Annotated in this window: 215 protein-coding genes and 3 pseudogenes (1 of these 218 cut by a window edge); 90 read left to right on the top strand and 128 right to left on the bottom strand. The window is 59.0% G+C overall.

The annotated features are described in order from the left end of the window. Window positions 1-97: 97 nt before the first annotated feature. On the top strand, window positions 98-433 hold the full coding sequence (locus tag H8F22_RS13415; RefSeq protein ID WP_027924728.1) for a hypothetical protein: 336 nt from the start codon (window positions 98-100) through the stop codon (window positions 431-433). A 398-nt stretch (window positions 434-831) separates the two neighbouring features. Here H8F22_RS13415 and H8F22_RS13410 read toward each other — a convergent pair whose 3' ends face one another. Next, window positions 832-1,251: an organic hydroperoxide resistance protein gene (locus tag H8F22_RS13410; protein WP_059182691.1), complete on the bottom strand. Its 420-nt coding sequence runs from the start codon at window positions 1,249-1,251 to the stop codon at window positions 832-834. Window positions 1,252-1,484: 233 nt separating this feature from the next. Here H8F22_RS13410 and H8F22_RS13405 point away from each other — a divergent pair, with 233 nt between their 5' ends. Beyond that, the gene (locus H8F22_RS13405) at window positions 1,485-1,919 is read left to right on the top strand and encodes a GNAT family N-acetyltransferase (protein ID WP_194940298.1); all 435 of its coding nucleotides are present in this window, start codon (window positions 1,485-1,487) and stop codon (window positions 1,917-1,919) included. 105 nt (window positions 1,920-2,024) lie between these two features. Next, on the top strand, window positions 2,025-2,360 hold the full coding sequence (locus H8F22_RS13400) for a c-type cytochrome (RefSeq protein ID WP_194940297.1): 336 nt from the start codon (window positions 2,025-2,027) through the stop codon (window positions 2,358-2,360). 359 nt (window positions 2,361-2,719) lie between these two features. On the opposite strand, the gene H8F22_RS13395 is transcribed toward H8F22_RS13400, so the two are convergent. Continuing rightward, complete coding sequence (locus H8F22_RS13395) at window positions 2,720-4,303, bottom strand: winged helix-turn-helix domain-containing tetratricopeptide repeat protein (protein WP_059182694.1); 1,584 nt, start codon at window positions 4,301-4,303, stop codon at window positions 2,720-2,722. A gap of 255 nt (window positions 4,304-4,558) precedes the next feature. On the opposite strand from H8F22_RS13395, the gene H8F22_RS13390 reads away from it, so the two are divergent. The 4 genes from H8F22_RS13390 to H8F22_RS13375 all read left to right on the top strand — a co-directional run bounded on the left by H8F22_RS13390 (window position 4,559) and on the right by H8F22_RS13375 (window position 8,559). Beyond that, window positions 4,559-5,311, top strand: a complete 753-nt coding sequence (locus H8F22_RS13390; protein WP_027924723.1) for an SDR family oxidoreductase — start codon at window positions 4,559-4,561, stop codon at window positions 5,309-5,311. A gap of 42 nt (window positions 5,312-5,353) precedes the next feature. Beyond that, window positions 5,354-5,767, top strand: a complete 414-nt coding sequence (locus H8F22_RS13385; RefSeq protein ID WP_027924722.1) for a cupin domain-containing protein — start codon at window positions 5,354-5,356, stop codon at window positions 5,765-5,767. Between the two features lie 96 nt (window positions 5,768-5,863). After that, complete coding sequence (locus H8F22_RS13380; RefSeq protein ID WP_027924721.1) at window positions 5,864-6,955, top strand: HlyD family secretion protein; 1,092 nt, start codon at window positions 5,864-5,866, stop codon at window positions 6,953-6,955. After that, window positions 6,952-8,559 (top strand): MFS transporter, encoded by a 1,608-nt coding sequence (locus tag H8F22_RS13375; protein WP_059182696.1) that lies wholly within the window; start codon window positions 6,952-6,954, stop codon window positions 8,557-8,559. The genes H8F22_RS13380 and H8F22_RS13375 overlap by 4 nt, the downstream gene beginning before the upstream one ends. Before the next feature lie 159 nt (window positions 8,560-8,718). Here the strand turns inward: H8F22_RS13375 and ppk2 are convergent, their stop codons facing one another. Continuing rightward, entirely contained in the window at window positions 8,719-9,636 is a 918-nt protein-coding gene (gene ppk2, locus H8F22_RS13370; RefSeq protein ID WP_027924719.1) for a polyphosphate kinase 2, read from the bottom strand. Window positions 9,637-9,833: 197 nt separating this feature from the next. On the opposite strand from ppk2, the gene H8F22_RS13365 reads away from it, so the two are divergent. Further along, window positions 9,834-10,769 (top strand): Ppx/GppA family phosphatase, encoded by a 936-nt coding sequence (locus H8F22_RS13365; RefSeq protein WP_027924718.1) that lies wholly within the window; start codon window positions 9,834-9,836, stop codon window positions 10,767-10,769. 16 nt (window positions 10,770-10,785) lie between these two features. Here H8F22_RS13365 and H8F22_RS13360 read toward each other — a convergent pair whose 3' ends face one another. Further along, window positions 10,786-12,351 (bottom strand): aldehyde dehydrogenase (NADP(+)), encoded by a 1,566-nt coding sequence (locus H8F22_RS13360; protein ID WP_194940296.1) that lies wholly within the window; start codon window positions 12,349-12,351, stop codon window positions 10,786-10,788. Next, window positions 12,348-12,983 (bottom strand): isochorismatase family cysteine hydrolase, encoded by a 636-nt coding sequence (locus tag H8F22_RS13355; protein WP_027924716.1) that lies wholly within the window; start codon window positions 12,981-12,983, stop codon window positions 12,348-12,350. The genes H8F22_RS13360 and H8F22_RS13355 overlap by 4 nt, the downstream gene beginning before the upstream one ends. A 100-nt stretch (window positions 12,984-13,083) precedes the next feature. Between H8F22_RS13355 and H8F22_RS13350 the strand changes: the two genes are divergently transcribed. Both H8F22_RS13350 and H8F22_RS13345 read left to right on the top strand, forming a co-directional pair. Beyond that, a complete protein-coding gene (locus H8F22_RS13350; protein WP_027924715.1) occupies window positions 13,084-13,617 on the top strand; it encodes a winged helix-turn-helix transcriptional regulator in 534 nt (177 codons plus the stop codon). 218 nt (window positions 13,618-13,835) lie between these two features. Then, window positions 13,836-14,291 (top strand): cupin domain-containing protein, encoded by a 456-nt coding sequence (locus tag H8F22_RS13345; protein ID WP_194940295.1) that lies wholly within the window; start codon window positions 13,836-13,838, stop codon window positions 14,289-14,291. A gap of 37 nt (window positions 14,292-14,328) precedes the next feature. Here H8F22_RS13345 and H8F22_RS13340 read toward each other — a convergent pair whose 3' ends face one another. Both H8F22_RS13340 and H8F22_RS13335 read right to left on the bottom strand, forming a co-directional pair. Next, window positions 14,329-15,447, bottom strand: coding sequence for a DmpA family aminopeptidase (locus tag H8F22_RS13340; RefSeq protein WP_027924713.1), 1,119 nt, complete (start codon window positions 15,445-15,447; stop codon window positions 14,329-14,331). 165 nt (window positions 15,448-15,612) lie between these two features. After that, complete coding sequence (locus tag H8F22_RS13335) at window positions 15,613-16,716, bottom strand: polyamine ABC transporter substrate-binding protein (protein ID WP_027924712.1); 1,104 nt, start codon at window positions 16,714-16,716, stop codon at window positions 15,613-15,615. Window positions 16,717-16,827: 111 nt separating this feature from the next. Here H8F22_RS13335 and H8F22_RS13330 point away from each other — a divergent pair, with 111 nt between their 5' ends. Continuing rightward, window positions 16,828-17,601, top strand: a complete 774-nt coding sequence (locus H8F22_RS13330) for a helix-turn-helix transcriptional regulator (protein ID WP_059182698.1) — start codon at window positions 16,828-16,830, stop codon at window positions 17,599-17,601. Between the two features lie 12 nt (window positions 17,602-17,613). Here the strand turns inward: H8F22_RS13330 and H8F22_RS13325 are convergent, their stop codons facing one another. Further along, window positions 17,614-18,555 (bottom strand): class I SAM-dependent methyltransferase, encoded by a 942-nt coding sequence (locus H8F22_RS13325; RefSeq protein ID WP_194940294.1) that lies wholly within the window; start codon window positions 18,553-18,555, stop codon window positions 17,614-17,616. A gap of 166 nt (window positions 18,556-18,721) precedes the next feature. On the opposite strand from H8F22_RS13325, the gene H8F22_RS13320 reads away from it, so the two are divergent. The 7 genes from H8F22_RS13320 to H8F22_RS13290 all read left to right on the top strand — a co-directional run bounded on the left by H8F22_RS13320 (window position 18,722) and on the right by H8F22_RS13290 (window position 25,265). Continuing rightward, window positions 18,722-19,342: a cytochrome b/b6 domain-containing protein gene (locus tag H8F22_RS13320; protein ID WP_027924709.1), complete on the top strand. Its 621-nt coding sequence runs from the start codon at window positions 18,722-18,724 to the stop codon at window positions 19,340-19,342. After that, window positions 19,339-20,124 (top strand): molybdopterin-dependent oxidoreductase, encoded by a 786-nt coding sequence (locus tag H8F22_RS13315; RefSeq protein WP_194940293.1) that lies wholly within the window; start codon window positions 19,339-19,341, stop codon window positions 20,122-20,124. The genes H8F22_RS13320 and H8F22_RS13315 overlap by 4 nt, the downstream gene beginning before the upstream one ends. Before the next feature lie 65 nt (window positions 20,125-20,189). Beyond that, window positions 20,190-20,459 (top strand): pentapeptide MXKDX repeat protein, encoded by a 270-nt coding sequence (locus tag H8F22_RS13310; RefSeq protein WP_059182699.1) that lies wholly within the window; start codon window positions 20,190-20,192, stop codon window positions 20,457-20,459. Between the two features lie 297 nt (window positions 20,460-20,756). Further along, window positions 20,757-21,269 (top strand): formaldehyde-activating enzyme, encoded by a 513-nt coding sequence (gene fae, locus H8F22_RS13305; RefSeq protein ID WP_008043405.1) that lies wholly within the window; start codon window positions 20,757-20,759, stop codon window positions 21,267-21,269. Window positions 21,270-21,279: 10 nt separating this feature from the next. After that, complete coding sequence (locus H8F22_RS13300; RefSeq protein WP_027924706.1) at window positions 21,280-22,314, top strand: aldo/keto reductase; 1,035 nt, start codon at window positions 21,280-21,282, stop codon at window positions 22,312-22,314. Beyond that, complete coding sequence (locus tag H8F22_RS13295; protein ID WP_194940292.1) at window positions 22,311-23,744, top strand: NAD-dependent succinate-semialdehyde dehydrogenase; 1,434 nt, start codon at window positions 22,311-22,313, stop codon at window positions 23,742-23,744. Before H8F22_RS13300 ends, H8F22_RS13295 begins: the two co-directional genes overlap by 4 nt. Window positions 23,745-23,900: 156 nt before the next feature. Beyond that, entirely contained in the window at window positions 23,901-25,265 is a 1,365-nt protein-coding gene (locus H8F22_RS13290) for an MFS transporter (protein WP_194940291.1), read from the top strand. 126 nt (window positions 25,266-25,391) lie between these two features. Here the strand turns inward: H8F22_RS13290 and H8F22_RS13285 are convergent, their stop codons facing one another. Together H8F22_RS13285 and H8F22_RS13280 are read right to left on the bottom strand one after the other, a co-directional pair. After that, on the bottom strand, window positions 25,392-26,267 hold the full coding sequence (locus tag H8F22_RS13285) for a LysR substrate-binding domain-containing protein (protein WP_027924703.1): 876 nt from the start codon (window positions 26,265-26,267) through the stop codon (window positions 25,392-25,394). Window positions 26,268-26,489: 222 nt separating this feature from the next. Further along, window positions 26,490-27,668: a hypothetical protein gene (locus tag H8F22_RS13280; RefSeq protein WP_027924702.1), complete on the bottom strand. Its 1,179-nt coding sequence runs from the start codon at window positions 27,666-27,668 to the stop codon at window positions 26,490-26,492. 185 nt (window positions 27,669-27,853) lie between these two features. On the opposite strand from H8F22_RS13280, the gene H8F22_RS13275 reads away from it, so the two are divergent. The 7 genes from H8F22_RS13275 to H8F22_RS13245 all read left to right on the top strand — a co-directional run bounded on the left by H8F22_RS13275 (window position 27,854) and on the right by H8F22_RS13245 (window position 36,207). Continuing rightward, window positions 27,854-28,786: a LysR substrate-binding domain-containing protein gene (locus H8F22_RS13275; protein WP_059182704.1), complete on the top strand. Its 933-nt coding sequence runs from the start codon at window positions 27,854-27,856 to the stop codon at window positions 28,784-28,786. 233 nt (window positions 28,787-29,019) lie between these two features. Beyond that, window positions 29,020-30,444, top strand: a complete 1,425-nt coding sequence (gene aldA, locus H8F22_RS13270; protein ID WP_194940393.1) for an aldehyde dehydrogenase — start codon at window positions 29,020-29,022, stop codon at window positions 30,442-30,444. A gap of 157 nt (window positions 30,445-30,601) precedes the next feature. Next, window positions 30,602-31,921, top strand: a complete 1,320-nt coding sequence (locus tag H8F22_RS13265; RefSeq protein ID WP_194940290.1) for an MFS transporter — start codon at window positions 30,602-30,604, stop codon at window positions 31,919-31,921. A gap of 1 nt (window position 31,922) precedes the next feature. Further along, window positions 31,923-33,140, top strand: coding sequence for a mandelate racemase/muconate lactonizing enzyme family protein (locus tag H8F22_RS13260; protein WP_027924698.1), 1,218 nt, complete (start codon window positions 31,923-31,925; stop codon window positions 33,138-33,140). A 181-nt stretch (window positions 33,141-33,321) separates the two neighbouring features. Beyond that, entirely contained in the window at window positions 33,322-34,929 is a 1,608-nt protein-coding gene (locus tag H8F22_RS13255; protein WP_194940289.1) for a GMC family oxidoreductase, read from the top strand. Window positions 34,930-35,041: 112 nt separating this feature from the next. Beyond that, window positions 35,042-35,449: a response regulator gene (locus tag H8F22_RS13250; protein ID WP_027924696.1), complete on the top strand. Its 408-nt coding sequence runs from the start codon at window positions 35,042-35,044 to the stop codon at window positions 35,447-35,449. Between the two features lie 89 nt (window positions 35,450-35,538). After that, on the top strand, window positions 35,539-36,207 hold the full coding sequence (locus H8F22_RS13245) for an HAD-IA family hydrolase (RefSeq protein WP_194940288.1): 669 nt from the start codon (window positions 35,539-35,541) through the stop codon (window positions 36,205-36,207). A 132-nt stretch (window positions 36,208-36,339) separates the two neighbouring features. On the opposite strand, the gene H8F22_RS13240 is transcribed toward H8F22_RS13245, so the two are convergent. The 7 genes from H8F22_RS13240 to H8F22_RS13210 form a co-directional block, all read right to left on the bottom strand. Continuing rightward, window positions 36,340-36,702 (bottom strand): Na+/H+ antiporter subunit G, encoded by a 363-nt coding sequence (locus H8F22_RS13240; protein WP_194940287.1) that lies wholly within the window; start codon window positions 36,700-36,702, stop codon window positions 36,340-36,342. Beyond that, window positions 36,699-36,977 carry a K+/H+ antiporter subunit F gene (locus H8F22_RS13235; protein WP_027924693.1) on the bottom strand — a complete coding sequence of 93 codons (279 nt, stop codon included), beginning with the start codon at window positions 36,975-36,977 and terminating at the stop codon, window positions 36,699-36,701. Before H8F22_RS13235 ends, H8F22_RS13240 begins: the two co-directional genes overlap by 4 nt. Beyond that, window positions 36,974-37,462: a Na+/H+ antiporter subunit E gene (locus tag H8F22_RS13230; protein ID WP_027924692.1), complete on the bottom strand. Its 489-nt coding sequence runs from the start codon at window positions 37,460-37,462 to the stop codon at window positions 36,974-36,976. The genes H8F22_RS13235 and H8F22_RS13230 overlap by 4 nt, the downstream gene beginning before the upstream one ends. Beyond that, window positions 37,459-39,144: a monovalent cation/H+ antiporter subunit D gene (locus H8F22_RS13225; RefSeq protein WP_059182706.1), complete on the bottom strand. Its 1,686-nt coding sequence runs from the start codon at window positions 39,142-39,144 to the stop codon at window positions 37,459-37,461. Before H8F22_RS13225 ends, H8F22_RS13230 begins: the two co-directional genes overlap by 4 nt. Further along, window positions 39,141-39,485 carry a Na+/H+ antiporter subunit C gene (locus H8F22_RS13220; protein WP_007944721.1) on the bottom strand — a complete coding sequence of 115 codons (345 nt, stop codon included), beginning with the start codon at window positions 39,483-39,485 and terminating at the stop codon, window positions 39,141-39,143. Before H8F22_RS13220 ends, H8F22_RS13225 begins: the two co-directional genes overlap by 4 nt. Further along, window positions 39,485-42,403 (bottom strand): monovalent cation/H+ antiporter subunit A, encoded by a 2,919-nt coding sequence (locus H8F22_RS13215; RefSeq protein WP_059182707.1) that lies wholly within the window; start codon window positions 42,401-42,403, stop codon window positions 39,485-39,487. The genes H8F22_RS13220 and H8F22_RS13215 overlap by 1 nt, the downstream gene beginning before the upstream one ends. A 193-nt stretch (window positions 42,404-42,596) precedes the next feature. After that, window positions 42,597-43,622: a DMT family transporter gene (locus tag H8F22_RS13210; RefSeq protein ID WP_194940286.1), complete on the bottom strand. Its 1,026-nt coding sequence runs from the start codon at window positions 43,620-43,622 to the stop codon at window positions 42,597-42,599. On the opposite strand from H8F22_RS13210, the gene H8F22_RS13205 reads away from it, so the two are divergent. Next, complete coding sequence (locus H8F22_RS13205) at window positions 43,617-44,180, top strand: helix-turn-helix domain-containing protein (RefSeq protein ID WP_027924688.1); 564 nt, start codon at window positions 43,617-43,619, stop codon at window positions 44,178-44,180. The two genes, H8F22_RS13210 and H8F22_RS13205, sit on opposite strands and share 6 nt — an antisense overlap. A gap of 359 nt (window positions 44,181-44,539) precedes the next feature. Beyond that, window positions 44,540-45,985, top strand: a complete 1,446-nt coding sequence (locus H8F22_RS13200; RefSeq protein WP_194940285.1) for an FAD/NAD(P)-binding protein — start codon at window positions 44,540-44,542, stop codon at window positions 45,983-45,985. A gap of 68 nt (window positions 45,986-46,053) precedes the next feature. On the opposite strand, the gene H8F22_RS13195 is transcribed toward H8F22_RS13200, so the two are convergent. Further along, window positions 46,054-46,278: a hypothetical protein gene (locus H8F22_RS13195; protein ID WP_059182710.1), complete on the bottom strand. Its 225-nt coding sequence runs from the start codon at window positions 46,276-46,278 to the stop codon at window positions 46,054-46,056. Between the two features lie 225 nt (window positions 46,279-46,503). Further along, entirely contained in the window at window positions 46,504-48,759 is a 2,256-nt protein-coding gene (gene katG / locus H8F22_RS13190) for a catalase/peroxidase HPI (RefSeq protein WP_194940284.1), read from the bottom strand. Between the two features lie 512 nt (window positions 48,760-49,271). Between katG and H8F22_RS13185 the strand changes: the two genes are divergently transcribed. Continuing rightward, on the top strand, window positions 49,272-49,643 hold the full coding sequence (locus H8F22_RS13185; protein ID WP_194940283.1) for a hypothetical protein: 372 nt from the start codon (window positions 49,272-49,274) through the stop codon (window positions 49,641-49,643). 104 nt (window positions 49,644-49,747) lie between these two features. Here H8F22_RS13185 and H8F22_RS13180 read toward each other — a convergent pair whose 3' ends face one another. Next, window positions 49,748-50,608 (bottom strand): CAP domain-containing protein, encoded by an 861-nt coding sequence (locus tag H8F22_RS13180; RefSeq protein ID WP_194940282.1) that lies wholly within the window; start codon window positions 50,606-50,608, stop codon window positions 49,748-49,750. 220 nt (window positions 50,609-50,828) lie between these two features. Here H8F22_RS13180 and H8F22_RS33055 point away from each other — a divergent pair. Both H8F22_RS33055 and H8F22_RS33050 read left to right on the top strand, forming a co-directional pair. After that, a pseudogene (locus tag H8F22_RS33055) lies at window positions 50,829-51,584 on the top strand (MCP four helix bundle domain-containing protein); the annotation flags it as partial. Beyond that, window positions 51,579-52,442 (top strand): methyl-accepting chemotaxis protein, encoded by an 864-nt coding sequence (locus tag H8F22_RS33050; protein WP_404942959.1) that lies wholly within the window; start codon window positions 51,579-51,581, stop codon window positions 52,440-52,442. The pseudogene H8F22_RS33055 and the gene H8F22_RS33050, both read left to right, overlap by 6 nt. Before the next feature lie 131 nt (window positions 52,443-52,573). On the opposite strand, the gene ilvD is transcribed toward H8F22_RS33050, so the two are convergent. After that, window positions 52,574-54,256 (bottom strand): dihydroxy-acid dehydratase, encoded by a 1,683-nt coding sequence (gene ilvD, locus H8F22_RS13170; RefSeq protein ID WP_194940280.1) that lies wholly within the window; start codon window positions 54,254-54,256, stop codon window positions 52,574-52,576. 66 nt (window positions 54,257-54,322) lie between these two features. Then, window positions 54,323-55,219: a LysR family transcriptional regulator gene (locus H8F22_RS13165; protein WP_194940279.1), complete on the bottom strand. Its 897-nt coding sequence runs from the start codon at window positions 55,217-55,219 to the stop codon at window positions 54,323-54,325. Between the two features lie 128 nt (window positions 55,220-55,347). Between H8F22_RS13165 and H8F22_RS13160 the strand changes: the two genes are divergently transcribed. Next, window positions 55,348-56,676 (top strand): MFS transporter, encoded by a 1,329-nt coding sequence (locus tag H8F22_RS13160; RefSeq protein WP_194940278.1) that lies wholly within the window; start codon window positions 55,348-55,350, stop codon window positions 56,674-56,676. A 75-nt stretch (window positions 56,677-56,751) separates the two neighbouring features. On the opposite strand, the gene H8F22_RS13155 is transcribed toward H8F22_RS13160, so the two are convergent. Continuing rightward, window positions 56,752-57,603 carry a hypothetical protein gene (locus H8F22_RS13155; protein ID WP_194940277.1) on the bottom strand — a complete coding sequence of 284 codons (852 nt, stop codon included), beginning with the start codon at window positions 57,601-57,603 and terminating at the stop codon, window positions 56,752-56,754. Window positions 57,604-57,833: 230 nt separating this feature from the next. Here H8F22_RS13155 and treS point away from each other — a divergent pair, with 230 nt between their 5' ends. Next, window positions 57,834-59,900, top strand: coding sequence for a maltose alpha-D-glucosyltransferase (gene treS / locus H8F22_RS13150; RefSeq protein WP_059182715.1), 2,067 nt, complete (start codon window positions 57,834-57,836; stop codon window positions 59,898-59,900). On the opposite strand, the gene H8F22_RS13145 is transcribed toward treS, so the two are convergent. The 15 genes from H8F22_RS13145 to rfaH form a co-directional block, all read right to left on the bottom strand. Beyond that, complete coding sequence (locus H8F22_RS13145) at window positions 59,878-61,008, bottom strand: acyltransferase family protein (protein ID WP_194940276.1); 1,131 nt, start codon at window positions 61,006-61,008, stop codon at window positions 59,878-59,880. The genes treS and H8F22_RS13145 overlap by 23 nt on opposite strands. A gap of 190 nt (window positions 61,009-61,198) precedes the next feature. Next, window positions 61,199-62,677, bottom strand: coding sequence for a family 16 glycosylhydrolase (locus tag H8F22_RS13140; RefSeq protein WP_194940275.1), 1,479 nt, complete (start codon window positions 62,675-62,677; stop codon window positions 61,199-61,201). A gap of 28 nt (window positions 62,678-62,705) precedes the next feature. Then, a complete protein-coding gene (galE, locus tag H8F22_RS13135) occupies window positions 62,706-63,761 on the bottom strand; it encodes a UDP-glucose 4-epimerase GalE (protein WP_027924675.1) in 1,056 nt (351 codons plus the stop codon). A gap of 29 nt (window positions 63,762-63,790) precedes the next feature. Beyond that, window positions 63,791-65,209 (bottom strand): oligosaccharide flippase family protein, encoded by a 1,419-nt coding sequence (locus H8F22_RS13130; RefSeq protein WP_027924674.1) that lies wholly within the window; start codon window positions 65,207-65,209, stop codon window positions 63,791-63,793. Window positions 65,210-65,222: 13 nt separating this feature from the next. Beyond that, window positions 65,223-66,176, bottom strand: a complete 954-nt coding sequence (locus H8F22_RS13125; RefSeq protein ID WP_194940274.1) for a glycosyltransferase family 2 protein — start codon at window positions 66,174-66,176, stop codon at window positions 65,223-65,225. A 16-nt stretch (window positions 66,177-66,192) separates the two neighbouring features. Further along, window positions 66,193-67,506: an O-antigen ligase family protein gene (locus tag H8F22_RS13120; protein WP_027924672.1), complete on the bottom strand. Its 1,314-nt coding sequence runs from the start codon at window positions 67,504-67,506 to the stop codon at window positions 66,193-66,195. Then, entirely contained in the window at window positions 67,503-68,615 is a 1,113-nt protein-coding gene (locus H8F22_RS13115) for a glycosyltransferase (RefSeq protein ID WP_194940273.1), read from the bottom strand. Before H8F22_RS13115 ends, H8F22_RS13120 begins: the two co-directional genes overlap by 4 nt. After that, on the bottom strand, window positions 68,612-69,694 hold the full coding sequence (locus H8F22_RS13110; RefSeq protein ID WP_027924670.1) for a glycosyltransferase: 1,083 nt from the start codon (window positions 69,692-69,694) through the stop codon (window positions 68,612-68,614). The genes H8F22_RS13115 and H8F22_RS13110 overlap by 4 nt, the downstream gene beginning before the upstream one ends. Before the next feature lie 2 nt (window positions 69,695-69,696). Next, window positions 69,697-70,401: a WecB/TagA/CpsF family glycosyltransferase gene (locus H8F22_RS13105; protein ID WP_194940272.1), complete on the bottom strand. Its 705-nt coding sequence runs from the start codon at window positions 70,399-70,401 to the stop codon at window positions 69,697-69,699. A gap of 12 nt (window positions 70,402-70,413) precedes the next feature. Beyond that, window positions 70,414-71,754 carry a UDP-glucose dehydrogenase family protein gene (locus tag H8F22_RS13100; protein ID WP_027924668.1) on the bottom strand — a complete coding sequence of 447 codons (1,341 nt, stop codon included), beginning with the start codon at window positions 71,752-71,754 and terminating at the stop codon, window positions 70,414-70,416. Between the two features lie 30 nt (window positions 71,755-71,784). Next, window positions 71,785-73,176 carry an undecaprenyl-phosphate glucose phosphotransferase gene (locus tag H8F22_RS13095; RefSeq protein WP_194940271.1) on the bottom strand — a complete coding sequence of 464 codons (1,392 nt, stop codon included), beginning with the start codon at window positions 73,174-73,176 and terminating at the stop codon, window positions 71,785-71,787. Between the two features lie 147 nt (window positions 73,177-73,323). Then, the gene (locus H8F22_RS13090; RefSeq protein ID WP_027924666.1) at window positions 73,324-75,636 is read right to left on the bottom strand and encodes a GumC family protein; all 2,313 of its coding nucleotides are present in this window, start codon (window positions 75,634-75,636) and stop codon (window positions 73,324-73,326) included. A 2-nt stretch (window positions 75,637-75,638) separates the two neighbouring features. Next, on the bottom strand, window positions 75,639-76,172 hold the full coding sequence (locus tag H8F22_RS13085; RefSeq protein WP_027924665.1) for a polysaccharide biosynthesis/export family protein: 534 nt from the start codon (window positions 76,170-76,172) through the stop codon (window positions 75,639-75,641). Window positions 76,173-76,184: 12 nt separating this feature from the next. Further along, complete coding sequence (locus tag H8F22_RS13080; protein WP_228758799.1) at window positions 76,185-77,288, bottom strand: outer membrane beta-barrel protein; 1,104 nt, start codon at window positions 77,286-77,288, stop codon at window positions 76,185-76,187. 95 nt (window positions 77,289-77,383) lie between these two features. Then, window positions 77,384-77,920 carry a transcription/translation regulatory transformer protein RfaH gene (gene rfaH, locus H8F22_RS13075; RefSeq protein ID WP_027924663.1) on the bottom strand — a complete coding sequence of 179 codons (537 nt, stop codon included), beginning with the start codon at window positions 77,918-77,920 and terminating at the stop codon, window positions 77,384-77,386. A gap of 604 nt (window positions 77,921-78,524) precedes the next feature. Here rfaH and H8F22_RS13070 point away from each other — a divergent pair. Continuing rightward, complete coding sequence (locus H8F22_RS13070; protein ID WP_194940270.1) at window positions 78,525-79,502, top strand: NAD-dependent epimerase; 978 nt, start codon at window positions 78,525-78,527, stop codon at window positions 79,500-79,502. A 2-nt stretch (window positions 79,503-79,504) separates the two neighbouring features. Here the strand turns inward: H8F22_RS13070 and H8F22_RS13065 are convergent, their stop codons facing one another. Next, window positions 79,505-80,404, bottom strand: a complete 900-nt coding sequence (locus H8F22_RS13065) for a bestrophin family protein (RefSeq protein ID WP_027924661.1) — start codon at window positions 80,402-80,404, stop codon at window positions 79,505-79,507. A 113-nt stretch (window positions 80,405-80,517) separates the two neighbouring features. Beyond that, entirely contained in the window at window positions 80,518-81,306 is a 789-nt protein-coding gene (locus H8F22_RS13060; protein WP_194940269.1) for an alpha/beta hydrolase, read from the bottom strand. Between the two features lie 98 nt (window positions 81,307-81,404). On the opposite strand from H8F22_RS13060, the gene H8F22_RS13055 reads away from it, so the two are divergent. Then, window positions 81,405-82,349, top strand: a complete 945-nt coding sequence (locus H8F22_RS13055) for an aldo/keto reductase (protein WP_194940268.1) — start codon at window positions 81,405-81,407, stop codon at window positions 82,347-82,349. Here H8F22_RS13055 and H8F22_RS13050 read toward each other — a convergent pair. Further along, window positions 82,346-83,017, bottom strand: coding sequence for a glutathione S-transferase family protein (locus H8F22_RS13050; RefSeq protein ID WP_194940267.1), 672 nt, complete (start codon window positions 83,015-83,017; stop codon window positions 82,346-82,348). The two genes, H8F22_RS13055 and H8F22_RS13050, sit on opposite strands and share 4 nt — an antisense overlap. Before the next feature lie 129 nt (window positions 83,018-83,146). Between H8F22_RS13050 and H8F22_RS13045 the strand changes: the two genes are divergently transcribed. After that, window positions 83,147-83,518: a nuclear transport factor 2 family protein gene (locus tag H8F22_RS13045; RefSeq protein ID WP_027924657.1), complete on the top strand. Its 372-nt coding sequence runs from the start codon at window positions 83,147-83,149 to the stop codon at window positions 83,516-83,518. Between the two features lie 44 nt (window positions 83,519-83,562). Here H8F22_RS13045 and H8F22_RS13040 read toward each other — a convergent pair whose 3' ends face one another. Then, window positions 83,563-84,954, bottom strand: coding sequence for an aldehyde dehydrogenase family protein (locus tag H8F22_RS13040; RefSeq protein ID WP_194940266.1), 1,392 nt, complete (start codon window positions 84,952-84,954; stop codon window positions 83,563-83,565). Between the two features lie 100 nt (window positions 84,955-85,054). On the opposite strand from H8F22_RS13040, the gene ptrR reads away from it, so the two are divergent. After that, complete coding sequence (gene ptrR, locus H8F22_RS13035; protein WP_027924655.1) at window positions 85,055-85,933, top strand: putrescine utilization regulator PtrR; 879 nt, start codon at window positions 85,055-85,057, stop codon at window positions 85,931-85,933. A 53-nt stretch (window positions 85,934-85,986) separates the two neighbouring features. Here the strand turns inward: ptrR and msrA are convergent, their stop codons facing one another. Then, window positions 85,987-86,496: a peptide-methionine (S)-S-oxide reductase MsrA gene (msrA, locus tag H8F22_RS13030; protein WP_027924654.1), complete on the bottom strand. Its 510-nt coding sequence runs from the start codon at window positions 86,494-86,496 to the stop codon at window positions 85,987-85,989. Window positions 86,497-86,659: 163 nt separating this feature from the next. Then, window positions 86,660-86,983 (bottom strand): DUF7693 family protein, encoded by a 324-nt coding sequence (locus H8F22_RS13025; protein ID WP_194940265.1) that lies wholly within the window; start codon window positions 86,981-86,983, stop codon window positions 86,660-86,662. Window positions 86,984-87,174: 191 nt separating this feature from the next. Between H8F22_RS13025 and H8F22_RS13020 the strand changes: the two genes are divergently transcribed. Continuing rightward, a complete protein-coding gene (locus tag H8F22_RS13020; protein WP_027924652.1) occupies window positions 87,175-87,564 on the top strand; it encodes a c-type cytochrome in 390 nt (129 codons plus the stop codon). A gap of 12 nt (window positions 87,565-87,576) precedes the next feature. Here H8F22_RS13020 and H8F22_RS13015 read toward each other — a convergent pair whose 3' ends face one another. Then, entirely contained in the window at window positions 87,577-88,251 is a 675-nt protein-coding gene (locus H8F22_RS13015) for a class I SAM-dependent methyltransferase (RefSeq protein ID WP_059182719.1), read from the bottom strand. A 146-nt stretch (window positions 88,252-88,397) separates the two neighbouring features. Between H8F22_RS13015 and H8F22_RS13010 the strand changes: the two genes are divergently transcribed. Beyond that, on the top strand, window positions 88,398-89,219 hold the full coding sequence (locus H8F22_RS13010; RefSeq protein WP_027924650.1) for an SDR family oxidoreductase: 822 nt from the start codon (window positions 88,398-88,400) through the stop codon (window positions 89,217-89,219). Between the two features lie 23 nt (window positions 89,220-89,242). Here the strand turns inward: H8F22_RS13010 and H8F22_RS13005 are convergent, their stop codons facing one another. Beyond that, on the bottom strand, window positions 89,243-89,956 hold the full coding sequence (locus H8F22_RS13005; RefSeq protein ID WP_194940264.1) for a class I SAM-dependent methyltransferase: 714 nt from the start codon (window positions 89,954-89,956) through the stop codon (window positions 89,243-89,245). A gap of 292 nt (window positions 89,957-90,248) precedes the next feature. Between H8F22_RS13005 and H8F22_RS13000 the strand changes: the two genes are divergently transcribed. The 4 genes from H8F22_RS13000 (at window position 90,249) to H8F22_RS12985 (ending at window position 94,058) form a co-directional block, all read left to right on the top strand. Then, window positions 90,249-91,055, top strand: a complete 807-nt coding sequence (locus H8F22_RS13000; RefSeq protein ID WP_059182721.1) for a lytic transglycosylase domain-containing protein — start codon at window positions 90,249-90,251, stop codon at window positions 91,053-91,055. A gap of 149 nt (window positions 91,056-91,204) precedes the next feature. Then, a complete protein-coding gene (locus tag H8F22_RS12995) occupies window positions 91,205-91,534 on the top strand; it encodes a DHCW motif cupin fold protein (RefSeq protein ID WP_194940263.1) in 330 nt (109 codons plus the stop codon). Between the two features lie 307 nt (window positions 91,535-91,841). Further along, on the top strand, window positions 91,842-92,471 hold the full coding sequence (locus H8F22_RS12990) for a TetR/AcrR family transcriptional regulator (RefSeq protein ID WP_228758763.1): 630 nt from the start codon (window positions 91,842-91,844) through the stop codon (window positions 92,469-92,471). Between the two features lie 372 nt (window positions 92,472-92,843). Then, window positions 92,844-94,058, top strand: a complete 1,215-nt coding sequence (locus H8F22_RS12985; RefSeq protein ID WP_194940262.1) for an MFS transporter — start codon at window positions 92,844-92,846, stop codon at window positions 94,056-94,058. Window positions 94,059-94,192: 134 nt separating this feature from the next. Here the strand turns inward: H8F22_RS12985 and H8F22_RS12980 are convergent, their stop codons facing one another. After that, window positions 94,193-95,758 (bottom strand): methyl-accepting chemotaxis protein, encoded by a 1,566-nt coding sequence (locus H8F22_RS12980; RefSeq protein WP_027924644.1) that lies wholly within the window; start codon window positions 95,756-95,758, stop codon window positions 94,193-94,195. A gap of 245 nt (window positions 95,759-96,003) precedes the next feature. Here H8F22_RS12980 and H8F22_RS12975 point away from each other — a divergent pair, with 245 nt between their 5' ends. Further along, window positions 96,004-96,348, top strand: coding sequence for a cupin domain-containing protein (locus H8F22_RS12975; protein WP_027924643.1), 345 nt, complete (start codon window positions 96,004-96,006; stop codon window positions 96,346-96,348). A gap of 24 nt (window positions 96,349-96,372) precedes the next feature. Here the strand turns inward: H8F22_RS12975 and H8F22_RS12970 are convergent, their stop codons facing one another. Next, on the bottom strand, window positions 96,373-96,675 hold the full coding sequence (locus H8F22_RS12970; protein WP_194940261.1) for a DUF4189 domain-containing protein: 303 nt from the start codon (window positions 96,673-96,675) through the stop codon (window positions 96,373-96,375). A gap of 352 nt (window positions 96,676-97,027) precedes the next feature. On the opposite strand from H8F22_RS12970, the gene H8F22_RS12965 reads away from it, so the two are divergent. Further along, window positions 97,028-97,900, top strand: coding sequence for a DNA/RNA non-specific endonuclease (locus H8F22_RS12965; protein ID WP_059182729.1), 873 nt, complete (start codon window positions 97,028-97,030; stop codon window positions 97,898-97,900). Window positions 97,901-97,923: 23 nt separating this feature from the next. Here the strand turns inward: H8F22_RS12965 and H8F22_RS12960 are convergent, their stop codons facing one another. Further along, on the bottom strand, window positions 97,924-98,160 hold the full coding sequence (locus tag H8F22_RS12960; protein ID WP_027924631.1) for a hypothetical protein: 237 nt from the start codon (window positions 98,158-98,160) through the stop codon (window positions 97,924-97,926). Between the two features lie 205 nt (window positions 98,161-98,365). Between H8F22_RS12960 and H8F22_RS12955 the strand changes: the two genes are divergently transcribed. Both H8F22_RS12955 and H8F22_RS12950 read left to right on the top strand, forming a co-directional pair. Further along, window positions 98,366-98,707: a YajG family lipoprotein gene (locus H8F22_RS12955; RefSeq protein WP_027924630.1), complete on the top strand. Its 342-nt coding sequence runs from the start codon at window positions 98,366-98,368 to the stop codon at window positions 98,705-98,707. A 200-nt stretch (window positions 98,708-98,907) separates the two neighbouring features. Further along, complete coding sequence (locus H8F22_RS12950; protein ID WP_194940260.1) at window positions 98,908-99,300, top strand: GFA family protein; 393 nt, start codon at window positions 98,908-98,910, stop codon at window positions 99,298-99,300. Between the two features lie 143 nt (window positions 99,301-99,443). On the opposite strand, the gene H8F22_RS12945 is transcribed toward H8F22_RS12950, so the two are convergent. After that, window positions 99,444-99,905 carry a GyrI-like domain-containing protein gene (locus tag H8F22_RS12945; RefSeq protein ID WP_194940259.1) on the bottom strand — a complete coding sequence of 154 codons (462 nt, stop codon included), beginning with the start codon at window positions 99,903-99,905 and terminating at the stop codon, window positions 99,444-99,446. Window positions 99,906-99,973: 68 nt separating this feature from the next. Continuing rightward, window positions 99,974-100,426 (bottom strand): hypothetical protein, encoded by a 453-nt coding sequence (locus tag H8F22_RS12940; RefSeq protein ID WP_059182732.1) that lies wholly within the window; start codon window positions 100,424-100,426, stop codon window positions 99,974-99,976. A 154-nt stretch (window positions 100,427-100,580) separates the two neighbouring features. Between H8F22_RS12940 and H8F22_RS12935 the strand changes: the two genes are divergently transcribed. The 6 genes from H8F22_RS12935 (at window position 100,581) to H8F22_RS12910 (ending at window position 107,329) form a co-directional block, all read left to right on the top strand. Continuing rightward, a complete protein-coding gene (locus H8F22_RS12935; RefSeq protein ID WP_194940258.1) occupies window positions 100,581-101,024 on the top strand; it encodes an anti-virulence regulator CigR family protein in 444 nt (147 codons plus the stop codon). Window positions 101,025-101,139: 115 nt separating this feature from the next. Beyond that, window positions 101,140-101,664 (top strand): hypothetical protein, encoded by a 525-nt coding sequence (locus tag H8F22_RS32895; protein WP_267463976.1) that lies wholly within the window; start codon window positions 101,140-101,142, stop codon window positions 101,662-101,664. Window positions 101,665-101,929: 265 nt separating this feature from the next. Further along, entirely contained in the window at window positions 101,930-104,515 is a 2,586-nt protein-coding gene (locus H8F22_RS12925; RefSeq protein ID WP_194940257.1) for a bifunctional diguanylate cyclase/phosphodiesterase, read from the top strand. 352 nt (window positions 104,516-104,867) lie between these two features. Then, entirely contained in the window at window positions 104,868-105,794 is a 927-nt protein-coding gene (locus H8F22_RS12920) for a Gfo/Idh/MocA family protein (RefSeq protein WP_194940256.1), read from the top strand. 114 nt (window positions 105,795-105,908) lie between these two features. Beyond that, entirely contained in the window at window positions 105,909-106,184 is a 276-nt protein-coding gene (locus H8F22_RS12915) for a metal/formaldehyde-sensitive transcriptional repressor (protein WP_027924623.1), read from the top strand. A gap of 8 nt (window positions 106,185-106,192) precedes the next feature. Beyond that, on the top strand, window positions 106,193-107,329 hold the full coding sequence (locus H8F22_RS12910) for a nickel/cobalt efflux protein RcnA (protein ID WP_027924622.1): 1,137 nt from the start codon (window positions 106,193-106,195) through the stop codon (window positions 107,327-107,329). Window positions 107,330-107,470: 141 nt separating this feature from the next. Here the strand turns inward: H8F22_RS12910 and H8F22_RS12905 are convergent, their stop codons facing one another. The 14 genes from H8F22_RS12905 to H8F22_RS12840 form a co-directional block, all read right to left on the bottom strand. Beyond that, window positions 107,471-108,043, bottom strand: coding sequence for a chorismate mutase (locus H8F22_RS12905; RefSeq protein WP_027924621.1), 573 nt, complete (start codon window positions 108,041-108,043; stop codon window positions 107,471-107,473). Between the two features lie 153 nt (window positions 108,044-108,196). Next, window positions 108,197-108,520 (bottom strand): hypothetical protein, encoded by a 324-nt coding sequence (locus H8F22_RS12900; protein ID WP_194940255.1) that lies wholly within the window; start codon window positions 108,518-108,520, stop codon window positions 108,197-108,199. 162 nt (window positions 108,521-108,682) lie between these two features. Beyond that, on the bottom strand, window positions 108,683-109,111 hold the full coding sequence (locus tag H8F22_RS12895; protein ID WP_027924619.1) for a nuclear transport factor 2 family protein: 429 nt from the start codon (window positions 109,109-109,111) through the stop codon (window positions 108,683-108,685). A gap of 3 nt (window positions 109,112-109,114) precedes the next feature. Next, complete coding sequence (locus H8F22_RS12890; RefSeq protein WP_194940254.1) at window positions 109,115-109,873, bottom strand: SGNH/GDSL hydrolase family protein; 759 nt, start codon at window positions 109,871-109,873, stop codon at window positions 109,115-109,117. Window positions 109,874-110,012: 139 nt separating this feature from the next. After that, window positions 110,013-110,453 carry a phage infection protein gene (locus H8F22_RS12885; protein WP_194940253.1) on the bottom strand — a complete coding sequence of 147 codons (441 nt, stop codon included), beginning with the start codon at window positions 110,451-110,453 and terminating at the stop codon, window positions 110,013-110,015. A gap of 135 nt (window positions 110,454-110,588) precedes the next feature. Then, on the bottom strand, window positions 110,589-111,281 hold the full coding sequence (locus H8F22_RS12880) for an RES family NAD+ phosphorylase (protein ID WP_059182737.1): 693 nt from the start codon (window positions 111,279-111,281) through the stop codon (window positions 110,589-110,591). After that, a complete protein-coding gene (locus tag H8F22_RS12875; RefSeq protein ID WP_027924615.1) occupies window positions 111,275-111,679 on the bottom strand; it encodes an antitoxin Xre-like helix-turn-helix domain-containing protein in 405 nt (134 codons plus the stop codon). The genes H8F22_RS12880 and H8F22_RS12875 overlap by 7 nt, the downstream gene beginning before the upstream one ends. Window positions 111,680-111,906: 227 nt before the next feature. Then, window positions 111,907-112,662 (bottom strand): hypothetical protein, encoded by a 756-nt coding sequence (locus H8F22_RS12870; RefSeq protein ID WP_027924614.1) that lies wholly within the window; start codon window positions 112,660-112,662, stop codon window positions 111,907-111,909. A 153-nt stretch (window positions 112,663-112,815) separates the two neighbouring features. Continuing rightward, the gene (locus H8F22_RS12865; protein WP_059182739.1) at window positions 112,816-113,211 is read right to left on the bottom strand and encodes a hypothetical protein; all 396 of its coding nucleotides are present in this window, start codon (window positions 113,209-113,211) and stop codon (window positions 112,816-112,818) included. Between the two features lie 379 nt (window positions 113,212-113,590). Continuing rightward, complete coding sequence (arsH, locus tag H8F22_RS12860) at window positions 113,591-114,286, bottom strand: arsenical resistance protein ArsH (protein ID WP_027924612.1); 696 nt, start codon at window positions 114,284-114,286, stop codon at window positions 113,591-113,593. An 11-nt stretch (window positions 114,287-114,297) separates the two neighbouring features. Beyond that, the gene (locus H8F22_RS12855) at window positions 114,298-114,768 is read right to left on the bottom strand and encodes an arsenate reductase ArsC (RefSeq protein ID WP_027924611.1); all 471 of its coding nucleotides are present in this window, start codon (window positions 114,766-114,768) and stop codon (window positions 114,298-114,300) included. Between the two features lie 29 nt (window positions 114,769-114,797). Then, window positions 114,798-116,081, bottom strand: a complete 1,284-nt coding sequence (locus tag H8F22_RS12850; protein ID WP_027924610.1) for an arsenic transporter — start codon at window positions 116,079-116,081, stop codon at window positions 114,798-114,800. Window positions 116,082-116,104: 23 nt separating this feature from the next. Next, entirely contained in the window at window positions 116,105-116,452 is a 348-nt protein-coding gene (locus H8F22_RS12845; RefSeq protein ID WP_027924609.1) for a metalloregulator ArsR/SmtB family transcription factor, read from the bottom strand. Window positions 116,453-116,827: 375 nt separating this feature from the next. Then, window positions 116,828-117,100: a hypothetical protein gene (locus H8F22_RS12840; RefSeq protein WP_027924608.1), complete on the bottom strand. Its 273-nt coding sequence runs from the start codon at window positions 117,098-117,100 to the stop codon at window positions 116,828-116,830. A gap of 445 nt (window positions 117,101-117,545) precedes the next feature. On the opposite strand from H8F22_RS12840, the gene H8F22_RS12835 reads away from it, so the two are divergent. The 4 genes from H8F22_RS12835 to H8F22_RS12820 all read left to right on the top strand — a co-directional run bounded on the left by H8F22_RS12835 (window position 117,546) and on the right by H8F22_RS12820 (window position 119,936). Beyond that, window positions 117,546-118,205, top strand: a complete 660-nt coding sequence (locus H8F22_RS12835) for a MarC family protein (RefSeq protein ID WP_027924607.1) — start codon at window positions 117,546-117,548, stop codon at window positions 118,203-118,205. A gap of 260 nt (window positions 118,206-118,465) precedes the next feature. Continuing rightward, window positions 118,466-118,828: a DUF6463 family protein gene (locus H8F22_RS12830; protein WP_027924606.1), complete on the top strand. Its 363-nt coding sequence runs from the start codon at window positions 118,466-118,468 to the stop codon at window positions 118,826-118,828. A 259-nt stretch (window positions 118,829-119,087) separates the two neighbouring features. Next, complete coding sequence (locus H8F22_RS32620; RefSeq protein WP_027922974.1) at window positions 119,088-119,465, top strand: hypothetical protein; 378 nt, start codon at window positions 119,088-119,090, stop codon at window positions 119,463-119,465. A 228-nt stretch (window positions 119,466-119,693) separates the two neighbouring features. Beyond that, the gene (locus H8F22_RS12820; protein WP_032833684.1) at window positions 119,694-119,936 is read left to right on the top strand and encodes a hypothetical protein; all 243 of its coding nucleotides are present in this window, start codon (window positions 119,694-119,696) and stop codon (window positions 119,934-119,936) included. A gap of 251 nt (window positions 119,937-120,187) precedes the next feature. Here H8F22_RS12820 and H8F22_RS12815 read toward each other — a convergent pair whose 3' ends face one another. Next, a complete protein-coding gene (locus H8F22_RS12815; protein WP_324188015.1) occupies window positions 120,188-120,592 on the bottom strand; it encodes a hypothetical protein in 405 nt (134 codons plus the stop codon). Window positions 120,593-120,902: 310 nt separating this feature from the next. Here H8F22_RS12815 and H8F22_RS12810 point away from each other — a divergent pair, with 310 nt between their 5' ends. Both H8F22_RS12810 and H8F22_RS12805 read left to right on the top strand, forming a co-directional pair. Then, window positions 120,903-122,261, top strand: a complete 1,359-nt coding sequence (locus H8F22_RS12810) for an MATE family efflux transporter (protein WP_059182743.1) — start codon at window positions 120,903-120,905, stop codon at window positions 122,259-122,261. Between the two features lie 94 nt (window positions 122,262-122,355). Beyond that, window positions 122,356-122,843: pseudogene (locus tag H8F22_RS12805) on the top strand (phosphoribosyltransferase). 24 nt (window positions 122,844-122,867) lie between these two features. On the opposite strand, the gene H8F22_RS12800 reads toward H8F22_RS12805, so the two are convergent. From H8F22_RS12800 to H8F22_RS12790, 3 genes are read right to left on the bottom strand one after another with little or no spacing between them, the layout of a single operon-like run. Then, complete coding sequence (locus H8F22_RS12800; protein ID WP_324188014.1) at window positions 122,868-124,211, bottom strand: TolC family outer membrane protein; 1,344 nt, start codon at window positions 124,209-124,211, stop codon at window positions 122,868-122,870. A gap of 1 nt (window position 124,212) precedes the next feature. Next, a complete protein-coding gene (locus H8F22_RS12795; protein ID WP_027926037.1) occupies window positions 124,213-125,559 on the bottom strand; it encodes an HlyD family type I secretion periplasmic adaptor subunit in 1,347 nt (448 codons plus the stop codon). Further along, complete coding sequence (locus H8F22_RS12790) at window positions 125,560-127,296, bottom strand: type I secretion system permease/ATPase (protein WP_194940251.1); 1,737 nt, start codon at window positions 127,294-127,296, stop codon at window positions 125,560-125,562. 315 nt (window positions 127,297-127,611) lie between these two features. Here H8F22_RS12790 and H8F22_RS12785 point away from each other — a divergent pair, with 315 nt between their 5' ends. Then, window positions 127,612-128,310, top strand: a complete 699-nt coding sequence (locus H8F22_RS12785; protein WP_027926039.1) for a response regulator — start codon at window positions 127,612-127,614, stop codon at window positions 128,308-128,310. On the opposite strand, the gene H8F22_RS12780 is transcribed toward H8F22_RS12785, so the two are convergent. Further along, window positions 128,311-129,801 (bottom strand): sensor histidine kinase, encoded by a 1,491-nt coding sequence (locus H8F22_RS12780; RefSeq protein WP_027926040.1) that lies wholly within the window; start codon window positions 129,799-129,801, stop codon window positions 128,311-128,313. A 72-nt stretch (window positions 129,802-129,873) separates the two neighbouring features. On the opposite strand from H8F22_RS12780, the gene H8F22_RS12775 reads away from it, so the two are divergent. Beyond that, window positions 129,874-135,819 (top strand): peroxidase family protein, encoded by a 5,946-nt coding sequence (locus tag H8F22_RS12775; protein ID WP_194940250.1) that lies wholly within the window; start codon window positions 129,874-129,876, stop codon window positions 135,817-135,819. 71 nt (window positions 135,820-135,890) lie between these two features. Here H8F22_RS12775 and H8F22_RS12770 read toward each other — a convergent pair whose 3' ends face one another. The 5 genes from H8F22_RS12770 to H8F22_RS12750 form a co-directional block, all read right to left on the bottom strand. Continuing rightward, the gene (locus H8F22_RS12770; RefSeq protein ID WP_027926042.1) at window positions 135,891-136,592 is read right to left on the bottom strand and encodes a VIT1/CCC1 transporter family protein; all 702 of its coding nucleotides are present in this window, start codon (window positions 136,590-136,592) and stop codon (window positions 135,891-135,893) included. A gap of 31 nt (window positions 136,593-136,623) precedes the next feature. Next, window positions 136,624-137,598 carry an FAD:protein FMN transferase gene (locus H8F22_RS12765; RefSeq protein WP_231986506.1) on the bottom strand — a complete coding sequence of 325 codons (975 nt, stop codon included), beginning with the start codon at window positions 137,596-137,598 and terminating at the stop codon, window positions 136,624-136,626. Beyond that, the gene (locus H8F22_RS12760) at window positions 137,582-139,762 is read right to left on the bottom strand and encodes a PepSY domain-containing protein (protein WP_194940249.1); all 2,181 of its coding nucleotides are present in this window, start codon (window positions 139,760-139,762) and stop codon (window positions 137,582-137,584) included. Before H8F22_RS12760 ends, H8F22_RS12765 begins: the two co-directional genes overlap by 17 nt. Window positions 139,763-139,787: 25 nt before the next feature. After that, the gene (locus H8F22_RS12755) at window positions 139,788-140,258 is read right to left on the bottom strand and encodes a DUF2271 domain-containing protein (protein WP_027926045.1); all 471 of its coding nucleotides are present in this window, start codon (window positions 140,256-140,258) and stop codon (window positions 139,788-139,790) included. 92 nt (window positions 140,259-140,350) lie between these two features. After that, window positions 140,351-140,674, bottom strand: coding sequence for a PepSY domain-containing protein (locus H8F22_RS12750; protein WP_027926046.1), 324 nt, complete (start codon window positions 140,672-140,674; stop codon window positions 140,351-140,353). Between the two features lie 132 nt (window positions 140,675-140,806). Here H8F22_RS12750 and H8F22_RS12745 point away from each other — a divergent pair, with 132 nt between their 5' ends. The 3 genes from H8F22_RS12745 to H8F22_RS12735 all read left to right on the top strand — a co-directional run bounded on the left by H8F22_RS12745 (window position 140,807) and on the right by H8F22_RS12735 (window position 144,016). Further along, a complete protein-coding gene (locus H8F22_RS12745; protein ID WP_027926047.1) occupies window positions 140,807-141,466 on the top strand; it encodes a response regulator transcription factor in 660 nt (219 codons plus the stop codon). After that, a complete protein-coding gene (locus H8F22_RS12740) occupies window positions 141,463-142,806 on the top strand; it encodes a sensor histidine kinase (RefSeq protein ID WP_027926048.1) in 1,344 nt (447 codons plus the stop codon). Before H8F22_RS12745 ends, H8F22_RS12740 begins: the two co-directional genes overlap by 4 nt. Window positions 142,807-143,368: 562 nt before the next feature. Further along, window positions 143,369-144,016, top strand: a complete 648-nt coding sequence (locus tag H8F22_RS12735; RefSeq protein WP_194940248.1) for a hypothetical protein — start codon at window positions 143,369-143,371, stop codon at window positions 144,014-144,016. Between the two features lie 39 nt (window positions 144,017-144,055). Here H8F22_RS12735 and H8F22_RS12730 read toward each other — a convergent pair whose 3' ends face one another. After that, on the bottom strand, window positions 144,056-144,802 hold the full coding sequence (locus tag H8F22_RS12730; protein ID WP_194940247.1) for an SDR family oxidoreductase: 747 nt from the start codon (window positions 144,800-144,802) through the stop codon (window positions 144,056-144,058). A gap of 207 nt (window positions 144,803-145,009) precedes the next feature. Between H8F22_RS12730 and H8F22_RS12725 the strand changes: the two genes are divergently transcribed. Continuing rightward, window positions 145,010-145,579 carry a YceI family protein gene (locus H8F22_RS12725; RefSeq protein ID WP_027926051.1) on the top strand — a complete coding sequence of 190 codons (570 nt, stop codon included), beginning with the start codon at window positions 145,010-145,012 and terminating at the stop codon, window positions 145,577-145,579. Between the two features lie 251 nt (window positions 145,580-145,830). Beyond that, entirely contained in the window at window positions 145,831-146,958 is a 1,128-nt protein-coding gene (locus tag H8F22_RS12720) for a GGDEF domain-containing protein (protein ID WP_027926052.1), read from the top strand. A 13-nt stretch (window positions 146,959-146,971) separates the two neighbouring features. Here the strand turns inward: H8F22_RS12720 and H8F22_RS12715 are convergent, their stop codons facing one another. Both H8F22_RS12715 and H8F22_RS12710 read right to left on the bottom strand, forming a co-directional pair. Continuing rightward, complete coding sequence (locus H8F22_RS12715) at window positions 146,972-147,457, bottom strand: DUF3592 domain-containing protein (protein ID WP_059182752.1); 486 nt, start codon at window positions 147,455-147,457, stop codon at window positions 146,972-146,974. Between the two features lie 67 nt (window positions 147,458-147,524). Further along, window positions 147,525-148,619, bottom strand: coding sequence for a Gfo/Idh/MocA family protein (locus H8F22_RS12710; protein WP_194940246.1), 1,095 nt, complete (start codon window positions 148,617-148,619; stop codon window positions 147,525-147,527). Window positions 148,620-148,842: 223 nt separating this feature from the next. Between H8F22_RS12710 and H8F22_RS12705 the strand changes: the two genes are divergently transcribed. Continuing rightward, on the top strand, window positions 148,843-150,063 hold the full coding sequence (locus H8F22_RS12705) for an MFS transporter (RefSeq protein WP_194940245.1): 1,221 nt from the start codon (window positions 148,843-148,845) through the stop codon (window positions 150,061-150,063). 2 nt (window positions 150,064-150,065) lie between these two features. On the opposite strand, the gene H8F22_RS12700 is transcribed toward H8F22_RS12705, so the two are convergent. The 3 genes from H8F22_RS12700 to H8F22_RS12690 form a co-directional block, all read right to left on the bottom strand. After that, window positions 150,066-150,953 (bottom strand): LysR family transcriptional regulator, encoded by an 888-nt coding sequence (locus tag H8F22_RS12700; RefSeq protein ID WP_027926072.1) that lies wholly within the window; start codon window positions 150,951-150,953, stop codon window positions 150,066-150,068. Between the two features lie 206 nt (window positions 150,954-151,159). Further along, a complete protein-coding gene (locus H8F22_RS12695) occupies window positions 151,160-152,266 on the bottom strand; it encodes an alkene reductase (RefSeq protein WP_194940244.1) in 1,107 nt (368 codons plus the stop codon). 214 nt (window positions 152,267-152,480) lie between these two features. Further along, window positions 152,481-152,921, bottom strand: coding sequence for a hotdog fold domain-containing protein (locus H8F22_RS12690; protein ID WP_027926074.1), 441 nt, complete (start codon window positions 152,919-152,921; stop codon window positions 152,481-152,483). 163 nt (window positions 152,922-153,084) lie between these two features. On the opposite strand from H8F22_RS12690, the gene H8F22_RS12685 reads away from it, so the two are divergent. The 4 genes from H8F22_RS12685 (at window position 153,085) to H8F22_RS12670 (ending at window position 157,143) form a co-directional block, all read left to right on the top strand. Further along, the gene (locus H8F22_RS12685) at window positions 153,085-153,720 is read left to right on the top strand and encodes a TetR/AcrR family transcriptional regulator (RefSeq protein ID WP_027926075.1); all 636 of its coding nucleotides are present in this window, start codon (window positions 153,085-153,087) and stop codon (window positions 153,718-153,720) included. 25 nt (window positions 153,721-153,745) lie between these two features. Continuing rightward, the gene (locus tag H8F22_RS12680; RefSeq protein ID WP_059182757.1) at window positions 153,746-154,456 is read left to right on the top strand and encodes a GNAT family N-acetyltransferase; all 711 of its coding nucleotides are present in this window, start codon (window positions 153,746-153,748) and stop codon (window positions 154,454-154,456) included. A gap of 318 nt (window positions 154,457-154,774) precedes the next feature. Further along, complete coding sequence (gene mqo, locus H8F22_RS12675) at window positions 154,775-156,421, top strand: malate dehydrogenase (quinone) (protein ID WP_059182758.1); 1,647 nt, start codon at window positions 154,775-154,777, stop codon at window positions 156,419-156,421. A 350-nt stretch (window positions 156,422-156,771) separates the two neighbouring features. Next, complete coding sequence (locus H8F22_RS12670; protein ID WP_059182759.1) at window positions 156,772-157,143, top strand: DUF6632 domain-containing protein; 372 nt, start codon at window positions 156,772-156,774, stop codon at window positions 157,141-157,143. 146 nt (window positions 157,144-157,289) lie between these two features. Here H8F22_RS12670 and H8F22_RS12665 read toward each other — a convergent pair whose 3' ends face one another. The 4 genes from H8F22_RS12665 to H8F22_RS12645 form a co-directional block, all read right to left on the bottom strand. Beyond that, the gene (locus tag H8F22_RS12665) at window positions 157,290-157,697 is read right to left on the bottom strand and encodes a hypothetical protein (protein WP_194940243.1); all 408 of its coding nucleotides are present in this window, start codon (window positions 157,695-157,697) and stop codon (window positions 157,290-157,292) included. Between the two features lie 267 nt (window positions 157,698-157,964). Continuing rightward, window positions 157,965-158,594 (bottom strand): LysE family translocator, encoded by a 630-nt coding sequence (locus H8F22_RS12660; RefSeq protein ID WP_194940242.1) that lies wholly within the window; start codon window positions 158,592-158,594, stop codon window positions 157,965-157,967. A 244-nt stretch (window positions 158,595-158,838) separates the two neighbouring features. Further along, window positions 158,839-159,321 carry a hypothetical protein gene (locus H8F22_RS12655; RefSeq protein ID WP_059182760.1) on the bottom strand — a complete coding sequence of 161 codons (483 nt, stop codon included), beginning with the start codon at window positions 159,319-159,321 and terminating at the stop codon, window positions 158,839-158,841. A 281-nt stretch (window positions 159,322-159,602) separates the two neighbouring features. Next, entirely contained in the window at window positions 159,603-160,169 is a 567-nt protein-coding gene (locus tag H8F22_RS12645; protein ID WP_194940241.1) for a DJ-1/PfpI family protein, read from the bottom strand. A 136-nt stretch (window positions 160,170-160,305) separates the two neighbouring features. On the opposite strand from H8F22_RS12645, the gene H8F22_RS12640 reads away from it, so the two are divergent. From H8F22_RS12640 to H8F22_RS12630, 3 genes are all read left to right on the top strand, one after another. After that, entirely contained in the window at window positions 160,306-160,926 is a 621-nt protein-coding gene (locus H8F22_RS12640; protein WP_194940240.1) for a tyrosine-type recombinase/integrase, read from the top strand. 307 nt (window positions 160,927-161,233) lie between these two features. Continuing rightward, window positions 161,234-162,196: a hypothetical protein gene (locus H8F22_RS12635; RefSeq protein ID WP_194940239.1), complete on the top strand. Its 963-nt coding sequence runs from the start codon at window positions 161,234-161,236 to the stop codon at window positions 162,194-162,196. A gap of 200 nt (window positions 162,197-162,396) precedes the next feature. Continuing rightward, the gene (locus tag H8F22_RS12630; protein WP_194940238.1) at window positions 162,397-162,594 is read left to right on the top strand and encodes a hypothetical protein; all 198 of its coding nucleotides are present in this window, start codon (window positions 162,397-162,399) and stop codon (window positions 162,592-162,594) included. Between the two features lie 470 nt (window positions 162,595-163,064). On the opposite strand, the gene H8F22_RS12625 is transcribed toward H8F22_RS12630, so the two are convergent. The 5 genes from H8F22_RS12625 to H8F22_RS12605 all read right to left on the bottom strand — a co-directional run bounded on the left by H8F22_RS12625 (window position 163,065) and on the right by H8F22_RS12605 (window position 169,435). Next, complete coding sequence (locus tag H8F22_RS12625; RefSeq protein WP_194940237.1) at window positions 163,065-164,027, bottom strand: hypothetical protein; 963 nt, start codon at window positions 164,025-164,027, stop codon at window positions 163,065-163,067. 357 nt (window positions 164,028-164,384) lie between these two features. Continuing rightward, window positions 164,385-165,686: an MFS transporter gene (gene tcuC / locus H8F22_RS12620; RefSeq protein WP_027923556.1), complete on the bottom strand. Its 1,302-nt coding sequence runs from the start codon at window positions 165,684-165,686 to the stop codon at window positions 164,385-164,387. 47 nt (window positions 165,687-165,733) lie between these two features. Then, window positions 165,734-166,891, bottom strand: coding sequence for a tricarballylate utilization 4Fe-4S protein TcuB (gene tcuB / locus H8F22_RS12615; protein ID WP_194940236.1), 1,158 nt, complete (start codon window positions 166,889-166,891; stop codon window positions 165,734-165,736). Then, window positions 166,878-168,332 carry an FAD-dependent tricarballylate dehydrogenase TcuA gene (gene tcuA / locus H8F22_RS12610; RefSeq protein WP_194940235.1) on the bottom strand — a complete coding sequence of 485 codons (1,455 nt, stop codon included), beginning with the start codon at window positions 168,330-168,332 and terminating at the stop codon, window positions 166,878-166,880. The genes tcuB and tcuA overlap by 14 nt, the downstream gene beginning before the upstream one ends. A gap of 167 nt (window positions 168,333-168,499) precedes the next feature. After that, on the bottom strand, window positions 168,500-169,435 hold the full coding sequence (locus H8F22_RS12605) for a LysR family transcriptional regulator (RefSeq protein ID WP_027923559.1): 936 nt from the start codon (window positions 169,433-169,435) through the stop codon (window positions 168,500-168,502). A gap of 467 nt (window positions 169,436-169,902) precedes the next feature. Here H8F22_RS12605 and H8F22_RS12600 point away from each other — a divergent pair, with 467 nt between their 5' ends. After that, window positions 169,903-170,808 carry a LysR family transcriptional regulator gene (locus H8F22_RS12600; RefSeq protein ID WP_194940234.1) on the top strand — a complete coding sequence of 302 codons (906 nt, stop codon included), beginning with the start codon at window positions 169,903-169,905 and terminating at the stop codon, window positions 170,806-170,808. Here the strand turns inward: H8F22_RS12600 and H8F22_RS12595 are convergent. From H8F22_RS12595 to H8F22_RS12490, 23 genes and pseudogenes are all read right to left on the bottom strand, one after another. Next, window positions 170,798-171,574, bottom strand: a complete 777-nt coding sequence (locus H8F22_RS12595; RefSeq protein WP_027923561.1) for a substrate-binding domain-containing protein — start codon at window positions 171,572-171,574, stop codon at window positions 170,798-170,800. The genes H8F22_RS12600 and H8F22_RS12595 overlap by 11 nt on opposite strands. A 26-nt stretch (window positions 171,575-171,600) precedes the next feature. Beyond that, complete coding sequence (gene tcuC, locus H8F22_RS12590) at window positions 171,601-172,893, bottom strand: MFS transporter (protein ID WP_027923562.1); 1,293 nt, start codon at window positions 172,891-172,893, stop codon at window positions 171,601-171,603. 475 nt (window positions 172,894-173,368) lie between these two features. Further along, entirely contained in the window at window positions 173,369-174,598 is a 1,230-nt protein-coding gene (locus H8F22_RS12585; protein ID WP_194940233.1) for a hypothetical protein, read from the bottom strand. Window positions 174,599-174,987: 389 nt separating this feature from the next. Beyond that, entirely contained in the window at window positions 174,988-175,947 is a 960-nt protein-coding gene (locus H8F22_RS12580; protein ID WP_027923564.1) for a PDR/VanB family oxidoreductase, read from the bottom strand. Between the two features lie 3 nt (window positions 175,948-175,950). Next, window positions 175,951-176,388, bottom strand: a complete 438-nt coding sequence (locus H8F22_RS12575; protein WP_027923565.1) for a Rid family hydrolase — start codon at window positions 176,386-176,388, stop codon at window positions 175,951-175,953. Beyond that, window positions 176,385-177,419: an aromatic ring-hydroxylating oxygenase subunit alpha gene (locus H8F22_RS12570; RefSeq protein WP_027923566.1), complete on the bottom strand. Its 1,035-nt coding sequence runs from the start codon at window positions 177,417-177,419 to the stop codon at window positions 176,385-176,387. Before H8F22_RS12570 ends, H8F22_RS12575 begins: the two co-directional genes overlap by 4 nt. 21 nt (window positions 177,420-177,440) lie before the next feature. Then, window positions 177,441-177,668 (bottom strand): recombinase-like helix-turn-helix domain-containing protein, encoded by a 228-nt coding sequence (locus tag H8F22_RS12565; RefSeq protein WP_027923567.1) that lies wholly within the window; start codon window positions 177,666-177,668, stop codon window positions 177,441-177,443. A 1-nt stretch (window position 177,669) separates the two neighbouring features. Beyond that, window positions 177,670-177,987, bottom strand: a complete 318-nt coding sequence (locus tag H8F22_RS12560; protein WP_027923568.1) for a hypothetical protein — start codon at window positions 177,985-177,987, stop codon at window positions 177,670-177,672. Between the two features lie 14 nt (window positions 177,988-178,001). Next, a complete protein-coding gene (locus H8F22_RS12555) occupies window positions 178,002-179,144 on the bottom strand; it encodes an FAD-dependent monooxygenase (protein ID WP_027923569.1) in 1,143 nt (380 codons plus the stop codon). A 13-nt stretch (window positions 179,145-179,157) separates the two neighbouring features. Further along, complete coding sequence (locus tag H8F22_RS12550) at window positions 179,158-180,123, bottom strand: VOC family protein (protein WP_027923570.1); 966 nt, start codon at window positions 180,121-180,123, stop codon at window positions 179,158-179,160. Then, a complete protein-coding gene (locus tag H8F22_RS12545) occupies window positions 180,120-181,616 on the bottom strand; it encodes an aldehyde dehydrogenase (protein ID WP_194940232.1) in 1,497 nt (498 codons plus the stop codon). The genes H8F22_RS12550 and H8F22_RS12545 overlap by 4 nt, the downstream gene beginning before the upstream one ends. Window positions 181,617-181,626: 10 nt before the next feature. Next, the gene (locus H8F22_RS12540; RefSeq protein ID WP_027923572.1) at window positions 181,627-182,430 is read right to left on the bottom strand and encodes an aspartate dehydrogenase; all 804 of its coding nucleotides are present in this window, start codon (window positions 182,428-182,430) and stop codon (window positions 181,627-181,629) included. Between the two features lie 10 nt (window positions 182,431-182,440). After that, window positions 182,441-184,123 carry a thiamine pyrophosphate-binding protein gene (locus H8F22_RS12535; RefSeq protein ID WP_059182768.1) on the bottom strand — a complete coding sequence of 561 codons (1,683 nt, stop codon included), beginning with the start codon at window positions 184,121-184,123 and terminating at the stop codon, window positions 182,441-182,443. Next, window positions 184,116-184,913, bottom strand: coding sequence for an SDR family oxidoreductase (locus H8F22_RS12530; protein ID WP_027923574.1), 798 nt, complete (start codon window positions 184,911-184,913; stop codon window positions 184,116-184,118). Before H8F22_RS12530 ends, H8F22_RS12535 begins: the two co-directional genes overlap by 8 nt. A 1-nt stretch (window position 184,914) precedes the next feature. Continuing rightward, on the bottom strand, window positions 184,915-185,748 hold the full coding sequence (locus tag H8F22_RS12525; protein ID WP_027923575.1) for an IclR family transcriptional regulator: 834 nt from the start codon (window positions 185,746-185,748) through the stop codon (window positions 184,915-184,917). After that, entirely contained in the window at window positions 185,745-186,629 is an 885-nt protein-coding gene (locus H8F22_RS12520; RefSeq protein ID WP_194940231.1) for an alpha/beta fold hydrolase, read from the bottom strand. The genes H8F22_RS12525 and H8F22_RS12520 overlap by 4 nt, the downstream gene beginning before the upstream one ends. 4 nt (window positions 186,630-186,633) lie before the next feature. Next, window positions 186,634-187,173, bottom strand: a complete 540-nt coding sequence (locus tag H8F22_RS12515; RefSeq protein WP_194940230.1) for a cupin domain-containing protein — start codon at window positions 187,171-187,173, stop codon at window positions 186,634-186,636. Window positions 187,174-187,191: 18 nt separating this feature from the next. Continuing rightward, window positions 187,192-187,959 (bottom strand): SDR family oxidoreductase, encoded by a 768-nt coding sequence (locus H8F22_RS12510; RefSeq protein WP_172825941.1) that lies wholly within the window; start codon window positions 187,957-187,959, stop codon window positions 187,192-187,194. Further along, window positions 187,956-188,732, bottom strand: coding sequence for an ABC transporter permease (locus H8F22_RS12505; protein ID WP_027923579.1), 777 nt, complete (start codon window positions 188,730-188,732; stop codon window positions 187,956-187,958). Before H8F22_RS12505 ends, H8F22_RS12510 begins: the two co-directional genes overlap by 4 nt. 28 nt (window positions 188,733-188,760) lie before the next feature. Then, complete coding sequence (locus H8F22_RS12500; RefSeq protein ID WP_027923580.1) at window positions 188,761-189,762, bottom strand: ABC transporter substrate-binding protein; 1,002 nt, start codon at window positions 189,760-189,762, stop codon at window positions 188,761-188,763. Window positions 189,763-189,801: 39 nt separating this feature from the next. Continuing rightward, window positions 189,802-190,638, bottom strand: coding sequence for an ABC transporter ATP-binding protein (locus H8F22_RS12495; protein WP_050590200.1), 837 nt, complete (start codon window positions 190,636-190,638; stop codon window positions 189,802-189,804). Between the two features lie 409 nt (window positions 190,639-191,047). Then, window positions 191,048-191,236, bottom strand: a pseudogene (locus H8F22_RS32610) (aromatic alcohol reductase); the annotation flags it as partial. A 513-nt stretch (window positions 191,237-191,749) separates the two neighbouring features. Further along, on the bottom strand, window positions 191,750-193,282 hold the full coding sequence (locus H8F22_RS12490; RefSeq protein ID WP_228758762.1) for a diguanylate cyclase: 1,533 nt from the start codon (window positions 193,280-193,282) through the stop codon (window positions 191,750-191,752). A 680-nt stretch (window positions 193,283-193,962) separates the two neighbouring features. Here H8F22_RS12490 and H8F22_RS12485 point away from each other — a divergent pair. Beyond that, a complete protein-coding gene (locus H8F22_RS12485; RefSeq protein ID WP_027923584.1) occupies window positions 193,963-194,322 on the top strand; it encodes a DUF6124 family protein in 360 nt (119 codons plus the stop codon). A 140-nt stretch (window positions 194,323-194,462) separates the two neighbouring features. Here H8F22_RS12485 and H8F22_RS12480 read toward each other — a convergent pair whose 3' ends face one another. Together H8F22_RS12480 and H8F22_RS12475 are read right to left on the bottom strand one after the other, a co-directional pair. Then, window positions 194,463-195,980, bottom strand: a complete 1,518-nt coding sequence (locus tag H8F22_RS12480; protein WP_194940228.1) for a DUF2235 domain-containing protein — start codon at window positions 195,978-195,980, stop codon at window positions 194,463-194,465. Between the two features lie 177 nt (window positions 195,981-196,157). Further along, window positions 196,158-197,084: a universal stress protein gene (locus H8F22_RS12475; protein ID WP_194940227.1), complete on the bottom strand. Its 927-nt coding sequence runs from the start codon at window positions 197,082-197,084 to the stop codon at window positions 196,158-196,160. Window positions 197,085-197,458: 374 nt separating this feature from the next. On the opposite strand from H8F22_RS12475, the gene H8F22_RS12470 reads away from it, so the two are divergent. Beyond that, complete coding sequence (locus H8F22_RS12470; protein ID WP_059182774.1) at window positions 197,459-197,674, top strand: hypothetical protein; 216 nt, start codon at window positions 197,459-197,461, stop codon at window positions 197,672-197,674. Between the two features lie 47 nt (window positions 197,675-197,721). On the opposite strand, the gene H8F22_RS12465 is transcribed toward H8F22_RS12470, so the two are convergent. Next, on the bottom strand, window positions 197,722-198,732 hold the full coding sequence (locus H8F22_RS12465; protein ID WP_228758761.1) for a diguanylate cyclase domain-containing protein: 1,011 nt from the start codon (window positions 198,730-198,732) through the stop codon (window positions 197,722-197,724). A gap of 49 nt (window positions 198,733-198,781) precedes the next feature. Between H8F22_RS12465 and H8F22_RS12460 the strand changes: the two genes are divergently transcribed. Next, window positions 198,782-199,705, top strand: coding sequence for a universal stress protein (locus H8F22_RS12460; protein WP_027923590.1), 924 nt, complete (start codon window positions 198,782-198,784; stop codon window positions 199,703-199,705). Between the two features lie 53 nt (window positions 199,706-199,758). On the opposite strand, the gene H8F22_RS12455 is transcribed toward H8F22_RS12460, so the two are convergent. Then, window positions 199,759-200,322 carry a GNAT family N-acetyltransferase gene (locus tag H8F22_RS12455; RefSeq protein ID WP_194940225.1) on the bottom strand — a complete coding sequence of 188 codons (564 nt, stop codon included), beginning with the start codon at window positions 200,320-200,322 and terminating at the stop codon, window positions 199,759-199,761. Between the two features lie 223 nt (window positions 200,323-200,545). Between H8F22_RS12455 and H8F22_RS12450 the strand changes: the two genes are divergently transcribed. Continuing rightward, the gene (locus tag H8F22_RS12450) at window positions 200,546-201,457 is read left to right on the top strand and encodes a universal stress protein (protein WP_027923592.1); all 912 of its coding nucleotides are present in this window, start codon (window positions 200,546-200,548) and stop codon (window positions 201,455-201,457) included. On the opposite strand, the gene H8F22_RS12445 is transcribed toward H8F22_RS12450, so the two are convergent. Together H8F22_RS12445 and fnr are read right to left on the bottom strand one after the other, a co-directional pair. Then, window positions 201,447-202,430 (bottom strand): zinc-dependent alcohol dehydrogenase family protein, encoded by a 984-nt coding sequence (locus H8F22_RS12445; protein WP_194940224.1) that lies wholly within the window; start codon window positions 202,428-202,430, stop codon window positions 201,447-201,449. The two genes, H8F22_RS12450 and H8F22_RS12445, sit on opposite strands and share 11 nt — an antisense overlap. Before the next feature lie 24 nt (window positions 202,431-202,454). Beyond that, a complete protein-coding gene (fnr, locus tag H8F22_RS12440) occupies window positions 202,455-203,198 on the bottom strand; it encodes a fumarate/nitrate reduction transcriptional regulator Fnr (RefSeq protein ID WP_027923594.1) in 744 nt (247 codons plus the stop codon). 259 nt (window positions 203,199-203,457) lie between these two features. Here fnr and H8F22_RS12435 point away from each other — a divergent pair, with 259 nt between their 5' ends. Beyond that, entirely contained in the window at window positions 203,458-205,833 is a 2,376-nt protein-coding gene (locus tag H8F22_RS12435) for a phosphoketolase family protein (protein WP_194940223.1), read from the top strand. A gap of 156 nt (window positions 205,834-205,989) precedes the next feature. Further along, window positions 205,990-206,874 (top strand): universal stress protein, encoded by an 885-nt coding sequence (locus H8F22_RS12430; protein WP_194940222.1) that lies wholly within the window; start codon window positions 205,990-205,992, stop codon window positions 206,872-206,874. Between the two features lie 65 nt (window positions 206,875-206,939). On the opposite strand, the gene H8F22_RS12425 is transcribed toward H8F22_RS12430, so the two are convergent. Together H8F22_RS12425 and ftsH are read right to left on the bottom strand one after the other, a co-directional pair. Then, a complete protein-coding gene (locus H8F22_RS12425) occupies window positions 206,940-207,365 on the bottom strand; it encodes a potassium channel family protein (RefSeq protein ID WP_027923597.1) in 426 nt (141 codons plus the stop codon). A 66-nt stretch (window positions 207,366-207,431) separates the two neighbouring features. Next, window positions 207,432-209,270 (bottom strand): ATP-dependent zinc metalloprotease FtsH, encoded by a 1,839-nt coding sequence (gene ftsH / locus H8F22_RS12420; protein ID WP_194940221.1) that lies wholly within the window; start codon window positions 209,268-209,270, stop codon window positions 207,432-207,434. A 371-nt stretch (window positions 209,271-209,641) separates the two neighbouring features. Here ftsH and H8F22_RS12415 point away from each other — a divergent pair, with 371 nt between their 5' ends. From H8F22_RS12415 to H8F22_RS12400, 4 genes are all read left to right on the top strand, one after another. Then, window positions 209,642-209,875, top strand: coding sequence for an Lpp/OprI family alanine-zipper lipoprotein (locus H8F22_RS12415; protein WP_027923599.1), 234 nt, complete (start codon window positions 209,642-209,644; stop codon window positions 209,873-209,875). An 80-nt stretch (window positions 209,876-209,955) separates the two neighbouring features. Then, window positions 209,956-210,876 (top strand): universal stress protein, encoded by a 921-nt coding sequence (locus H8F22_RS12410; RefSeq protein ID WP_194940391.1) that lies wholly within the window; start codon window positions 209,956-209,958, stop codon window positions 210,874-210,876. Window positions 210,877-210,890: 14 nt separating this feature from the next. Next, window positions 210,891-212,279 (top strand): MBL fold metallo-hydrolase RNA specificity domain-containing protein, encoded by a 1,389-nt coding sequence (locus H8F22_RS12405; protein ID WP_228758760.1) that lies wholly within the window; start codon window positions 210,891-210,893, stop codon window positions 212,277-212,279. A gap of 628 nt (window positions 212,280-212,907) precedes the next feature. Further along, a complete protein-coding gene (locus tag H8F22_RS12400) occupies window positions 212,908-214,311 on the top strand; it encodes an MFS transporter (protein WP_027923602.1) in 1,404 nt (467 codons plus the stop codon). A gap of 276 nt (window positions 214,312-214,587) precedes the next feature. Here H8F22_RS12400 and H8F22_RS12395 read toward each other — a convergent pair whose 3' ends face one another. Beyond that, window positions 214,588-215,607, bottom strand: coding sequence for an AbrB family transcriptional regulator (locus H8F22_RS12395; protein ID WP_194940220.1), 1,020 nt, complete (start codon window positions 215,605-215,607; stop codon window positions 214,588-214,590). A 202-nt stretch (window positions 215,608-215,809) separates the two neighbouring features. On the opposite strand from H8F22_RS12395, the gene H8F22_RS12390 reads away from it, so the two are divergent. Both H8F22_RS12390 and H8F22_RS12385 read left to right on the top strand, forming a co-directional pair. Next, on the top strand, window positions 215,810-216,808 hold the full coding sequence (locus H8F22_RS12390; protein WP_027923604.1) for a bile acid:sodium symporter family protein: 999 nt from the start codon (window positions 215,810-215,812) through the stop codon (window positions 216,806-216,808). Between the two features lie 34 nt (window positions 216,809-216,842). After that, complete coding sequence (locus H8F22_RS12385; RefSeq protein ID WP_059182780.1) at window positions 216,843-217,334, top strand: metallophosphoesterase family protein; 492 nt, start codon at window positions 216,843-216,845, stop codon at window positions 217,332-217,334. A 1-nt stretch (window position 217,335) separates the two neighbouring features. Here H8F22_RS12385 and H8F22_RS12380 read toward each other — a convergent pair whose 3' ends face one another. Together H8F22_RS12380 and H8F22_RS12375 are read right to left on the bottom strand one after the other, a co-directional pair. Next, complete coding sequence (locus H8F22_RS12380; RefSeq protein ID WP_194940219.1) at window positions 217,336-217,638, bottom strand: phage infection protein; 303 nt, start codon at window positions 217,636-217,638, stop codon at window positions 217,336-217,338. A 161-nt stretch (window positions 217,639-217,799) separates the two neighbouring features. Next, window positions 217,800-218,540 carry a response regulator gene (locus H8F22_RS12375; protein WP_027923605.1) on the bottom strand — a complete coding sequence of 247 codons (741 nt, stop codon included), beginning with the start codon at window positions 218,538-218,540 and terminating at the stop codon, window positions 217,800-217,802. Window positions 218,541-218,799: 259 nt separating this feature from the next. Between H8F22_RS12375 and H8F22_RS12370 the strand changes: the two genes are divergently transcribed. Further along, window positions 218,800-219,861: an alpha/beta fold hydrolase gene (locus H8F22_RS12370; RefSeq protein WP_059182782.1), complete on the top strand. Its 1,062-nt coding sequence runs from the start codon at window positions 218,800-218,802 to the stop codon at window positions 219,859-219,861. Between the two features lie 133 nt (window positions 219,862-219,994). Here the strand turns inward: H8F22_RS12370 and ppnN are convergent, their stop codons facing one another. Next, the gene (ppnN, locus tag H8F22_RS12365) at window positions 219,995-221,368 is read right to left on the bottom strand and encodes a nucleotide 5'-monophosphate nucleosidase PpnN (protein WP_027923607.1); all 1,374 of its coding nucleotides are present in this window, start codon (window positions 221,366-221,368) and stop codon (window positions 219,995-219,997) included. A 216-nt stretch (window positions 221,369-221,584) separates the two neighbouring features. Between ppnN and H8F22_RS12360 the strand changes: the two genes are divergently transcribed. Further along, entirely contained in the window at window positions 221,585-222,112 is a 528-nt protein-coding gene (locus H8F22_RS12360) for a DUF3087 domain-containing protein (RefSeq protein ID WP_194940218.1), read from the top strand. Between the two features lie 114 nt (window positions 222,113-222,226). Next, window positions 222,227-223,804 carry a sensor domain-containing diguanylate cyclase gene (locus tag H8F22_RS12355; RefSeq protein ID WP_027923609.1) on the top strand — a complete coding sequence of 526 codons (1,578 nt, stop codon included), beginning with the start codon at window positions 222,227-222,229 and terminating at the stop codon, window positions 223,802-223,804. Window positions 223,805-223,806: 2 nt separating this feature from the next. On the opposite strand, the gene H8F22_RS12350 is transcribed toward H8F22_RS12355, so the two are convergent. Genes H8F22_RS12350 through H8F22_RS12340 form a run of 3 tightly spaced genes read right to left on the bottom strand, consistent with a single transcriptional unit; the run spans window position 223,807 to window position 226,111 of the window. Continuing rightward, window positions 223,807-224,724, bottom strand: a complete 918-nt coding sequence (locus H8F22_RS12350) for a LysR family transcriptional regulator (protein ID WP_027923610.1) — start codon at window positions 224,722-224,724, stop codon at window positions 223,807-223,809. A gap of 22 nt (window positions 224,725-224,746) precedes the next feature. After that, window positions 224,747-225,121, bottom strand: a complete 375-nt coding sequence (locus tag H8F22_RS12345) for a DUF2784 domain-containing protein (protein ID WP_027923611.1) — start codon at window positions 225,119-225,121, stop codon at window positions 224,747-224,749. A gap of 57 nt (window positions 225,122-225,178) precedes the next feature. Then, complete coding sequence (locus H8F22_RS12340; RefSeq protein WP_194940217.1) at window positions 225,179-226,111, bottom strand: sensor domain-containing diguanylate cyclase; 933 nt, start codon at window positions 226,109-226,111, stop codon at window positions 225,179-225,181. Between the two features lie 186 nt (window positions 226,112-226,297). Between H8F22_RS12340 and H8F22_RS12335 the strand changes: the two genes are divergently transcribed. Continuing rightward, window positions 226,298-226,824: the 5' portion of an AzlC family ABC transporter permease gene (locus H8F22_RS12335; RefSeq protein ID WP_194940216.1), read on the top strand. It continues 175 nt past the right edge of the window; only the first 527 of its 702 coding nucleotides appear in the window; the start codon lies at window positions 226,298-226,300; its stop codon lies beyond the right edge, outside the window.

Raw genomic sequence — 226,824 nt, 5'->3', positions numbered from 1 at the left:
GCAATTTTTTGTGGGTAGTACCAATTGGCCATCACCTCCGTTAGAGTGTGCGCCGCCCGAGAGACGGATCCCGGGCACATTCTCATGGAGTTTTTCAGTGAAGTACCTCAGTAAAGTTGTCGCGGTTGCTCTGTTCGGTCTGGTTTTGGCGGGTTGCACCGGTGCCCCGATGAACACCCAGCATTATGACGCCAGCCAATACACCGTCCTCGGCCACAGCGAAGCATCCGCTACCGGCCTGTTGCTGTTTGGTGTGATCCCGATCCGGCAGAACAGCCGTTTTGTTCGCGCGCAAGACGCGGCGATCAAAGCCAAGGGCGGCGACGCGATGATCAACACCCAAGTGCAGGAAAACTGGTTCTGGGCCTGGGTCCTGACCGGTTACACCACCAAAATCTCCGGTGATGTGGTCAAGCTGAAAAACGTTCAGTAAGCGCAGAGTCCTGCTGATAGGTGGGGGGGCGTTGACGAAGAAGCCCGCACAAGGCGGGCTTCGGATTTCGAGTAGGTGGCCAGTGCTGGTTTCTGGCTTACAAGGTTTATCAGGACTCTGACAGAATAGTGTTATGTACTTCTGCTTCACACGGCGTAAGGGCTGGATCTCAGCGCGGAGATCTTTCTAACCGTGTACCCTTCGGGACGTGCCCCACGTCTCCTTGCTATCCGCTTGCGCATCAGTCTGCGTCTTCACCTACACCTTCAGAATAGCAAAGCATGCGCAGTGTAAAGCGCGCTCTTTAGACCGATTTCGTCCTGTGAAAAACACGGCAGGACGGAAAACTGCTATCGGCACGGCCCACCCCGAAAGGCAGGCTGTTCCAGCGGGCCGGATCACACCAGATTGATCTCGACATCGATGTTGCCACGGGTCGCTTTGGAGTACGGGCAGGTTTGATGAGCCGCGTCCACCACGGCGCGGGCGACGGCTGGATCCAGGCCTGGAAGGCTGACATTGAGGCGTGCCTGGAGGAAAAAAGCGTTATCGGTTTTGCCCAGGTCGATTTCGGTATCCACGGCCACGTCGCTCGGAAGTGTCACGTTCAATGCGACCGCCGCTTTACCCATCGCACCGATAAAACACGCCGACCAACCCGCCGCCAGCAACTGTTCCGGATTGGTGCCGCTGCCCGACGAACCGGGCGGGGACAGCTTGATGTCCAGGCGTGCGTCCGAACTTTTGGACTGACCGTCACGGCCGCCGGTGGTGTGGGTTTTGCCGGTGTACAGCACAGTGTCGATTTGATTGATCATGGCAAGTTCCTGCTGAGGGTATAGGGCTTGTGTGTTCAGGTCGCGGGTTCAGGGAAGTCCTTGCGACGTGGCGCACTTTTGCACCCTCATGTCGTGCGTGTGTGTCTGGAACCGGCCGTTGTGTATCGCTGTGTAAGATCGCCGGCGAACATACAGATCGATACAATTCTGCCCGTCGGAATCGCATCTGATAGGCTTCTGCGCCAGACAATTCCCACTTTCAGGCGCACTCAATGTTCAACATTCGTGTCATGACCCTGGACGATTACGAGACCGTCATCGAACTGATGCGGCGCACGCCCGGCGTCTCGCTGCGTGACGCAGACTCGCGTGAATCCACTGCCCGCTATCTGGAACGCAACCCCGGGTTGAGCTTTGTGGCGCAAGTCGACGGTGTGGTGTGCGGTTGCATCATGTCGGGCCACGACGGGCGTCGAGGGTACTTGCAGCACCTGATTGTCGAGCCGGCGTTTCGGCGTCAGGGCATTGCGAATGCGTTGGTGGAGTGTTGCCTGTCGAGTCTTGAACCACTCGGTATCCTCAAGTGCCATCTCGATGTGTTCAAGACCAATGAGGCGGCGGCCCGCTATTGGCAACGTCAGGGCTGGACGCTGCGGACGGATATCGATCGGTACTCGTTTACCCGGTCGGGCAATACGAACGCCTGACCGAGTAAGAACGACACCGTCCTGTAGCAGGCTTCGCCAGCTGCTAGGCTCTCACTTAGCGCCCCTAAGCCGCTCACGTCATCGTTGGGTCGCCGGGAGCCTAAAATGAAATGCGCATTTCTGACGTTCATAGCCCTACTCACCTGCTCATCGGCCATGGCATCACCGCCAGATGGAGAAGTACTTTTTCAAGATAACTGTGTTGGTTGTCACGGGCCTCGAGGCGCGGGAGGATCGGCGCCCAAGCTGGCCGGAGATGCCAGTGAGTGGAAATCAAAAGTATTCGAGCGCGCCGTGCTGAGCGGTATCGACGACCATGGGAAGCCTCTGAAGGCGCCAATGCCGCATTGGGCTAGCGCTAGCTTCACGTCTGACAACGGTGTAAAGCCAAGCAAACTTGAAATTGATGCCATTCAGAAATACCTGCATCAGCAACAGTAGTGTGTTTGCTTCGACCGAATGCTTTCGTTTCGGCGACATGTTTTTCACGCAGTGCTCACAGACTGGAGCGCAGATTACCCTTGCTCCTTTGAAAAATCCCCATTTGGCCCGCCCGCATGCGGGCCATTTTTTTGGCTGCGCGGGCCATCGCAAAAACTCATTTAGCACTGGCGGCTACCGGTTATGAAGGGACGTTTTAGGGGGCGGATTCAACCGGTCGATTCAACAGTTTGGCTAAATCGTTCAGCGGTCTACCGATCATGAGTCTCGTGGGTTTGGCAGTTCTGATTAACACGCAAACCGCTTTTCTGCCTGAAGAGGTCAACTGTCTGACATTCCTACGGTCAGCCATCCCCAGCTCACTCCTCCAACCCCGCCCGCCGCAGTCCCTCCGTAAACCGTGCAAGGTCCTCCGCACGCTGAATAGGCAGCCAATCCCTCAGATTAGAAACCCGCAACAACGGATCCAGCGCTCGCAGGTGCTGCATGGCCTGCTTCGCTTTGTCCATGCGTCCGCTGAGCGCGTAACTGGCCGCCACCAAGGCCACCGGGGCCAGCAGATTGGGCAGGTTGCCCAAGGCTTTTTCCGCCCATTGCGTAGCGAGGTCGAAGCGGCCGGCGAAGAAGTGCGCGAGCGACATCCCAATCTGCATCCTGAACATTTCGGGGTCCACCGGACTCAAGCGAACGGCATGGGTCAAGTCCTTGATGGCGCCTTCAGTTTCACCGCGCAGCGCGCGCAAGACGCCGCCCAGGAACCAGGCGGGGGCGAGGTTAGGGTTGAGCAGGCGTGCCCTGTCGAGCAGCGCTATGCCCCCATCGACATCACCGGCCAGATGAGCAAGCGCATGTCCGCCGCGCGTCAACGCGACGGCATCGTCGCGTCCGAGTGTCACCGCCAGGCGCGCAAGCCGCGTGCCTTCGGCGATTTCGGCAGGCCGGTCGCTCATCCAGCCATTGAGCTTGCGCCAGAAGTGGCACCAGGCGGCCATGCCATAGGCTGAGGCGAATTCGGGGTCGAGTTCTATGGCTGTGTTGAACATCGGCAGGGCATCTGCGATGGCTTCGCGGGTGCCGCTGTGCAGTTTTGCCATGGCCCTCAAGTAATAATCGTAGGCGTCCAGGCTTTCGGTGGGTTTGCGTTTGGCGCGTTCGATTTCTGCCCGTTCCAGTTGCGGCGCGATGGCACCCACGACACTTTCGGCGATTTGATCCTGCAACTCGAAGATGTCGTCGATCAGGCCTTCGAAGCGTTCCGCCCAGAGGTGCGTGCCACTGGTCGCGTCGATGAGTTGCCCGGTGATGCGCACCTTGTTCCCGCACTTGCGCACGCTGCCTTCGAGCACGTAGCGAACGCCCAGCGTCTGACCGATGCCCTGGATGTCCACCGCCTGACCTTTGTAGGTGAAGCTCGAATTGCGCGCGATGACGAACAGCCAGCGGATCCTTGAAAGGGCGACGATGATGTCCTCTACCACGCCGTCGGCGAAGTATTCCTGCTCTGGATCGCCGCTCAGATTCTGGAAGGGCAAGACCGTAATCGACGGTTTGTCCGGGAGAAGCAGCGCAGAGGAGGGCGTTTGCCTGGAGGCCGCGTGTTCGTCGACGCCAGGGTGTCGTGCTTGCTCGCTGTTGTCGACGTTGATGTGCCCGACGAAGCGGTAACCCTTACGGGCAATTGTGCGGACAAGGCGCTGCTCTTCGCCCGTATCGCCGATGGCTTTACGCACCGCATTGATGTGGCTGGTGATCGTCGACTCCGAGACGATCCGGCCGCTCCACACGGCTTTGAGGAGGTCGTCCTTGCTGACAACGCAATCGCGGTTGCACATCAGGTACAGCAATAGATCGAAAGTCTGTGGCCCGACGGCCACGACTTGCCCACGCAAGGTCAATTCCCGGCGCTCTTGATCGAGCACGAAGTCTTCAAACGCGAATTGCAACGTGGGCGTCCCCTGGCAAAGCGCCTTCAACTCCGTGTCCCAGGCTGCTGGTGATATTTAGTTGAGATTGATAATACGGCAGCTCGAAACCCGTTGCATGGTCCACGGTGACGATGGACGAATAACCACTGCTTTGGACGCAAATCCAAGCGTTCATGAAGGTAAATCCAAGCCCGCTGCAAGGACTTGTCGTGTGCACGCATGCAATCTCTCTACACCGACGCAATGGTTGCCGTCGACACGTGGAGAACAGCCATGAAGATCGTAGTTATCGGAGGCTCCGGCCTCATCGGATCGAAACTTGTGAACACCCTTCGCGAGCGCGGCCACGACGCGGTCGCCGCCAGCCCCAGCACGGGCGTGAACAGCATCACCCGCGAAGGCCTGGCCGCAGCGATGGATGGTACTGACATCGTTGTGGACGTGGCGAACGCGCCGTCATGGGAAGACCAGGCCGTGCTTGATTTTTTCGAAACATCGACGCGTAACCTGCTGGCCGCTGAAGCGGCCGCCGGGGTTCGTCATCACGTAGCCCTGTCGATCGTCGGTAGCGAACGCCTTCCCGACAGCGGTTATTTTCGGGCCAAGGTCGCGCAGGAAAACCTGATCAAGGCATCCGGCATTCCTTACACCCTCCTGCGTGCCACGCAGTTCTTCGAGTTTGTCGAAGGCATCGTCCAGTCGTTCGCCGTCGGCGAGGAGTTTTGTGTCTCGCCGGCGCTGATCCAGCCGATAGCGTCCGACGATGTGGTGGCGGCGCTGGCCGATGTGGTGCTGGCAGCACCGGTCAATGGCACGGTTGAAGTGGGTGGCCCGGAAGCGATGCCGATTGACGAACTCGCCAGGCGTTTTCTGCGGGCGACTGGGGACAGCCGCAAGGTCCTGCCGGACGTGCACGCCCGTTACTTCGGCGCCGTGCTCGACGATCAATCGCTGGTGCCTGGCAAGAATCCACGGCTGGGGGCGATCTGCTTCGAAGACTGGATCGCTCAATCGAAGGCCCGATAACGGCCCGCACCCTCACATTCCCACCCACGAAGGAGCCATCCCATGGTTACTCGAATCCTGTTGGCCGCGGCCTTCGCAGTGCTATCGATCAGCGCAGCGTCCGCCGCTGAGCCGCCCCACGGTAAGGTGACGGTCGTGTTCGACCGTCCCATTCCCAATCTTCCTGGCAAGAGCATGAAAGGCGTCGTCGTCGAGTACGGGCCGGGCGCTGCGTCGCCGGCCCACACCCATCCAAAAACGGCCTTCATCTATGCAACGGTCCTGGAAGGCTCGTTTCGCATCAAGGTCAAAGGCGAACCGGAAAAGATCTACACCGTCGGCCAAAACTTCGTAGAGGAGCCGGGCTCCGTGCATGAGGTCAGCGCCAACGCCAGCGATACCGAGCCTGCACGCCTGCTGGCAGTGTTCGTCCTCGACACCAACGAAAAGGAACTCGTCACACCGATCAAAAAATGAGCCGGTCAACGCGCTCGTGAATGTTCGACAGCCGGGCGGCAGACTCTGCCGCCCGGCGGCAGCGGTTGTTCCAGGCACTGAACAGGAAATAAAAATATGAACTCGCTCCAGGACAATGCCGCCATTGGCGCTGACGCCGGCACTCCTGTTGTCATTGCGCCGCGAAGCAAGCGCCAGACCATCGGCAAACTGCTGTGCGTCGCTGCTGTAGGGGTTATGGCGGCCTGGGTGGTTATTGCATTTTCGAGTGGTGTGACCTCGACCGATAATGCCTATGTCCGCGGTGATGTTACGTCGCTCGCCGCCAAAGTCGGTGGCTATGTCACAGCGCTGGAGGTTGAGGATAATCAGACTGTACGGGCCGGTGACGTGCTGTTTCGTATCGATGAGCGCGACTATCGCGCCAGACTGGCGCAAGCGGAGGCCAATGTCAGCGCAGCCCGGGCACGCCTGACCCATGTCGATGCACAGATCCAGTTGCAACATGCGTTGATTCGACAGGCCGAAGCGCAACGCCGTTCGGCCACCGCCGAGATGAGCCTGGCGACCAAGACCCATGACCGCAGCCGCCAGTTGATCGTCAGCAACGCGGTCAGCCAGGCACTGGTCGATGAAACCGGCACCGCACAATCCAGAGCCGAGGCGTCGGTTTCGGCTGCTTCGGCAACGGTCGAGGCGCAACAACAAAACATCGCCGTGTTCGTGGCCGAACGAGCGGCGGCCGAGGCGGCTGTGTCGCAAGCGCAGGCCGCGCGTGATCTCGCGCAGATCGATCTTGACCACACCGTGGTGCGTGCGCCGGTGGCGGGTGTTGTCGGCAACCGGCAGATTCGACTCGGCCGGTTCGTGACACCGGGCGTTGCCTTGCTCGACATCGTGCCGGTCAACGATGTATGGGTCGTGGCCAATTTCAAGGAAACCCAGCTCGAAACCCTCCATCCCGGCCAGCGTGTGCGTATCACGGTCGATGGCTATCCCGACCAGGCCATTGCCGGCGTGGTCGACAGTTTTGCACCGGGCAGTGGTTCGGCGTTCAGCTTGCTACCGCCCGACAACGCGACCGGTAACTTTGTGCGTGTCGTGCAGCGGGTTCCGGTAAAGATCCGCTTTGCCCACAACCCAATGCCGGGGCGCATCGTGCCGGGTCTGTCCGCGCGGGTTGAAGTGGCGAGCGGGGATGACTCATGAACACGACTGTCGCCACGCGCAGCCCTGTCAGTGCCACCTCCGGCGTGCTGCTCATGACGGGGATCGTGCTGGCCACGTTGACGGAAGCGATCGCCAGCACCGTTCTATCGCTCGGACGCGGCGACATTATCGGCGACACCTATGCCACGCCTGATGAGTTCGCCTGGCTGGACGTTGGCTACATCGCGCTAAAGCTGATCGGGTTCATGACCGCCCCGTGGCTGTTGAGCCGTTTCTATCCGCGTCATGTGATCACCGGCTCAACACTGTTAATGGGGCTGGCGTGCTGCATGGCCGCCATTACCGCTCAGTTGGACCTGCTGGTTGCGCTTCGCGTTATCCAGGGTTTCGCTGCGGGGATCCTGCTGGTCGGGGGGCAGGCGCTGATATTTCGCGCGTATACGCGGTCCTGGCAGCCAATCCTGCAAGCCCTGTTCGCCATGGGTTCGGTGGTCGCACCCGGGACGGTCGCGCCGGCCCTGCAAGGGTGGCTGATCGACAGCCAGTCCTGGACCTGGATTTTCTTCAGCGTGGTGCCGCTGGCCTTGGCGGCGTCCGGTCTTTTGCTCATCGCCGACCACCCGGTGCCTGCCAGTGCGCGACAACGCTCCTTCGACTGGCTCGGCTTCGCACTGATCGCTACGACGCTGTTCTGTTTCACCTACGTGCTCACTCAGGGCAGCCGCTGGGACTGGTTTGAGGAACCGCACATTCTGTTGCTGACGATGCTTGGCGGCGGCGCGTTGCTGGCATTTATCGGTCAGCAACTGTTGGTCAAAGGCCAGGGGCTGTTCGATTTCACCGTGTTCAAATCGAGCGAATTTACCTTTGCCTTTATCGTCAGTTTCGTCGCCGGTGCTGCGTTGTTCGGCAGCGCGTTCCTGATTCCGGCGTTTGCCCTGTCGGTGCTCGCGTTCACCCCGACCGAGGCCGGCCTGCTCTTGTTGCCCAGTAGCGGTTTTTTTATCGGTTCACTGTTTATCGCGGCCTTTCTCTTCAAAGTCCGCCACGTTCCCCCTGTGGCGACCGTGCCCTTTGGCATCCTGATGATCATGGGGGCCATGTGGATGCTGTCCGGTTCGACCAGCGAAAGCGGCACGGCCAGCATGATGACCGCCATCCTGCTACGAGGCCTGGGCCTTGGTTTCCTGTTTCTGTCGATCACGCTGATCGCCTTCAGCGACCTCAACAGCCGCAACCTCGCCTGTGGCATTGGCCTGTTCAACACAGGGCGGCAATTGGGGGGCTTGATGGGCGTCGCGGGGCTCCAGACGCTGATCGAGCATCACGTTGTCATCAATAGCGCGGTCCTTGGTGCCAACGTTACGCCAGGAGGGAACGCACTCATCGAACGGCTGACCACCACAGGTGCGATGCTGGCGGGAAAGGGCATGGACCCAGTCTCCGCCGGTCGTGCCGCGACGAGCCTGTTGGGCAAGGTCGTGACAGGGCAGGCTACTGTGATTGCTTTTGATACCGCGTTCTTCGCAGTCGCGATGCTCTTTGTCGTTGCTGCCCCTCTGTTGGTTATTCTCAAGATTGGACTGTCGCGATACGCGAAAGCGCCTGCGATGCGAGCCGTAGCCGAAGTCGAAAACGGCTAGTACGAGCTCACCCAGCGGCCTGAGGTGTACAAACCAGCCGACAAAAAAAAGCCGCCCCAAAAGGCAGCCCAAAAAAAAGCACGCGGTGTATGGCGTCAGTATTGTTGGCGCAAGGTTACACAATGATGACGGTTGGGCGCGCATGCGCCCCCGTCGGTCTCAATATACTTGCGGCACGATCAGTTCCGGTGGCGTCGGGCTGCGCGTGTAGTGTTCCTGGCGCACGCGTTCTGGCAGCTCGATCACCGGGGATTGCACTTCTTCATACGGCATCTGCCCCAGCAGGTGGTGGATGCAATTGAGTCGGGCCTGTTTCTTGTCGTTGGCCTGCACTACCCACCACGGCGCTTCGGCGATGTGGGTGCGGTCCAGCATGATTTCCTTGGCCTTGGTGTACGCCTCCCAGCGACGGCGGGATTCCAGGTCCATCGGGCTGAGCTTCCATTGCTTGAGCGGGTCATGAATGCGGCTGAGGAAGCGTAGGTGCTGTTCCTGGTCGGAGATCGAGAACCAGTATTTGATCAGCTGGATACCGGAACGGGCGAGCATCCGTTCGAACTCCGGCACGGTGCGGAAAAATTCTTCGTATTGGTCGTCGTTGCAGAAACCCATGACCTTCTCGACGCCCGCACGGTTGTACCAGCTGCGGTCGAACAGCACGATTTCGCCGGCGGCCGGCAGGTGCGAGACATAGCGCTGGAAATACCATTGGGTGCGCTCGCGGTCGTTGGGGGCGGGCAGGGCGGCGACCCGGCAGACTCGCGGATTGAGCCGCTGGGTGATGCGCTTGATCACGCCGCCTTTGCCCGCTGCATCGCGTCCTTCAAACAGGATCACCACTTTATGCCCGGTTTTCACCACCCAGCTTTGCAGCTTGACCAGTTCACCCTGCAGGCGGAACAGCTCGCTGAAATAGCGGCGACGCTGTTCTTTTTCGCGGCTGTCACCGACGTGCTCATCGAACAGTGCGTTAAGGTCGTGTCCGTCCTCCATCAACTCCAGTTCCAGCTCTTCGTCGCTGTGGTCGAGCAGCTCACGATGGATACGTTGAATCAGGGTGTCGTTGTCTAAATGCATGGTCCGAGTCCCGACAGAGGTGGAGGTGGCCATGCTAGGCCGGGGGATGTGACGGACAAGTGACGATGAAGACATAGTGAAAAAAACCGTGGTGTCATCTTGGTGTCACCTAACCCATGGCAGGATCCTCGCAAACCGTCTTGAACGCTCAGCGGAACTCCGTCCGCGGGCTGATGAAATTGCCAGGAATCCGCCCCATGAAAGGAGACGCCTCCCTGTTTGCAGCCATCGACCTGGGCTCCAATGCGTTTCGCATGATGATTGGCCAACCGGTCAAACGGAACCAGAAGTGGATGATTCACGAGGTGAAAACCCTGCGTGAACCTGTCCGTTTGTCGGAGGGTTTCCAGGGCGGAGCGCTGGATGAAATGGCGCTGGACCGTGGCTGGCAGGCGCTCTCGCGATTCGGCAAAAAGCTACGCGGATTCGAACCCGGCCGGGTGCGGGCGGTGGCGACCAGCGCAGTGCGCGAGGCCGACAATGCACAACTGTTTTTGGCGAGCGCCGAGCGTCATCTCGGCTTTCGCATCGATGTGATTTCCGGGCACGAAGAGGCGCATCTGGTGTACGCCGGTGTGGCCCATTCGATCCCCAGTCCGCTTAGCATGCGACTGGTGGTGGACATCGGCGGCGGTTCCACCGAGTTGATTCTGGGGCAGGGCACTCAACCGCTGTTGACCGAGAGCATTGCGATTGGCAGCGGCACCTTTGGCGCGCGTTATTTTTCCGGTGGTTGCATCACGGCTCCGGCGCTGCTGGAGGCGGAGCGGGTGGCCACGCTGCAGTTTGAAAAAGTCGCGCGGCGTTATCGAGCGTTGGGTTGGCAGCAGGCCATCGGCTCGTCGGGGACCGCACGGATGCTCGCCAAAGTGCTCAAGGCCAACGGCATGAACGACGACGGCGAAAGCGGCATCACCTACAGCGGCCTGCTGCGCCTGTCGTTGCGCCTGCTGGAAGTGGGGCATGTGAAGCAGCTCAAGCTGGCCGGCCTGCAAAACCATCGCTTGAGCACCTTGCCGGGTGGGCTGGTGGTGATGCTGGCGGCGTTCAAAGTCTTCGGTATCTCGCAGATGACGCCTTCCGAGGGCGGGTTGAGGTTCGGGGTCCTGCATGGCCTGATGGCCCGGCATTGAACCCCGAACCCCCGTTCTAGACACCGTCAATGAGGCGAGGCAACGCCAGCGGGTTTGCGTCTCGCAACACCTGCGGCAGTAGCGCTTGCGGAAAACCCTGGTAAGCCACCGGGCGCAAGAACCGCTCAATCGAGGTCATGCCGACCGACGTGAAGCGGCTGTCCGACGTCGCCGGAAACGGTCCGCCGTGAACGGTGGCAAACGTCACTTCCTGCGGGTGCGCGAAGGCATTGACGACGATGCGTCCGGTGCGGCGCTCCAGCACGGGCAACAAGCGCTGCGCCAAGGGCAGATCCTCATCCTCAAGGTGCATGGCCGCCGACAGTTGGCCCCGCAGCGAACGCGCAACAGCGAGCATTTCTGCCTCATCCCTGACGTTCACCAACAGCGCTGACGGGCCGAAGACTTCTTCAGCCAGCAGCGTTTCGCTCAGGAATTGATCGCCGTCGACTTCCAGCAACGCAGAGGCGCCCTCCAGTGCCGCAATGGCCGGTGAACCTTCGCCAATACGCCGTGCCCCTGCGTCCTCGATCTGGCCAAGACCGTTCAAATAGGCTGCGTGAATGCCGGGTGTCAGCATCGGTCGCGCTGACGCCTCGTTGACGCGCTTGATCATCGCGGCGCGCATGGCCTCAAAGCCAGGCCCGTCGATGGCAATCAACAGCGCGGGTTTCAAGCAGGCTTGCCCGACGTTGACCAGCATGCGCTCGATAAAGCCGTCACCGATCAGCGCACCTTTTGCCGCCTGCGCATGGGGCAGGATGAACGTCGGGTTGATGCTGGTCATCTCGGTGAACACCGGAATCGGATCGGGACGCCGTTGCGCACGGCGATACAGCGCCATGCCGCCACGTTCCGAACCGGTGAACGTCACCGCTTTGATCAGCGGGTGATCGACCAGCGCTTCACCGATGGCGTTACCGTCACCGCGCACCATCGAAAACACGCCTTCGGGCAGATCGTGCGCTTGCACAGCGTCGCGGATAGCATGTGCCTGAATTTCCGAAGCCCCGGGATGCGCGTTATGCGCCTTGAGGATCACGGTTGCGCCGGCGGCCAGTGCCGAAGCGGTATCACCGCCGGCAACCGAATAGGCGATAGGGAAGTTGCTCGCGCCGAAAATCGCTACCGGGCCGAGGGCGATCTTCTGCAAACGATGGTCCATGCGCGGACGCGGCTGACGATCAGGTTGTGCCGGATCGATGGCCAGTTGCAGGAAGCGTCCTCTGCGTACGACATCGGCAAACTGGCGAAACTGGGTGGCGGCTTTTATCGCTTCGCCCTCCAGTTGCGCCTCGGGCACGCCGGTTTCGAGCGCGGCTCGGGCCGCCAGCGCCTGACGGACCTTATCGAGATTGTCGGCGATGCTGTCGAGGAACGCGGCGCGCTTGGCCAGCGAGGTATGGCTGTAAACATCGAACGCTGCATCAGCGAGGGTCGCGGCCCGGTCGACGTCGGCCGAGCCACCCAGGGCGAAATCCGGTTCAATTAACTGGTTCGTGGCAGGGTTGAGCGCCTTCATCGTTCCTTCAGAACCGCTCACATCACGAGCGCCGATCATGAGCTTGCCTGTCAAGTTCATGGGCGGTCACCTTGGGTCAGCGTGGCGATAAGTTCGGGTGTGGTCACGATGGAATGAGCGAACGTAGGACCATTCAGTTCATGGGCCGAGTGCATCATTTCAGGCTTGAAGGCCGCCGTGGCGTCGCGCACCAGGGTGACGTGATAGCCCAGTTCTTGGGCGTAACGTGCGGTAGCCTCGATGCAGGTATTGGCCAGCAACCCAACGATGATCACGTGGGTAATGCCTTTCTGCTTAAGGCGGAAATCAAGGTCGGTGTTGGCAAAACCGCTCGAGCCCCAGTGCTCCTGAACGACGATGTCGCCGTCCTTCGGCGCGAAATCCGGGTGCCATTCACCACCCCATTCGCCACGCGCGAAGTGATGCATGTGCATGATCTTGCATTGGGTGGGGCTCGGGTGATCCCAGTTTTCGTAGTCGCCTTTTTCCCAGCGGTGGTGCGGTACGATGACCACCGGAATGTCGAGGGCGCGGACGGTGCGGTCGAGTGCGCGCAAGTTGTCGAGCAGGCCGACTTGGGCGGCGATCGGTTCGATCAATGGATAGACTTTGCCGCCCTCGGAGAGGAAGTCGTTGTAAGGATCGACCAACAGATAAGCGGTTCTGTCGAGGGGATAGAGGGCTTTTGACATGGCGGTGTTCTCCTGGAATGTTGAGTGACCGATGTCCGGCGCTTGCCCGGATATCATGTTGATATGATAATCATAGTAACAGCAAGAGAGGCAAGACCGCATGTCGGTAAATACACCTGTTCCTGAAACCCTGTGCCCGATTTCACGGGCCGAGGCCGTCGTCGGCGACCGCTGGACGGTTCTGGTGCTGCGCGAGTTGTTCATGGGCAGCCATCGATTCGACGAGATCCAGGCGCAAACCGCCGGGACCCCGCAAATGATCGCCACCCGTCTCAAACGCCTGGAGGCTGACGGGCTGGTCGTGCGCCGCGCCTACAGCGAGCGGCCCCCGCGCTACGAGTACCACCTGACGCCCAAAGGCGATGCGTTCTATTCCGTGGTGCTGGCACTGCGCGCCTGGGGTGAAACCTGGTGCAAGTCAGAGGAGGAGGGGCTGGCGGTCGTTTACACCCACGCCACCTGTCGACATCCCGCAGGGCTGGGGCCGTTGTGTGCACATTGCGGCGAACCGTTGCGCCGTGGCGAACTGATCAGCACACCCAGCGAAGCCTACGCCGCTGAACGCAAAGCACGACGTGACGCCTTCAAGGGGGGGCGTGGGGCGGATCCGGTCGCAGTGGTTCAGGGTCAATGAGCCCATTGAAGTGAGTCCCCGGTGAATGTCAGCTGTCTGGTGACGGTGGGCATTTCTGCAGACAGTCGGTCTTCGCGGGCGCATGTTTGTATCGCTACGTATCCGCGGGGCCAGCAGCCAACTTCGCATACAAAACCATGGCCTGCGTGACACGAGCGGGATACACCGCACCCTCTAAATGGGCTTACCGTATTGACGGCAATCATTGGAGAATCGCGATGTCCCGTATCACTTCCCGCAACACTGCTGGCCGCTCAGGCATTGCCCTTGCCGTTATTTCACTGGCAGCTTTCGCGAGTTTTTCGCAGGCTGGCGAATCAGGCCATGAGGCGCAGCCTGGCAAAAGCTGGCAGTCCGGCATCCACCGTACCGATCTGGTGCGCAAAGACCTGGGGGCGGCCGAGCGTGAGGTGATTCAGGTGCGTGTCGATTTCGATGCCGGCGTGACCTCGCCTAAACACTCGCATCCCGGAGTGGAAGTGGCTTATGTCATCGAAGGTTCGTTTGAGTATCAGCTGGAGGGCCAGCCACCGGTCACGCTCAAGGCTGGCGATTCACTGTACATCCCGGAGGGCACGGCGCATGTCGCGAGGAACGTGGGTGGCGGTAAAGCGTCGGAGCTGGCGACGTACATTGTGAAGAAAGGCACGCCGCTGCTGGTGTTGGAGAAATAATCAGTGACCGCCCGATGCGTGGCATCGGGCGATTCTGTCAGCGCTGGCCTGGCCAACCCGCCTGGCGCAATGCCTTGAGCAACGTTTGCGCATCCAGTCCTTTCACCGTATGGCCGTTGCCTTCCACCGTGTCAGACGCCAGTAGCGCATTGATGATGGCTTCTTCCACGGCCTCGGTCGCGGCCAGAAACAACTCGCTGATGTGATCGTTGTTGACCATGCGCAGGTTGTCGCATGTCGGCGCGCCTTTGCCTTCATAGGCGGCGGGTGGCACGTGCTGGTTGCCGGTGGCGAAGGCAATGAAGATGTCACCGCTGTGGTCCTCGTTACCGCCACCGGTGCGGGCCAATCCCAGGCTGGCACGCTGCGCGAGGCGTGTGCACTGGTGCGGCAGCAACGGCGCATCCGTGGCCAGGCAGACGACGATGGAACCCATGCCCGGATAGGGTAGCGAGGCTTTGAGGAAGGGTGAGTCGACCTGTTCCATGTAGCGCCCGACCGGGTAACCGTCGACACGCAACTCGTTGCGAATGCCATGGTTGGCCTGGACGATGGCGCCAACGGTCCAGCCGCCTTGCGCCGGGCTCAAGCGTCGCGAGGACGTGCCAATCCCGCCTTTGAACTCATGACAGATCATCCCGCTGCCACCGCCTACTGCGCCTTCGATCACCGGTCCGTCGACGGCATTGCGTTGTGCCTGGGCCACGTGCTCGGGCTTGACGTGGAAACCATTGATGTCGCTGAGCAAACCATCGAACGTCTCCAGCACCACCGGCATGTTCCAGTACAACCGGCCGTCATCGGGCTGGGCCTGTCGGTCCAGCGCAATCAGCGCATCGCGCACCACGCCCAGGCTGTGGGTGTTGGTGAAGGCGATCGGGCTGGTCAGCAGGCCGGCTTCGCGAATCCACTCAAGACCGGTAGCGTCACCGTTGCCATTGAGCACATGCACACCGGCAAAGCACGGTTGCTGGTTGGTGGAACCGGCACGCGGTTCGATCAGGGTGACGCCGGTGTGGATGTCACGACCGCTGTCGGTACGGCCACGCACTTCACTGTGGCCGACGCGGACGCCGGGTACATCGGTGATGGCATTGAGGGGGCCGGGTTGCAGTTGGCCGAACTGAATGTTCAGGTCACGGGCACGTGGTTTCATGGGGTTTCTCATCTTCAAATCGTGGCAGAAAATTGGGCTTTTCGATAACCGTCAAATAGTCACAAAACCTGTGGGAGCGAGCTTGCTCGCGAGAGCGGTGGATCAGTCGCCATCGATGTTGAAGGTGATGGCCCCATCGCGAGCAGGCTCACTCCTACAGGGTTCTCACTGGCCGTTTTTGACCTTGCTCCAGACCCGCGTGCGCACTCGTTCAGTCGCAGGCGGCAGCGGTTGAAGGGTGAACAACGTGGCCAGCGCTTCAGCCGACGGATACACCGCCGGGTTGGTGCGGGTCGCTTCGGCCACCAACGGTGTCGCGCTGCGGTTGCCGTTGGGGTAGTTCAGGTGATCGCTGACCGGGGCGATGACTTCGGGGCGCATCAGGTAGTCGATAAAGGCCAGGCCTTGTTGCGGATGCGGTGCGTCCTTGAGCAGCACCAGCGTGTCGAACCAGACCGGCGCGCCTTCCTTCGGCAGGCTGTAGGCGATCTTCACGCCGTTGTTGGCCTGCTCGGCGTTGGTCTTGGCTTCCAGCATCGCGCCAGACCAGCCCACCGCCACGCAGATGTTGCCGTTGGCCAGGTCGCTGATGAATTTGGACGAGTTGAAGTACGCGATGTGCGGACGCAACTTCAGCAGCAGCGCCTCGGCCTTCTTGTAGTCTTCAGGGTTGGTGCTGTTCGGTGGCAAGCCCAGGTAGTGCAGGGCGACCGGGAGCATTTCCGACGGCGAGTCGAGCATCGCCACGCCACATTGACCGAGCTTGGCCAGGTTCTCTTCCTTGAACACCAGGTCCCAGGAATCCACCGGCGCCTTGTCGCCCAACGCCGCGCGGACCTTGTCGATGTTGTAGCCAATCCCGTTGGTGCCCCACAGGTACGGCACTGCGTACTGGTTGCCCGGATCGTTGTTGGCGAGTTTCGCCAGCAGGTCGCTGTCCATGTTCTTGAAGTCAGGCATTTGTGCGTGGGGCAACGGGGCGAGGGCGCCGGCCTTGATCAGCGTCGGCAGGCTGAAATTGCTCGCCACCACCACGTCGTAGCCGCTGCGGCTGGTCAGCAGTTTGCCTTCGAGTACTTCGGCGCTGTCGAAGGTGTCGTAGACCGGTTCGATCCCGGTGTCGCGCTTGAAGTCGTGCAGGGTGTCGGGTCCGATGTAGTCGTACCAGTTGTAGACATGCACCGTCGGGGCATCGGTGGCCATGGCCGACAACGAGACGCACAAACAGGCGCCCAGTCCAAGATTGATATGCGAGCGGTGACGACTCATGATGCGGCACTCCTGGCCTGCTGCAGGCCGGTGATGAACAGGTGCTTGCAGCGTACTGGCAGGCGGGGGACTCACCCATTCCCATCATGGGTTACTCGAAAGGGGTAGTGCGTGGACGCATTGTTGAAAGAGCTGCCGGTGCACCAGTCGCTGGCGCGGGTGTTTGGCGCGTTGGGGCAGGACGGGTTCTGGCGGGCGCTGGTCGACACATTGCGGCTGCTGGTGCCGCTGGACAATGCGCTGGTCGCGGTGATGCGCGCGGGGCGGGTCCCGCGTTTGCTGATTGATTTCGATTCGAAGGGCGGTGCCGCCGAGCACGAAGAACTGGCGGACTACAGCGCCGGCATGTACCTGCTCGACCCCTTTTACCAGGCGGCTTGCGCCGGTATTGCCGAGGGCCTGCACAGCCTCGAATCGGTGGCGCCCGACCAGTTCCAGCAGAGCGAGTACTACCTGAGTTACTTCCGCTCGGTGGTGGGGGCGGACGAGTTGCAGTTCATGGTCCACGTTGATGGGGCGGTGTTGGGTTTGTCGCTGGGACGTTCGACGCGGTTCAGCCTGGAAGAGCAGGGCCGCCTGCTGTGCGTGCGCGACTGGGTGCTGTCGGCGATGCGCCGTCATCTGCAATTGATGCCGCCGGAAGGCGCGACCGCTGAACCGGTGGCCGGCGATCTCGCGACGTTGCTGGACCGCTTCGACGCGCGCCTGTCGGTACGGGAAATCGAAACCGCCCGGCTGATCCTTCAGGGCTTCTCCAGCAAGGCCATCGCCCAGCACATGGGCATCTCACCGGAGACGGTGAAAGTGCATCGGCGCAATGTCTATCACAAGCTTAATGTGACCGGGCATGGGGAGTTGTTTGCGTTGGTGTTGCAGCCGCGTTGAGCCCGGCAAGACTCAATCGCCCAGCTTGAACACCAACGCTTTCAACCCACACTCAACATCGGCATCCGGAAACTCCGGCGGGTTCTCCAGCCGCTGCTCAAAACGCAAACTCGGCGCTTCACGCATCACCCCATCGATCAGGAAATCAGACCCAAACGCCGGGTCATTCATGCACGCCAGCACCGTGCCCGCAGGGCTGAGCAATTCCGGCAACCGGCGCAACACACGCTGGTAATCCTTGGTCAGCAAAAAACTGCCTTTCTGAAAGGACGGCGGGTCGATGATCACCAGGTCATAAGGCCCCTTGCCAATCACTTTGCCCCAGGACTTGAACAGGTCATGGCCCAGAAAACTGACCTGGCTCAAATCGTGCCCGTTGAGCCGGTGATTCTCGCGCCCACGGCTCAGGGCCGGGCTGGACATGTCCAGATTGACCACGTGCTCGGCGCCACCCTCGATGGCGGCGACCGAGAAGCCGCAGGTGTAGGCAAACAGGTTCAATACGCGCTTGCCGTGGGCATTGGCCCGCACCCAGTCACGGCCATAACGCATGTCTAAAAACAGCCCGGTGTTCTGCTTGCGGCCCAGGTCCACGCGATAACGCAAGCCACCCTCGGTGATCGTCATCTCGTCGATCACCTCGCCCAGCAGCCACTCGGTGGTGCTTTGCAGCAAGTAGCGATGTTGCAACAGCAAGGTGTGCGCGCCGGATTGTGCCCACTCGGGTGACCGGGTGATCTGGATCAGCAGTTGTTTCAACGCTTCCAGCTGCGACGCTTCCGGCTCTTTGAACAGCGCGACCAGCACTACCCCCTGCAACCAGTCGACGGTCAATTGCTCCAGCCCCGGCCAGCAGCGGCCACGGCCGTGAAACAAGCGGCGGGTTTCCGCTGGGGCCGTTGCCAGGGCCGTCAGCAGGTGGGCGTGGAGGGTGGCAAGTGCGTCTGAGTTCATCGGGCAGGGTCGGCAATTTGAGGGGGCGGCATTTTAACCACAAATGCAGGGCAAGGCGTGTTGCAACGCGTCGGGAGTTATCACGTTTAATTTAACTTTACGTGAGGATTTGGCGATCAATCGGCTCCCATACTCGGCCCCAATGATCAATCGCAGGGAGCCGGACATGTCGCAGCTATCTGCTTCACCCTCTGTCAGTAGCCATCCTCGCTGGTTACGGCTGACCCATTGGCTGAACGCCCTGGCCGTGCTGGTCATGGTCACCAGTGGTTGGCGTATCTATAACGCCTCGCCGATTTATGACTTCAGCTTTCCCAAGTCGATCACGCTGGGCGGCTGGCTCGGCGGTGCGCTGCAATGGCACTTCGCGGCGATGTGGTTTCTGGCCCTCAATGGCCTGATTTATCTCGGCATCAATCTGTTCAGCGGTCGTCTGAAACGCCGTTTTCTACCCGTCTCTCCCAAAGGTGTCCTGCATGACCTGTGGGCCGCATTGAGAGGGCGGTTGAGCCATGCCGACCTGAGTCATTACAACCAGGTGCAACGGGTGGCCTACCTGTTCGTGATGGTCGACATCACGCTGTTGGTGGTCTCCGGGCTGGTGCTTTGGAAGTCGGTCCAGTTCCCGCTATTGCGTGAACTGCTGGCGGGCTACGAAGGCGCGCGACGGGTGCATTTCTTTGCAATGTCGCTGTTGGTTGCTTTTGTCGCGGTGCATCTGGTGATGGTCGCACTGGTGCCAAAAACGTTGTGGGCGATGATCGTCGGCCGCAAGGAGCGGGTATGAAAAAGCGCATCGAAAGTTCCGGGCTGGACGAGTCATCGATCCTGACAGACGCCCGAAAAATACTCGCCCCGCAGATCCCCGACCGTTCGCGTCGCGCGTTTTTGCTGCGCGGCCTGACCCTCGGCGGTGTGGCGATGCTGTCTGGCTGCAACCTGACTGACAACGAAAGCGTCGAGACCGCGTTGTCGTCCATGTCGCGCTTCAACGATCGGGTGCAAGGCTGGTTGTTCAATCCCGACGCCATGGCGCCGACCTACCCGGAATCCATGATCACCCGGCCGTTTCCCTTCAATGCCTTCTACGGCATTGACGAAGCACCGACGGTGGAGGAGGAGTCCTATCGGCTGGAAGTGACCGGCATGGTCGCGGACAAACACAGTTGGCGGCTCGAAGAACTGCGCGCCATGGCACAAACCGAACAAATCACCCGGCATATTTGCGTCGAAGGCTGGAGCGCCATCGGACGGTGGGGAGGCGTCCGGTTCAGCGACTTCCTGAAGCGCGTCGGCGCAGACACCGATGCCCGTTACGTCGGTTTCAAATGTGCAGACGACTATTACACCAGCATCGACATGGCCACGGCGCTGCATGCGCAAACCTTGCTGACGCTGACCTATGACGGCGCGGTGCTGCCGCGCCAGTACGGCTTCCCCATGAAACTGCGCATGCCCACCAAGCTGGGCTACAAAAACCCCAAACACATTCAGGCGATTTTCGTCAGCAATACCTACAGCGGTGGCTACTGGGAAGACCAGGGTTACAACTGGTTCGGTGGCAGCTGACAGACACATTCATCACGCAGCCCACGCTGCGTTCATTCGTAACCTGCGCTTCGAGGAGTTTGATCATGAAAAAGTTAGCCACCGCCGTCCTGTCCATGTGCATCGCACTGGGTGCCGCCAGTGTTTTCGCTGCCGATACCACCAGCAGCGACAGCATGAGCAAGGACACGATGTCCAAGGATGCCATGTCCAAAGACACCATGAAAAAAGACACAACGATGAAAAAGGATGCCATGGCCAAGGACACCATGAAGAAAGACAGCATGTCCAAAGATGCAATGTCCAAGGACAGCATGAGCAAAGACGCCATGAAAAAAGACGCCATGTCGCAATAGTCCAATCCTTCCCGAAACCTGCGGGGAGCAAACTCGCTCCCACAGGTTTTACCGGGTATGACTTGAACTCATACCCTCATGACTTTTAATGGTTACAGCCCCGCAAACCCCCAGTGTTAAAAAATCGCAAACCAGCTCATCAACAACAAAAAAGAGCGTTTGCAACCATGACTCATCATCACTGCCGCGTCTTCGCCAGCGACCTGCTGCGCTCTTCGAACCCCGACATTTGCCACGCCAGGCCCGCTGCCTGCGTGCGTTTCTGATCAACCTCAACTCCCTGAAGAGTAACGACTCATGAAAGAACTCGACCTGTACATCGGTGAAGGTTTCGAAGGCCCGGGCGTGAACGCCGCGCACATCAACATTCTGATCGGCCCGCGCAATGGCCCGGCCGGCCAGGCGTTTGCCAACAGCCTGGCGTCGCCTAGCCAGGGTCATTGCCCGTTCATGGTGATTGCCCAGCCGAACATTCCGGTCAAGCCAATGACCCTTTACGTCAACAAAGCCGCGATCAGCAGCGACCTGCACGGCAACGCTACCTGGGGCGCGTCGCAGGCTGGTATCGCCAAGGCAGTACTCGAAGCGCTGCTGGACGGCACCTTGCCGCCGGAAGCCGAAGACGAATGGGCCATCGTCACCGCTAACTGGGTCAACCCGGCTTGCGATGACCTCGATGCGGTCTACTTGAATAACTACAACGCCTGCCGCACGGCGATCCGTGCCGCGCTGACCGGCAAGCCGGAAACCGCGCAACTGGCGGATGTGGTCAATCACATCAGCAACCCTTTCTACACGCCAAAAGCCTGAGGTCCGCGCCATGCAATACATTCGTTTGGGCAACTCCGGCCTGCAAGTCTCCCGTCTGTGCCTGGGCACGATGAACATGGGCACTCCGGACTGGAAACCGTGGATCTTCGACGAGAAGAAAAGCGAGCCAATCGTCGCGCACGCCCTCGACAACGGCGTCAACTTCATCGACCTGGCGGACTTCTATTCCGCTGGCGTTGGCGAGGAAGTGGTAGGGCGCATCGTCAAGCGCCTGGCCCGTCGCGAAGACCTGGTGATCACCACCAAAGTCGGCTACGGCACCCGCAACGGCATCAATGCCAGTGGCCATTCGCGCAAACACATCATGGACAGCATCGACGCGTCGCTGAAGCGCTTGAACATGGATTACGTCGATGTGTTCATGCTGCATTACTTCGATGTGAACACCCCGGTCGAAGAAACCATGAGCGCCATGAACGACATCGTGCGCTCCGGCAAGGCCCGTTACATCGGCGTCTCGACCATGCTCACCGGGCAATTGGCGAAGATCCTCATGGCCTGTGAGCGCAACGGTTGGGTCAAGCCGATCAACATGCAGCTGCAATTGAACTGCGCCTACCGCGAAGAAGAGCGCGAGATGATTCCGTTCTGCCGTGACCAAGGCCTCGGCGTCTCGGTGTTCAGCCCGCTGGCCCGTGGCTTGCTGACCGGCGACGTGCAGTCGACCCGCAACCAGACCGACTTTTTCACGCAGCAGATGTACAGCGACGAAGCCTCGTTCGAAATCGCCCATTCGGTGCAACGTGTCGCCCGTGCCCGTGGCGTGTCCAACGCGCAAATTGCCCAGGCCTGGGTGGCCAACCATCCGGGTGTGGATTGCATGCTGGTGGGCGCTGACACAACCGAACAGTTCGACAGTGCACTGGCCGCGCTCGATACCAGACTTGACGCCGAAGAACTGCACGAACTGGAACGCAATTACACCCCGTGCGACGTGATCAACGATTACACCGCCGGCAAACGTATCTTGCGTTCGGCCCGTCCGGGTCTGGAACGCTTCATTCTGACTGAGGCTGTGGCATGAGCGCGCTGATTCGCACGGGTAATTTCATCGACGGCCAATGGTCGTCTGGTGGCCCGACTTACCCGGTGTTCAACCCGGCCAACGGCGAGTTGATCACCGAAGTACAAAAGGCTGGCGCCGAAGAAACCAATCGGGCGATTGAAGCCGCCAACCGTGCATTGCCGGCGTGGCGCAAGCTCACTGCCAAGGAGCGCAGCCAGAAGCTCAAGCGTTGGAGCGAGCTGATGCTGAGTAACCAGAAGGACTTGGCGGCTCTGCTCAGCCGCGAACAAGGCAAGCCATTGGCCGAGGCCATGGGCGAAGTGGTCTACGCCGCGAGTTTTTTGGAGTGGTTTGCCGAAGAGGCCAAGCGTGCTTACGGCGACGTGATCCCGAGCCACAAGGCCGATGCGCGGATCATCGTGGTCAAGGAAGCCATCGGCGTGGTCGCCGCGATCACCCCGTGGAACTTCCCGCTGGCCATGGTCACGCGTAAGGTCGGTCCGGCATTGGCCGCCGGTTGCACGATGATCCTCAAGCCTTCGGAAGAAACGCCGCTGTCGGCCTTCGCCCTGGCGGTGTTGGCGGAGCAAGCGGGTATTCCGGCGGGGGTGTTCAACATTGTGTCTGGCGATGCGGTGGCCATCGGTGGGGCGCTGCAAGCGTCGAGCATCGTGCGCAAACTGTCGTTCACCGGCTCCACGCGCACCGGCAAATTGCTGATGCGCCAGGCGGCGGAAACCCTGAAAAAGGTCTCGCTGGAACTGGGCGGCAACGCGCCGTTCATTGTCTTCGACGATGCCGATCTCGACGCTGCGGTCAAAGGCGCGATGGCCTCGAAGTTCCGCAACACCGGGCAGACCTGCGTCTGTGTGAACCGCTTCTTTATTCAGGACGGCGTCTACGAAGCCTTTACCGGCAAACTCGCGGAAGCCGTTGCGGCGATGCGCGTCGGCAGTGCGCTGGACGGGGAAACCGAGCAAGGCCCGCTGATCAACGCGGCGGCGCTGGCCAAGGTCGAACTGCACGTCGGCGATGCACTGGAGAAGGGCGCCACGCTGTTGTGTGGCGGCCGTCGTCATGCGCTCGGCGGCACGTTCTACGAGCCGACCATCCTCGCCGAAGCCAGCAGCGAAATGCTTATCGCGCAGGAAGAAACCTTTGGCCCGGTGGCGGCCTGCTTCCGTTTCGAGGACGAAGCCGAAGTGCTGCAAAAGGCCAACGACACGCCATTCGGTTTGTCGGCCTACTTCTACAGCCGCGACATCGGCCGCGTGTGGCGCATGGCCGAAGGACTGGAAGCGGGGATGGTCGGGATCAACGAAGGGATCATTTCCACGGAAGTGGCGCCGTTCGGCGGCATCAAGGAATCGGGCCTCGGTCGCGAGGGTTCGAAGTACGGTCTGGATGACTACCTGGAAATCAAATACCTGTTGATGGGCGGCCTCTAACCCCCACCACACCCCTTGTAGGCGTGAGCCTGCTCGCGATGGCGATGTATCAGGCAACACAGCTTCGACTGACACCCTGCTATCGCGAGCAGGCTCACTCCTACAGAACAGCGATCGGTTTCATTTCTCCGTCAATAACAACAATTGGAGATTTACATGTCCGTACAACCGGTAAAAATCGACGACCTGCCCATCGGGCGCTTTCACCTGAAAATCGCCGGCCTGACCTTCGGCGCGCATTTCACCGACGGCTACATCCTCGGCCTGATCGGCATCGCGTTCACCTTGCTGAGCCCGCAGATGCACCTGGATGCGTTCTGGCAGGGACTGATCGGCGCTTCGGCCCTGATCGGCCTGTTCCTCGGCAGCCTGTTTTTCGGCTGGATCTCCGACAAGGTCGGCCGTCAGAAAATCTTCCTGGTCAGCTTTGTCCTGATCACTATCGCCTCGGTCATGCAGTTCTACGCCGAAACCGCGATGGGCCTGTTTCTGTGCCGGGTGCTGATCGGCATCGGGCTGGGCGGTGATTTCAGTGTCGGCCACGCCATGCTGGCCGAATTCGCGCCGAAGAAGCATCGCGGCGTGCTGCTTGGTTCGTTCAGCGTGATCTGGACCTTCGGCTACGTGGCCGCGACGTTTGTCGGCACCGCCATGCTTAGTCTGGGTGATGACGCCTGGCGCTGGATGCTGGCGTCTTCGGCGATCCCGGCGGCGTTGATTCTGATTGCGCGCATCGGCACGCCAGAGTCACCGCGCTGGCTGGTGAATCAGGGCCGAATTGCCGAAGCGCGGGCAATCGTCAAGAAGCACCTGGGCGCCAACGTCGAACTCGACGAAACCCAATCCACCGAAACCCGTTCCGGCTACGCAGTGCTGTTCAGCCGTGAATACCGCAAACGCACCGCGTTCAACTGCCTGTTTTTCGTCTGCATCGTCATGCCGTACTTCGCCATCTACACCTTCCTGCCTTCGATTCTGCAGAAGATGGGCCTCGCTGAAGGCTTCGGCACTGAACTGATGTTGAACATGCTGCTGATCCTCGGCGCGTTGATCGGGATCTGGTGCACGATCAAATTCTCGCGCCGCGGGTTCTTGATCAACTCGTTCATCATTCTGGCGGTCGCGTTGTTCATGCTGGCGGTGTTGCCGAGCAGTGCAGCGTTCCTGATGGTGCTGGTGTTCGGGCTGTTTACCCTGGTGTTGTCGGCGGTGAGTAACCTGGTGGGCGTGTTCCCGGCCGAGAGCTTCCCGACTGAAGTGCGGGCCAGCGGGATTGGCCTGGCCACGGCGGTCAGCCGGCTGGGTTCGGCGATCAGTACATTCCTGTTGCCGGTGAGTGTGGCGGGGATCGGCTTGAGCCCGACGATGGGGATTCTGGCGGCGATCCTGGCCATCGGCGCCTGGCTGTCCTGGGCGTGGGCACCGGAAACCAAATCACTGACACTGAGCCAGGCATGCAAGGCGCAGAGCCCGGTGGAGGGCGGTGCGGCGGTGGCGGTGAAAGTCTCGGCCCCGATCTAACAGACTGTCAAAGTTCCCATGTGGGAGCGGGCTTGCTCGCGAAGACGGAGTGTCAGTCACCATCAATATTGACTGACACTCCGTCTTCGCGAGCAAGCCCGCTCCCACATTAGAATGTCGGTGGCTTCAGGGATTGCTGACCAATCCCAACCAATCCGTAAACAACCGCACCTTCGACAACCCCTGCTTGTCATTCGCCACATCCAGCCAATAGCCATACGGCCCGATCACCTCCACCGGGGTAATCGGCAGCAGGCTGCCATTGGCCAGTTCCTTCTCGATCATCTGCCGGTCAATCACCGCCAGGCCACCCCCGGCCAGCGCGGTGTGGATCACCTGATCCAGCGTGCTGAATTCCAGCCCTTGCGCGGCATCGACATCGTCGCGTCCCATGGCCGCCAACCAGTTTTCCCAGACCTTCAAGCGTTTGCCATCGTGCAGGATGTGCAGCAGCGCAAAGCCCCGCAGATCCGGCGGTTGACCGTCGCTGAACAGCTCCGGACTGGCCACGGCGATGTGTCGTTCCATCACCAGCAATTGGCTGCTGCAATGGCTGTTGGCTTCGAGGCCGAAGCGGATGTGGCAGTCGATTTCCACGAGGCTGTCGTGACTGGCCTGATTGGTCACACTCAGGCTGATGTCGGGATAACGCTGACAGAACACGCGCAAATGCGCCGACAACCAGCGCGTCGCCCAGGTCGGTGGCGCGAGGATTCTCAGGCGCTGGCGCAGGTTGGGTACGCGCACGGCTTGCAGGGCACGTTCAATGTGGTCGAACGCTTCCGCGAGGTGCGGGGAGAGGGCGATGCCGGATTCGGTCAGCGACAAACCCTGGGGCGTGCGCACGAACAGCGCGACGCCGAGGTAGTCTTCCAGTTGCTTGATCTGGCGGCTGACGGCGCCTTGGGTGACGTTGAGGCCGAGCGCCGCCTGGCTGAAGCTGCGATGACGCGCGACCTCTTCGAAGACGCGCAGCATATTGAGCGAGGGCAGTTGACGCATCGAAGGTGGACTCCGTACCGGCCTCTGGTGTTGCGTCGGGCCGGTTTATTGTTTTGGCGGCGTTCTCTGTGGTGCCTATCTGACTATTAGCAATGGGCGGATGCAAGTGTTGTTTAGGCTGACGCCATCGCGAGCAAGCTCGGCTCCTGCAAGAGCGCGCTAAACCCTGTAGGAGCCGAGCTTGCTCGCGATGACTTTATCAAGGACGCTAGAACTACCCGATCAGAAGTAATACCCAATGTTCACATAAAGCTGATTCTCCCACTGATCACTCCCGCCAGCCCCCAGACTCTGGGTGTAACTGCTCCCCCCGATATACGGATCATTCTTGCCAAACAACCACTCCGCTGCGACCCACAATTTACTCACCGAAAACGAACTGCCCAAAATCATCCGCTCCGACGTCTTGAACTCGCTGGCGGATTTATCGAAGGCGCTGTAGTTGGCGTACAGCTTGACCCCGCTGACCTGGTCGAACAGGTATTTCCCGGCGACGTCGTAACTGACGTCCGCCACATACAAGTTGCCGCGACTGGCAACGTTGTACGTGCCGTCATAACCGCCAAGGGTAACCAACTCATCGGTGCCAGGGTTACGCGGCGACATCTGTTGCCGTGCCGCTTGCAACTGCACACCCCACGGGCCGTTCTTGCCCAGGTAATGGATGGCCACGGCATTGCGCCGGCCATCGGCATTGGTGTCCTTGTTCTCCAGCGACGAACTCAGGCCGGAGAGCCCGACCTCCGATTTCCACGGTCCCAGGTCCAGCGCCTTGGCCACCCGCAGCACCACGGTGTTGCGCTCCTGGTTGTTGCTGCCGTCGGCGACATAGCTGTCGGCTTCGGACACCACGCTGGAGTAAGTGACCCCGTTGCTGGTGCCTTTGCCTTGCCACGCCGGGCGCAAGTAGTAACCGGCCTGGAGGTTCCAGTCGCCCGATTGCTGGACGTACTTGGCGCCGACCTGTTGCACATCTTCCAGGCCGATGACGTTGCCCAGGGTTTCGTAGAAGGTGCTGCCGAAGTACGGCTGCAAACCGAACGGCACCGTGTTCAGGCCTACTTGCACCTGCTGGTCGGGGTTGAACTTGTAGCCGGCCCACGCGAACTTGGCGAACTGGATGTCGCCGTAGTTCTTGGTGTACTGATACGGATAAGACCGGCCATAGAAACGATACTGGGCCTCGCCGATCCAGCTGTCGGAGTTGTACTTGGCGCTGAGGAACATGGTGTCCAGGCCGAACTTCTGGATGTCGCGATCCGGGTCGTAGTCCCAGCGCGCACGAACCGCGCCGCCGAGGTCAAGATTGTCGGTCACTTGCACGGCCATGGCAGGAGCCGCAAAGGTGCAGAACAGAGCGATGTACAGAGGACTTAGGCGCAGGGAAGCAGGGAAGGGCATGGGGCAGCTCTCGGTTATTTTTATATGAGATGCCGGCCAGTCTTGCGATGAACGGTGGGTTGAACAAACGATTAAAAATGCGCGCAAACCTTCCTCAGATGCATGTTACTGAGAAAATCCTGTAGGACAATGTGTGGCGGGCATGGGATGCTTGGCCGATCAGCTAACGTCCTCGAGTGCTTTCCATGAAACGCAAAATGCCCGGTCTTAATGCCCTCAAGGCGTTTGAAGTGGCCGGCAGCACCGGTAGTTTTACCCGCGCCGCCGAGTTGTTGAACGTGACCCAGAGTGCGGTCAGCCGCCAGGTCCGTCAGCTGGAGGAGCAGCTCGGCGAGAGCCTGCTGGAACGCCGGCACCACCACCTCGAACTGACCAGCGCCGGCAAGGTATTACTGCGGGCATTGCATCAATCCTTCGACAAGATCGAGCTGACGGTGCGCAGCATCCAGCAGAAAACCCATTCCAATCGCCTGCACATCAACGCGCCGCCGACCTTTACCAACCGCTGGCTGATGCCGCGTCTGGGGCGGTTGCGCGAGAAGCATCCCGAGCTGGAACTGAGTATCACCACGCGCTTGCAGGACAGCCTGGCGGAAACCAGCACCCTCGACTGTGCGATCCGTTTCGGCGATGGCGAATGGGATGGCCTCAACAGCTCGATGCTGATTCAGGAGCGGCACATCGCGGTGTGCGCGCCGACCTTGTATGCGCGGGAGTGGAGCGAGCAGGGCATCGACCTCAATCGGCTGACATTGCTGCATGTGCTGGCCCGGGAAGACCAGCGCTACCTGACCTGGAAACACTGGCTGGACGCCGCACGCATCACCGGGGTCGACACCCAGGGCGGGTATGAATTCGACCTGCTGGACCTGGCCATTCGTGCGGCCGTCGATGGCCTGGGCATCACCATCGCCGACTGGCACATGGTCGCCCCGGAACTGGCCAGCGGGCAGCTGACCCAAGTGCTCAACGTGCATGTGGAAGGGCACCAGTCCTATTGGCTGGTCACCCGGCCGGAGCAGACCCTGATGCCGCAATTGCAGGTGTTCAGCCAGTGGTTGCAGGAAGAAATCTGGTTGGCGCAACGGCAGCTCGAACCCTCAACCGCCGCTCTCTGACCGCCACAAATCCCTGTGGGAGCGAGCTTGCTCGCGATGGCGGAGTGTCAGGCAATGCAGTTGTCGACTGATACACCGCCATCGCGAGCAAGCTCGCTCCCACAGGGGGTCTCATCGTTCCAGCGGGTAACCTGCATTTTTCGAATGTTTGCCTGCTCAATAAATCGTTTGTTCAACCCGCTCAGGATGCCAAGACTGCTCGAACTGGATAAAAACAACGATGGGCGATGCACATGCGACTCGAGCGAAATTTTGTTAACGGCCACTTCATCGAACCTGCCAGCGATGCGCTGATCGCAGTCTATAACCCGGCGACCGAAGCATTGGTCGGCCACGTCGCGGCCGCCACCGCTGTCGAAGCGGTCAACGCGGTTGAAGCGGCTGCCGCCGCGCAAAAGGTCTGGGGCAAACTCACCAGTATCGAACGCGCCGAACACCTGCGTTCCTTCGCCGATGCCCTGGACGCCTGCGCTGAACACATTGGCGCCGCCCTGGCCGCCGAGTCCGGCAAAAGCGTGGCCGATGCCAGCAACGAAGCCCGTTACGCCGCGCAGATCACCCGCTATCACGCCGAATGGGCCCGCCGCATTGAAGGCGAGATCATTCCCAGCGACAGCCCGAACGAAAACCTGTTCCTGCACCGCGAAGCCATTGGCGTGGTCGCGTGCCTGATTCCGTTCAACTACCCGGTCTATACGCTGCTGCGCAAAATCGCCCCGGCGCTGATTGCCGGCAACACCGTGGTGGTGCGTCCAAGCAACAACACACCGACCTCGGCCTTTGAAATCGCCAAGGCTGTGGCGCAATCCGGACTGCCGGCCGGCGTGGTGAACATCCTGACCATGGACCACGCCACTGCGGCCGCTGTTTGCACGCACAAGGCTGTGGGCCTGATCACCCTGACCGGCAGCGTCAATGCCGGGCGCATCGTGCTCGATTACTGCAAGGCCAATATCGCCAAGCCATCGCTGGAACTGGGCGGCAAAACCCCGGCGATCATCGAAGCTGACGCCGACCTTGAAGCCGCCGCGACTGCCATCGTCGCCTCGAAAACCACCCACTGCGGCCAGTTGTGCACGGCGGTGGAGCGGGTCTACGTGCAGGAAAGCATCTATGAACCATTCCTCGCGCTGCTGAAAACGAAACTCAGCGCCGTGAAGTTCGGCGACCGCGCCACCGACGCCAGCTTCATGGGCCCGTTGGTCAACGCCAGTTCGCAGCAGAACATCCACGCCATGGTCGAACGCGCCATCGCGGACGGCGCCGTCCTGGAAACCGGTGGTTTTATTCCGCAAGGCAACGGCCATTTCTACCCGCCGACCCTGCTCAGCGGCTGCCGCCAGGACATGGAAATCATCCAGGAAGAAATCTTCGGCCCGGTGCTGCCGGTGCTCAAGTACCGCGACATCGACGAAGCGCTGGCGATGGCCAACGACCATCAGTTCGGCCTGGCCTCGGTGCTCTACACCGAGAACTACCGCACCACGATGAAAGTCGCCAACGGCATCGAAGCCGGCGAGCTCTACATCAATCGCACCCCGGCCGATCCGTACCAGGGCTACCACGCCGGCTGGAAACGCTCGGGCCTGGGCGGCGATGACGGCAAGCACGGCATGCTCGAATTCACCCAGACCCGTCTCGTGGTCATGAAGTACTAGGGCGGCAGCGACAAGTTTCACGCTTCAAGCTGCAAATAAAAGCGAACGGTAACCGGCTCTGGTTTGCCGCTTACAGCTTGGCGTTTGCAGCTGCTTCACTCCAATAAAAACAATTAACAGGGCCACCCGGACCACCGGGCGACCAGAGGTCACCTAGATGTCCAAGCAAGCATCCACTGCTGCCGCTGTTCAGGGTTCGAATGCGGGTTCAATCAGCCAGAGTGACAAGGGCAGTCGCTATTTCCAATTGATGTTATTGGTGCTGGCCGCCGGTGCGATCTACCCGATCCTGTACCTGCGCCAGGTCTACCAGACCACCATGCTCGAAGTGTTCCAGATCAACCACAGCGAGCTGGGGTATCTGTATTCGATGCTCGGCACGATTTTCCTCCTGAGTTACTTGCCGAGTGGCTGGCTGGCGGATCGCATTGCCCCACGCTTCCTGATTTTCTTCTCGCTGGTTGCCACCGGTGCCCTGGGCCTGTGGTACTCCACTGCGCCGTCGATGACCGGGTTGATGATCATCTTCGGATGCTGGGGCCTGACCACCGGCCTGACGTTCTGGGCCTCGGTGCTCAAGCGCGTGAAGATGATTGCCCATCACACCGAGCAGGGCCGTTTCTTCGGCATCCTTGACGGTGGTCGCGGGCTGGTCGAAGCCTTGCTGGCAACGGTCGCGCTGGGGCTGTTTGCTTTCGCCACCGAAACTCGCGGTGAGTCGGCGGCTGAAGGCTTCAAGCATGTGGTCTACCTGTATGCCTTCACCTGTATCGCCATCGGCTGTGTGCTGGTGTTGATCAAGGACCCGAAGTCGATGGAAGACACGGCGGCGGTGGAGAAGGGCAAGTACAACCTGCTCAGCGACCTGACCACCCTGGTGAAAATCCCTGAGCTGTGGCTGGTCACCGCCATCGTGTTCTGCGGTTATCACATCTTCTGGGCCACCTACAGCTTCTCCGATTACCTGCAGGGCGGCGGCATGACTGCGGTCATGGCCGGCACCATCACCACCATCAAACTGTGGATGCGCCCGATTGGCGGCATCGGCGGTGGCTGGCTGGGTGACAAGTTCTCGAACATCTCGGTGCTGATCGTGGCGCTGTTCTGCGCGACGTTGGCGATGGTCGGCCTGATCGTGTTCCCTGCGCTCAACAGCATGGGCCTGTTGGTCGGCACAGTGATTTTCATCGGCCTGATGACCTACGCCATTCGCGGTTTGTACTGGGCGATCCTCGACACCTGCAACATTCCGCTGCGCATCACGGGGCTGGCCATCGGCATTGTCTCGGTGGTCGGTTATCTGCCAGATGCATTCATTCCGTTGATCAACGGCTACCTTACCGAGCATTTTCCGGGGGCCTTTGGTTACAAGCTGTATTTCGGCTACATCGCTTTCGTCGGCCTGCTGGGGACCTTCGCGGCGCTGACCTTGCGTGCTCGTATCAATCGTAAATCCCTGATTAAGACAGGTGCCTGAGATGAAAATCGTCGCCCTTGAAACCCATATCGTCGCCGTACCGCCACCGCACATCGGCGGGATGTACTGGCTGTTCGTCAAGATCAAAACCGATTGCGGCATCGAAGGCGTGGGCGAGATCTACGCCGCGACCTTCGGCCCTAAAGCCATGTTGCCAATCATCGAAGACGTGTTCGAACGCTACCTGTTGAACCAGGACCCGCACCACATCGAACGCTTCTTCCGTCAGGCCTATTCGAGCGGTTTCACCCAGCGCCCGGACCTGACCATGATGGGTGTGGTCAGCGGCCTGGAAATGGCCTGCTGGGACATCATCGGCAAAGCGGCGAACAAGCCGGTGTATGAACTGTTGGGCGGCAAGGTCAACGAACGCCTGCGTTCCTACACCTACCTCTACCCGGTGAACAGCAAGGGCGAGTACGACTACGACGACCCGGACCTGGCCGCCGAGTGCGCCATCGAGAACATGAACAAAGGCTTCACCGCCGTGAAATTCGACCCGGCCGGGCCGTACACCGCGTATTCCGGGCATCAGATTTCCCTGGAAGTGCTGGAACGCTGCGAAACCTTCTGCCGCAAGATCCGCGAAGCGGTGGGCGACAAGTGCGACCTGCTGTTTGGGACCCACGGGCAAATGGTGCCGTCCTCGGCGATTCGCCTGGCCAAGCGCCTGGAGAAGTACGACCCGCTGTGGTTCGAAGAGCCGGTGCCGCCGGGTCAGGAAGAAGCCATGGCGCAGGTCGCGGCCAAGACTTCGATTCCGATTGCCACCGGTGAGCGACTGACCACCAAGTACGAATTCTTCAAGCTGCTGCAAGCCGGTGGCGCGTCGATTCTGCAGATGAACGTCGCCCGCTGCGGTGGTCTGCTGGAAGCGAAAAAGATCGCCAGCATGGCCGAAGCCTATTACGCGCAAATCGCCCCACACCTCTACAACGGGCCGATTGGCGCGGCCGCGAGTTTCCAGTTGGCAACTTGCACGCCGAACTTCCTGATCCAGGAAAGCATCATGACCTGGGGCGGTTTCCATGCCGAAGTCCTGACCAAGCCGCTGCAATGGGAGGACGGCTACATCATCCCGTCCACCGAGCCGGGCCTGGGCGTGGAGCTGAACATGGACGTGGTGCGCAGGCATTCGCCATACACCGGCGAGCGCCTGCACCTGCAAATGGCGCCGACCCCGGTGGACGTTAAAGACACATCGCCAGCCAGGGGCTGAGCGGATTTGCCGCCCACTCGCAAAACCTGTGGGAGCGAGCTTGCTCGCGATGAAGGCCTGACATTCAGCATTAAGGTTGACTGACACGGCGCCTTCGCGAGCAAGCTCGCTCCCACAGGGATCGCGTTTTGACTGATGGATGGGTGGTTTTTTTGTACAACGACTTACGCGGTAACCCTGCATGACTTACGACTACATCATCGCTGGCGCTGGCGCCGCAGGCTGCATTCTGGCCAACCGGCTCTCGGCCAATGGCAAACATTCGGTGTTGCTGCTGGAAGCGGGCGGCAAGGACAGTTCCTTGTGGTTCAAGATTCCGGTCGGCTTCGCCAAAATGTATTACAACCCAACCTTCAACTGGATGTACTACAGCCAGCCACAAAAGCAATTGAGCAACCGCGAAATTTACGCCCCACGCGGCAAAGTGCAGGGCGGTTCGGGTTCGATCAACGCGATGATCTATGTCCGTGGCCAGGCCCACGACTTTGATGATTGGGCGGCCAACGGCAACGAAGGCTGGGGCTTTAAAGATGTGTTGCCGTATTTCCGCAAACTGGAAAACCATCCGCTGGGCGACAGCGAATACCACGGCGGCAGCGGCCCGATCAGTATCACGCCGATGAAGGGCCAGACCCATCCGATCTGCGATGTGTTCCTCAAAGGTTGCGATGAACTCGGTTACCCGCACAGCGACGACTTCAACGGGCCGAAATTCGAAGGTTCGGGCATTTACGACGTCAACACCAAAAATGGCCAGCGTTGCTCCAGCAGCTTTGCCCATTTGCACCCGGCCCTGAGCCGGCCGAACCTGACTGTCGAGCACTACGCCCTGGTGGACCGAGTGCTGTTCGATAACGGCCGCGCAACTGGAATTTCCATTACCCAGCACGGCGTGGTGCGAACCTTCACCGCCAACAAAGAAGTGATTCTTTGCGCTGGTGCGGTGGACACGCCGAAGATCCTGCAACTGTCCGGTGTCGCGGATCAGGCGCTGCTGGCCAAGCACAACATCCCGATGGTCAAGCACCTGCCGGCGGTGGGTCAGAACCTGCAGGATCATCTGTGCGCCAGCTATTACTACAAGGCCAATATCCCGACGCTCAACGATGAGCTGAGTTCACTGTTCGGTCAGTTCAAACTCGGTCTGAAATACCTGTTCACCCGCAAGGGCGCGCTGGCGATGAGCGTCAATCAGGCCGGCGGATTCTTCCGTGGCAACGAGCAGCAAACCAACCCCAACCTGCAGCTGTACTTCAACCCGCTGTCGTACCAGATCCCGAAAAACAACAAGGCCAGCCTCAAACCGGAGCCGTACTCAGGCTTCCTGTTGTGCTTCAACCCATGCCGACCGACCAGTCGCGGGCACATCGAGATCGCCTCGAAAAATCCCCGGGACACCGCACTGATTGATCCGAATTACTTGAGCACCCAGAAGGACATCGACGAGGTCATTCAGGGCAGCCGCTTGATGCGCAAGATCATGCAGGCACCGGCGCTCAAGGGCATCACGGTTGAAGAAGTGTTGCCGGGGCCGGTCGTCGAAACCGACGAGCAGATGCTGCAGTATTTCCGCGAAAACAGTGGTTCGATTTACCACCTGTGTGGTTCCTGCGCCATGGGTTCGGACGAGCAGACGTCCGTGGTCGACCCGCGTTTGAAAGTCCATGGTCTTGAGGGATTGCGCATCGTCGATGCGTCGATTTTTCCTAACGTGACGTCGGGCAATACCCATGCGGCGGTGCTGATGGTGGCCGAGAAGGGCGCCGACCTGATTTTGCAGGACGCCTGATTTCGTCGTCTCCTGTATCAAAAATGAATTTCCGCCAAGTCCGCTGCTCATACCTGATAGGCAGCGGATTTATTGCGCAAAATCATGGGTGTATTCAGGGAGTGTTGAAATCATGGGGCCAGTATCGACGGTGGGCACGAACGTAACTGGCGGGTTGATTCTGGTGGTCGAGGATGACCCGTTGATCCTGGAGTTTCTCTGCGAAATTCTTCAGGAAGAGGGTTTTGTGGTTCAGCCACAGACCAGCGCGGACGCCGCTTCCGCTTACCTGGAGCAACACTCGGACAACGTCCGCCTGTTGCTCACCGACATCACCATGCCGGGCAAGCTCAATGGCGCTGACCTGGCCAATCAGTTTGGCGACCGCTGGCCCGACAAACCGATCATGATCATGTCCGGTTTCGAAACCCCGGAAAGCTCCGGTGTCAGGCATCCCGTTTCGTTCATCAAAAAGCCCTGGGCACTCGGCCAACTGCTCGACTGCGTCAAGGACGCCTTGAAGTCCAAACCCTTCAGCTGAAACGTTATTGCGCTGCATGAGTCCGTCTCGCAAGTAAATGCTACATTGCTCGGCACACCCGCCAGGCCCTTGCGAGAGGAAGCTCATCCTTGTCTGCTCATCGATCCGTTTTCAACACACCGTACCGCGCGTTCCTGTTCGACATGGACGGCACCGTGCTCAATTCCATTGCCGCCGCCGAGCGGATCTGGACGATCTGGGCCGTGCGCCACGGGGTGGATGTTGCGTCCTTCCTGCCAACCATTCACGGCGTCCGCGCCATCGACACGGTGAACCGACAGGGGTTGCCGGGTGTAGATGCCGAAGCTGAAGCGGCGTGGATTACCGAGGCAGAAATAGAAGACGTGGAGGGGGTTGTCGAGGTTCGTGGTGCGGCGGCATTCCTTCGGTCCTTGCCGGCCGGTCAATGGGCAATCGTGACGTCCGCGCCCAGAACGCTGGCGTTGCGCCGGATGGCGGCGGCGGGCATTCCCGAGCCGGATGTCATGGTGACGGCTGAAGAGGTCAGCGCCGGGAAACCGGATCCAGCGGGGTATCGGTTGGCCGCCAAGCGGCTGGGTGTCGAGGTGACGGATTGCCTGATCTTTGAAGATGCCCCTGTAGGCATTCTCGCGGCAGAAGCGGCGGGGGCGGATTTGGTGATTATCACTGAAACGCATGAGCACCCGATCCAGACACAACATGCCCTGTTGGCCAACTATCAGTCGGTCAGCGCATCCGTGGATCCCGACCAATATCTCCGCCTGAAGCAAATCTAACAGTAGGAGTGAGCCTGCTCGCGATAGCGGTGGATCAGTCACATCAATACCGACTGTCCCACCGCTATCGCGAGCAGGCTCCGGGCGGCGTTCCGACGATGAGGCCCTCCCAGTCAATACAAATCCCCGGATTCAGCTCCCCCTCTCACTCCGCCGACTACTCACCTCAGCCGGCACATCATCCCCAGCCATGCGCTTGCGAAACAACGCCGCCCGAGCCAGCAACAAGGTCGTCACCGGCACGGTAATCGCCAATAGAATCGGAATCAGCCACGCATGCAGCACCGGCCCCAATTTGAGTGCCGAAAAGTAAATGATCGATGCCAGTGCCACGCACCATGCACCCAATGTCGAGGCCAACGCCGGCGGGTGCATGCGCTGGAAGTAATCCTTCATCCGCACCAGTCCAATGGCGCCAATGAGCGCAAACAGACTGCTGAGCAGCAGCAGAATCGCCACTGGAATCTCAACCCACAGCGACAGTTCGTCAGTCATTCGATCACCTCGCCACGCAGCAGGAATTTCGCCAGGGCAAACGAGCCGACGAAGCCGAACAGGGCGATCAACAGCGCCGCCTCGAAATAGGTGTCACTGGCATAGCGAATGCCGAGCGTCAGCATCATCAGCATTGCGATGATGTACAGGTAATCCAGCGCCAGTACCCGATCCTGGGCCGATGGTCCTTTGAACAGGCGCAGCAGCGTCAGGATCATCGCCACGGAAAACAGGAACAGGCTCGCCAGGATGGCGTTCGACAGCAATGCGCTCATTCGAAAATCTCCATCAAGGGGCGCTCATAGGTCGCCTTGAAGTGCTGGATGAACAGCGCTTCGTCATCCAGATCGAACACATGCAGCAACAGGATGCTGCGATCAAGCGCCAGTTCCGACCACACGGTGCCAGGCACCACGGTGCAGATCGCCGACAGCGCGGCGAGGCCATTGGCATCGCGCAAGTCCAGCGGCACCTTGATGAAGCGCGAGCGGGGCGGACGGCGACCGGCGTTCAGCACGCCCCAGGCCACGGCGAGGTTGGACACCACCACATCGCGACCGACCACCAGCAGCAAGCGCAGGATCACCCCCGGACGACGAATTCGAATGGGCAGCGGTCGCAACCGGCGCATCATCAACGGCGCGCAGAAACCCAGCATCACACCGAGCAGAAGGTTGCCAGGGCTGATCGACTGGTTCAGCACCAGCCATAACAGCAAGAGTGCCAAGGACAGCCAGGGAGCAGGGAACAAGCGCTTCATGGTTGCACCTCCGCCATCGCCGCCTTGGCTTCCGGGCTTGGCACCGCACGGGTGCCGAGCACGGCCATCACGTATTGCTGCGGGTTGTTCAAAGCGTCAGCGGCCGCTTGGGTGTAGCGCAGCAGCGGTTCAGCCTTGAAGGTCAACGCAATGCTCAGTCCCAGCAGGACGATGATCGGCACGCATTCAAAGCGGCGCAGCAGTGGTGATGGGCGCTCTTGCGGGGTCCAGAAGCGCTGGATGCCCAGGCGCGAGAATGCGATCAACGAGGCGAGCCCCGACAGAATCAACAACGCCAGCAACCCCCACGCCGCATTCGATACCGGTTCGCCGACGCCGTTCCCCAGGCCCAACGGATTGAGAAGGGCGTTGAGCAGGGTGAGCTTGCCGATGAACCCGGAGAGCGGCGGCATGCCGATGATCAGCAGCGCGCAGGCAATAAAGCTCAGGCCGAGGAAGGCCATGGTCCAGGGAATCACCTGGCCGACCACCGCTTTCTGGTCGTCATCGAGGTTGATGCCTTTGAGCGGTTGCGCAGCCGGCGCCGGTCGCGCAATCAGGTCGGCGTCGTCGAACAACGGCAGTTCATTGACCGAACGCGAGCGCTCGATCAACTCGGACAGCAGGAACAATGCACTCAGTGCCAGGGTCGAGCTGACCAGATAAAACAGCGCCGCCGCGATCAGGTTTGGCTGGGCGAAACCAATGGCTGACAGCAGGATCCCGGCCGACACCAGGATGCTCAGGCTGGCCATCTTTTCCAGGCGTTGCGCCGCCAGAATCGCCAATGCCGCGCAGACAATCGTCGCCATGCCGCCGTAGATCAGCCAGTCGCCGCCAAAGTAGGCGGACGCCCCGGCCTGACCGGAGAACAGCAGCGTCCACAAGCGCAGCAAGGTGTAGACACCGACCTTGGTCATGATCGCGAACATCGCCGCCACCGGAGCGCTGGCCGAGGAGTAGGCCGGCACCAGCCAGAAGTTCAGCGGCCACATCCCGGCCTTGGCCAGAAACGCCACCGCGAGAATCCCCGCGCCAGCATGCAGCAAACCGCGATCAGCTTCCGGCACCAGCGGGATTTTCAGCGCCAGGTCGGCCATGTTCAGTGTGCCGGTGACGCCATAGATCAGCGCCGCGCCAATCAGGAACAGCGACGATGCCAACAGGTTGATCGAAATGTAATGCAGCCCCGCCGACACCCGCGGCCGGCCCGAGCCGTGCAGCATCAAGCCGTAGGACGCCGCCAGCAGCACTTCGAAGAACACGAACAGGTTGAACAGGTCGGCGGTCAGGAACGCACCGTACAACCCCATCAATTGAATCTGGAACAACGCGTGGAAGCTTGAACCGGCGCCGTCCCAACGGGCCATGGCGAACAGCAAGGCGCTGACGCCGATGATCCCGGTCAGCACCAGCATCAAGGCCGACAGCCGATCGACCACCAACACCAGGCCGAACGGCACTTGCCAGTTGCCCGGCAGGTACACGCCGATGGAACCGGGCACGCCAGTGGTTTGTGTCCATTGCAGCAGCAACACGGAAATTCCCAGGCCGAGCAGGCTGGAGAACAGGTTGATCTTGGCCTTCAGCGGACGGTGTTTCTCGCCGAGCATCAACATGATGGCGGCGGTCAGCAGCGGCAGCAGAATCGGTGCGGCGATCAGGTGCGTCATCGCATTCATTCTTTAGGCTCCCGGCCATCCACATGGTCGGTCCCGGTCAAGCCCCGGGAAGCGAGCAGTACCACCAGAAACAATGCGGTCATGGCGAAGCTGATCACGATGGCGGTCAGCACCAGTGCTTGTGGCAGGGGATCGGTGTAATGCAACAAGTCTTGCGGCACGCCATCCTTGATGATCGGCTCGCGGCCGATGAACAGGCTGCCCATGCTGAAGATGAACAGGTTGACGCCATAGGACAGCAGGCACAGGCCCATCACCACCTGAAAGGTCCGTGGCCGCAGGATCAGCCAGACGCCGGAGGCCGCAAGCACGCCGATGGCGATTGCGATGACTTCTTCCATCAGACGGCTCCTTGCGTGGCGACGGGTTTAGGCTGGGCCGCGGTTTTGTGGCCGCGAACCGATTGGTGGGCGAGGGCGGTGAGGATCAACAGCGTCGAACCGACCACCACGGCATACACGCCAATGTCGAAAAACAGCGCGCTGGCGATGTGAATGTCCCCCAGTACCGGCAATGAAAAATGCCAGGTGTGGGTGGTGAGGAACGGATAACCGACCGCCATGGCTCCAAGCCCGGTGACCGTGGCGAACAGCAGCCCGGTGCCCATCCAACGCAGCGGTCGCAGGCTCATTTGCGCCTCGACCCACTGCGTGCCGGCGACCATGTATTGCAGGATGAACGCCACCGACATCACCAGCCCGGCGACAAAACCGCCGCCCGGTTGGTTGTGCCCGCGCATGAACAGGTAGAACGACACCACCAGCGCAATCGGCAACAACAGGCGTACCAGCACCGCCGGGACCATCATGAAACCCAGTGCGGTGTCGCTGGCGTGGCGCGGGTTGACCAGGTCAGTGACCACGTCCGGTGCCAACAGGCGTTGCTGCGCCGGCAACTGCAGGCTTTCTTTCGGCGGGCGGAAGCGTCGCAGCAGGGCGAACACGGTCAGGGCCACGGCCACCAGCACGGTGATTTCACCCAAGGTGTCGAAGCCACGGAAGTCCACCAGCATCACGTTGACCACGTTGCTGCCGCCGCCTTCGGGCAGGGCGCGACTGAGGTAGAACGAGGAAATATCGTTGGGCGTCTGGCGCGTCAGCATCGCGTAGGCCAGCAAGGCCATGCCGCCACCGACCCCGGTCGACAACAGCAAGTCGCGGATCCGCCGGATGCGCGCCTTGCGCAGGGTGCTCGGCAGTGGCGAGACTTCTTCGATCCGGCGTGGCAGCCAGCGCAGGCCCAGCAGGATCAGCACCGTGGTCACCACTTCGACCGCCAGTTGCGTCAACGCCAGGTCCGGCGCGGAGAACCAGACGAAGGTTACGCAGGTCATCAGGCCGCAGACGCTGACCATGGTCAGGGCCGCGAGCCGGTGATACTTGGCCTGCCACGCTGCGCCGAGGGCGCAGGCAATCGCCAGCAGCCACAGGGTCACGAACACGATGGAGCCGGGGATTTTCGGCCGGTCACCCCAGCTCAGGCTGCTGTGAAGCATCGGGATCAGCCCGGCCAGCACGGCGGCGAGGACCACCAGGAACAATTGGGTTTGCAGGCGGTTGGTGCTGATCCGGCGCACCAGGCGACGGGCCAGGCGCATCATGATCACCAGGCCGCGCTCGAACAGGCGCTTGCCGTTGAACCGGCCAATCACCGGTGGGTATTTGAAGCGCCCGCGCTTGAGCTGATTGCGCAACAGCAGGTAGAGCACGATGCCGCCGGACATGGCGATCAAGCTCATGATCATCGGCGCGTTCAAGCCGTGCCAGATCGCCAGGCTGTATTCCGGCAGGGTTCCTCCGACCACCGGCAGGGCCGCAGCGGCCAGAATGGAACCGACCACTTGCGCCGGGAACATCCCCACCACCAGGCAGGTGAACACCAGCAATTCCACCGGCGCACGCATCCAGCGTGGCGGCTCGTGCGGGGTGTGCGGCAGGTCGGTGGCGGTCGGGCCGAAGAACACGTCGACGGTGAAGCGTAACGAATAGGCGACGCTGAAAGTGCCGGCGATGGTCGCGACGATTGGCAGGCTCCACTCGACCCAGGCCGTGGCATTGATGAACACGGTTTCGGCGAAGAACATTTCTTTCGAGAGGAAACCGTTGAGCAGCGGCACACCGGCCATCGAGGCGCTGGCGACCATGGCCAGGGTGGCGGTGAACGGAATCAGCTTGATCAAGCCGCTGAGCTTGCGAATGTCGCGGGTGCCGCTTTCGTGGTCGATGATCCCGGCGGCCATGAACAACGAGGCCTTGAAGGTCGCGTGGTTGAGAATGTGGAACACTGCGGCGACGGCCGCCAGCGGGCTGTTCAAGCCCAGCAGCAGGGTGATCAGGCCCAGGTGGCTGATGGTCGAATAGGCCAGCAGCCCTTTGAGGTCGTTCTGGAACATCGCGCAGTACGCGCCCAGCAACAGGGTGCAGGCGCCGGCGCCGCTGACGATGTAGAACCATTCTTCGCTGCCGGACAGCGACGGCCACAGCCGTGCCAGCAGAAACACCCCGGCCTTGACCATGGTCGCCGAGTGCAGATAGGCCGAGACCGGTGTCGGCGCCGCCATCGCGTGGGGCAGCCAGAAGTGGAAGGGGAATTGGGCGCTTTTGCTCAAGGCGCCAATCAGGATCAGGGGCAACAGAATAGGGTAGAGGGCATGTGCGCGAATCAGCTCGCCGGCGGCCAGGACCTTGTCCAGGTCATAGCTGCCGACCACATGGCCGAGGAGCATGACCCCCGCCAGCAGGCACAAACCGCCTGCGCCGGTGACCATCAGCGCCATGTAGGCGCCGCGTCGCGCGTCGCTGCGGTGGTGCCAGTAACCGATCAGCAGGAACGAGAAGAGGCTGGTCAGCTCCCAGAAAAACACGATCTGGATCAGGTTGCCGGAAATCACCAGCCCGAGCATGGCGCCCATGAACGCCAGGAAAAACGCGAAGAACCGGGGCACCGGATCGTCCGGCGACATGTAGTAACGTGCGTACAACGACACCAGCGTGCCGATGCCCAGTACCAGCATCGAGAACAACCAGGCGAAGCCGTCCAGGCGCAGGACGAAGTTAAGGCCGAGGCTTGGCAGCCAGAAGAATTCTTCGCGGATCACTCCGCCATGGGCGATTTGTGGATACAGAAGCGCGACCTGGACCGTGCCGATCAGTGCGATCAGGCCGGCCAGCAGGGGGGCGGTATTGCGTGCGTTGTGTGGCAGGACGGCTGCCAGACAGCTGCCGATAAAAGGCAGAAGCAGTAGAACTATCAAGGACATAGGCTTCTAATCTGCGGAAGTTTGTGAAGCATCATACGTGCCACTCCCAAGATCGCCAAACGCCAAGCTGTCGCAGAATCCTACACGGTAGACGGAAAAAGGCTGATTCACATGGTTTCCAGGGCCAGTTTTTAGCCGGTCTGGCCCCATCGCGAGCAAGCTCGCGATAGCTATCTATCCGGCAACAGAATTATCAAGGTTCAACCGAGGTTTCCCGCTCCAACTCTCCCTCAGCCGCAGTCTCCTTACCTTTGGTCTTCAACTCACTGACAATCACCGCCGCCACAATCAACCCCGCGCCCACCAGCGCAATCGCCGGCAACCGCTCCCCGGCGATCCGCCCGACAATCCCGGCCCACACCGGCTCGCCCGCATAAATCAAGGTCGCCCGGGTCGGTGAAACGCTCTTCTGCGCCCAGTTCATCGCCACCTGAATCGCCGCACTCGCCGCGCCCAGCCCCAACGCGCTGCACAACAGCAGCCAGGAAAAGTCCGGAATGCGTTCCTGGGTCGGCACCACCATCAGAAACGCCAGCACCGAGGTGGTTGCCAATTGCACCACCGTCACCCGCCGCACATCGACCTGACCGGCATAGGTGCTGATCAGAATGATTTCGGCGGCAATCGCAATGGCACTGATCAGCGTGGCAATTTCACCTGGGCTGAAATTGAACGAAGCGCCGGACGGTCCCGACAGCAACATCAGCCCGGTAAACGCCAGCATGATCCCGATGCTCGGCATCAACCCCGGGCGACGTCCCAACACCAGCCATTGCAGCAGCGGCACAAAGGGCACGTACAACGCCGTGATAAACGCCGATTGACTGCTGGGAATGCTCTGCAAGCCCACGGTCTGCAAGCCGTACCCGAGCATGATCGCCACACCGATAAAGGCCCCGGCCTTGAGTTCGAACAAGGTCAGTTCCCGCAAGTGGCGCCAGGAGAACAGCGCCACAAGACTCGCAGCAGCGGCGAAGCGCAGGCCGACGAAAAACATCGGGCCGCTGACGGTCATGGCGTGCTGCACCAACAAAAAGGTGCCGCCCCAGACCATGGTGATCAGCACCAGCACGCACTCGGCTTTGCTGAACCGTGAGAAACGGGGGGAAGAGGAGTTCACCGACGTCATGACCTTGCACGCTACCTGAGGGGGACGCACAATGCGCCGAATGTTGCGCAGTATACTGCCCAACCCCACCAAGTGAGCAATATAGTGCACAAAGATTCCACGCAACGGGCTTCGGTCCTCCAGCACGTCAGCCAAAACGTTCGGCGCCTGCGCCATGCCGCCGACATGAGCCAGACCGCGCTGGCCGAAAAGTCCGGGGTCAGCCGCCGGATGCTGGTGGCCATCGAGGCCGGCGAGAAGAACGTCAGCCTGACCACCCTCGACCGAGTGGCCGAAGCGCTGGACGTGAGGTTCAGCGACCTTATTCAGGCACCGGACGCCCGCGATGCGAGTCGCATCAACGAAGTGGCCTGGGCCGGATTAATCCCCGGCAGCAAAGCTGTTTTATTGTCCAAGGCCACCGCGACTCGCGAAGTGGAGCAATGGGAATGGTGCCTGCAACCAGGTGAAGTTTATCCGTCGCAACCAGATGCCGAAGGCTGGAGTGAACAGATCTACGTGTTCGAAGGCTGCCTGACCCTGATGTTGGGTGATACGCCACAGCACATCGCTGCCGGTGAGTTTTTCATGTTCGCCAGCAACCAGCCTCATGCCTATCGCAACGATGGCCCGGTGGCAGCGCGGTTTGTGCGCAACGTGGTGATCTGACTGTTCGCCGATCAACAGGGGATGGACACTTTGCCTTTCTACAGCTGCACTTTGTTCTCGGAAGGTTCGCCAACCCGTTGAAATAGCTGGAGATAGTATTCGGGTACGACGCCTGCAAAAGGTCCTGGCGCCTTTATCAGAATCCCGAGAAGTTGTTTGAGGAGGGGGCGCGGTTGCCGGAGAGTCATCCGGGGGCGGGGTATCGGGATCTGGCGACGTTGCGGCAACTGGAGAAGAAATGGTGTCTGCGTAGACGCCTTCGCGAGCAGGCCCACTCCTACTAAGGGTGGGTTTGTGTGCGGGAGAGCAACCCATTAAGGTGGCACGCAGCAGCTTTCCATTTGACCAATGAGCATGGCATGAGCGAAATCCAAAGCGCACAGACGACCAATGCCATCCGCCACGCCGACATGCTGATCATCGGCGGCGGCCTTAGTGGTGCGATGCTGGCGGCGCAGTTGTTGCGCTTGCCGGGCCGCCGTTCGGTGCTGGTGATCGAACCACGTGCCGAACTCGGTCGAGGCGAAGCCTACAGCGCGGTCGAATTGGGTCATACGCTGAACGGCAACGCAGCGCGGATGAGCGTCGACCCCGACAATGCCGATGACTTGACGCAATGGCTGACCGAGCACATTGCCGCGGGTGGCTGGCCGGAATCGGCTGAGCAACCAGTACCGATCAGCGAGTTGTTCCCGCCACGAGGGCTGTTCGGTGTGTACGTGCAACAACGTCTGGCTGAAGCGCAAGCGGCCGGCGCGTTGAATGGCTCAACCGTCGAGCATGTACAGGCTGAAGTAATCGATCTGCAAACCGACGACGATTCGGTACGGCTGACCTTGAGTGACGGGCAACGCTTGCAGGGCGCTTATGCGGTGCTGGCGACAGGCATGTTCCCCGCCGCGCGCACACCACAGACCGAGTCCAGCGGTTTGAACGCCGCCGCGCTCGATCCGTGGGCTGTCGCCGCGATGCGTCAGCTCGATCCACAATCAACGGTGTTGATCATCGGTTCCGGCCTGACCATGGTCGATGCCGTGGTGTCGCTGGAACAGGCTGGGCATCGCGGACCGATCGAAGTGTTTTCCCGCCACGGCTTGCTGCCGCATGTGCGACGGCAACCGCCAGCCTGGGTGGATTTTCTGGCCGCGGATCACAGCCTTCGCACCCCCCGGCAACTGGTGCGCGAACTGCGCCGGCAATGCCGCGAGGCGATCGCCCAAGGTATCGACTGGCAAGCACCGCTCGATACCGTGCGGGCGCACATTGGGCGGTTGTGGAATCAGGCCACGGACCTGCAACGTCGGCAGTTTGTGCGGCATGTCCGGCCATGGTGGGAAAGTCATCACCACCGCTCGCCGCCGTTGAGTGCGGCCCTGGTGGAACGGTTGCACCGGGAAGGGCGGTTGCGGATTCAGGCCGCGTCGTTCAAAGGGCTTGAGCCCGTGTCGCAGGGTGGCGTCAGCATCCGCATTCGCCGCCGTGGCGAGGCCGACACCTGTGTGGTGACTGGCGCGGCGTTGATCAACTCCAGCGGTATCGAATACGACTGGCGTCGGGTCGCTCGACCGTTGCCGCAGCAATTGCTGGCGCGCGGACTGATCCAGCCGGGACCATTGGCGCTGGGAATTGCGGCGGTGGTCGACGGTGCCGTACTGGACGCCGATGGCCAGGTCGCTCGTCGCCTGTTCGCCATGGGCCCACCGTTGCGCGGCATGTGGTGGGAAAGTACCGCCGTCACCGACGTAGCGCTGCAGGCCAAAGCCCTGGCCGCACGACTGGTGGCAGCTGCTACAGGGATTGCGTAAGGCAAAGAAAAACCCCGGGGAGATCGGATCTGCCCGGGGTTTTGTTCAAACGGTGCAAAAGCGGTTAATCAATAACGCTGATACTTCGAACCGAATTCAGGACGGTTTTCAGCGACGTAGAGTTTGCTTGGCTGGCTGTCTTTGTGATCAAGACCGACCGTGTTCACGTTCAGTGTCGCCGGTTGGCTGACCTTGACGGCGGCGACAACCTGCGAAGTGGTATGCGGGGCGGCGATAGCGGACGTAGCGCCAAGGACCGACAGGGCGAAACCAAGACCGATGATGCTTTTCATGATGTTGCTCCAGAGTGGGGGAAGAAGATGTGGCCACTGTAGTGCTGGAGCCCGGTAATGAAAAAACACCCTTGGGCATAGTCGTTATCGAGAGCGTTGATCCCTGGTCAGCGAGGGGGCGAGGCTTTTTAACCTCACTCCTACAGGGGATCTTTGTTGTTGTGTCGATCTGCACGAGTCAGGCCACCCCGGCCCTTGTCACCGGGTCGGGGTGGAACAGGTGCTTCACTTCACATCAAACCGGTCGAGGTTCATCACCTTGGTCCAGGCCGCCACGAAGTCGTTGACGAACTTCTCCTTCGCGTCGCTGCTCGCATACACCTCAGCCAATGCCCTTAATTGCGCATTCGAACCAAAGACCAGATCCACCCGCGTCCCGGTCCACTTCACTTGACCGGTTTTGCGATCCCGGCCTTCAAACTCTTGAGCCGCTTCGGAGGTCGGTTTCCATTCCACGCCCATGTCGAGCAGGTGGGTGAAGAAGTCGTTGGTCAGCGCTTCCGGTTGCTGGGTGAACACGCCGTGCCGGGTTTGTCCGACGTTGGTGTTCAACACACGCAGGCCGCCGACCAACGCGGTCATTTCTGGCGCGGTGAGCGTCAGCAATTGCGCCTTGTCGATCAACAAGTGCTCGGCCGGTACGCGGTAGTTGGTTTTCAGGTAGTTGCGGAAGCCATCGGCAATCGGTTCGAGGAAGCCGAAGGATTCCACGTCGGTTTGCTCTTGTGAGGCGTCCATCCGTCCTGGCGTGAATGGCACGGTGACGGTGTGCCCGGCATTTTTTGCGGCCTGTTCAACGCCGGCGTTACCGGCCAGCACGATCAGGTCCGCCAGCGAGACTTTCTTGCCGCCGCTGTTGAACTCGTTCTGGATGCTTTCAAGTTTCGCCAGCACGTTCGCCAGTTGTTCCGGCTGGTTGGCTGCCCAGAATTTCTGCGGGGCCAGACGCAGGCGTCCGCCGTTGGCACCGCCGCGTTTGTCGGAGCCTCGGAAGGTCGAAGCCGCCGCCCAAGCGGTGGACACAAGCTGCGAAACCGACAGGCCGGAGGCGAGGATTTTGCTCTTGAGTGCGGCGACATCGCTGTCGTTGACCAAGGCATGATCGACCGCCGGGATCGGGTCTTGCCACAGCAGTTCTTCGTTCGGCATTTCCGGGCCGAGGTAGCGGGAGAGGGGACCCATGTCGCGGTGGATCAGCTTGAACCAGGCGCGGGCGAAGGCGTCGGCCAGTTGATCGGGATTGGCCAGGAAACGCCGGGAAATCGGCTCATAGATCGGGTCGAAACGCAGGGCCAGGTCCGAGGTCAGCATGGTCGGATTGCGCCGTTTGGACGGGTCGTGGGCATCCGGAATGGTGCCGGCACCTGCACCGTTTTTCGCCACCCACTGGTTCGCCCCGGCGGGGCTTTTGCTCAGTTCCCACTCGAAGCCGAACAGGTTTTCCAGGTAGTTGTTGCTCCATTTTGTCGGCGTGGTGGTCCAGGTCACCTCCAGGCCGCTGGTGATGGTGTCCGCGCCTTTACCGGTGCCAAAACTGTTCTTCCAGCCAAAGCCTTGCTGTTCGAGACCGGCGGCTTCGGGCTCGGCACCGACATTGTCGGCAGGTCCGGCGCCGTGGGTTTTACCGAAGGCGTGCCCCCCCGCGATCAGGGCTACGGTTTCTTCATCGTTCATCGCCATGCGGCCGAAGGTTTCACGGATGTCCTTGGCTGAAGCGACGGGATCCGGATTGCCCTCAGGGCCTTCGGGATTGACGTAGATGAGGCCCATTTGCACGGCCGCAAGCGGGTTTTCCAGATTGCGGCCCTGTTCGGTGCGGCTCTCCTCGTTTTCTCCCGGTTCAGCCACGAGTGGGCCGTCGCCGGGTTCTTGCATGGGCTCGTTTTCTTTGCCATAGCGGGTGTCACCACCCAGCCATTTGTTTTCGGAGCCCCAGTACACGTCTTCGTCCGGTTCCCAAACGTCGGGACGACCACCGGAGAAGCCGAAGGTCTTGAAGCCCATGGACTCCAGCGCGACGTTGCCGGTGAGTACGATCAGGTCTGCCCAGGAAATGTTGCGGCCATATTTTTGCTTGATCGGCCAGAGCAGCCGGCGTGCCTTGTCGAGGCTGACGTTATCCGGCCAGCTGTTGAGGGGGGCAAAGCGTTGCTGGCCGGAACCGGCGCCACCGCGACCGTCACCGGTGCGATAAGTACCGGCGGCGTGCCAGGCCATGCGAATGAACAGCGGCCCATAATGACCGAAGTCGGCCGGCCACCAGTCTTGCGAATCGGTCATCAGTGCCGTGAGGTCTCTTTTGACCGCGGCAAAGTCCAGTTTTTTGAACGCTTCACTGTAGTTGAAGCCCTCGTCCAGCGGATCGGACAGGGACGAGTGCTGGTGCAGGATTTTCAGATTCAGCTGGTTCGGCCACCAATCGCGGTTCGTCGTGCCACCGCCGGCGGCGTGGTTAAACGGGCATTTCGATTCATTTGCCATGTGCGAGCTACCTTTGGTCGTGTTCATCCGGGCTATCCGGCCCTTTGTGGGTTCTGGAATAGCGACGAGCGAAAGCAATGACACAGGCTGCTGGGCCAGCAGTTCGATTCACTGATTGTTTTGATCACACGGCTATCGGTACAGAAAAAAAGAGGTGCAATCACGGTGGCCCACGGCAGGCTTAGCCATGTTTCTGACTCATTCCTGTCTCCTTATCAGCTCAAAACCGGCCGGCTGACGCCAGCGCTGGAATAAGGTTAGACGCCTATCTGCAAGTCAGCTAATAGGTGGAGTATTCGGGGCTGATAGGTAAAAGCTTTTATGGGAGGCATCGGAATTGACCGGGGCTGATGGTCCCATCGCGGGTAAGCCCTGCGCCCACAAGGGTTGAGTAAGGCCGGAAGGTAGCTGGCGCCTTGGAACCACTGCTGCACGGGCGAATCAATTTGATTTGTAGAAGCATCATTTGTAGGCTCCGCCACTTTTATCTCGATCATCACAAGGATTCCTCCATGGGATTGAGCAAACGCGACCAGGCTCACATCGAACGCCGTCTGGTCGCCACCCTGACCGATGCCTGTGAAACCGCCAAAGCGGAAGTCGTCGGGTTTGATTGGCTGACCCATGTAGTCGATTACACCGTATTCCCTTCAAGCCTCAGGGTGATCTGGGTTTTTGACACTCAGGCTAATAAGGATCAGGCGTTGGCCGGCGGGCAAGGGGAGCGCATGGTCGAACTGACAGCGATGGCTCTGAGCGACGCGGATGTCATCGTCAAACCGGTATCGGCCCATGTGCAGTTCGATTCTGAAGAGCAATGTCAGCGTGCCAATGATGGCAATTGGCAGCAGCGTCTGGCGCGCAAGCGTTCAATGCGAGGTTAAGCCAGGAGCCCGTACCCTGCAGCCCAAGTCAGAGGCGCGATACGAACTTCTGTTTCAGTGTGTGGGTGATGTGCCTGCTGAAAAAGCGGCAGGCATGACCACGGTCATTGCGCCCCGAACAGCATCGTCCAATACACCCCCTCATCACTGCGCGCATCCGCTGCATACGCCGCGCCGACCTGAGTAAACATCGGGTTCATCAGGGTCGCACAATGCCCGGGGCTGGCCAGCCACCCGGCCATCGCCTTGCTCGGTGAACTCTGCCCGGCGGCAATGTTTTCGCCGATCTGCCTGCCGCGGTAACCGGCGGCCCTCGCGCGATCCGCGGGCATATCGCCGTCGGGGTCGCGGTGGGCGAAGTAATTGCCGTAGGCCATGGCCTTGCTGTGGCCTTGTGCGGCGGCACCCAAAGCAGCGTTCCAGCTGAGCGGCCGCGCGGCAGAGAAGCGCTGGCCGCCGCACATCCGCGACTTGGCCCGCGCGGCGTTGACCTGCGCCAGCAACGCTTTGCTGACGGCGCGTGTATCGCCGACCTTGCGGTCGAGCACCGGCTGCGCGAGCACCACTTGCCATTCACTTCGGGCGCGGCTGACACCAATGTCGGCGTACTGGCCATCCAGCAGCGCCCCGCAGTAATCGTCCTGAAGCCTGTCAAACGCTTCATCGGCATCCTGCGCGCCGACCACCCGTATGCTGCGTACGGTCACTGCTGAATAGCCGGAAGCCTTCAGCCGATCGCGCAAACCACCGCCATAACCGATGGGCAATGCCAGGTTGGAATTCAGCGCCAGCGGTGCCAGGCGTTGTGCCGGGCGCCTGTCGCAGCGCTGGGGATGGGCACGGTAATCGTTGATCGCCGCCACCAGTTGGCGTTCGCCATTGGCATGAGCGGGGGAGGCAAATAGAGCAAACACAGGCAAAAGACACAGCGAGGCGCAGCGCAAGGCGAGGACGGTCGGGTGCATGAGGCGGACAGCTCTGATCAGAGACGACGGTAAGTGGGATTTCAAGGCGCCTGTATGACTGGGGTTTTGAGACTAGGTTCAGGAAGGAGGGGCGCAAAAAACAGCGGCGTTGCCTACCGCGTGTCGCAAAATGCGAAAAGTGCCGGTCCTGCCTTAAATATGTGGCGTTTGCAGTCGATAGCGTTTTCATAATGCCGACGTGCCAACAGAGGGCTGCACCATGTCTATAAAACTCCGTTTACTCTTGTTGATTGGCACCAGTTTGCTGACCGCGCTGATCGTCAGCCTGGTCAGTTACGTGGGCAACACACAGATGGCTGACGCAGTGAACGAAAGCGAGGTCAGCATGACGGCGCTGCGCAATCACCTCGAAGCCGACATGATGCACGACGCCCTGCGCGCTGACGTGCTGTCGGCGATGCTGGTGGGCTTGGGCAAAAGCACCAGCAGCAAGGCTGACGTCCACAGTTCCATCGAGGAGCACGCGAAGCATTTTCGTGACGTGCTGGGTGAGAACCTCAAGCTGCCGGTCAACGACACTCTCAAGACCGCGCTGAACAAGGTCAAACCGAGCCTCGACACCTACATCAGCGCCGCCGAGCGTATCGTTGGCCTGGCGCTGGAAAATCCTGAAGCTGCGCAAAAGGAACTGGGCACTTTCAATACCGCGTTCAGCCAACTGGAAGACCAGATGGCGGCCCTCAGCGAGTTGATCGAAACCAACACGCAGCAGACCAGCCAAGGCACGGCGCAAGTCATCCACAGCGCCAACTTCACCCTCGGCGTGGTGCTGATCGCCAGCCTGGTGTTGCTGTTGATTCAGGGGCGCTGGGTGATTCTGAGCATCATGGGGCCGTTGCAGACCGCCAGCCGGATTGCCCAAAGCATCGCCCACGGCAACTTGAGCGAACCGATTGTCGAGCCGACACAAAAGGACGAAGCCAGCGCGTTGATCCGCAGCCTGGCGACCATGCAGCGCGATCTGCGGGGTATGATCGAAGTGGTACGCAGCAATGCCCATGGCGTCAGCGGCATGAGTGATCAACTCAGCAGCGGTTGCCATCAGGTCGCTGACAGCAGTCAGCAGCAAAGCGCCGCCGCCAGCACCATGGCCGCCGCCGCCAGCGAAATGACCGCCAGCATTGAGGAAATCACCCGCCACGCCGAACGCGCGCTGGACATGGCTAACCAGGCCGAGTCACTGGCCAAGGATGGCGGTCGGGTGATCCATCAGGTTGTCGAAGACATGGACGGCATCGCCCGTTCCGCGCAGCAGTCGGCTCAGGTGATTCGTACGCTGGACAAGGAGTCGGAAGGGATTTTCAACATCATTCAGGTGATCAAGGGCATCGCTGACCAGACCAATCTGTTGGCGTTGAACGCCGCCATCGAAGCCGCCCGTGCCGGTGAGCAGGGCCGTGGCTTTGCCGTGGTCGCCGACGAGGTGCGCAACCTCGCCGGCCGCACCAGCGCCTCCACTCAGGAAATTGCCAGCATGGTCGCGCGCATCCAGCAAAGCACCCGCGAAGCGGTAACCAGCATGGAAGCGGGCGTGGCGCAGGTCGACAAAGGCATGGCCGTGACCGCCGATGTTGAACGGGCGATTCGTGAAATCCTCGACGCGACACTGAGCACCACGCAACTGGTCAACGACATTACCCGCACCATCGGCGAGCAAAGCCTGGCCAGCAACGAAATCGCGCATCAGGTGGACATGATTGCGGGGATGTCGGAAGGCAATAGCAAGGTGATTGGGCAGACGGCGTCGACGACCGATGAGTTGTCGAGTCTGGCGGGGAAACTGTCGCAGTCGGTGGATCGGTTCAGGCTTTGAATTGATGGTGTCTGTATAGACGCCATCGCGAGCAGGCTCACTCCTACATGGGTTTTGTAAACGCCCGAGATCCAATGTAGGAGTGAGCCTGCTCGCGATGGCAATAGCCCAAACAAAACAAATCCAAAGCCTTAAAGATACTTATCCGTCACAGCCCCTTCCGAAGCGCTCGACACGGTTTTGGCATACTTCGCCAACACCCCACGCTTGTACTTGGACGCCGGCCGCACCCAACGGGTCTTACGCTCGGCCAACACGGCATCGGAAACATCCACTGTAATCAGCCGGGTTTCGGCGTCAATGGTGATCCTGTCGCCATTCTCAACTAACGCAATCGGCCCACCCTCAAAGGCCTCCGGCGTGATATGCCCCACGACAAAACCGTGCGAGCCACCCGAAAAACGCCCATCTGTAATCAACGCGACTTCCTTGCCCAAGCCTTTACCCATCACCGCCGAAGTGGGCGACAGCATCTCGCGCATACCCGGACCGCCCTTGGGCCCTTCGTAGCGGATCACGATCACATCGCCCGCCTTGACCTCGCCATTGAGAATCCCCGCCAGCGCGCCTTCCTCTCCGTGATAAACCCGCGCCGTGCCTTCAAAGCGCAAACCTTCCTTGCCGGTGATCTTGGCCACGGCGCCGGTGGGTGAGAGGTTGCCGTGCAGCACCACCAGGTGCGAGTCCTTCTTGATCGGCGTGTCGAAGGGCAGGATCACGTCCTGGCCTTCGGGATAGTCGGGCACGTCTTTGAGGTTGTCCGCCAGGGTCTTGCCAGTCACCGTCAGCACATCACCGTGCAGCATGCCGGCGGCGAGCATGCGTTTCATCAGCGGCTGGATACCGCCAATGGCCACCAGTTCACTCATCATGTATTTGCCGCTGGGGCGCAGATCGGCCACCACTGGCGACACTTTGCCCAGCTCGACGAAGTCGTCCAGGGTCAGGTCAACATCCACGGCATTCGCCATGGCCAGCAGGTGCAACACGGCATTGGTCGAGCCGGCGAGGGCGATGACCACGCGGATCGCATTTTCAAAGGCCTGGCGGGTCATGATGTCGCGGGGTTTGAGGTCCAGCTTGAGCAGCTCCATCACTTGCTGGCCGGCGCGAAAACTGTCTGAGGCCTTGTCAGTGCCGACCGCGTCCTGAGAACTGGAACCGGGCAAACTCATGCCCAACGCTTCAATGGCCGAGGCCATGGTGTTGGCCGTGTACATCCCACCGCAGGAACCGGGACCGGGAATCGCCACTTCTTCAATCTGCTTGACCTGGATCTCGCTGATATCCCCCCGTGCATGCTGGCCCACGGCCTCGAACACGGAAATGATGTCGGTATGGCCCGCGCCGGGTCGAATCGTGCCGCCATACACGAAAATCGACGGACGGTTGAGCCGCGCCATGCCGATCAGGCAGCCCGGCATGTTCTTGTCACAACCGCCGACGGTCACCAGCCCGTCAAAGCCTTCGCAACCGACCACCACCTCAATCGAATCGGCGATCACCTCCCGCGACACCAGCGAATACTTCATGCCTTCGGTGCCGTTGGCGATGCCGTCGGAAATGGTGATGGTGTTGAAAATGACGCCTTTGGCGCCCGCCGCGTTGGCGCCTTTTTCGGCCTCAAGGGCAAGCTTGTCGATGTGCATGTTGCACGGCGTGACCATCGCCCAGGTGGACGCGATGCCGATCTGTGGCTTCTTGAAGTCGGCATCGGTGAAACCCACGGCGCGCAGCATGGCGCGGGCGGGCGCGGCTTCGACGCCGTCGATGACCTGGGAGGAGTATTTGCGCAGATCGTCTTTGTCGCTCATGACTTTTGCTCACATCAGCAGACCGTATCGGCAAGGATTGAAGTCTAGACCCGGGTGCGGCAAAAATCAGTTCCCCTGCGCGCACACCTCACGAACGCAGTCGCGCAACCACCGATGCGCCGAGTCCGCATCCATGCGCGGGTGCCAGAGCATGGAGATCGTGATCGGCGGCGTCGGGATCGGCAGGGAAAAACTGTGCAACCCCGCGCGCAGGTTTTGCGTGTGCCGTTCGGGGACGGTCGCGATCAGGTCCGAGGCGCGGGCCAGTGCCAGTGCCGCGGAAAAACCGCCGACGATGGTGACAATGTCTCGCTCCAGCCCCAGTGATTGCAACGCCTCATCCATCGGCCCGCGGTCCCGCCCACGACGCGAGACCAGAATGTGCCGGCCAGAGGCGTAACGGGCGGGCGTGATCTCGCCTTCGCTCAACCCATGTCCGGCGCACGTCACGCCGATAAAGCGGTCCTGAAACAACGCACGGGTGCGCACTTCGGGGCTGGTGGTGTCGCCGACCACGCCGGTTTCCAGATCGACGCTTCCATCGCGCAGCAGCGCGCTGTCCTTGTTGAGTTTCTGCAGGAAGTGCAAACGCACGCCGGGCGCTTGCTCGCTGAGACGGGCGATGAGTGCCGGGCCGAAGTTTTCGACGAAGCCGTCGCTGGTGCGCAGGGTGAAGGTTCGGGTCAGGTGCTTGAGGTCGAGTTGCTCGGCGGGGCGCAGTACCGCTTCGGCGTGCTGCACCAATTGGCTGACTTGTTCGCGCAGTTCCAGCGCTCGCGGTGTCGGCACCAGCCCACGGCCGGCGCGCACCAGCAGCGGGTCGCCGGTGGTTTCGCGCAAGCGCGCCAGCGCACGGCTCATCGCCGACGGGCTCAGGCGCAAGCGTTGAGCGGCGCGCGCCACACTGCCTTCGGCGAGCAAGGCATCAAGGGTAATCAGCAGGTTCAGATCGGGCGTGGTCATGGCTGAACGTTAGCACGACTTGGCGGTGGCATGGCGTTGTGTGCAGGTATCAAGTGCAAACGCTGCGTCTTCCGCCATGCCAGCAGCGCGCTTACGCTGAAAGCCAATCTTTCAGAAGGGGCCTGCCCATGAAAACCCTCACGCCATCCACCCCGGTCCGCTGGGCGCTTGCCAGCCTTTCGCTGTCAATGTTGATGCCTTCCCTCGACACCAGCATCGCCAATGCCGGATTGCCGACGTTGGCTCAGACCTTTGATGCAGCGTTTCAAGATGTGCAATGGATTGTCCTGGCGTATCTGCTGGCGATCACGACGTTGATTGTCAGCGTCGGGCGGCTCGGTGACTTGATCGGGCGCAAACGCTTGTTGTTGGGTGGGATCGTCATTTTCACCCTGGCTTCGCTGGCCTGTGGGCTCGCGCCTTCGCTGGGCTGGCTGGTGGCGGCCCGTGCCGTGCAAGGTCTGGGCGCGGCGATCATGTTGGCGCTGACCGTGGCGTTTGTCGCGGATACGGTGCCGAAAGCGCAAACCGGCAACGCCATGGGCTTGCTGGGGACGATGTCGGCGATGGGCACCACGCTGGGTCCTTCGTTGGGCGGTGTGCTGATTTCCGGGTTCGGCTGGCAGACGATTTTTCTGGTCAACGTGCCGTTGGGTGTTTTGAATGTTGTACTCGCTTACCGCTGTTTGCCGGCAGATCGGCCGGTAGCTCGGCGTAGCGCTTTCGACTTCCCCGGGACGCTGCTGTTGGCGCTGACGCTCGGTGCGTATGCGCTGGCCATGACGTTGGGTGAAGGGTGGGTGCTGCTGATTGCTGGTATCGGTGGTGGGGTTTTCCTGTGGGTCGAGGCGAGATCCACGTCGCCCCTCATCAAGCTGGCGATGTTCCGTGAACGTGGGCTGAGTGCGAGCCTGGCCATGAGCGCCTTGGTGTCGACGGTGATGATGTCGACACTGGTGGTGGGGCCGTTTTATCTCTCGGGTACGCTGGGGCTGAACGCCGCGCTGGTCGGGTTAACCTTGTCGGTCGGTCCGCTGGTGGCGGCGCTGGGCGGGGTGCCGGCGGGGCGTCTGGTGGATCGATTCGGGGGGCAGCGCATGATGGTGTTCGGGCTGGTCACCATGGCGTTGGGCGCCGGGGTGTTGGCGATTATGCCGGTGGGTTTTGGTGTGCCTGGCTACGTCGTTCCCATCGCGGTGATCACGGCCAGTTATGCGCTGTTTCAGGCGGCGAATAACACCTTGATCATGACCGGTGTCAGCGCCGATCAGCGCGGGGTGATTGCCGGGCTGCTCAGTCTGTCGCGCAATCTGGGGTTGATCACGGGGGCCTCGGCGATGGGGGCGGTGTTTGCCGGTAATGGCATGCGGGTGACGTTTGCGGTGGCGGCGGGGTTGATTGTCCTGGCGCTGGTTATTGCATTGCCTGCCCGCAAACGCCAACTCGCCGCTGCCTGAATATTGCAGCCGCCGCAGTCCCTTGTGGGAGCGAGCAAGCTCGCACCCACAAGGGACTGCGGCGGTGCGAGGGGCTCAGGAAACCTGTGTTTGAAGCTTGGCCAGGATCAGGGCGGCCGGATCGTCAGTTTTGCCATCGTCGGCTTTTTTCTGGTCCGACCCATCCGTCACCACACCCGCGAGAATTTCAGCCAGGTTGTGAAAATGCCCGGACTTTTTCTCGGTCGGATCCGAACCACCACCCTGGTTCAACGCCGCTTCCAGCGACAAGTGCTGGGTCAGCCATTGCGGCGTGTTCTTTTCCTCGGGGCTCATGTTGTCGAGAAAATCCAGGGCCGCATGGGCGCGGGCGACCGGGTCGTTGGCAAACGGGTCTTTCCAGTTTTTTTCCTGATCCGCCGGGCCGCTGTAATAACCGGTGGCGAGACGGCCCTGCTGGCGCATCAAGGCCTGGGCCGAGGCTTGTTCATCCGCGGTGAACTTGCCGCCTTCATTGGTGGCGACGGCGTTCAGCGAGCGTCGATCGAGGTCGCCGAACAGCGCGTTACGGTCTTCATCGGTCTTGGCGTACGGCTTGCCGCTGGCGGTCATCTGCGCGTATTTTTCATCCATGCGCTTGCGCGCATCGGCGGCGACTTCCGGGAAGGTCTTGTCCTTGGAGCTGGAGATCGCACCGGGCTTGGACGCACCCAACACCAGCGCATCGGCATTCATCCCCACGCGCACCGGAAAGTACGGCGCATTGCCGACGATCGAGCTGCTGTAATCGGTGGAGGTGCTGGAGAGGCTCACCGAATCGGTGTTTGAGGCCTTGGCCTGCGCCGTGTCGTCTTGAGCGACCGGCTGCCGGGCAGTGGCAGACTTGGAATCGACGGCCGCCGCGTAGGCTGACATCGCCGCATTCGTTGAAGTTGAAACAGTGATCATTGTGCTTCCTTGGCGAGGAACGCTCGCAAGTGAGAGCGATAAGACGCTCGATGCCGGACACCGTACGCCGTATCCATGACGCTTTCATTGTATCGGCGGCGATACCTCCTACTTGAAAGCGTTCGCCGGTCAATGCAACGAATCCCGCCACAGGGCCTCATATAAAAACGAGCGACGCCCTATGAACACGGGCCTCGCGCCTCTGACTTCAATGACAGGTGATTGTTTTTATGACCGCAGCGGACAAGAACCATGTGATCTGGCTGGTTGAACAATCCATGCTGCACGCCGCCCGGCAGCGGGCCAGGCTCTATTCCGGGCAGGGCCGCTTGTGGCAACAACCCTATGCGCATACCCGGCCGCGCGATGCGTCGGCGTTGGCGTCGGTGTGGTTCACGGCGTACCCGGCGTCCATCGTCACCCGGGAGAACGGCACCGTGCTGGAAGCCCTGGGCGATGAAACCTTGTGGCATGCGCTGTCGAGAATCGGCATTCAGGGCATTCACAATGGCCCGCTGAAAATGTCCGGCGGCCTGACGGGCACCGAACGCACGCCGACGATTGACGGCAATTTCGACCGCATCAGTTTCGACATCGACCCGCAACTGGGCACCGAGGCGCAGTTGCAGGCGCTGGTGCGCATGGCCGCCGCGCACAACGCGGTGATCATCGATGACGTGATCCCGTCGCACACCGGCAAAGGCGCAGACTTCCGTTTGGCCGAGATGGCGTATGAGGACTATCCCGGCCTCTACCACATGGTGGAAATCCGCGAAGAAGACTGGCCGCTGCTGCCCGACATCGCTGAGGGCCGCGATGCGCAAAACCTCAGCCCGTTGCAGGTTGACGTGCTCCGCGACAAGCACTACATCGTCGGCCAGTTGCAGCGAGTAATTTTTTTCGAGCCTGGGGTCAAGGAAACTGACTGGAGCGCGACACCGGTTGTGGTGGGCGTCGACGGCAAGCCGCGCCGCTGGGTCTATTTGCATTACTTCAAGGAAGGGCAGCCCTCGCTGAACTGGCTGGACCCAACCTTCGCCGCGCAGCAGATGATCATCGGCGACGCGCTGCACGCCATCGACGTGATGGGCGCCAAGATCCTGCGTCTGGATGCCAACGGTTTTCTCGGCGTCGAACGCAAACTCGACGGCACCGCCTGGTCGGAAAGCCATCCGCTGTCGATCACCGGCAATCAGTTGCTGGCCGGGGCGATCCGCAAGGCGGGCGGCTTCAGTTTTCAGGAGCTCAACCTGACCGTCGACGACATCGCCGCCATGTCCCACGGCGGCGCGGATCTTTCATACGATTTCATCACCCGACCGGCCTACCAGCATGCGCTGCTGATGGGCGATACCGAGTTCCTGCGCCTGATGCTGCGGCAGATGCACACCCTCGGTATCGACCCCGGTTCGTTGATCCACGCGTTGCAAAACCACGACGAACTGACCCTGGAACTGGTGCATTTCTGGACGCTGCACGCCCACGATAACTTCCTCTATCAGGGCCAGACCTTCCCCGGCAACATCCTGCGCGAGCACATTCGCGAGCAGATGTATGAACGCCTGGCCGGGGAACACGCGCCGTACAATCTGAAGTTCGTCACCAACGGTGTGTCCTGCACCACCGCCAGCATCATCACGGCCGCGCTGGGGATTCGTGATCTCGACGCGATCACCGCCGAGGACATCCAGCAGATTCGTCAGGTGCATTTGCTGTTGGTGATGTACAACGCGATGCAGCCCGGCGTATTCGCGTTGTCTGGATGGGATCTGGTCGGTGCGCTGCCATTGCCGGCCGAACAGGTCGCGCATTTGATGCACGACGGCGACACCCGGTGGATTCATCGCGGCGCTTATGATCTGGTCGACCTCAACCCCGAAGCAGAACTCTCGGCCGGGCAGATGCCGCGACCGAAGACGTTGTATGGCAGCCTGACCAGCCAATTGAAGGATCCGGATTCGTTCGTCTCGCAACTCAAACGAATCCTCGCTGCACGCCGCGCCTACGACATTGCCGCCAGTCGGCAGATCCTGATTCCGGATGTCGAGCATCCGGGGCTGCTGGTCATGGTCCACGAATTACCGGCCGGCAAAGGCACGCAAATCACTGCGCTGAACTTCGGCTCCACGCCGATCACTGAAACCCTGCACCTGCCCAACATTGCGCCGGGACCGGTGGTCGACATCATCAATGAGCGGGTGGAAGGGGACCTGACGCCTGAAGGGGAATTCACCATCACGCTGGATGCGTTCGAAGGATTGGCGCTGCGGGTGGTCAGTGCTTCGCCGATGATTTAGGGATTGGCTCGGTCGGTTTTGCGTCCGCTTGACGCTCAACCGGCCGCAGATACCTTGGCTTATTCGCCTCGACACGCTTGAAGGAGAATGACAGGGCTTTTTTAAAGTGCCTGGCAATGGGGGTTTCTATTTTTGTGTGGATGACATGAGACGCACCGATCATCAACGCGATAGTGCCCCAGAGCAGGACGTGCGGGTTTACCGCCGGATAGGCGATGTTGAAGATCATGAAGCCGATCATTTGATGCAGCAGGTATAGCGGGTAAGTCAGCGCACCTAATGCCGTCCAGTTGAAGGCTCCTACGGCTGCTGTCTTGTTGGTTGCCACCAGGAGGAACGTCATGAAAAACAGGATGATCATGCTGCAGACGATCAGCGGATCGAAGTCGGTTGGGTATTTGGTTTCGAGCAATTCGGCCCATACGACGGCGGTGAAGCAGGCCAATGCCAACGCGCCCGCCAGGAGCAGCACGCGTCTTTTGGTGAACCCCTTGGCCCAGATCATGTAGAACGTCGCACCCGCGATGAAATAGGCGGCGTAGTCGGTAATTAATGTCGAGCGCAACTTTTCAAAGGTGAAGACTTCGGCACCGGCAGAGATCAGTAGCCAGCACACAAGAAAGGTTTCTATTTTTTCTATTTTCTTGAAGGCCAGGAGAATGGAGATCATCAGGTAGAACTTTATTTCTACAAACAGCGACCAGTACACGCCGTCTATCGGCTCGACGCCCACAAAGTCGCCCAGCAACGTCATGTTAATAATGTATTGATAAATACCAGCGCTGTAGCGCGGCTGTCCGATGGCCAGCGTGACTAGAAAAGTCAGGGTGCAGCACACCCAGAAAGCAGGGTAGAGGCGAATGGCGCGGGAGATGAAAAACGCTCTTAGATTATTGCCCGACGCGGTCATCAGAATGACGAATCCGCTGATCATAAAAAACAGTTCGACGCCCAAGTAACCGTATTTGGCAGGCTCTGCCAACAGCGGATAGGGCATTTCAGACATGTCGCCTTTTGCATACCCGCGAAAAGCATAGTGAAAAAACACCACGGCGAGCGCTGCCAGAAAACGCAGCAAATCCAGTTCATTCAGCCGGCGTTTGATCACGTACACACTCCAGATGGATTGGCGCTGATTGACGACTGACGTCCCTGTCGATTGAACGCTGACCCAGTGCGGCCGTGCGCGGGAATGATCGGGCGTGCGGACGGGCTGGAATTCTGTCGACTCGACTGCTCGATCGAAAGTTCAGGGCTAATCGGAGGCACCTGACGGGCTGATCCATGATTGAGAAACGCTACTGGCTGCGTTGCCACACCTTGACGTAATCGACCCTGAAGGTAGAGGGCAAGTCAGCATCGTCGACCACGCCGAACCATTGCCACATGGCCTCACTGTCGAAGACGATCTGCATCGGAAAGAAGAAATTGGCATTTTTCGATTCCCGGACCAGCACGCCATCGACGTACCAGCGCAGGCTGTCGGGCTGCCAGTCGAAGCCATAGACATGAAACGTACTCGCCAGGCGCCAGGGGCTGACCCAGTTGCTGCCGTTGGCGATATGTTCGGTGCTTTGCGGGGTGGCCCATACGTGGGCGTTCATGTTGTACAGCCGGTCGAAGGCCGCGTTTTTGGTCTTGCCACCGATTTCGAAGATGTCGATTTCGGTGGCGTTGTCTTCCATGCCGGTCCAGGCCAGCCAGAAGGCGCTGGAACCTGCCGAGTCCATGGGTTTGGCGCGTGCCTCATAGTAACCGTAAAAACCGCGGTCGACCGTGCGCACCATGGCGGAGGAATAGTCCTTGAAACCCAGGTCCACGTACTTCTGTGGCAAGGCTTCCTTGCGAAAGACGATGTTCAGGTTGCCGTTGGCCACGAACGCATTGGCCGGCTTGAACAGTGCCGGCTTGCGGCCCAGGGATTCATTCCCCTGGGCATTGTTGACGTGCCAGCGCACGGGGTCGAGAACGTCGCCATTGAAGTCATCGGACAGGTTGCCGTCGAATATCCAGTTGCCAGCATTGGCCTGATCGGACAGGGGCAAGCTGGCGTCGAGGGGTTTTGGCAACGTGCCCAACGGTCCGACCCGGGTCCAGGTATCAGCCTGCCTGGGAACGGCAATCGACCACTTATTCGCCAGGTATTGATATGCCTCCTGTTGCTGCGCAAGGGAGGCGAACGGGCGGTCGTACACCAGCACTTCCGCGATATCGCCTTTGAAATTATCGGCGTTACCGACTACGTTGCGCCCGACCGCGTAGGGGCCGATGGGCACGTCCTGAAGTTCGAGGACGGAAAAGGTCGGCGCGTAGGCGTCTGCCTGTCGCAGGCTGATGGCGAAGTTCGGCAGCACATTGTCGTTATCGACGCTGTTCGGGCGCGAGCTGAACAGCCGCTGCCACGGGTCTGCCGGAGTCTGTTCGGGCTGCCGGCGGGAGACGATCAGCAGGGTTGCCGGGCCCTTGTCGGCGCGGATGGTTTTGCCCAGCAACGCCGAAGCGCCAGTGAAACGCACCACCGCGTTTCCGTTCAGGGCGTTGGCCACGCGCTGCGGACGCGAGGACGCAATGGCATCGTCGACCGTGGCGTGGTTGGATTTGCCGGACTTGTCGTTCCAGTGCTCGAGGCGGTCCTGAGCATCGATACTCATGCTCGACGCATCGGCCGCGTCCAGCCACAGCACCAGCCCGGAGGCGGGCGGACGGGAGGGCGCTGGCGCGGCGCTGCACGCCAGCGAAACCGACAACAGCAGTACCCACAGACAGTCTCTGAGCATGTGTTTTCCTTGCCGTTGGAACGACGGCTTACTTCACCGCCGTCAATGCCGGGACGTCGAATGAGGATTGATAGCCCTGCGGATTGCACGACTGCCAACGCCAGGAATCCTCCATCATCTGATCCAGATTGCGTTGCGCGCTCCAGCCCAGATCCCGTCCAGCCCGGCTCGGGTCGGCCCAGCATTGGGCGATATCTCCGGGGCGGCGCGGGGCGATGCGGTACGGAATGGCAATGCCGGTCACGTCTTCGAAACTGTGGATGATCTGGAGCACGCTGTAGCCGATGCCGGTGCCGAGGTTCCAGCAGTGAATGCCGCCCATGTCTTGCAATACCTGCAGCGCTTTGAGGTGACCATTGGCCAGGTCGACCACATGGATGTAGTCGCGCACGCACGTGCCGTCCACGGTGGGATAGTCGCTGCCGTACACCGTGAGTTCGGGCATCCGTCCAATCGCGACCTGCGTCAGGCACGGCAACAGGTTGTTGGGTCGGCCCTTGGGATCTTCGCCGAGCATCCCGCTTTCGTGCGCGCCAATCGGGTTGAAGTAGCGTAGCAAGGCGATGTTCCAGCGCGAATCGGAGTGGCACAGGTCGGTCAGCAGCTCTTCGATCATCAGCTTGGTCCGGCCGTAGGGATTGACCGGTTTGCCTGTGCCGAGGTCTTCGGCAATCGGTATTTGCGTGGGGTCGCCATACACCGTGGCCGACGAGCTGAACACCAGGTTGAACACTTCATGGCGCAGCATCGCCTGGCACAGATTGAGCGTCCCGGCGACGTTGTTGGCGTAATAGTCCAGTGGCTTTCGGACGCTTTCTTCCACGGATTTGAGACTCGCAAAATGCACCACGGCGTCGATGTCGTAACGACTGAAAATCTGCTCGAGCAAGATAGGGTCGCCCATGTCGCCATTGATGAAATCAACTCGGGTGTGGGTCAGTAGCTCAAGGCGCGCGATGCACTCTCGGCAGCTGTTGCACAGGTTGTCGAGTATCAGCACACGGTGTCCGGCGTTGATGAGTGCCAGGGCGGTATGCGAGCCGATGTAGCCCGCTCCGCCGGTGATCAGCGTAGTTTTGCGCATGGTGAGGTGTTCCTGTTTTGGGACTGAATTCAGCGGGCGGTGAATACCGATTTGAATTCTTGCGGCCAGCGCGGGTGCATGAGGCTATACGCCACGGCATAGCTCAGCGCGCCGGCCACGATGCTGCAGATCAGGTGCAAGTAACCTTCGAAACCCGATCGAGAAGAAACAAGGAGAACGATCGCGGCCATGACGAGCGAGGCAATCACACTGCGATAGTTGGTGTCGAAAAACAGCCGCCAGCCATAGCCGATGGCGCTGTTCAAGCCACGGATCTGCAACGGCGTGATGATCACCATCCGGGCCAGTAATGCCAGGGCGGCGGCCATGCCGCCATAGAGACTGCCGAAGCCATAGACCAGCGCCAGTGCCAGTACGGTGGTTGCCACTTCGGCCTTGATGGTCAGGTGACTGCGATTGACCGCGACCAGCGCAGTGGTGGCGTACATGGCGACATTGCCAATGGCTGCCGTGCACGCCAGCACCTGCAACAGGGGAATGGCCTCGGTCCATTTGGCGCCGAAGATCAACAGGATCACGTCGTGCGCGGTGAGTGCGATGCCGATGAACAAGGGCGTCAGCAGGAAACCGCTGACGGCGGTCGAATCACCGATGATCGCGCGCAACCGTGATGGATCGGCGCTGCGCCGGGCGAACACCGGCAGCGCGTAGCTCAGCAGGCCGTTGTAAATCGCCGTGCGTGGCAGCTCAATGATGCGCATTGCCATGTTGAACATGCCGACCGCGTTGGCGCCGGCCGTCATGCCCAGCACCACATTGACCCCGCGCTGCAGCGTTTGCGAACTCAGTGCGTTGACGGCTACCGGTGCACCGGCCTTCAACAGTTCGCGCAAGAACGGGCCGTCAATATGAAAGGCAATGCGTCGCGGGTCGGCGCGCATCAATACGATGATGGACACGAACTCCATGATCAGTGCCTGGGCAATGACCGCCCAGGCCCCCAACCCCAAAAGCGCGACAGCGACGCCGCCGACGCCACCACACACTTTGCCCAGCAGTGTGCGCGACGCCAACGTCTTGAAGTCGCCGCTACGGCGCATTTGCGCCACATAGACTCGCGCCATCATGGTGAACAGGATTTTCACCGAGGCCACCGCCGTCATCCATTGCAGCACCGGGTCGGGCGTATACAGAGCTGCCGCCCCCGAGATGATGACGATGGACACCAGGCTGACGAGTACCGCCGCCCAGAAGGCCGTGGAGATGTGGTTGTCCTCCAGCCGTTCGAGTCGCACCAGCGGGTCTTCCAGTACCGATGAATACACCAGGCCGATCAACTCGACGATGGCAATGATCACCGTGCCCACACCCAGCTCGGCGGGCGACAGCAGCCGGGCATACACGACAAAGGTAATCATCGACAGGAAGATCAGGCCGAATTTCTCGGTGAAGATCCAGATCAATGTCATCAGGCGATGATTGGCCATGGCGGATACCGGTTCAATGAGCGGTGGTTGACGCCGTTGCCTTGCGCCATGAGCGGGCGCAGGCATTGAGGTAGCGCAAGGTTGGTTTGCCGCTGGCGAAGATCAGCGTTTGCCAGGAATAGTCCAGCATTCGCCGGTAGACGCCGATCACGTCGGCATACTCGCCTTTGCGGGAAAAGGCATTGAGAAAGTCAGTGTGGTTGCCCAGCACGAAATCGATCCGTTGCTGCTTGGTCAACTGCGCGCCGTAGCGGGCGAGGTACACCTCGATGAACCTGATTTTGTTCGGGTAGTACTTCTTCGGTTGCGCGGTCATGTTGTTGCCATTGACCGTGCGCTCCAGCACCACCTGCGGCACCGTGTGGATCTCCCAGTGTTCGGCGATCCGGGTCCACATGAAGCGGTCTTCGGAGTAACGCAGGCTGGCATCGAAGCCGCCGTATTGCATGATCACGTCGCGCTTGACCAGCGCGGTGGATACGCCATTGAGGACGTTGGCGTGGATGAAATCGTAGAAATGCCGGCCGTTCTTGCGCAGATTGTCCAGTTGCCGCCTGCCGTCGCTGTAATTGACCTGCGTGTAGCAGTCGATCAGCCCCACCGGCCGGCCTTGACGACTGAGTTCGTCATACAGGGCCAGTTGCAGCTCCAGCTTTTGCGGACGGAACTGGTCATCGGCATCGAGAAACGCGACAAACGTCTCTTCAGAATGCCGCAGACCGTGGTTGCGGGCGCTGGCCTGGCCTTCGTTGGCCTGGTGCAGCAGCGTCAGGCGAAACGGCGCCGCGAAGGCTTTGACCCGTTGTGGCCCGTCATCGGAGGAACCGTCGTCGACGACGATGACGTGGTCGGGCAGTCGGGTTTGCCCGGCCAGGGACGTCAGCGTTTGCTCAATGCTGTCGGCGCCGTTGTACATCGGGATCACGACACACACTGAATGCGGTAAAGACGGGGTTTGGTCTGACACGGGTGATTCTCCTTTTTTACGCGTTGGCTGAATCGCGCGGGAATGCTTGGCCAGATCGACGCTGACGCACGGGTGACGGTGACAACTCGGGACAGGTCGCGTGGTGATGCCGGAAGGACAGGGCCAGGGTGCAGAACACCAGGAACTCGGCGGAGCGGTAGTTGGGAATCACGTACGCCACGTAGTTGGTGACGATGAACAGACCGATGATCACCAAGGCGCTGGCGCGAAACTGCGCAGACTGGTTCGCCGTCACGGCCCGGTACTGTTTAAGCAGCGCTTCAGCGAGCAGCAGAGCCAGCGCGGCCAGCTGGATGATGCCGCCATTGAGCAGCGTCTCCATGTAGCCGCTGTGGGCGTTGCCGATGTACCCCCAACGCTTGATGAACGCGGCAGCATCGGGGCTCGACCAGAAGGCGCCGAAGCCGTAGCCCTTGAGGTACTGATCGTCGACAAACGGCCCGAGCAGCTCCCAGATCATCGTGCGGTCGGTGAGTGACGGGTCGCGACCGGCCATTTCCAGGACCACCGCAAAGTTGCTGTAGAGAAACAGGCAGCCCAGCAGGTAGACGAGGGTGCAGCCGAGGAACAACAGCTGCGATCGGTTCATGCGCAGACGGATCAGCGTCAGGAAATACCAGTAGCTGATGGTGCCGGCAACGACCAGCACCACACCGGTCGCAGATTGGGCGAGCAGGATCGCAATCAGCGAGAAGAACGAACAGAACAGTGCCCAGCGGTTGCGCTGACGAATCATCGGCAGCAGCAACAGGATCGCGATGGCGTTGATCCGTGCGCCGGCATTCTTCTCCATGAAAATCCCCTTGAACGCGCCTTCGCGAATGCCGCCGGAAACGAACGCGGCACTGGGCATCACCAGCGCCAGGATCAAGCCGATCAACGCCGCCGCGCCAATGGCGCAGCCGAGCATGAAGGTGATTTTTTCGAGGCTGTAGTTGTAGGCAATGAAGCCTGCAAAAAACACCACGCTGATCATCGCGACAAACCGCTTGAGGCTCAGCATCGGGTCGAAGGACCAGCCGATGGAGGCGATCACGCAGAGCATGAACAGCAGCAGAAAGAAGTTGCCCCGGTAAAAGCTTTTACTGAGGAACACCTTGTTGCGGATGAAGAAAAACAACGGCACCAGCAGCGTGATCAAACCGCAGACCTGGTTGGTCACGTTGCCTTCGAGGTCTTTGTCGATGTCGTCGAAACTCGAGGCGCTGCCCAAACCAAGGACAAAGGAAATCACCTGGATGTAAAACAGCACGCCGAACAAGGTGAAACCGTCACGCAGGGTGGAATGGCGGATCTCCAGTCTGTTCATGGCGAGGGGCTCCCGAGCAGGGCGGTGAGGTAGGTTTTCACCGCGCTGGCGTTCATGAACCGGGCCGCCGCATCGAGGCGGGCCTGGCGGTGTACATCGCGTGGAGTGGTGAGTTGCAGGGCAATCGCCTGCGACAGGGCAATCGGGTCGTCGACCGCCACGAGGGGGGCGACGACGCCATTGATCAGGATGTCTTGCGGGCCATGGGGGCACCGGGTCGAGACCACCCGCGTGCCGGTGGACAAAGCTTCGACCAGCGCGTTCGGGCTGCCTTCGAAACGCGACGACAACACGAAGCAATCGGCCGCGGCCACTTCCGCCATCGGGTCATGGGTGTAACCCGGCAGGTCGACCCGATGCTCCACACCCAGTTTGCGTGCCTGCGCCAGCAAACGATCGCGCAGTACGCCTTCGCCAAAAATGATCAGGCGCGCACTGCGATTGGGCAGCGCGGCGAACGCGGTGATCAAGGTGTCGAAACCTTTTTGCGGTGCCAGGCGGCCCACGGCGACAATGACCGGGCTCGACGCTTCCAGCAGCCAGCGGTGGCTGGACGGGCGTGGCGGTTTGTCGCGAAAGTCGTTGTCGAGCACCGGGTTGTCGGCAATGGTCACGTCCTGTCGGCGCGCAATAGTCGTGTCGATCAGGTCCTGGGCGACGCCTCGCGACACGCAAATCACCGGGTTGGGAATCAGTCGATACAGCAGCGGCGCTACGCGGTAGGCGATCCGTACCATGAGGTCGGGGTTGACGTGCTTGTCGTGAGAAAACGCATTGCGCTCGCTGACGTGCAGTCGGGCCAGCGTCCCCGACAGCGCGGCGGCAACGATGGCCACCACGTTGACGTGAGTCAGCGCTGCCAGTTGTGCGTCGAAACGGTTTTGCCGAAGGAAGCGCGCCAGCGCCGGCACCGCCCTTGAACTGCGCGGGCTGCCCAGTTCAACCTTTTTTACTCGGGGGTCGAGGTTTGCCACGTTGAGGCCGCCGCCGGTGAGCATCAGCAGGGTGACGTCGTTGCCCGCGTCCACCAGCGCACCGGCCAGGCGCGTCATCATTTTTTCCGCCCCGCCTGCGCTGAGGTCGTGGAGGATAATCAGCAGCTTTTTCATTGGTTCCATACCTGGTAATACGCCTGCGCGGCGTCCTGGCTGGTGTACTGGCGGATCGCGTCACTGATCATTTCCCCGTTGATCGCCACCTGACCCTGCAAAAACAGGCTTTGCAGCATGCCTTCGGCCAACGCCGGTACGTCGTTGACGTTGACCAGTTGGCCGAGTCGGCCGTGGTCCAGCAGTTCCCGAGGCCCGGTCTCGCAGTCGCACGCCAGCACCGGCGTACCCAGCGCCAGGGCTTCGATCAGCACGGTCGGCATGCCTTCGTGCAGCGAGCTGAGAATGAACAGTCGAGCCTGTTTGAGCAGGGGATAGGGGTTGCTCAGGAACCCGGTGAAATGCACCCGGTGCGCGATGCCCAGGCGGTTTGCCTGAATGATCAGCGCTTCGCGCAACGGACCGTCACCCGCAATCACCAGGTCCGGCACTGCCTCGCTTTGCAGGGCCATGGCGTAGGCGTCGAGCAGGAGGTTAAAGCCTTTGGGTTCGACCAACCGGCCCAGGCCCAGCCAGTAATTGCGCGGAACTTCGGTGGGCAACGGACCCTTGGCGGCGCGCAGGAGCTGGTCGGTGATGACCGCGTTGGGGCAATAGCGGATGCGCTGCCGCCCCCACGGCATCATCTCGGCCAGGGATTGGCGCAGCGCGGTGGACACCGCCACCACCTTGCCGCTGCCACACAGGTACAGCGCGTAGAGCAGGCGCAGGCTGGTGGGGCCGGTTTTCTGTTCCGAGCAATCGAATGATGCGTGACGGCTATAGATCACCTTGCAGGAGCTGCCGAGGGTGGCGAACCACGTGCACAGGTTGGCCTGCTCCTTGGCGGAAATGAGGTGGGTGATGCCTTCGCGGTGAATCAGCCGGCGTAACTGGACGATCGATTTGAGCATCCCCCAAAGACCGCTGCCATCGCCGTCATTAAGACTTCGCACGCCTTCAGTGTCGGGCGTGTCGCCGTTGATGACGAAGAAGCTCACATGTTGGCCGTCCTTGAGAAACTGCTCGGACAAGCGCTGCTGAACGCGCTCGACACCGCCGCCCGAAGTGAAATCCTTGAGGATGAACAGAATGTGCATGGTCATTCCCCGACACTGATGGTGACTTCGTGCCGAACGACCATCCCCAGCAGTTGCAGGAAATTGCTCGGGTAGTCGACGAGGTAGCGCTTGATGGTGTGCGGCTCGCGGTACATGCGATAGAACGCGCGCAGGTGCAGGCGGTTAATCACCGCCGGGTAGTAGTGACGCGTGGCCATGGCCTCCTGGCGAATGAACCCGCCACAGGTAAAGGCAACACCGCGAAACCCGGAGCGCTGCGCGTCCTGCTCGAACTTTTCTTGCAGTCCGGCACCGAGGCCGACGATCAGGATGTTCGCTCCGCTGCGGCAGATCTCGGCCTGAATGCCCTCGGCCTGCGCTGCATCGAAATAGCCGTTGTGATAGCCGGCGATGATCAGTTGCGGATAGCGCGCCTTGATCTTGCTGATGAACAACTCGAGTTCGTCCTGCCGGGCACCGACGAAATACACCCGTTTGCCCTGTTGCTCGGCGCTACCCAGCACCGGATGAGCGATGGAAGTGAAGTCGAAACTGACCCGGCCGACGTTGCGCCCAGTGACCCGCGACATGAACGCCGACATCAGCATGCCGTCGCAAAAGTAGGCAACGGTGCCCGGGGTGTGTTTGATCAGGCTGCCGATGGACGCAAAATTAATGAAGGAATACGCCTGGCTGGCATCCAGCAACGTCGGTGAGTATTGCCTGACGATTTTCAGCGTGATCATGGCCTGACCCCCTCAGATTGCGGCGTGGGTCTGGCGACCCACGGACACGTAGGTGAAGCCACGCTTGCTCAAGCGCTGCGGATCGAACAGGTTGCGTCCGTCGAAAATCAGCGGTTGCTTGAGCTGTTGGCTGATCAGGTCGAAGTCCGGCGCGCGGAACGCTTGCCACTCGGTGACGATGATCAAGGCGTCGGCATTTTTCAGCGCCGCTTCCTTGGTGCCCGCCAGGGTCAGGTCGTCGCGCGAGCCGTAAATGCGCTGGGTTTCCTCCATGGCTTTCGGGTCGTAGGCCTGGACGCTCGCGCCGGCGTGCCACAAGGCTTCCATCAGGACCCGGCTGGGGGCTTCGCGCATGTCGTCGGTGTTGGGTTTGAAGCTCAAGCCCCACAGGGCGAAAGTCTTGCCGCGCAGGGCGCCGTCGAAGTGATCGGAAATCTTGCTGTAGAGGGTGGTTTTCTGCTCGTTGTTGCGCGACTCCACGGCCTTGAGCACCCGCGCATCGATGTCGACACGGGTGGCGGCGTGAATCAGCGCCTTCACGTCCTTGGGGAAACACGAGCCGCCGTAGCCGAGGCCGGGGTAGATAAATTGATAACCAATGCGCGGATCGGACCCGATTCCGTGGCGGACCATTTCGATGTCTGCGCCGAGCTTTTCGGCGATGTTGGCCATTTCGTTCATGAAGCTGATCTTGGTCGCCAACATGCAGTTGGCCGCGTACTTGGTCAGCTCGGCGCTGCGAATGTCCATGACAATGATTTTTTCGCGGTTGCGATTGAACGGTTCGTACAGTTCACGCATGACCTCTTCGGCGTGCGGGCTGTCGGTGCCGATGACGATCCGGTCCGGGCGCATGCAGTCCTCTACCGCACAACCTTCCTTGAGAAACTCCGGATTGGAGACCACATCGAAGGTCAGGTGGCTGCGACCGTTGTCGGCCAGCACCTGCTCGATGCGTGCACGTACCAGGTCGCCAGTGCCGACGGGGACGGTGGATTTATCGACGATGATCTGGTGACGATCCATGTGCTGCGCGATGGTTTGCGCCACGCTCAACACGTATTGAAGGTCTGCCGAACCGTCTTCGTCAGGCGGCGTGCCGACGGCGATCAACAACACATCGCCATGCTGCACGGCGCTGGCCAGGTCGGTGCCGAACTGCAGGCGGCCGCTCTGGTAATTGTCGCGCACCAGGGCTTCCAAACCGGGCTCGTAGATCGGCAAGGTGCCGTCCTTGAGGGCATCGACCTTGGTGGCGTCGACATCCACGCACATCACGCTATGGCCGACTTCTGCCAGCGCGGCGCCCTGGACCAGGCCCACATAACCTATACCGAATACGCTCACATTCATGATCAAACCTCGGGGAGTCGAAGCAGGGCGTCAGTAGATGTTTTTCGAGAACAACGTGAAGGGCGTCTTGATCAGAATCTTGATGTCCAGCCACAGTGACCATTGGTTGATGTAGTTGAGGTCCTGGGCCACGCGCAGCTGCATCTTTTCCACGGTCTCGGTCTCGCCGCGATGCCCGGTGACCTGGGCCAGCCCGGTAATCCCAGGCTTTAGGCGATGACGGGCCATGTAGGCGCGGACTTTGCCGGTGTAGTAAATGTTGTGGGTGACGGCATGCGGGCGGGGGCCGACGAGGGCCATCTGGCCGAACAGCACGTTGAACAGCTGCGGCAATTCGTCGATGGAACTGCGGCGCAGGAAGCGTCCGACCGGCGTGACGCGATCGTCTTCGCGGATGGCCTGGCGCACCTCGCGGTCGTCATGGACGCGCATTGAGCGAAACTTCCAGACCTTGATCACTTCGCCGTTGCAGCCGTGGCGGTTTTGCTTGAACAGCACCGGCCCTGGCGAGCTCAACTTGACGGCGGCCGCGACCACCAACAGCAACGGGCTGATCACAATCAGGGCCGTGGCCGCCAGGCTGCGTTCGAACAGGTCCTTGCAAAACAGGCTGGCGGGGTGCGAGCTGATCAGGCTTTCGTTGAGGTAGATCGCCGGCATCCGTTCGATTTCCGAGATCGAATGATTGAGCAGCACCATGCTGCTGAAATCCGGGATCCAGACCACGTCGACGTTCATGTCCAGCAGGTCGATGTACAGCGCTTCAATGGTTGCGGCATGCGCCATCGTCAGGACGATATAGACGCGCCGCACGGCCAGGCGGGTGATGATCTCGCGGATGGCGTCGACCCGGCCGAGCAGCGGCAGAATGCTCGGCGCCGGGCCACTGTCGTCGGCGGCGGCGATGAACCCCAGGACCAGCGCGCGGTTCGGCCGGGAGAGTTTTTTCGCCAGCTCATGGGCGGTCGGACAGGTGCCGATGATCACTGACCGGCGTTCCTTGCAGACCATGCGCGCGTGCAACCGGGCGAAGTAATGCAGGGGCAGGAAACTCAGCGCCTGAACCAGAAACCCCAACACCGCCCAAACCATGATGACTTGTCGCGAGTACGTCGCACTGGTTTGGGTGATGAAGGCGATGGCCGCCAGCACGGCCAGCAGGATCAGCCAGCCGGCCAGCAATCGACCGAGCCCGACCAGCAAGCCATGACGCTTGTGGTAGACCTGCATCAGGCTGTAGATCGGCACCGAGCCGAGCACGGTCAGAATGATCAGAATCCGGTAATCGCTGGTCAGGTTGCCGACGCGCCACAGTACGAGCAGCATCAGCAGCCCGATGGTCAGCGTCATTGCGCAGACCCACTGTCCCCAGAACGTCAGGCCTCGGCGGTGAGTCAGGTGAGCGGTATAGAGCGGTGTCATGGGCTTGACCTCAAGGCAGAAGTAAATGCACCAGCACAAAACGGGCGGACACGGCGTGGCTCCCGCAGGCTTTTCCGTTGCTCGGCAGAGGTGAAGCAGCTGTTTTTGTATTGGCAGAGGTGACGCGTTGGCTAGGTCGCCCCGGTGTTAACGGGGCGCGAAGTCGTAGTTATAAAACGTGCGGGAGTGGTTGTAGCCATACTTGCGCGCCTTGCGCAGGTCGACCTGGTTGAGCACGGTACCGAACACCGGTACGTGGCTTTGTTGCAGCATCGCGATGCCCCTTTGCACCTGACTGATCGGCGTGCTGTCGGCCTTGACCACGTAGATCACGGCGTCCGAATGCTGGGCCAGCAGCAAGGCATCGCTGATCATCTCCGCCGGCGGCGAGTCGATGATGATGTGGCGGTAACGCGACTTCAGTGCTTCGAGCATCCGCGCCATGCGTGGCGAACTGAGCAAGTCCTGGGGCGGAGGCTGGCGTGCCGGGTTGAGCGCGTCGGCGGGAGATGGCAGGCGCGGCGCGGTGAACAGGTCCACCGAGGGCTGCAACATTTTCCCGGCCGGCAGCAAATCCAGGTTGCCCACCGAGACGATGCAGTCTTCGAGCCGAGCCGTGCCCGCAATCACATTCGCCAGCCCGGGGGCGTCCGGCGGGAAGTCGAAGTTCAGCGAAAGGGTCGGCTGGCGCATGTCGGCATCGATCAGCAGCACGCGCTCAAGGGAGGTGAGCGAGCTGGCGAGGTTGTTGGCGATGGTGCTTTTACCCTCACCGGCCACGGTCGAGGTCACCAGCACCACCTGCGACGGCATCTCGCTGCTTTGCAACATCAACCAGGTGCGCAGGTTGCGAATGGTCTCGGAAAAGCGCGGGTTGTCGTTGTCCTCAAACAACCGCGCCAGTTGCCGGCGGCTTTTCTTCATCACCAACGGAACGACGCTGAGCAATGGAATATTGAGCGTGCTCTCGATGGTCTCGTCGGTCTTGAAGGTGTTGCTCAGGCTGTCAAACAGCAGGGCCAGCGCAACGCCAATCAGGGCTGCCAGCAACCCGACAATGCCCACGATCAACGTTTTGCGTGGCTTGCTGGCTTCCATCGGAACAATTGCCGGGTCGACGATGCGCACCTTGGTCGAGTCCATGTCGGCGGTGGCGGCGGTCTCCTTCAAGCGAGTGACGAAGGTTTCGTACAGCGCACGGGTGCTGTCGACTTCACGCTGGAACTCGCGCAACTGAAACTCTTTGCGCGCGATGTCCTGGATCTGCGCCTTGTTGCTGTTGAACGATTGGCGGATCGAGGCTTCGCTGGCCGAGGCGAGCTGATATTGCCGCTCGATCCCGGCGACCACTTGCTGCACCTGCAATTGCAGGGCAGTGGTGGCTGCGCGCAATTCGGACTGTGCGGAAATCAGGCTCGGGTGTTTCGGCCCATAGCGCCCCGACAGCTCATCGACCTTGGCTTGCGCTTTGGCCCGGTCAGCCTGGAATTGCTGGACCAGCGGATTGGACAACACAGCGGGTACGCTGGAGAGCCGACTCAAGTCGCCAGTGCTCAAAGCCTTGGCCTGACGGTATTCGCTCTCGGCTTCAGCGCGGGTACGGCGGGCGTCGACCATGCGGCTGCCGGTAGCCTCCAGTTCGTTGGCGCTGATGGTGGAGACACCGCCGACATCGACCAGCCCTTGCTCTTCGCGGTAGCCCTGAAGTTTTTTCTCGGCCACGCGCAGGTTGTTGCGCAAATCGACCAGTCGGGTGTTCATCCACGCCGTGGTGGACTGCGAAGATTTTTCGCTGGTGTCGATCTGGCTGTCGGTAAAGCCCTGGGCCAGTGCGTTGGCCGCTGCGGCGGCGAGATCAGGGTCCGGTAGCTCGACTTCGATGTTCAGCAGTTGGCTTTTGCCGACAAACTTGACGGTGGTGTGCAGCATCAGGTTTTGCGTGACCTGATTGAACACGTCTTCCTCGGTTGGCGCGTCCTTCACCGGCAACAGCATGCCCATTCCGGGTATCCACTGATTAAGGTTGAGGTCCGCCAGCCATTTGCGCGGCGTGAACCACGGCGCCGGCTGCTGGCGCGGGTCGGTGATCGGGTTGGTGGTGAGACCGAGTTTTTTCACCGCACGTTCGGCCAGGTCCCGGGATTCCAGGAGAGCCTGCTGGGTCTGCAAGTAGTCAGTAGCGTTGCTGCCTGAATCCTTCACTTGCTGGAAGGACATCAGCGGCGGCGTCTTGTCGTTGAACAGCAACGTGGTGCTGCCGATGTATTGCGGGGTGATCAGCGAGACGGCCACCACCGCCAGGGCAACGCTGAGCACAACCAGCCAGCCGATTTTCCATTTCGCGCGCCAGATCACCCTCCACAGTTTGAGCAGATCAATGGTGTCCCTGTCTTCGCTGTGCTGTTGATACACGTGCGTTTGCAGAGGACGTTCGACGAAGTTGCTAGGGCTGTTGTCCATGATTAGAAAAAGCCTTGTGCAATGGAAATGGTGTCGCCGGGGGCAATTGTGGTGCTGCGCGTCACTTCATCGGTGAGGGTCTGGCCGCTGTCGCCGCGCACGATCGTCACGCGTTTGATCGAGGCGCGCTCGGTGAGGCCACCGCCCAAGGCAATGGCTTTCTCAAGCGTCAGGCCGGGCACGAAGGGGTAACTGCCGGGTTTGGTGACCTCGCCGTTGATGTAGAACGAGCGGTATTCGATCTGGCTCAGGCTGACTTTCGGATCGTTCAGATAGCCCTGTTTTAGCCCGTCGACGATGATCTTTTCGACCTGGTTGGGGGTGAGGCCCTTGGCGGAAATTTCACCGAGGAACGGGTAGGAAAACGTTCCGGCGTCGTTGAGGCGAACCCTTTTAATGCTCAGTTCCGGCTCGCCGAACACGGTGATGCGCAACACGTCGCCCGCCGCCAGTTTGTACTGGGTGCCGGAGTCCGCTGCGTACGTAGTGGGGGCAAATGCCAATGCGAACAACAAGCCAAGAGTGTGTGAGTTCATCGCAAAACCCTCCTAAAGGCTTACGTTGAAGCTGATCGAAACAACGTTGCGGGTGTAGCTTTCATCTTCGGCGTCCGAATTGTTATCCCGGTAGCGATAGCCGAGTTCGATATCCAGCCATCGGCGCATGGCGTATCTCAGGGCCAGGTTGTAATCCTGAAGATTGTCCGTGCGGCTTTCGCCTTCGTAGACATATCGGCCATAACCGGCCTGGGCCACGGTGGTGATGCGTTCGGTCCAGCCGTGGCGCCAACCGACCTGAGTGAAGGTTGATTTGACAGCGTCAGCACCATCGTCGCCCTCGGCAAGGGCCTGGCGGGCGACAAAGGTAAAGGTCGAGTAAGTACGTGGTTTGTATTGCAGATCCACTTGCCAGGTGGGGTTGTCGAGGTCTTTGGATTGGCTGCTGTCGAAATTCTTTTTCTCGTAACCAATGCGCACTTTGCCCGAGGTGCGGGCGGTGAAGTCCCATGTGGCTCCGCCCAGGATGGCGTCGGATTTACTGCTGCGCGGGCTGTTGGATTGCAGATAATCGAAGTTCGTGTGGTCGTATTCCAGCAAGCCACGGGTGTTACTGCCAATGCGGTGATACCAGGTGGTGGTCACACCGGCGGTATTACGTTCTTTGTCGTCGTTGACGCCATCGGCATTGGTATAGCGAAGTTCTGCATAGTTGGCGCCGACATCAATCTGGTTATCAGCGCTCTTGGCGCCGTAGGTGTACAGGCCACCCACACGTTTGTTGTTGAGTTTGTCGTTTTCGCCTATGACCGCCGTCGATTCCGTACGCTCCCATTTGCGGTACTCGGCCTCAAGTTTCAGACGGTGTCGGTCGGTGAACTCCATGATGCTGTCGGCCCGCACCCGCTGTGCCGTGTACGAGGCATCGGACTCATCGTGGTATATGTTCTGAGTCGGCTGCCAGATAAGGCGCGTGGCGCTGTTGCGGTCTTCAGCCTTCAGTTCGAAGGAGGGCGCCAACCGAGTGATCATGGAAGATTGCGTGTTGTTTTCCAATTCGCGAAAGTTATCGTCGTAACTTTCTGAGAGCAGGAAAGTTGGAGTGAAGTTGAAGCCGTAAACATCAATGTTTTGTGGGTTGATACTCCATGCCATCCCTGGATAAAGAGAGGCCATGAGCAGTGCAATAGGGCAGCGTGACTTCAAGGCCATTTTTCGTAGCTCCTGACGAAAGCATATAAGGCAAACAATTAGTTATTAAGTTGTATGGGCGTGCTCTGGAGTCCGAGATCACTGCGTGGAACGCAAATAGTTTGATCGCGATTAAGGAACTGCAGCAGGATCATCACACGTTCAGCCCCCTGCGAGGACACGAAGATGCCTTCCAGTGTCGACAGTGGCCCTCGAATGATTTGCAAGTGTTCGCCGGGTTTCAGGTCATGGTCGACGTGCGCATCCGCCGATTCAAAACAGCGCGCGCGCAGATGCTCGATGACGTGCTCTGCCACTGTCGCAGGACCATGATTGAATTCGACAATACGACTGACGCCGCGGGTGGAACGTAAGGGCGCCCAATTGTCGTTACGGCTGAGGTGGATAAACAGATACCCGGGGAACAGCGATTCCAGCACCCTGTGGCGTTTTCCGCGTATCACGCGCTCGGTCACCAGTTGGGGGTGGAAGATCACATAGTTTTGTTGCAGAAGGTTCAGGTGGGCACGTTCATCCTGACGTGGTTTACATTGCAACAGGTACCAATTAGACCGCTCGGAGCTTAATGCTGGCATGCTGGTAAACTCTGTGAATTGAGAAGTTTAGGCAGGCAGTGGCTCTATTGAGGCCTAGGAAGTGTTAATCGAGCAGATATGTTTTTTTATAGAGTTGCGCAGTTGTGTATCAATAATGAATCACAAAACGCATCACGAAAGGGCACAAGCCAATGACGTGACGCTATACCGTGCAACATATCAGGCATAAGCCTGAGTCAACTTCGCTTTGGGCAAAGCTACCGCACGGTCCGCACAAGGGACCCACATAAAAACTAATTCGGTAGGAGACTAAGGATCAGAGGCTAAACAGACAGTCCGCACTCGCACAACTGTTCCAATAGACCGGTGTAGTTATCGACCACTCTAAGCGAGCTGTCAAACGTTCCTCGTCAAAAAGCACGCCTTTTATCCAATAGTGAATTTGCTTCTACTCAAGCGGCTGTTTTCAGGAGGAATTTTTATTTCGTCGGACAAATTAAACTTTTGATGTGATTGATAGTCAGGCCGTTGAGAATAATCCCCAATCATGGGGGTTGTTAAGTAGTAAGCTTCGAATCTGGACCCCATGCAATAGCAACGCTATAACTAAGCCCTTCTTGTGTTAACAGGGGAGCAAGGCACTATGACCGTTCTTGTGACTGGCGCTGCGGGATTCATCGGGTTTCACACGGTCAAACGGTTATGCCTGCAAGGCCTTGAAGTGATAGGTGTCGACAACCTCAATGACTATTACAGCGTCGAACTCAAACAGGCCCGGCTCAAACAACTGAGCATGTTGCAGGGCTTCCGTTTTCAGAAAATGGACATTATCGACAAGCCTGCGTTGATGGCGTTGTGCAACGAACATCACTTCACCGAAGTGGTGCACTTGGCGGCGCAAGCGGGGGTTCGTTACTCGCTGGATAACCCGGACGCCTATGCGCAATCCAACCTGGTGGGTTTCCTGAATGTGCTGGAAGCCTGTCGACACTATCCGCCCGCGCACCTGATCTACGCGTCGAGCAGTTCGGTGTACGGTGCCAATAACAAGCTGCCGTTCAGTGTGGATGACCCGGTGGATCATCCGGTTTCGCTGTACGCCGCGAGCAAGCGCGCCAATGAACTGCTCGCCGACAGCTACTGCCATCTGTACGGCCTGAAGGCCAGCGGCCTGCGTTTTTTTACCGTCTACGGGCCTTGGGGGCGCCCGGACATGGCGCTGTTCAAGTTCACCGAAGCGATCCTCAAGGGCCAGCCGATCGAGGTGTTCAACCATGGTCAGATGGCGCGCGATTTCACCTACGTCGACGATATCGTCGAAGGTATCGCCCGCTTGCGAACAAAGCCGCCAGTGGCGAACCACGAGAGTGGGGGCGTCAACCGTCTCTTCAACATCGGCCGTGGCCATCCGGTCGCGTTGCTGGATTTTATCGAATGCCTGGAGTCGGCATTGGGGGTCAAAGCGCTGCGCAATAACTTGCCGATGCAAGCGGGTGATGTGATCAAGACCTGGGCCGATGTGTCGGCGCTGGCGGACTGGGTCGACTTCCGCCCGCAAGTGACGGTTGAAACCGGTGTGGCGCAGTTTGTCGAGTGGTACCGGGATTTTTATCAGGTGTGAAATCACTTCAACACAAAGTCCACCGGTTCCAGCGCCGGTGGAAGTTGTGTTTCCCCCATCGCGGTGAGGATTTCCCGCTCGATGGTGCGCACGATCGCATCGAGGGGCAGGTCGTTTTCGTCGCGGCCAAACGGGTCCTCCAGTTCGTCGCCAATCGCATCCAGGCCAAAAAAGGTGTAGCTGACAATCGCCGTGAAAATCGGGGTCATCCAGCCCAGGGGTTCGGCCATGGCGAAGGGCAGCAGGAAGCAGAACAGGTAGCTGGTGCGGTGCAATAGCAAGGTGTAGGCAAACGGTAGCGGCGTGTGTTTGATCCGTTCGCAGGCAGCCTGTGCCTGGGTCAGGTGTGCCAGATGATTGGCCATGATCGTGTAGCGCCATTCGTTGATCACCCCCGACTCGCTGAGTGCCGAACACTGCTGGCCGACCTGCAGCAATATGCGCCCGCTGAAGTCCGGCGCGTTGTCCTTGGGGATCGGGTCGAGCCAGCGGCCACTCGCCGCCAGTTCGTTTTCCTGGCGCAGTTTGGCGTTGAGCGCGTGGGCGAACCCGCACAAGTGACTCAGCAGGGTGTTGCGCGTGTCGGCGTCCTTGATGATCACGGTTTCTCGAATCATCGAACGAATCGCCACGATCACATCGCCCCAGGCTTTGCGGCCTTCATACCAGCGGTCATAACAGGCGTTGTTGCGAAAGCTCATGAAGATCGACAGCGACAAACCGAGCAGCGTGAACGGCGTCGCGCTGACTTTGGAAAAGTAGCTGGGGTGCAAAGTCTCGACGAGCACGATGACCGATGCCAATAGCGTCACCATCAAACTGCGCAGGGCGATCCGTTTGGCGATGGAGCCCTTGATCGCGCTGAGGATGTTGATGAAGTTCGGTTTGGGTCTGACGATCATGGAGTTCTGCCTTCAGGTGTTTCGCGTCGCGCGCAGGCTAAGAGCTTGCGGGCGGTGAGTCCAATCACTCTGGATGACTGCGTGATCGATACTGTCTATGAAGGTAGTCCATCTCATAATCCGTCGCCCAGCAGCTTCAGGTACTCGGGGCTGTCGGATATGGAGTTATGGCCGGTGCCCGGTATCACCTTCAACGTCGCCACACCGGGGGCGAAATGGGTGTAGAGCTGCTGCGTGCTGGAACGCGGGATGACCTCGTCGTGGCTGGCGGCGATCAACAGCGTCGGCACCGTGATGTGCGCTGCATATCGCCAGGATTCGAAGCGGTCCTGTAACAGCCACCTCACCGGGAACCAGCGAAACTGTTGTCTGGCCAGGCTTTCGAGGCTGTTGTAGGGCGTGATCAGGATCAACCGCGAGACCGGGCGTTGACTGGCCAGGCGCACGGCGACGCCCGAGCCGAGACTGCGCCCGACCACGACAACCTTCGAATGGCTGCTGTAGACCTTGTCAAACAAGGTCAGCGCATCACGAGCAATCGCTTCCTCCGAGGGCGAGCCGCTGCTGCCGCCGAACCCGCGGTAGTGCATCAAGTACAGCGCCTGCTCGGGGAACGCCTGGGAAAACCCGGACAGACTGCGAGACACATCCTCGGCGTTACCACCGAAGTAGATCAAGGCGTTCGGGCCGTCATGAGGCCTGACCGACACCTGTATTTGCGCATCTTCGACCGTCAGCGTCAGCAGTGATGCGGGTGTGGTGGCCGCGCTGGCTTGCGGGTAGTAGATCAGCGCGCGCTGAAACACGAACAACGCCGCACACAGCGTCAGGTACAACGCAGCAAGGATGACAACGAGAAGCGTCAGGGTTCTGAACATTCGACTAACTTTAGGGGGCGACATTGACGGCTCTGGGATCGAGGTCCGCTAACACGGGATCGGTGCCAGAGTTTAGTTCAACGGTAGCGGGGCACGCCGGGTTGGGCCACACGGGCAATACGATGAGCCACACTGACGGATACACGCGTCGACGATTTCTCACGCTGGCTGCCGGTGTTCCGGCGGTTTTCACCTTCGATCGGGCTTTTGCAACCTCGGCGCCGTCGACGGAAACAGGAGGCAAGACCATGCAGACCCGCGCCATTCCCTCCAGCAACGAGCTATTGCCCATCGTCGGGCTGGGCACGTATCGCGGTTTTGATGTCGAGCCTTCCAGCCTCGCCTACAAACAATTGCCAGAGGTGCTCAGCGTCTTGCTCAAGAAGGGCGGCACCGTCATCGACTGCTCGCCGATGTATGGCCGCGCCGAACAGACCACCGGTGAATTGCTGTCGATCCATGAGCCGCGCTCGCCGGCCTTTCTCGCCACCAAGGTGTGGACCCGTGGCCGCGAGGAAGGTATTGCGCAGATGGAACGGTCCTTCAGCCTGCTGCAAACCGACCGCATCGATCTGATGCAGATCCACAACCTGCTGGACTGGCAAACCCATTTGCCGACGTTGCGCGAATGGAAGGAGCAAGGTCGGATTCACTACATCGGCATCACCCATTACACGCCGACGGCCTATGAGGAAGTGGAGGCGGTGCTCAAGGCTGAGCCCCTGGATTTTTTGCAGATCAACTATGCGCTGGACGATCGCGGTGTCGAGCGACGCATCCTGCCGCTGTGTCGCGAACGCGGGGTGGCGGTGATCTGCAACCGGCCCTTCGGTGGTGGCGGTTTGCTCGAACGCATGAAGGGCAAGCCACTGCCCGGTTGGGCTGCGCAAGTGGGGGTCACCAGTTGGGCGCAACTGGCGTTGAAGTTCCTGCTGTCCCATTCGGCGGTGACCTGCGTGATTCCCGGCACCGGCAATCCGCCTTACATGGCGGACAATGCCGGCGCCGGTTTCGGGCCGATGCTCACGGGGGCGCAGCGCGAACAATTGATCGACATCGTGCGTTAGGGGCGCGGGTGAAACCGTTGCGGGATGTCTTGTTCGAACGGGTAGAGCGAGAAGTAAGGCCTGGCTTCGTCGATCACCCGCTGCACGGATGGCCGGTTCATCAGCCGCTCGAAATAGGCGTTCAAATGGCCGTGCTCACCAGGTATCTGCTCTAGGGTACCGGCATAGAAAAGCGCCGGGGCCGCTGAACAATCGGCCAGGCTGAACGCGGCGCTGGCCAGCCAGGCGTTGTTCGCCAACTGGCGGTCGAGCATGCCGTACACGGTCTGTAGCGTGGCGCGCTGTTGGGTCAGATTGCCGTTCGCACCGAGGATGCGATCCAGGACAATCTGTTGCAGTGGCGTCTGAAGGTAGTTGTCGCAGACCCGGTCCCACAGACGGACCTCCAGCGCCGTGTCCCAATGGCCCGGAATCAGCCGGTGTTGACCGGCAAAATAGTGATCCAGGTATTCAATGATGATCGTCGACTCCGCCACGTCGCACTGGCCGGTGTGATCATGGATGACCGGGAATTTGCCGATCGGCCAGAGCGCCTGCAACTCGGCTTTTTCAGCGGCGTTGCCCAGATCAATGATCCGTTTGTCGAAGTCGACTGCGTGCTCATAGAGCGCGATCAGCACTTTGTGGCAGTACGACGAGAGTGGATGGTAATAAAGCGTCAGGGACATCTTCAGCGCCTCCCGAAAAGTGACCTCCAACAGCATAGTCGCCGCGCACGAGGGGTCGAATCGCGGTGCTAGACTTTTTAGGTTGAGCCCTCACCGGCGGTGTGAGGACGATAAAGCTGGAGGTATGTCATGACTGCTCAATCGCTGGACAGGGAGCACATCAGCGTTGTCATTCGTAATTATGTCGAAGGAATGGTATTCGCCGACGAAGTGCTGCTGCGGCACGCGTTTCATCCCGCCTGTCGCATCATCGGTCACTACGAGGGAACGCTGGAATGGTCGTCGCTGGATGAGTTTGTCAGCGCCATCAAGGCCGAGGGGCCGGCGCCCAGAGAGGTCAAGCCGTTTTGGGAAACGCTCAGCGTCGATATCACGGGGGATGCTGCGGCCGTCAAGGTAATGGATGACTATGCCGGTATGCGCTTTACCGATTATTTGTCGTTACTGAAAATCAATGAGCGCTGGATGATCGTCAACAAGCTCTATTTCGTGCATGAATAAAATCGCAGCCTGGGAGCCAACGACGCCCAGGCTGCGTTTTTCGCTTAGCGGCGGTCCAGCCACACGGTCTGGGCATTGCAGAACTCGCGCACGCCGAAGTGCGACAGCTCGCGGCCAAACCCGCTTTTCTTCACGCCGCCGAAGGTCACGCGGGGGTCGGAAGCGCTGTAGCCGTTGATGAACACGCCGCCGGTTTGCAGTTCGCCGGCCATCTGTTGGGCGAGCGCGACATTGGCCGTGAAGACGGTTGCCGCCAGGCCGAACTCGCTGTCATTCGCCAGTTCCAGCGCATGGGCGGCGTCGCGTGCGGTGATGATCGAGGCTACCGGGCCAAACAATTCCTGTTTGAACGAGGTCATCTGGTCGGTGACATTGGCAAACACGGTCGGTTCGTAGAAGTTACCCGGCCCTTGCGCCTTCTTGCCGCCCATCAACAAGGTCGCGCCTTCTTCGAGGGTGTCACGCACTTGTTGATCCAGTTCATCACGCAGATCAAACCGCGCCATCGGGCCGAGGTAAGTGTCAGCGGCCAGTGGATCGCCGACCACCAGTTTGGCCGTGGCTTCGACGAATTTACGTGTGAATTCCTCGACAATGCCTTGCTCGACGATCAAGCGCTTGGCCGCCGCGCAGACTTGCCCGGTGTTCTGGTAGCGGCCGATGACGGCGGCTTTGACTGCTTCATCGAGGTCGGCATCGTTGAGCACGATAAACGGATCGGAACCGCCCAGTTCCAGCACGCATTTTTTCAATGCCGCCCCAGCCTGAGCGCCGATGGCCATGCCGGCGCGCACGCTGCCGGTGAGGGTCACAGCGGCGATGCGCGGGTCGGCAATCGCCGTGGAAACGCCGTCCGGCGTGACGTTCAGTACTTCGAAAACCCCTTCAGGGAAATCGGCGTTCTTGAAAGCGTCCAGTAGCAGGTAAGCGCTGCCCATGACGTTGGGAGCGTGTTTGAGCACGTAGGTGTTGCCGGCGATCAACGCTGGAACGGCGCCGCGCAGCACTTGCCAGATCGGGAAGTTCCACGGCATCACCGCGAGAATCGGCCCGAGCGGGCGGTATTCGATGCGCGCCTTGCCGCCTTCAACCAGCGTCGATTCGGCGTTGAGCATGGCCGGGCCGTGTTCGGCGTACCACTCGCAGAGCTGCGCGCACTTTTCGATTTCGCCACGGGCCTGGGAGATGGGCTTGCCCATCTCCTGGGTGATCATGGTGGCCATTGTGTCGGCACTGTTGCGCAGGGCCTGAGCCAGGGCGATCAGCAATTGCGAGCGTTGCGCCACGGCGGTTTTGCGCCAGACACGGAAGCCGCCTGCGGCCCGCGACAGGGCGGCTTGCAGTGCCGAGTCGGACTCAAAAGGGTAGTGGCCGATCTGCTCGCTGGTGGTCGGGTTGATCGAAATGGCGTGGGTAAGGCTGGAAACGCGGGTCATGGCACCGTCCTGCTAGGTGGGAATGCGCTCAGGTTACGGTGGCGTTTGTTTTTCGGAAACTGAATAATGCTGAGCATATCGTTCACGTTTGGAGAATGACTTGGATCTGGTTCAGCTGGAAATCTTCAAGGCCGTTGCCGAGCACGGCAGCATCAGCGTCGCCGCACAGCACATCCACCGCGTGCCTTCCAACTTGACCACGCGGATCAAGCAGTTGGAGCAGGACTTGGGCGTGGACCTGTTTATCCGCGAGAAAAGCCGCCTGCGCCTGTCGCCGGCCGGGTGGAGTTTTCTCGACTATGCCCGGCGCATCCTCGACCTGGTGCAGGAAGCCCGTGCCACTGTGGCAGGGGAAGAACCGCAAGGCTCGTTTCCACTGGGGTCGCTGGAAAGCACGGCGGCGGTGCGCATTCCCGGGCTGCTGGCGGCCTACAACCAGAAACACGCCAAGGTTGAACTGGACCTGTCGACCGGCCCTTCGGGGACGATGATTGATGGGGTGTTGTCGGGGCGGTTGGCTGCCGCGTTTGTCGACGGGCCGGTGCTGCACCCGGCACTGGAAGGCGTGCCGGCGTTCGAGGAAGAGATGGTGCTGATCGCGCCGCTCAACCATTCGCCGATCCACCGGGCGCAGGATGTGAACGGCGAAAATATCTACGCCTTCCGCTCCAATTGCTCGTACCGGCACCACTTTGAGAGCTGGTTCAGCAAGGATGCGGCGGTGCCGGGCAAGATCTTCGAAATGGAGTCCTATCACGGCATGCTGGCCTGCGTCAGCGCCGGTGCCGGCCTGGCGTTGATGCCGCGCAGCATGCTGGAAAGCATGCCGGGGTGCACCACGGTGAGTATCTGGCCGTTGTCCGAATCGTTCCGGTATTTGCGCACGTGGCTGGTGTGGCGCCGAGGAACGGTGTCCCAGAGTTTGACCATGTTTGTGCGCTTGCTGGAAGAGCGTGGGGTGGTTCAAGCACAACCTTGAACCCACCCCATAACACTGTGGGAGCGTGCCTGCTCGCGACTCGAGTCATTGCTTCAGAGTGCGCGTTTTGGCAGTTTCCAGTTCGGCCGAATGAAATGGCAGGTGTAGCCATTGGGTACTTTTTCGAGGTAGTCCTGATGCTCCGGCTCGGCCTGCCAGAACGGGCCGGCGGGGGCTATTTCCGTCACGGCCTTGCCAGGCCACAGGCCGGACGCATCGACATCAGCCACGGTGTCCTCGGCGACATCGCGTTGTTCTTCGTTGAGATAGAAGATCGCCGAACGGTAGCTGAGGCCGATGTCGTTGCCCTGACGATTGGCCGTCGAAGGGTCATGAATCTGGAAGAAAAATTCGAGGATCTGGCGATAGCTGATCACCGCCGGATTGAACACAATCTCGATGGCTTCCGCATGGGTGCCATGATTGCGGTACGTGGCGTTGGGCACATCGCCGCCCGAGTAACCGACCCGGGTAGACAGCACGCCGGGCATTCGCCTGATCAAATCCTGCATACCCCAGAAGCAGCCGCCGGCCAGAATGGCGGTTTCGGATTGCGTGGTCATAAAACTCACTCCTCAGTATTTATCGATTGGACCCGATTATTACGCAGTCTCGCGACTACTTTCTGCTTCTTTGTGAATGCATCTGGCGTGAGGCACGTGGAGGAGGGCAATGGCCTGGGCTGCGGGACGAACAACGAAAAAAGACCGGTTTATCCGGGCTTTTTCATGACTGGCGTTTGGCAAGTGCGCCTTGGCACTTGGTCAGCAGCCGCTCGATCTGGGCCAGTTCCCATGCGCTGAGAAAACTGACCGGGTCAGTGCCAAAACGTTGCCAGCCGTCGAGTTCACCCACGCGGCCATCGGGGCTGTGGCAGCGTTGACAGTGGCGCACATGGACGCCGTCGACGTCGAGGGTCAGGCGCCAGCCTTCGATATCGACCTGAATCTGGCCGGGCCCGGCGTGTTCATCGAGGCGCCGCAAAGGGTGGATGCCCAGGGCGGCATCGCGCAATGTCTGGTAAACCTCGCGGGCGGTCAGGGGTAGCACAGGTGTCTCCAATAGAATGTTCGTCAAACGCCAATACGCCCGCACAGGATAGAGACTGCGCTTGAAGCTGTCAGTGAATAACCCCTGATGACACCGTGGGTTATGAAGACAGCCATTCTTTGCGTAGACTTTCGCCCCCGCAAGCGGGCGCCCATCTTTCGCGCCTGACGAAACACGACTGGGAAATGAACATGTACAAAGCCGCTGCACTCACGTTTACCTTGTTGTTCACTGCAGGTGTATTCAGCCTTCAGGCACACGCGGCCGGCGATGCTGAAGCGGGTGCGACACTGTTCAAGCGAATTTGCGGGGGCTGCCATCAGGTCGGGGAGTCGGCGCGGGGTTCATTCGGTCCGCAGCTCAATGGCATCTTTGGCCGGCACTCCGGCAGCACCACGGATTACCAATACTCCGACGCGATGAAAGCCGCCGGTATCGTCTGGACCCGCGAGACACTGACCGCGTACCTCGAAGCGCCGAAACAAGTGGTCCCCGGCACCCGGATGATTTTCTGGGGACTCAGCGATCCGGAAAAGATCGAAAACCTGCTGGCCTACCTGCAAACCTTTCAGCCGCAGTGACATTCGCGATTGCTATGACTCCCGCCGCTCCGCCATCAACAACAATGACTGCGGCACAGGACTTTGCGGGTGCTGCGGCTCCTGCAAGGCGACCAGCCGAAAACCAGCCATGTCCAGCGCATTGAGCCAACTGGACAAGGTGCGGAAATACCAGGGCATGGGTTGCCACTGACCCCCGAACCCGGCGAAGGTCTCTTCCCGCCAACCATCCTGATAGTTGCCGGCCGCTACGGTCCACGGATGCAGCGTCTGGATCACCAGCGTGCCGCCAGGAACGAGCAGGGCGTTCATGGCCGTGAGCAGCGGGATGATGTCCTGGTGCAGCAGTGCGAAGTTGGCGCAGATCAGATCGAAGTCACTGCCAACGTTGACCTTCGCCTCCACCAATTCTTCATAACTCGCCACCTGTACTGTCGAAGAGCCCGCTGCCCGTGCCGCCTCGATCAGCGTCGCATCACCGTCCACCCCGACCGCCTCTATGCCCCGGTCAGCCAGCGCACGCAACAACCAGCCCTCACCACACCCCAGGTCGAGCACGCGCTCAGGCTGCCGGCCCATTACCGCCAACAAGATGGCCTGGTCGGTGACTTGCCGGCGGCTTTCGATAGCGCCGGTGCGGATGGCTTCGATCCAGGATCGGGCATTATGGTGCCAGCTTTGGAGGAGGGTGGATTCGGGAGCGGGCATGTTGATGTCCGGAGTTGTTGGTTGGATGAGAGGATAGAACAGGTGCTTTATGTTCGGGGTGCTAGTGTCTGCTTTTGCGTGTGAACTCGACTTCGGGTTGGTTAACGCTTTGCATCCATCAAACCAAGGGCGTCTCAGGATCATTTATGGACAATAAACTCACCGCCAAGACTGCGATCATTACAGGGGCAGCCCAAGGAATTGGCGCCGCGATTGCACGACTCTACGTGCAGGAGGGGTGCTTCGTTTACGTCACCGATATAAACGATGAGCTCGGCAGAGCGCTAGCAAACTCACTCGGTGATCGTGCCCGTTATCTGCGCCTGGATGTGCGGCGGGAGGACGATTGGCAGCGAGTGACGGCGCACATTTTGAAAGAGCGCGACAGGCTGGACATCCTGGTGAACAACGCCGGCATTACCGGGTTTGAACAAGGCGCCGTGCGGCACGACCCGGAACATGCGCGACTGGAAGACTGGCTCGCCGTGCATCAGACCAATCTTGACGGTGTATTCCTGGGGTGCAAGTACGCCATTCGCGCCATGCGGAATCCAGGATCGGGCTCGATTATCAACATCTCCTCCCGCTCAGGTTTGGTCGGTATTCCGGGCGCGGCAGCGTACGCATCGTCCAAGGGCGCGGTTCGTAATCACACGAAAACGGTGGCGCTTTACTGCGCTGAGCAAGGCCTCAAGGTTCGGTGCAACTCAATTCATCCGGCGGCGATCCTCACGCCCATGTGGGAGCCGATGTTAGGCACCGACGAGGGGCGTGAAGAACGAATGGCCGCACTGGTCCGGGATACGCCGCTCAGACGGTTTGGCATGCCCGAAGAAGTGGCGGCCGTGGCGCTGTTACTGGCCTCGGATGAAGCGACATACATCACCGGCAGTGAATTCAACATTGACGGCGGCCTGCTGGCAGGTTCGGCTGTTACGCCAACTAAAGGGGATGACGGCGGAGTCTAGCTCCGTGCATGTCAGATCGCCGTTCAGACTGTTTTACACGTTAACCAGGCACCCCAAAACAGGCTGCTGAAAAAACGGGTAGCGTCCCCAAAACCCGCATCATGCAAAAGCTTCTGAACAGCCGCCTCAGAATGTGGAGGGTCAGCGCCTTGAAGAATTTTCCCAAGTTTGACTTTCACTTCATCCGGACTGGCTCCGTGCTGCCGCCAACGTTGCCCCCAGGCTGCCAGGAGTAACGGCTGGCTGGCGTAGGCATAGTGATTGCCGGCGACAATCAGTGGAGCCCCCGGTTTCAGACAAGCCCGAATGGACCGTAAAATTTCTCCCTTGGCATCATCCCCATCGAGATGGTGGAGTACACCGATCAAAGTGGCTGCGTCGTAGGACTCATCTGCGGCCAAGTCTTCAACGTGCCCGAGATGCACGTCCGTTCTTTCAAGCACGTTGTTTACGGCTAACTGCTGTTTCGCGGTTTCCAGCATCGGCTCAGACGGATCAACGGCGGTGAAGCGCCAGACTGGCTCAAGCCTGGCCATCGCGATGATCTCCTGCGCCGTACCGCCAGCGCCAACGACCAGTATTTTTGCCGAGTCCCTATTTCCAAGGCTTGCCGCGAGCATGCACGCCACCAAGTCCTGACAGGCGTCATAACCTGCCAGTGCGATACGGCTCTGTCGTCCGTACTCATTGGCCCGAGTGTTATCAAACTTTTCAGCGGGGTTAAGTGGTGATTTCAAGGCGGTTCTCCATGTCCTTGGAATCAACTTAGGTCATAAGCGGCGATAATAAAAATTCATTAATTTTATGCATTGCATTCCCGGCAGGAATGCCAAAGCACTCAGCTTTCGTCCATGCAACAGTTGGGAAGGCGCGTCGTGCGAGCAATCAAGTCTGGGCCTCGCCTTGGAGCGCTGGCAGCCCGTACGTCAATGCAAGTTCCTTGACCGGTTACAAGGGGTATAACTATCAGAACAAAGGCGATCACCAGTACAGGCCTCCAAAGGCTGCGCCCGGGCACGGAGCGATGTGATGAGTTCCAGAGCATGGCGATGGGCTCGCAAGAGCCTTCTTGGCTGCATCGAGCTGGCCTTGCTGGCCGCTCCACTGTGCGCGAGCGCCACGTTCAAGTGCCAAGCCAGTGACGGAGCCATCAGCTACACCAGCCAAGCCAGTTCCAACGCCCGCTGCACTCGCCTGAATGGCACGGCGGGCGCCGGTGTCGGCACTAAGACAATTGACCCGCCCCAGCTTGCGCAGGACGACGATTCAGGCGCGGTGCGGGTTCGGGTGTTCACCTTCAAGCACAAGGGTATTCGTCAATATGTGAGCCGACGTCCCGTCGGCATCTCCGCACGGGTCGATGTCCTTGAGCTCTATGTCATCAAGGGCTGCTATCTGTGCAGGGTGCCGAAGGATTTCAAGGTCGCCTCACTGCGCCTGGACACTGATTCCTATCGGCGGGAGATCGAAGCCGCTGCGGGTCATTACGGTGTCGACAGGGCGCTGGTCCGCGCAGTGATTCATGCCGAATCGGCGTTTCGCCCCAACGCCATTTCCGAGGCTGGCGCCCAAGGGCTGATGCAGTTGATGCCCGCCACCGCCGAGCGCTTCGCCGTGGACAATCCGTTCGACGCACGACAAAACATCCGTGGCGGCGTGCGCTACCTGGCCTGGTTGCTCAAGCGCTTCAACGGAAACCAGGTGCTGGCGTTGGCAGGCTATAACGCTGGCGAAGCGTCCGTGGTCGAGTACAACGGGGTGCCTCCCTACGCCGAGACGCAATCCTACGTCACCCTCGTGCAGTCGTTGACCGAACGCTATCGCAACCATCGCTAGTACGGTAAGCCAGAAACAACAGTGAGGTGGCTCGCTAGCCTGTTGCGGGTTTGCAGCGCCTGTATCCCCTAAATCCGGGCTATCTGTGTCTATCGGCACCATCGCCAGATTGTTACGGTCCGCATCTATTGTAATTCGATGAGGCAACCATGGATCTCACTGCCATTCCTTTCGGTACCACCGATTGGTCAACGATAGAGCCGGTGGCGCATGCCGGTCAGACAGGCACTGCCTATTGGCGGACCTGCCAGTTTGGTTCAGCGCGTGTGCGGATGGTCGAGTACAGCCCTGGGTATCTGGCCGATCACTGGTGCTCGAGGGGGCACATCCTTTTGTGCCTGGAGGGGCAGTTGCATACAGAGCTGGAAGATGGTCGTCAGTTCACACTGACGCCGGGCATGAGTTATCAGGTGGGTAATAATGCTGAGGGACATCGGTCGTTCACCACCACCGGGGCGAAGTTGTTTATTGTGGATTAGTAGTGGGGGGCGAACCTGCGTAATGCCCCCACCCGATCTCCTTTTGACCAATACGGCTCCAATCATCAGCGTTGAATTATACGTTTGCGGATGGTTGCATCTGGCCGATTGAATCCACAGGTGGATTGCTGCAGCACGATTTCAAACTTTGTTGCAAGAGCTTTCGAAGTAAGCCCGGGGATGGAGCCGATTTTCGGCAATTACAGGATTTTTTGTGTGCTGAAGATCATTTTTTAGTATTGCCCTGTTTACGGTAAAGGCCAAGAGACCCGTTTCAGAGCGCTCAATCGTGTGTTGACTATCGGGCATGGACGCTTTAGATTGTTTGGAACGATCATTCCAGAGCGCACACCCTATGAGACCCAAGGAGTTTGACTCAGATGCCATAGCCGAAGCGGCTATGCATGTTTTCTGGTTGCGAGGGTATAGCGGAGCAAGTATTCAACATCTTGTAGACGGAACGGGGTTAGGACGCGGAAGTCTCTATAACGCGTTCGGCAGCAAACGAGGTCTCTATGAATTTGCTCTTCGCCGTTATTACCAACTCACTGCGCCAAATATCTCGATTTTATCAGAGGAAGGTTTGGTGCGAGATATTGTGCGCAAACTGCTGATGAAAATTGTTTCGGAAGAACTCAACGATAAAGAGAGTCTGGGGTGCATGGTCGCCAATGCCTCGTTAGAGTTGGCAAGGCATGATCAGGAAATAGCAAGTTTGGTCGCCCAAAATTTTTCGCGCATGGAGCGGGCCCTTAAGGGGCTGATAAAGCGAGGCCAGGAGAGCGGCGAAATATCCGTAGAAAAAAATCCCGGCGCACTCGCGAGATTCTTTGTCAGCACAATTCAGGGTATCAGGGTGCTTGGCAAAGGAAGTGCACAAGAAGAGCGTGCGGAAAGGCTGGGAGACATTGTTGACGTCGCAATAAGTGCTCTTTGAGGCCCTTTTTTTTAGAATAACCAAGCTCAGTTAAATTTTTTTGCCTAGTATTGTACTGATCATTCCAGAAGTCTGGCTGTTTTAGATGATCGTGTTAATGCGATGTAAAACCTGCGCTGAACACCATCAGTACGAACGCGTCTTGGCTGTAATGATTGATAAAACAAGGCAAGTTAACGTGGATCTATCGCGTTTGAGGTGACGCGGTACCCGAGCCTTGAGTTAGTGCTGTTGAAAGTATCGTAAAAATATCAATAGCATTCGAGCCTGTTGACCCCCTTTGGATGGCACGCGGACGTTTATGAATACGAGATTCTCCAGCGTGCGCATCTACTTTGCAAAGTCCCAAAATATTAAAGCGGTGAACGTATTATGACAGCTCAGGACAACAGTTTTTCCAATCAGCCTATTTCCGATATCGGCTATAGCGAACGTATTCCTATTTGGAAGTTACTGGCGTTTACCCTGGCGGGTTTCATTGCCATCATGACTGAAACCATGCCGGCGGGACTGTTGCCACAGATTGGATCAAGCCTTGGCGTTTCAGAGGCTTTCGCCGGTCAGTTGGTAACTCTCTATGCGTTGGGTTCGGTTTTAGCCGCGATTCCTATCGTTGCAGCCACACGCAGTTGGCGGAGGAGACCTCTGTTTCTTCTGGCTATTCTTGGTTTGCTGGTATTCAACTCAATTACCGCGCTTTCTTCTAATTTCGTAGTGATACTTGTCTCGCGTTTTATTGCAGGTATGGCGGCGGGTCTTATTTGGGGGCTGCTGGCTGGCTACGCCAGACGCATGGTCCCTAACCATCTTCAAGGACGCGCCTTGGCAATTGTCGGGGTTGGCCAACCCATCGCTCTGTCTATTGGTGTTCCATTGGGCACCTGGCTGGGCGGTCTTTCGGATTGGAGAGGCGTATTTTGGATAATGTCGGGGCTTTCATTTGCACTGTTGATTTGGGTCCGATCCTGTATTCCTGATTACCCCGGTCAATCGTCTTCAAAGCGTCAATCCATTCGCGAAATTTTCCTTACCCCGGGTATCCGGTCAGTCCTCTTTGTGATCTTTGCCTGGATCTTGGCTCACAACATCCTCTACACCTATATCGCACCTTATCTGGCGTCAGTGGGACTTGCCGAATATGTGGATGTTGTGTTGTTTTTGTTTGGTGCCTCTTCCGTCCTCGGAATCTGGATAACGGGGGTGTTTGTAGATCGCTCTCTCAGGATGCTGACGATTCTCAGCCTCGCTCTGTTTGCCGCGGCTGCATTAATCATTGGCTTCGCCAATGGCAGCTCAATGGTTACGCTGGCTGGTATTGCCTTGTGGGGGCTGACCTTCGGTGGGGCGCCAACGCTGTTGCAGACAGCCATCGCGGATAACGCGGGTGAAGGGACAGATGTCGCGCAGTCAATGTTGGTAACCGTATTCAATCTTGCTGTCGCCGGCGGTGGGCTGCTGGGGGGAGTGTTACTTCAATACGCCGGTCCTGGCTCTTTCCCATGGACGCTATTGGTTCTTGCAGTTTTGAGCCTACTGGCCGTGTTGAGTGCGAGACGTCATGGGTTCCAACCGGGTCGTCGATCCTAGATATTTTGGAAGGTCGACGGCGTATTATCTGGCAACGTTGTCCTGCTGATGGGGGACTCCTGTTTACGGAAGTGCTGCCCGTGATGACCGCAGGGTGCTGATTCAGCACCCTGTAGGTCAACCGTCACTAATACCTATCGGTTAAAACGCTCTGCCAATCCGTGCAGATACTCAGCCATTCCCTCCAGATCCCGACTGATCGCAGCACCTTGCTTGGCCTGCCCGGCACTGTGATCGCACAGCTGAGCGATCCGCGTAATCTGCTGATTGATGTCTTCAGTCACGTGACTTTGTTCTTCCGATGCCGACGCCATCTGCTGGCTCATGCCGGTGATTCGGCTGACGGCTTCACTGATGCCGACCAGCGCCGACTGTACCGCCTCGACACGCTGCATGCTGTCGCGGGAAATCTGCTCACCCCGGCTGGCCGTTGAGACGGCGCGATCGGCGCCCATGTTCAGTGACGCGATGATGCCGTGGATCTGCTCGGTGGAGGTGCGGGTGCGTTGTGCCAGGGAGCGCACCTCGTCGGCCACCACGGCAAAGCCGCGCCCTTGTTCACCTGCCCGGGCCGCCTCGATCGCCGCATTCAGCGCCAGCAGGTTGGTCTGTTCGGCGATGGACGTAATGACGTCCACGACACTGCCGATGGCTTGCGTCTCGATCGCCAATGCGTTGACCGCCTGGCCGATTTCGTTGACGGCATCGTTCATGGCCTGCATGGCGCTCAGGCTTTGCACGGCCAGCTCACTGCCTTCGCGAGTCAACTGGTCGGCTTCGGACGCGGCATGCGCGGTGTTCATGACGTTTTGCGTCACTTCCTGGTTCGTTGCCGCCATCTGCGAAATGGCGGCGGCGGACTGATCCGTTTCACTGCGCTGGCGATCCAGTGACTGCGCTTGCGCACCCGAGAGTTCGGAGGACTGTGCGGCCTTGGCCTTCACATTGATCCCGGCATCGACCAGTCGGGACAGGGCTGTCTGCAAGCGTGCTTCCTCACTGAGCATGGCCATGTCCAGCCGACCCTGGGGGCCGTGGTTGTCGCTGAAGGTGAGCGCGACCAACGGATCGGAAAAGGCTTTCGGATGCTCGGCCAGGGTGCGCTCGATGGCTCGGCGATGTCGGGACTCGATCAAGTACCAGGCGATACCCAGGCTCGCCAACAGAACCCCTTGGGCTGCCACTTTTGGGAGCCACTGATCAGCCAGAAGTGAAACCACACCTGCCATCAATAATGGCCAGCCGTGTTGCATCGGCCGGAAAATCCGTGCACTCAGCGAAACGATCGGCTTGCCGGCCCGCATCCTCGCATAGAGTGCCGAGGACCGGCGGACCTGGTCGCGAGTGGGCACCGAACGAACCGATTCGTAGCCACTCATGCGTCCGTTTTCAAAGATGGGTGTGACGTAGGTACTGACCCAATAGAAATCACCATTTTTCGCGCGGTTTTTCACAATCCCCATCCAGGGTTTGCCTTGCTTGATGGTGTGCCACATATGAATGAAGACCCCGGGCGGCATATCAGGGTGTCGGACCAGGTTATGCGGCTGGCCGATCAATTCGTCATGGGTGAAACCGCTGATGGCCACAAACGCTTCATTGCAGTAAGTGATTCGGCTATCAAGGTCGGTTGTGGAGATCAACCGTTGTTCGGCGGGGAAGAGTCTTTCATGCTCGGTTACGGGCAAATTCACACGCATAAAACGCGATCCTTCTTCGGATTATTATTATGTTTTGGAGGTGCGAAAGAGGCGCAGCGCCACTACGGTTAGTGACGTGTTTTACGCGTATTTTTTTGTGGCCGACCATTCATTCGACGACACCTTCTTTTCATTTCATGACACGTCTGAACCGCTGATCGATCCTTTGTCGCCTCTCGAGTGCACACACGCTTTAAGGGTGTTTACTAACAGTCAGGCCCGGTCTGTACAGAGAGGAATAGGTGATGAGTAATGAGCAGGCGGCACCCGAGACAAAAGGCGTTGCGGTGCAGTTACTGGCAACGATTGACCTGGGTCCTGAGATCGAGGGCATGGCAGGGCGCCAACTCAGAATGCGCAGGGTGACCATCGAGCCTGGAGGCGTCTTCGGGCCGATTCACAACCATGTAGACCGACCCGGCACCGTCTACATCCTGCAAGGAACGATCACCGATCACCGCAACGGTGTTGCCACGGACTATGGCCCGGGAGTGGGCTGGCCGGAAGACAGGAACACTACACACTGGCTGGAGAACAGAGGAACGGTAACGGCGGTGGAGATCTCGGTCGACATTGTGCGGCAGGGTTAAGCTCTGGTCCGCCGTCTTGGGCCGCTATTGATTTTTGCACTCCGCGACCACCACCTGGCAGGTCTTCGGCGTGCCACCGGAGCGACCGGCATAGCGTATGCAATTGTCCATGGATTTCTTGCGCGCCATGTTCAAGGTGTCGCCCCAGGCCAGACCACCCTCGCCGGTAGTGGGTAGCGCTTTCGCATAGCAATTTGAGCCAAAGCTTGAAAGCGCATAGGGATCCCTATGCACTTTTCTTGAACATCCTGTTGTCAGCGCCAGGCTGAGGACGAGCAAGGGGAGGAGCAGCCATGAGCAGCCTGGGCGCGCTGTTTTTTCGATCATCCTGTTTCCCCTCAATCAAAAGGCTAGAGGCGTATTTGTGATCGTGCTCTACACAGATTAGACGGTGCAGTACCCTCGGTGGGATCGCCGTCGCAGAGCATCTCTTTCCTCGTAGCTCGTCATGAAAAGCGTTTTTCAGGACCGGCTGCTTCCGTTGTGATTAATGTAAACGCTGCTCAGCACTAACGGGCATTGTGAGGGTCAATAAATCCCGCACGACCGTCATCGTTACTTTGATCAAGGACTGTGAAAGCATGCTCACCGCAACATAATCCGCCATCGCCTTCACCAGGTTCCGTGAAACGGGACTCGCCGTACGTTTTTCCATCCATCCAAATTGAAGATCTAACGCATGTACCTACGCAAAATTGCAGTTGGGCTGTCGGCCCTTGTTTTGCTCTCGACCGGGGCGCAAGCCCGCAGCCTGCTGGATCTCCTCAAGCCGCCCACTCAGCATCAGGAACAAGTGTCCCGCTCGGGTTCGATCAGCCAGGGCGCGGCGCTGGACCTTTATTCAAACAAACAGAAACAGGCCTCGTTCGACGGCTGCGCCGATCTGTTTCCGGCAGCCCGGCCGATCAACATCGCCACGGTGCCGGCCACCATGAACCCGTTGGCGTTGTGCTCCGATAACTTCGCGGTGCTGTACTCGCAAACCAGCAAGACGCCATTGGTGGTGGTTGAGCGACTGAATGCCGCCCAGCTACAGGACGCCAAAGGGGAGGAGCGCACCAACCAGTTCTACCCGGATCCACGCATTCCCAAGAGTGGGCGGGCAGAGTTGAGTGACTACCGCAGCCAACACCCGGCTGTGGACCGTGGTCATCAATCCCCGGCCGCCGATGCGCCGAACCCCAATGCCATGGCCCAATCCTTTGCGTTGTCGAACATGGTGCCGCAGGACCCGACCAACAATCGCAAGATCTGGAGCAAGGTCGAGTCGGATGTCAGGAAGTTTGCCAAGCGCGCCGATGGCAACGTCTTTGTCTTTACCGGCCCGATCTTTGATTCGGGCCATAGCACCATTGGCGACAACAAGGTCTGGGTGCCGACGCGCCTGTTCAAGCTGGTTTACGACGCCTCGTCGAAGCGCGCCTGGGCGTACGTGCTGCCCAACGCAGAAACCCGTATCGAGAGGCCGATGGATTACGAGACGTTCGTGAAAACCACGGGGCTCAAGTTGCTGGGTAATTTACCGGTCACAGGTTCCGTCGGGCGCAGTTGATCGAGCCGGTCATTTGTCCAGCGCTAAAGCCACGTATTCACCACCCGCCGATCCAGCTCCTCCCATTCCGCCATGCCCAGCACCCGCGTGGTGTTCAACCCACGCAAATAACCGCGCAACTGATTGGCCGTGGCTCGCGAGAGCTCCGGCTCGGGCGGGTTTTTGCTCATCAGCACGGTTTCGTACTGGACCAGGTACTCGGCCACCCGGTCACGAAAATCCGGCAAAACCGCATCGCGGATCAGGTCAAAGGTTCTCAAGGCGTGATCCTCATCAATCTTTTTGTGGGGGGTGTTTGAGTGTGCATCCATCGGCGTGGCGCGCAACTATTGCTAGACGTAATAGTGACCATTACCAAACACAAGTTCTTCTTTGTCGACAATAGTCGGAAAATCGCCCCCATCGAACACGCGGCTGAAAAAAAACGCGTGATGAACCGAACATTTTGTTTTCAGGAAGAGACCGATGCGTCCTTTATTCGTAGCTGCCACGGCAGTTGCCTCAGTGTTGCTCGCCGGTTGTGCCTCCGCGCCGAACGACCCGACCCTGACCTTGCAGACCCGCAAGACCCCGGCCCAATACGCCGACTGCGTCGTCCCGAAATTGCAGGGCAGTGCGTTGAGCCCGACCGTTTCGCAGACCTCGCGCAGCTACCGGATCGTGGTGCCGAGCAAAGTCTCCACGGACAACGTGCTGGAAGCCTACAAGTCCGGGGACGGCGGCAAGGTGTTCATCTACGAGCGACATCTGCTGGCCTCAAGCTTCTTGCCGTCGAGTTTTGAACGCGCCGCACAGGATTGCATTTGACCTCGGATTGAACGCGTTTTTTACAGAGCTCCTTTGGTTGGCCGCAACCAACCAATTTTCTTGCCCCGCACCGCATTTTCGGTGACGGGGTTTTTTTTTGTCTGAAATTGAACAACCACGTGAGTGAAAGAATGGCGTGCGCCCCGTGCTGCTATCTTCTTAATCACCTTGCGAATGCGTGATTCCAGAGGAGGTACAGCATGGATCGATTCACGGGCGGCTGTCTGTGCGGCAATGTCAGGATTGTGGCCTCGGGCCGTCCTTACCGGGTCGGCCTTTGCCACTGTCTCGATTGCCGCAAGCACCATGGGGCGCTGTTCCACGCCTCGGCGATATTCCCTCAGGAGGCAGTGACGATCGAGGGCGAGACCGGCGATTACGCCGGGCGGTTTTTCTGTCCGCGTTGCGGTTCGTCGGTTTTTGCCCGCTCGGGCGATGAAATCGAAGTGAACCTGGGGTCGTTGGATGCCCCTGACCAACTGAAGCCCACTTACGAAAGCTGGATCGTGCGTCGCGAGTCCTGGTTGCCGGCGTTCCCGCTCACCAGACACTATGAACACGATCGGGAAGGCACGGGGCGCGCGGAGGAGTAGGGTTGAGGCGATAAACGACAAAAAGCCCGCTTCGGCGGGCTCTCTGTTTGGGGTCAAATCCATTTGTCAGTTCAATCTGCGCTCTGTTCTGTAAGCGTTTCGTGAAAAACGTGTTGTCGAAATGAAAAAGTTTTTCGGAACGCCTACGACACGATGCCGATATGAATCTGAACTTCGTCTGGACCGCCATACGATTCAAAGTCCGTGGCATAACAGCGTTGCACCTGTGGATGCGCTTCAAAGTAGGCCCAAATAGTCCCCCAGGCCTGGATAACGGCAGCCGGCATGGCGCCGCGGGCCTCGAAGACCATGTACTTGCCTGCCTGAATCCCGACGTTATCGAAGTCGCGGTTCGGCGTACTGACCGAGACACCCGCCGTCACGTCGTAAGCACCGCTCGCATCAGAATCGTAGTCCGAATACACGCCGACAATCGGCGCCTCGGTCAACCGTTGCGGGATCTTCTCGGCAACATTGTCGGAAAAAAAGCGATTCCACAAACCAGGGATTTTTGCGCGGTCCTGCGTTGATTCATCGCGGTTGTTCGTACGTACGGTCAGACCCGCCACGTGAAAGCTGGACAGGTGTGCGATGTTGGGTTCCATTCCGGGGACACTCACTCTTTATAGAAGAACCCGAATTAAAGCACACCCTGATGCCAGTAAAGAGGTGGCTACTTCGCCGTGCTGCCTTGCTTGATATCCCCGCAGAAAATATCGACATTGCCATCCGTCGATGCCGTTCGCACGACGATGGAATACCCACCCGCCAGCAACACCGACATGGCAACAGGCGCGGTTCTGGATAACGTCCAGCCGCGTATTGGCTGGCGTTCGGTGTTGACCTGATCATTCATGGCGTACGCCACCGCCCCGGGTTTTTCGCAACTGCCTTTATAGATGAAGGTGTAGAGGCGCAGGGGCAGGGTGACGCCGCTTGGCGCACCGCTGATGAAGAAACTGAGTCCGGTTTTATTGTCAAAGCTAGTCAACGTTACATCGCCGATCTGGCCGGCGTTCTGCCGCGTGGCAACTAACGGCACGGTCACACTGGGGTTTGATGATGTGGCGCAACCGAAAAGGGTTGCGCTGACCAGTAGCACTGCCAGTGAATGTTTGAACTTCATGGCCAAACTCCTGCGTCGAAGAACTGCGGGGGTGATTAGCCGGTATAGCTCATTAATGGTATTTCTGATGTTTTGCGCACGAAATTGTGCACACTTGTTGGATTGCAGTACTAAATTTCAGTACAGCGTCCTGCCACGAAGAAGGAACGACACCATGATCAGATCTCGCTTATTGATTTCAGCCGTTACGTGCCTTGCGTTGATCGTCGGCTCAACCACGGCATTAGCCGACCCTGGTAATGGAAAGGGTCAGGGTAACGGCAAGGGAAACCCGCACAACAATCAGGCCCATGGAAACGAAGGCAAGGGCGGCGATTGGGACAACGGCCCAAGCATTGATCGCGGCAGTGTCCTGGGAATTATTGGCGGGTATCCGGGCTACTGGAACTCTGGGCCTGCATTGCCTCCGGGCATTCAAAAGAACCTTGCGCGAGGCAAACCGTTACCACCGGGTATTGCCAAAAAACTGGACGGTCGGTTAGTCGGCAGGCTGCCTCATTACGATGGATATGAATGGCAACAAGCTGGCACGGACTTGATATTGGTCGCACTCGCCACCGGGCTAATTTACGAAGTGCTCAACGGTGCTTTTGATTAGTATTTGAGTCTCGTTTTCAATCGCGCAGTAAAGGCATTCCGTCTATCGTGGGACTTGAACTGACTGGGGTCTGACGCGTCTTAAAACACGTGATATCAACCCTGTGGAAGCAATCATGCTTTTAAAAAACAAGAGTCTCGTTGCTGTATTGTCATGCGCCATGATGCTTGCAGCCGCCCCATTACTGCCTGCTGACCTATCCATCATGAACTCCGCTTATGCGAAGGACGGTGGTGGTGGTGGTGGTGGTGGTGGTGGTGGTGGTGGTGGTGGTGGCGGTGGCGGTAATGGCGGCGGTCACGGAGGTGGCGGTGGTGTTGGCGGTGGCCATGGTGGCGGTACAGCCGGCGGCCACAGCGGATCAGATCACGCCGGCGGCATTAGCAGTAACGGGCGCGGCGACGGGCTCAGCAGTGACCATGCCGGCAAAGCTGTTCGCGATCATGGTGAAAGTGGTAACCACTACGGCAGTGATCGCAATGGTGATCGCGGTCATGGCTCAACGACTTCAGGCATCGCTCACTCCAAAGACACTCGCGGCGTAGCTAAAGCCCGGGCTGTAGCGACTACGACGCCAGGCGATCACAACACCAAAGGGTTGAGCAAAGTCGGGACGTCGGTATCGCCCAAGCTGCATTGATCTGCCGTACCTCGGACTCGGCGCCTGTTTAAATCCGTTCTTCAGGCGCCGCACTCGGCAACCATTAATACCCCTCAGCGTTATCGCTGATCACCCATATCCAGCATAAATTTCTGACGTGTTCCGAGTAGTGGACAGATTCCTCGTCTACCCTCTGCGAGAGCATTGTGAACGGCCACGCGCAAAATCAGGTTATTCATTAGTTCGCTAATTCAGCCGATAACGTGGCGTACACCCCTCTTGCATCAACGACCAGCGGGAATTTATGCCGAATAGCCTCGCCTCTATCGTCCACTCCCTCTCTCATCGTTCAAGCGTGTCGCTGGCACGGACTTCACTGTTCAAGTTTGTCGGTCTGTTAGCCGGTGTGTTTTTACTGGCCAGCTTTTCACTGGTTTATCTTGCAAACGATTTAGACCGGACAGAGGAAGTCGAAAGTGCGTTTTACACAAAGAAGGCGGTGCAGTCGCTGGAAAAGTCGCTGCGCTCAGTCGTCAAGGACTACGCATTTTGGGGTGATGCCTACAAGCACTTGCATGCTCAAGTAGACCCGGATTGGGCCTATGTACGGCAAAACGCCGGGCCAACGCTTTACACCGACTTTGGATTTCAGGGGCTGTTTGTCGTCAACGACGTCAATCGCACGGTTTACTCGGTGATCAAGGGCGAACTGAAATCCGTTGCCGCGTCAGAGTGGCTGGGGGAAGCCATTGCGCCGATGCTGGAAAAGGCACGTGCAGGCGCGGATTCAGAAACACCGACAACCGCCTTTATCAATATTGGAGGCGAACCCGCGCTGGTCGCGGCAGCCGCTATTACACCGGGAACCGACCCGACCGTGGTGTCTGATGCCCGGCTACCGTCGGTGTTGATTTTCGTCGACATTCTCGACAGCGCCAAGCTTGAGCTATTAGGTAATGATTTCGGGGTCGAGGGCCTGCATGTCGCCACGGCTGATGATCTTGACGCGACGTCTTTCTTTCCACTGGGAGAGAACGGTGCTGCCGGCAATCTGTCTTGGAGTCCGTCCAGCCCAGGTCTGCGGTTACTGGGAGTAGGGCTGCCATTGATCGCCATTGCCGCGTTGTTGGTGTGCCTGATGATCTGGGTTATTTTGCGGCGCACCACCGCCAGTGCAGTGGCGCTGGACGCCAGCTACACCTCGCTTCAGACCAGTCAGGACGCCCTGGGCATCAGCGAAGCGCGCTTTCGCGACGTCGTTGAAGCCATCTCGGACTGGGTATGGGAAATAGGGGATGGTGGGCGTTTTACCTATTTGTCCGATCGATTTGAAAATGTCACCGGGCTCTCCCGGGACGCCTGGATCGGTGCGTCGATCAATGATCTGCTGGCCACCGAATTAGGTTTGCTGACCCAATGGTTGAGCATTCCGAACCGTCGTCCGGACATCAGCATCCAGTGCCGCTATATCGATGCCAAGGGGCGAGAGCGCATCACGCGTATCTCGGCCCGGGACATGACGGGCGCAGGGTTCCGGGGCACCGCAACGGATGTGACGGACGAAGTCGAAGCCCGTCGGCGCATCGAATTCCTTTCCCAGCATGATGCCCTCACCGGGCTCCCCAATCGGACCCGTCTTCAGGAGTTTCTTGACGGTAAACTCAAGGCAATGCCGACGGTGGAACAACCGCTGGTCATGCTCTGCCTGGACCTGGATCGCTTCAAACCGGTCAATGACTTGCTCGGGCATGCCGCCGGTGACCGCGTGCTCAATGAAGTGTCGAGTCGCCTGGCGGACTGCGTGCGCCACGGCGACCTTGTCGCCCGGGTCGGGGGGGATGAGTTTGTACTGATCCTCAGTGACGTGAGTTCCCAGGAAGAAGTCGAGACCCTGTGTCATCGCCTGATCGAGTCCGTTGAGCGGCCCATAGAGATTGATCAGCAGGAAGTGTTTGTCAGCGCCAGTATCGGCATCGCGATGGCGCCCAATGATGCGTGCGAAGCGACCGAGTTGCTGCGCTATGCGGACATTGCGTTGTACGAGGCAAAGTCGGGCGGCCGTAACACCTGGCGCTTTTATGCAGGCGATATGAACGCCAGAATCATTGAGCGCCGTCGTCTGGAAAACGACCTGCGTTTCGCCATCAAGCACGGTGAGCTGCGCCTGCATTTTCAGCCACGCTATCGTATCTCGGACGGTCAGATGGTCGGTGCCGAAGCGCTGGTCCGGTGGCAGCATCCCGAGCGCGGATTAATCCCCCCCGATACGTTTATCCCTATTGCCGAGGAGTCCGGGCTGATCCTTTTCCTGAGCAACTGGGTGATCCAGACCGCATGCCGTTGCGCCGCAAAATGGCCGGAGAATTTGTTCGTCTCCGTCAACCTGTCATCGACCGAGTTCAAGCGCGGCAATCTGGTCGAGCGCATTCAGAAAACACTGCACGACACCGGAATCGACCCTGCCCGGGTCGAGCTGGAAATTACCGAAAGCGTGATGCTCGAAGATGCCACGGGTGCACTTGAGATAATGCGCACACTCAAACGCCTTGGCGTGCGGATCTCTATGGATGACTTTGGAACCGGATATTCATCGTTGAGTTACCTGCGCGCGTTTCCATTCGATGGCCTGAAAATAGACCGCAGTTTCTTGAACAGGCTGGATGAAAGCGAGGATGACCGGGCCATTATCCAGGCGATCGTGGGCTTGGGGCGCGCGTTGGCGCTCACGGTGACGGCCGAGGGCATTGAAAGTGCAGAGCAGATGAGCTTGTTGAAAGCGGTGGCGTGCGATGAAGGCCAAGGCTATTTCCTGAGCCGGCCACTTGATGTGAATACGTTTAATGCGTTGGTCGGCGTCAAAGGCAGTGCAGTCAGCGCCAGCAACGTTTAAAGGTTGGGAAATACAGTCCAAAAACGCGCCATACGGACCGATCGCGCGCGGATTTTCATTGGTGGCCAATCCGTCATATTCAGTATTCCTTCAATACAGAGAGTGGGCAGCCCAATGCTTATGAATAAGGCTGCACCGTGTTTCAACGTCTTTTGTGTTCGCTGTCCGTTTTGAGCCTGTCTATCGCCGCTGCCCAGGCTGCCGAGACCAGCACCTTGGCAGGCGGGGATGAAAGGATTGTGAAGGTGTGGGCGGAGCGGGCATCAGCATGTCGTCAATGACTTCCACGCCATACAAACGTAATCTTGCCGGCTCGCGTTCCATGACAAGACAAAAAAAACAGGAGTCATTGATGCAACCGATTCGTCTCGGCCTGGTGGGCTACGGCAAGATTGCCCAGGATCAACACGTTCCCGCTATTAACGCCAACCCCGCGTTCCAGTTGGTGTCTGTCGCCACCCAAGGGCAACCCTGCGCCGGGGTAGAGAATTTTCAGTCCTTGAGCGAGCTGCTCGAAAGTGGCCCGCACGTCGATGCGATTGCGTTTTGCACACCGCCGCAAGGTCGATTCGCACTGGTGCAACACGCGTTGGCCGCTGGCAAACACGTGCTGGTAGAAAAACCGCCATGTGCCACGTTGGGTGAAGCGATGGCGTTGGTGAATCAGGCCGCAGAGCAAGGTGTCAGCGGCTTGTTCGCCTGGCATTCACGCTACGCGCCGGGCATCGAAGCCGCCCGTGACTGGCTGGCCACCCGCACCCTGCAAAGCGTTCAGATCGACTGGAAGGAAGACGTGCGCAAGTGGCACCCCGGCCAGGCCTGGATCTGGCAGCCCGGTGGCCTGGGTGTATTCGATCCCGGCATCAATGCCTTGTCGATCATCACCCATCTGCTGGCGCTGCCGCTGTTTGTCGAGTCAGCCGAACTGCGCGTCCCCGACAACTGCCAATCGCCGATTGCCGCGTCGATCAAAATGTCTGATGCACGGCACCTCGATGTCCGCGCGGAATTCGATTTCGACCACGGTCACGACGAACTCTGGAGCATCGAGATCCGCTGCGCCGAAGGCGTGCTGCGACTGGACAATGGTGGTGCTCTGTTGAGCATTGACGGCGTGCGCCAGGCCGTATCGGAGGAGGGCGAATACGCGGCGGTTTATCGGCATTTCCAGCAGCTGATTGGCGACAACGCCAGCGACCTGGACCTCCAGCCGCTGCGATTGGTGGCCGATAGTTTTTTTGTCGGCAGTCGGGTGTCGGTTGAGCCGTTCTACGACTAGCGACCGCTGCTCCCCCGTTTCTTTCTACCTGACATGACTGCCTGCACTTGGGGGATTGCTTATCTCCCAACGGCAGGTCATCATGCTCGCCTGTATAGGTAGGGGGGGTATGGTATGTCGCACACTCATGAGCAAAAAGACGACCTATTAAAACGGGTAAGACGCATTGCCGGGCAGGTTCAGGCGATAGAGCGCGCGCTGGAATCAGAGGCCGATTGCGCCAAGACCCTGCACCTCGCCGCGGCCACTCGCGGCGCCATGAACGGTTTGATGGATGAAATCATCGAGGCTCACGCTCACGCCCACGTCGCCAACCCGGCGTTGAGCGATGAGGAGCGGGCCAAAGGTGTCGATGAACTGCTCGAAGCCATCCGCCGCTACTCCAAATAGGTCCCGTGATGCCCAATTTCGCAGAACTGCTGCAACAGGGTGGCGCCCACGCGTGGCTCTATTTTCCGAGCGCGATACTGCTGGGGGCCTTGCACGGGCTTGAGCCCGGGCATTCAAAAACCATGATGGCGGCGTTCATCGTGGCCGTTCGTGGTTCGGTCAAACAGGCGGTGCTATTGGGCCTGGCGGCAACGCTGTCGCATACGGCGGTGGTGTGGCTGGTCGCGATAGGTGGCATGTACCTGGGCAAGGGGATGGATGCGCAAACCACTGAGCCGTATTTTCAACTTGCCTCCGCTGCGCTGATTATCTTGATTGCACTCTGGATGCTGTGGCGCACCTGGCGCGGCGAGCAGATGTTCAAGTTCGAGCAAGGTGAAGACCATCACCACGGCGAACAGGATCACGCTCACCACGACGAAACCCAGCGAATCGATACCGGTCATGGCCGCGTCGAACTGTCGATTTTCGAAACCGGCATGCCGCCGCACTGGCGCCTGAAAGCGTTGAGCGGGCATGCCTGGGGTGCCGGGGATGTCCGCGTGTTGACCACGCGTGCAGACGGCAGCACCCAGGCGTTCTCATTTGTCGAGCAGGACGGTTTTCTGCAATCGACGGCCGCCATTCCCGAACCCCACGAATTCAGCGTTCGCCTGAGTCTTGGGCATGCCGGGCACTCGCATGACTACGACCTGGAATACTCGGAGCATGACCACGGGCATTCGCACGCGGAACTGCAAGGGCTGGAGTTGTCGATTGACGGTTATCAGGATGCGCATGAACGTGCCCACGCCAATGACATCCGCAAGCGTTTCACCAACCGTGAAGTGACCACTGGCCAGATCATCGTGTTCGGTTTGACGGGAGGGTTGATTCCTTGTCCGGCGGCGATCACCGTTTTGCTGCTCTGCCTTCAGGTCAAGGAAGTGGCGTTAGGCGGCATGCTCGTCCTGTGCTTCAGTATTGGATTGGCGATGACGCTGGTATCGGTCGGTGTGGCCGCAGCCATTGGCGCGCGGCAAGCCAGCAACCGCTGGCCGTGGCTGGGGGCAGTGGCGCGTCGGGCACCTTATCTGTCCGGGGTGTTGATTATCGCGGTGGGCCTGTACGTTGGCATTCATGGCTGGATCGGGTTGACTGCATAAGACGCGTTGAATGGCGTGCGTAAAAAAGCCCGGCGGATAAGGCCGGGCTTTTCATTGAGTTGCGCGGTAAAACCGCGCATTGATGCAGTGCGGCTTTCGATCAGACGGTCGGCCCCCCCTTCGGCCACACGGCCTTCAATCTCATTGCGCCGCGATACACAGCTCCCCGGTAGCGCGTATCAGGGCCTGGCCGTGCAGTTGATCCTTGATCAGGTTGGCTCGCTCGGTCCCCAGCCAGTTCGGGCAATTGGGGTCATTGCGATAGGGCGCGAATTCGGCGTATTGCTGCAGCAAGCGATTTTGCAGCTCATCCAGGCGTGGCCTGATTTGATTGACGAGGTCTGGCCGTGGAGTGTCCGGCGCTTTGGACGCTGCGCGCCATTGAGCGAGCAGGCCGTACTGCACCAGTTTGTTGGCTTCGATCTGTGCGGCCGTCAGCTCGGCAACCGCTTCCGGGTCCAGTTTCCGGCTCGCGGCCATCTTCCTGGCGTTGTCGATGACCTGCGTTTCCCGGGCCGTATCCTGAATCGGTTTGCCACTGTCCCACTTGGTCAACGCCACCAGATCAGCAATGCTCAAGCGCTCGTTTATCGTCACCAGCAACGGCAACAAGCTGGCGGGTGCCGGGGAGGGCGTACCGGCCTGGGCGCCGCACGCGAATACACCGAACAGGGCGCAGGTCAGCAGTTGTGGCAGGCGTGGCGAACGGAACATGGGCAAACCTCATTGAGCGCAGAATTCACAATCAGGTCTTATGTACCACAGGTGCGGCAGCGGCTTTAAGTGGGGGCTGATTTATTTTGTGCATGAAAAAGCCCGGCGGGTCAGGCCGGGCTTTTTGTCGAATGCTGCGGGAAGGCTATTCATTCATGCAGCGCGATACTTGATCAGGCGGTCGGAGCCACCTTCGGCGACGCGGTTCTGCATCAGGCGGTCGGAGCCATCAGCGGCTACACGGTTTTCGATCAGACGATCCGAGCCACCTTCAGCGACGCGTTTTTCGATCAGACGATCAGAGCCACCTTCAGCGACGCGTTTTTCGATCAGACGATCCGAACCCCCTTCAGCCACACGGCTTTCAATCAGGCGATCCGAGCCGCCTTCAGCGACTACAGGTTGAGCCGAAGTCGCGGCAAAAGCGTTCACTGCGAAAACCGAGAAAGCGATAGCGAGAAGGGTTTGGCGTTTCATGATGGTGTGCTCCGGGGTGCTTATGGGTTGGTATGGAGCTGATGTTACGCCGCGGATTTTTTATGAGAACTTCATTGAGTTGATGGTGACTATCGATGTCGGCAATGGATGATCGCGCGCGGTGATATCACCGCGCGGGACGTGAGTTTCAGGCGTTTGGAATCAGGCTTTACTGGCCGCCAGATAAGCCCCAAGGCGTTGTCCCATTTGCTCGCCCAAGGCTTGCAAGCCGCTCAACGGACGGACCATCACCTCAAACTCGACGATTTTCCCGGCTTCGTTGAAGCGGATCATGTCGATGCCCTTCAACTGTTTCCCACCGACATTGGCGCTGAATTCCAGAACCACGTTCAAGCCGTCTGCTGTCGCCAGTTCGCGGTGGTAGGCGAAGTCCTCGAAGACTTTGACGACAGTGTTGAGAATCATCGACACCACGGCCGCGCCCGGATAAGGCGTGTGCGCCATCGGCGAGCGGAACACGGCGTGCGGGTCGAGCAAACCGGGCAGGGCGCTCAAGTCCGCCGTGCGGATCATCTCGTGCCATTGCTGCAAGGAGGCCGCGGCGTTGGGGTGCAGGTTCAGTTCAGACATTTTCTACTCCTGTATTTTTATTGTGGGTTGTGCAATGTCGAGGCGCGTGTTTTGGCGAAAACGTTGGCCGATGACCGCCGCTGCATCGTCCGCCCACTGACTGTATATCGCAGGACCCGGATGGAAGCCATCCCGTGCCATCGAGCCATTTATGGGGGCCAACCGGGTCGCCAGCAGCGTGCAGTGATCAATACGCTCAGCCAGTTCGGCAAGGCACGTGTTGAAAGCGCTAGCCCTAAGTCCCAGGTACCAACGCAGCGGTTGCGGCAGCGCGGGAAACAGGTGCATGGGTGGCAGCGGGGACAGCACGATCTGCTTTACCGCGTACCTCTCGCGCAGCAAGCCAATCAATCGATGTTGTCGGGCGACCCACTCGTCAGCCGCCAATGTGCTGGTGACATCGTTGACGCCGATAGACACCAGCGCCACATCGAAGGCCTCTGGAACGCTGTCTTCGAGCAACCCCAGCAGCGCTTGCGAATCAAGCCCGGACCTGGCCCAGAGTGTCCAGGACACGTGGTAATCATTGGCCAACTGGCTGACCAATTGGCCGCTGAGCGCTTCGTCTTGAGTCGACACCCCAACGCCAGCGGCGGCGCTGTCGCCCACAATCAACAACCGCAGGGCTATGCCGCTGCCGGCCATGCCTTGGCGTGCGCCCTCGGCTTCCGGCAGCCTGGGCGTTACCTTCCGGGTGTAAATGCCCTGCATGAGCAGCAAGGGGCCGAGCAGGATTTTGGCGAGCGTTTCAGTGTGGTTCATGCGGCGTGCCGAGTTGACCTAATGGTTATCAGCGATAGATGTACAACGCCCGCGTAGCGAGTGCACTAAAAATAGCTCACGAAAAAGCCCGGCTGATAAGGCCGGGCTTTTCATTGAGTACTGCGGTAAAGCCCTGCATTTATGCAGCGCGGCTTTCGATCAGACGGTCGGAACCACCTTCGGCAACGCGGTTCTGCATCAGGCGATCGGAACCATCAGCGGCTACGCGGTTTTCCATCAGATGGTCGGAGCCATCAGCGGCTACGCGGTTTTCGATCAGACGATCCGAACCATCAGCGGCTACGCGGTTTTCGATCAGACGATCCGAACCATCAGCGGCTACGCGGTTTTCGATCAGACGATCCGAACCATCAGCGGCTACGCGGTTTTCCATCAGATGGTCCGAACCATCAGCAGCCACACGATTCTCGATCAAGCGATCCGAACCCCCTTCAGCCACTCGGCTTTCAATCAGGCGATCCGAGCCGCCTTCAGCGACCACAGGTTGAGCAGAGGTTGCGGCAAAAGCGTTAACTGCAAAGACCGAGAAAGCGATAGCGAGGATAGTTTGGCGTTTCATGATGGTGTGCTCCGGGGTGTTTATGGGTTGGTATGGAGCGGATGTTACGCCGAGGATTTTTTAAGAGAACTTCATTGGGTCAATGGTGACTATCGATGCCGGTAATGGATGCATCTGCCCCCGTTTTAGAGGCCTTCACGCTTCACTGATCTTGCTGACACTGGTGATTTGCCCATTCCAGACCATCTCGTAATGAGCCGTCTGAACAATCGATGCGACCGGTCGCGGCGTCATCAGCGCCCAGCAGTCACTGCCTGGCAGACGCACCGAGTGGTAACGAATACCGGGGCATCGCGCTTTTTTGATCAAGCTGCCCAGTTGACGGGAATGGGTGTAATCGTCGGGCGCGTAGATCGGGTCCGTCAGCGCAATGGACGTCGCGTCTTTCATCGCCGCGTCGACAAAAGAACAGGACAGCCCGCGGAACACAAAGCGCTCATAGTTCAGGTTGCGGACATTCGACCAATACAGACTCTGGTGATGCCGCACTTCAGCCAGCGCCGTTTCCATGGTATCCGCCAGGTACAACACCCCAAAGCTGCCATCGCTGAACCGCGAACCCGCCGGGTTAACGTGGGTAAACGGCGCAATCGCGTAAGAGCAGCCAGGAATGCCGAACGGGATCTGATCCCGTGCAATCAACTCAAGACGACCGACTTCATTGTGCAGCCGGGGATTGGTCAGTGCCTGTATCTGATACAGCACGTCAAATTCGTCCGCGTCGGCCACGTCATCAAACAGCGCGATGGGTGGGTACTTCGAATTGACCAGTCGGTAGGCTTTTAACCGCTCACCGGCACATTCCGCCAGTTCGCTCACCTTCACCATTGCGCGCCCCGCAGTACGTCAATGCGCCGAAAGGTTTCATACAGCGAAATCATATCGCCCTGGGCCATGATCTCGAGCGGGGTACGCCCGTTGAAAAACTCGTTGTCGTTGGCCATCGATACAAAGCCGTAGACGTTTTCCGGGTTGTCGAAAACCAGGCGCAAGGTTGCGTGGATGTTGAGGACAAAGCTGATGCGCTGCATCTGGTCAGCGTCCAGCGCCACCGCCCATTCGGGGTCTTGCTGCCGGGCGCGGGTGTAGGTGCTGCGGGAAATACGCAGGATGCGACAGGCCTGCTCGCTGGACGCAGACCATTTTTCGAGAATGCCCACGGCTGCCCGCAAGCCCGTGACGCACTGGCTCTTGGTGAATGCTGGTTCCTGAAGGGGGACTGCCATGTGCTAAGCCTCAATTGATCCATAGACTCAAAACTATATAGATTGAATCTGCAGATCAATAGGGCGTCGACCAGTGGTTAGTTGATTTGCGATGCCGACTTCGGTTCGTTCGGCTTTATCCCCTTCTAACCGTAGCGGGTCAGGCAGGCACTCAAACGGCAGGAGCCAAAACCACAACAAAGCGGCGCTTTTGAATCCTGTGACGTGCCTGCCGTCAGCGGTGAGTGTTACAGCGTTGTGAGGTGCTTATTGAAGACGTCCAACGATTGGTGGCCTGTCGTTGGTTGAAAATTCACCCCTTCGAGAGGTGTGTGGGCGGCTCTGAGCAAGCCGTCATTGCGCTTTTCCGGGTTGAACAACAGGTACAACTCCTGGCATTTTTTCACGATGCCAGCGGTGTCCAGCGTCGGGTTCTCTATCTTCGCCGTGATTTGATACACGGCGATGAAATCATTCAGCGACACCTCTTTCATATTCACGATCGATCGATAGAGCACAAATGCACTGACCTGGTCGCATTTACTTTTCAACGATGTGGAGGTGACCGAGCGCGACCAACCCGCAAAATCAAGGCGAATCATCGACGCGCCCTCAAGAATCGCGCAATACCTTCTGACCTCGCTTTCCGAACCTTGCGATGAGCCAAACAGCATGTCGACAAAGCCCGAGACGATCGTACCCACGGCGGATACGTTGTCTCCCGCAACGAAGCCTTTCACGGAGTCGTTGACGACATTGGTGATGTTTTTGGCATTATCTGATGTGTAGGCTTTTGTCTGATAGGTGAAGGATTGAATGGTTGAGATGGGGAATGTTTTATCCGTTCCCTGACCTGCACCCAACAGCGCTGTATTGATCAGTTGCGCGTAGTACTGGGATTTCGCCAGACCCAGCGCCATCAGCGTATCAAGATGCGCTGAACACTCATTTTTCATTTCTTCTGACAAATCCTGACCCAACAATGCTTTCGTTATTGCAGCCATGACGTTATCTCCATAGAAAAATTATTTTCATGCGGATTCGTTGATATATCGAGTGGCCGTAAAGTGTTTGTTTGTCGTGCGCTAATCACCTCCTTTTGATTGGATTGTTCGCGATGTGAGAAGGGTCTTATTGTGCGGCTATATAAGCATTAGCTACCATTCGTTGTGTGCCTTTATGCCGCGCTTGATGTAGGCCAGTTCGTCTTCGGTTAAATGATCCTGGGCGGCCAGGCTTTCAATCACGGAAAGTATTTTTTCTTTAAAAATTTGATCGTCGATGTCTCCTACAACATGCATGTGCAATTCAGGTGTTGAGGCGTCTTCTTCGTCAAGATGCATTGTGCCGTGGCTTGGACTTGAGCCATCAACCGCTGTCAATTGAAGCTTTTCAACCAGGTCGGCGAGGTGGACCTGGGCCGGGGCTCGATACTCCGGGACGCTGCGCCAATGAAAGGTCGCGGCGGTTGCACTCAGTACAATGCGATTGAAGTCTTTTTTATCGACCACTATTAGAGTGCATCCATTTTTGTCAGGGAAATCTCCAGGCATACAAATCTCCAGATTGGGTTCTGTTAAAAGTTCGTGGCGCCAGAGTGCTAACACTTTATACAAGCGAGGCGAAGGCACCACTTGAATAAATGAGTTAGGCCGCACGCTAGGCAAAGGCTTAGCGAGTGACAAGATTGTGAATGGGTTTCAGCGACCTGCGCGCTGACTGGAACAACCATAGACCATGCGCTAACAAGCACTTCAACAACACATAGAATATGTGGCAATAAACAACTCAACCCCGAAGACTATGTGGGCGCAAGCCATTCAGGGTGCGCCCCATTAAGAGGGCGCCAAAATACGCGTCTTGTTTGAGTCGTGCAGTGTTTGTCACCAGCATCTTGATAAAAACCAAGGGCTTGATGAACGATTCAGGCTTTCAAATCGACCGCTGATTCACCCGCTGACTCAACTCCTGCGCCGTCTCCTTGCGCTCCGAATAACGGTCAACCAGATCCGGGCGATCCCGTAGCAGCAACGTGAACTTCACCAGCTCTTCCATGACGTCGACGACCCGGTCGTACAGCGCGGAGGGTTTCATGCGATTCCCTTCGTCAAATTCCAGAAAGGCTTTCGGCACGGAAGACTGGTTGGGGATCGTGAACATGCGCATCCAACGCCCCAGCACGCGCAACTGGTTGACCACGTTAAACGATTGGGAGCCACCGCAGACCTGCATCACCGCCAGCGTTTTTCCCTGGGTCGGGCGCACGGCGCCCAATGCCAGCGGCACCCAGTCAATCTGTGCCTTGAACACGGCCGACATGGAACCGTGGCGCTCGGGTGAACACCAGACCTGTCCTTCAGACCACTGCATCAGCTCAAGCAGCTCCTGGACTTTCGGGTGATCGTTCGGCGCATCGTCCGGCAGTGGCAGTCCCGAGGGATTGAAGATGCGTGTCTCTGCACCGAAGTGTTCGAGCAGGCGGGCGGCTTCTTCGACCAGCAGCCGACTGAACGACCGTGCGCGGGTCGACCCGTACAGCAACAGGATTCGTGGCTTGTGCTGGCCGTCGTGATCGTTGGCGATGGGCTCAATCAAAGACGCATCGAGATTAGGCAGAGGGTGGCTCATGGGGGCTCCGGTTACAGGGTGCTGATGCGGTCGAGTTCGCGCTTCAATGCATCGCGATCAAGCTCGGCGAAGGGCAGGGAGAGGAAGGCCCGGCAGCGCGTTTCGATACGCGCCAGGGTCGAGTGGAAGGCTGCGGAGACGGCCGCCTCATCGCCCTTCACCTCGGAGGGATCCTCCAACCCCCAATGGGCTTTCAACGCCGGACCGAAGTACACCGGGCACGTCTCTCCGGCAGCCTTGTCGCAGACGGTGATCACAATGTCCGGCGGGTTGGCCTCGAAGGCGTCGTTGCCTTTGCTGCTCAACCCGTCGATCGATATTCCGGCCTCTTGCAACGTGGTCAGGCTGCGCGGCAGCACTTGTCCTTTGGGGAAGCTGCCGGCGCTGACAGCCTCGAAACCGTCCGGCGCCAGATGATTGAACATCGCTTCGGACAGGATGCTGCGGCAACTATTGGCGGTACACATAAACAGGACGCGCATGGTGATTCCTCTTTGAAGACGCTCAGGTGCTAAACGCTCAGGCGTAAGGCCAGGGCAGACAAGGTAATGAACAGAATCGGCAGCGTCAGAATGACGCCCACCTTGAAGTAGTATCCCCACGTAATACGAATGCCCTTGCGCTCCAGGACGTGCAGCCAGAGCAAGGTTGCGAGGCTACCGATGGGGGTGATTTTGGGCCCCAGGTCCGAGCCGATGACATTGGCGTAGATCATCGCTTCACGTACGACGCCGGTGGCCTCGCTGGCCTGGATCGACAGCGCGCCCACCAACACCGTCGGCATGTTGTTCATGGCGGACGACAGCAATGCGGTGAGCAAGCCCGTCCCCAGCGCGGCACCCCAGACACCATATTCGGCCAGGTGATTCAGGGCCGTCGTCAGATAGCCGGTGAGGCCAGCGTTCTTCAGCCCATACACCACCAGGTACATGCCCAGCGAAAACGTCACGACCTGCCAGGGTGCTTCGCGCAGCACACGCCGGGTTGAAATCACATGCCCACGCGCCGCAACGGCGAACAGCATCGCAGCGCAGGCTGCTGCAATGACACTGATTGGAATGCCCAGCGGTTCCAGCGCAAACAACCCGATCAGCAACAAACCCAAAACCATCCAGCCGACGCGAAAGGTCAGCGGATCCCGCACGGCATGCCGCGGGTCTTGCAGGTCATCCAGTGAGTAGCGCTCGGGTATGTCACGGCGGAAAAACCAGTACAGCACGGTGAGCGTAGTGCCTACGGCAACGAAGTTGACCGGCACCATGACGGAGGCGTACTCGCTGAAGCCCAGACCGAAGTAGTCGGCTGAAACGATGTTGACGAGGTTCGACACCACCAACGGCAAGCTGGCAGTGTCGGCAATAAAGCCTGCCGCCATGACAAACGCCAGAGTCGACGCAGGGGAGAAGCGCAGGGCAAGCAAGATCGAAATCACGATCGGGGTCAAAATCAGTGCCGCACCGTCATTGGCAAACAGCGCGGATACAGCGGCCCCCAACAAAACCGTGAAGGCGAACAGGCGTCGGCCATCACCCTTGGCCCAGCGCGCCACGTGCAGTGCGGCCCACTGAAAAAAGCCGGCTTCGTCGAGCAGCAGGCTAATGATGATGACCGCCACAAACGTGGCGGTAGCGTTCCAGACAATGCCCCATACCAGTGGAATATCGTTCAGCGTCACGACGCCCGTGATTAATGCCAGAACCGCCCCGAAAGTGGCGCTCCAGCCGACACCCAGTCCCTTGGGCTGCCAGATGACCAATACGATGGTGACCAGAAAAATAGCGAATGCAATGAACATAAAAGACTCGGCAGGCGATGGGGTCAGCAGCAGGCGGTGGTGTTGAGAGGGCGGTCGCCCATCGCGTCGAGTCGAGCGCTGTTTTCCTCAAGCCAGGCGGTGTTGGCCGCTAGCGTGGTCTCTAGAATGGTGCGCACCCAACCCGGCAAATCAGGATTGAGCCGGTAGTAGACCCACTGACCCTGACGTCGATCGAGCAACAGGCCACATGCGCGAAGCTGCGCCAGATGGCGGGAGATTTTCGGTTGACTGTCGTTCAGGGCGCAGACCAGTTCGCACACGCACAGCTCACCCTCGCGGGTGATGAGCAACGTGGCCCGCGCACGGGTTTCGTCGGACAGGCATTTGAATACGGCGGCAGGGGTCAGCATGGACACGGCTCGATACATATGGTTATTCGAATATACGTTTATCCATATGTTTATGGCAAGCAGCGAACTTCAATCCAGCGAGTGAGTTCGATGAGCAGTCGCTGGATACCCCTGAAGTCCTCAGGACTGTTTTGGCGGGTAGTTGCCGCGCATTCCCCCGGACTTGTTGCCCGTTTTGCTCGGCAGGTTAGGCACGACCGGGCGGGATCTGGGTTGAGGGTTGGAGCGGCTTCGTGGTTGAGGTTGTTTGCTCATGGTCAGCCTCCTGACGGGGCAGGGTTTCGCTCGTTCAGCTTCCTCATAAAGTTTAGCTGCTGGGTGACAGAGGTTATGCGGTAAAACAAAGCGGGCGCCTGATAGGGCGCCCGTCTTTATTTACTCCGCCACCTGGGCTCGCAAACGTCGACCGATCACGTCCATCAAGTCACAGCCATCGCGCAACGGAATGGCCAGCAGTTTGGAAAAGTCCGACAGCACCACCGTGTCGCAACCGAGCTCGGCGCGGAAGGCGATGTTCTCCAGGACTTGAGTGACAGTGCGGATGCGGTAGTCGGCCATGGCTTGCAGGACGTCGAGCGGGGCTTGGGTGTCGATGAGCAGGGAGGCCGGGATCAGGTCGATTCCGGTGAGGGGCATGTATCTATTCATTTGAAGATCTCTGTTTGATTGGCTCAATGCCGTCACTCAGTCGTCGCCAAACGATTGGGTGGCAGCTGTGCGCAGGTTGGCGAACCGGCACAGAGAAAACCGGCAGACCCGAAGGTCTCCCGCGCACAGCCGCCATAAAGGCGGCTTTGCGGGTGCGTGAACCCCTGCAATAAAGCGGATAGCCCTCGCATTCTCTGTGATCAGGTCGCCAAACCTGAATCGCCATTGTGGGCGACGGGGCGGACTATAAGCTTCATCGGAACGACGGGCAAGGTGAGGGATTCCGAGATAAGTGTAGGACCAGAGCCGAGGTTGTTGTGAGCCATCGACTGACCTTTCCTGAGCCAGCGCCACCTGTGCCGCAGCGCCAGATTGAGTTCCTAGCAAGCTCATTCTTCATCATCCGCTAAGGTGATGTAACGCGGTCTCTCCTCGAAGGTGCGCCATGAACACCTATGTAACGCTGTTTGTCGGCATGTTTACCACGTTACTGGCCATCATCAACCCGCTAGAGGCGATTCCCGTGTTCCTTGGCATGTTGCAAGGCAAGGACACTGCCGAGCTCCGTCGGGTAGCCCGCAGAGCCTGTTTCTTTGCGTTATTGCTGATGTTCTTTTTCCTGATTTTCGGCAACCTGCTCCTGCGACTGTTCGACGTTCCCCTGAGCATGATCCGGGTGGTCGGTGGGGTGATTCTGATGCGGATCGGTTTCGAGCTGTTCGCCCCCACGCCCAACAGCAGCCTGATTCCCACTGGTCACGACGCCGACCAGGACGTCTCTTTCATCCCCCTGGCGATGCCCATCATGTTTGGCCCCGGTGCGATTGCCACCGTGATCGGCCTGACCAGCACCATCAAAGACGCCAGTCATGCGGTGCTGTCTTTCGCCGTCGTGGCGCTGGCCATCTGCGCCACGATGTTCACCACCTATTTGTCACTGGCTTACGCTCAAGTCATCCTCAAAACGATTGGCCCGCAAGGCATCGATGCCGCCACGCGCATTGTCGGGTTCTTCGTCTCTGCCATGGGGGTTGGTCTGATCTTTCATGGCACGGTGGAGTTTTTGCAATCGTACGGGGTGTTGCTGCATGGCGGGGTGGGGTAGGGCTGGATCGTTGTCTTTGCATTGACCGTGTGCTTTCGGCCAAAAGTGGACGGTGGACACGGTGATGGCAAATAGATAGCTTCATTAGGAGGCAGCAGTCCTTGCCGTCACCACTTCTAAGCCAGACAGGGACTTACGGGATGACAAGGAATGTTATACGACACGCCATCGCGACAAGAAACGCAAACCACTCGCTCGCACTCTGGGACCGTGTAAACGCTACGCACCTTCCAACCTTACCGTTACGGAGCATATAAGACATGTCAAACATCGTCGCATGGACCCTGTTCGCCTTGGGCGTTCTCCATATTCCATTCGGTATCATCAAGTTCAAAACAGCATTTGCCGCCGCTGTAGACTCTGGCTTCGTTGACCAATTCAAAGCGCACGAAGATCGGCGTACTGCCCTCTGGTTTACCATGTTGGGGCCGCTTTTTATGCTCGCAGGGCAGACAGCGATTCACGCCGTAGCCGTTGGCGATCTCGCGCTACTTAAAATTGTTGGCATCTATGTGCTTATGATTTCGATCATTTGCGTCATTGCTGTTCCAAAGTCGGGATTCTGGGCAACGTTGCTGGTTTCACCGCTGATCATCGCGGCAGGATATGACTTGTACGCCTGACAAACGGTTCAAGGCATTCACGAGGGCTTCAACGTCAGATCGGGGTCGATTGCGGTCCTTCACGATAGGCAACAATCGACCCAAAGCTGACGGAGGGAAAAAACCGTAGAGTCCTCCAGATCGTGAATGTTCGTTTGGTGATGGATTGCGAAAAATCGCCCTGCCTATGGCCAACAAGTCTTAGAGAAAAACTGCGTTACAGATTGGCTGATGATTAGAATGGGATCAAATTCACCGTGATGTCAGCAAAGGATGCTTTATGCCCCTTTTAACGTGGGATCCTTTTGATTTAATCGCCGTACTCGGCGTCTTCCCCTCCCTGGATGAGTTCGAAACATCACACTGTTACGTTATCGAGCAAGGTACTGTCAGACTGAAATTGACAATTTGGCAATATGATTCTGATGTGGAAATTCAGGTGAGTGAGGCTTCACTACCAAACCCCATTATCAAATACACAATGCTTGGATGCCCCGGTATCCGCGTTGTTGATGACAAGCGCGGTAAATTCTTGGAGTTTGCAGCTTCGAATACTTTCACTGGGCGATACGACGGGTATTCGGTAATTCCCTACGGTTTAAGGTTGTGGGTCGAACCTCAAATTTTGCTGGAGCCGTTCACTTACGCGTCTGCTTAGAGAGAATGGCGGACGGTCATGATTATGCGCTTTTGGCTGTTCTCCGTCGGTTGTGACCGGCTGCTATTGGCCGATTTCTGCCTGTCACGACCGGTTGAATCCACAAGTGAAACCCGGCCAGTGAGCCGGGTTTTTTGTTCTCGCCATTCGTCCATCGCCGGGCACTTACAGCGTTTCCCTACCTCTCATGTTCAAGCACGGACATTTACATAACCATCGGAGAGCAACATGGACATTGATGAGAATGCACCGGGAAACATATCGCAGCAGGGCGGTACGAGCAGCACGGATAACGAAGCGGGTCATGACCCCAAGCGGTCTGAAGTACCGTCGAAAACGGCCGAAGTCGATGCACCAAATAATCCAAAGCAGGACCCCGCAGCTAAAGAGAACCCGTACAGCCCCGACTTCAAATCAGAACCTGAACATAAGCCGGTTCAAGATGCCGATATTGATACTCAGGGGGGTTAGTAACATCTCGCGAATCAGTACAGAGACCCAGTATGGAATTTGTTGAGGATACGGCTGGAAACATCTCCCAGCAGGGGGGTGTTCCAACGTGAAATGAAACTGGAGTCCGCTGCCTGCTGGGTAATGCACAGATTTGTCCACCCAGTTGCATTCGACCTGACCAGTCATTCGCATTGTATTTGACCAGCACACTTCGTGACCCTGACCTGCAGAGAACGACCCATAGCCGTCATCCACAGTGACTATTGGGATCATGCGCCCACATCATTTATCAGTTCGCGCCAGACATCCCTTGCCTTCTGCTCCGAGGTAAAGACTTGTACTTTTGGATGCCAGAACTGCCCCTCAATTACGATGCATTCCAACGTAGAGTCCTGAAACGTAAAGACATAATGGATGGCATCTTTTAGAAACCGCTGTTTATCGTGTCGCGGATGAAAGGCGTTTCTCTGCTCAAGCTCTGCTAGCCAAGGCGAATTATCTATTCGATGAATTTGGTAATGCTTGAGGCCAAGTCTAATAAGCGGATGGCCGCCCAAAGCCTCATCGTTTGGTGAGCCGAACTGAATTTTTTTTAGTAGAGGGAAATGGATTACAGCTATTTCTTCTTCAACCGTGCAATACCGTAAACATAGCTGCGTGTCCGTGGCGAACACGACGGGTTCGGGCGACGTACTTGGCTGTGGCCGGGAGTCGAGCAGCACTACGGTCGCGAATGACACAGGGAAGCCTAGTGAAGAAACAGGGGAAAAACAGAGTGCGAGAGCGACGCGTTGTCGTCAAACGTTTCTGATCGCGACGGGCTGCTTCTGGTCTTTTCTGCCTCTCACGATAGGCAGAAATTGGCCATCTGGATTGCCCCATTTATTACTCGAACGCTCCAGATTTTCCAAAATAAGAGCGGTCTCGGAACAAGGCCCTGGCGTAGAATTCCCAAACCGCGTGCCCACCCGAGACGGACCCTCAATGCAAACCCCCACCCACCCCATCCCCCTCTGGAAAACCTACCTTCTTTTCCTCGCCCCGATGGTCCTGTCGAACTTTCTCCAGTCCATGTCCGGCACGGTCAACAGCATCTACATCGGCCAAATGCTCGGCACGCAATCCCTGGCCGCCGTGTCCGGCATGTTCCCCATTGTCTTTTTCTTCATTGCCCTGGTCATCGGCCTCGGCGCAGGGGCGGGTGTGCTCATTGGCCAAGCGTGGGGTGCGCGTGAACCGCATCTGGTGAAAACCATTGCCGGCACCACCTTGCTGCTCGGGGCAATGATCGGCCTGACCGCCGCCGTCCTCGGCAGTGTGTTTGCGCGGTCGGCCTTGCAGGGGTTGGGCACGCCGGCTGATGTACTGGACGACGCCGTGGCCTATGCCCACGTGATGATGTGGATCATGCCGTCGCTGTTGGTCTACGTGCTGTTCACCCAACTGCTGCGCGGGGTCAGCGATACGGTGTCGCCGCTGATTGCGTTGGTGGTGTCGACCTGTATTGGGTTGGCGCTGACGCCGGCGTTGATTCGGGGTTGGTTCGGGTTGCCGATGATGGGGATTCAGAGTGCGGCGTATGCCGGGTTGGCGGGTAACTTGTCGGCGATGGGGTGGCTGGCGTGGCGGTTGATTCGCAAGGGGCATCCGTTGGCGCCGGATCGGGAGATGTTTGCGGCGATGAAGCTGGACCGGGAGATTCTCGGCAAGGTGTTGCGCATCGGGCTGCCGACCGGGTTGCAGATGGTGGTGTTGTCGGTGTCGGAACTGGTGATTCTGGCGCTGGTGAACCGGCATGGTTCGCAGGCGACGGCGGCGTATGGGGCGGTGACGCAGATCGTCAATTACGTGCAGTTTCCGGCGCTGTCGATTGCGATCACCGCGTCGATCCTCGGGGCTCAGGCGATTGGGGCAGGGCGCCTTGAGCGCATGGGGCCGATTTTGCGCACGGGGTTGCTGATCAATGTGTGTCTGACGGGCGGATTGGTGGTGCTGGGTTACCTGCTGTCGCACTGGTTGTTGGGGCTGTTCCTCACCGATGACTCGACGCGGGCAATGGCCGAGCACCTGTTGCACATCATGCTCTGGAGCTTGTTGGTGTTTGGCTTCCAGGCGATTGTCGGCGGCATCATGCGCGCCAGCGGCACGGTGTTGGTGCCGATGGCGGTGTCGATTTTCTGCGTGGTCCTGGTGCAATTGCCGGTGGCGTATGTGCTGGACGGGCACTTTGGTTTGCAAGGCGTGTGGATGGCGTTTCCGGTGGCGTATCTGGGGATGCTGGCGTTGCAGACGGCGTATTACCGGTTTGTCTGGCGGCATCAGCGGATCGAACGGTTGGTGTAAGGCAAGCGGCTTGCTGTCAGCCGCGCCCAGGCCGACAATTCCTCGGGACTGCGTGATGAAACCGGCAGGCGTGATCGTCTGAGGAGGTTTTCTAATGAGTCCCTCATCGCACATGATTTTGCAGGACCGGCCGGCGGCGGGTCGGCGTCTGGTGGGGCCGTTGCGGGCTTACGCCAATCGCCCGGACGTGCTCGTTCTCGCCTTGCCCCAGGCGGCGTGCCGGTGGCGTATGAAGTGGCCACGGCGCTGGATGTTCGTCTCGACCTGATGCTGGTGCGCAAGCTCGGTGTGCCGTCGCACGAGGAGTTCGCCATGGGCGCGATTGCCAGCGGCGGCATCCAGATTCTCAATCAACAGGCGCTGCGGGCGCACCCGATTGATCAGACTGCGTTCGACGCGGTGGTGGCGCGGGAGACGCGGGAGCTGCTGCGTTGTGAAGTCGATGAACTGGTATGCCCGATCATGCCGGAGTGGCTGATGTCGATCGGGCATTGGTACATGGATTTTTCCCAGACATCGGATGCCGAGGTCATGCGGTTGTTGCAGCAGGCTTGGGCGAAAGAGGACTCTTCCGGTCAATAATTGCCTTGCCAAAAAACCTTTCGCTCAAAACGACAACTTCGGTCCCAGGTAGGCATTGGCGCTGGCGATGTCATCATCGCCCAGTGCCCCGACATTTGCCGCCAACCGCAGCTTGGCCAACAGGTAGCGCAGTTTGGCTTCGAACAGGTCGCGGCGGGCGGTGTAAAGCTGTTCCTGGGCGTTGAGGATGTCAACGTTGGTGCTGCTGCCCGCAAGGAAGCCTTTTTTCGAGGAGTCCACTGAGCGTTCGCTGGACTTCACCGCTTTTTCCAGTGCGTGGATACGCGCTTCGCCGCTTTGTACGCCGCGAAACTCGCGGGTGGTTCCCGAGATGATTTCTTCCCGGGTGGCATTCAGGTCATCTTCGGCCTGATCCCGGGTAGCAACGCTTTGCCGCGCCCGGGCGCTGACGTAGCCGCCGCTGTACAACGGAATGTTCAACTCCACGCCGGCAGAAGAGTAGCGGTTACGCTGGTTTTGAGTGGACAGGGTTTCGCTGTCGGCAGCGGTGTAGCCCACCACCAGATCAAGGGTCGGCCAGTGACCGGCCTTGGCCTTGGCGACTTCCTCGTCGGCGGTGTTGACGTTCAAGCGTCGTGCACGGATCGAGGGGCTGTCGGTACCCGCACGGATGATCCATTCCTGCAGATTGTCCGGTTGCAGAGGCGGCGTGGGGAAGGTGTCTTGCAGCGTGGCGATTTCATCGGGTGTCTGACCGAGGTATTCCTGCAACAGGCGCCGGGCCACGGTCACGCTGTCCTCGGCTTCGATCAGCTCGGCTTGGGCCAAGTCGCGGCGCGACACCGCTTCGTCGACGTCAGTGATGGTGCCGTCGCCCAGGTCCTTGCGTCGTTGAGTCGAGGCCACTTGTTCGTTGAAGGAATTGAGTTTGGCCGTCGCCAGCGCCACGGTTTCGTGGGCCAGCAGTACATCAAAATAGCGCCCGGCCAGTTTCACGGCCGCATCCTGTGCCTTGCCGTCGAACACGGCCACGCCGTACTCGGCCTGATACTCGCCTTGGCGATACTCGGCCATTTTCTGTTTGTTGAAGAGCGGTTGGCGCAGCTGCAAGGTCGCGCCCCGCGAGTTGTAGTTCAGGTCGTTGGTGTGGCTGTTGCCGAAATAGTCCGGTTGTTTTTGCGTGCCGTTGATGTGGTTGTCGAAGGCGGTGATGCCGATTTTCGGCAGCACGCCGGATTGACCGATGGCGCGGTTTTCCAGCGCGGCATCGCGTTCGTGACCGGCGGAAAGGTAGGTCGGGCCCTGAAACTGCATCAAGTTCCAGGACTCGCGCAAGTCCAGCGCCGCCACCGACTGCGCCACGCACAGCGACGCGGCAAAACCGATAAAACGTCGTCCGCGGTTCACGTCACTGCTCCTTAAAGGCGCTGTTGACCCGGTCCAGCAGTGGTTTCAACAGGTAACTCATCATGTTGCGCTCGCCCGTCTTGATGGTGACGGAGGCGGGCATGCCCGCGCGAATATGGTTGCTGCCCAGCATGGCCATGCCGGCGGGTGTCACTTCGATCTGCGCCAGGTAATAGGGCTGTTTGTTGTCGTCGCTGACCAGGCGGTCGGCGGAAATGGTCAGCACCTGGCCCGGAATGTTCGGGGTCTGCACGTGGTTGAACGCAGGGAATGAAATGGTCACCGGCAGGCCTGGCGTCATCCGGTCGATGGCTTGCACCGGCACCATCGCGTCGATCTGCAACGGTTCGTGGGCCGGCACGATTTCCATGATCTTGAAACCGGGCGCGATCACGCCGCCGATGGTCGACACGTTCAAGCCCTGGACCACGCCGTCGATGGGCGAGCGGATCACCGTGTGCCGGACTTGATAGTCCAGCGCCTGCAAACGATCGGTGAGGGCGCTGTTTTCTTTCTGCACGTCGGCCAGCAGCGACTGCACTTCCTTGCGGTAGTCGTACTCGCGCTGAAGGATGCGCAGCTTGATGTCAGCGACCTGGCCCCGCGCCTTGGCAATGTTGTTCAGGTTGTCGGCCTGGGAGGCATTGAGGTCAGAACCGGTGCGTTCAAGTTCGAGCATCCGGTTGCGGGGCACATAGCCTTCGGCGGCGAGTTGACGGACCCCGACCAGTTCCTGATTGAGAAACCCGATCTGCGCGGAACGGGCACCGTAGATGTGCTGCAAGCCCTTGATCTGCGCTTCGGCGGAGTTGAGCGACTCGCGCAGGATGCCAATCTCGCCCTCAAGGCTGGTGCGCCGCGTGGCGAACAGATGACGCTGCAGGCTGATGGCGTCGTTCAGATGATCGTTGCCCGCGTAACGCTGCAACATGGCGGGGTCGAACACCACGTCGGCAGCGCCATCGCGCTCGGCCTCAAGGCGGTTTTCCATGGTTTTGGTGGCGATGTACTGCGCGTTCACCACCCCTTGTTCCGAGAGTGCCTGGGTGGCGTCGAGTCGAACCAGTTCCTGGTCCTTGCTGACGCTGTCACCTTCGCGCACCAGAATCGCTTCGACACTGCCACCCGTGAGGTGCTGGATGGTTTTGCGGTTGCTGGTGACCTTGACCGTGGCGGTGGCGACAATGCCGGCGTCCAGCGGTGCCAGCCAGGACCAGAGCAGAAATCCGCCAAAACCGAGGATCACCAGCAACACGCCCCAACGTGCCGGACGGTGGTCATCGACATCGATACTGGCCGCCGCACGCAGCAAATCCTGGCCACGCGGATCGAGACTCACGGCGCCCATTTATTCTCTCCCGCGAACGGCTGACAGGGTTGGAGCGCCCACCGTCGGCAGCACGCTGGTTTGACGCAATGCCGCAAACACTTCGTCCCGGGGACCGAACAATTGCGTGCTGCCTTCGCGCAGCATCAGGACTTTGTCGACGGTGCCGAGGATGCTGGGGCGGTGGCTGATCAGCACCGTGGTGCACCCTCGGGATTTGAGGTCTTCGAGCACATCGATCAGGGCTTTTTCCCCGGCGTCGTCGAGGTTGGCGTTCGGTTCATCGAGCACGATGATCGACGGCTCGCCGTACAACGCACGGGCCAGGCCGATGCGCTGGCGTTGCCCACCGGACAGCGGGTTGCCGTCGACATCCAGGGTGGTGTCATAACCATGGGCAAACCGCAGGATCATGTCGTGTACACCGGCCCGTTTGGCCGCCACGATCACCGCGTCACTGTCGACCTCACCGAAACGGGCGATGTTGTCGGCGATGCTGCCTTCGAACAATTCCACATCCTGCGGCAGGTAACCGACCCAGGGGCCGAGCTCTTCCTTGTTCCATAGATAGACGTCCACGCCGTCGAGCCGTACCTTGCCGCTTTGCGCCGGCCAGATGCCCACCAGCAGGCGCGCCAAGGTGGATTTGCCCGACGCGGACGGGCCGATAATGCCCAGCGATTCGCCTGGCGACAGGTTGAAGTGCGGCCCGCGAATGATCGATTGGCTCATGCCTGGCGCGCCGGCGTGCAAGTGCTCGACCGAAAGCATGCCCAGTGGCCGTTGCAGTTTCATCGCATCGGCCCGGGGCGGAAATGCTTGCAGCAGCTGCTTGAGCCGCGACCAGGCGCGGCGGCTGGTGAGCAATTGCTTCCAGGCGCCGATCAGTTGCTCCACCGGTGCCAGCGCGCGACCGCTGAGGATTGAGCAAGCGATCATCATGCCGGGAGTAATCGAGCCTTCGATGGCCAGCAGGGCGCCTGTGCCGAGGATCAACGATTGCAGGGCGATCCGCACGAACCGCCCCAAACCACTGATGTAGGCCGCCCGGTCGGAGGCCAGGGTCTGCATTTCGAGAATCCGCAGGTGGCTGCCGAACCAGCGCTGGGTGATGGCCGGCAGCATCCCCATGGCTTCGATGACTTCGGCGTTGCGTAGATTGTTGTTGGCGAAAGTGCCCGAGATTTGTGACGCCAGGTTCGCCTCGCTCAACGGCTTTTTGGTGGCAATTTCGGTGAGCCAGGTCAGGGACACCAGGATCAGCGATCCGCACAGGGTGACGATCCCGAGCAAGGGGTGAATCAGGTAGGCGACGAACAGGTAAATGGGCGTCCATGGCGCATCGAAGAACGCGAACAACCCGTTGCCGGTCAGAAACTGCCGGACCTGCGCCAGATCTTGCAGGGCCTGGGCGGGGTTGCCGCCGGCCCGCTGCAGGTTGCGCTCGAACGCGGCGGTAAAGACACGACGGTTCAAGGCCATGTCCAGACGATTGCCGACCCGGATCAGCACGCGGGTTCGCACCACTTCCAACATGGCCAGCAAGGTGTACAAACCGATCATCAGTAAGGTCAGCATCAGCAGCGTGGTGAGGTTGCTGCTGACCAGCGCCCGGTCATACACCTGCAGCATGTAAATGGCCGGGGTCAGCATCAGTACGTTGATCACACCACTGAACCCGGCCAGCGAATAAAACGTATGGCGCAGCCGAAAAAGCACCTCGGCCAACTCGGATCGCTGCTGGGTTTTGTTGTCCATCGGAGGGTCCCCGAACCGTGGATTCATGTACCTCAGCGTAGGGGAACGACTGTTGGTCGGATGGAGGGCTGATCCGGGTTTTTTAGCAAAAAGTTTTTTTGACGTTTTTGACAGTCTTCAAAAACAATGAGTTGGCGTCTGATTTTTCAGAAGCTTATGACGAAGATTGCTTATTGACGGGCAAATTTCGTGCGACTTAAGTCTAATTTTTGCCCTCAAAGACCCCGGCATTTCCATCCGGAGCCCAGCGCCCGTTCGGGTTACCTGCTATTAATCAATGGGTGTTCGAATACTTGGCCCTTTCAGGAGCATGTCATGAACCCGTTCATTCGGATTGGCATCGTCGACGATCATCCGTTGTTGCGTGAAGGTGTTGCCAACACGTTGAGGAAGAGGGCGGATTTACAAGTCGTAGAGCAGGGTGCCAGCGCGGATGAAGCCCGGGGCATCGCGATGCGAACGAGGCCGGACGTGATGCTGATGGACGTCAATATGCCGGGCGACGTGTTTGGCTCCGTGCGGTTCATTTCTACGCAGCTGCCGGATGTGAAGGTGTTGATGCTGACAGTGTCCGAGTCAGAGGATGATGCTTATTCAGCACTCGAAGCGGGAGCTCGTGGCTATGTCTTGAAAGGGGTCAGCGGGCCAGACCTGGTGCTGGCGATCCGGTCGATTGCCCGTGGCGACACGTACATTACCCCCGAATTTGCCAATAAGCTGTTGAGCAATTTTAAAAAGCATGAGGCTGAAGTTCGCAAGATCGACCTGACCCATCGGGAAGAGCAGATCATCCGTGAAGTCTCAAAGGGCCTGACAAATAAGGAAGTGGCCTCAAAGCTGTTGATCAGCGAAAAAACCGTCAAGTACTACATGACCTGCGTGATGCAAAAGCTGCATGCCCGCAATCGTGTGGAAGCCGTCACGGCCTTGAGGCGCTATTGGGAACGAGAGAGTATTGGTCGACTTCATGTGACGTCAGCGACGTCGTCCCTGGACGCCCGAGGGGGCTCCTGACTACAGCTTGAATTGTGCGGTAACCGACGTGCCTTTGCCGGTTGCTGAGTCAATGCGGAACACGCCACCCAGCGATTCCACACGATAACGCAACCCCGCCAGCCCCAACCGCGTCCTGCCGTGGGTGTCGACCACCAGGGCATCGGCGTTCATGCCCGGGCCGTTATCGTTGATCGTGATGAGCAACATTCCGTCGACAAGGTTGGCGCTCAGAACCTGACCTTTGCCTGCGGCATGGCGGTACGCATTGTTCAGGGTTTCCTGCACGAAGCGATAGATGCACAGCTTGAGCGGCAACGGCACCCCATCGGGCAAGTGCCCCAGTTTCAATTTGACCTTGGTGCCGGTGCGCTGCTCATGTCGCTGGGCTACGAGTTTCAACTCCTCCAACAGCGTCAGATCGTTGATTTCCGGAAGGGCCAGCCCCCGGGAAAGATCGCGCACCTCCCTTAATGCATCGCTCGCCGCTCCCCGGATGGTTTCCATCGATTCCTGATCGACCTCCGTGCAATTTTCCGCAAGGTCGTCGAGGCGGATGAGAATCAGGGTCAACAGTTGCGCGGGGCCGTCGTGCAGGTCCGCACCGATGCGCCGCAGCGTCAGTTCGTTTATTCGTGAAAACTCCTGAGTCGCGTTGGTCATCTTGCGTTGCAACGCGGCATTGCTGATGTGCAACCGGTTTTGCTCCAGCAGTCGCAAGCGCAACGCCACTTGTTGACGCTGGATGATCTTGTCGCCACGCCGGACCAGAAAGAACAGCAGCGTCAGCATCGCCAGGGTCGCGGCACCGACCACCAGCCATACTTGCTGGCGGACGCGATTGATTTCCTCCTCCAGACTGGCCGCCATTTCATAGAACTCGCCCACCGCGATGATTTTCCCGGTAGTGAACTCCCGCAGCGGTGCATAAATTTCATAGAGCGGTACGTTCAGCTTTCGCTCGAACTCATTCTCTTCCTGATCCAGGTCCTCAAGGTCGGTGACCACGTTGCCCTTGATCGCACCGGCGATTTCATCCATCGGGAACTTGCGGTTGGTAATGGATTTATCGGTGCTGTAAGCCACCGTGCCGTCTGCCCGCCAGATCTTGATCGAGACAATGTGCCGTTTCAACGAACGGCTCTCCATGAGGCGATCCAGGGATTTTATGCTCGACGCCGACAGCCCGTTATCGCGGCTCATCTCCTGAACGTAGGGCTCCAGGAACGCTTCCATATAGTGGGCGCCGGCCTCCGCGGCGCTTTGCACGGCCGCGCGTTCTATGCGCGCACTGACCAGCTTGCCGACGAAAAACATGGTCAGCCCCAGGATCAGCGCGGCGGCGATGACGAATTGTGTAGAGCGACTCAGGTTGCGTGCGCGGGTCTTGAACCTGATGCGCCAGCGGGCCTTGTGCTCTTGCTCGCTGGCCGAGAGGGGCTCGACCAAAGTCTCAGTTTGATCACCGACAAAAGTCTCGTTTTTTGATTCGACTTTTGCATCTTTTGCCATCAGTCCGGTTCCCTGATCATCGTGATAAGTCGGTGAAAAACCCTGCTGTTCAATGGATATCTGGAGCTTGCCATGTATGAGCTAAAACGCTTCACCCTCAATCAAAACGATATTTCGTTTCTTGAACAGCAGGTTACGTTTCCGACCATTCATATCGTGGGTTACAACGCCGCTGGTGAACCGCTGTACGGTTACAACGGTTCGGACGGCAATGTCCATGTGCTGGGCATCCTCGGCAGTTTCAATCCGCTGGACATCCCGGCCGGCGAAACCCAGTGGTACAACGGCGCACGGGACCCGATCGGTTTGCGTGACGTCTCTGGTCACTTCAACAACCTGACGCAGGACGGACAGAGTTGGGGCAGTTTCGGGCAGAACTTCATCCGCCTGACCCACTCGGACTACACGCACTACGTTCATCAGAACCTGGATAACGCCGCGTTGGCAGGACCGGGCGTTCCCGCCGATGCCACGCCCCTGACTGACAATAGTTCACTGTATAGCGATCCGACAGCCTCGCTGGTGGACTACACACCACGGATGATCAGCCAGACCATTGTCAGCGGCGGGGTGACTTTTGCCACCGATGCCAATGGGCACATCCAGCACACCGCGAACGGCGTGGCGATCGTCACGGATCCGGGCATTCTCGGTACCATCGGCGAAGTCGATACCACCTCACCGGATTCCGGCCAGTACTACATTCGCAACCAGAACACCGTCAGCGGCGACCCGTCGACCACTGGCTGGTTCACCTTGTTCGGGCAGTTCTTCGACCACGGCCTGGACTTCATCAACAAGCCCAATCAAAACGCGACGATCACTATTCCGTTGGCGCCGGATGATCCGCTGTATGGCTCGATTGGCCCGGACGGGCAACCGGTTTACTCGATCAAAGTGCATCGGGCGACAGTCAGCGAAGTGGACGGCCAAGGCCAGGCGCAATACGTCAACCTCGACTCGCCGTACATCGATCAGAACCAGACTTACGGCTCTAACGATGCCGTGACTCAATTGCTGCGTCAGTGGGTAGCGGACCCTAATCACCCTGGCCAATTCATTGCCGGGGCGGCGTTGTTCGACGGCACGACCCTGAGTGATGAAGCCGCCTGGACCCTCAACGGTGTGCTGACCCACCAGACCCTGCCGACCCTGAGCGAGTTACGTGCTCATGTGCTGGCCACCGGTCGTGACGACCTGACCTGGGACGACATCGCCAACTTCCGCGTGCGCGATGCCCACGGCCATGTGCTGGACGCAGACCCGACCACGGCAGGCGTGCAAGCGGTGTACACCCGCGAAGCGATCCTGCTGGACATGAACCCGCACTTCGACGATCTGCATATCGATCAGGCGAAGCTGATGTCGCTGGATGCGCACATCACCAGCATCACATTCGATGCGAACAACCCGTTCGGGATGGTCATCAACTATGACAACTCGGGGCCGAAGAACCTGTTCAGCTTCGTCAACTTTTCTGACTTCTCCATCAGCGCCGCGCCCGGCAGTGCCGATTTTGCGGTGGCCAACGAGTTGCTGCTGGAGTCGGTGGGCGACCACTACATTGCCGGTGATGGCCGGGTGAACGAAAACTTCGGCCTGACCGCCATTCACCACGTCTTCCACGAAGACCACAACGTGCAGCTGATCAACCTGCAGAACGAGGTGCTGGCGCAGACCGACGTCACTGTGCGCCACAACTGGCAGGTACAGGTGAGTAACGGTAGCGGTGGTTTCTATACCGATGTCAATGGCAACTTCACCCTGGCCGATGGCGTCACGGTGTCCTGGGATCAGGACAAGTTGTTCTACGCCGCCAAGTTGACCGTGGAAATGGAATACCAACACGTCGCGATCGACCAGTACGCGCGGCTGATTACCCCGGACCTGCCGGAATTCGTAACCTACGACTCGGGCATCAACACCAACATCTCGCTGGAGTATGGCCAGGCAGCGTTCCGTTTCGGGCACTCGCAATTGCGTGAAACCATCGATGCCCTGGAAAAAAGCGCGAGCGGCGGCTACGACCTGACCGGCGCGATTACCCACTATGCGCTGGAGCAGGCCTTCCTCAACCCTGGCGGTTTCGCCGAAGTGGGGCCGACCGCTATCGCGTTGGGCATGACTCGGCAGATCAGTAACGAAATCGACGAGTTCGTCACTCCGGCCTTGCAACAAGGCTTGCTGGGCCAGCCTTTGGACCTGGCAACGATCAACCTGGCCCGTGGTCGCGACTTGGGCCTGCCGACCCTGAACCAGGCGCGTCAGCAGATCCACGATGCGCTGATTGCCGAACGGGCCTCACCGGCCGGCGCGCAGCACCACACCAACCTGATCGTCGATGGCCTGACGCCCTATACCAGTTGGAGTGACTTCGCCAACAACATGATTCACCCCGAGTCCCTGGTGAATTTTATCGCCGCCTATTCCTTCGACGGCGACGTGGCGCATGCCCAGGCGATCATCGATGCCGATGTCTCCGGCGTTACCGCCACCTATGCCGGTGGCAGCGTCACGGCCGAAGAGGCGGCGTTATTCCTCTCCGGCGCAGCAGACGCCAACGGCAATCATGTGGCGGGCTATGACGGCTACAACGCGATTGACCTGTGGATCGGTGGCCTGGCGGAAAAACACGTCTATACCGGGCAACTGGGTACCACTTTCAACGCCATTTTCGAGGACCAGATGGAACGGTTGATGGACGGTGACCGTTTCTATTACCTGTTCCGCCTCGACCTCGGCTTGCCAGCGATGACCAACCTCAATGAGCAGGTGGTGACCGAGCAATTCAAGGACATCATTGAGCGCACCACCGACGCCCGGCACCTGGCCGGTGATGTCTTCGGCTATGCCGATAGCTACGTCGAATTGAGCTACACCGATTCTGGCGCCAGTGCCACGGCGTACAAGAGCGAGCACAAATACGGCACGCTGATCGCGGCCAACCATGTCGGTGTTTACTCCACCGGTGGCGCGGGCGGGATTGGCGGCAATGGCTTGCTGGTCAGCCTGACCAATCCGGAAACGCACACGGCACAAACGTATATCCGTGACTACCGTCCGGATCAGGGCGAGAACCCCGATGGCACTGCAGCCGTGGGTTACAACTCCCACGAAGTGCTGGTCGGCACCGACTACAACGATTGGCTCGATGCCGGGGACGGTGACGATACGATCTACGGTGAAGGCGGCGACGACATCCTGGATGGCAAGGCCGGTGCCGACCACATCTACGGTGGCGACGGCAACGACGTGATCTATGGCGGTGATATCGAAGACTTCCTCGATGGCGGGGAAGGGGATGACACCATCTATGCCGGGACCAGCGCCGGTGCCCTCGATGTGGTGATTGGCGGTAACGGCAATGACCATCTCTATGGTGAAGCCGGGATCGACGAGCTGTACGGTGGTGCCGGCAATGACTACATCGATGCCGGTGGCGACACCGACCTGGTGCATGGCGGTGACGGTAATGATGAGATTTATGGCGGCGACGGCCCGGACATTCTGTTCGGTGAGGACGGCGACGACATCATTTCCGGCGGCTCCACCGGCGACCAGGAGTTTGGTGGTGTCGGCGACGACATTCTGTTGCCGGGCCTGGGTGGCGCGCCCGGTCAGGGGGACGGTGATGAAGCCCTTGGCGATGTGGGCTTCGACATTGCGGCCTTCAGCGATGTGAACATTGCGCTGGACGCCGCAGCAGACCTCAACAATCAGAACATCGTAGCGGCACCGGGTACTTCCGTGCTGTTCCAGCCGTTCAACGCCTTGCTGACGGACATCGAAGGGTTGATCGGTTCACGCTTCAGTGACGCCCGTGCGAACACCGCCACGCCGGCCAATCCGCTGGCGGGCCTGATCGGCAATGCCACGGAGAACTGGCTGATTGGCGGCAGTGGTGACGATGTCTCCCAAGGCAACGGCGGCAATGACGTGATCGTCGGGGACTCGATCAAACTCGCTGATCTCAATCACCTGCTGGCCAGTCAAGGGTTTGCCGAGCACTTCACCGGCTTGCAATCGACCCGCCCCGACTTCGTCCTGGGCGATAACCACCAGGCCGCCGGCACTGCCGATGGCGCGGCGGATACAGCCATCTACTCGGGCAACTATGCCAATTACAGCATTACCAAGTTCACTGATACCCGGCCCGGCGGCGAGCTGATCACGGCGTTCAAAGTGGTGGACCTGCGGGTGGGCGCTGCGAACGTCGATGGCACCGATATTGTCATCGGCGTTGAAAAACTGCGCTTCGCCGACCGCACGATCAACCTGAGCATCACCAATCACCTGCCGACCGGCAACGTGGTGCTCTCGGGTTATGCCACCGCGCCGACCACGCCCAGCCGTCCGGTGCCGGCTCAATACCGGCTGACCGCCAATACGTCGGCCATCCAGGATGCGGACGGCTTGCCTGGGCCGAGCGGGTTCTCCTATCAGTGGCAGGCACTGGTGGGCGCGACCTGGATTAGTATCGCCGGGGCGAATGCATCGACTTTTGCGCCTACCTCGGCGCAGTTCGGCCAGCAACTGCGGGTGATCACCACTTACACCGACAATAACGGCACGGTGGAACAACTGACGTCCGACCCTTCGGAAGCGGTAGGGCGCTTCATCGAAGGCACCAACTTCTTTGGCAACACGCTCAATGGCACCAACTATCAAGACATCCTGATGGGCTACTCGGGCAATGACGTCCTCAATGGCGGGCTGGGTTCCGACTTGCTGGACGGCGGCACCGGTAACGACACGATGCGCGGCAACGCCGGCAATGACATCTATATGGTCGATGCCAATGGCGATGTGGTTCAGGAAAACCTCAACGAAGGCACCGACACGGTCATGTCCTCGGTCAGCTACACCCTCGGTGCCAACGTCGAGAACCTGACCTTGCTGGGCTCGAACAACATCAACGGCACCGGCAACGCGCTGGACAACGTGATCCATGGCAACAGCGGCAACAACCAGCTCAGCGGCCTGGCCGGTAACGACACGGTCTTTGGTGAGGCAGGCAACGACACGATGCTGGCGTCGCTGAACGACGGCAACGACCACTATGACGGTGGCACCGGCACTGACACCTACGATTTGTCGGCGACATCGGCGCCCGCCACGGTCGATTTGATCGCCGGTACGTCAACCAGCACCCAGACCGGCAACGACTCCCTGACCGGCATCGAAAACGTCACCGGCAGTTCGGGCGACGATCACATTCAGGGCGACGGCGTCAGCAACGTGTTGCAAGGCCAGGGCGGCAATGACTGGATGGACGGTGGCAGCGGTGACGATACGTTGATTGGCGGGCAAGGCGCGGACAACCTGTTCGGTGGCCTTGGCAATGACACCTTCCGGGCGTCGGTCAACGATGGCAATGACAGCTACGACGGCGGTGGCGACACCGATACCTATGACTTGTCAGGGACCTCGGCCAGCGCCACGGTCAACCTGTCTACCGGCCTGGCCAGCAGTTCGCAAACCGGTAGCGACACCTTGACCGGTGTCGAGAATGTCATCGGCAGCTCGGGTGCCAATACCCTGACCGGCGACAACGCCAATAACGCCCTGACCGGGCAGGGCGGTATCGACACCTTGAGTGGTGGCGGTGGCGCCGACACGCTGACCGGCAATGGCAACCGCGATACATTGACCGGCGGTGCAGGGGCGGACATGTTTGTGTTCTCCTCGACTAGCGACTCGGGTACTTCAACCACAAGCCGCGACGTCATCACCGACTTTACGCAGGGCTCCGACCACATCGATCTGACCTCGATCGATGCCCGGACCTCCGGCGCAGGTTCGGCGGGTAATCAGGACTTCACCTTCCTCGGCGAGTGGAACGGCGCCGGCACCGAGTTCAGCAACCAGGCGCAGTTGAAGTACCACTTCGTCAATGTCGGCGGGGTCGATCACACGTATGTGGAGGGCAATGTGAACAGCGGCAATGGCGCCGATTTCCAAATTGATCTGGTCGGGCATGTGGCCCTTACTGCGAGTGATTTTGTCGGCGTGGCATAGGTTGGCAGCGTATGAAGGGCGCCCGTTTTAATTAACAGGCGCCCTTTGTTTTTTGTGCGCAGGAGCGTGAATTAGACGACGGCGCCAAACAGGTGCCCCACCAGTGCCGTAATGCCCATGGCCAGTGCCCCCCAGAATGTCACTCGCCAGGCTCCGGTCAGGACATTAGCGCCGCCGGCCTTGGCGGCGATGGCGCCCAGCGTCCCGAGAAACACCAACGACATGCCCGATATCCACGGCACCACGTTGTGCTCCGGCGCGACAAACGTGACCGCCAACGGTAATGCGGCACCCACCACGAAGCTGGCGGCTGAGGCCAGGGCGGCTTGCAAGGGTTTGGCGGTGAGGGTGGCGCTGATGCCCAATTCGTCCCGAGCGTGAGAGCCCAGTGCGTCATGGGCCATTAATTGATCGGCCACCTGATGCGCCAACTCGGGGGAGACACCACGGTGCATGTAGATGTTGGCGAGTTCGATGTGTTCGGCTTTCGGATCGCTGGCTAACTCGGCCTGTTCGCGGGACAAGTCGGCGCGCTCGGTATCGGCCTGGGAGTGTACGGAGATGTATTCGCCAGCGGCCATGGACATGGCGCCGGCCATCAGCCCCGCCATGCCCGTGACCAGCAACGTGGCGTGGCTGGCGTTGGCGGCCGCAACGCCGATCAGCAGGCTGGCGGTGGAGACAATCCCGTCATTGGCCCCAAGGACGGCGGCGCGCAGCCAGCCGATACGATCGCTTCGGTGTGCCTCGGTGTGCCTGTGCATGAATTTCATGGTTGATCGCGACTCACTGTCATTGGGCGGTTCACATCGGACGGGTTTCAATCTGCGCCTGCAATTGGCCGCCGACAATGGATATTTCCTTGAACTGTTGGCCGTCGCGCAGCACGAACAGTGCGTCCATCCCGCGTTCCTGTGCCAGACGTGGGCCCTCGGTTTCGCCCAGCACCATCAACGCCGTGGCCCAGGCATCGGCGAGCATGCAGGAGGACGCCACCACGGTGACGGCGGCAAGCGGGTTGCACAGTGGCGCGCCGGTGGCCGGGTTCATGGTATGGGCATAGGCTTGGCCGGCCACATCGACCCAGTGTCGATAGTCCCCTGAGGTCGCGATAGCGGCATCACCCAGTTCCATCACGCCCATGACTTCACGCACGCCCCGGCGGGGCTTTTCCAGGGCTACGGCCCAGCACTGGCCATCCGGCTTGACACCCCGGGCGCGCATCTCGCCATCGATACCGACCAGGTAGCGGGTGATGCCCAATCCGTCCAGGCAACGGGCCAGTTCATCCACGCCAAACCCTTTGGCAATGCCATTCAAATCTAGCTGCAGTGGTGCGCGTTTGCGCACCTGATTGCGTTGCGTATCTATCACCAGCGCAGCGCTGGCTGACAGGCGTGCGTGGGGCGACGTGGTGAGCGCCTGCTCTGTGATCGTCTGTTCTGCGGGGCCGAACCCCCAGGCGTCAACCAGATCACCGACCGCGATGTCGAAGGCACCGCCCGATTGCTGACTGACGCGCAGTGCCGCAGACAGCACCGTCGCCAGTTCTTCAGGCACTGAGACCCATTGCTGCTCTGGGGCGGCGTTGAGGCGATTGAGGTCAGAGCCGGGTTTCCAGGTGGACATTTGCTGATCCACCCGGGCCACGGCGCGTGCCAGGTTGTGGCCGACGGCGTCGGTATCAATCCCGGCAGCGGCATAGAACAGGGCGGTGTAGCGGGTGCCCATGGTTTCGCCGTTGAGGTTGTAGCGTTGCAACTCAGTAGACGTCTTCACGGTAGCGTCCTTGTGCCTTGAGGGTCAGCACGCTCAGGTTCAGAGGGGCCAACACTTCATCGAGGGCCTGCATCACGCCTTTGGCCATCTCGCGACTGCCACACACCAGCACCTGGGCGCCTTTTTCAATCAGTCGGCGCAAGGCCAGGGCATCACTGATCAGCCGGTCTTGCACGTAGCTGCGGTCCTGAACTTGAGAGAAGGCGGCACGCAATGCCGTGAGGCGTCGGTCCGACAAGTATTGATTAAGCTGCGGTTCATAAAGGAAATCCGAGGCCGGGTTGCGTCCACCCCAATACAAGTGCATCGGGTGTCGAGCCGTGTTGTTGCGGATAAAACCCGCCAGTGGACCGATGCCGGTACCGGCACCGATCAGGATTACCGGATGCGTGCCTGACGCCGGGCGAAATTGCGGGTTGGGCTGGATAAACGCTTCGATTGGCCCGCCGATGTCCAGGCCATGGAGAAATTCCGAGCACACGCCACCGTTGTGTTTGCGCACACAGATTTCCAACACGCCGTCCTGGGAGCCGCTGGCCAGCGAGTAGAAGCGGGGGATCGGGCTGCCCGGGGGCAAAATCCCGACCAGGTCACCGGCCAGAAAGTCCGGCAGCTTGCCGGGTGCCTTGAAGCGCAAGACGTGGGTCGGTGCGTTCACCTGCTCACCGTAGACAATGCGCTCCGTCAGCTGCAATGGATAGGTCTGTGGCCGCTGCGGGGTATGGACCAGTGTCAGGTCATGCTGGAGCACTTCGCCCAACGCATGGCCCCAGCGCGCAAACTCCTGGGAGGACTGGCGATTGACGGTTTCCAGCCCCAGTAATGGCGAGCCACCGGCCTGCAACATCGCGTCCTGCACCTGATGGGCGTACTGACAGAACTGCGTAAACTGCCGATCACCAAAGCCCAGCACGGCAAAGGGCAGGCCGGGCTTGAGGCCGGTTTTCGCCAGTCGTTCCAGGAACTGCGAAGCCGAGGCTGGCGCGTCACCGTCACCGTGGGTCGCGGTGAGGATGAACACGCGCTGAGCGTTGCTGTAGTGGTTGGCGTATTGATTCATTGTCGCGCTATGCACCCGGTGTCCCGCCAGGTGCAAAGCATCATGCAGGGTTTTTGCAAAGCCCCAGGTACTGTTGTTTTCACTGCCCACCAGAATCACGCAGTCGGCAATGTGGGCCGGGCTGTTGTGGCGCAGGGTCGGGCTCGCCTTGCGGCGGCGCCACCACAACACAATGCCGGTCACGCTCATCAACGGTACGCAGAGGGCGCAGAGCCCTAGCGGCAAGCCCAGCCACCAGAGGCCTTCACCGGTGTGCAATTGATAGATCAATTCGTAGAGGTTGTGCATCGAGTCGTGGGCCTGATAGGACAGCAACGCGCCGCTGGCCTGGTCCACGTAGCCGTCGCCCTGGGCCGTGCGCAGGGAAAATACGTCCTGCGCATTATTGGGGCTGGGGTAGACCAGTTCGCGCAGATCATTGAGGTCGGTGGCCTGCAAGGCTTGCAGCTTTGCCACCGGCAAGGCCGGACCGGCACTGACGTGAGCGGGGAAGGCGGGTTCACTCTGACTGCCGTCGGCGATAAAGCCAAAGGTGGCGGCGGACATGTAGAGCCCGCTCAATGCCGACAGCAGCAGCCCCAGCAAGGCCAGTCGCCCGACTTCAGCGTGCCAGCGCTGGCTGAAGGTGCCCCGTAATGGCCGCAGCAGGTTGCGCCAGCCACCCAGGCGCCGGACCAGCAACAGCGCACCGGTCACCGACAACATCAGCATGAACAGCGCGCCGACACCCGACACGCCATGGCCCGGCGTGCCAAGGAACATCGAGCGGTGCAGTTCTTTCACCCAGCGCGAGAACGCGGATGGCTCGTAGGGCGCGAGGCCTTGGCCGGTCATTGGGTCGACCTTTTCTGCGCCAGCCTGACCGTTGTGGTTGTAGTAGACGATGACCGTCCCGGACGCTGTGCGCTGGATCTGCTCTACGCCCGGAAAGTGGCTGGCAACGCGCCCGGCCAGTTGGCCGACGTTAAGTTGTCCGGCAGGCGTGGACGTGCTGTGCAAGCGTTCCAGCGCCGGGTCGACAGACAGGATCGCGCCGCTGATGGCCAACACCATGACCAGCAGGGCGGCGATCAGGCCAGGAAGGGAATGGAACTGACGAAGCATGTTCAGCCTCCAGAGATGGCGGGTGCTACAGATCGTAAGTAAAGGAGTCGACGTAGGCACTGCCGGTCGCCGGCTTGCCTGAGCCTTTGGAGGTCAGGGGAACGCTGACATCGGCGCGGGCGTCGCGTTTGTCCTCGACGGCACTGTCGATGCGAATCTGGTACCCGGCATCAATCAGGGTGTCTGCCAGTTCGACGCTGACTTTGAGCGTGCGCCCGCTGCCGACACTGGCGCCGCTGACCCCGTCAAACTCGCTCGGGTTCATCCCGCTGCCACGGGCCCAGTCGCCCAGGTGCTTGTAGTACTTGGCCTTCTTGCCGGCCACCCACAGGGTTTTCTGGTATTGGCCATTGGCGTCAGTCACGTAGATCGCCAGGTAGGCATCATTGCCGCTGTAGTCTTTGAGCTGAGTGGTCAAGGTCACTTCACGGGCCTGGGCCAGACCCGGCAAGGCAATGGCGCTGGCGAGGCAGGTGGCTGCGATGATCTTTTTCATGAGGGTGTCCTTTTGATCGTTAGGTCGAGAGACTGGACCTGCTGGCTGACAGCAACCTGAAGCGCAGGAAAAATTCATCGACAGGTGAGGCGTCATTCGGTGAGCGGGCTGCCGAGGTAGTCCCTGGCATCGCCGTCGTTGCGGAAATGAATCTCAAGTGTGTGCAGGCGCAGCGAGGCCGGTGAGTAGCTGGCTTCGATGCCATTGCCTTTGCGGTCCAGGCCCTTGAGCTCGTAACAACCGTCGTCGACCTTGATGCGCTGCACGCTCCAGCCGTATTGCCGCTCGACCTGCTGACGCAAAGTCTCGCGTGGTTGCCAGTCGCTCACCGGGTCGCTGCAATCGTCATCGGCCAGGGCATAACCGCTGAGCAGCAGGCTCAACAGCGCGGCATGGGCAATAAAACCTGTTTTCATGATCTGTCTCCTGCCGAGGTCGGCGTCTGTGGCATACCCTAAGGTGCATTCCTGACAACCAGCTGAATCTTCAGATTGACGTCAGGTAAGGCAACTAAGGTGTTGCACGACAACCATCACGGGGGGTACCAGATGCGGGTTTTATTGGTCGAGGACGCACCAGGGTTGGGGGAGGCGGTGCGCGAGCAGATCGCCGATGACGGCCACGCCGTTGATTGGGTGCAGCGCCTGGACCATGCGCGCAACAGCGTACGCACCACGCCTTACGACCTGATCCTGCTTGACCTGATGCTGCCGGATGGGCGCGGGCTGGATTTTTTGCGTCAGCAACGCTCGGCAGGGGACGTGACCCCGGTGATCATTCTGACCGCTCAGGATCAGATCTCCGATCGTATCGCCGGTCTCAATGCCGGGGCCGATGATTACCTGGTCAAACCGTTCGACCTGTTTGAGCTCTCGGCCCGTGTGGCTGCGGTGGCCCGACGTTACAGCGGCAACCCAAATCCACAGATCAGGCTCGGTGATTTGCAGGTCGACATGAACGCCCGCACCGTGCAGCGTGCCGGCACTACCGTGGACCTGACGGCGCGAGAGTGGGCGCTGTTCGAAGCGTTTGTGCAGCGCCCCAGCGCGCTGTTGTCCAAGTCGCAGCTGGAAGAACGGCTGTATGCCTTCGGTGCTGAAATCGAAAGCAATACCATCGAGGTCTATATCAGCCGGCTGCGTAAAAAGCTGGGTCGGGATCTGATCGAAACCGTGCGCGGCATGGGCTACCGGTTGATGGCCGTATGAAGCCTTCTGTGAGCCTGCAAAAACGTCTCGGCCTGGGGTTGACCCTGGGCATGACCTTGCTCTGGCTGGGCGCAACCGTCGGCGCCTGGCTGGTGGTGCAACATGAGTTGGACGAGGCATTCGACAGCGCACTGGAAGAAACCGCGCAACGCATCTTGCCGTTGGCCGTGCTGGAAATCAGCAACCGGGAGGAACCCCGAGAGGCACAGCATGTTGCGACGTTGAAAATGCACAAGGAATACCTGACGTACCTGGTGCGCGATGCCAGTGGCAAGATCCTGATGCAGTCCCACGACGCCAACCCGAAGATCTTCAATCAACAACCGTCCGAAGGTTTTTCTACCTCTGAGAAGTACCGCTTGTATGGCGCCAGTGCATTGCGCGGGACGCTGTTCATTGAAGTCGCCGAGCCGTTGAATCATCGCCGTGAAGCCGCGCGGGAAGCCTTGTTTGCCTTGTTGCTGCCACTGTTGGCGCTGATTCCCGTCAGCCTGTTGGGCACCTGGCTGTTTGTGCGGATCAGCCTGCGTAGCGTGTTGGCGTATCGACGTGCGGTCGAGGCGCGTGGTGTGGGTGATCTGTCACCGATCCAGGTGGCCCGCCTGCCGGCAGAAATCGATCCGTTGGCTGAGGCGGTCAATCACCTGCTGGAGCGCTTGCGCAAGGCCCTCGAAGCCGAGCGCAGCTTTACCGCCAACAGCGCTCATGAGTTGCGTACACCATTGGCCGCGACCTTGGCGCAGATCCAGCGCTTGCACCAGGAGGCGCCTGAAGGCCCTTTGCGAGTGCGTGCGGCGAAGATCGAAAACGCCTTGCGCGAGCTGGCGCGGCTGTCGGAAAAGCTCATGCAACTGGCGAAGGCCGAGGGCGGTGGGCTGCTGTCCGAAACGCCTCAGGACCTGATTCCGTTGTTGGCCCATAGCGTCGATGAGTGGAACCAGCGCAGCGGCCAGCGCATCGAGTTGCAACTGCCACACCAGGCCAGCGTGTACTCGAACATCGACCCGGACGCCTTTGGCATCTTGTTGCGTAACCTGATTGAGAACGCTCTGAAGTATGGCGCGACCGCGCAACCGATCGAAGTCAGCCTCACCGACCAGGCCCAGCTGCGGATAGTCAATGGCGGGCCGGTGGTGCCGGCGCCAGTGTTGCAGCACCTGACCGAGCGCTTTGTACGCGGTCACAGTGAGATCAGCGGTTCAGGATTGGGCCTGGCGATTGCCAAAACGATTGTGCAGGGGGTTAACGCGAGAATGAAATTGAGCTCCCCTGCAACAGGTCGGCAAGAGGGTTTCGAAGTGTGCGTCTGGCTCCCGCTCGCGTCGGCGATCGACGGTTGAGGCGGGGCTGGCGAGAGCCCGAGTTTCAGACGTGAAAAAGTATGACTGTTTTAGTCGTACATGGACGTAAATGCGAGCCGGTCTCTATTGCACTTTTCGTGAGTAACGCAACAACTAATGGATCCAATGAAAGAGCCTGAGGCTGATCTAATTTAAAGCGGGCCAGTTAGTGCGCGGCTTTCGGAGAAGTTGTCGATTTGTGGTCAGATTCGATGAGTTTCGCTGAAGTAACCGTTTGTCGGTAGTTTGCTTGAGAAATGAACATTCGAGGCGTAACACCCTCTGATACTTCAGCACGTCACCATGACCTGCTCCAGCAGTCGTAGAAAAGAAGTGGAAAACGAACCTCATATGCAGTGACTGCAAATGGGGATTTTTTTATCTGAAATTCAGGAGGCAGTAAACAAGTCGGTCATTGGTTTGCCAAGTGAATCAATGGGCTACGCAGTGTCAGGTCTGCGATTTGGCATCTCTTATAAAAGTAAGATCGCACGGGGGTTTGAAGAGTTAAATACCCTGTTAGTTGCCGATCTGTACTATCGAACAAGGTGGAGAAAGTACCGTGGCGATAAATACAATTATGAGCCTGCTCGAGAATAAAGAGTGTATGGAGTTTTTGCGGTTGGGCGTTATTTACGTTCATTTAGTGGCTTGTTGTGTGGCCATTGGTTTGGTGTTGACCAGTGATATTGCAATGGTTAAAGATTTGTTGAATCGAAAAACATTCACTGAACACGATCATGCTCATATGGAAAGTCTGCAGAAGTCTGTGATCGTTGCTTTGATAGCCTTGTGGGTGACGGGCGCCGCGGTCATCGGTATTGATTACCTGGAAAAAGGCATGAACTACTTCATGAACCCCAAACTTCAAGCCAAAGTGATCATTGTCATGCTGCTGACCTACAACGGCATCTTGTTGCATCGCCTGGTATTGCCCGCGCTGCAAAAGGCAGGCTCCTTGCTCGATCTCGGATTCAGCGCACGGATGCTCGCGCTGTTCTGCGGCTCGCTGTCGGCCGTGTCCTGGATGTATGCGGCCATGCTGGGCGTCGGTCGGCCGTTGGCCTGGAAATACTCCCTGTCCGAACTGTTGATGGCGTATCCGGTGCTGATTGCGCTGGGTTTCCTGAGCATGCTGGTGTTGACTCAGCGAGTGAAAAAACAGGACTACGCCGTTATTTCCCCGCGGACGGTGGCGAGCCAATGTTAGGCCCGTTGAGCGTTTAAGTTTTCCTGGTCAAACAGTGGTCTAGTGGGCCTTGAGCCAGTCCTGAAACCGCGTCGCGCCAATGATCGGTTTGGCGCCCGGTGTCAGTGACTGGTCATTGATCGGCGCACCAAAGTAGGGAACCGAGTCGTCCGCCACGGTTTGGCGCGGGTCTTGGGTGTGCTTGAGGTAATCGCTGGCGAACTCGACGAGCGGCCGGTTATCAGGTCCGGCCACTTCGACGGTCTGATTGACCGGCGCTTTCAGCGCAATATCGGTCAGCGCTGTCGCGACATCGTCCGAGGCCACCGGTTGCAACGCGGCAGACGTCAGGTGAATAGTGTCGCCTTCCTCACGTCCGGAGTGAGCGATGGCGTGGATAAACTCAAAGAATTGGGTGGCCCGCAGAATGGTGTAGGGAATACCCGACGTCTTGATCAGCGCTTCCTGCGCCATTTTTGCCCGGAAGTAACCGCTGTCGAGCATCCGCTCGGTGCCGACGACAGACAGGGCTACATGGTGTTTGACCCCGTCGAGCTTCTCCGCCGCGAACAGGTTGTGCCCGGCGGTTTCGAAGAAGTGCAATGCGGCGTGGTCTTCAAATGAGGGTGAGTTCGCCACGTCGACCACCACGTCAGCGCCTTGGAGTGCCTCTTTGAGGCCTTCTCCGCTGATCACATTGACGCCGGTGCTCGGTGATGCAGCAAAGGCTTCATGGCCCAGTTCCTGCAAGTTTTTGCAGACCTTGCTGCCGATCAACCCGGTACCTCCGATGACGACGACTTTCATGACCCGTCTCCCGAAGCGGTGAGTGCAACGGGTATTAAACACCCGCCAAGGTGGCAATATCGGGCGCTGCCCGGGAGTGGCCGACAGGTGGTCGAAAGTCCTGCTGCCAGTGGAAGAAACACGAGTTATTTGCTTTAGTCGTCCTATCGTCCGTCCGCGTGTGTGGGCAGTTCGCTTCATAACGGGAGCCCTCTATCGGAGAATCCCATGAGTGTTCGATTCTCGTGGCTCGCAGTGCTGGCCGCCATGCTGACTGTTGGCTGCTTGCCCTGCGCGCAAGCGGTGCAATACAAACAAGTCAATCAAGCCGCGAGCAAGATCTCCTTCACGTACAACCAATTCACCTCGCAGGTGTACGGCACGTTTGGCGTGTTCGAAGCCAAGCTGGATTTCGACACGGCCAACCCTGCGGCAGCCCAGGCATCGCTCACCATCCAGCTCGACAGCATCGATGCCGGCAGCAGTGACGCCAACACGGAACTGCAAAAACCCGCCTGGTTCAATTCGGCGGATTATCCTGTGGCGACCTTTGAATCGACCGATGTGAAGGCGCTTGGCGACAACAAATACACAATCATCGGCAAACTGACGCTCAGGGGGGTTACCCGTGATGTCGCGGTTCCGGTCCTGCTAAAAGCCGAGGACACCATCGGCATCTTCGACGGCGAGTTAACGCTCAAACGCAGCGATTTCAAGATCGGCGAAGGTGAATATGCCGATACCGTGGTTTCCGACGACATCAATATCCGCTTCAAGATGGTGGCGCCGCAGCAGTAACGCAGCGGTGCCTTTGTAGCAGCTGGCGAAGCCTGCGTCCGGCTGCGAAGCAGTCGTAAATTCAGCACACGCGGATTTCCTGAAACACCGCATCGTCTAATCTCATGACTGCTGCGCAGCCGGGGGCAGGCTTCGCCAGCTGCTACAAAGTACGGTGGGTCTTAAGTTCGGCGTGGGATTCATTTGTTTGTCTAGGTGGCAGGGTGCCACAATCGCTTTTTTTGTCGCAGCATCATGATTAGGCGGATCACATGGATGGCCCAGGATTTCGGCACCATCAGGAGACTTTCATCGCGGCGCAAGTGCGCGGTGACCGATTGCGACAGCTGTTCAACCAATCCGTGTCCGCGGTGTTCGGCAGTTACCTGGCCGCGCTTATGCTGTGCGGGCTGTGCTGGGAGCGCATGGATCACAACGTGATGATCGGCTGGATTGGCCTGCTGAGCGCCTCCTCGTTACTGCGCATCCTGATGTTTGTGGTCTATTTTCGCAGCCCGGACAGTGAGCGCACGCCGCAACGCTGGGAGCGGATCTATTGGGTGACGCTGGTGTTGTCTGCCGGTATCTGGGGCGCTGGCGCTTTAGCCGTCATGCCGTCAGACGACCTGTTGGCCCAGGCACTGGTCATGCTGTTTGCCGTCGGCATGTCGGTCAGTGCCGTGTCGTGTTACTCGTCCTACCGGTACATGACGCTGGTGTCGATTGGCCTGGTGTTGTTGCCGTGTACCACCTGGCTGGTGTTTCAGCCGACAACATTGCAAGTCGGTATGGCCCTGGCCGTCGTGGTGTTTGCTTCATTTGTTGCCAGAGCCACCCGCAAACTGTCCGAAGCGCTGGAAACTGCTTTTCGCCTGACCCGTGAAATGGAACTGGCGCACCGCATCGCCACGCATGCTGCGCAAACCGATGAACTCACGGGGCTGAAAAACCGCCGGGCTTTTTTTGAGCATGCGCAGCAGTTGTTCAACAACTGCCAATACCATCGGTTGCCGCTGTGCGCGGTCATGCTCGATATGGATCACTTCAAGCACATCAATGACACTTACGGCCATCAGGTTGGCGATCAGGTATTGCGCCAGATGGGAGTGGTCATCAGCACCTGTTTTCGTGAAACGGACGTCTACGGCCGGCTGGGTGGCGAGGAATTCGCCATCCTGCTGCCGGACACGTCCATTGAGGTCGCCCTCGAAATTGCCGAGCACCTGATCCAGTCCATCGGTGGGTTGATGACCGGCCCGGTTTATCGCATTTCGGCCAGCCTTGGCGTCGCCGCAATGGAGATGCAGGACCCTGATCTGCAAAGTCTGATGAATAATGCGGACAAGGCGCTTTATCGGGCCAAGGCGCGTGGGCGCAACCAGGTGGCGGTTTCAGAGTAAAGGCGGGGAAGGGTTAATAGAACCGGTCTTCCTCTTTCATCGCATAAATCCGGCCCAGTGTCCTGGCCGATATCCCCAGGAACAACAACGTCAGCAATACCCCACCCATCATGATGTAAAACCCCGGACGGTTGCCGTTCAGCTCGCGGGCGATGCTGCTTTGCGCCGGTAGCCAGCGGGAGTAGAGCAGGGGAATGCTGCCGCCGGTTTCATAGGCGGTTTTTGTTGCATAACGTTCGTCGACGTATTGGTTGTCGTGCACTTGGCCGTCGAGATCGGTGTAGCGGTAATGGATCACTTTGCCGTCGCGGTTCATCAGGATGTCATCGAGTTGCGTCACTGTCCCCGTCGTTTCGACAGGGCCCAGCTGGATCGCGGCATAGCGGATGCCCTCGTGCCGGGCCATGCCGGCCAGGATCAGCACCACACAGCAGGCAACGGTGAGCAGGATCACCCGGTTGAACAGGTGATCTTTTTCAGCTTCGCGGGGGTAATACATCTCACGGTCCTTCGTTGATAAATTCACAGAAGGAGTCGGCGAGGAGCGTCATAACTTTAGGTACGGATTATTTCAGGGTTGTCCGGTGTCCGTCTCGGGCCGCATCCAGCAACCGATGCAAGCGCACCGCCTCTTCAAACGTCGCCGCGCCATGGCTGCCATCCACCACATCTTGCGCATACACGTAATACAGCTCAGCCAGTTCCAGCACCGCCGAAGGCAATGTCGATTCGGGCAGACGCTGATAGCTGGCAGGCAGTGGCAGTGCTTCCAGTGCCAGATTGTCGCCGTGGGCACCTTCGATCACGTAATCATCGCCGACCTCGCCAAATGCCGAACGGTTGGTGATTTTCAGGTCGCCCTGGTCGCCGGTGATGTCGATCTGCACGCCTGAGCCGTTGCGTTTGCCGCCTTCGATGTGGATCGAAATGACCCCGCCGTCTTCGAGCATGCCGCTGAGTACGAGCTGATCGGGGGCGGTGCTGTCCAGCACTTCGCCGGTTTCCTTGATGGTCACTTTCGGGAACTGATTGACCATCAACCCTGAGACGCTCACGGGCCAACCGGTGGCGGTGAAGAGCATGTCGAGGAAGTGTCCGGCGTAGATGGCGATGACGCTGGAGAAGTTTTCCTCGGGGGCGGTCCAGCGCAGGGCGTTGGGGCGCAGGGCCTGGAAGTAATTCATGCTGACGTGCATCCGCACGGAGCGCACCTTGCCGACGTAGCCTTGTTGCAGCAGGTCTTGCAGGTAGCGGTTGTGCGGCGCGTGGCGGCGTTGCAGACCGACGATGTGGCGCACGCCGGCATCCTTGGCCAGGTGCAGCAGTTGTTCGGAGTCTGCGGTGGTGGTGGTCAGCGGCCATTCGCAGTAGACGTCTTTGCCGGCGGCGATGGCGGCACGCACGGTTTTTTCGTGTTGCGGGGCGGTGTTGAGCACCACGACCAGGTCGACTTCAGGGTTGTTGACCAGCGCGTCGACGGAGTCCGCCACTTGCGTGATGTCATATTCACCGGCTGCCGCTTCGGCACGTTCGCGGTGTTCGCTGTACACCGCTTGCAGGTGATATTGCGGCAGCAGATTAAGCACGCGCAGATGGCCGTGGCGAGCCCAGTTGCCAACGCCGATGATGCCGACGCGAATAGGGGAGTGTGCAGTTGTCATGGGAATGTCCTCGTAGGGTTTGGCTGACGAGGTGAAGTCTAGGGAGCGCAGCCCCGCGGAAAAACCGGCCAAAGGGCCGAACACTGCGGACAGGAAAGGCGCTAATGGCGGCACGCCTGTTCGATTGCGGAACGATTGATCCGCAGTGATCGGAGCTGCGCACTGTTTTTCCGCAGGGCTCGGATACCTAGCATGGCGCCACTCATTCCTGTGGAGCTTTGCCATGAACGATCTGTCTGCATCACCGGCCACCGCTGCGCACGCGCCAGCGCAGCCGTCCTCCTGGCGCGACTGGCTGTCGGTGTACGCGGTGGCCCTGGGCGCTTTTGCCTTTGTCACCACCGAATACCTGCCGGTCGGCGTCTTGCCGCAAATTGCCAATAGCCTGGGCATCACCGATGGGGTCGCGGGGTTGATGGTCACCGTGCCGGGCATGGTGGCGGCGGTGTCGGCGCCGGCGATCATGCTCGGCGCGGGGCGGATGAATCGGCGACATTTGTTGCTGTTGTTGACCCTGTTGCTGGTGGCGTCCAACGCTGTTTCGGCGTTGGCGCCGTCGTTGTCGATCATGTTGGTGGGGCGCGGCTTGTTGGGGGTGGCGCTGGGTGGATTCTGGGCGGTGGCGATTGCGGCTGCCGGGCGTTTGGTCAGCGAGTCAAAAGCGGCGAAAGCGACGGCGCTGATTTTTGCCGGGATTACCCTGGCGACGGTGTTCGGTGTGCCGTTTGGTACGTTTGTCAGCACGCTGTTTTCGTGGCGGATGACGTTTGCCGTGACCGCGGGATTGGCGTTGCTGGCACTGGCGGCTCAATGGCTGACGCTGCCCTCGCTGCCGTCCCGCGAGGGCTTGCAGGTGCGCGCCTTGTTGGCGTTTCTGTCGCGCAGCAATGCCCGGCGCAGCATGCTGCTGCTCGGCACAGTGGTCGCCGCGCATTTCACGGCGTACACCTACATTGCGCCGTTCCTGGGGCATGACGCCGGTTTTTCGCCGAGCGCGATCACCGCGATTCTGCTCGGATTTGGCCTGGTCGGCATGTTGGCGAACTTCGCCATGGCCGGGAGCATCACCACGCACTTGCGTGCGTCGCTGGGCGCCGTGGTGTTGCTGATGGTGATCGCGCAATTGGCATTGCCCGGGTTGCAGGATTGGGGCGTGACGTTGGCGGTGTTGGTGTGGGGTGTTGCCTACGGCGCAATTCCTCTGGGCGTGAGCAGTTGGATGCAACTGACGTCGCCGCAATTGCCGGAAGCCAGTTCCGCGATGTTGGTGACCACGTTTCAGGTGGCGATTGCTTCGGGTTCGCTGTTTGGCGGCTTGATGGTTGATCACGCCGGCGTGTCTTCAGCGTTGTGGCTGGGCGCGGCCATCGGTGTGCTCGGTTTGGCGGTGATGCTCAGTTTCGGTCTCGGCAAAGCGCCGATTGCCGAGGCGCTGCAACGCTGATTTCAGGCTTTGAGAATGTTGTCCTTGAAGTAGTCGATCAACACTCGCAACCTCGGTGCCGTCTGCTTCGACGCAGGCCAGAGCATCCACAGGTTGCCGGTGTGGTCGGTGTAGTCCTCCAGCACCACCTTCAGCCTGCCGTCGGCCAACGGCTGACGGATTGAAAAATCCGGCAGGCAGGCAATCCCCACCCCATCAATCGCCAGGTACGTCAGCGGGTCCATCGTGGTGCAGGTCAATGCCCGCGCCAGGTTCGGCTCGATGTGCGTATCGCCGACGCGCAGTGGCCAACGCTCGATCATCCCGGTGGCCGGAAATTTGTGCAGCAGGCACACGTGGCGGATCAAATCGTCCGGGTGCACCGGGTCGCCATGGCGCTCCAGATACGCTGGCGACGCCACCAACTGCAATTGATAACCCCCCAACTTGCGCGCCATCAGCCGCGAATCCTGCGGCGCGCCCGTGCGGATCACCGCGTCGAACCCTTCCTCGATCACGTCCACCATGCGGTCGGACATGTCCACGTCCAGCTCGATGTCCGGGTAGGCACGCATGAACCCGGCCAGCACCGGCATGATCAACACGTTCTGGATCGGCACGCTGATGCGCACCTTGCCGCGCGGGGTGGCGGACAACTCCAGCAACTCCATTTCCGCCGCTTCCACTTCACTGAGGATGCGTTTGCAACGGTCCAGAAACAGTTCGCCTTCGGTGGTCAGGGTGACGCTGCGGGTGCTGCGATGAAACAGCCGCACGCCCAGGCGCTCCTCCATGCGCGCCACGCTTTTGCCGACGGCGGAGGAGGAAATCTCCAGCAGGCGACCGGCTTCGGTAAAGCTGCGGGTTTCGGCCACATGAATGAAGGCCGTGATGCCGCTGAGGCTGTCCATCATTTGAGGTGTGCTCGGTGCTGGGAGAGGGTCAAGGCAGAGTAGAGGCGGGCGGGGGAATTGGGAAGGGAAGTCTCGGGAACGGAGGTGCGGCTAATCGCGTTCAGGCTCACTCCTGCATTTGATCTACGGTGAACACTCATTTTGTGTCCGACGGAGATCAAATGTGGGAGCGAGCAATGGCGGTCTTACATTCAGCGCAAAGTTCAGGCGCTTTGTTGGTAGAACGGATAGTCAGTAAACCCAACCTCAGTACCACCGTAGAACGTGTCGCGGTCGTAAGCATTCAACGGCCGATCATGGCGAATACGTTCCGGCAAGTCCGGGTTGGCGATGAAGTCGCGACCGAATGCCACGAGGTCGGCATCACCCGCTTGCAGAATCTGCTCGGCCGATGCGGCGGTGAAGCCACCGGCGGCGATGATCAGGCCGTCGTAGTGCTTGCGAATCAACTGCGAAGCGACCGGGTTCTGGTCCTTAATCTCATCGATCGAGTTACCCAGCACCCGTGGTTCGATCAGGTGCAGGTAGGCCAGTTTCAGCGTGGCCAATTGTTCGGCGACGTAGACGAACAGCGCTTCAGGATCGCTGTCTTTCATGTCGCCGAAGTTGCCGCTTGGGCCCAGGCGGACCGCAACGCGCTCGCTGCCCCACACCGAAATCACGGCACGGGTGATGTCCATCAGGAAACGCGAGCGCTTGGCGATGGTGCCGCCGTAGGCGTCAGTGCGACGGTTGCTGCCGTCCTGCAGGAACTGGTCAATCAGGTAGCCGTTGGCGCCATGGACTTCCACGCCGTCAAAACCGGCTTCCAGCCCGCGTTGTGCAGCGCTGCGGAAATCTTCGACCAGTGCCACCACTTCCGCTTCAGTCAGTGCGCGGTGGGGTGTGCTGGCAACCCAGCCGCTGGCGGTGTAGGCGACGCCATCGTATTCGACGGCCGACGGGGCGACCGGTTGCGCGCCATCAGGCTGCATGTCGCTGTGGGACTGGCGACCGGCATGGAACAGTTGCAGGAAGATCTTGCCGCCCTTGGCGTGAACCGCTTCGGTGATGACTTTCCAGCCAGGGATCTGTGCGTTGTTATACAGGCCGGGCGAACCGAGGTAGCCGTTGCCGGTGGTCGAGACCACGGTGGCTTCGGAAATGATCAAGCCGCCGTCAGTGGCCCGTTGCGAGTAGTACTCGGCCATCAAGGCGCCGGGCAGGTCGCCGGGCTCGGAACGCATGCGGGTCAATGGCGCCATGACGACGCGATGGGTGAGGCTGTGTTGACCGATGTTGATCGGGGAAAGCAGGGTTGGGTGATTCATGGTGACCTCCAGTAAGTGTCTGGGCGCCACCTTAGGGCAGTGGTGAAAGCAGAAAAACAGGCCAACGATCCGCACTCTCTGGACGAATCGGTCCGTAATCGACAGGCGCCCGGTCCGCAATGAGCAGACCGGGCGCCCTCGATAACGCTTTAGTGCGCGGCTATCGGTGCGGTGACCGACTTGCCGAACGCTGAGGTGACCGTGATGGTCGGGCTCAGGCCAGTTTCACATTCATCGTGATCCGCGCCGTAAACACCTTCTTGCCTTCGGCGTCATGAATATCCACCGGGACGATCTTGTCGCCTTCGGTCTGCCAGTCCACCGCTTCACCGTCGGCCACTGCCGTCACGTCGCTCTTGGCCTTGGCCAGATACTCCACAGTCATGCCTTTTGGAATCCAGCGCGCACCCGAGGGGATCGACACGTCAGTCATTGTCCCCGCGGCCAGTTCGGCGGCGTTGCACATCGCAATCGCATGCACGCTGCCCAGGTGGTTGGTGATCTCCCGCTTGAACGGCACCTGGACCGCGGCATACCCCGGGCGCAATTCCGAGATCAGCGGGTTGATGGTGCTGAAGTAGGGCGCCACCTGACAGGCCATTTTGCTGAACGCTTCCGGACCTGCGCTGTTAAACATGCTGAGAAACTGACTCATGTTGAAGCCTCACTGACAGTTGGTTTTACAGAACGATGTTCCGTAACAGAATAATGTTCTGTGACGGAACAGTATTCTGTCGCGGTGAAATCTGTCAACCTAACGGTGCTTACTCATGGGCAGTGCTCTGCCTTGTCATGGATTTACTCGGCCTGTGTCCCGCATGGAAACTCCAGATTTACTCGAACGCTGCTACCCCGGCAGAAGAGCCGAACTCAAGCGCGATATCTTCAGAAAGGCCCTGGCCCTGTTTAACGACCTGGGGGTCGAAGCCACGACCATCGAAATGATCCGCGCCGAGTGCGACACCAGCGTCGGCGCGATCTACCACCATTTCGGCAACAAGGAAGGCTTGGTGGCGGCGCTGTTTTTCACCGCGCTGGACGATCAGGCCCAGCTTCGCGACCGCTACCTGGCCGAAGCGCAGACGACCGAGGAGGGCGTGCATGCGCTGGTGCACAGCTACGTCGACTGGGTCGACAGCCAGCCTGAATGGGCGCGGTTCCAGTACCACGCACGGTTCGCCATCACCAAAGGCCCGTTCAAGGACGAGCTCGCGAGCCGCAACAAAACCCGTAATCACACACTCGGCGAATGGCTGGCAGCGCCCGGCCGGCGCGATGAATTGCGCGCGGTGCCGGGTGAACTGTTGCTGTCACTGATCATCGGCCAGGCCGACAGTTACTGCCGCGCGTGGTTGTCGGGGAGAGTGAAGGGCAGTCCCAAGGCCTACCGCGAACTGCTGGCGCAAGCCGCGTGGCGCTCAATCTGTGACAATAGCCTGGCCGATGCCCAGTAAGTCTTTTCCCGGAGTCAGAATTTCAATGCCCCAACTCACCCACTTCGCAGCCCCGTGCCCGGAGCACATCAACAGCCAGATCCTGCAACTGGTCGTCGATAACCTGACCGACATCAGCATGGTCGGCATCGGCCCGAGCAACCCGCTGTACAACGTCTACCAATACACGGTCGGCTTCGAAGTGCACCTGTACCTGGAAGCGCTCGACGGGTCCAAGGGGATTGCGGTCGAGTTGATCGTCGCCACCGACGACGAAGACCCGACGAAGGTCATCGGCTTTTTGCTGTACCTGCCGATCAAGGACGATCCGCAGGCGTGTGGCGTGGCCTACATGGCGGTCGACGTCGGCCATCGTCGCCAAGGTGTCGCGCGCGCCATGCTGCAAGACATGATCAAGCGTTACCCGCACGCCGAATTGACCTGCGCCGTGGCCAAGGTGCCGTGGTTCGAATCGATGGGTTTTCAGGTGCTGGGCGTGCGCGCTACGCAAGTGCTGATGAACACTCGCGACCACAGCAGCGAAGGCTTGATGGGGTTGCTGGATGTGGCGTCGATCTACAGTTCTCTGGAAGTTCGGCAGATCCATCACTACTTGCTGCAGAAGCACGGCAAGCGCGCAATGATCGATGCCGAGAAGCAGCGCGACCGGCATCTGGACCAAATGACCCGCAACGCCAAGGTGTTTGTGCTGAATCGTTTGGGCCAGAACGCGGCGAACGAGCCTCGTCTGGACTAGACTCACAAGTCCTTTCGGGAGCGCACGGTCGCCGAGCCGTGATATTCTGCGCGCCAACTTGGTTTGACCTAATCAGTTTGCCCGTCTCGCAGACGCGCAAACAGGATCAATGTCGCTCAAGTAGCTGAAGCCAATAATGATAAAAAGTCAGTTCAGTAGGGACATATAACTGAGGTCGATGGAGACACATCGGCCTTGTGTGCCCACCCTCCAATCCTCATGCATGAACACCCACGACATCCTGCCTGTATGCCGTGAACCAGGGGTTTTTGATGTGAAGATGGAAGGGCGGATGGCGTTTTATCATAGGTGCTACAGATGTTTAAAAAAATGAACACGGCCCTGCTGGGGCTGGCTTTGTCGATGGGGATCACGTCCGTTCAAGCGGAAGAGGCAAAGAAAGTCGATGTGCTGCTGATTGGCGGCGGCATCATGAGCGCAACGTTGGGTGTGTGGCTCAATGAGCTGGAACCCGGCACCTCGATGGAAATGATCGAGCGTCTCGACGGCGTTGCCCTCGAAAGCTCCAACGGCTGGAACAACGCCGGTACCGGTCACTCCGCCCTGGCCGAGTTGAACTACACCCCGGAAGACGACAAAGGCAACGTACAGATCCCGAAAGCCGTTGAAATCAACGAAGCGTTCCAGATCTCCCGTCAGTTCTGGTCCTGGCAAGTTCAGCAAGGCGTGCTGAAAAACCCGCATTCGTTCATCAACTCCACGCCGCACATGAGCTTTGTGTGGGGCGATGACAACATCAAATTCCTGAAGAAGCGCTACGAAGCCCTGCAAGCGAGCCCGCTGTTCGCCGGCATGCAGTACTCCGAAGACCCGGCTGTGATCAAGAAGTGGGTTCCGCTGATGATGGAAGGGCGCGACCCGAACCAGAAAATCGCGGCCACCTGGACCCCGATCGGCACCGACGTGAACTTTGGCGAGATCACCCGCCAGTTCGTCGCGCACCTGCAAACCACGCCAAAGTTCGACTTGAAGTTGTCTAGCGAAGTGCAAGACATCACCAAGAACGAAGACGGCACCTGGCGCGTCAGCTACAAAAACCTGAAAGACGGCACCAAATCCGAAACCGATGCCAAGTTCGTGTTCATCGGCGCTGGTGGCGGTGCACTGCACCTGCTGCAGAAGTCTGGCATTCCTGAAGCCCAGGAATACGCAGGCTTCCCGGTCGGCGGCTCGTTCCTCGTGACCGAAAACCCGACCATCGCCGAACAACACCTGGCCAAGGCCTACGGCAAAGCCTCCGTCGGCGCACCGCCAATGTCGGTGCCGCACCTGGACACCCGTGTCCTGGACGGCAAGCGCGTCATCCTGTTTGGCCCATTCGCGACCTTCAGCACCAAGTTCCTGAAAGAAGGCTCGTACCTGGACCTGCTGACCACCACGACCACGCACAACGTGTGGCCAATGACCAAGGTCGGCATCAAGGAATACCCACTGGTTGAGTACCTTGCAGGCCAACTGATGCTGTCTGACGAAGACCGCATGAACGCCCTGAAAGAATACTTCCCGAACGCCAAAGCCGAAGACTGGCGCCTGTGGCAAGCCGGCCAGCGCGTGCAAATCATCAAGCGTGATGAAGCCGCTGGTGGCGTGCTGAAGCTGGGTACCGAAATTGTGTCCTCTGCCGACGGCTCGATTGCCGGCCTGCTGGGCGCATCGCCGGGTGCATCGACGGCTGCGCCGATCATGCTGACCGTGCTGCAGAAAGTGTTCAAGGACAAAGTGGCTTCGCCGGCCTGGCAGGAGAAGCTGCACCAGATCGTGCCGAGCTACGGCACTCAGTTGAACGGCAGTCCTGAGAAGGTTGCGCAGGAGTGGGCTTACACTTCCAAGGTGTTGGAACTGACTCCGCCACCGGTGATCCCGCAGTTGGCGGCTCCCGTTGCTGCTCCGGCTGATGCCGGGAAGGCTCCGAAGGCTAATGCTGCTAGTGATATGGCTTTGTAAGTAGAGGCCTTGTCAAAAGCCCACTGAACCGGAGACGGTCAGTGGGCTTTTTTGTGGAGGGTGGTTTTGTGTAAGGGATAGATTCAGATTGTTTGACGGAGCGGCTTTCAGCCAGAAGCAGCCGGTGGACGGAGCGATAGCAAACGAGTAGCTATGCTTGCTCAACTGCCGGAACTGATTGAGCTTTCCGTCCATGGGGTATAAACCCCTTCAGCAGACACCCGACTGTCACAATGCCCGGCCTAGTCAAGGCAAGACGACAGAAAAAGGAGTGTTATCCACCAAGCCTGTGAAGGTGTTATCACGCCACTTGGTGGCAATTTAGCGTTAGGCCCAAAGAGGAGTTCGTCATGACCGTAGTCGATAGCCTCAGGTATTTGCGCGTCGTTCTAGTTTTGGCGGGCCTCGCGTGCCTTGCTCTCTACCCACTTATGTTGTTCTGGCCGTCCGGCTGGGCCTGGCACGTCGGTCACTCGGACTACCCGATGATGATCGTTGGCATCTACGCCACACTTGGCGTGTTCCTGATCCTGGCCGCACGTGATCCATTAGCCAATCTGAGCCTAATCTGGTTCGCCGTGTGGTCTAGCGCCGTACACGGAGGAATCATGGCCGTCCAGGCGTTCACCCAGCCGGAGCAAATGGGGCACTTGGCAGGTGACGTGCCGGCGCTCTTCATCGTGGCGGCTGCGTTGGCTATCTTGACGCCCCGCTCACAATAAAGGGATGAAGAGGGCGGTCGTGCGTAATGCTCAATTGGCTCCCGGCAGGCATGCCTCATGACTGCGGAAAGTTTGAACCGGTATCTACCATAGCTTCAAAATCGGAAGGCTGTTGGTGTTGGCCGTTTGCTGCCTGTCACTAGTCCTTAAAATAACCTGGTTATTTCATTCAAGATCCGATCCTGCGTTTCAACACTGGGTCTATGACGATAAGCCACTGCTAAAAATGCAACGCCTTCGTAGTCGCAGCGGATCGAAAAAGTCATCCCTTGACGAAACCCAAAAACGGACCTGTCTCCGGCATCAACAAAATATCTCGCTTTTGTAAGCGCTGATTGAGCGTGCTTCAGGCATTCAGCTTGACTAAGCGTGTGTTGTATCCAGCTGGTAGTGACACGTACAGAAGACGTCTCGCTATCATCAATCGGTGGTCGAGCAATGGCTTTGGCAGGTGTATTGATATTGTCGTTACTGGAACAAGCGGTCAGCCCCATTGAGATAACAGTCAGCAAAAAGCCAAAACGAAGTCTCGAATGCTTAAGTGAGTGTCGCATCGCGGGGCGTTCCTCTGACGATGTGCAATGAATAAAAAATGCCTTGTGCTGCCATGCTGCTCGTCTCTGGCGTAGAAACAGACGTTGTTAGCATAGCAGTGGAAAAGTGGCTTTCTGGCAGCCGATCTGCAAGGTCAGCTATTGGCCGGTTGCTGTCTGTCACGAAGGGCAGCAACCGGCCCAAAGCGGAAGTCACGTCTAGGTCACGGTATTCGACGGTGCGGATCGGCAAGGAAGGTATTTGCTAAATCGGTGCGCCTCGACCCTTTAAAGCGGCCGGTTAAGCACAAGTAAACGTGCTGCCAGAGCTGTCATTACCGCAGCGAAACCATAAGCACCAAGGCGTTTAGATATTATTCCTTTGCTGAGGCGCCCATGCAGCCGTCCAGCGCAGAACCCGAGTAGGGAATGGAAGATCAATGCGATCAGCGCAAGCAATAAACCCAAGAACATCAATTGCGAGGTGACGTTGCTGGCACCTACGGTGACGAACTGCGGCAGGAATACCATGAAGAACAACAGCGCCTTGGGGTTTAACAGGCTGTTAAGCGTGGCGCGGGCCACGATCTTCCGAAGCGAAGTTTGTGTAGCTAGAACATCAGTGTCCGTAGGAGGAATCTTCAATGCCTGCCAGGCCAGCCACATCAGATAACAAGCGCCCGCCCACCGTAGCAAATCAAACGCCGGCGCCCAACTCATCACCAGCGCACCGAGACCTGCACTAACCATGACGCTCATCAGCACATCGGCCAGGGTTATTCCCAGTGCTGCGGCGAGGCCGGCGCGCCAGCCGTGGGCAACTGCATGGCTACTGACGATAGCCATGTTAGGGCCAGGCACGATCAGCAACATCAAGGCGGCAGCAATGAACAGGTAGAGGTTAGTGGTGTCCGGCATAGAGCAATACCTCCTTGGGTGAGGAGTGATGCTAACCGGTAGTAGTTAGGCAGAAGCAGGTACAGTGGGGATGGATTTGGCCGCAACAGTATGGTGTAGAGAGGCCCAATCCGTTCGAAGCATGGTGAACCAGGTGATCGCATTCTTTGGTCGCAAGGAGGAGATCGGCAAGTGACCACAGTATTGGCGCAATTGCTAAACGCCAACGTTGAATCGCAATTGTGCAGTGTCTGGTTGGCTAGCGTCACCGATGAGTGAAATGCTGCTGTATGAAGTCGTGATCTACTTCGACCAGTCGAGGGTATCTGCTTTCGTCAAGCGTTTCGCGAAGTCGCCTAGAGTAGCTTGCCTGGTCAAATGCAACTTGGCAGCTGGCGTTGTCAAAGAATGACCTGAGATGGACGAGTGCCTGATCAAATGCGGGGCTTTCAATTCGCAGAAACAGACCTGTCAAATCTTGTTGGTCCGTGAGCTCTCGATACAAGTCGATTGCGAAAATACTGCCTCCGTTATTTTGAGCATGATACACATGCACGTCGCCGTAGCCGTTGTAAAGGTGGGCGAAATACAACTCGTGGAGTTCGAGAATGTTGACGGGGATTTCAAGGGTGGTAAAAACCGCCTGCAGGTCGGCGCTGGGAGTCTTCTGGTCACCTTCCCAGGTTACTAAATCTGACATCGATACGCAGATGTCGAACTCTTTGGCATAGATTTTTTTTTTGGACATTCTCATTTCATCGCTGAGTGTTGGAATTTTTAAGGTTTCGGGACGGTGTAGGCGCTTTCATACCCACCCCACAGTGCTCCGGCTATGCCGCAGTATTGTGGGGTTGCTCTCTCAGGCCTGTTGAATCAAGGGGGCGCAACAATGCGCCGTCTGCCACGAACACTTGCAATCCGTTGCGCTCGCAATCCCATTGATGACCTGTCTGGCGGAACAAGGATTCGACCGGGTCGGCCTGGTGACGCTGACGTGATCGACATCCAATCAGCGCCGGGACGACGCGATCACGCATGTTCCGCTGCCAACATTGACCTGAATTGGGAAATGCTCTCTGAAGATAGCCCGGCACTTTCAAACACTGCGCAGGTGAAGCTAACGGGGGCGGTGCCTGGAGCAGTAATGATGCGATCCGCCATCACCGCTATTGAGCTGCTTCGGTAAAGCGTGCAGCCTTGATAACTGACCGCATTCTGTAAGAAGTCAGCGCTGTTCGAGGTATGAGGAACCGTATCTAGAAGCCCGGCCCTCGCAAGTGCCAGCGTTCCTCCACAGATACCGGCAAGGGTTGCTCCACTTGAACGGCTGGCATGAAGAAAGTCTCGAATATCCGGCGCTTCTGCACTTTCCCAGACCATTCCTCCAATAACGACGACAACGTCCGGTTTCCAGTCCAGACATTGATGCAAGCTGCTGTCGACCGTTACAGCCAATCCACCTTGTGAACGAAACTCCCCCGTAGCAGGAGCGAAAAACCTAACGTCGATCCCGTAAAAAGGGGAGGCCGTACCCGCAATGAAAGCGTATTCCCAGTCCGCAAAACCGGGTGTCAGTATCAAACCCACGCGTGCCATCAGTCAGAATCCTCCATGAATACCCGTAACATATGACGAGAACAAACAGCCATCAAGGGCTGCTTCGGGTCGAATAGCGACTACGACGCACCGTGACTGAACCACCCTTGTCCTCCCTCAACCTGGAGGACAAGCCATGAACTCTAATGCTAAACATCGCCATCAGCCTTGGAACAAGGGAAAGCTCGTCGGGCAAAAGGCGCCGCTCCGAGTGAGAGATATCTGGGCTATCCGCGTAAGACTTCAGCTTGCTGAGAAGACACGAGATCTGGCGCTCTTCAACTTGGCTATCGACAGCAAACTGCGTGCCTGTGACTTAACCAAGCTGCGAGTCCGAGACATCGCCCATGGAGAGCATGTGTCGTCACGAGCCATCGTGATGCAGCAGAAAACCCATCACCCAGTGCAATTTGAAATCACTGAGCAAACTCGAACGGTGCTGGAGGCTTGGATGCATCAAGCCCACCTCCACAGCGAGGACTTCTTGTTCCCGAGCCGTTTGCACGACTCAGACCATCTCTCCACCAGACAGTACGCTCGAATAGTCAAAGCGTGGGTGACCGCCATTGGTCTTGACCCAACCATGTACGGTACTCACACGCTACGGCGAACCAAGGCATCGTTGATCTATCGCAGGACGAAGAGTCTGAGAGCCGTCCAACTCCTGCTTGGTCATACGAAGCTTGAAAGCACCGTCAGGTACTTGGGCATCGAGGTCGATGATGCCCTGGAAATGGCAGAGCAGACAGAAGTTTGACCATCCACTGCGACGGTCTACGCCAGACCGTCGCTATCCGACCCATTGCAGCCCTTCACGCCGGGCGGCAGCCGGCCAATAGCGGACAGCCGTGGGGTGAGTTAGAGATAATAATTCTGCCTCCTCTAATTCATTACGCTTTGATAGGGCTGCTTTATTGACAGATTCTTAAAACACTACTAAAGCTTTAGAGTCGGTCAAGTCTTCGCGTTGAAAGGATCTACTAGACCGCGCTAGTTTGAGCGAGAGCCTTCCGTATTAGTCTAAAGTATCCAATTAATAATTTTACAAATAGAAAGGGGGCATCATGGCTGTGGACATGGTTTCGGAAGAGTTGACCTTTTTCAAAGCTGCCACCACACGCATGCGCTGGCTCATCAATGCAGCTGTGCTTGTATCTGTACTGATTATATTGCACATATACTTGGCAAATTTCAGCCTCCAAAACCAGCAACTGCAAGGTATTTATTACAATCGCTTTGTTAATCAAATCACAATATTGCGAGTGTGTGAGGGCACAGTATTTAATGAATTAATTGTTCTTCCAGATAAAAATGAAGATGAGCGCGAAAAGATTAAAAACAAAATAATTAATGAAGACGAAGCCTGCGCGGGGGTATCAAATAAGGTGCGCAGATCGTTACTATCGACTCCATTCATGGAGGTTGTCAAGAAATTCTCGAGACTGGAGCGAGAATTAACAATAAACGAAAATACTTTGTACGGTGACAAGCTTCCTATACGGGTTATTCCTTTATTGAATATGAATGTCCCTGCTAACGACTTCGTCATTGTCATGGCTGTGATGTCGATGTTCATCGTTATTGGAATATGGATGAACCTTCGAGGCGTTCACGCCGCCCTCTCATCACTTTGTCTTCACGGGGATTTAGATGTCATCAAAGTGGCTCAGCTAAATACAGTGTTTCTCACCTATTCAGAAGTGGGTGGTAATACATTCGCCAAACGGATTCGTGCAATATCTATGTGGTTTCCATTTATAACGATCGCGACGGCAACTTTGATTGGGTATTGGCCACTATTGCAGAGTAGAATTATGGGTGCTGGAACTTATACCGGTTTGGACAGCTATGATGGCTCTGACCTAGTAATAGCAGTTTTTCTTTCTTTATCAATATTCGTGTCAGTCGTGCACTGCTGGACTGCATTTAAGTGCTATGAGGTAATTAAAGAAATCGATTCCATTTTTGAAGCTAAGTTGTACGTAAACATGCCAGTTTTTGGAGATAGGTCCTCCGAAGATGGTTAAGTAAGCGCCATTCAAATCAGTCCCCTTTAGATTTCGAATTGCGGCCAGTTTATCTGACGCATTGAGGGGCCGCTATTGGCCGACACCACACTGTCGGTACAGCGCCTCAAGGCCACGGGCATGACCCAAATCGAGGTCGCATCATCGCTGGGCAAGGGAATTGCCACAATCAAACGCAGTTGGATCAAGGAGATTGCGTGTTGAAATTCCTAAAAGGTCTGGTACTACTGCTGGTTGCGTTGATCCTGCTGGCAGTCCTGGGTGTCATTTGCCTGGGCGTGTACGAGCACTACCAGGAACAGGCAGGGAAACAGGCACTCATGGAGTGCGCGTTGGCCGAGCAGTTCCCGAAGGCCGGGTATGACTGCAAGATTCCGGGTTTGGGGAAAAGGCGTTAATGCCGATAACTAGGTATTTACACGCGCCGAAGGGCTTTCGTTATTCCGGTGGTACTTGCCGGTCACTGCGGTGGATGGCCCTGCACACGGCACCAATGAGCGTCACGACGCCGCCGCCCTAGCGAAGTTCGATAAGGTCAACGTGATGGGGCTGGTGGATGCCGAGCAGGGGCTCGACATTCTTATGGTTAATTGCACAGACTTACCCACCCATTTGCATTCGACCTGACAAGTCATTTGCATCGGATTTGACTAGCACGATGTCGTGGACATGACCGGCAGTAATCGACCCCTAGCTGACCTTCGCGAAAGGCCGCTAAGCGCCGCTTTATTTTAATAGCGCGGTGAGGGCACTCGATCTTGAGAGCAATCTCCTGCTCGCATAATTCAGGAGGCAGAAACATATCAAATATCGAAGACAACGAGACGCGTGAAGAATTTCTCGATTTGATGTTGAGCAAAAAATCAATTTAAAAACATTGGTGATATAATTTTTGGAAGAAATTAAGTGATTTTTCTTCTCGAATGCATTTTACCTGATTGATTATTTCAGAAGACGCGATAACTACTGGTTCGATATATCCGCCCGTATACCCAGTGCCTTCGAAATATTTTGCAGTGAAAGGACCGTCGTAATAAGCGTAGAAACCGTAGCCGCCTTTTTGGAATAGTCCATTTTCAGGGAGTTGTTCGTACGTTGGTAGGTAAAATATGGTGTCTACGACAAGGTGAGTGTGAAAGGCTATAATCTCGTGTGCTTCTTTCATCATGGGAGATAATGTCCAATGTTCTTTTTGAGGATCATCGATAACGAGAAATCCTTTGGGTCCAGGTTCCGGTGGGCTTGGAGCAACACGCGGGCATTTGCAAGCGGAGCAGGCTTTTTGAATCTCGAAATGTAGAAAAAACGTCTTATTTTCGTTTTCTGAAAGGAAATCTCTGAATTTTATAACATCAGTTAATTCATCAGGTGACATGTCGAATTTTGTTTTTCCTGTATTGCCGCAAGAAAGTGTTAATTCATATTTTGTTAGTTTTGTTGCTATAACTGATGATGCAAATTCTTCAAAGAAATATCCGGCTAGTATTAGTAGTAGTCCAATCGCGAATAGAGTGAAGGCTAATCCTCTTAGTCTGTAACCTACTATTATATCCCGCGCGGAAACGTTCGCGCCTGAGCCAATAGCGATACCGTCTTTAACGTAAATTGAGTTGGGCTGAACAGCCGGTTCATCGGTGATCGACGGAGGAGCATGTGCCTTTTCTTCCGTTTCTTTTTTTTGTGCGAATAAAGTGCGCTTTTTTTCAGATCGCTCAAGCAGATATCTAATTACAACCCATAACCCACCAGCTAACGTCGCCAATGCTCCGCCGATCCAATTGAGGATCAGTCGATTGTTCTCGTCTGCTAGAAAGAGGATTATTTTGTCCATGATCCTATCTCGTTCAACTGAGATTTGAAGGAGCATAGCCTCTTTAAGTGATCTTGGTCGCCTTTCTCTATCTACTTCCGACCGATCGCTGCCTGTCGCGAAGAGCAGCAACCGACCCGATATAGCCGGTCATGGGCCATACGAATAAGCACAAGTCAGATCTCGTACTCCGGTGTTAAATCGACCGCCTCTTGCGCTCTTGGAAAAGCAGCATCTCTGCTTCGGGCCCTTGATCGAGTGGAATCAAGGGCCACCTATTGAGAATTATTCGAAGAATCTGTCTATGCCCATTAAATGGGGTCTTTAGGCTGAATACTTCCCCGGATCGACGCGTGGTAAGCGTCGGCGATCGAAGAACTAAACGGTTCTGACGGCCAAAGGTTTGTGCCGACGATACAGAATCGTCGTCGCCGTGAACCCGCACACCGCCGCGAACATCAGCCAGTAGGCAGGTGATGCCTTATCGCCCGTGGCCTGGACAAGCAGTGTCGAGATTGCCGGGGTAAAACCGCCAAACACCGCGGTGGCCAAACTGAAGGCCAGTGAAAACCCGACGACCCGCACGTTCTGTGGCATGACTTCGGTCAGTGCCGCGACCATGGCGCCGTTGTAAATGCCAAAGAAGAATGAGAAGTACAGCAGAACAGTAAGCAGTCGTTCGAAACTCGCCGCCTCTGCCAGCCAGTGCATGGCGGGATAGGCGGTGAAGATGCACAGCAACGATATCGCCAGCAACAGTGGCCGACGGCCAATGCGGTCGGAGAGGGCGCCGCCGATGGGCAGCCAGATAAAGTTGCTGATACCGACCAGCAGTGTGACCGCCAGGCTGTCGGTGGTGCTCAGGTTCAGTACTGTCCTGCCAAACGTCGGTGTGTAGACCGTTATCAGGTAGAACGTGGTAGTGGTCATAGACGCCAGCAAACCGCCCGCCAGTACGGTGCGCCAGTTGTCACGCATCGAGCGAAACACTTCGCGAGTGGTTGGACGATGGCTGCGAGCAGTGAAGGCAGCAGTTTCTTCCAGTGAACGACGAATAATGAAAATGAACGGGATGATCACGCAGCCAATGAAGAACGGAATACGCCATCCCCAATCGGCGATTTCAGCGGCTTGCATCGTGGCATTGATCGTGTAGCCCAACGCGGCCGCGACGACGATCGCCACCTGTTGGCTGGCCGATTGCCAACTGGTGTAGAAACCGGTGTGCCCGGGGGTGGAAATTTCCGCCAGGTACACGGAAACACCGCCCATTTCCGCGCCAGCGGAGAAGCCCTGTAGCAGCCTGCCCAATAACACCAGAATGGGTGCCGCCACGCCGATGGCGGCATAGCCCGGCACCAAGGCGATCAATACGGTACCGGCGGCCATGATCGACAGCGTCACGATCAGCCCCTTGCGACGACCCACCTTGTCGATGTACGCGCCCAGCACAATGGCACCTAACGGACGCATCAGGAATCCGGAGCCGAATACCGCGAAGGTCATCATCAGCGAGGCAAACTCGCTAGTGGCTGGAAAGAAGGTCCGGGAGATGTAGGTCGCGTAGAACCCGAACAGAAAGAAGTCGAACTGCTCGAGAAAGTTACCGCTGGTGACCCGCAATATGGCGCCCAATTTGGACCCCTTGGCTCGGGTTGTTGCCGTTGTCGTTTTCATCATGGCTACCGTTATGCTCACTATTGTTTTTGGAATGAGTGCTTTAACCGTCAGTCGCTGCCGGCGTTGATCGGGTTGGGTTGACGCTTCTCGATGGCGTGTTTGAGCAGCGCTGCGCTGCGGAATATTCCATGGGCGAATTTGCTGTAGGGCATGGTCAAGAAAAACGCCATGACCAGGCCGAGATGAATCGCCAACATCAAGCCCAGGGCGCTGGTTTCACGCAAAGCCAGTAGCGCCAGGCCGCTTGCGCTGACCAGAAACAGCAGCGCGATGAAGCCGCGATCCATGGGTTTTTGGTTTTCATCGCCGTGCGCAGGGTTGCGACGCAGGTTCAGCCAAAGCAGACCCGCCGGGCCGATCAGCAGGCCGATGCCACCGGCAATACCCAACATCACCGGCAAGCTGAAGATCGGATAAGGCGCCGACCACTTCAGCAGATAGTGAAAGAGCGTGGCGATACCGGTGGCGGCGAAGCACAGCATGAAGCCGTAGAAGGTGAGGTGGTGGAATCGGCGTCGCCACAAGGTGAATTGATCGTCGGCATTGTTGCAGCCTTCGCCATGGCCGCCGTCCAGGTATTTGAGCTTCGCGACGTTGGCCGTAGCCTCCAATGCCGCGGACGTTTTCAACGGCAGTGGCGCTGCGACCGGTGAAACGTTGAGCCAGAAGCGCCGTACACCCAGGGTCAGTGCCAGTACCGCAAAGCCGAACACTGAGCCGAACATCAGCGCCAGGGTGTTATGCGGGAAAATCTGGTAGAAATTGCCCCCGGGAATGGCCGTGAACAGGTTGCCCATCAGCATCAGGGTCAGGCATAGAAACAAGGCCAGTCCCCCACCGGAAGCCAGTGCCAGGGTCAGGCCGTTGCGCTGATACAACCTGCCCATTACTTGCGGCCAGGCGTATTCGGCGTAGGTATCCAGGCGCACTTTGGCCATGGCTTTGGGTATGTTGACGTCGAATTCGTGTGGGGCGGCGTACTGACAGGCGTGCAGGCACGCGCCGCAGTTATGACACAAGTTCGCCAGGTAATGGATGTCGGCCTGAGTGAATTCCAGGCGCCGGGTCATCGCCGGAAATACCGCGCAAAAGCCTTCGCAATAACGGCAGCTATTGCAGATGGTCAACTGCCGCTGGACTTCACTTTCGTCAAGATTCAACACCGGGATCAACCCGCCCGACGCTTGGGGATCAAACAGTTGCATAGCGAGACTCCGTGTTTGCAGATGAAACGCCAAAGCCCACCGAAGCGGCCGCCTGTACACCGGCGATGCGGCCGAACGCGGTACCGATGGCCATGCCGATGCCGGCGGTGTAGCCCTTGCCCAGAACATTGCCGGCCATCATTTCTCCCGCGACGAACAGGTTGGGGCTCGCTTTGCCGTTGAAATGCACGGCAGCGGTTTCGTCGGTGGCGAGGCCGAGGTAGGTGAACGTGACACCCGGTTTAAGCGGGTAGGCGTAGAAAGGTGGTTTCACCAATGGCCGCGCCCAGTGGGTTTTGGCGGGCGTCAGTCCTTGGGTGTGGCAGTCGTCCAACGCCGTGTGATCGAACGTGCCAACGCGGCAGGCGTTGTTGTAGTCCTCGACAGTCTTGACGAATTTTTCTTCAGGCAGCTTCAACTGGCGGGCAAGGTCTTGCAAAGTAGTGGCGGTGGTTCCGGGAAAGACCGGCGGCATGAAGCGGCCGATGGCTTGTTGATCGATGATCGAATACGCCTGCTGACCGGGTTGTCCGGCCACCAGACGGCCCCAGATCGCATAACGTTTTGGCCAGAAATCCTCACCTTCGTCGTAGAAGCGTTCGCCATCACGATTGACCACCACACCCAGCGATACGCAGTCGATTCGGGTGCAGATGCCGCCGTCGTAGAGTGGCGCGCGGGCATCAATCGCGACCATGTGTGCTTGCGTCGGATCGCCAATCACATCTGCGCCCAGGTCGAGCATGCGCCGTAGCAAAATGCCGGTGTTGAATCGGGTGCCCCGGATCAGGAAATTGTCCGATGGCCATTCACCGCGTTCGTTCTGACCCCAGGCTTCGCGCAGCCATTCACGGTTGGATTCGAAGCCACCGGCCGCCAACACGCAGGCCCGGGCTTCAATGCGTTCTGCGGCGAAACGCTGACCATCGACCTCATGTTCGCCCACATGGGCGGCGACGAATTTACCGTCGTCCAACTCGATGTCGGTCACTTGCGTGTTGTAGCGAACTTTTACACCCAGGCGCTCGGCGCTGCGGAAATAGGCATTGACCAGCGCTTTGCCGCCGCCCATAAAAAATGCATTGGTCCGCGCCACGTGCAGCGCGCCGGACAGCGGTGGCTGAAAATGCACGCCGTGTGAACGCATCCAGTCGCGGCAAGAGGACGATGCCCGAATGGCAATGCGTGCAAGCTTTTCATCCGTGAGGCCACCGGTAACCTTCAACAGGTCTTGCCAGTATTCTTCTTCCGGATAGGCATCGATCAGCACGTCCTGCGGTTCGTCGTGCATGCACCGCAGGTTACGGGTGTGTTGGGAGTTGCCACCGCGCCAGATTTTCGGAGAGGCTTCCAGCAGCATCACGCTGGCGCCCGCTTCTCGCGCCATCAGAGCGGCGCACAAGGCAGCGTTGCCACCCCCTATGATTAAGACATCGATCATTATCGCTCCTCGATTTGCAAGGAGGCGGGAACGAAGTGCTCCTTGCGAGTGGGGAGAACGATAGGGTGAGCAAGGAGTGGCCGAAAGGCTGTGTTTGACGCGGGGTGTTTAGTTTTTCTAAAGGCTTTGTCGTCAGAAGAGACTAATGGGGCCGGGATGAGGAAGGATCAAGCGTCTACACCTTCTATCCATGTAGCTCCAGGCCACTGTTTGTCGACCACCAGCTGTCGTGCCACATCGACGATGACCAGACGCGTTGCCAGCGCCGCCGGAGAGAGTTCGTCGTCAGCCAGCGTCGCCAGAAGATTACGCCGGCCCACATGGGGATCGGCAATCCTGATCACTGAAAGTCCGGACCCGTCTTTCAATGCAGCGGCCGCCCCCGGTTGTATCGTTGCCGCATGACCTGCCCGAACGGCGTTCATCAAAACAGCGAGACCGTCGACTTCCATAATGACGTTGGGTGTTAGCCCGACCCGCTCGAACGCGCTCATCAATGCCGAGCGCAATCCATGTTGCGCGCTGGGCATCACCAGCGGCAGGCCGCCGAGGTCTGCTAACTGCACGCTATCACCAGAAGGCGCTTGAGGCAGGCTGGGCGAGGCAATGACAAACAGCTTTTCATCCAGCAGCGGAGTCACGCTCCAGCGTTTACCCCCTTCGAGCTGGAACAGGATGGCCAGATCAATTTGCCGTGCGTTGAGCTGCGCCGCCAAGTGGCCGGAAAGCATTTCCACCAAATGCAGTTGTATGTCCGGATAACGCGCACGCATTGCGTTGATCAACGGCAACGCGAGCACCGTTGCCGTAGTCGGCGGTAAACCGACGCTGACATAACCGCTCATTCGCCCGCGATGGGCGGCCATGATTGCGTTTTCCGCCTGGCGTAGCGTCAATTGGGCATGGTGTAAAAACGCAAATCCGGCGCTAGTGGGCGTCACGCCGGTAGAGGTTCGATTCAGGAGGCGGGTGCACAGTTCGCTTTCCAGCTTGGAGATTTGCTGACTGAGGGCTGACACACCAACGTCCAGTTCAAGTGCCGCACGCCCCAGACTGCCAAGCTCGATGATTTTTACGAAATAGCGCAGTTGTCTCAATTCCAATGTGGCGGCTCCTCGCGAATTTGTTATTCAAATACCTGAACGTTCGCCATACAAGTTGCGAAGCCCGAAGAGGCAGTATTCTCGCAGGTTTGGGCTGACCGTTGAGCGCGTGCGCGTTGTCGAGGATGGTAGCAGCTGACCCGAAGCTGTCTCGAGACTGTGGCCACCGACCCTGGATTTCATACCAGGGTGCCTTAGACGGCACTTCGATGGGTTGCTGCTTGTCGGTAAAGGTCGTGTCTAGCGGACCCAACGCTATAGATATCCAGTCTGCGTATTCACCCCGGCTTCGCGACCAGAACAGCGGCGAACCGCACTGGCGCCATATTGATGAATGCTTAGTGCTTGCTGATCGTTGCCAGCGCGTTTCGCACACTGTCTCCAACCCCACAGGAACCTACATTGTGGAATAATTTTTTACATTCATAGGATAAGCTGATCAATCTGTCTGATCCCGAGTGCGCACCATGGCCATAAACTTCGACCTCAACGACCTGCAAGCTTTTCGCGCCGTGGTCGAGCAGGGCAGTTTTCGCAAAGCCGCCGACACCGTGCGTATCTCTCAGCCTGCGCTGAGCCGGCGCATCGAAAAACTTGAGGACGCCCTCGGAGTACGATTGTTCGAACGCACTACACGCAAGGTCAGCTTGACTCAGGCCGGGCGCGGTTTCATGCCCAGCGTCGAGCGCTTGCTGGACGATCTGGACGTGGCGCTGCTGGGCATCAGCGAAGTCGCTTCGACCCGGCTAGGCCATGTCACGGTGGCCTGCGTGCCCTCGGCAGCGTATTACTTCATGCCGCGCGTGATCACCCATTACCACCGGCAGTTCCCGAGGATCAAAGTAAAAGTGCTCGACTCCAGCGCCCACGACGTACTCAGCGCCGTCGTCAATGGCGAAGCCGATTTCGGTCTGAGCTTCATGGGTACGCTGGAGACTGAAGTCGAGTTCGAGCCATTGGTGCAGGAAGGTTATGTACTGGCCTGTCGGCGCGATCATCCGTTGGCGGGTCGAACCAGCGTGACCTGGGATGAGTTCTATCAGCAGGATTACATCTCGCTGGACAAGACCTCGGGCAATCGCTTTTTGCTGGATCAGGCGCTGACCGGCATCGTGCCGCAACGGCAGAGCATCTGTGAAACCCGGCATGTGACGACGATGATCGGCTTGGTTGAAGCGGGGTTGGGGGTCGCTGCGGTGCCGCTGATGGCGATGCCGGCAGCGGATCACCCGATTCTGACGCGGGTACCGCTGACCGACCCGCAGGTGATGCGCAGTGTCGGCCTGATCAAGCGCCGGGGTCGCACGTTGACCCCGGCTGCGTTGGAACTGGAACGGCTGGTGGTGGAAATGAAAGTTCAGGTCAGCGACTGACCGAATCCAGCCCGGTGGCCTTGACATCCGGTTGAGCGGCCGAGGACGCCAAGTACTCCAGCAACGCCTTGGCTTCAGCCGGGTGTTGCGCGCCTACGGGAATGCCGGCAGCAAAACGCGTTACCGATTGCACCGACTCTGGAATCTTTGCCACAAAACTTACGCCCGGCACGGGCAGCAATTCGCTGACCTGCTGGAAGCCCAGTTGGTAGTCGCCGGTGGCAACCACCGAACCCACGGGGATTTTCGGGATCATCTTCGATTTGGGTTTGAGTTGGTCTTCAATGCCCAGGCGCTTGAACAACTGATCCTCGATGTACACGCCGCTGGCGCTATCGGAATAGGCGACGGACTTCGCGTCGAGCAAGGTTTTCTTCAGTCCGTCAACGGAGCTGATGTCCGGCTTCGTCGCGCCCTCACGCACTACGAGCCCGATTCGGGAATCGGCCAGTTCAACCCGTGAAGCGGGATCAACTTTGCCTTGCTTGATCAGGTCATCGAGGGCGTAGCCGACCATGATCACTACGTCAGCCTTCTCGCCACGGGCCAAGCGATTGGGGATCGCTTCCGGCGCCTTGCCCATCGATGGGCCAAGGGCGGTGTCCAGCGTGTTGCCGGTGGACGCGGCGAATTTCGGGCCGAGAACTTTGTAGGCCGCGGTGAAACCGCCGGAGGTCATCACGCGGATCTCTTCTGCCTGGGCGACGGAGCTCAGGCCGAGGCTGGCCACCAGGCCGAGGGCGGCGAAATTAAATAGTTTGTTCATGGTCGTGTTCTCACAAAAGGGCAGGTTCAAGACATCGCCGGTTGCAGGCGGCCGGTGGAGCGGCGGTAGAGATACAGCGTCGCGCACAAGGCACAGAGTGCGGCGAAACTCATCCAGTAACCGGGTGCGGCCTTGTCGCCGGTGTACTGGATCAGGAAGGTCGACATCGCCGGAGTGAAACCCCCGAACACTGCCGTGGCCAGGCTATACGCCAGTGAAAAGCCGGCAACACGGACTTCGACCGGCATGATTTCGGTGAGCGCCGCAATCATCGCGCCGTTGTACAAACCGTAAATGAACGACAACCACAGTAAGACCAACAGCATGTTGACGAAGCTTGGCGCGTTGACCAGATAAGTCAGCGCTGGATACGCCGTGGCGAGGGTTAACAGCGCCATGGCGATCAGCACTGGACGCCGACCGATGCGGTCAGACAATGCGCCGCCAATGGGTAACCAGAAGAAGTTCGAAACACCCACCAGCAGGGTCACCAATAACGCATCGGACGTACTCAGGTGCAGCACGGTTTTGCCGAAGGTTGGCGCGTACACGGTGATCAGGTAAAAAGCCGTGGTGGTGAGGGCGACCATCATCATCCCGGCGAACACGATGACCCAGTTCTGCGCGAGGGTGCGGAACACATCGCCCATACTCGGCCGATGTTTGCGCGCTTCGAACTCCTTTGTTTCTTCGAGGTTACGGCGCAGGAAAAAAATGAACGGCACGATCATGCAACCGACGAAAAACGGAATCCGCCAGCCCCAATCGGCAATCATTGCGGGCGCCATCCACTGATTCAACCCGTAACCCAAAGCCGCCGCGACGATAATTGCCACTTGCTGGCTGGCCGACTGCCAACTGGTGAAGAAACCTTTGTTGCCCGCCGTGGCGATCTCCGAGAGGTACACCGAGACGCCCCCCATTTCCGCACCGGCCGAGAAGCCTTGCAGCAAGCGACCGATCAGTACGATAGCGGGCGCAAATAACCCGATGGTTTCGTAACCGGGCACCAACACAATGAGAATCGTGCCGCTGGCCATAATCGACAGCGTCACGATCAACCCTTTGCGCCGACCCACATCGTCGATGTAAGCACCGAGTACCACCGCGCCCAACGGACGCATCAGGAAACCCGCGCCAAACACCGCGAAGGTCATCATCAAGGAGGCAAACTCACTACTGGCCGGGAAGAACACAGCCGCAATCTGCGTAGCGTAAAAACCGAAAAGGAAGAAATCGAACTGTTCGAGGAAGTTGCCCGAGGTAACCCGGAAAATGGCACTGGCGCGTGAACGCCCGGAAGGGTTTGATGTTGTCATTGACCTGTACTCCACCGCTTTTATGACGTGCGCTGCCTGGACGCGGCGCACGGTTCTTATTAGGGCGAATGGTGGAACAGGATGATCGATATGATAAGTGCATTGTTGGCATGCATTAATGCGTGAAACAGATCAATGCGAGCGAAGGAGAGGGTCGGTAAACGTAGAATCCGATCTCGTCGACGCGACTGCTAAACATGGGACTGGGGAAAAAGAGACAAGAGTAGGCTGGAGCTTACGAAGTCGTTTGCAAAATATCTATGGCCGATGTCGGTGCAAACGTCATCACCCTGCAGGTGACGGCCTCTAGCCGAAAAAAGACGTAGGCTGAGCGTTCGCTAATGGGCGAATTCTGCCGGTCGCGACCGGCAGTAAACGATCCAATGCAATCAGCCGAATCAGGACGTAGAGTTGCCGAAACATTACGTCTGCCGACGGATTTATCGCAGCCGTAACAGCGGCCATAAGGCAGGCATTAGAAGTAATACCCAATGTTGATATTGGTCCGGTAGTACCAGGTATTGCTGCCAACCGAACTGGTATTGGTAAAGCCCGTACCGTTTTCCGCGCCGCCATAGGGGTTGGCGTTTTTTGCCCAGGTCAGATCGACCCACGCCATGATCGGCATGGCCAGGAACTGTGCGCCGACAGTGTACATCTGCGAGTCGTCCCAACCGCTCTTGTCTTTCATCATGCGACTGTAGTCGTTGTAGAGCTTGATCTTCTTCAATTGCCCCAGTTTCGGCGTCGGGATGTCATAGCCGACGTTCAGCGAAGCAATGGTGGCCTTGGAGGCAATCAGATACGCGGGCGTCAGGCCGTTACCGCCCATCAGCACCGAGTCGTTGCTGACACCGGTAGGGTTTTTAGGGTCGTACTCGTAGCGAATGCCTTGGGTGGAGACGGTCCACGCGCCGGCGTTGAAGATGGCGTGGATACCGCCGGCCCAGTAATCGCCGTCGTCTTTGGTGGTGGCGTTGTAAAGCTGGGCGGTGGCCACCGACGCGCCGATTTCGGTTTTCCAGCCGTCATTAATAAAGGTCCGCGCGACCCGGGCGTTGATCTGGTTGTGTTTCTCGTTGTCCTGGCGCGACTGGGTGAAGGGGATCGCATTGTCCTTGAGGTCGGCGTAACGCCCGATTTCCGGCGAGTAGCGAATGTCGGAAGGCAACATGCGCGGGAAGTACCCCAGTTGCAGATCCCAGTCCTGATCCTTGTAGCTGTATTTCAGGCCTGTGCCGGCGCTGACGCCATAGCCCATGAAGAAGGGCAGGTGATAGCTCCAGCCAAATTGTGGATAGGGTTCCAGACCAAACGGTTTGAATGGAGCGCCCAGTTGCAGGTTTGAGTTGCTGTTCAGGCGGTAGCCGACGAAGCCCCGGTCGATGGAGCGTTTGCCGTCATCCTGAAACCAGTAGCCGACATCACTGTAGAGATTTTTGTAGGTCGCCTGTACGTCGACACGGAAGGTGTCGAAGAGAAAACGCCCGTTGTTTTCGGTGGTGTCCCAATGCTCGTCGCGGTAGTTGGTTCGCAGGGCACCACCGATGTCCAGACTGCTTTCGCCATCGTCGCTGCGCCAAGCGATATGCGGAAACGGCTTTTTACCGGTAGTCGATGTCACGGGCGCGGCGGGACCGGGTTCACCGGCGAAGCTCACGCAACTGCTCATCATCAGTCCCATACATATAAGGTAATGCTTCATGTTGACTCCGCTGCTCAATTGAACGCTACAAAGTGACTGGCAACACTTTTCCGTTCGCCTTAACAGTGGCGATGGGTGGATAACGGCGAGTGTTGCTTTGATTAAGTGCGTTTCTGTTTTTGTTGTTTTATGGGTAATACGGCGTATGGCCTATGAACTCAGGGTTACCTGAGCAGAAACTATGCCAACTGCCAAAAGTCTGTTGGGTGCTTAAAAACTCAATAAAAACAATTGTTTATATGGGAAACATATTTGTTTGTATTGCCCATGAAACAGGCGCGTCGAGGGGTAACGAAACTGCACGTTCAGTGTGCGTTTTTTATTTCACGCGCATAAAAAAGGCCGACATATCTGTCGGCCTGTTTAACCCTGGAAACTTGATACTCGCGTTATAGATCCAGTACCAATCGCCGACTCTTGCAACCCGACACACACACCATCATGGATTTGTTGGCCGCACGTTCGGCTTTGGTCAGCACGCCGTCCCGGTGGTCGACATCACCTTCCAGTACGCGTGTTTCGCACGACCCGCAGACCCCTTCGCGACAGCTGTACTCGATGTCGCAACCCGCCTCAAGCAGTACGTCGAGCAAACTCAAACCCGGCTCGATCGACAGTGTCTTGCCGGTTTTTTTCAGCTCGACGCTGTAGCTGCTCTGCGCGTCTTCAGACGGCGGCAGTTCTGCCGCCGTGAAACGCTCGATATGCGCATGAGGGTAACCGAGGCCTTCGCAGGTACTTTCGAAAGCATCGAGCATCGGCGTCGGGCCGCAGCAATAGAAGTGCGTATCGCTCGGCTGACCCGCCAGGTAGGCGCTCAGGTCTGGCGGCATGCCCTTTTCATCGTTGAAGTGATAGACGACTTTGGCACTCAAGCCGCTGAGTTCCTCAACCAGCGCGGCTTCCTGTCGCGAGCGGGCGCAGTAGATCAACTCGGCGGATTTTCCCAGCGCCAGCAGTTGCCGGAACATGCAGTAGATCGGCGTGATACCGATACCGCCAGCCACCAGCACGCTATGTCTGGCACTGAGGTCGAGCTGGAAATTATTGCGCGGCGACGAGATTGGCAGTTGCATGCCGACCCGCAGCTGCGCATGCACAAATTCCGAGCCGCCACGGCTGTTGCGATCTCGCAGAATGCCGATCACATAACGGCCTTGATCGCTTGGCGAGTTGAGCAGTGAATAACTGCGCACCAGTCCGTTGGGTAAGTGCAAATCGATGTGCGAGCCGGCTTCAAACGGGGCGAACACCGTGTCGCCAAACGGCCGCAACTCGACGCTGATGATGCCTTCGGCTTCGTAGCGCAGTGTGTGCACGCGAGCGGTGAGGGGGGAGGAATGGGACATCGGTCACCTCTTTTCGACAGTACGCAAATCGAGATCGAGACGCGCGCCGGCCTCGATCTCCACCCGCAGTTCGGGAAACACCAGCGCGCTCACTTCAACCAGCGTGGAGGTAGGAAAAACCGCCTGACCTTCGAAGAAGTCACGCCGTGCGCGACCCACTTCGTCCTTGTCGGCGATCTCGGTGACATACACCGTCAGCCGGTAAATGTTGCCGATATGCCCACCCGCCGCCTCGACCAACGCCCGGACTTTGTTCAACACGACCAGTGTCTGGGCGTAGGCATCGAGCGGCGCGTCTGCCACAACGGCCAGGCGTGTAGCGGGATGGCCGGTCATGCCGGACATCACCACTTCATTGCCGATCAGCAAGGCATTCGACCAGGTGGCGCTGGCCGGCTCGATCAACGAGCCGGCCTGAACACGTTGCACGGCTGCGTTCATGGCACCTGCTTCGCGTCGATCAGCTCCAGTTGGGCCTTGGCCGCGTTTTTCAGGTAGCGACGCAGACGCACCACACCCAAGTCATGCTGGTAGAGGTTTTCCCGCTGGTTGGCGTCCGGTTCCATGAACTCGAGCAGCACCCGGTCCTGTTCCAGCACTGCCCAGTGGCGTGCTTCCAGGCGGTTTTTGTAGAGGAAACGCCAGGTATCGCGCTGCCAGCCGGTCAGTGGACGGCAACGCCAGTGGAACACCGCGGACAAGGAGCGGCTGCTCGGCGTGTAGCTGCCGATGATGGTGAAGTTGCCGCCCGGGCCGCCGGTTTTCGGATAGGGGATTTCCAGGCGCAGCCAGTGGCAGCCGTTATCCATGAACTCGGTCCAGTCGAAATTCACCCCGCGCTGGCCTTCTTTCTCGAAGAAGAAACCGTTGTCGGTGTCGCGGGTGACGAACTTGGCGGTGGCTTCGCCTTCGCTCATGGAGTGCGACATCTTGTGCAGGTAGGTGCCGTGCATCGGGTCCATGACGTTGTCGATGACGTAGCGATAATCGCCTTTCCATTCTGTGTAGCAGAGGAAGCTGCTCCATTCGGGGGAGGTCAGTTGCTCTGGCAGGACCAGCTCCGGAGGGGTGTCCACGTGCGGATCTGCAGCGTTGTACAGAAAGATCGCGCCAGCGGCTTCACGGGTGTGAAACATGCGTGTCGGGCGGCTGCCTTCAAGCTTGCAACCAGGGCTGCCGGGGACTTTGGTGACGGTGCCGTCACAGCGCACTTCGACGCCGTGATAAGGGCATTGCAGACGGTCACCCAGCACCGGTCCCTGGGACAGCGGCGCGCCGCGATGAGGGCAATGATCTTCAAGGGCATGGACGCTGCCGTCATTGTCGCGCCACAGGGCGATTTTGTAGCCCAGACGGCGAATTGACACCGGTTTTTCGCCCAATTGATCGGAGGGCAGGACCGGGAACCAAAGGTTTTTCAACCCGTTGGCCAAGAGGTTTTCAGCTGGATCGACGGTTGTATTCATGTTCATTTCTTATTGTCCTCCGGCGGGTCATTCGCCCAGCCGAGCCATCAGGGTTTTATAGGCGTCTGCTGTCCACTCTCCGGTGGTCAGCGGGCAGGGCGGCCCGGCCAGATTCAGGTGCGCGAGCAGATCGGGCAATTCGGTCACTCCGTTGCCGAAGGCGCGCTCGATGGAGTCGCCGAGCAACTCTTCGAACTGGGTGTTCGGACGTTTGCGGGCCTGATGGGGCTCCAGGTAGGGTTCGGTATTGCTCATCTCATTGATCTCCGTTACGTACCCGTTCGCGGATCATTTCGCGCACGGGAATAAAGTCATACGTCGGGAAAACTTCGGTGCTGAACACGCCCCAGGCCGACCGTTCGAGCTCGACGTTGAGGGTCGGCAGCAGACTCGGCGGCAACCGCAGGGTGACGATCTGGCCCAGGCCCATGGCCACGGTCCAGGACACCACCTCGACGCCTTGCGGGGGAAACCGTTCCCACCAGTCCTGCTGCTTCATGTGCCGCTGAATGTCTTCCAGGTTCTTTGATTGGTCGTGCTTGAGCAGTACGGTCACCAGCAAGGATTCGCTCATGGCTGCGGTCCTGCTCACGCCACGTTCGGCATCGGCACGGCCCAGGCGTCATAGCCATAAACCCAGTCGGCGTTACCGCCGTCCTTGAGCCATTGGTTGCCGCGCGAGCCGATCTGGATCTGGCTGGTGCGTTGCAACCGCGCCTGCTGATAAGCCTGCAGGGCATCGGCGATTTGCGCGGTGCCGGTCAGGTCTTGCAAATGGCGAGCGAGCACCACCGCATCTTCGATCGCCTGGCCGGCGCCCTGAGCCATGAACGGCATCATCGGATGGCAGGCATCGCCCAGCAGCGTCATCGCCCCTTTGGACCAGAACGGTAGCGGATCGCGTTCATACAGCGCGGTCTTGAGCACCTCGTTGCACGCATCCAACAGAGCGCGAGCATCCGGGTGGAAGTCCTGATAATGGCTACGCAACTCGTCGGCATCGCCGGCGCTGGTCCAGGACTCTTCATGCCAGCTGTCTTGAGCGGTGGTAGCGAAGATGAAAATGTCCCGACCCTGGTTCAGCGGAAACGTCACGATCTGGCTTTCCGGCGTCGGGCCCCACCATTTAGTGAACGCCTGAATGTTCGGCACATGGGCCACGCGTTCGGCAGGTACGACGGCGCGGTAAGCGACCACTCCGGTAAAGCGCGGTTGCTCATCACCGAACAGCGCATTACGCACTACCGAATGGATGCCATCCGCACCGATCAACAGATCGGTGAAGTGACGGCTGCCATCCTTGAAGCGCAACTCGATGCCGTCGGCGGTTTGCACGACGTGGTCGGCGCGTTTGCCAAACTGCACCTGTTCTGGTGGAAAGACGTCCGCCAGCGCGGCCAGCAGATCGGCGCGGTGAATGGTCAGTTGCGGTGCACCGTATTTCTGTTCGGCGGCATCGGACATTTCCAGGCGCGAGGTTTCCTCGCCGCTGTCCCACAGGCGACTGATCCGGTGCGTTGGACGAGCGGCCGGAATGCGCACGGCGGCGCCCACCCCAAGACCATCCAGAGCACGCACGGCATTAGGGGTCAGGTTGATATCGGCACCGACCCGCAAAAAGGCTTTCGACTGTTCGAATACGGTGACGTTATGGCCTGCGCGATGCAGGGCGATGGCGGCGGTCAGGCCGCCGATTCCGGCACCGGCGATAGCGATATTCAGCGAAGACATGGACGACTCCTGCTCAGGATTTCGGTTTGTCGGTGAGGAACTTGCCTTGCGGCGCTTCGACATGTTGCTGGCGACGGGTATTGCCATCGATGCCGCCGGCAATCGCCCACTCAGCGAACATCGTCGGGCCCGGCTCGAAGTCCCGTGGCTGCCATTCGCCGGTCAGTTGGTCTTCGTCGGCGTAGTACTCGACCAGGGCGCCGGCCGGGTTCTTGAAGTACCAGAAGAACGCCGAAGACACCGGGTGTCGGCCCGGGCCGATTTCCGTGGCCCAGCCGCGACGGGAGATGTGCATGCCGCCGCCGAACACTTCGTGCACATCGCGCACGGTGAAGGCGACGTGGTTCAAGCCGGCACGAGGGGCGGGCAGTTGCAGCATGAACAGGTCGTGGTGGCCACCTTCTTCGGCGGTGCGCAGGAACGCTCCGCGATCCGGATAACGGTCCGAGGCCTGGAAGCCGAAGCGCTCGTGATAGAAGGCTTCGCAGGCATTCACGTCCTTGACGAAAAACACCACATGACCGACTTCGATCGGCGTGGCGCGGTCGTAGATCGGCGCGGCTTTGTTGATCCGGCCTTTGGTCTGCCAGGTGTTATGGCCGCTGCACTCGATCTCCAGGTCACGTTTGCGGGTCACCTGCAGGCGGATTGCCAGGCCGTTAGGGTCGGTGCAACCGATGCGGCCATCGGCTTCTATGAAGCCCGGATCGTTGGCGATTCGTTCGCTATAAAGCTTCAAGTCGGCGTCGCTTTCGACGCCCCACACCACTTCGCGCACGGTTGAACCGGCTTCGATGGCAGGTGGCAAACCGGCCTTGTTGATGTCGGCGAGCACCACGCGGCAACCGTTGAGGGTTTCGAAGATCACTTCATCAGGCTGCTCGCTGACTTTAGTCAGGCCCCAGTCGCTGAAAAAACGCACGCTGGTGTCGAGGTCCTCGACGCCGTAGGTGACTTCATCAATGCCTAAAACGCTCATAACCCAACCTCTCGTTGCGCACCGGCCCAGGCCAGTGGCTGTTCATTCATGCCCCAATAAAGGCTTTTCTGTTCCATGTACTGCAGGATGCCGAGGCGACCTTTTTCACGGCCCAGACCGCTGTCGCGCCAGCCGCCGAACGGTGTGGAAATCGAGAACTGTTTGTAGGTGTTGATCCACACCGTACCGGCCTGAATTTTTCGGCCCAGTGCCCAGGCGCGTTTGTAGTCGCGCGTCCAGATGCCGGCGGCGAGGGCGTACAGGCTGTCGTTGGCCTGTTCGAGCAATTGCGCTTCGTCATCGAAGGGCATCGCCACCAAAACGGGGCCGAAGATCTCTTCCTGACAAACCTGTTGGCTGTTGTTCAGGCCTTCGAGGATGGTCGGCGGGTAGTAATAACCCTGGTCGTACACGCCGCCGCTCGGACGTTTGCCACCGAGCAGCAGGCGTCCACCTTCGGCCAGCCCCAGAGCCACATAACGCTCCACCGAGTCGCGGTGGCCGGCGCTGATCAACGGACCCATTTGGGTACGTTCATCGGCCGGATCACCGACGCGCAGTTCGGCCGCAGCGGCCACCAGGCGCGACATGAACGGCTCATACAGCGCGCGGGCGACGAACAACCGCGAGCCGGCGATGCAGGCTTCGCCTGAAGAGCTGAAGATGCCGTACAGCACACCCGCCACCGCGTGGTCGAGGTCGGCGTCGTCGAGGACGATGGTCGGTGATTTGCCGCCCAGTTCCAGCGACACCGGCATCATCTTGTCGGCGGCGATGTGGGCAATGTGCTTGCCGGTTTTGGTGCCGCCGGTGAACGACACGCGCTTGACCAACGGATGACGGGTCAGCGCATCACCGAGCAGTGAACCTTTACCCGGCAGCACACTGAGCAGGCCTTTAGGCAAGCCTGCGTCTTCGCAGATGCGCGCCAGTTGCAGGGCCATCAACGGGGTGATTTCCGCCGGTTTGATCACCACCGCGTTGCCCGCTGCCAGCGCCGGAGCGACCTTCTGCGCCTCGCTGGCAATCGGCGAGTTCCACGGGGTGATCGCGGCGATCACGCCCATCGGTTCGTACACACTCATGCTGACGAAATCACCACGGGACGGCGTGATGGTTTCTTCGAGGGTTTCACAGGCCGAAGCGAAGAACTGGAATGTGCCGGCGGCGCTGGCCACCAGGGCACGGGTTTCGTTGATCGGTTTGCCGTTGTCCTGGCGCTGCAATTGCGCCAGTTCCTCGCTGCGCTCACGGATCAGCTCGGCGATGCGGTAAAGCACGCTGGCCCGTTCGTGAGGTTTGCGCTGCGCCCAGCCGCTGTGCAAAAACGCCTGATGGGCGCCTTGCACGGCGTCTTCAACGTCGTCGACACTGGCGGCATTCAGCCAGGCGACGGCTTCGCCCGTGGCGGGGTAGCACGTGGCATAACGCTCGCCGCGACCGAGGCGCCAGTCGCCGGCAATGCAGATCGGTAAAGTCTGTTCGAGAGTCATCGACGGTCCCCTAAATCGAAATCGCGTGGGCGTGGTTGCCCAGGGCGCGGACGACGCTGTAAACGGTCAGCGCCGAGGTCTTCGGGTTGGCCAGCAGCGGTTTGCCACGCAAGCTCAGTTCGAAACCGCCAAAAGCGCCGCGAGCCTCGAAGTGATGGACGTTCTCCTCGCTCAGCGGATCGGCGATCAGCGTCACATGGGTGCGATCCAGGCCGAGCCCGGCCAGCGACAAGGTCGCGGCGACGTTGGCGTTTTTTGGATAGAGCCGTGCCGCTTCCCGGGCGCTGCCCTGAAAAATCACCGTGGCTTCGGTAATGTTGTCCAGGTCACAGGCCTGTTCAGCGGGGGTGTTTTTCCAGGCTTTAGCCGGTTTGCGGCCGGTGTAATTGACCGAATCCAGCCCGCCGACTTTGGCCGCCGACAAGGCGTCGATGCCGCCGATAGCGCCGGGCAGCAACTCGATGCGGGTCTGGCCGCGTTCGGCTGCTGCTTCCAAGCGTTCAACCAGGCCAACTTCGGACAGCGCGCCGACCGAGACGATCAGGCAGGCAATGCCACGTTCCAGCGCCGGCAACACATGTTCTTCGATGGCGCGGTGGCCGGCGCACTCGACCAATAGGTCCGGGCGGGCGTCGGCCGGTAAGGCGGTCAGCACCTGCGGTGGTTGCTTGAAACTGGCCAGCCGCTGGCGCACCAATTCTTCAGACCCGGTCGAAGCGATGACGTAGTCAACGCACAGCTGCGGGTCCTTCTCCAATAGTTCGAGCACGCCGACGCCAATGGCGCCGCAGCCGATCATGGTGATATGCAACATGACGAAGTCCTCAGGCCGTGGCTTTTTGCGCTTTGGTTTCGCTGTTGGGCGGACCGGCGAACTGGGTAGCGAAGCTGCCGACGGCGAGCATGTCCACTTCCAGCAGGAACGGGCCGGGTTGAGCCAGTGCGCCGTCGACCACGCGGCCGAAATCCTTCAGGTCGGTGACCAGGCCGTGGCGCAGGTTCAGCGATTCCGCCAGCTTGGAATAATCCGGGGTGTGCAGGTCGACGTAGCAGTGACGGCTGCCGTAGACCGCGTCCTGAATGTTGCGGATCACGCCGTAGCGCTGGTCGTTCATCAGCAGAATCACCACGTTGGCTTTTTCTTGCACCAGCGTCGCCAGTTCGCCGAGGTTGAGGATAAAACCGCCGTCACCGGCCAGGGCGAAGACCTTGCGCTCAGGGGCTGTTTCAGCCGCAGCGACTGCCGCGCCGATGCCCATCGACAGGCCCTGGCCAATGCCGCCGCCGAGGGCATGCACGCCAGCTCGCGGGTGGAACAGGGTCAGCAGGCGGTTGCCCCAGATGCTGTTGGACAGCGTGACGTCACGTACCCAGGAGAAATTGCGCCCGGTGATGGCTTGCAGCTGTTCGACCATGGCCGAGTACGGGCCGAGGTCGGCGATCAGTTGCGTGCGGGACTTTTCGCGCACTTGCTTGAGCTCGGCAAGGAAGGTCGGATCGATTTGCAGCCGACCTTCCAGACGATCCGCCAGACCTTCAAGTGCCAGCGCCGAGTCGCCACAGATGAACAGTTCGCTGTTATAGCTGCGACCTTCGATGGCCGGGTTGGCGTCGATGCGCAAAGTGTTGCGTGGCAATTTCAACGCGTACTTGAAGGTTTCATTGCTGCGCAGACGGGAGCCGGCAATCAGCAAGGCATCGCAGCTTTGCAGGAACTGCTCGACCAGTTTGTTTTGCGAGAACGCGCCGAGGCAGCGTTCGTCATCTTCGTTGACCACACCGCGACCCTGGGTCGAGGTGATCACGCCGACGCCCATGTCCAGCAGGCGTTTGACTTGAGGCCCGGCGTGTCGTGCGCCGCCGCCGAGCCATAGCAATGGACGGGTGGCGGTGGCCAGTCGTTCGGCCACCAGGTCCAGCGCTTCGGGCGCGGGGACGGCCACTGGGATTGGCAGCGGCGAGAGGTCGGTCGGCATCGTGATAAAGGTCGACTGGATGTCGATCGGGATTTCCACGCTGACCGGCCCGGTGGGAGCGGTCAGCGCAGTCTGCACGGCCAGCTTCATGGTGCTGATGGCGGTTTCGACACTGCGCACACGGAACGCAGCCTTCGATACAGCCTTGAGCATGGTCAGTTGGTCGCGGGCTTCGTGGATGTAGGCGAATTCCTGATCCAGGTACGGTGTTTCGATCTGCCCGGTGATGTGCAGCAGCGGTGTGCCGGCGGTCAACGCTTCGACCATGGCGCCTGCGGCGTTGCCGGCTGCGGTGCCGGTGGATGTCAGGCAGACACCGAGGCCGCCAGTGGTGCGGGCATAGGCGTCGGCCATATTAGTGGCGCCGGCTTCCCCACGAGCCATGACGAAGCGGATATTTCCGCGAACGGCGAAGGCATCGAGGATCGGCATGTTGTGGATCGAGATCACGCCGAACGCGGCCTTGACGTCGCACTGCTCGAGAAACGCGGTGATGGCAGCGCCAACGGTGACAGTATTTTCATTACGCATGACGGGACAGGCCTCCAGAAACATCGATATGGCTGCCTGTGGTGTAAGCCGACAGAGGCGAGGCCAGAAACAGGATCGCGCGGGCCGCTTCAATCGGCAGGCCCAGACGCCCCAAGGGAATGTGTTTTTGTTGCGCGAGCCGGGCGGTCCATTGGGTCCAGTCCAGGTCCCGCTCTTCGCGGGCCTCGAAACGTCGGCGCCATTGCCCGGACTCAACCAGGCCAATGAGGATGCCGTTGACCCGAATACCCTGACCGGCAAATTCGGTGGCCATCGAGCGCACCAGGTTCATGACCCCGGCGCGAGCGGCCGAGGTGGCGACCATGTGCGGTTCCGGCTGGCTGGCCAGCAGCGAGTTGACGCAGACGATGGCCGCGTTCGGCTGGCGTTGCAGCTGTGCCATGAAGGCGTGGACCGGGTTGATCACCGAGAAGAACTTCAGGTTCAACTCTTCGGTCCAGGCGCTGTCGGTGGTGTCGGCGAAGGTCGACACCCGACCTTGCCCGGCGTTGTTGATCAACACGCTGGCCGGGCCCAATGCGGCCAGACTGGCGGCGGCAAACGCCTTGACTGAGTCCGCATCGAGCACGTTGCAAACTTGGGTGAGCAGCCGTGCTTCGGGGAAGCGTTGACGCAATTCGGTTTCAGCGTTGCGCAACCGGTTTTCGTCCCGGCCGCAAAAGGCCACGGCCGCGCCGGCTTCGAGCAATAACTCGACGCAGGCCAGGCCAATGCCCGAAGAGCCGCCGGTGACAATCGCGGTGCTGTCTTGCAGTTGATAAAGGCTCATCTCAATCCCTCATCAATGCAGTGACGCGGTGCCCGTCATGGGCAGCAGCGCTGTTGTAGTTGAGCAGCCGCGACAGTTCGTCGGCGCTACGGCGCACTTGCAGGAGCAACTCGTTGAAGTTGACGTGAGCGATCTGTGCGGTCGGGATCGTGACGCCCAGCGCGGCGACGATCCTGCTCGTCTCATCGCGCACCGGGGCGGCAACGGTCGAGATCGTTGACTCGAAGAAGCCTTCGCTGCTGACGAAACCGCGCTGGCGGTCAGCCTGAACCAGGTCGAACAGTTCCATCACGGTTTTCGGCGTGCACGGCGAGAACTGCTCCAGATGGTCTTCCGGGTACAGCTCACGCAACTCGGCCAGCGACAAGTCTTCGAGCAGAATTCGTCCGAGGACAGTGGCGTGGGCGGGCAGGCGAGTGCCGACGTTGACCGCACTGGAGAACACTGACGGCGGCGAGACCTTGGCCACGTAAACGATCGAACGACCATCGCGCACCACCAGGTTGCTCGGGTAGTTGAGGCGGTCGCACAAGCGAGCCAGCAGCGGCTGGCCCAGTTCGGTCAGTTCCAGCGAAGCCAGGTATTCAAAGCCCAGGCGTAGCACCGACATGCCCAAGCGGTATTCATTGCCGCTGCGGGTGACAAACCCCATGGTTTCCAGGGTCGACAGCAGACGAAATATGGTCGAGCGTGGCAGTGCCAGACGCCGGGCCAGTTCTGGCGCTGTCAGCGTGCGATTGCGCCGGCTGAATTCGCAGAGCAGCAGCAGACCGCGCTCCAGGCCCGGCACGATGTATTTGTCCTGAGCGTCCTTCAGCAGATCTGAATCGTTCATAGAGATGCACCTGTCAGGGATTCTTTAATGGCAAAGGCCAGACGGCCCGCCACGACATAAGGTTGTTCAATAGGGCTGGCATGCCCGGCATCGGCAATCAGGTTGAACGTGGCGCCCAACGCCTTGGCCAGGGTCAGGCAGCTTTCGGGCGCGGTGATGCCGTCGGCTTCGCCGCAATGCACTTCGCAAGGCATCGACAGCGGTGGGTGCCGCAGCAGGTCATCGCTGCACAGCAGTTCAATGGCCTGGCGATAGCCATCGGGATTGAGCCGCGCCATGTTCCATCGCACCCAGGCCAGTGCTTTCGGGCTGGCGGCGGGTGAAAGCATGTAGGGACTGCGTTGCTCGGCCATCTGCTCAATGCTCAGTTGTTCCAGGGCACGCAGGCGTTTGTTGCGCACTTCCTGACGCTGCAACGCGCGTGATGGATGGCCATAGCCTTGGGCCGGGCTGATCAAGACCAGCCGGCTGATCCGTTGCTGCTGCACGCCGCTGGCGAACGCCGTGGCAGTAATCGCGCCCAGGGAATGACCCACCAGCACACAGCGCTGGATGCCCAGTGCGTCGAGCAGTTGCAGCAGTCGTTCGGCGTAGTCCGAAGCGTCGGGGGCCAGCGATCTCAGCGGCGTGGAATCACCGTAGCCGGGCGCGTCCCAGGCAATCACCCGGGCGCTCTGGCCAAGCTCCTGCGCCACCTCTAACCACGACGCCGAGCCTGAGCCGATCCCGTGCAACAACACAATGGCCGGCCCGGACCCGCATTCGCGAAAGGCTTGGCGACCGCCGGCGATCTCCAGCGTACGCACCGGAAAGTTCAGGGCCAGTTGTGCCTGGAGGTCAGCCGTGAGCGGCGGGACGAGATTATCGATGGCGTACGACATGGGCTTATCCGCGCTTGATCGAGGCCAGAGGATGTTCTGGCGGGTAGGTCGGGGTCAGCGGTTTTTTCGCGCCGAGCATCACGCACATCAGCGCGTCTTCATCGCCGATGTTGATCTCTTCGCGGTACACGCCGGGCGGCACGGAAATCACGTCGCGGTCGGTGAGGATGGTTTCGAAGCGCTCGCCGTCCTTTTCGATGATCACTTTGAGTTTGCCGCGCAGCATGAAGAACACTTCTTCAACGTCAGTGTGCAGGTGCGGCGGGCCTTCATGACCGGCCGGAATCACCATGGTCGAGAACGTGAAATTCTCCGACGGGATGGTGTTCATGTCGGTGCTCACGCCGGTGCCGCCGGTGCCGATGTAGCGCATTTGCGCACGACGGAATTTCGGATCGTAGTCGGCCTGGAACTTCAGCGCGTTCCAGTCGTACTTGCGCGTGTCATAGCGAGCGATGCGGGTTTTCATCCAGCTTTCGAGATCGCTGCCGGCTGGCTGTTCCCAGCTTTTCGGGGTGTCTTGCTGTGCTGATAAATCGGTCATGGCTGTCTCCAGATCAAGTCAAGGCATGACGAACCCGCCGTTGACCGGCAAGGTTTGTCCAGTGATGAAACGGGCGAGGTCGGACAGCGCGAACAACACGGCGCCGCTGACGTCTTCGGGAAGTTGTGGGCGTTGAATGGCCCGGTGATCGTTGTACAAACGGTGACGTGCTTCGGGCACGTAGGCGGTCGCTTCGACCAGCACCAGGCCCGGCGCGATGGCGTTGACCGTGATGTTGTCGGTGCCCAGTTCGCGGGCTAGGCTGCGGGTCATCGCGATGATTGCGCCCTTGCTGGCGACATAGGCCAGCAGGTTGGGCGCACCCCACAGCGGCGTGTCCGACGCCAGGTTGACGATGGCGCCATGACCGCTGGCGCGCAGGGCCGGCAGACACGCCTTGGTCATCAGCCAGGTGCCGCGCACGTTGACTTGCATGACCTGATCCCAGGTCTCGAGGCTCAGCTCTTCGCAGGTCTTGCCGCCGGAATTGGTGATTGAAGCGTTGTTCACCAGGCCGTCGAGGCCGCCGAGCAAGCGGGTGGCTTCAGCCACGCAGGCATCGATCGAATCGGGTTGCGCCAGATCAACTGTCACGCCATGCACGGTCAGGCCTTCGGCGACGAGTTCAGTGGCCGATTGCTGGACGCGCTCGGCAAGAATGTCGGCGATCACCACGTGGGCACCGGCGCGGCCGATGGCCTGGGCAAAGGCATAACCCAATCCGCGGGCGCCCCCGGTGACCAGGATCCGGCGGCCTTCGAGCAAACGATTGAGGGCCGTCATCATTGGGTACTCAGCATGGCTTTGGGCATGTAATGCAGAACGCGTTTCTCGGCCCAGACCACCGCGCCGTAAGAGAGCACACCGATCAGCGTGAGCATCACAATGGCGACGAATACGCCCGCGGTGTTGCCCTGACCTTCGGCATCGACCAGCAGGAATCCCAAGCCCTGGTTGCCGCCGACCAGCTCACCGACGGTGACGCCGATCACAGCCAGGGTGGAGGCAATGCGCAAGCCCGAGAACAGCGCGGCCATGGCCGATGGGAACTCCACCAGGCGGAAGATCTGCCAGCGACTGGCGTTCATGGTCCGGACCAGGTTGATCATGTCCGGGTCAACGGTGCGGATGGCCGACAGCACGTTGATCATCACCGGGAAGAACACAATCAGGATGGCAATCAGGATCTTCGGGTAAATCGTGTAGCCCAGCCACATCACGAACAGCGGGGCGAAGGCGACTTTGGGGGCGATTTGCAGGGCCAAAATGTATGGCGACAGCATGGCTTCGGCAGCGGGCGAGAGCCCGAGCGAAACACCGATCGCCACACCGAGCAGAGCGCCCAGGCCGAAGCCGACGATGATCTCGAATGCGGTGATCAAGGTATGTTGCAGCAGACCGCCGGTTTGCCACATCACCACACTTTCCTGGGCCACGCGGCTCAGGTGCGGCATGACGAATTCGGGCATGCCGAGCAGTCCCGGGCCCCATTGCCAGAGCACCAGGAACAGGATCAGCAGGGCAACGCTGCCGAGCATGGAGTTATTGAGGTTTTTCATCGTGTCGTTACCTTGTTGTCACTCGCCGTTATTGCGCAGCTGTTTGGGTGTCGATGAACTGATTGGTGTACAGGTCGTCGAGCTTCGGTTCCTGGTTGACGATGCCTTCGCTGACATAGAACGTGCGGACCGCTTCCAGCCGCGCCGGATCGATGCGACCCAGTACGGTTTGGTTGGCGTAGACGTGTTCGACGTAAAGCTTGAAGACCTTCTCCAGCGAATCTTCTTTGCCGGCGTAGGCGGGGACAGCTTTGGCGAAGGTGAGTGCCGCGGCGTGCGGGTCCTGGATGATGTCGCGCATGCCTTGCAGGGTGGCCTGGACCACGCCGCGAACAATTTCCGGGTGCGTCTTGATGGCGTCGTCCGACGCGAGAATTGCCTGGGCCATGCTTTCGAAAATTTGCGATTGCGGGATCAGTTTGATCTTCACACCGGCTTCTTCGGCGTTGACCACCCAGTCCGGTACGCCCGCCATCGCCTGGGCTTTGTCAGCCGAGAATAACTGCCAGACGCCCGACGGGCCGGCAGCCTGGATGTTCACGTCGGTTTTGCTCAGGCCTGCTTTTCGAAGGGAGGCGAGCAAGGCGTAATAGGTGGTGTCCGAGTAGGACATCACCGTCATGGTCTTGCCCTTGAGGTCAGTGATCGAGTTGATATTTTCGGCGGCGTTGGTGGCAATCATAGTTACACCGCCGGCGCCCAGCACGGCGACGGAGCGCACCGGAATACCGTTGGCCCGCACCACAATCGGGGTATCACCCAGGGCACCGCCGAGCATGGCGTTACCGGCACCGATCTGCTTCGCCACGTCCACACCGCCCTTGGCCGCGATGAAGGTCATGTTCAGATTCTGCGCGGCGTAGTAACCCTTTTGCTGGGCAATGATCCACGGGGCGAACGCCGGCGAGTTCGGCGGCGCCGGCAACAAGTAGGTCACGTCGGTGGGCTGCGCCTGCGCGGCGAAGGCCATGCCCAGGCCGAGCGCAATGCCGCTGGCCTGGCTGAAGCGTTGAAACAGAGACTTGAACATGCGTACTCCTGAATCGGTTGATGGCCGCAAGGGCGTTGATCAATGCAGTTCGGTGTCTTCGCCGACTTTCAGCAATTCCATCAGGCGACCGGCCAGCGGACCGATCTCCGGCAGCTTGCGGCGCTCCAGCGGGTTGTCGCGAAACGGCAGGTCGACGTTGATTTCTTCGATGATGGTGCCCGGGCGGGCACTCATGACCAGCAACCGGTCGGACATGGCGATGGCTTCGATCAGGTCATGGGTAATGAACAGGGCGGTTTTCTTTTCGTCGAACAGCATCCGCGCCATGTCCTGCTGCAGGATCATCTTGGTCTGCGCATCCAGGGCCGAGAACGGCTCGTCGAGGAACAGCACTTGCGGGTCGATGGCCAAGGTACGAGCCAGGGCTGCACGCTGCCGCATGCCGCCCGACAGCTGGAACGGGTAGTGGTCGGCAAAGCCTTGCAGGTGGCAACGATCGAGCAGATCTTTGGCCACGGCCTGACGCTTAGCGGCCGGTACACCTTGAATTTCCAGGCCCAGTTCGACATTGCGACGAATGCTGCGCCATGGCATCAGCAGGTCTTTTTGCAGCATGAAAGCAACTTGGCGAACCGGACCTGTCACCGCTTCACCGCCGACAAACACTTCGCCTTCGGAAGGTCGATAGAGGCCGGAGCCCATGTTCAGAATGGTGCTTTTGCCGCAACCGGAAGGGCCGATGATCGACACCACTTCACCGCGGCGAATCTTGAAATTGACGTCGCGAATGGCAAACGGCGCTTCGGACTTTCCTTTGGCCGGGAAACATTTGCCGACATTGCGAAATTCAATTTCGATGGGCTCCAGATCTTCCTTGGGAGCGGGTTTATTCCATTGAGGGGCGATGGCGTACATCTCGTTCACAGCCATTGGGAAGGGTCTCTGGTCTGTTTTATAGGTGATACGGTGTTTATTGCATGAACAATGCCACTGAGTTGCCCAGTTGGTTTTTTCTTAAAAAAACCTTTCTTATTATGAAGTTACGTTAAATTTCTCATTTAACGCACGTTTCATATATGAAACAAGGTTTCCTGTGTGGCACGAAATTGCACGTTTGATGTGTATTACAGGGAAACTGCGAAAGGGAGGATGCTTGGTTCAGTAACGCCGAGCGCCGGAACATGGCGGATTTGTTTCAAATATGAAACGAGTTACTTCATGTGCCCGTGTACTTATATAAGCAGGAGTGATTAGCGGGGAGGTAAGGGGCGTGAGGTTTACTGCGCGGATAAATACCCGATAGTTTGGTATGCCGCAGGGAGCAGGCCACGCCTTTGCCTTGTGCGCACACTGCGCGGTACTTTTTGATGTGATGAGTGGGGTCTTTTTCCAGTTTCCGGATCAAGTGCGCAACCATCCAGACGTTACGTTTGAATGGACGTCCCGGCACACGTTCGAGGATGCCCGCCACCTGCCCATACGTTACGGTGTCACCAGCAAGGTAGACGATTTGGAGGTGAAGCCCACACCGGCTCATCGAACCGCAGAAGTCGAGAGCACCCAGACAATGATCGGTTGTTTGCCCACCTCAAGCGCTTCCTGAAATTGGATCGCTTGCGACTACGTGGCATGAGTGGCGCGACCGATGAGTTCATGTCGCCGGCTGGCCAAATTTACATCTCAAGGGCCACCGGTCACGGGATAGGTGCGCCTGCACTAAGCAAAAAAACTCAAACTAACCCAATAGCAGAGCAGCAAAGGTCAACGAAGAGCTGAGAAATCACTCAAGTGGTGAGTAGGCTCTCTGGCGGTGATCATGCTTGAGTTCAGGCGAGCTGAGAGTCCGATTGTTTTCAACAGAAATCGGCCGATTTCAGCCCTTCCCCGAAGGACTGATTTGGGTCGTCTTCTGCCGGTCATTACCAGGGGGTGTGCTGGACAATGGGACGATGACCTGAACGCAGAGCGCGGCTGCGAAGCTGTCGAGTTTTGGCTTTTGCGCCGTGACATCCGGGTAGCCGACCTGCTACATATCGGCAAGTTGGACTTGATCTCTACCACTGGATTTAGCACTGTACATCGCGGTATCAGCGCGCCGAATGAAGGCGTCAAACGATTCTGATGGAATCCACGTGGCAACGCCGAAGCTACACGTCGCCTGTCCAATATCATCAAATGGCAGGTTGCTTATTAGAGCTCGAAGCTTTTCTGCCAGTAGCCTTGTATCGTTCAGTTGGCTATCCGGGCAGATCAATGCAAACTCTTCTCCGCCTGTTCTGCACAACAGATCGGTTTTGCGTGTTGCCGAACGTATTCGTGTACACAACGACTTCAAAACGTTATCACCACACTGATGGCCCCAGCGGTCGTTGATGTGTTTGAAGTGATCGACGTCAAACATGATCAGCGACAGAGGGCGGTATTGCACGTTAGCCTCGATGAGCAGGCGCTCCATCAACTCTTCGAAGTATCGGCGGTTATAGACTCCGGTCAGGTGATCGGTAATGTTCAACAACCGCAAGTCTTTCGTGCGTTCATCAACCAGCGAGAGGGCGCGGGCGCGCTGCGTAATCAGCAAGTACACCATCAAGGTCAGCAGCAGCGTCAACCCAGCTCCGAACACGATAATTAGGCTGATGGACAGTGCGTAGCTGTTGGCGACCAGAAATGTTGGGCTGGGTCTAAACTGGATCAAGTAATTTTGGTCGGCTACTTTCAGTAGCCGCTGCGCGTACAGCGCTGAAGGGGCCGCAGGGGCAGCGCTCTGATAAATGTTTTCCCCTTGATGCTGCGTGTCGATCAATGAAAGTGTCACGTTCAGTCGTTGCAGACTTGGTAATGGAATGCCTTGTTCCATCAACGAAGCCAAGCGTACGGTGGAGACAACGAACCCCTGCAAATTATCATCGTTCAATGGAACCTCAGGGGACTCCTGGAATACAGGTGCGACAAAGAAAATCCCCGACTGCCCATTGGTCATTTTCAACGGTTCCGACACAACTATTTGACGTGTTTCTCGTGCCTTGCTCATCAAGGCTTGGCGACCGGGGCGAGCCAGAACATCCATGCCCGGTATTATCTTTACGTCGTCGCGCTTCAATAAGTAGAGCAATATCCAGTGTTCAGGCCGGCTGGCGAGGGGGACTTTTTCGCCGGTGACGGGATTAATTTCATGGTATGAAAAATCACGGGTGCCATTGAGAAGCGCCTTGGCGCGAAACGCTTGGAGATCCTTCTCGAGAATCCTTGGTACCCAGCTATAGGCTTCGTCCTCTTCCACTAGAGGCGTAACGAATCCCAGAAACTCCTTTTCAGTGACATCGTCGGCGTTGATAAAGAAACGCCTTACAACGTCTAGTTTCAAGACCTGAGTATTAAAGCGTCGTTGCAGGCGACTGAATCTTTCGTCGACCTCCAGTTGAAAAGCAACGCTAACGGTACGTTTCTCTGACCCTACGAACAGAATCAGCACCAAGAACGTGACGGCGACCCCAGCCAGGCACACCAGACCGCAAAGGGTCACGTCTGATGCTTTGAGTGCGTTCTGACGAGTAGACATCATTTTGTGTTCCTTGCTCATCGCCAACAACAGCGTGCAGTGACTTGGAGTACTTTTGCAGTATCGGCACGCCCGTCGTTATCTTTATAAGGACACCTTGGCCGACCCTCAGCAGGCTTCGGTCGATAGGCATACGGCAGCCAGTTTGGCTGCGCTCAGGCATGCCCAAGCTGGCAAATGGCAAAGTCGCGCAACCCGCTTTTCTGGATCTTTCTCGACCGACTGCTTTTGGCCGATTACCGATTGATTCAAGAGACAACATTGCTACCTCTTTCACCCTCCGTAGGAAGTACGTGTCAGCCCATTCAACAACACTTGAGAGCTTATGTTTAAGCACCCTCAAGGTTACGTCCTGAAAGCTACAAAACCTTGTGCCTTTGCCTACGGGTACGCCAGAATCCGCCGGCTTGTGCGCTTTTGGGCCTCTCGGTAACTTGACTCGTGTCACTGCCCATCAGTGATCGGGTTTCGCAGCCCGGGTAATCTCTAGACGCACAACGTCTACGTCCATGAACAGATGCTTCGTCAGGTCTGTCTCTCATGTCATGGCGGCTGTGCGTGGGAGACCTTCGGGTCTGCCGGGTTCCTAGAGTCCTGGTCTGCGAACCCGCGTACAGTTGCCACCTTATTTTTCGTTTCGCAGCGAATCGTGGCAGCTCCATTTCTCTAGGAGTTTCACCATGTTCAAGGTAACCCCCAATCCACCAGACACCGATCCAGTGTCCCCGTACGAACCCGATTCAAAAAAGCTCAACGAGGCCGCCGAACGCGCCCTCAACGTCCACTTCCCGTCGAACGCCGACATCAAAGCCACCCCGCGAACACGCAGCACGCTATTTTCCGTGGACCCGAAAGCCACAGCCGAAACCCTGGCGGTTTTTTTGGTCGAGACACTGGCTTCGCTTGATGTGATGGTCCACCACTTGGTGGATCATCTGGAGGGGGAGGCGCGCTACGCGCTGCTGGGCATTTCCAACAGCATCATGGTGGCAGAGATCACGGCGAATGGAGTGCTGGATAAGATTGAGCCAGCTGTGTGACCGCTGTTTTGTGACGAAGGAACTTGCCACAGGTTATTCGTTGTTTCAGCAGGGTGTGCAGTCAGAAGCCCCGTCCCCTCTGAGGGGGCGGGGCTTCATGCATTTCACCCCCTCGCAATAACCCGGTGATCAGCCATGGACTACTGAATCGTCAACGCCACATGCCCCTTGTTATTCCCATAGCAATTCCACGCGTCATTGGCATAGGCATAGAGATACCCGGAGCGCTTCGGCGTGTACGTGCAGCCGTGGCCGATGAGGAAGGTTTCCGGTTTCAACAGGACGCCTTTGGCGTCGACACCCTCGCTGTTGGCGATTGCGCCGACGAGACTGAACCAAGGGTAATTCTCGTGGCGGCGGGTGAAGTAAAAGTTTGCGTCGCTGTTGTTGAACAGCTTGCTGTACCAGGTTTCCAGTTTGCCCAATGCCGCGCCGGCCACGTAGGCCAGTTCGCTGGGTTGAAAATGCTTGCTCACTGGCCCGGCCGGGTCGCAAACGATCGAGGCGTCCAGCCACTCACCGCTGGCGCTAAAGGTGTACGTGGTGCCAGCGTTGAGCCACAGGCCGGTTTCGTTCCACGGCTGGCGGGCGGAGATGTCCAGTACCAGCGGGTTAGGCGGTGCCAGCAAGCGTGCTTTGCGGTAGGGCGATTGGGTGATGGGGGGGACTTTCTGCCGGTCCAGTGCTGATGTGTGGAACAACGTCTGTTGTGAGCTCATGTCGGCCACGCTGCGGGGTTGAGTCGGCAGCACAGTGAACACGCCATCACAGGAGTCGTGCAGGGTGTCGTAGAGGTCTGGCTTGATCTGCTTGACAATATTGGGGTCAAAAATCAGTCCGGCCGCGCTCGCCTCATCAATCATCCACTTCAGCGCGCCATTGGCCAGGCCGCAGTTCTGGTAGCCACCGCCGACGTCTGAATGCACGCCGGGGAACCAGATTTGCTGGAGGTCAGTGCCCGCCGGCGGCTTGCTCCACAGCGTCGGCTGGAACGAGGCGCGGCGTTCGTCCATCGCCAACGCGTGGCGGGCGTACTTGACCGAGGGGTGCAGCGTGGTGTCGTGGAAGGTGTAGCGTTCGCGATTGTCGAGCAGATTGAGCAATGCCATGTCGTCGGGGATGCCCAGCGCACCGACGGTGTCCCAGACCCCAATGAAACGAATGGGGATCGAATCGCCAGCCTTGTTGTGGAACTGCCAGCCTTGCGCATCCCAGTCTTTGCGCTCCTCGGTTTTACGCCGGTAGCCGTAGGTGAGCAGGGTCTGGATGCGCGTCCAGACCTCGGCGGGTGGTAACCCGACGATCTGCAACAGCCCGCAGCGGCCAATGAACCCGGCAAGGCTGCGCACCGTGTAAGCGCCGCGGCTGAAGCCGAACAGGAAGATGTTGTCGCCGGGCTGGTAGCAGTAACAGAGCTTCTGGTAGGCGCTCATGATGTTGTCATCAAGGCCGGCACCGGTGCCTCCGCCGACGGCTTTATCCCACCAACTGCCATTGGTGCCGACACCGGGGTGATAGTAGGTGGTTTGTGCTACGCCCTTGGCGTTGTCAGCTACGGCGTTGTAAAGCCGCACCACGTTGGTGGGGGCGGGGATGCCTTGGTCGAGTTGGTCGGGGGTGTTCCAGGTGCCGTCGCAGCAAATCACCAGATTAGTCATGGCAAATCCTTTTTCCCGGCAAGCAGGTGCCGGTTGACGAAGCCCGACGGTGGGTTTGGCTGCAGACTGCTGGCCAGTATCAGGCGTGTCGGGGGGAAAGGGCAGCAAACAAGATTCAAGATCAGCACCGCTTGGGCGTCAAGCGGTGCCAGCCTAAAACGCGGCAACAACCCTGCCTCAGTCCTCCAGCGTCTCTGGCGAAACGACCCACACGCTACACGGCATTTTGTACAGCAGGTGTTCCACCGTACTGCCGACCAATCGCTCAATGCCACGATGACCGACCCGGCCCATCACGATGACGTCGATGCTATAAGCATCGGCATAACTGGAGAGGACCTTGGCCGGGTCGCCCATGATCATGTGCTGACGCTCCGGCGGGATGCCATTGCGATCAGCCAGATCGCGGAAAGTCTGGCCCTGTGCATCGAACAGTGATTTGGCTTTGCCTGATGAGAAAAACGCCGAGGCATTATCAAAGCCGAATTCGTTAGCGCTGATGGAGGAAAGGTCATGGGCATAGATCACATCGAGCTCAGCGTTACAGATGCTCGCCAGTTTCGAGGCTTCGCGCAGAATCCTGTCGTTGAAACCCACGTATTGACCGTCACGATGGAACGGGTCGACCGCGACGAGGATTCTTCGCGGCAGCGCGTGCTGCACATTGCTGACAAAATGCAGCGGCACCGGGCATTCGCGCAGCAGATGGATATCCAGTGGCGTGAACATCAGGCGTGACAGCAGCGATTCATGCTCCAGCGCCTTGATCAGTACCGCCATCGGCTGTTCTTTGAGGTGAATGAGGATTTCTTTCAGAGGTTTTTCTACCCAGACCACCTCCGTGGTGACGTGCACGCCGATTTTACGCAAGGGCCGGGCTTGGTCTTCGAGCCATTGGCGATGACGCTCGACATAGCCCAGGCGCATCTGCTCCAGCGCTTGTTCGTTGACCAGACCGGCGGTCGCCAGTCCCTCCAGGTAGTCGAACGCCACGATATGCAAGGCGGCCCCCGCAGCCTTGGCCAATGCTGCGGCCCGGTCGAAAGCGGGGCTGTTTTCCATCAGCGGCGAAACGACCAGCATGAAACGTGATTGCTCAGACATGACAATTCTCCCGTAGGTCATCGCAGAAACCCTTGCACTCAATGTCGACCGTGCGTTTGGGCCGTAAGGCCTGGTTCTTATCCTGCTGCTGGAGAGGGGGGGTGGGTTTGATCTTTGTCAAAGAGACGGTTGACCGGTTTCAGCGCCTGACGCGCGGTCAATCACAGGCGGCCTCTCACAAAGTATTGACCATTATCAATTTCTGTCCTGCCACCTCGGCGCAGTCTTGGGGCAGTGCCCAATTCCATCGGACATGGCCAGAGGCATCCGTCATGGCCATGAGTGACGTGCGCACCCGGGAGTCGGGTGTGCAGAACATTGTGTAAAAACCGTGATGAGGGATGGGTGATTCTCGAGGTCGACGGGAGGTGTTTATGATCATTGCGATTACAGAAAAACGGACGACCCATCGTTGGGTCGTGCAGCTGGATAACCTGGAAGTGAACTTCAACCGCCAAGAGGAAGCTCAGGCGTTCGTTGGTCAACTCAAGGCACGGATCAACGCGCCGCATAAATGGCCAGACACCGCTGCCCAACAGGTATTTATACGGGAGGCACGGGGTAGCCATTTGGCGGCGACCATTGAGTAGTCCTGGCGCTGTTCACCCGTGGGCAGACAACTTGTTGTCTTGAATGTTTAAACAGAGGACGGGATCAGGCCACTGAAGCGACAGGCATTACCGCCGTTTTTTTTGGCGTGGTACATCGCGTTGTCGGCTTGCTCAAGCAATGCCTCGGCGCTGACACCATCAGCGGGAAACAGGCTGATGCCGACGCTAATGCGCGTTTCTATATGATGTTTATCGATCATGAAGGGCTGATCAATCGCGGCAATCAGATTATTGGCCAAGGCCTCGATCTGGTCCCGTTGATCCACACCCGTGATCAGAATCGCAAACTCGTCGCCGCTCAAGCGGGAGACGACATCGGACCTGCGCACGGACCGGCCCAGGCGTTCGGCAACCGCTATAAGCAGCTTGTCGCCACAGCCGTGTCCCAACGTGTCGTTGATGGACTTGAAGCGATCCAGATCGATAAACATCAGGGCCAGCGACTGTTGGAATGTCGTGGCGTGTTCCATCGCCTGTTCAAGCAGATTCAGAAACAATCTGCGGTTAGGCAACCCGGTCAAGGTGTCGTGAAACGCCAGTTGCTGCATATTCGCGCGTTCCTCATCCCTCACTTTGAAGTTGTGCAAAATGGCGATGAAGTGCGTCACCACCCCCTGATCGTCAATCACTGGGGTGATGACCTGATTGACAGTGCAATGACCTCCGTCCTTGCGTCGCTCGACCATCTCTCCCTGCCAGGTCAGCCCCGCCAGGATCGTCAGCCACAGGTCCCGATAAAAGGTGGTGCTTTGTCGTCCCGAAGAAAGCAGGTGCGGGGTTTTCCCGACCAGCTCGGGCTTTGAATAGCCACTCAAGAGGCAGAACGCCTTATTGATCCAGACGATGCAGCCCGTGCGCTCGGTGATCAATACCGGATTTGTCGCAGCGTCCAATGCTCTTACCAACAACTGCTGGTCATATTCGATCATTGCCCCCTCCGATACCGCCATTGATGCGTTAAGCCCCAATTCAGGGTAGGCCGAAGGGAAAGGGGGGCGGTTGATCAAGATCAAGTCAGCCGCGGCAGGAACGCTCAATCTGGATGCCTGTTATCTCTATCCTGATGGCCGTGTGCCGAGGTGCCCCATGTCGCAGACTCAGCGTTTACTGTTAATTGCCCCCCCAGCCATGACCCGTACACCGGCTTTCGACCGTGCCGCCGCGCTGGCACTGGCCATGCAATTGCCGTTGCACATCGTCGCGTTCGATTATTTGCAAGCTTTGGCGGTGGCCGGTCTGTTTGCCTCTGAGCAAATGAGTCTCGCCCGTGATGGTTATCTGCAAAGCCATCGGCAATGGCTCGCGGAGCAAGCCGCGTCGATGAGCCAACAGGGCGTGGAGGTCACCAGTGAGGTGGTGTGGGTACAGCACCCTTATGAGGAGGTTTTGCACTACGTCAACGAGATGCCACTGGTACTGATTATCAAGGATGCCCAGGAAGAGTCGGCATTGAAGCGCGTGTTTTTCACGCCACTGGATTGGCAGCTTCTGCGCGATTGTCCGGCGCCGGTGCATCTGGTGACCAATGCCGTCCATCCACGCCCCCGCAATGTGCTGGCGATCATCGATGTCTTGCGCAGTGAAGACCAGGACCATGTATTTAATGACCAGATCATTGACGCAGCCGCCAAGCTTGCCGCCCTGTGTGATGCCCGGCTTGATCTGGTGCATGTGTACGACTGGACGGCAATCTATGCCCAGGACATTGGCTTTGGCGCACTGCCCATGGCCACGGGGATCTATGAAGCCCTGGGGGCGGCGCAGCACGAAGCGTTTGCAGCCATCGCCGAGCGACATGGCGTGCCACCGCAGGATCGGCATTTCATCGAGGGGTCACCGCTGACGAGTATTTGTGATTTTGTCGCCGAGCATCATACGGACATCATTGTCATGGGGACGGTGCAGCATTATGGGTTGAACAAATTGTTGGGGACTACCGCCGAACAGCTCTTGCACCGGGCCCCCTGCAGTGTGCTGGCGATAAAACCGGGCAGGGCGTTGCAATCCTGAATGCCAAAGCGCCCCACGATGTGCCGTTGGCCTGCACATCGTGGGGCGCTTGTTTACAAGCAGAGGCGGTGAATCACCTGACGGGCGTCATCGGGGTCATTGTGTGTATCGAAGCCCAGTGTCCGGGCCAGGTCGCGCATCGATGTATTGCTGGCGGCGTCCACCGAATACATCTGGCGAAAGCCGTTTTTGCGAGCCGTCTTGATCAGATGCTCCATCAGCAACGTCCCCAGCCCCAGGTGCTTCCAGTCGTCGGCGACCGTCACGGCGCATTCACATTCATGCTCATCGGTGGCGGCGTAACGGCTGATACCGATCTCGATCAATTGGCCGTTTTCGTGAACCAGCGCGATGTAGGCGACGCGCTTTTTGTTATCGGTGTCCATCAACTGATCGAGCATCGCAGTGCCAGGCTCGTTGATCTGTGCGAGAAAACGCATGTGCCGGGATTCGGGCGACAGTCGCTTGATAAACGCGTATTCACGGTCGCGGTCTTTTTCTGCCAGCGGCCGGATCAATACATGCCGGCCGTCCTTGAGCGCTTCGATCCAGTATTGCCCGAGGACCGCGGCGTAAGCCGCTGCAGCCCGTTCGTTGTGGTCTTTGACGGTAAGCATGGGGAGATCCTCCATCCGGTTTGTACAGTGTGCGCGCGGTGACGAACCGCACGGCTCATTCCTTTCTACGCCGTTGGCAGCGGTCAAACCTGATCTGGATCAGATGCCCGTAATGTGGGGCGCTGATTGACGTGTGTTTGATGTAAATCAACGGGAGGGAGGGTGCCGAGCGCAGTCTTGGAGCAACCGGCGCTTAACGACCGGAGTCGAGCGGAGGTGTGTGATGGGTCAATTTCATCGTTTGCTGCTGATTGCCGACCAAACCCTGCATCAATCTCCCGCCTTGCTGCGCGCCGTCGCGCTGGCCAAGGTGAGCGGGGCGGCGCTGGATGTGCGGGCCTTTGTCGAGCCGGCGCCGATCGTGCATTTGTGGGAAGAGAAAACGGACGACGCCGGGTATCAGCGCTACTTGCGCCGCTATCGTCGCTGGGTGGCGGATGAGGTGGAGCAGCTGGGTGGCCAAGGGCTGGATGTCACGGTGGAAGTGATCTTCACGACCCATCCATTGCTGGATATCCTGAAAACGGTTGAAGAACTCAAACCCGACCTGGTGATCAAGGATGTCATCCTGGAGCCGGTGCTCAAGCGAGTGTTCATTACTCCACTCGATTGTCATCTACTGCGCGAATGCCCGGTTCCCGTGCACCTGGTCAATCAGGTTCGTTACAGCTTGCCGCACCGGGTCGTGGCCGCTGTGGACCCGTTTGATCCCTCGACTCAAATCAGCGGACTGAACGACACCATCATCCAGACGGCCAATGCCCTGGCCCTGCAATGCGACGCCCCGTTGCACCTGTTATATGCCTACGATTTGTCGCCCGCCTTCAATGGTGATGCGCCACTGTCCGGGGGGGGCTGGGGTGTGGACTACATCGAGGAACTGCGTGAATCCTTGCACCTGGCGTTTGTCACCCTGGCGGATCGCTACGGCGTGCCGCCTGAGCGGCGGCATTTCGTGATGGGCCTGCCGGTGCCGGTGATCAGTGAATTTGTCGAGCAATACCTGGCGGATGTGGTGGTGATGGGCACTGTGCACCGAGTGGGGATTGACCGCTTGATCGGCAGTAACACCGAACGGGCGCTGTATTCGGTGCCGGGCAGCATTCTGGCGGTCCGGCAGGGCGTCAAGGTGTGAGCACGATGGCGCCATTGAACTGACCGGCCCGCAAGCATTCCAGTGCCTGGTTGGCATCGTCCAGGGCAAAGCGGGTGACGTCGCAATGCACGGACGTGTGTTGCAGCTCCTGAAAAAATGCCGTGCCGTCGTCGCGGGTCAGGTTGGCTACTGAGCGAATGCTGCGTTCGCCCCACAGCAGACGATAGGGGAACGCCGGGATGTCGCTCATGTGAATACCGGCGCATATCACGCATCCGCCCTTGATGGTCGTGGCCAGGGCCAGCGGCACCAGCGCACCGACAGGCGCAAAAATCAGGCTGGCATCGAGCAAGTGCGGCGGTGGTTGATCCGATGCCCCCGCCCACTCGGCACCCAAGGATCGGGCATAGTCCTGGCCTTCGTGGTCATCTGGTCGAGTGAAGGCATACACCTTCTGCCCTCGGCCTCGCGCCACCTGGATTGCCAGATGCGCTGCCGCCCCGAAACCATAAAGGCCCAGGTGATGCGCTCCTTTGGCCATCTGTAACGCCCGAAAGCCGATCAGCCCGGCACACAGCAGCGGTGCCGCTTGAATGTCCGAGAGACTGTCGGGAATCGGGAAGCAGAAACGCCTGTCGGCGACGGTGTATTCGGCGTAACCACCGTCCAGATGACATCCGGTGAATTGCGCCTTATCGCAAAGATTTTCCTGGCCTGAGGTGCAGAACGCACACTGACCACACGTCCAGCCAAGCCACGGTACGCCCACTCGCTTGCCGATCCAGTCGGACGTGACGTCAGCGCCCACTGCAGTGACTTCACCGACGATTTCATGACCCGGCACCCGCGGCAGTATTGCTTGCGGTAATTCCCCGTCGACCAGATGCAGATCGGTGCGGCAGACCCCGCAAGCCAGGACTTTGATTAATAGTTGGTGGGCGGCGGGTATCGGGATGGGGCGGTCTTCCCGTTGCAAGGGCGCGCCGGCAACCTGTAGCACCATGGCACGCATGATGTTTCTCCAGACGTGCAAGTGTCAGCGCTGGGGACGGTGACAACCGGCGACGAGTTGCTTGAGCCCTTCCAGGTCCAGGATCTTTACCTCTCGGCCGGCGATTTCCACCAAACCTTGATCCCGAAGGTGAGCAATGCCCCGGCAGATGGTTTCCAGCCGCAACCCCAGGTAGGAGCCGATTTCTTCGCGGCGCATTTTCAGAACGAAGTCCCTGGATGAATAGCCACGGATACTGAAGCGCTGCGACAGGTTCAGTAAAAAGGCTGCCAGCCGCTCATCCGAGTTCATGTTGCCCATCAGCATCAGCATGGAGTGATCACGCACGATTTCACGGCTCAGCAGCCTGTTGAGGTTGTGCTGCAGGGACGGCAGGTTTTGGGCGAGTTTCTCTAGCTGCGCAAAGTGGATGGGACACACTTCGCTGTCCTCGAGGGCAAACGCATTACAGGCGTGTTCGTCGGCACTGATGGCATCCAGACCGAGCATCTCGCCCGGAATGTGAAAGCCAGTGACCTGTTCACGCCCATCCACTGACAGCATGCTGGTCTTGAATGAGCCAATGCGGACCGCGTAAAGCGAAAGCAGGGGATCTCCCGTGCGGTACAACGCTGTCCCCTTTTTTACCTTGAAACGTTGCACGATCAGGGTATCAAGGCGTTCGACTTCCGGGCCGCTCAAACCGATTGGCAGACACAGCTCCAGCACACTGCAGTTGGAGCACGCTGCCTTGAGGTGATGAATTTGAAGTGGGCGGGTTTCAGGCATGGGGAACGACGCCATCTGGGTGGGGTGCATTAAGCATAGGTGGTGCTGCCCCGCACGCGCATTTCATTGCGGGGTATGGCGGGGTATTCGACGAATGGGGAATGCCCCGCGCGGATTGGGAGCCGAGATACAGGGGGCCCTCCGGCACCTTGACTGGCGCCGCCACTTTGAAACTTGATGTAAATCAAGTCCTGAGCGTTTCAGGCACCCAGAATCGACCCATGACAATCGGCAGGTCCGACGATGGGCGGGGAACTTCATGAGTAATTTTCTGAATGATGAGCAACTGGAAGGGCTGGACGCCTACTGGCGGGCTTCCAATTACCTGGCTGTCGGGCAGATCTACCTCAAAGATAACCCCTTGCTCAAGGTGCCCCTGACCCTGGCACACATCAAACCTCGGTTGCTGGGCCATTGGGGGACAACACCGGGGCTTAACCTGATCTACACCCACCTTAACCGCCTGATCAACCAGTACGACCTGAACATGCTTTTTATCGCAGGTCCCGGACACGGTGGGCCTGCGGTTGTTGCGCAGACCTATCTGGAGGGGACCTACACCGAATTCCGTCCATCGGTGGAGCGCAATACCAACGGCCTGATTCGTCTGTTTCGGCAGTTTTCCTGGCCGTACGGGATCTCCAGCCATGTGTCGGCACAGATCCCGGGCTCGATCCATGAAGGTGGCGAACTGGGGTATTGCCTGGCCCACGCTTACGGCGCCGCCTTCGACAACCCTGAGCTGATCGTTGCTTGCGTGATCGGAGACGGCGAAGCGGAAACCGGTACGCTGGCGGCCAGCTGGCACTCCAACAAGTTCCTCAACCCCGCACGTGACGGGGCGGTGTTGCCGATCCTGCACCTCAATGGCTACAAAATCGCCAACCCCACGGTGCTGTCCAGAATCAGTGAAGATGAACTGTCAGCCCTGATGTATGGCTATGGCTACGATCCTTATTTCGTTGAGGGCGATGATCCGGCGCAGGTGCATCAGGCCCTGGCCCGGACGCTGGATACGATGGTGCTGAAAATCCGCGAGATTCAGCGCGAGGCGCGCCAGACTCGGCAATCCGGAGCGCCAGAACGGCCGCTTTGGCCCATGTTGGTGTTGCGCACCCCCAAAGGCTGGACCGGCCCGAAATTCGTCGATGGCCTTCACGTCGAAGGCACCTGGCGTGCGCATCAGGTGCCTCTGGCCGATTTCCAGCAGCCGATTCATCTGCGGCAACTGGAGGAATGGCTCAACAGCTACCGCCCGGATGAACTGTTTGATGCCAATGGCGCCTTGCAGCCCGAAATCGCTGCACTGGCTCCCACCGGCCACCGACGCATGAGTGCCAATCCCCACGCCAACGGTGGCTTGCTGTTGCGGGCGCTGGACCTGCCGCAGTTCACCGACTACGCGGTGAAACTCGAGGAGCCTGGCAGCCGGCGCGCGGAGGCCACGCGGGTACTGGGCACGTTTTTGCGCGATGTGATGAAAAACAACCTGTTAACGAAAAACTTTCGTTTGTTCGGCCCGGATGAAACGGCCTCGAACCGACTGGATGCGGTCTACGAGGTCAGCGCCAAAGCCTGGATGGAACCGCTGGAACCAGACGATGTGAACCTGTCGGTCGATGGCCGGGTCATGGAGATCCTCAGCGAGCAGGTGTGCGAGGGCTGGCTCGAAGGCTATTTGCTGACAGGTCGCCATGGTTTGCTGTCCTGTTACGAGGCGTTCATCCATATCGTCGATTCGATGGTCAATCAGCATGCCAAATGGCTGAAAACCGCTGCCGAAGTGCCATGGCGCAAACCCATTGCTTCGCTCAATTACTTGCTGACGTCCCATGTCTGGCGTCAGGACCATAACGGCTTCTCCCACCAGGATCCGGGGTTCATCGATCTGGTGGCGAATAAAAAGTCAGACGTGGTGCGGATCTACCTGCCGCCCGATGCCAATTGCCTGTTGTCGGTGGCTGACCACTGCCTGAAAAGCCGCAATTACATCAACGTCATCGTCGCCGGCAAACAACCGGAGTGGCAGTGGCTGGATATTGATGCGGCCATCCGACATTGCCAGACGGGGATCGGCCGTTGGGACTGGGCATGCCGGGATGATCAGGACCCGGACGTGGTGATGGCCTGCGCCGGTGACGTGCCGACCCTGGAAACCCTGGCGGCAGTCACCTTGTTGCGCGAGTACGTTCCGGATTTGCGCGTCAGGGTGATCAATGTGGTCGACCTGATGGTGCTGCAGCCTTCCTTCCAGCATCCCCATGGTTTGCCGGACACGGCGTTTGATGAGCTGTTTACGGTCGATAAACCGGTGATTTTTGCCTTCCACGGGTACCCCGCGCTGATCCACCGCCTGCTGTACAAACGCACCAATCATGACAATTTCCACGTCCGTGGCTTCAAGGAGGAGGGCGCGACCACGACGCCGTTCGACATGGCCGTGATCAATAACCTGGACCGTTATCAACTGGCGCTGGACGTCATCGAGCGAGTTCCCCGTCTGCATGATCAACTGCAAAACGCGCGGTCGCGATACTGGTCGACGATGGAAAAACACAAGCTCTACCTCATCGAGCACGGGCAAGACATGCCCGAGGTGCTGAATTGGCAGTGGACGCCTGTGGTCGATGGCTGAGGTGGGGGGAGCTGATCTAAATCAAGGTCACGCAGGTGCCGCAGGAGGACTCTAAAGTCACGCTGGCGCCTGATCCAGCGAAACGCCACCGCGAGCCTGGGCAGCAGGCAGCAGGCAGCAAGCGACGTTCAACCCCCACCTGACTGGAGGCAGATCATGAGCCAGTATCAACGGTTGTTACTGATCATCAACCCGGCCCTGCGCCATTCCCAGGCAATCCATCATGCCGCAGCACTGGCCAAGGCCAGCCATGCGAATTTGCATATTGCCGCCTTGATTGCTCCGTGGAAAATGTTGTCACTGCTCGAGGAAGGCGACCGGAAAATGGCTCGGGAGCGGTATCTGCAGGACCATCAAGACTGGCTGAAGGAGCAGGCAAGAAACCTGCGTGACCGGGGGATCAATGTGACCACCGAGGTGGCATGGGCGGATGACTTGCCGCAAGACATTCTCGATCACGTTTCGGACATGCAGCCCGACCTGCTGATCAAGGAGGTTCAGCATGAATCGGTGCTCAAACGTGCTTTTTTCACGCCTCTGGACTGGCATCTGCTGCGTCACTGCCCGGTACCGGTTTATCTGGTGGGCGGGAGCGGCTTTGTCTTGCCACGCAGGGTTGTGGCGGCGGTCGAAGTGTCGGAAACCGAGTCTCCCGACGACGAGCTCAATGACCGGATCATCCAGCAAGCCAGCGGCCTCGCCATACAGTGTGATGCCGAGTTGCATTTGCTGTACGCCTGCGATATTTCCGCCGCCTTCCTGGCAGACATGGATGGCCTGACGCTGGCTGACCTGACCAAAGCGCTGCGCAGTGACCTGGAGAAGTCATTCCTCAAGTTGGCCGGTCGGTATGGGGTGGCCTCTGATCGTCGACATTTCATTTTAGGAAACCCCGTCAAAGCATTGAGCGAGTTTGCCTTCGATCATCAAGTGGATGTGATTGTGATGGGCAAAGTCCAGTCCCATGGAATGGATAAGCTTCTGGGCAGCACAACCGAGCATATTTTGTATCAGGTGCCTTGCAGCGTCTTGGCGGTCTGAAGAGGGCGGGGCGGTCAGACCCGACTGACCGGTGGGCGTGACAGAGAGCGCGAGGTCGGCGTTTGCTATTTGCGCTTCCAGTATTTCTGCATTTCAAGAAACAGAAACGAGGCCGTCCAGGTGATGAGTACCAGGCCGGTCAAGGCTTGCAGGCCGGTCAGGTATTTGAGATTGCCCACGGGCGAAATATCGCCGAACCCGATCGTCGTATAGGTCGTGAAGGAAAAATAGACGCAGTCCAGCAGAGAACCATCAAAGTTGCCTGTCAGGCCGCCCCATTCGCCGGAACGCACCATCAGGTAATAGACCAGCGCGAAGCACCAGACTTCCAGCGCATGGGCCAGCAGCGCGCCGAACACCCCGACAACAATCCTGAAGCGGCTCCAAAGCTTGAGCCGGGGCAGCCAATCGTTCAGGCGTAGCAGGCATTCGTAATGAATCACCACGACAACGATGACCACCAGTGTATTGATCAAGGTAACGGCCAGCATGGCAAACCTCCGGTGGCAGCGTAGGTGTGAAGGACTGCGCCAAAGGGGGGCGACAAGGGACGTTCCTCAGGCAGGTGCCACGTTCGGTTGTGTCGGGGCCTGGGCGGGATTGATCGGCATCAGTGGTGGATATTCTTGCGGCGTCAGGGTTTCTTTTTCCAGCAGCAGGCGTGCACCGGCATCCAGATCAGCCCGCCGACTGTGGAGTAAGGCTTTCGCCCGTCCATAAGCTTCATCGAGCAGGGCACGAATACCCAGGTCAACTTCCCTGGCGGTCTGTTCTGAATAGTCTCGCTCGCCGCCGCCCATATGTTCGCCCAGATACGTCGCGCTTTGCCGCTCCAGCACCGACTGCCCAAGTTCGTCGCTCATGCCAAAGCGGGTGATCAATTGCCGGGCGATATCAGTGGCACGGGCCAGGTCATCGGCCGCCCCGGTAGAAATCTGGCCATAAGCAAGGTATTCGGCGGCGCGTCCGGCCATCAGGACGACAATCCGGTCCTTGAGCATCTGGCAGCTGATGAGGAAGTGATCTTCGGTCGGTCGTTGCAACGTATAGCCCAGGGAACCGATGGCGCGAGGCACGATTGATACTTTGTGAACGGGGTCCATGGCCGGCAGGCTACTGGCAGCCAGGGCATGCCCCATCTCGTGATACGCCACCACCTGGCGCTCCTCGGGGCGTAGCAGGCTGCTCTTGCGTTCAACCCCCGCGATGATACGTTCCACCGCGGCAGTGAAATCGTCCAGGTTGACCGACTCTGCGCCGCGGCGAGTGGCGACGATGGCCGCTTCGTTGACCAGGTTGGCCAGGTCCGCGCCCGTGAAGCCCGTGGTGATGTCGGCAATACGCTCGCCATCCAGGCCCGGCTCTGTGGTGATCTTTTGCAGGTGGACCTTGAGGATCGCTTGCCGGCCTTTTCGGTCCGGGCGATCAATCAGCACCTGACGGTCGATCCGGCCGGCTCGCAGCAGCGCCGGGTCAAGGATCTCTGGCCGATTGGTCGCGGCCAGCAATACAACGCCCTCACGAGGATCGAATCCGTCCAGTTCCGCGAGTAATTGGTTGAGGGTTTGCTCTTTTTCGTCATTGCCGCCAAATGCACCAACGCCCCGCATTTTGCCCAGCGCATCCAGTTCGTCGATGAAGATGATGCAGGGCGCCGCCTCCCGCGCTTGTTCAAACAGGTCGTGCACTCGTGCGGCTCCCACCCCGACGAACATTTCGACGAACTCCGACCCCGAGATCGAGAAAAACGGCACACCGGCTTCCCCGGCGATCGCTTTGGCGACCAGGGTCTTGCCGGTTCCCGGCGGACCGACCAACAGGGTGCCTTTGGGGATGTGCGCCCCCAAGCGTGCGTATTTGGCCTTGTCCTTGAGAAAAGAAACGATTTCCACCAGTTCGGTCTTGGCTTCATCGATACCCGCCACATCGGCGAAGGTCACTCCGGTATCGCGCTGGACGAACACCTTGGCCCGAGACTTTCCGATGCTCATCAACCCTCCCATTCCTTGTTTTTCCGCCATTGAGCGAAACAGGAAATGCCAGACCACCATGATGAGGGCGAACGGCAGCAGCCAGCCCAGCAGGCCGCTCAGAAAGGTATTTTCGTTGACTCCGGCAAAGCTGGCACCCGAATGGGCAAGCTCCGCCGCCAGCGCCGGATCGACCCGTTCCGTCGAGAACAGGGTGTGCCCTTCGATAGGCTCTTGCAGTTTGCCGCTGATCTGACCTGCTTCGACCTTTAAGTCGCTGACCTTTTGCTCCTTCAGCAATTGCAGGAACTGGCTGTAGGGAATGTTCTGCACAACGTGACGATCGACAAACAGTAACTGAGTGAGGGTGAACACGACAAACGCGATCAGGAAGTAGGAGAGGTTCCACTGGTGTGTTTTTTTCATGACGTTCACTCAGCAAGAAGACAGGGGCAGGGCCGCCAGCCTTGAGTCGCCCGGAGGGCAACTTCTCTATTGGCAGCGTTGATTTCAGGCTTGAACTCAAGTGCTTCCAGGATGGTTTTACGCCAACTCAAGTTGCTCATGACAGCGCCCTCTGTTTCAGGTGCGGCCTTTAAGCCGCCTGGACCCGGTTCACTTTTTCTACGCCCCGGCGGCATAAAAACATTGAGTTAAATCAACAAGGCTTCAGTGAGCCACTCACTCACTGTCAGCGAGCTATAAGTTGACAAAAATCAGAGTGCGCAAGTGCTGGCGTCCGATACTTTGGCAATCCAGGTGAAGTACACCGCTGCGATAAACCGAGGGGAAAAGTCATGAGCAAGCGCTTGTCCTTTGTACTACTGAGTATCTTGTTGGCAACGACCGCCGGTTGTAGTCATCGGCACGCTCAGGAAATTGACGCGCGATTGGAGGCCGCTGAAAACAACGCCGCGACCGCTCGGCTGCGGGCCGATGAGGCGTACAACAAAGCGGAGCAAGCACAACGGGCTGCCGATGAGGCCAACCAGCGCGCCAATCGAATAACCGATAAAGCGAAACTTAAATAATCAGCCATGGCAGGAAGCCTCAGGCTGGACGGCGGGCTGGCCGTCAGTCAGGTAAAAGCGCTCGCGGGACGAGGTCTATGATGCTCAAACTTAAACGTATCCTGTTGATTGCCCCTTGCGAAATGATCCGCACCCCGGCGTTTGACCGCGCGCATGCGCTGGCCTGTGCCACGGGGGCGCTGTTGCACATCGTCGCATTCGATTATGTGCAGGTGCTGGCGGTGGCCGGGTTGTTTGATCACGATGCAATGGCTCAGGCGCGGGAGGGCTACCTGCAGGTGCACCGACACTGGCTGGAGCAACAAGCCCGGTTTCATCAATACATCGGTATGCAGGTCACCACCGAAGTCGTCTGGTCCAGGTCCACCCCTGCGCACATAGTGGAATACGTCAATGACTTCCATGCGGACCTGGTCATCAAGGACGCCACGCATGTGCCGGTACTCGACCGCGCGTTCCACCGGCCCCTTGACTGGCTGTTGCTGCGCGACTGTCCGGCGACCTTGCATCTGGTCAGCGACGCAAAAAATTCCAAGCCGATGAGCATTCTTGCGGCAGTCGATTTGTCCCATCTCGAAGAGCTGAGCCACGGGCTTAATGACCGGATTCTCGATCTGGCCTCGACAGTGGCGGCCTCCTGTGGCGCCGACTTGCACGTACTCAACGTCAGCAACTGGTCGGTGGTGGGGGATACCGAGAGAAGCGTGCCGACACTGAGCCTGGATAACAGTTTCAGCGATGCGATCAATGATGCTCAGCAAGAGGCCTTTGATGCGCTTGCCGAACGTTATTGCATCGACAAGAAACGCCGACATCTGCTGAAGGGCATCCCTCACAAGGTGATCGTGAAGTTTGCTCGACAACAGGCTTTTGACTTGGTGGTGCTGGGTACCGCCTATCATCACGGGATCGACCGGTTCATCGGCGGTACCGTCGAGAGTGTGCTGAACAAGGCGCCGTGCAGCTTGATGATCGTCAAGCCATCGCGCCCCCAAGGATGATCAAGGAGACGGCCATGCGAATGACATTTCTCGGTGCGGCAGGCACGGTCACAGGCAGCAAATACCTGTTGGAACACAGGGACCAGCATGTGCTGATCGATTGCGGCCTGTTTCAGGGCTACAAGCAACTGCGATTGCATAACTGGGACCCTTTTCAGCTGCCGGTCCGCGATCTCGACGCCATTGTGCTGACTCATGCTCATCTTGATCACAGCGGCTACTTGCCGGTGCTGGTGCGCAACGGTTATCGCGGGCCGGTTTATGCCACGGCGGCGACTTGTGAGCTGGTGAAAATCCTGCTGCGAGACAGTGGTCGCTTACAGGAAGAGGAAGCCGAGTTTGCCAATCGGCATGGCTACTCCAAACACGCACCGGCGCTACCACTTTACACCGAACAAGACGCTGAACGGGCGCTGAAGCTGTTGCGACCCCTGGAGTTGCATCACCCGGTGAACATTGTGCCCGGCATGAGCATTAAGTTGCGCGGCGCCGGGCACATACTGGGCGCCGCCACCGTCGAAGTGGTGGCCGATGGCGTAACGCTGGTGTTTTCCGGGGATTTGGGGCGGCCGAACGACCCGCTGATGTTCGCGCCGGAAACCATCGAACAAGCTGATTTCTTGCTCATTGAGTCAACCTACGGTGACCGTCTGCACCCTGACGAGCCTCCGGAGAAAAAACTGGCCGAGGTCATCAATCGCACGGCCATGCGTTATGGCATCACGCTGGTGCCATCGTTTGCTGTCGGGCGTGCTCAATTGCTGATGTATTACTTGTATCGGCTGAAACAGACGCATGCCATTCCAGACCTGCCGATCTACCTCAACAGCCCTATGGCGACAGATGTCACGCGCTTGTACCAGCGCTTTCGCAGTGAGCATCGGCTGTCGCTGGAGGACTGCGAAGGCATGTGCCTGGGCACACACTTTGTGCGGTCGACTCGTGACTCTATTAATTTGGATCAGCAGCGCACCCCGGCGGTGATTATCGCCGCCAGCGGCATGGCGACAGGAGGGCGGGTGCTGCACCACCTCAAAGCATTGGCGCCGAATCCGCTGAATACCCTGTTGGTCCCAGGCTTCCAGGCAGGAGGCACTCGCGGTGCGCAGATCGTCGCCGGTGCGCCGTCGGTGCGCATCCACGGTAAAGACGTGCCCATCCGGGCGGAGGTGGTGCCCATGGAAACGTTGTCCGCGCACGCCGACGCTGATGAAATCATCCAGTGGTTGCGCGGGTTCAAACGACCGCCGAAGCATACTTATGTGGTACATGGCGAGCCCAACGCCGCGGATGTATTGCGCCGACGCATCAGTCTGGAACTGGGGTGGTCAGTGTCCGTGCCCGAGTACCGCGACAGTGTCGAACTGACCCTTGACGATCAGCCATCAAGCCTGCCTCTCTGACTTAAAACGCCTCGCCGATGTCCCGGCGAGGCGCATTGTCCTGAATACATGCGTCGTCGTACAACATCGACGGATGACTTCAGTCCCCGCGTGTCACTAATATCGCCCGACGAACAACAAGCCGTGAAGCCCATCGCCAGAGCGTTCAGCGATGATTTGGCTTTTAAACGGGGGTGATTCTCTAGACCAACGGCAATTTTTCAGATTGACAGCGTCGTATGGGACTCGATATAAAAGGCACAGTTGTACGACGACAGACGATTAGCGATCTGTTCATCCTAAAAATAAGAAAGAGTGTCGGCCCATCATGAATTCAACCTGCGTCCTCACCTCGCTGAATGCCGCTGCTTCCGGTTCGTTCCTGACGCTTTACCCGTCTGCGCCATCTCGCCCGTCACAGGCGACTGTCCCGCCAAACGCTTCCTCGCATCACTACATGCCCGGCTTGCGCCATTGAGATCGCGCTACGCGTGAGTTAACCGATAGCGCAAAACGGCTAATCGCAAGACACGGCTGAACCTGACCAGCCTTGGCGCGGATTCCTCGCGTTTTGGCGATGCTCTACGACACAATTGATCTCGCTTGAAACCGAGAGATCATCACCATAATCCAATAATAAAGTGATGCCATGAATCTGAACGAGCCCATCAATGCGCAACGCGTCGGCCAGGCGGTCGGCAAATACCGCTGGACGATCTGTGCACTGTTGTTTTTTGCCACGACCGTCAACTATCTGGACCGCCAGGTACTCAGTCTTTTAGCGCCGCAGCTGTCGACGCAATTTGGCTGGAGTAACACCGACTACGCCAACATCGCCTCGGTTTTCCAGTTTGTGTATGCGATTTCCATGTTGTTCGCCGGCCGCTTCGTCGACAAGATCGGCACCAAGAAAGCGTACATGTTAGCGATTGGCATCTGGTCCACCGGTGCGGTGATGCACGCCTTTGCAGTGCCAATGGGTGAGGGCATCGGCTTCCTGAGCAGTGCGCTCGGGCTGGCTGTCATTCCGGTGTCCATTGCCGGTTTCATGTTGTCGCGGGCGGTTCTGGCGATTGGTGAGGCGGGTAACTTCCCGATTGCGATCAAGGCCACTGCGGAATACTTCCCGAAGAAGGAACGCTCGTTCGCCACCGGCATCTTCAACTCCGGCGCGAACGTCGGCGCGATCCTGGCGCCGATCTGCGTGCCATTGATTGCCGGCATTTGGGGCTGGGAAGCAGCGTTCATCGTGATTGGCCTGTTGGGCTTCGTCTGGGTCGCTGTCTGGATCGCACTCTACGAGAAACCGGAGCAGCAAAAACGTCTGTCGGCCGAGGAACTGGCCTACATTCGTGCCGATGAACCGGTGCAAGTGGTCACCCCGCAAGTGTCGGGTGTCGCTGCCAAAAAAGTATCGTGGTTCAAACTGCTGACCTACCGCCAGACCTGGGCGTTTGCCTTCGGCAAGTTCATGACGGACGGCGTGTGGTGGTTCTTCCTGTTCTGGCTGCCAACCTATCTGTCGGCGCAATACGAGATGAAGGGCGCGGCCATCGTTGCACCGCTCGCCGTGTTGTACAGCATGACGATGATCGGCAGCATCGGCGGCGGCTGGTTCCCGAGCTACTTCATGGCGCGCGGCGACAAGCCGTATGACGGTCGTATGAAAGCCATGCTGGTGATCGCGTTGTTCCCGTTGGTGGTGTTGTTGGCGCAGCCATTGGGTTACATCAGTTTCTGGGTGCCGGTGTTGTTGATTGGTGTAGGCGCGTCGGCGCATCAGGCGTGGTCGTGCAATATCTTCACGACCGTGTCTGACATGTTCCCGCAAAAAACCATTGCGTCGGTGGTCGGTATTGGCGGCATGGCGGGTGGTCTGGGCGGTGTGGTGATGACGAAGATCGGTGGTTACGTGTTCGACTACTACAAATCGATCAACGACATTCACACCGGCTACATGATCATGTTCGCGATCTGCTCGCTGGCCTATCTGGTGGCCTGGAGCGTGATGAAGGCGCTGGTGCCACGCCACAAGGAAATCACTGACCTGTAAAACGGCGGTCCATGCAGTAGAAAGCCCCGTCCCACATCAGTGGGGCGGGGCTTTTTCGTTTCGGGCATCTGATCCGTATTTTCCTGGTCCATCTGCCTCTGTAATGCACTCAGTTGCAGGCTCACAATGACGGCCTACCGCGAATTCACAATGTTGGAGGCTCCAATGGGCAAGATGGCAATTTTCCTCGGTGGTTTTCTGGTGTTGACCATTCTGATTGGCGCACTGGCCACCATCTCTCCGACTTAATCCTTTGCTCTGATACGCGACTGCCGGTCAAACATCCTCCCGCCAGCGCCGCGCCTGCACCACCAGTGCCGGCGCAAAGTGCAGCACCACCATGCGCACCAGGTGATGGGTGAGGATGAACACGACATTCAGCCCGCCGCTGAAGGCGACGAGGGCGATGGTCTCGATGGCGCCCGGCATGTACGCCAGCCATAGCGACAAGGGATTGCTGCCCAAAAACTGCCCGGCGACGCCGGCAAATGCGGCGGCGATCAGCAGCATCAGGCCGACCGACATCACGGCGGTACGGCCGTGATGCAGGAGTTCGCCGAAAGAGATGTCCTTGAATTTCGAACCAATCAGCGCGCCGAGCAGCACGGTCGCGAAGTCGACACTCCATGACGGCATGTGAAAGCCCTGCAAGTAACCGGACTTGAGGTAGGCGCCAGTGAGCACGATGGCCGTGAGCATGAACGGTGCCGGCACGCCGATGTTCAGCAGCAAGCGACCGAGCAACAGGCACAAGGCGATCAGCGACAGCAGGGGCAGTGCCATGCTCATGTCTTGCAGGTTGCTGTCGGCCATCGCCAGGTGGGTCTGTCCGGGAATGCAGAAGCTGACGAGAAGGGTGATGGCGAGCAGTCGCACCAGATGCACGACAATCACTTTGCTGGACGCGCGTTCGGATTCGAGCAAGTCGAATATCGCAGCAAGTGCGCCGGGGTAGACCGCCAGCAGCGAATCCTTGCGGTTCCATCCGGCGATTTTCAGCAGCGCCAGGCCGGCCACCGAGCTTTGCACCATCAGGCAAAACAGCATCAAACCGAGGCTGGGGAGCATGGCCGCGACGGTGTGGCTGTCCCACGCGGTAAACATCAGGCCGGTCGCGATCCCCAGTACGATCTGCACGTAGCCGAGGCCGAAACGCAGGGTAGCGGAGAAGTGCAGACGACTGGCGATCAATGCCGTTGCCAGAATCGACCCCAGCAACAGGCCATGGGGAATGCCCGCGTATTGCAAGGCACCGCCGACGCCGGTGGCGATCAGTAAACAGAACAGGGTTTTCATGAGTCTTCCTTGATCGTGAATAACCGACACTTCCATTCGGGCCCGGCATGTTTTCCCACTGAATGGCACCAGGCGTCAAGAACGCAGGTTGACTCGTCAGTCATGTCCGTTAGGCGACATCTCCTGGCTTACTAGCGTTAGTCGGTAATCCGCAGAAGCGTTAGAGTCGAGATCACGTTCCTGGCAAACCCGGATGCCCTCGATGACGCGCCCTCGCTTCCTACCCGACAACTTCACCCTGACCCTGATCGGCGTCGTGCTGCTCGCCAGTTTTTTGCCCGCCAGCGGTCAGGTCGCGGTGGGCTTTGGCTGGCTGACCAACATCGCCATCGCGCTGCTGTTTTTCCTGCATGGCGCCAAACTGTCACGCGAGTCGATCATCGCCGGCGCCGGCCACTGGCGCCTGCATTTGCTGGTGTTCAGCCTGACCTTTGTGCTGTTTCCGCTGCTCGGCCTGGCGCTCAAACCGGTGCTGTCGCCCCTGATCGGTGACGACCTGTACATGGGCATGCTCTACCTCTGCGCGCTGCCGGCCACGGTGCAGTCGGCCATTGCGTTTACCTCCCTGGCGCGGGGGAATATTCCGGCGGCAATTTGCAGTGCGGCGGCGTCCAGTCTGTTCGGGATCTTTATCACGCCATTGTTGGTGACGCTGCTGCTGAATGTGCATGGCGACGGCGGCTCGACGCTCGATGCGATTGTGAAGATCAGCGTGCAACTGCTGCTGCCATTCATTGCCGGGCAGATTGCGCGGCGCTGGATCGGTGCTTGGGTCGGACGCAACAAGGGTTGGCTGAAGTTTGTCGATCAGGGATCGATTCTGTTGGTGGTCTTCGGCGCGTTCAGTGAAGCGGTGAACGAGGGCATCTGGCAGCAAATCCCACTGTGGGAACTGGCCGGGCTGGTGGTGGCGTGCTGCGTGTTGCTGGGGCTGGTGTTGGTGGCCTCGACGGTGCTGGGCAAAGCCTTTGGTTTCAATGTGGAAGACCGCATCACCATCCTCTTCTGCGGCTCGAAGAAAAGCCTGGCCACTGGCGTGCCGATGGCCCAAGTGCTGTTCGCCGGCAGCACCATCGGCGTGTTGATCCTGCCGTTGATGCTGTTCCATCAGATTCAGTTGATGGTCTGTGCGGTGCTGGCCCAGCGCTACGCCAAACGCCAGGAATCGGTTGCCGAACTGATGGCACAAGTAGATCCTTGAACGCCTGAGTTCCAAGCGTCGTCTGGAGTTGTGCATGAAGGTTGGCGTGATCTCCGATACCCATGGCTTGCTCCGCGCCGAAGCGGTGGCGGCGCTGGAGGGCTGTGAGCGGATCATCCACGCGGGTGACATCGGCAGCCGCGATATTCTCGATCAACTGGCATCCATTGCTCCGCTGCAGGTGGTGCGCGGGAACAATGACCTGACCGAGCCTTGGGCGGCAGATCTCGAGGATCTGCTGCGCTTTGAACTGAACGGATGGGGCACGTTGCTGGTGCATGACATCGCCGATGTTCCGGCGTTGCTCGATGCTGACATCAAACTGGTGATCACTGGCCATTCGCACCAACCGCGCATCGAATGGCGCGACGATACGCTATTCCTCAACCCCGGCAGCGCGGGGCGGCGGCGCTTCAAGCTGCCGGTGACGCTGGCGTTGATTGAGGTGCTGGAGAGCTCGATGGAACCGCGGCTGGTCTCGTTACTGGACACCACTCAATCAAACTGCAGGGGATCTCTATTGTGACTCAATACCGCTGATATTTCGAACCGAACTCAGGGCGGTTCTCCGCCACCACCACACCAGCGCGAACGGCGTTGTTCGGACTGATCAGCGCCACGCGTTCACGCAGTTCTTGCAGCCGATCCGCACCGCCTTCAGCGACACGATTTTCGATCAATCGATCCGAACCACCTTCCACCAACCGTTGCTGATGCTGACTGTGGGACACGGCATGGGCGGTGTTCGCCGATGCCAGGTTAGACAGACCGAGACCACCGACCAGTGCCAGACCAAGTGCCAGGGACGAGACTTTCGAGAAGTTGAACATGGGTGATACTCCGTGCGTTTAGTGTGAGTGGGGCGGTAGCGGCTGCTATCCGGTGATCACAGTTAAACGCTCGGGTGTATCGGTGATGTGTGCTGTAACCCGTCGAAATCGGGGTTTGCGTATCTGTCGCGGGTTCTTATACAGACGGATACAAAACCCCATCAGGATTCGGCGCCGAGCAACTCCACCGGGTAGGAGAACACGTAGCCTTCGCTGCGCACGGTCTTTATATAGGTCGGTTCGCGCGAGTCATCAAGCAAGCGTTGGCGCAAGCGGCTCACCAGCAAATCGATGGAGCGATCGAACAGGTCGGCATCACGGCCCTGGGTCAGGTTGAGCAACTGGTCGCGGCTGAGCACCCGTTGCGGGTGATCGAGAAACACGCGCAGCAACCGGTATTCCGCGCCACTGAGGGCGACCATGGTGTCGTTTTCATCCAGTAAGTGGCGAGCCGTGGTGTCGAGACGCCAGCGGCCGAAACCGAGCAGACGACCGGTTTCGGTGATCAGCAGGTTCGGTGGCAGCATCCGTGTACGGCGCAATACCGCGTTGATCCGCGCGAGCAATTCGCGGGCGGCGAAGGGTTTGGTCAGGTAATCGTCTGCGCCCATTTCCAGGCCGAGGATGCGATCGGTTTCGTCATTACGAGCGGTGAGCATCAGGATCGGCGTGGCTTTGTGCTTGCCGGCGCGCAATTCACGGCACAGCACCAGGCCGTCATCGCCGGGCATCATCAGGTCCAGCACGATCAGGTCGACCTGATTGGTTTCCAGAAAATGGCGCATCTGCCGGCCATCCGCAACCACCGTGGTCCGAAGGCCGTTCTTCTTCAGGTAATTGCCCACCAGCTCGCGGATCTCGCGATCGTCATCGACGATCAGGATGTGGTTCACATGCTCCATTGCTCAACCCTCTTTTTTATTCGATTCGGAGAATTGTATCGCACTGTATCGCAGGCGCTGTTTGACACCTTACGCCTTAATAACGCGGTGTTGACGACACATGGCAGATACCTGCGGGCGATTAAATGGCTTCCATCGAGACAAGACGACTTGCCTCACCGCCACCGACTATCGTCACCGCGAGTGCGGCAATCAGGGCGGTTGATCCATCCACTGAGTCGTGCAAAACAACCGACAAATGACGGGTAGGGAAATCACTATGAAGATGAATGTGTTGAGCCGTAAAACCGAATCACGTCGCCGCTTCCTGGCACCAACGATGCTCGCTGTTGCGCTGATGCAGTTCGGTGTCCTCAGTGCCGCCACAGCGCAAGCCGCGACCCCGACTGCAGAGCCGGTGGTGGCGAACGTGGAGTCGCACGACTCGTTCGGGCCGCTGAAGCACGTCAAGGCTGGCTTGTTGAATGTGGCTTACGCCGAGGTGGGGCCTGCTGACGGTCCCGTGGTGATTCTCCTGCACGGTTGGCCCTACGACATCCACAGCTACAGCGAAGTGGCGCCGTTGCTGGCGGCCAAGGGGTACCGGGTGCTGGTTCCATACGCCCGGGGTTATGGCGACACGCAGTTCCTGTCGGACAAGACCCTGCGCAACGGCCAACCTGCGGCGCTGGCCAGTGACGTGATTGACTTCATGGATGCGCTGAAGATCAAACAGGCGGTACTCGGCGGCTATGACTGGGGTGCGCGTTCGGCGGACATCGTCTCGGCGCTGTGGCCGGAGCGGGTCAAGGCGTTGGTGTCGGTCAGCGGCTACCTGATCGGCAACCAGGCCGCAGGCAAGAACCCGTTGCCGCCCAAGGCTGAATTGCAGTGGTGGTACCAGTTTTATTTCGCGACCGATCGTGGCCAGGCCGGCTACGAAAAAAACCGTCACGACTTTGCCAAGTTGATCTGGCAGACGGCGTCGCCAAAATGGGTGTTCGACGACGCGACCTATGATCGCAGCGCTGCCGCGCTGAACAACCCGGACCATGTCGCGATCACCGTTTTCAATTACCGCTGGCGGTTGGGCATTGTGCAGGGCGAGCCGCAATACGAAGCGCTGGAACAGAAGTTGGCCACGGCGCCATCAATTACGGTGCCGACCATCACGATGGAAGGTGACGCGAACGGCGCGCCGCATCCGGCGGCCGAGGATTACGCCAAGCGATTTACCGGCAAGTATGAGTACCGGCTGATCAATGGCGGCATCGGCCACAACCTGCCGCAGGAAGATCCGCAGGCGTTTGCCAAAGCAGTGATTGATGCTGATCACCTGTAACCCCACTAACCCCCTGTAGGAGTGAGCCTGCTCGCGATGGCGGAGTGTCATTCAGCATCAATGCTGACTGATCTGGCCTCATCGCGAGCAGGCTCGCTCCTACAGGGGTAAAGGGTGTTAGTCGGATCGTGGGTTATGCCACGACCTGATAACACGGCACATACGCCGCGCCACCCGGCAGTTTCATCCGGTGCTGGGCGACGAACGCTTTGAGCAATTGATCCAGCGGACGCATGATCTGGGCATCGCCACGGATCTGATACGGCCCGTGCTGCTCAATCAGGCGGATACCCTTGTCCTTGACGTTGCCGGCGACAATGCCGGAGAACGCACGGCGCAGGTTGGCCGCCAGTTCGTGGGCCGGCATGGCCAGGCTCAGCTCCAGGTTGGCCATGTTTTCATGGGTCGGGTCGAACGGGCGCTGGAAGCCTTCGTCGATCTTCAGCAGCCAGTTGAAGTGGAACGCGTCATTGCGCTCGCGGCGGAACTGTTTGACCGCTTTGAGTCCCTGAGTCATCTGCCGTGCGACTTCCGCCGGATCGTCGATGATGATCTCGTAATGTTTCTTCGCCGCGTCGCCCAGCGTGGCGCCGACGAACGCGTCCAGTTGCTCCAGATACGGTGCGGCATGCTTGGGCCCGGTGAGGATGACCGGGAAGGGCAGGCCGTCGTTGTCCGGGTGCATCAGGATGCCGAGCAGGTACAGGAATTCTTCGGCCGTGCCCGCACCCCCCGGGAAAATGATGATGCCGTGGCCGACGCGCACGAACGCTTCCAGGCGTTTTTCGATGTCCGGCAGGATCACCAGCTCATTGACGATCGGGTTCGGCGCTTCGGCGGCGATGATTCCAGGTTCAGTCAAGCCGAGGTAGCGACCGCCGTGGATACGCTGTTTGGCGTGGGCGATGGTCGCGCCTTTCATCGGGCCTTTCATCACGCCGGGGCCGCAACCGGTGCAGATGTCGAGGCTGCGCAGGCCCAGTTCGTGGCCGACTTTCTTGGTGTATTTGTATTCTTCGGTGTTGATCGAGTGACCGCCCCAGCAGACCACGATCTTCGGTTCGACGCCGGGACGCAGTGTGCGGGCGTTGCGCAGCAGGTGGAACACGTAGTCGCTGATGCCCTGGGAGGTGCTCAGGTCGATGCGCTGGCTGTCGAGTTCGTTTTCGGTGTAGACGATGTCACGCAGGGCGCTGAACAGCATTTCACGGGTGCTGGCGATCATTTCGCCGTCGACGAAGGCGTCGGCCGGGGCGTTCAGTAGTTCCAGGCGTACGCCGCGATCTTGCTGGTGGATGCGGATTTCAAAATCTTTGTAGGCTTCGAGAATGGTCTTGGCGTTATCGACATGGGCGCCGGTGTTGAGAATGGCCAGGGCGCACTGGCGGAAGATGTTGTAGGTGCTGCCGGAACCGGCTTCGCTCAGTTGTTGGACTTCGCGTTGGGAAAGGGTTTCCAGGCTGCCTTTAGGGCTGACCGAGGCGTTGATTACTTGTCGTTGGGTCATTCAGTGATCCTTAAAACGATGTCACTCGCCGAACCGCGCGAAGGGCATCCGAATAGTGTGTATCCATGGATGAAGATGGCACGAACTGCGCTATACCGCCATGTCCCCCGTTTGACGATGAAAAGATGAAAAGGAGCCCCAGCATAGCTAAATCCCTCGCAGAGGCGATAATGCCTGGCTTTCTTTTTGTCTCTGCTCCCAAGGAAACCTGTCGCGATGTTCGAAATCCAGCCGCAGAACGCTCAAACCTATCGACAACAGACGCGCCGCAGTACGGTGATTATTGCCCTGATGTTCCTCGCGCTGGCGATGGTGCTGTCCACGGCGGCGGTGGCGGTGTTCGGTGAACCCGGCGGCGACAACCTGCGGTATAACGTCGGCGGTGTGTTTATCGCGGTGTTGCTGATGGTGGCGCTGATGCGCGGCAAGTTCTGGAACCAGCCATGGATGGCTGCGGCAGTCTACGGCTGGCAGCTCAAACGCAGCCTGATGAGCATCACCAACATCATGCATCAGGTCACCGCAGCGATGGCGACCGGTGATCCAGTGGCCATGAAACTGCTGCGTTTCTATCACCTGGGCCTGCACCAGATGCACGAGCTGGACGCCAACTCCAGCGACCACAGTCAGCTGGTTCGCGAAATGGATCAGCACAAGGCGCGAATGGAGGAACTGGGCATCGACACCGACCAGACCCGTCTGGATCCAGCCTGGCTTGAGGCGGTGAAGCAGGCGTCGAGATAAGGTTTCCCGACACAAACTCGTCACGGGGCCGGCAAATCACCTATCGTGTTTCTGATGCGACATCTAAAGGGCGAACAGGAAAAATCGCCCTGTCATAACAAATCAGGGACTGTCATGGGGAATCCGTCCATCAAAGATCCGATTGCAAACCCGCGTCCGGCCACGCCTTGGGTGCCCGGCCAGATCGAATCAAGGCTCAAGGTCCGCTATGCGGTAGTGCTGCTCGTGGCGGTGTGCCTGTCGATGACGGTGATCGTGTTCTGGGAAGCCTGGAACTCGCGCCAGTACCATCTGCAAGACAAAGAAGTGGCGATGTCCAACCTGGCGCAAACCCTGGCTTCGCAGGCGCAGGCGTCGATCAAACAGGCCGATACGCTGCTGTTTGCCTTGGTGGACCGCCTCGAAAACGAGGGCGTCGGCCCGCAGCAACTGCCCCGGTTGCAACGATTGCTCCGCGCTGAACGTGATGAGCTCAAACAACTGCATGGCTTGTTTGTCTACGACGAACAAGGGCGCTGGATCGCTAACTCCAATGGCGCAGAGGTGCCCAACGCCAACAATTCCGACCGTGAATATTTCATCTTCCATCGTGACCATACCGACCGTGGCCCACATATCGGTCGTTCGATAAAAAGTCGCTCGAGCGGTGAATGGATCATGACCGTGTCGCGCCGGATCAATTATCCGGATGGCCGATTCGCCGGGGTGGCGCTGGCCACGATCTATCTCAGTCATTTCCTTGAGCTGTACGACAGCATCGACATGGGCCAGAACGGGGTGATCAACCTGATTGCCGATGACGCCAGCATTGTTGTACGTCGGCCGTTCAAAGCGGCTGACATTGGCAGCAGCGTGGCCAAGGGGCCGCTGTTTACCCAACTGTTGCCTAAAGGCGATTCCGGCACGGCCACTGTCAAGTCGTTTGTGGACGGTGTGGAACGGGTGGTCGGGTTTTGGCGGGTCAGCGGTTATCCGCTGATCATCTTTACCGCGCTGGACAAGGAGGAGGTGCTGGCCAGTTGGCGCAAGGAGACGGCGCTGAGCGCGGGGATCGTATTGTTGCTGCTGCTGTTTCTGGGCGCGCTCGGTTATCGCCTCATTCACTTCATGAAGCAGCAACATCACTTTCAGCGCGTGTTGCTTGATGGCCAGGAAAAACTCATCGAGGTCAATCGCAGCCTTGAGCTGCTGGCCCTGGAGGACGCGTTGACCGGGCTGTCCAACCGGCGTCAGTTTGACCTGTTTATCCTCGCGGAAATGGGCCGCGCCCGGCGCACCCAGACCCACCTCGCGATGCTGATGATCGATGTCGATCACTTCAAGAGCTTCAACGACCGCTACGGTCACGTCGCCGGTGATGAGTGTTTGCGCCGGATCAGCTCGATCATCAAGGACAACATCAAGCGCCCCGGTGATCTAGCCGCCCGTTATGGCGGCGAAGAGTTCACGGTCGTGCTGCCTGGCACGGACTATGTCGGCGCTTTTCTGGTGGCTGAAAAAATCCGTCACGCCGTCCTGCTGGAGGACATTGAGCACCTGGACAGCGCAGAGGGCAGGGTGACCGTCAGTATCGGCGTTTGCGCCTACAACACGGCCTCGCAGGACCAGCCCGACGATGTGGTCACCGCAGCGGACAAGGCCTTGTATGTGGCCAAGTCCAGCGGGCGCAACATGAGCGTGATAGCCAATTGAGGTCAGATAAACCGGTCGCTGCCCTGGACCAGTTTGGTGGACAGGTACGACTGCTTGAGTTTTTCCAGCCACCACCCTAATGCCCGGCCGTCATGATCGCCGCGCCAGCCGGCGTACAGGATGTTCGGTTCGCGTGGGTCGGCCATCTGTTTTTCAACCAGCGTGCCGTTTTTCAGTAGCGAGCCCACCCGGTGCCGGGGCAGCCAGCCGACGCCCAGGCCATCGCATTGAGCGAGGACTTTGGCGCGCATGGTCGGCACCGCGAGCACCGGTTGGCCGCCCGACACGCCGTAGGTGCTGCCCTCGGTGACCCGCGACGAGTCCGCCACGACGATCGCCCGGTGCTGCGCGACCATGGCCCGGGAAATCGGTTCTTTGGCCTTGGCCAGCGGGTGTTTCGGTGAAACTGCGAACACCCACTCCATTTCCCCCAACTGCATCCAGCGCAGGGTCGGAATCGCCGGTGGCTCGTTGGTGGCGCCAATGATCAAATCCGCGCGCCCTTCACGCAGGGCTTCCCAAACGCCTTTGAGCACCTCTTGGGTGATGCGCAGCGGCACGCCGGATTCCAGCGCATCAAACTCATGGATCACCGGAATCAAGGTTTCGAATTCGAGCAGTTCGTCAGTGACAATCCACAGTCGGCTTTCCCAGCCGTTGGCCACTTGCTGCACCCGTTGGGTCAGGCGGGACACGTCCTGCATCAACCGCGCCGCTTCGTTCACCAGCAACTCGCCGGCCGGGGTGAGCTGCAAGCGGTAGCGACGGCGGTCGAAGAGCAGCGCGTCGAAGCGTTCTTCCAGTTGCCGCGCGGCGTAGGACACGGTCGACGGCGCCTTGCCCAGGTGCGCTGCGGCCCGCGACAGGCTGCCGGTTTCGCGGATGGCCTGGAGCAAAGTCAGGTCTTCAATCGACAGCATGGGTTCATCCTCGGCGTTGGTTTCAGGCGGCCCGGCGCAGTTTCCACTGCCTGAACAACCGACGATAGACCAGCACGTTGATCGCCAGCACCACGCTGCCCAGCGCCAATTGAATCGGCGGCGTCAAGCCGGCGGGGTAAATCACCGGCCAGATGTAGTGCTCGATAAAGCCACCACCGTAGCCGGTTTGCCCGGCGGCCTGGCGCATGAGGTTTTCCCACGGGGTCAGCGGGCAGGTCAGGTGCAAGACTTCGACCATCACACCCCACGCAGCAGCAGGCAGGTGGGCCCAGATCAGCGGCCGCCATTTGAGTACCAGCAGCCCGCCGAACAGCACGAACAGAATGAACAGCAGATGAAACAGCACCAGCCCGTCGGCGGCGATCCGGTAAAACATGTCGACTCCGTGACCTGTTGGCGAATCGCTTCATGGTACTCGGACGTCTCCCAGTGATCAGCGCAAATCCGCGAACTCGGCGCGCATCCGCCCGTTGTGTTTGGCGCGATAGAGCAATTTGTCGACCTGCTCGATGAAGTCCACAGCCGTCGCCTGTAGCGGCGCGACCGTGGTGCCGACGCCCAGGCTCACGCTCAACAGCGGCGATACCGGGGAAAATGCATGGGCAATCTGTTGTTGGCGAATCAGGTGCAGGCATTTGCGCGCCACCAGCCGTGCGGACTCGGCGTCGGTTTCCGGGAGCAGCCAGACGAATTCTTCGCCGCCGATCCGGGCGATGAAGTCACGCGGACGATTGGCCGCCAGCGACAACGTCTGGGCCACCTGGCGCAGGCATTCGTCACCTTTGATGTGGCCGTAGTGGTCGTTGAATTGCTTGAAGTAGTCGATGTCGAGGATCAGCAACGACAACGGCAAACCGGTGCGCTGGGCATGGCCCCATTCGCGTTCCATGACGGTGTCGAACATACGCCGGTTGGCGATACCGGTGAGGCCGTCCTGGAACGAATACTCTTCGAGTTGCTTCTGCAGCCGGCTCAGGTGTTCTTCGGTTTTCTTGCGTTCGCTGATGTCGAACATGAAGCCCACCAACGCTTCGACTTCGCCGTCCTTGCGCACCACGTGCACCACGTCGCGAATCCACACGTAGTCGCCCTGTTGGGTCAGTGCCCGATAATCCGCTTCATGATCGACCCCGGCACGCGATTGCGAGACGCAGAACTCCACCACGTAATCCCGATCGTCCGGGTGCATGCGCTCGACCCAGTCGTTGACCGTCACCCAACTGTCCTGTTTCCAGCCCAGCAACGCCTCGATCTGCGGGCCGATGTAGCTGAAGGTCATGGTTTTCCAGTCGATCCGCCAGGGAATCGCATTGGTTGACTCCAGCAGGGTTTTATAGACATCGCTATCGGGTTCGACTGAGCTCATGCAGGGCCTGGCCTCAAGGAAATATGCAGCGCCATCATGTTGCTACTATCGAGGCGAATCAAGCGCCCGGCCGATGAACGGAGCGCCTTCGCTGCACACGCTCACGACGCAAGTGCGCAAGATTGTTCAAGCCATCCGCCGCGACGGCTGGCACAGTCTCGGGTCTTTCACCGGTTGTAGGGCGTTATGACGAATTCAATCATGCCGCGCAGTGCCTTTCTGCGTGGCGCTGTGGCGATCATGCCGCTGTCCCTGGCCACCGCGCCTTGGGGCTTGCTGGCCGGGTCCATGGCCATCGAGGCCAACCTCACGCCGCTGCAAGGGCAGGGCTTGTCGAGCATTGTGTTTGCCGGGGCCGCACAGTTGGTCGCCATCGGCATGCTCAAGGGCGGTGCCGGGGTCTTTTCGATTCTGCTGACCACTTTGCTGCTGACCTCGCAGCATCTGCTGTATGGCATGAGCATGCGTTCGGTGATTTCGCCGTTGCCGGGGCGTTGGCGGGTGGGGCTGGGCTTTTTGCTCACCGACGAGTTGTTTGCCTTGACCAGTCAGCACGACAAACAGCAATTCAATCGCTGGTACGCGCTGGGCGTCGGGCTGACGTTTTACATCGCCTGGAACCTGTTCACGCTGGCGGGCATTGTGCTGGGCAGCAGCATTCCGGGGCTGGAGCATCTGGGCCTGGACTTCTCCATCGCCGCCACCTTTATCGC

The sequence above is a fragment of the Pseudomonas mucoides genome (assembly GCF_015461845.1).
Taxonomy (GTDB): domain Bacteria; phylum Pseudomonadota; class Gammaproteobacteria; order Pseudomonadales; family Pseudomonadaceae; genus Aquipseudomonas; species Aquipseudomonas mucoides.
The sequence above is the reverse complement of the archived record's forward strand: the minus strand, read 5'-3'. Positions and strand labels throughout refer to the sequence as shown.

Bases quoted from the DNA above. Each gene is read 5' to 3' on its own strand.
- H8F22_RS13340 (WP_027924713.1), bottom strand. From the start codon at position 15,447: ATGAAACCACGTGCCCGTGACCTGAACATTCAGTTCGGCCAACTGCAA.
- H8F22_RS13085 (WP_027924665.1), bottom strand. From the start codon at position 76,172: ATGAACTCACACACTCTTGGCTTGTTGTTCGCATTGGCATTTGCCCCC.
- H8F22_RS13155 (WP_194940277.1), bottom strand. From the start codon at position 57,603: ATGATCACTGTTTCAACTTCAACGAATGCGGCGATGTCAGCCTACGCG.
- H8F22_RS13360 (WP_194940296.1), bottom strand. From the start codon at position 12,351: ATGAACTTGACAGGCAAGCTCATGATCGGCGCTCGTGATGTGAGCGGT.
- H8F22_RS12430 (WP_194940222.1), top strand. From the start codon at position 205,990: ATGAGCCAGTATCAACGGTTGTTACTGATCATCAACCCGGCCCTGCGC.
- ppnN (WP_027923607.1), bottom strand. From the start codon at position 221,368: ATGACCCAACGACAAGTAATCAACGCCTCGGTCAGCCCTAAAGGCAGC.
- H8F22_RS12595 (WP_027923561.1), bottom strand. From the start codon at position 171,574: ATGAACAAACTATTTAATTTCGCCGCCCTCGGCCTGGTGGCCAGCCTC.
- H8F22_RS12505 (WP_027923579.1), bottom strand. From the start codon at position 188,732: ATGAAAAACCTCAATAACTCCATGCTCGGCAGCGTTGCCCTGCTGATC.
- fae (WP_008043405.1), top strand. From the start codon at position 20,757: ATGAAAGAACTCGACCTGTACATCGGTGAAGGTTTCGAAGGCCCGGGC.
- H8F22_RS13335 (WP_027924712.1), bottom strand. From the start codon at position 16,716: ATGAGTCGTCACCGCTCGCATATCAATCTTGGACTGGGCGCCTGTTTG.
- H8F22_RS12950 (WP_194940260.1), top strand. From the start codon at position 98,908: ATGGATCGATTCACGGGCGGCTGTCTGTGCGGCAATGTCAGGATTGTG.
- H8F22_RS12755 (WP_027926045.1), bottom strand. From the start codon at position 140,258: ATGAAAAAGATCATCGCAGCCACCTGCCTCGCCAGCGCCATTGCCTTG.
- H8F22_RS12350 (WP_027923610.1), bottom strand. From the start codon at position 224,724: ATGCTGTCGATTGAAGACCTGACTTTGCTCCAGGCCATCCGCGAAACC.
- tcuC (WP_027923556.1), bottom strand. From the start codon at position 165,686: ATGATGAAAACGACAACGGCAACAACCCGAGCCAAGGGGTCCAAATTG.
- H8F22_RS13230 (WP_027924692.1), bottom strand. From the start codon at position 37,462: ATGAAGCGCTTGTTCCCTGCTCCCTGGCTGTCCTTGGCACTCTTGCTG.
- H8F22_RS12470 (WP_059182774.1), top strand. From the start codon at position 197,459: ATGATCATTGCGATTACAGAAAAACGGACGACCCATCGTTGGGTCGTG.
- H8F22_RS12340 (WP_194940217.1), bottom strand. From the start codon at position 226,111: ATGAGCTCAGTCGAACCCGATAGCGATGTCTATAAAACCCTGCTGGAG.
- fnr (WP_027923594.1), bottom strand. From the start codon at position 203,198: ATGCCTGAAACCCGCCCACTTCAAATTCATCACCTCAAGGCAGCGTGC.
- H8F22_RS12680 (WP_059182757.1), top strand. From the start codon at position 153,746: ATGCCCCAACTCACCCACTTCGCAGCCCCGTGCCCGGAGCACATCAAC.
- H8F22_RS12795 (WP_027926037.1), bottom strand. From the start codon at position 125,559: ATGGGCGCCGTGAGTCTCGATCCGCGTGGCCAGGATTTGCTGCGTGCG.
- H8F22_RS13070 (WP_194940270.1), top strand. From the start codon at position 78,525: ATGACCGTTCTTGTGACTGGCGCTGCGGGATTCATCGGGTTTCACACG.
- H8F22_RS12370 (WP_059182782.1), top strand. From the start codon at position 218,800: ATGAAGATGAATGTGTTGAGCCGTAAAACCGAATCACGTCGCCGCTTC.
- H8F22_RS13140 (WP_194940275.1), bottom strand. From the start codon at position 62,677: ATGCTCAGAGACTGTCTGTGGGTACTGCTGTTGTCGGTTTCGCTGGCG.
- H8F22_RS12475 (WP_194940227.1), bottom strand. From the start codon at position 197,084: ATGTCTGAGCAATCACGTTTCATGCTGGTCGTTTCGCCGCTGATGGAA.
- tcuC (WP_027923562.1), bottom strand. From the start codon at position 172,893: ATGACAACATCAAACCCTTCCGGGCGTTCACGCGCCAGTGCCATTTTC.
- H8F22_RS12685 (WP_027926075.1), top strand. From the start codon at position 153,085: ATGGAAACTCCAGATTTACTCGAACGCTGCTACCCCGGCAGAAGAGCC.
- H8F22_RS13410 (WP_059182691.1), bottom strand. From the start codon at position 1,251: ATGATCAATCAAATCGACACTGTGCTGTACACCGGCAAAACCCACACC.
- H8F22_RS12415 (WP_027923599.1), top strand. From the start codon at position 209,642: ATGAGCAAGCGCTTGTCCTTTGTACTACTGAGTATCTTGTTGGCAACG.
- H8F22_RS12355 (WP_027923609.1), top strand. From the start codon at position 222,227: ATGGGGAATCCGTCCATCAAAGATCCGATTGCAAACCCGCGTCCGGCC.
- H8F22_RS12535 (WP_059182768.1), bottom strand. From the start codon at position 184,123: ATGCGTAATGAAAATACTGTCACCGTTGGCGCTGCCATCACCGCGTTT.
- H8F22_RS12925 (WP_194940257.1), top strand. From the start codon at position 101,930: ATGCCGAATAGCCTCGCCTCTATCGTCCACTCCCTCTCTCATCGTTCA.
- H8F22_RS12955 (WP_027924630.1), top strand. From the start codon at position 98,366: ATGCGTCCTTTATTCGTAGCTGCCACGGCAGTTGCCTCAGTGTTGCTC.
- H8F22_RS13310 (WP_059182699.1), top strand. From the start codon at position 20,190: ATGAAAAAGTTAGCCACCGCCGTCCTGTCCATGTGCATCGCACTGGGT.
- H8F22_RS12435 (WP_194940223.1), top strand. From the start codon at position 203,458: ATGAGTAATTTTCTGAATGATGAGCAACTGGAAGGGCTGGACGCCTAC.
- H8F22_RS12405 (WP_228758760.1), top strand. From the start codon at position 210,891: ATGCGAATGACATTTCTCGGTGCGGCAGGCACGGTCACAGGCAGCAAA.
- H8F22_RS13295 (WP_194940292.1), top strand. From the start codon at position 22,311: ATGAGCGCGCTGATTCGCACGGGTAATTTCATCGACGGCCAATGGTCG.
- H8F22_RS12545 (WP_194940232.1), bottom strand. From the start codon at position 181,616: ATGACTCTCGAACAGACTTTACCGATCTGCATTGCCGGCGACTGGCGC.
- H8F22_RS12500 (WP_027923580.1), bottom strand. From the start codon at position 189,762: ATGTTCAAGTCTCTGTTTCAACGCTTCAGCCAGGCCAGCGGCATTGCG.
- H8F22_RS12375 (WP_027923605.1), bottom strand. From the start codon at position 218,540: ATGGAGCATGTGAACCACATCCTGATCGTCGATGACGATCGCGAGATC.
- H8F22_RS12580 (WP_027923564.1), bottom strand. From the start codon at position 175,947: ATGTCCCATTCCTCCCCCCTCACCGCTCGCGTGCACACACTGCGCTAC.
- H8F22_RS12700 (WP_027926072.1), bottom strand. From the start codon at position 150,953: ATGGACAGCCTCAGCGGCATCACGGCCTTCATTCATGTGGCCGAAACC.
- H8F22_RS12965 (WP_059182729.1), top strand. From the start codon at position 97,028: ATGTACCTACGCAAAATTGCAGTTGGGCTGTCGGCCCTTGTTTTGCTC.
- H8F22_RS12385 (WP_059182780.1), top strand. From the start codon at position 216,843: ATGAAGGTTGGCGTGATCTCCGATACCCATGGCTTGCTCCGCGCCGAA.
- galE (WP_027924675.1), bottom strand. From the start codon at position 63,761: ATGCGCAAAACTACGCTGATCACCGGCGGAGCGGGCTACATCGGCTCG.
- H8F22_RS13105 (WP_194940272.1), bottom strand. From the start codon at position 70,401: ATGATCACGCTGAAAATCGTCAGGCAATACTCACCGACGTTGCTGGAT.
- H8F22_RS12660 (WP_194940242.1), bottom strand. From the start codon at position 158,594: ATGCCGGACACCACTAACCTCTACCTGTTCATTGCTGCCGCCTTGATG.
- H8F22_RS12940 (WP_059182732.1), bottom strand. From the start codon at position 100,426: ATGAAGTTCAAACATTCACTGGCAGTGCTACTGGTCAGCGCAACCCTT.
- H8F22_RS12870 (WP_027924614.1), bottom strand. From the start codon at position 112,662: ATGGCTGCAATAACGAAAGCATTGTTGGGTCAGGATTTGTCAGAAGAA.
- H8F22_RS13345 (WP_194940295.1), top strand. From the start codon at position 13,836: ATGTCCCGTATCACTTCCCGCAACACTGCTGGCCGCTCAGGCATTGCC.
- H8F22_RS13180 (WP_194940282.1), bottom strand. From the start codon at position 50,608: ATGCACCCGACCGTCCTCGCCTTGCGCTGCGCCTCGCTGTGTCTTTTG.
- H8F22_RS12720 (WP_027926052.1), top strand. From the start codon at position 145,831: ATGGATGGCCCAGGATTTCGGCACCATCAGGAGACTTTCATCGCGGCG.
- H8F22_RS12510 (WP_172825941.1), bottom strand. From the start codon at position 187,959: ATGATGACGGCCCTCAATCGTTTGCTCGAAGGCCGCCGGATCCTGGTC.
- H8F22_RS12410 (WP_194940391.1), top strand. From the start codon at position 209,956: ATGCTCAAACTTAAACGTATCCTGTTGATTGCCCCTTGCGAAATGATC.
- H8F22_RS12785 (WP_027926039.1), top strand. From the start codon at position 127,612: ATGAACCCGTTCATTCGGATTGGCATCGTCGACGATCATCCGTTGTTG.
- H8F22_RS13280 (WP_027924702.1), bottom strand. From the start codon at position 27,668: ATGCCCTTCCCTGCTTCCCTGCGCCTAAGTCCTCTGTACATCGCTCTG.
- H8F22_RS13120 (WP_027924672.1), bottom strand. From the start codon at position 67,506: ATGAACAGACTGGAGATCCGCCATTCCACCCTGCGTGACGGTTTCACC.
- ilvD (WP_194940280.1), bottom strand. From the start codon at position 54,256: ATGAGCGACAAAGACGATCTGCGCAAATACTCCTCCCAGGTCATCGAC.
- H8F22_RS12360 (WP_194940218.1), top strand. From the start codon at position 221,585: ATGTTCGAAATCCAGCCGCAGAACGCTCAAACCTATCGACAACAGACG.
- H8F22_RS12850 (WP_027924610.1), bottom strand. From the start codon at position 116,081: ATGTTCATTGCATTCGCTATTTTTCTGGTCACCATCGTATTGGTCATC.
- H8F22_RS12835 (WP_027924607.1), top strand. From the start codon at position 117,546: ATGAACACCTATGTAACGCTGTTTGTCGGCATGTTTACCACGTTACTG.
- H8F22_RS12865 (WP_059182739.1), bottom strand. From the start codon at position 113,211: ATGCCTGGAGATTTCCCTGACAAAAATGGATGCACTCTAATAGTGGTC.
- H8F22_RS12690 (WP_027926074.1), bottom strand. From the start codon at position 152,921: ATGAGTCAGTTTCTCAGCATGTTTAACAGCGCAGGTCCGGAAGCGTTC.
- H8F22_RS13160 (WP_194940278.1), top strand. From the start codon at position 55,348: ATGAAAACCCTCACGCCATCCACCCCGGTCCGCTGGGCGCTTGCCAGC.
- H8F22_RS12455 (WP_194940225.1), bottom strand. From the start codon at position 200,322: ATGCTTACCGTCAAAGACCACAACGAACGGGCTGCAGCGGCTTACGCC.
- H8F22_RS12715 (WP_059182752.1), bottom strand. From the start codon at position 147,457: ATGTATTACCCCCGCGAAGCTGAAAAAGATCACCTGTTCAACCGGGTG.
- H8F22_RS12810 (WP_059182743.1), top strand. From the start codon at position 120,903: ATGCAAACCCCCACCCACCCCATCCCCCTCTGGAAAACCTACCTTCTT.
- H8F22_RS12875 (WP_027924615.1), bottom strand. From the start codon at position 111,679: ATGGCAGTCCCCCTTCAGGAACCAGCATTCACCAAGAGCCAGTGCGTC.
- H8F22_RS12730 (WP_194940247.1), bottom strand. From the start codon at position 144,802: ATGAAAGTCGTCGTCATCGGAGGTACCGGGTTGATCGGCAGCAAGGTC.
- H8F22_RS12665 (WP_194940243.1), bottom strand. From the start codon at position 157,697: ATGCGACACTCACTTAAGCATTCGAGACTTCGTTTTGGCTTTTTGCTG.
- H8F22_RS12820 (WP_032833684.1), top strand. From the start codon at position 119,694: ATGGACATTGATGAGAATGCACCGGGAAACATATCGCAGCAGGGCGGT.
- H8F22_RS12525 (WP_027923575.1), bottom strand. From the start codon at position 185,748: ATGAACGATTCAGATCTGCTGAAGGACGCTCAGGACAAATACATCGTG.
- H8F22_RS33050 (WP_404942959.1), top strand. From the start codon at position 51,579: ATGCAGCGCGATCTGCGGGGTATGATCGAAGTGGTACGCAGCAATGCC.
- H8F22_RS12990 (WP_228758763.1), top strand. From the start codon at position 91,842: ATGGACGCTTTAGATTGTTTGGAACGATCATTCCAGAGCGCACACCCT.
- H8F22_RS12490 (WP_228758762.1), bottom strand. From the start codon at position 193,282: ATGTCTACTCGTCAGAACGCACTCAAAGCATCAGACGTGACCCTTTGC.
- H8F22_RS13050 (WP_194940267.1), bottom strand. From the start codon at position 83,017: ATGTCCCTGACGCTTTATTACCATCCACTCTCGTCGTACTGCCACAAA.
- H8F22_RS12695 (WP_194940244.1), bottom strand. From the start codon at position 152,266: ATGAATCACCCAACCCTGCTTTCCCCGATCAACATCGGTCAACACAGC.
- H8F22_RS13300 (WP_027924706.1), top strand. From the start codon at position 21,280: ATGCAATACATTCGTTTGGGCAACTCCGGCCTGCAAGTCTCCCGTCTG.
- H8F22_RS13040 (WP_194940266.1), bottom strand. From the start codon at position 84,954: ATGACCCGCGTTTCCAGCCTTACCCACGCCATTTCGATCAACCCGACC.
- ppk2 (WP_027924719.1), bottom strand. From the start codon at position 9,636: ATGCATTTAGACAACGACACCCTGATTCAACGTATCCATCGTGAGCTG.
- H8F22_RS13060 (WP_194940269.1), bottom strand. From the start codon at position 81,306: ATGTCGCCCCCTAAAGTTAGTCGAATGTTCAGAACCCTGACGCTTCTC.
- H8F22_RS12995 (WP_194940263.1), top strand. From the start codon at position 91,205: ATGGATCTCACTGCCATTCCTTTCGGTACCACCGATTGGTCAACGATA.
- H8F22_RS13000 (WP_059182721.1), top strand. From the start codon at position 90,249: ATGAGTTCCAGAGCATGGCGATGGGCTCGCAAGAGCCTTCTTGGCTGC.
- H8F22_RS13100 (WP_027924668.1), bottom strand. From the start codon at position 71,754: ATGAATGTGAGCGTATTCGGTATAGGTTATGTGGGCCTGGTCCAGGGC.
- tcuB (WP_194940236.1), bottom strand. From the start codon at position 166,891: ATGCAACTGTTTGATCCCCAAGCGTCGGGCGGGTTGATCCCGGTGTTG.
- H8F22_RS12640 (WP_194940240.1), top strand. From the start codon at position 160,306: ATGAACTCTAATGCTAAACATCGCCATCAGCCTTGGAACAAGGGAAAG.
- H8F22_RS12390 (WP_027923604.1), top strand. From the start codon at position 215,810: ATGACGCGCCCTCGCTTCCTACCCGACAACTTCACCCTGACCCTGATC.
- H8F22_RS13285 (WP_027924703.1), bottom strand. From the start codon at position 26,267: ATGCGTCAACTGCCCTCGCTCAATATGCTGCGCGTCTTCGAAGAGGTC.
- rfaH (WP_027924663.1), bottom strand. From the start codon at position 77,920: ATGCCAGCATTAAGCTCCGAGCGGTCTAATTGGTACCTGTTGCAATGT.
- H8F22_RS13250 (WP_027924696.1), top strand. From the start codon at position 35,042: ATGGGGCCAGTATCGACGGTGGGCACGAACGTAACTGGCGGGTTGATT.
- H8F22_RS12710 (WP_194940246.1), bottom strand. From the start codon at position 148,619: ATGACAACTGCACACTCCCCTATTCGCGTCGGCATCATCGGCGTTGGC.
- H8F22_RS12740 (WP_027926048.1), top strand. From the start codon at position 141,463: ATGAAGCCTTCTGTGAGCCTGCAAAAACGTCTCGGCCTGGGGTTGACC.
- H8F22_RS12520 (WP_194940231.1), bottom strand. From the start codon at position 186,629: ATGTCGTACGCCATCGATAATCTCGTCCCGCCGCTCACGGCTGACCTC.
- H8F22_RS13045 (WP_027924657.1), top strand. From the start codon at position 83,147: ATGACTGCTCAATCGCTGGACAGGGAGCACATCAGCGTTGTCATTCGT.
- H8F22_RS12900 (WP_194940255.1), bottom strand. From the start codon at position 108,520: ATGAAACGCCAAACCCTTCTCGCTATCGCTTTCTCGGTTTTCGCAGTG.
- H8F22_RS12670 (WP_059182759.1), top strand. From the start codon at position 156,772: ATGACCGTAGTCGATAGCCTCAGGTATTTGCGCGTCGTTCTAGTTTTG.
- H8F22_RS13380 (WP_027924721.1), top strand. From the start codon at position 5,864: ATGAACTCGCTCCAGGACAATGCCGCCATTGGCGCTGACGCCGGCACT.
- H8F22_RS12600 (WP_194940234.1), top strand. From the start codon at position 169,903: ATGGCCATAAACTTCGACCTCAACGACCTGCAAGCTTTTCGCGCCGTG.
- H8F22_RS13055 (WP_194940268.1), top strand. From the start codon at position 81,405: ATGAGCCACACTGACGGATACACGCGTCGACGATTTCTCACGCTGGCT.
- H8F22_RS12555 (WP_027923569.1), bottom strand. From the start codon at position 179,144: ATGTCTTCGCTGAATATCGCTATCGCCGGTGCCGGAATCGGCGGCCTG.
- H8F22_RS12760 (WP_194940249.1), bottom strand. From the start codon at position 139,762: ATGCTTCGTCAGTTCCATTCCCTTCCTGGCCTGATCGCCGCCCTGCTG.
- H8F22_RS13240 (WP_194940287.1), bottom strand. From the start codon at position 36,702: ATGACTGACGAACTGTCGCTGTGGGTTGAGATTCCAGTGGCGATTCTG.
- H8F22_RS13275 (WP_059182704.1), top strand. From the start codon at position 27,854: ATGAAACGCAAAATGCCCGGTCTTAATGCCCTCAAGGCGTTTGAAGTG.
- H8F22_RS12970 (WP_194940261.1), bottom strand. From the start codon at position 96,675: ATGATCGAAAAAACAGCGCGCCCAGGCTGCTCATGGCTGCTCCTCCCC.
- H8F22_RS13195 (WP_059182710.1), bottom strand. From the start codon at position 46,278: ATGAAAAGCATCATCGGTCTTGGTTTCGCCCTGTCGGTCCTTGGCGCT.
- H8F22_RS13080 (WP_228758799.1), bottom strand. From the start codon at position 77,288: ATGGCATGGAGTATCAACCCACAAAACATTGATGTTTACGGCTTCAAC.
- H8F22_RS12725 (WP_027926051.1), top strand. From the start codon at position 145,010: ATGAGTGTTCGATTCTCGTGGCTCGCAGTGCTGGCCGCCATGCTGACT.
- H8F22_RS13095 (WP_194940271.1), bottom strand. From the start codon at position 73,176: ATGACACCGCTCTATACCGCTCACCTGACTCACCGCCGAGGCCTGACG.
- H8F22_RS12780 (WP_027926040.1), bottom strand. From the start codon at position 129,801: ATGGCAAAAGATGCAAAAGTCGAATCAAAAAACGAGACTTTTGTCGGT.
- H8F22_RS12585 (WP_194940233.1), bottom strand. From the start codon at position 174,598: ATGAAGCATTACCTTATATGTATGGGACTGATGATGAGCAGTTGCGTG.
- H8F22_RS12560 (WP_027923568.1), bottom strand. From the start codon at position 177,987: ATGAGCGAATCCTTGCTGGTGACCGTACTGCTCAAGCACGACCAATCA.
- H8F22_RS12920 (WP_194940256.1), top strand. From the start codon at position 104,868: ATGCAACCGATTCGTCTCGGCCTGGTGGGCTACGGCAAGATTGCCCAG.
- H8F22_RS12565 (WP_027923567.1), bottom strand. From the start codon at position 177,668: ATGAGCAATACCGAACCCTACCTGGAGCCCCATCAGGCCCGCAAACGT.
- H8F22_RS12515 (WP_194940230.1), bottom strand. From the start codon at position 187,173: ATGACCGATTTATCAGCACAGCAAGACACCCCGAAAAGCTGGGAACAG.
- H8F22_RS12935 (WP_194940258.1), top strand. From the start codon at position 100,581: ATGATCAGATCTCGCTTATTGATTTCAGCCGTTACGTGCCTTGCGTTG.
- treS (WP_059182715.1), top strand. From the start codon at position 57,834: ATGACCGCAGCGGACAAGAACCATGTGATCTGGCTGGTTGAACAATCC.
- H8F22_RS12460 (WP_027923590.1), top strand. From the start codon at position 198,782: ATGTCGCAGACTCAGCGTTTACTGTTAATTGCCCCCCCAGCCATGACC.
- H8F22_RS12880 (WP_059182737.1), bottom strand. From the start codon at position 111,281: ATGGTGAAGGTGAGCGAACTGGCGGAATGTGCCGGTGAGCGGTTAAAA.
- H8F22_RS13350 (WP_027924715.1), top strand. From the start codon at position 13,084: ATGTCGGTAAATACACCTGTTCCTGAAACCCTGTGCCCGATTTCACGG.
- H8F22_RS12530 (WP_027923574.1), bottom strand. From the start codon at position 184,913: ATGAGCCTTTATCAACTGCAAGACAGCACCGCGATTGTCACCGGCGGC.
- H8F22_RS13185 (WP_194940283.1), top strand. From the start codon at position 49,272: ATGGGATTGAGCAAACGCGACCAGGCTCACATCGAACGCCGTCTGGTC.
- mqo (WP_059182758.1), top strand. From the start codon at position 154,775: ATGTTTAAAAAAATGAACACGGCCCTGCTGGGGCTGGCTTTGTCGATG.
- H8F22_RS12840 (WP_027924608.1), bottom strand. From the start codon at position 117,100: ATGAATAGATACATGCCCCTCACCGGAATCGACCTGATCCCGGCCTCC.
- H8F22_RS12750 (WP_027926046.1), bottom strand. From the start codon at position 140,674: ATGAAAACAGGTTTTATTGCCCATGCCGCGCTGTTGAGCCTGCTGCTC.
- H8F22_RS12625 (WP_194940237.1), bottom strand. From the start codon at position 164,027: ATGGACAAAATAATCCTCTTTCTAGCAGACGAGAACAATCGACTGATC.
- tcuA (WP_194940235.1), bottom strand. From the start codon at position 168,332: ATGATCGATGTCTTAATCATAGGGGGTGGCAACGCTGCCTTGTGCGCC.
- H8F22_RS12790 (WP_194940251.1), bottom strand. From the start codon at position 127,296: ATGGACAACAAAACCCAGCAGCGATCCGAGTTGGCCGAGGTGCTTTTT.
- H8F22_RS13200 (WP_194940285.1), top strand. From the start codon at position 44,540: ATGAGCGAAATCCAAAGCGCACAGACGACCAATGCCATCCGCCACGCC.
- H8F22_RS13320 (WP_027924709.1), top strand. From the start codon at position 18,722: ATGTCGCAGCTATCTGCTTCACCCTCTGTCAGTAGCCATCCTCGCTGG.
- H8F22_RS13315 (WP_194940293.1), top strand. From the start codon at position 19,339: ATGAAAAAGCGCATCGAAAGTTCCGGGCTGGACGAGTCATCGATCCTG.
- H8F22_RS12775 (WP_194940250.1), top strand. From the start codon at position 129,874: ATGTATGAGCTAAAACGCTTCACCCTCAATCAAAACGATATTTCGTTT.
- H8F22_RS13355 (WP_027924716.1), bottom strand. From the start codon at position 12,983: ATGTCAAAAGCCCTCTATCCCCTCGACAGAACCGCTTATCTGTTGGTC.
- H8F22_RS13225 (WP_059182706.1), bottom strand. From the start codon at position 39,144: ATGAATGCGATGACGCACCTGATCGCCGCACCGATTCTGCTGCCGCTG.
- H8F22_RS12915 (WP_027924623.1), top strand. From the start codon at position 105,909: ATGTCGCACACTCATGAGCAAAAAGACGACCTATTAAAACGGGTAAGA.
- H8F22_RS13265 (WP_194940290.1), top strand. From the start codon at position 30,602: ATGTCCAAGCAAGCATCCACTGCTGCCGCTGTTCAGGGTTCGAATGCG.
- H8F22_RS13090 (WP_027924666.1), bottom strand. From the start codon at position 75,636: ATGGACAACAGCCCTAGCAACTTCGTCGAACGTCCTCTGCAAACGCAC.
- H8F22_RS12770 (WP_027926042.1), bottom strand. From the start codon at position 136,592: ATGAAATTCATGCACAGGCACACCGAGGCACACCGAAGCGATCGTATC.
- H8F22_RS12380 (WP_194940219.1), bottom strand. From the start codon at position 217,638: ATGTTCAACTTCTCGAAAGTCTCGTCCCTGGCACTTGGTCTGGCACTG.
- H8F22_RS13385 (WP_027924722.1), top strand. From the start codon at position 5,354: ATGGTTACTCGAATCCTGTTGGCCGCGGCCTTCGCAGTGCTATCGATC.
- H8F22_RS12980 (WP_027924644.1), bottom strand. From the start codon at position 95,758: ATGCGTGTGAATTTGCCCGTAACCGAGCATGAAAGACTCTTCCCCGCC.
- arsH (WP_027924612.1), bottom strand. From the start codon at position 114,286: ATGAGCCACCCTCTGCCTAATCTCGATGCGTCTTTGATTGAGCCCATC.
- H8F22_RS12550 (WP_027923570.1), bottom strand. From the start codon at position 180,123: ATGAGCGTTTTAGGCATTGATGAAGTCACCTACGGCGTCGAGGACCTC.
- H8F22_RS13220 (WP_007944721.1), bottom strand. From the start codon at position 39,485: ATGGAAGAAGTCATCGCAATCGCCATCGGCGTGCTTGCGGCCTCCGGC.
- H8F22_RS13015 (WP_059182719.1), bottom strand. From the start codon at position 88,251: ATGCCCGCTCCCGAATCCACCCTCCTCCAAAGCTGGCACCATAATGCC.
- H8F22_RS12705 (WP_194940245.1), top strand. From the start codon at position 148,843: ATGAACGATCTGTCTGCATCACCGGCCACCGCTGCGCACGCGCCAGCG.
- H8F22_RS13375 (WP_059182696.1), top strand. From the start codon at position 6,952: ATGAACACGACTGTCGCCACGCGCAGCCCTGTCAGTGCCACCTCCGGC.
- H8F22_RS13110 (WP_027924670.1), bottom strand. From the start codon at position 69,694: ATGCACATTCTGTTCATCCTCAAGGATTTCACTTCGGGCGGCGGTGTC.
- H8F22_RS12645 (WP_194940241.1), bottom strand. From the start codon at position 160,169: ATGGCACGCGTGGGTTTGATACTGACACCCGGTTTTGCGGACTGGGAA.
- H8F22_RS12570 (WP_027923566.1), bottom strand. From the start codon at position 177,419: ATGAACATGAATACAACCGTCGATCCAGCTGAAAACCTCTTGGCCAAC.
- H8F22_RS12745 (WP_027926047.1), top strand. From the start codon at position 140,807: ATGCGGGTTTTATTGGTCGAGGACGCACCAGGGTTGGGGGAGGCGGTG.
- H8F22_RS13260 (WP_027924698.1), top strand. From the start codon at position 31,923: ATGAAAATCGTCGCCCTTGAAACCCATATCGTCGCCGTACCGCCACCG.
- H8F22_RS13130 (WP_027924674.1), bottom strand. From the start codon at position 65,209: ATGGCCAATCATCGCCTGATGACATTGATCTGGATCTTCACCGAGAAA.
- H8F22_RS12345 (WP_027923611.1), bottom strand. From the start codon at position 225,121: ATGTTTTACCGGATCGCCGCCGACGGGCTGGTGCTGTTTCATCTGCTG.
- H8F22_RS13325 (WP_194940294.1), bottom strand. From the start codon at position 18,555: ATGAACTCAGACGCACTTGCCACCCTCCACGCCCACCTGCTGACGGCC.
- H8F22_RS12445 (WP_194940224.1), bottom strand. From the start codon at position 202,430: ATGCGTGCCATGGTGCTACAGGTTGCCGGCGCGCCCTTGCAACGGGAA.
- H8F22_RS12890 (WP_194940254.1), bottom strand. From the start codon at position 109,873: ATGAACCACACTGAAACGCTCGCCAAAATCCTGCTCGGCCCCTTGCTG.
- H8F22_RS12910 (WP_027924622.1), top strand. From the start codon at position 106,193: ATGCCCAATTTCGCAGAACTGCTGCAACAGGGTGGCGCCCACGCGTGG.
- H8F22_RS12485 (WP_027923584.1), top strand. From the start codon at position 193,963: ATGTTCAAGGTAACCCCCAATCCACCAGACACCGATCCAGTGTCCCCG.
- H8F22_RS32620 (WP_027922974.1), top strand. From the start codon at position 119,088: ATGCCCCTTTTAACGTGGGATCCTTTTGATTTAATCGCCGTACTCGGC.
- H8F22_RS12400 (WP_027923602.1), top strand. From the start codon at position 212,908: ATGAATCTGAACGAGCCCATCAATGCGCAACGCGTCGGCCAGGCGGTC.
- katG (WP_194940284.1), bottom strand. From the start codon at position 48,759: ATGGCAAATGAATCGAAATGCCCGTTTAACCACGCCGCCGGCGGTGGC.
- H8F22_RS13065 (WP_027924661.1), bottom strand. From the start codon at position 80,404: ATGATCGTCAGACCCAAACCGAACTTCATCAACATCCTCAGCGCGATC.
- H8F22_RS32895 (WP_267463976.1), top strand. From the start codon at position 101,140: ATGCTTTTAAAAAACAAGAGTCTCGTTGCTGTATTGTCATGCGCCATG.
- H8F22_RS13115 (WP_194940273.1), bottom strand. From the start codon at position 68,615: ATGAAAAAGCTGCTGATTATCCTCCACGACCTCAGCGCAGGCGGGGCG.
- H8F22_RS12450 (WP_027923592.1), top strand. From the start codon at position 200,546: ATGGGTCAATTTCATCGTTTGCTGCTGATTGCCGACCAAACCCTGCAT.
- H8F22_RS12975 (WP_027924643.1), top strand. From the start codon at position 96,004: ATGAGTAATGAGCAGGCGGCACCCGAGACAAAAGGCGTTGCGGTGCAG.
- H8F22_RS13215 (WP_059182707.1), bottom strand. From the start codon at position 42,403: ATGTCCTTGATAGTTCTACTGCTTCTGCCTTTTATCGGCAGCTGTCTG.
- H8F22_RS13235 (WP_027924693.1), bottom strand. From the start codon at position 36,977: ATGAGCGCATTGCTGTCGAACGCCATCCTGGCGAGCCTGTTCCTGTTT.
- msrA (WP_027924654.1), bottom strand. From the start codon at position 86,496: ATGACCACGCAATCCGAAACCGCCATTCTGGCCGGCGGCTGCTTCTGG.
- H8F22_RS13010 (WP_027924650.1), top strand. From the start codon at position 88,398: ATGGACAATAAACTCACCGCCAAGACTGCGATCATTACAGGGGCAGCC.
- H8F22_RS12945 (WP_194940259.1), bottom strand. From the start codon at position 99,905: ATGGAACCCAACATCGCACACCTGTCCAGCTTTCACGTGGCGGGTCTG.
- H8F22_RS13405 (WP_194940298.1), top strand. From the start codon at position 1,485: ATGTTCAACATTCGTGTCATGACCCTGGACGATTACGAGACCGTCATC.
- ftsH (WP_194940221.1), bottom strand. From the start codon at position 209,270: ATGAAAAAAACACACCAGTGGAACCTCTCCTACTTCCTGATCGCGTTT.
- H8F22_RS12985 (WP_194940262.1), top strand. From the start codon at position 92,844: ATGACAGCTCAGGACAACAGTTTTTCCAATCAGCCTATTTCCGATATC.
- aldA (WP_194940393.1), top strand. From the start codon at position 29,020: ATGCGACTCGAGCGAAATTTTGTTAACGGCCACTTCATCGAACCTGCC.
- H8F22_RS13020 (WP_027924652.1), top strand. From the start codon at position 87,175: ATGTACAAAGCCGCTGCACTCACGTTTACCTTGTTGTTCACTGCAGGT.
- H8F22_RS13255 (WP_194940289.1), top strand. From the start codon at position 33,322: ATGACTTACGACTACATCATCGCTGGCGCTGGCGCCGCAGGCTGCATT.
- H8F22_RS12425 (WP_027923597.1), bottom strand. From the start codon at position 207,365: ATGCTGGCCGTTACCTTGATCAATACACTGGTGGTCATCGTTGTCGTG.
- H8F22_RS13290 (WP_194940291.1), top strand. From the start codon at position 23,901: ATGTCCGTACAACCGGTAAAAATCGACGACCTGCCCATCGGGCGCTTT.
- H8F22_RS12480 (WP_194940228.1), bottom strand. From the start codon at position 195,980: ATGACTAATCTGGTGATTTGCTGCGACGGCACCTGGAACACCCCCGAC.
- H8F22_RS13165 (WP_194940279.1), bottom strand. From the start codon at position 55,219: ATGACCACGCCCGATCTGAACCTGCTGATTACCCTTGATGCCTTGCTC.
- H8F22_RS13365 (WP_027924718.1), top strand. From the start codon at position 9,834: ATGAAAGGAGACGCCTCCCTGTTTGCAGCCATCGACCTGGGCTCCAAT.
- H8F22_RS12885 (WP_194940253.1), bottom strand. From the start codon at position 110,453: ATGAAACGCCAAACTATCCTCGCTATCGCTTTCTCGGTCTTTGCAGTT.
- H8F22_RS12635 (WP_194940239.1), top strand. From the start codon at position 161,234: ATGGCTGTGGACATGGTTTCGGAAGAGTTGACCTTTTTCAAAGCTGCC.
- H8F22_RS12905 (WP_027924621.1), bottom strand. From the start codon at position 108,043: ATGTTCCGTTCGCCACGCCTGCCACAACTGCTGACCTGCGCCCTGTTC.
- H8F22_RS12575 (WP_027923565.1), bottom strand. From the start codon at position 176,388: ATGAACGCAGCCGTGCAACGTGTTCAGGCCGGCTCGTTGATCGAGCCG.
- H8F22_RS12845 (WP_027924609.1), bottom strand. From the start codon at position 116,452: ATGCTGACCCCTGCCGCCGTATTCAAATGCCTGTCCGACGAAACCCGT.
- H8F22_RS12540 (WP_027923572.1), bottom strand. From the start codon at position 182,430: ATGTTGCATATCACCATGATCGGCTGCGGCGCCATTGGCGTCGGCGTG.
- H8F22_RS12495 (WP_050590200.1), bottom strand. From the start codon at position 190,638: ATGTACGCCATCGCCCCTCAATGGAATAAACCCGCTCCCAAGGAAGAT.
- H8F22_RS13400 (WP_194940297.1), top strand. From the start codon at position 2,025: ATGAAATGCGCATTTCTGACGTTCATAGCCCTACTCACCTGCTCATCG.
- H8F22_RS12655 (WP_059182760.1), bottom strand. From the start codon at position 159,321: ATGTCCAAAAAAAAAATCTATGCCAAAGAGTTCGACATCTGCGTATCG.
- H8F22_RS12855 (WP_027924611.1), bottom strand. From the start codon at position 114,768: ATGCGCGTCCTGTTTATGTGTACCGCCAATAGTTGCCGCAGCATCCTG.
- H8F22_RS12395 (WP_194940220.1), bottom strand. From the start codon at position 215,607: ATGAAAACCCTGTTCTGTTTACTGATCGCCACCGGCGTCGGCGGTGCC.
- H8F22_RS12895 (WP_027924619.1), bottom strand. From the start codon at position 109,111: ATGTCTGAACTGAACCTGCACCCCAACGCCGCGGCCTCCTTGCAGCAA.
- H8F22_RS12830 (WP_027924606.1), top strand. From the start codon at position 118,466: ATGTCAAACATCGTCGCATGGACCCTGTTCGCCTTGGGCGTTCTCCAT.
- H8F22_RS13390 (WP_027924723.1), top strand. From the start codon at position 4,559: ATGAAGATCGTAGTTATCGGAGGCTCCGGCCTCATCGGATCGAAACTT.